Source organism: Paenibacillus sp. FSL M7-0896, assembly GCF_037975415.1.
Classification (GTDB): Bacteria; Bacillota; Bacilli; order Paenibacillales; family Paenibacillaceae; genus Paenibacillus_AQ; species Paenibacillus_AQ silagei.
In genome coordinates this window covers 7438068-7668753 of sequence record NZ_CP150250.1, presented here as the reverse complement: position 1 = coordinate 7668753, position 230686 = coordinate 7438068, and the positions used below count along the sequence as shown (strand labels likewise).

At 51.8% G+C, this 230686-nt stretch carries 187 protein-coding genes, 13 tRNA genes, 6 rRNA genes, 3 other RNA genes and 3 riboswitches (2 of these 212 only partly in view); of the genes, 56 read left to right on the top strand and 153 right to left on the bottom strand.

Features of this window, described 5'->3' with window-relative positions:
* The 6 genes from MKY12_RS33415 to MKY12_RS33390 form a co-directional block, all read right to left on the bottom strand.
* A protein-coding gene (locus tag MKY12_RS33415; protein ID WP_339312349.1) for a carbohydrate-binding domain-containing protein crosses the window boundary here: on the bottom strand, positions 1-3269 show its 5' portion. The gene continues 262 nt to the left of window position 1, outside the view; 3269 of the gene's 3531 nt are visible here — the first part of the coding sequence; its start codon is at positions 3267-3269; the stop codon falls past the left edge of the window.
* 133 nt (positions 3270-3402) lie between these two features.
* Positions 3403-4956, bottom strand: a complete 1554-nt coding sequence (locus tag MKY12_RS33410) for an ABC transporter substrate-binding protein (RefSeq protein ID WP_339312347.1) — start codon at positions 4954-4956, stop codon at positions 3403-3405.
* 53 nt (positions 4957-5009) lie between these two features.
* Positions 5010-5903, bottom strand: a complete 894-nt coding sequence (locus MKY12_RS33405; protein WP_076077305.1) for a carbohydrate ABC transporter permease — start codon at positions 5901-5903, stop codon at positions 5010-5012.
* Positions 5904-5949: 46 nt separating this feature from the next.
* Positions 5950-6939: an ABC transporter permease subunit gene (locus tag MKY12_RS33400; RefSeq protein ID WP_339312346.1), complete on the bottom strand. Its 990-nt coding sequence runs from the start codon at positions 6937-6939 to the stop codon at positions 5950-5952.
* 517 nt (positions 6940-7456) lie between these two features.
* Entirely contained in the window at positions 7457-10165 is a 2709-nt protein-coding gene (locus MKY12_RS33395; protein ID WP_339312345.1) for a collagen-like protein, read from the bottom strand.
* Positions 10166-10414: 249 nt separating this feature from the next.
* Positions 10415-11890, bottom strand: coding sequence for an extracellular solute-binding protein (locus MKY12_RS33390; RefSeq protein ID WP_339312344.1), 1476 nt, complete (start codon positions 11888-11890; stop codon positions 10415-10417).
* A gap of 81 nt (positions 11891-11971) precedes the next feature.
* Here MKY12_RS33390 and MKY12_RS33385 point away from each other — a divergent pair, with 81 nt between their 5' ends.
* Entirely contained in the window at positions 11972-13864 is a 1893-nt protein-coding gene (locus tag MKY12_RS33385; RefSeq protein ID WP_339312342.1) for a sensor histidine kinase, read from the top strand.
* Positions 13839-15455, top strand: a complete 1617-nt coding sequence (locus MKY12_RS33380; RefSeq protein ID WP_339312341.1) for a response regulator — start codon at positions 13839-13841, stop codon at positions 15453-15455. Before MKY12_RS33385 ends, MKY12_RS33380 begins: the two co-directional genes overlap by 26 nt.
* Before the next feature lie 12 nt (positions 15456-15467).
* On the opposite strand, the gene MKY12_RS33375 is transcribed toward MKY12_RS33380, so the two are convergent.
* The 3 genes from MKY12_RS33375 to MKY12_RS33365 form a co-directional block, all read right to left on the bottom strand.
* Positions 15468-16196: a protein-glutamine gamma-glutamyltransferase gene (locus MKY12_RS33375; protein ID WP_339312340.1), complete on the bottom strand. Its 729-nt coding sequence runs from the start codon at positions 16194-16196 to the stop codon at positions 15468-15470.
* A gap of 123 nt (positions 16197-16319) precedes the next feature.
* The gene (locus MKY12_RS33370) at positions 16320-18020 is read right to left on the bottom strand and encodes a DUF4127 family protein (protein ID WP_339312338.1); all 1701 of its coding nucleotides are present in this window, start codon (positions 18018-18020) and stop codon (positions 16320-16322) included.
* Between the two features lie 159 nt (positions 18021-18179).
* Positions 18180-18662, bottom strand: coding sequence for a copper amine oxidase N-terminal domain-containing protein (locus MKY12_RS33365; RefSeq protein ID WP_339312337.1), 483 nt, complete (start codon positions 18660-18662; stop codon positions 18180-18182).
* Between the two features lie 102 nt (positions 18663-18764).
* On the opposite strand from MKY12_RS33365, the gene MKY12_RS33360 reads away from it, so the two are divergent.
* On the top strand, positions 18765-19163 hold the full coding sequence (locus tag MKY12_RS33360) for a GNAT family N-acetyltransferase (RefSeq protein ID WP_339312336.1): 399 nt from the start codon (positions 18765-18767) through the stop codon (positions 19161-19163).
* Here MKY12_RS33360 and MKY12_RS33355 read toward each other — a convergent pair whose 3' ends face one another.
* From MKY12_RS33355 to ald, 3 genes are all read right to left on the bottom strand, one after another.
* A complete protein-coding gene (locus MKY12_RS33355; RefSeq protein WP_155991331.1) occupies positions 19164-20432 on the bottom strand; it encodes a helix-turn-helix domain-containing protein in 1269 nt (422 codons plus the stop codon).
* 160 nt (positions 20433-20592) lie between these two features.
* Positions 20593-20775, bottom strand: coding sequence for a hypothetical protein (locus tag MKY12_RS33350; RefSeq protein WP_339312334.1), 183 nt, complete (start codon positions 20773-20775; stop codon positions 20593-20595).
* 73 nt (positions 20776-20848) lie between these two features.
* Positions 20849-21982 carry an alanine dehydrogenase gene (ald, locus tag MKY12_RS33345; RefSeq protein WP_339312332.1) on the bottom strand — a complete coding sequence of 378 codons (1134 nt, stop codon included), beginning with the start codon at positions 21980-21982 and terminating at the stop codon, positions 20849-20851.
* A 312-nt stretch (positions 21983-22294) separates the two neighbouring features.
* Here ald and MKY12_RS33340 point away from each other — a divergent pair, with 312 nt between their 5' ends.
* From MKY12_RS33340 to MKY12_RS33320, 5 genes are all read left to right on the top strand, one after another.
* Complete coding sequence (locus tag MKY12_RS33340; protein WP_339312330.1) at positions 22295-23614, top strand: extracellular solute-binding protein; 1320 nt, start codon at positions 22295-22297, stop codon at positions 23612-23614.
* Positions 23615-24457: 843 nt separating this feature from the next.
* The gene (locus MKY12_RS33335) at positions 24458-26230 is read left to right on the top strand and encodes a histidine kinase (protein WP_339312328.1); all 1773 of its coding nucleotides are present in this window, start codon (positions 24458-24460) and stop codon (positions 26228-26230) included.
* A gap of 27 nt (positions 26231-26257) precedes the next feature.
* Positions 26258-27049 carry a response regulator gene (locus tag MKY12_RS33330; protein ID WP_339312326.1) on the top strand — a complete coding sequence of 264 codons (792 nt, stop codon included), beginning with the start codon at positions 26258-26260 and terminating at the stop codon, positions 27047-27049.
* Positions 27050-27283: 234 nt separating this feature from the next.
* The gene (locus tag MKY12_RS33325; RefSeq protein ID WP_036726391.1) at positions 27284-28165 is read left to right on the top strand and encodes a sugar ABC transporter permease; all 882 of its coding nucleotides are present in this window, start codon (positions 27284-27286) and stop codon (positions 28163-28165) included.
* A gap of 12 nt (positions 28166-28177) precedes the next feature.
* Complete coding sequence (locus tag MKY12_RS33320) at positions 28178-29005, top strand: carbohydrate ABC transporter permease (RefSeq protein WP_339312324.1); 828 nt, start codon at positions 28178-28180, stop codon at positions 29003-29005.
* A 580-nt stretch (positions 29006-29585) separates the two neighbouring features.
* On the opposite strand, the gene MKY12_RS33315 is transcribed toward MKY12_RS33320, so the two are convergent.
* The 3 genes from MKY12_RS33315 to MKY12_RS33305 form a co-directional block, all read right to left on the bottom strand.
* Positions 29586-30317 (bottom strand): methyltransferase, encoded by a 732-nt coding sequence (locus tag MKY12_RS33315; protein ID WP_339312322.1) that lies wholly within the window; start codon positions 30315-30317, stop codon positions 29586-29588.
* Positions 30318-30417: 100 nt separating this feature from the next.
* Positions 30418-30543, bottom strand: a complete 126-nt coding sequence (locus MKY12_RS33310) for a hypothetical protein (RefSeq protein WP_339312320.1) — start codon at positions 30541-30543, stop codon at positions 30418-30420.
* Positions 30544-30678: 135 nt separating this feature from the next.
* Positions 30679-31908 (bottom strand): Zn-dependent hydrolase, encoded by a 1230-nt coding sequence (locus MKY12_RS33305; RefSeq protein ID WP_339312318.1) that lies wholly within the window; start codon positions 31906-31908, stop codon positions 30679-30681.
* A 195-nt stretch (positions 31909-32103) separates the two neighbouring features.
* On the opposite strand from MKY12_RS33305, the gene MKY12_RS33300 reads away from it, so the two are divergent.
* The 4 genes from MKY12_RS33300 (at position 32104) to MKY12_RS33285 (ending at position 36841) form a co-directional block, all read left to right on the top strand.
* Entirely contained in the window at positions 32104-32979 is an 876-nt protein-coding gene (locus MKY12_RS33300) for an aldose 1-epimerase family protein (protein WP_339312316.1), read from the top strand.
* A gap of 162 nt (positions 32980-33141) precedes the next feature.
* Positions 33142-34179 (top strand): glycosyltransferase, encoded by a 1038-nt coding sequence (locus MKY12_RS33295; protein WP_339312314.1) that lies wholly within the window; start codon positions 33142-33144, stop codon positions 34177-34179.
* Entirely contained in the window at positions 34176-35282 is a 1107-nt protein-coding gene (locus MKY12_RS33290; protein WP_339252922.1) for a polysaccharide pyruvyl transferase family protein, read from the top strand. Before MKY12_RS33295 ends, MKY12_RS33290 begins: the two co-directional genes overlap by 4 nt.
* A gap of 44 nt (positions 35283-35326) precedes the next feature.
* A complete protein-coding gene (locus tag MKY12_RS33285; protein WP_339312312.1) occupies positions 35327-36841 on the top strand; it encodes an oligosaccharide flippase family protein in 1515 nt (504 codons plus the stop codon).
* Between the two features lie 128 nt (positions 36842-36969).
* Here MKY12_RS33285 and MKY12_RS33280 read toward each other — a convergent pair whose 3' ends face one another.
* Positions 36970-38061, bottom strand: a complete 1092-nt coding sequence (locus MKY12_RS33280; protein WP_339312310.1) for a beta-eliminating lyase-related protein — start codon at positions 38059-38061, stop codon at positions 36970-36972.
* 195 nt (positions 38062-38256) lie between these two features.
* On the opposite strand from MKY12_RS33280, the gene udk reads away from it, so the two are divergent.
* From udk to MKY12_RS33250, 6 genes are all read left to right on the top strand, one after another.
* A complete protein-coding gene (udk, locus tag MKY12_RS33275; protein WP_036726376.1) occupies positions 38257-38886 on the top strand; it encodes a uridine kinase in 630 nt (209 codons plus the stop codon).
* Positions 38887-38997: 111 nt separating this feature from the next.
* Positions 38998-39423 carry a hypothetical protein gene (locus tag MKY12_RS33270; protein WP_339312308.1) on the top strand — a complete coding sequence of 142 codons (426 nt, stop codon included), beginning with the start codon at positions 38998-39000 and terminating at the stop codon, positions 39421-39423.
* Between the two features lie 299 nt (positions 39424-39722).
* Positions 39723-40616 carry a sugar ABC transporter permease gene (locus MKY12_RS33265; RefSeq protein WP_339312306.1) on the top strand — a complete coding sequence of 298 codons (894 nt, stop codon included), beginning with the start codon at positions 39723-39725 and terminating at the stop codon, positions 40614-40616.
* On the top strand, positions 40613-41491 hold the full coding sequence (locus MKY12_RS33260; RefSeq protein WP_036726374.1) for a carbohydrate ABC transporter permease: 879 nt from the start codon (positions 40613-40615) through the stop codon (positions 41489-41491). The genes MKY12_RS33265 and MKY12_RS33260 overlap by 4 nt, the downstream gene beginning before the upstream one ends.
* A gap of 42 nt (positions 41492-41533) precedes the next feature.
* Positions 41534-42922: a sugar ABC transporter substrate-binding protein gene (locus MKY12_RS33255; RefSeq protein WP_339312304.1), complete on the top strand. Its 1389-nt coding sequence runs from the start codon at positions 41534-41536 to the stop codon at positions 42920-42922.
* 198 nt (positions 42923-43120) lie between these two features.
* A complete protein-coding gene (locus MKY12_RS33250) occupies positions 43121-44125 on the top strand; it encodes a LacI family DNA-binding transcriptional regulator (RefSeq protein ID WP_339252911.1) in 1005 nt (334 codons plus the stop codon).
* A 146-nt stretch (positions 44126-44271) separates the two neighbouring features.
* Here the strand turns inward: MKY12_RS33250 and MKY12_RS33245 are convergent, their stop codons facing one another.
* On the bottom strand, positions 44272-45402 hold the full coding sequence (locus MKY12_RS33245; RefSeq protein WP_339250465.1) for an IS4 family transposase: 1131 nt from the start codon (positions 45400-45402) through the stop codon (positions 44272-44274).
* Between the two features lie 220 nt (positions 45403-45622).
* Between MKY12_RS33245 and MKY12_RS33240 the strand changes: the two genes are divergently transcribed.
* Together MKY12_RS33240 and MKY12_RS33235 are read left to right on the top strand one after the other, a co-directional pair.
* Positions 45623-46618, top strand: a complete 996-nt coding sequence (locus tag MKY12_RS33240) for a BadF/BadG/BcrA/BcrD ATPase family protein (protein WP_339312302.1) — start codon at positions 45623-45625, stop codon at positions 46616-46618.
* 6 nt (positions 46619-46624) lie between these two features.
* Positions 46625-47938, top strand: coding sequence for a 6-phospho-beta-glucosidase (locus MKY12_RS33235; RefSeq protein ID WP_339312300.1), 1314 nt, complete (start codon positions 46625-46627; stop codon positions 47936-47938).
* A gap of 66 nt (positions 47939-48004) precedes the next feature.
* Here MKY12_RS33235 and MKY12_RS33230 read toward each other — a convergent pair whose 3' ends face one another.
* Positions 48005-48727, bottom strand: coding sequence for a bZIP transcription factor (locus MKY12_RS33230; protein WP_339252905.1), 723 nt, complete (start codon positions 48725-48727; stop codon positions 48005-48007).
* Between the two features lie 133 nt (positions 48728-48860).
* Positions 48861-49676: an AraC family transcriptional regulator gene (locus MKY12_RS33225; RefSeq protein WP_339312299.1), complete on the bottom strand. Its 816-nt coding sequence runs from the start codon at positions 49674-49676 to the stop codon at positions 48861-48863.
* 127 nt (positions 49677-49803) lie between these two features.
* On the opposite strand from MKY12_RS33225, the gene MKY12_RS33220 reads away from it, so the two are divergent.
* Positions 49804-51090, top strand: a complete 1287-nt coding sequence (locus MKY12_RS33220; RefSeq protein ID WP_339312298.1) for a Gfo/Idh/MocA family oxidoreductase — start codon at positions 49804-49806, stop codon at positions 51088-51090.
* A 182-nt stretch (positions 51091-51272) separates the two neighbouring features.
* On the opposite strand, the gene MKY12_RS33215 is transcribed toward MKY12_RS33220, so the two are convergent.
* Positions 51273-51356 (bottom strand) — tRNA-Leu (locus MKY12_RS33215).
* A gap of 253 nt (positions 51357-51609) precedes the next feature.
* Between MKY12_RS33215 and MKY12_RS33210 the strand changes: the two genes are divergently transcribed.
* Positions 51610-53403 (top strand): helix-turn-helix transcriptional regulator, encoded by a 1794-nt coding sequence (locus MKY12_RS33210; RefSeq protein ID WP_339312297.1) that lies wholly within the window; start codon positions 51610-51612, stop codon positions 53401-53403.
* Between the two features lie 84 nt (positions 53404-53487).
* Here MKY12_RS33210 and MKY12_RS33205 read toward each other — a convergent pair whose 3' ends face one another.
* Positions 53488-54393, bottom strand: coding sequence for an AraC family transcriptional regulator (locus MKY12_RS33205; RefSeq protein WP_339312296.1), 906 nt, complete (start codon positions 54391-54393; stop codon positions 53488-53490).
* 108 nt (positions 54394-54501) lie between these two features.
* Positions 54502-55389: a GNAT family N-acetyltransferase gene (locus tag MKY12_RS33200; protein WP_339312294.1), complete on the bottom strand. Its 888-nt coding sequence runs from the start codon at positions 55387-55389 to the stop codon at positions 54502-54504.
* Between the two features lie 189 nt (positions 55390-55578).
* Between MKY12_RS33200 and MKY12_RS33195 the strand changes: the two genes are divergently transcribed.
* Entirely contained in the window at positions 55579-55971 is a 393-nt protein-coding gene (locus MKY12_RS33195) for a hypothetical protein (RefSeq protein WP_339312292.1), read from the top strand.
* Positions 55972-56070: 99 nt separating this feature from the next.
* On the opposite strand, the gene MKY12_RS33190 is transcribed toward MKY12_RS33195, so the two are convergent.
* The 3 genes from MKY12_RS33190 to MKY12_RS33180 all read right to left on the bottom strand — a co-directional run bounded on the left by MKY12_RS33190 (position 56071) and on the right by MKY12_RS33180 (position 60821).
* Positions 56071-57357, bottom strand: coding sequence for a glycoside hydrolase family 18 protein (locus tag MKY12_RS33190; protein WP_339312290.1), 1287 nt, complete (start codon positions 57355-57357; stop codon positions 56071-56073).
* A gap of 175 nt (positions 57358-57532) precedes the next feature.
* Positions 57533-60319 carry a glycoside hydrolase family 3 C-terminal domain-containing protein gene (locus MKY12_RS33185; RefSeq protein ID WP_339312288.1) on the bottom strand — a complete coding sequence of 929 codons (2787 nt, stop codon included), beginning with the start codon at positions 60317-60319 and terminating at the stop codon, positions 57533-57535.
* 310 nt (positions 60320-60629) lie between these two features.
* The gene (locus MKY12_RS33180) at positions 60630-60821 is read right to left on the bottom strand and encodes a hypothetical protein (RefSeq protein WP_036726332.1); all 192 of its coding nucleotides are present in this window, start codon (positions 60819-60821) and stop codon (positions 60630-60632) included.
* 195 nt (positions 60822-61016) lie between these two features.
* Between MKY12_RS33180 and MKY12_RS33175 the strand changes: the two genes are divergently transcribed.
* Together MKY12_RS33175 and MKY12_RS33170 are read left to right on the top strand one after the other, a co-directional pair.
* Positions 61017-62327 (top strand): putative DNA modification/repair radical SAM protein, encoded by a 1311-nt coding sequence (locus MKY12_RS33175; protein WP_339315026.1) that lies wholly within the window; start codon positions 61017-61019, stop codon positions 62325-62327.
* Positions 62327-63214, top strand: coding sequence for a TIGR03915 family putative DNA repair protein (locus MKY12_RS33170; RefSeq protein ID WP_339312286.1), 888 nt, complete (start codon positions 62327-62329; stop codon positions 63212-63214). Before MKY12_RS33175 ends, MKY12_RS33170 begins: the two co-directional genes overlap by 1 nt.
* 66 nt (positions 63215-63280) lie before the next feature.
* On the opposite strand, the gene MKY12_RS33165 is transcribed toward MKY12_RS33170, so the two are convergent.
* The 5 genes from MKY12_RS33165 to MKY12_RS33145 all read right to left on the bottom strand — a co-directional run bounded on the left by MKY12_RS33165 (position 63281) and on the right by MKY12_RS33145 (position 73853).
* Positions 63281-65665, bottom strand: a complete 2385-nt coding sequence (locus MKY12_RS33165; RefSeq protein ID WP_339312284.1) for a phosphoketolase family protein — start codon at positions 65663-65665, stop codon at positions 63281-63283.
* 277 nt (positions 65666-65942) lie between these two features.
* A complete protein-coding gene (locus MKY12_RS33160; protein ID WP_339252879.1) occupies positions 65943-66665 on the bottom strand; it encodes a GntR family transcriptional regulator in 723 nt (240 codons plus the stop codon).
* A gap of 93 nt (positions 66666-66758) precedes the next feature.
* Positions 66759-67901 (bottom strand): response regulator, encoded by a 1143-nt coding sequence (locus MKY12_RS33155; protein ID WP_339252877.1) that lies wholly within the window; start codon positions 67899-67901, stop codon positions 66759-66761.
* Between the two features lie 110 nt (positions 67902-68011).
* Positions 68012-72580 carry an S-layer homology domain-containing protein gene (locus tag MKY12_RS33150; protein WP_339252875.1) on the bottom strand — a complete coding sequence of 1523 codons (4569 nt, stop codon included), beginning with the start codon at positions 72578-72580 and terminating at the stop codon, positions 68012-68014.
* A gap of 340 nt (positions 72581-72920) precedes the next feature.
* Positions 72921-73853, bottom strand: a complete 933-nt coding sequence (locus MKY12_RS33145) for a GNAT family N-acetyltransferase (protein ID WP_339252873.1) — start codon at positions 73851-73853, stop codon at positions 72921-72923.
* Between the two features lie 253 nt (positions 73854-74106).
* On the opposite strand from MKY12_RS33145, the gene MKY12_RS33140 reads away from it, so the two are divergent.
* Complete coding sequence (locus MKY12_RS33140; RefSeq protein WP_339252871.1) at positions 74107-76488, top strand: N,N'-diacetylchitobiose phosphorylase; 2382 nt, start codon at positions 74107-74109, stop codon at positions 76486-76488.
* A gap of 85 nt (positions 76489-76573) precedes the next feature.
* Here MKY12_RS33140 and MKY12_RS33135 read toward each other — a convergent pair whose 3' ends face one another.
* The 5 genes from MKY12_RS33135 to MKY12_RS33115 form a co-directional block, all read right to left on the bottom strand.
* Positions 76574-76984: a hypothetical protein gene (locus MKY12_RS33135; RefSeq protein WP_339252869.1), complete on the bottom strand. Its 411-nt coding sequence runs from the start codon at positions 76982-76984 to the stop codon at positions 76574-76576.
* Complete coding sequence (locus MKY12_RS33130) at positions 76977-77426, bottom strand: LytTR family DNA-binding domain-containing protein (protein ID WP_209994040.1); 450 nt, start codon at positions 77424-77426, stop codon at positions 76977-76979. The genes MKY12_RS33135 and MKY12_RS33130 overlap by 8 nt, the downstream gene beginning before the upstream one ends.
* A gap of 173 nt (positions 77427-77599) precedes the next feature.
* Positions 77600-80209, bottom strand: a complete 2610-nt coding sequence (locus MKY12_RS33125) for a metallophosphoesterase (RefSeq protein ID WP_339312283.1) — start codon at positions 80207-80209, stop codon at positions 77600-77602.
* 3 nt (positions 80210-80212) lie between these two features.
* A complete protein-coding gene (locus MKY12_RS33120; protein ID WP_339312282.1) occupies positions 80213-81478 on the bottom strand; it encodes a class I SAM-dependent methyltransferase in 1266 nt (421 codons plus the stop codon).
* Positions 81479-81722: 244 nt separating this feature from the next.
* A complete protein-coding gene (locus tag MKY12_RS33115; RefSeq protein WP_339312280.1) occupies positions 81723-82529 on the bottom strand; it encodes a nucleotidyltransferase domain-containing protein in 807 nt (268 codons plus the stop codon).
* A 176-nt stretch (positions 82530-82705) separates the two neighbouring features.
* Between MKY12_RS33115 and MKY12_RS33110 the strand changes: the two genes are divergently transcribed.
* The gene (locus tag MKY12_RS33110) at positions 82706-84019 is read left to right on the top strand and encodes a WYL domain-containing protein (RefSeq protein ID WP_339312278.1); all 1314 of its coding nucleotides are present in this window, start codon (positions 82706-82708) and stop codon (positions 84017-84019) included.
* Complete coding sequence (locus tag MKY12_RS33105) at positions 84006-84806, top strand: WYL domain-containing protein (protein ID WP_339312276.1); 801 nt, start codon at positions 84006-84008, stop codon at positions 84804-84806. Before MKY12_RS33110 ends, MKY12_RS33105 begins: the two co-directional genes overlap by 14 nt.
* Before the next feature lie 9 nt (positions 84807-84815).
* Here MKY12_RS33105 and MKY12_RS33100 read toward each other — a convergent pair whose 3' ends face one another.
* The gene (locus tag MKY12_RS33100; RefSeq protein WP_339312275.1) at positions 84816-85082 is read right to left on the bottom strand and encodes a DUF6809 family protein; all 267 of its coding nucleotides are present in this window, start codon (positions 85080-85082) and stop codon (positions 84816-84818) included.
* Between the two features lie 124 nt (positions 85083-85206).
* On the opposite strand from MKY12_RS33100, the gene MKY12_RS33095 reads away from it, so the two are divergent.
* Both MKY12_RS33095 and MKY12_RS33090 read left to right on the top strand, forming a co-directional pair.
* The gene (locus tag MKY12_RS33095) at positions 85207-85434 is read left to right on the top strand and encodes a helix-turn-helix transcriptional regulator (protein WP_339315024.1); all 228 of its coding nucleotides are present in this window, start codon (positions 85207-85209) and stop codon (positions 85432-85434) included.
* A 37-nt stretch (positions 85435-85471) separates the two neighbouring features.
* Positions 85472-85687, top strand: coding sequence for a hypothetical protein (locus MKY12_RS33090; RefSeq protein ID WP_339312274.1), 216 nt, complete (start codon positions 85472-85474; stop codon positions 85685-85687).
* Positions 85688-85800: 113 nt separating this feature from the next.
* Here the strand turns inward: MKY12_RS33090 and MKY12_RS33085 are convergent, their stop codons facing one another.
* The 3 genes from MKY12_RS33085 to MKY12_RS33075 all read right to left on the bottom strand — a co-directional run bounded on the left by MKY12_RS33085 (position 85801) and on the right by MKY12_RS33075 (position 89412).
* On the bottom strand, positions 85801-87942 hold the full coding sequence (locus MKY12_RS33085) for a pectate lyase (protein ID WP_339312273.1): 2142 nt from the start codon (positions 87940-87942) through the stop codon (positions 85801-85803).
* A gap of 312 nt (positions 87943-88254) precedes the next feature.
* The gene (locus MKY12_RS33080; RefSeq protein WP_339312272.1) at positions 88255-88644 is read right to left on the bottom strand and encodes a DUF948 domain-containing protein; all 390 of its coding nucleotides are present in this window, start codon (positions 88642-88644) and stop codon (positions 88255-88257) included.
* Positions 88645-88707: 63 nt separating this feature from the next.
* On the bottom strand, positions 88708-89412 hold the full coding sequence (locus MKY12_RS33075) for a VTT domain-containing protein (protein WP_339312271.1): 705 nt from the start codon (positions 89410-89412) through the stop codon (positions 88708-88710).
* 177 nt (positions 89413-89589) lie between these two features.
* Between MKY12_RS33075 and MKY12_RS33070 the strand changes: the two genes are divergently transcribed.
* The 3 genes from MKY12_RS33070 to MKY12_RS33060 are packed head-to-tail and all read left to right on the top strand — an operon-like array spanning position 89590 to position 92174.
* A complete protein-coding gene (locus MKY12_RS33070) occupies positions 89590-90294 on the top strand; it encodes a response regulator transcription factor (protein ID WP_339312270.1) in 705 nt (234 codons plus the stop codon).
* Positions 90287-91615, top strand: coding sequence for a HAMP domain-containing sensor histidine kinase (locus tag MKY12_RS33065; protein WP_339312269.1), 1329 nt, complete (start codon positions 90287-90289; stop codon positions 91613-91615). The genes MKY12_RS33070 and MKY12_RS33065 overlap by 8 nt, the downstream gene beginning before the upstream one ends.
* Positions 91616-91631: 16 nt before the next feature.
* The gene (locus MKY12_RS33060) at positions 91632-92174 is read left to right on the top strand and encodes a GNAT family N-acetyltransferase (RefSeq protein WP_339312268.1); all 543 of its coding nucleotides are present in this window, start codon (positions 91632-91634) and stop codon (positions 92172-92174) included.
* A 53-nt stretch (positions 92175-92227) separates the two neighbouring features.
* Here MKY12_RS33060 and MKY12_RS33055 read toward each other — a convergent pair whose 3' ends face one another.
* From MKY12_RS33055 to MKY12_RS33040, 4 genes are all read right to left on the bottom strand, one after another.
* On the bottom strand, positions 92228-93172 hold the full coding sequence (locus tag MKY12_RS33055) for a DUF3800 domain-containing protein (RefSeq protein ID WP_339312266.1): 945 nt from the start codon (positions 93170-93172) through the stop codon (positions 92228-92230).
* 350 nt (positions 93173-93522) lie between these two features.
* Entirely contained in the window at positions 93523-93861 is a 339-nt protein-coding gene (locus tag MKY12_RS33050) for a nitrous oxide-stimulated promoter family protein (protein ID WP_339312264.1), read from the bottom strand.
* Positions 93862-93876: 15 nt separating this feature from the next.
* Positions 93877-94269: a type II toxin-antitoxin system death-on-curing family toxin gene (locus MKY12_RS33045; RefSeq protein ID WP_209878609.1), complete on the bottom strand. Its 393-nt coding sequence runs from the start codon at positions 94267-94269 to the stop codon at positions 93877-93879.
* Position 94270: 1 nt separating this feature from the next.
* Positions 94271-94564, bottom strand: a complete 294-nt coding sequence (locus MKY12_RS33040; protein WP_339312262.1) for an AbrB/MazE/SpoVT family DNA-binding domain-containing protein — start codon at positions 94562-94564, stop codon at positions 94271-94273.
* Between the two features lie 274 nt (positions 94565-94838).
* Here MKY12_RS33040 and MKY12_RS33035 point away from each other — a divergent pair, with 274 nt between their 5' ends.
* A complete protein-coding gene (locus MKY12_RS33035; protein WP_339312260.1) occupies positions 94839-96338 on the top strand; it encodes a hypothetical protein in 1500 nt (499 codons plus the stop codon).
* A gap of 263 nt (positions 96339-96601) precedes the next feature.
* Here the strand turns inward: MKY12_RS33035 and MKY12_RS33030 are convergent, their stop codons facing one another.
* The 7 genes from MKY12_RS33030 to MKY12_RS33000 form a co-directional block, all read right to left on the bottom strand.
* Positions 96602-97918 (bottom strand): NAD(P)/FAD-dependent oxidoreductase, encoded by a 1317-nt coding sequence (locus tag MKY12_RS33030; RefSeq protein ID WP_339312258.1) that lies wholly within the window; start codon positions 97916-97918, stop codon positions 96602-96604.
* A gap of 31 nt (positions 97919-97949) precedes the next feature.
* A complete protein-coding gene (locus MKY12_RS33025) occupies positions 97950-99257 on the bottom strand; it encodes an aminoacetone oxidase family FAD-binding enzyme (RefSeq protein WP_339312256.1) in 1308 nt (435 codons plus the stop codon).
* 301 nt (positions 99258-99558) lie between these two features.
* Positions 99559-104097: a polysaccharide lyase family 8 super-sandwich domain-containing protein gene (locus tag MKY12_RS33020; RefSeq protein ID WP_339312254.1), complete on the bottom strand. Its 4539-nt coding sequence runs from the start codon at positions 104095-104097 to the stop codon at positions 99559-99561.
* 89 nt (positions 104098-104186) lie between these two features.
* Positions 104187-105233 (bottom strand): glycoside hydrolase family 130 protein, encoded by a 1047-nt coding sequence (locus tag MKY12_RS33015; RefSeq protein ID WP_339312252.1) that lies wholly within the window; start codon positions 105231-105233, stop codon positions 104187-104189.
* 32 nt (positions 105234-105265) lie between these two features.
* On the bottom strand, positions 105266-106807 hold the full coding sequence (locus tag MKY12_RS33010; RefSeq protein WP_339312251.1) for a DUF3502 domain-containing protein: 1542 nt from the start codon (positions 106805-106807) through the stop codon (positions 105266-105268).
* Positions 106808-106845: 38 nt separating this feature from the next.
* Complete coding sequence (locus MKY12_RS33005; protein WP_209878628.1) at positions 106846-107730, bottom strand: carbohydrate ABC transporter permease; 885 nt, start codon at positions 107728-107730, stop codon at positions 106846-106848.
* 10 nt (positions 107731-107740) lie between these two features.
* On the bottom strand, positions 107741-108679 hold the full coding sequence (locus MKY12_RS33000) for an ABC transporter permease subunit (RefSeq protein WP_339252824.1): 939 nt from the start codon (positions 108677-108679) through the stop codon (positions 107741-107743).
* A 255-nt stretch (positions 108680-108934) separates the two neighbouring features.
* Between MKY12_RS33000 and MKY12_RS32995 the strand changes: the two genes are divergently transcribed.
* Positions 108935-111265 carry a helix-turn-helix domain-containing protein gene (locus MKY12_RS32995; protein WP_339312249.1) on the top strand — a complete coding sequence of 777 codons (2331 nt, stop codon included), beginning with the start codon at positions 108935-108937 and terminating at the stop codon, positions 111263-111265.
* Positions 111266-111362: 97 nt separating this feature from the next.
* Here the strand turns inward: MKY12_RS32995 and MKY12_RS32990 are convergent, their stop codons facing one another.
* The 5 genes from MKY12_RS32990 to MKY12_RS32970 form a co-directional block, all read right to left on the bottom strand.
* Complete coding sequence (locus MKY12_RS32990) at positions 111363-112280, bottom strand: VOC family protein (RefSeq protein WP_339312247.1); 918 nt, start codon at positions 112278-112280, stop codon at positions 111363-111365.
* A 136-nt stretch (positions 112281-112416) separates the two neighbouring features.
* Positions 112417-112839, bottom strand: coding sequence for a DUF6155 family protein (locus tag MKY12_RS32985; protein WP_339312245.1), 423 nt, complete (start codon positions 112837-112839; stop codon positions 112417-112419).
* A gap of 12 nt (positions 112840-112851) precedes the next feature.
* Complete coding sequence (locus tag MKY12_RS32980) at positions 112852-113061, bottom strand: hypothetical protein (protein ID WP_339312244.1); 210 nt, start codon at positions 113059-113061, stop codon at positions 112852-112854.
* Positions 113048-113296 carry a hypothetical protein gene (locus MKY12_RS32975; RefSeq protein WP_339312243.1) on the bottom strand — a complete coding sequence of 83 codons (249 nt, stop codon included), beginning with the start codon at positions 113294-113296 and terminating at the stop codon, positions 113048-113050. The genes MKY12_RS32980 and MKY12_RS32975 overlap by 14 nt, the downstream gene beginning before the upstream one ends.
* Before the next feature lie 168 nt (positions 113297-113464).
* A complete protein-coding gene (locus MKY12_RS32970) occupies positions 113465-114718 on the bottom strand; it encodes a mechanosensitive ion channel family protein (RefSeq protein ID WP_339315022.1) in 1254 nt (417 codons plus the stop codon).
* 237 nt (positions 114719-114955) lie between these two features.
* Between MKY12_RS32970 and MKY12_RS32965 the strand changes: the two genes are divergently transcribed.
* From MKY12_RS32965 to MKY12_RS32955, 3 genes are all read left to right on the top strand, one after another.
* On the top strand, positions 114956-115816 hold the full coding sequence (locus MKY12_RS32965) for a hypothetical protein (RefSeq protein ID WP_339312242.1): 861 nt from the start codon (positions 114956-114958) through the stop codon (positions 115814-115816).
* Between the two features lie 89 nt (positions 115817-115905).
* The gene (locus MKY12_RS32960) at positions 115906-116472 is read left to right on the top strand and encodes a TetR/AcrR family transcriptional regulator (RefSeq protein WP_339315020.1); all 567 of its coding nucleotides are present in this window, start codon (positions 115906-115908) and stop codon (positions 116470-116472) included.
* 58 nt (positions 116473-116530) lie between these two features.
* Positions 116531-118372 carry an alpha/beta fold hydrolase gene (locus MKY12_RS32955; protein ID WP_339312240.1) on the top strand — a complete coding sequence of 614 codons (1842 nt, stop codon included), beginning with the start codon at positions 116531-116533 and terminating at the stop codon, positions 118370-118372.
* Positions 118373-118440: 68 nt separating this feature from the next.
* On the opposite strand, the gene MKY12_RS32950 is transcribed toward MKY12_RS32955, so the two are convergent.
* From MKY12_RS32950 to MKY12_RS32935, 4 genes are all read right to left on the bottom strand, one after another.
* Positions 118441-119226, bottom strand: a complete 786-nt coding sequence (locus MKY12_RS32950; protein ID WP_339312238.1) for a nucleotidyltransferase domain-containing protein — start codon at positions 119224-119226, stop codon at positions 118441-118443.
* Positions 119227-119416: 190 nt separating this feature from the next.
* Positions 119417-119662 (bottom strand): hypothetical protein, encoded by a 246-nt coding sequence (locus MKY12_RS32945; RefSeq protein ID WP_339312237.1) that lies wholly within the window; start codon positions 119660-119662, stop codon positions 119417-119419.
* Positions 119663-119857: 195 nt separating this feature from the next.
* Positions 119858-120182: a transfer-messenger RNA gene (gene ssrA, locus MKY12_RS32940) on the bottom strand.
* Positions 120173-121579, bottom strand: coding sequence for a hypothetical protein (locus tag MKY12_RS32935; RefSeq protein ID WP_339252812.1), 1407 nt, complete (start codon positions 121577-121579; stop codon positions 120173-120175). The genes ssrA (MKY12_RS32940) and MKY12_RS32935 overlap by 10 nt, the downstream gene beginning before the upstream one ends.
* A 499-nt stretch (positions 121580-122078) precedes the next feature.
* Here MKY12_RS32935 and MKY12_RS32930 point away from each other — a divergent pair, with 499 nt between their 5' ends.
* The gene (locus MKY12_RS32930) at positions 122079-124439 is read left to right on the top strand and encodes a S8 family peptidase (protein WP_339252810.1); all 2361 of its coding nucleotides are present in this window, start codon (positions 122079-122081) and stop codon (positions 124437-124439) included.
* 34 nt (positions 124440-124473) lie between these two features.
* Here MKY12_RS32930 and MKY12_RS32925 read toward each other — a convergent pair whose 3' ends face one another.
* The 13 genes from MKY12_RS32925 to MKY12_RS32865 form a co-directional block, all read right to left on the bottom strand.
* Positions 124474-125478, bottom strand: coding sequence for an AAA family ATPase (locus MKY12_RS32925; protein ID WP_339252808.1), 1005 nt, complete (start codon positions 125476-125478; stop codon positions 124474-124476).
* Positions 125479-125868: 390 nt separating this feature from the next.
* On the bottom strand, positions 125869-126819 hold the full coding sequence (locus MKY12_RS32920; protein WP_339252806.1) for a hypothetical protein: 951 nt from the start codon (positions 126817-126819) through the stop codon (positions 125869-125871).
* A 268-nt stretch (positions 126820-127087) separates the two neighbouring features.
* On the bottom strand, positions 127088-127714 hold the full coding sequence (locus MKY12_RS32915) for a DUF4145 domain-containing protein (protein ID WP_339252804.1): 627 nt from the start codon (positions 127712-127714) through the stop codon (positions 127088-127090).
* Positions 127715-127967: 253 nt separating this feature from the next.
* Positions 127968-128332: a transfer-messenger RNA gene (gene ssrA / locus MKY12_RS32910) on the bottom strand.
* A gap of 202 nt (positions 128333-128534) precedes the next feature.
* Entirely contained in the window at positions 128535-129014 is a 480-nt protein-coding gene (gene smpB, locus MKY12_RS32905; protein WP_036690100.1) for an SsrA-binding protein SmpB, read from the bottom strand.
* A gap of 177 nt (positions 129015-129191) precedes the next feature.
* On the bottom strand, positions 129192-132161 hold the full coding sequence (gene rnr / locus MKY12_RS32900) for a ribonuclease R (RefSeq protein ID WP_339312235.1): 2970 nt from the start codon (positions 132159-132161) through the stop codon (positions 129192-129194).
* A 231-nt stretch (positions 132162-132392) separates the two neighbouring features.
* A complete protein-coding gene (gene secG, locus MKY12_RS32895; RefSeq protein ID WP_036690096.1) occupies positions 132393-132626 on the bottom strand; it encodes a preprotein translocase subunit SecG in 234 nt (77 codons plus the stop codon).
* A gap of 231 nt (positions 132627-132857) precedes the next feature.
* The gene (eno, locus tag MKY12_RS32890) at positions 132858-134144 is read right to left on the bottom strand and encodes a phosphopyruvate hydratase (RefSeq protein WP_036726271.1); all 1287 of its coding nucleotides are present in this window, start codon (positions 134142-134144) and stop codon (positions 132858-132860) included.
* Positions 134145-134202: 58 nt separating this feature from the next.
* Positions 134203-135747 (bottom strand): 2,3-bisphosphoglycerate-independent phosphoglycerate mutase, encoded by a 1545-nt coding sequence (gene gpmI, locus MKY12_RS32885; RefSeq protein WP_339312234.1) that lies wholly within the window; start codon positions 135745-135747, stop codon positions 134203-134205.
* Between the two features lie 2 nt (positions 135748-135749).
* Positions 135750-136505 (bottom strand): triose-phosphate isomerase, encoded by a 756-nt coding sequence (tpiA, locus tag MKY12_RS32880; protein ID WP_036726267.1) that lies wholly within the window; start codon positions 136503-136505, stop codon positions 135750-135752.
* A gap of 27 nt (positions 136506-136532) precedes the next feature.
* Positions 136533-137714 carry a phosphoglycerate kinase gene (locus MKY12_RS32875; RefSeq protein WP_339312232.1) on the bottom strand — a complete coding sequence of 394 codons (1182 nt, stop codon included), beginning with the start codon at positions 137712-137714 and terminating at the stop codon, positions 136533-136535.
* Between the two features lie 132 nt (positions 137715-137846).
* Complete coding sequence (gene gap, locus MKY12_RS32870) at positions 137847-138857, bottom strand: type I glyceraldehyde-3-phosphate dehydrogenase (protein WP_036690087.1); 1011 nt, start codon at positions 138855-138857, stop codon at positions 137847-137849.
* A gap of 116 nt (positions 138858-138973) precedes the next feature.
* Positions 138974-140026, bottom strand: a complete 1053-nt coding sequence (locus MKY12_RS32865; RefSeq protein WP_339312230.1) for a sugar-binding domain-containing protein — start codon at positions 140024-140026, stop codon at positions 138974-138976.
* Between the two features lie 292 nt (positions 140027-140318).
* On the opposite strand from MKY12_RS32865, the gene MKY12_RS32860 reads away from it, so the two are divergent.
* Both MKY12_RS32860 and clpP read left to right on the top strand, forming a co-directional pair.
* Positions 140319-140393, top strand: a tRNA-Arg gene (locus tag MKY12_RS32860).
* Between the two features lie 193 nt (positions 140394-140586).
* Positions 140587-141183, top strand: a complete 597-nt coding sequence (gene clpP, locus MKY12_RS32855; RefSeq protein ID WP_036690083.1) for an ATP-dependent Clp endopeptidase proteolytic subunit ClpP — start codon at positions 140587-140589, stop codon at positions 141181-141183.
* Between the two features lie 87 nt (positions 141184-141270).
* On the opposite strand, the gene MKY12_RS32850 is transcribed toward clpP, so the two are convergent.
* The 24 genes from MKY12_RS32850 to MKY12_RS32735 form a co-directional block, all read right to left on the bottom strand.
* Positions 141271-142023, bottom strand: coding sequence for a GDSL-type esterase/lipase family protein (locus MKY12_RS32850; RefSeq protein WP_339312228.1), 753 nt, complete (start codon positions 142021-142023; stop codon positions 141271-141273).
* 57 nt (positions 142024-142080) lie between these two features.
* On the bottom strand, positions 142081-143178 hold the full coding sequence (locus tag MKY12_RS32845; protein ID WP_339312227.1) for a DUF4163 domain-containing protein: 1098 nt from the start codon (positions 143176-143178) through the stop codon (positions 142081-142083).
* A 273-nt stretch (positions 143179-143451) separates the two neighbouring features.
* The gene (locus MKY12_RS32840; protein ID WP_339312226.1) at positions 143452-144207 is read right to left on the bottom strand and encodes an SIMPL domain-containing protein; all 756 of its coding nucleotides are present in this window, start codon (positions 144205-144207) and stop codon (positions 143452-143454) included.
* Positions 144208-144301: 94 nt separating this feature from the next.
* Entirely contained in the window at positions 144302-144844 is a 543-nt protein-coding gene (locus MKY12_RS32835; RefSeq protein ID WP_339252793.1) for a GNAT family N-acetyltransferase, read from the bottom strand.
* A gap of 76 nt (positions 144845-144920) precedes the next feature.
* Positions 144921-145190, bottom strand: coding sequence for an HPr family phosphocarrier protein (locus tag MKY12_RS32830; protein ID WP_036690075.1), 270 nt, complete (start codon positions 145188-145190; stop codon positions 144921-144923).
* A 97-nt stretch (positions 145191-145287) separates the two neighbouring features.
* Positions 145288-146217 (bottom strand): DNA-binding protein WhiA, encoded by a 930-nt coding sequence (gene whiA / locus MKY12_RS32825; RefSeq protein WP_036726258.1) that lies wholly within the window; start codon positions 146215-146217, stop codon positions 145288-145290.
* A gap of 18 nt (positions 146218-146235) precedes the next feature.
* Positions 146236-147177, bottom strand: a complete 942-nt coding sequence (locus MKY12_RS32820) for a YvcK family protein (RefSeq protein WP_200869550.1) — start codon at positions 147175-147177, stop codon at positions 146236-146238.
* A gap of 57 nt (positions 147178-147234) precedes the next feature.
* Positions 147235-148134 carry an RNase adapter RapZ gene (gene rapZ, locus MKY12_RS32815; RefSeq protein WP_036690069.1) on the bottom strand — a complete coding sequence of 300 codons (900 nt, stop codon included), beginning with the start codon at positions 148132-148134 and terminating at the stop codon, positions 147235-147237.
* A gap of 45 nt (positions 148135-148179) precedes the next feature.
* The gene (locus MKY12_RS32810) at positions 148180-149130 is read right to left on the bottom strand and encodes an ROK family glucokinase (RefSeq protein ID WP_036690067.1); all 951 of its coding nucleotides are present in this window, start codon (positions 149128-149130) and stop codon (positions 148180-148182) included.
* 201 nt (positions 149131-149331) lie between these two features.
* A complete protein-coding gene (locus MKY12_RS32805) occupies positions 149332-150594 on the bottom strand; it encodes a DUF438 domain-containing protein (RefSeq protein ID WP_209878660.1) in 1263 nt (420 codons plus the stop codon).
* Between the two features lie 14 nt (positions 150595-150608).
* Complete coding sequence (locus MKY12_RS32800; protein ID WP_036690062.1) at positions 150609-150836, bottom strand: DUF1858 domain-containing protein; 228 nt, start codon at positions 150834-150836, stop codon at positions 150609-150611.
* A gap of 215 nt (positions 150837-151051) precedes the next feature.
* A complete protein-coding gene (thiC, locus tag MKY12_RS32795; protein ID WP_339312225.1) occupies positions 151052-152746 on the bottom strand; it encodes a phosphomethylpyrimidine synthase ThiC in 1695 nt (564 codons plus the stop codon).
* 151 nt (positions 152747-152897) lie between these two features.
* Positions 152898-153004: riboswitch (TPP riboswitch) on the bottom strand.
* A gap of 49 nt (positions 153005-153053) precedes the next feature.
* Positions 153054-154007, bottom strand: coding sequence for a thioredoxin-disulfide reductase (trxB, locus tag MKY12_RS32790; RefSeq protein ID WP_209878664.1), 954 nt, complete (start codon positions 154005-154007; stop codon positions 153054-153056).
* A 46-nt stretch (positions 154008-154053) separates the two neighbouring features.
* Positions 154054-155502, bottom strand: a complete 1449-nt coding sequence (locus MKY12_RS32785; RefSeq protein WP_245368580.1) for a tetratricopeptide repeat protein — start codon at positions 155500-155502, stop codon at positions 154054-154056.
* Positions 155503-155668: 166 nt separating this feature from the next.
* Positions 155669-156616 carry a ribose-phosphate pyrophosphokinase gene (locus MKY12_RS32780; RefSeq protein ID WP_036726251.1) on the bottom strand — a complete coding sequence of 316 codons (948 nt, stop codon included), beginning with the start codon at positions 156614-156616 and terminating at the stop codon, positions 155669-155671.
* Between the two features lie 23 nt (positions 156617-156639).
* Positions 156640-157467, bottom strand: a complete 828-nt coding sequence (gene hisJ, locus MKY12_RS32775; RefSeq protein ID WP_339312223.1) for a histidinol-phosphatase HisJ — start codon at positions 157465-157467, stop codon at positions 156640-156642.
* Positions 157468-157481: 14 nt separating this feature from the next.
* Positions 157482-158201 (bottom strand): bifunctional phosphoribosyl-AMP cyclohydrolase/phosphoribosyl-ATP diphosphatase HisIE, encoded by a 720-nt coding sequence (gene hisIE / locus MKY12_RS32770; RefSeq protein WP_339312222.1) that lies wholly within the window; start codon positions 158199-158201, stop codon positions 157482-157484.
* Positions 158198-158956 carry an imidazole glycerol phosphate synthase subunit HisF gene (hisF, locus tag MKY12_RS32765; RefSeq protein ID WP_036726247.1) on the bottom strand — a complete coding sequence of 253 codons (759 nt, stop codon included), beginning with the start codon at positions 158954-158956 and terminating at the stop codon, positions 158198-158200. Before hisF ends, hisIE begins: the two co-directional genes overlap by 4 nt.
* A 25-nt stretch (positions 158957-158981) precedes the next feature.
* Entirely contained in the window at positions 158982-159731 is a 750-nt protein-coding gene (hisA, locus tag MKY12_RS32760; RefSeq protein ID WP_339312221.1) for a 1-(5-phosphoribosyl)-5-[(5-phosphoribosylamino)methylideneamino]imidazole-4-carboxamide isomerase, read from the bottom strand.
* Positions 159732-159773: 42 nt separating this feature from the next.
* Positions 159774-160394, bottom strand: a complete 621-nt coding sequence (hisH, locus tag MKY12_RS32755; RefSeq protein WP_339312220.1) for an imidazole glycerol phosphate synthase subunit HisH — start codon at positions 160392-160394, stop codon at positions 159774-159776.
* Position 160395: 1 nt separating this feature from the next.
* The gene (gene hisB / locus MKY12_RS32750) at positions 160396-161007 is read right to left on the bottom strand and encodes an imidazoleglycerol-phosphate dehydratase HisB (protein WP_339252775.1); all 612 of its coding nucleotides are present in this window, start codon (positions 161005-161007) and stop codon (positions 160396-160398) included.
* Positions 160994-162304 (bottom strand): histidinol dehydrogenase, encoded by a 1311-nt coding sequence (hisD, locus tag MKY12_RS32745; RefSeq protein ID WP_339312218.1) that lies wholly within the window; start codon positions 162302-162304, stop codon positions 160994-160996. Before hisD ends, hisB begins: the two co-directional genes overlap by 14 nt.
* Positions 162305-162340: 36 nt before the next feature.
* On the bottom strand, positions 162341-162985 hold the full coding sequence (hisG, locus tag MKY12_RS32740) for an ATP phosphoribosyltransferase (RefSeq protein ID WP_036726240.1): 645 nt from the start codon (positions 162983-162985) through the stop codon (positions 162341-162343).
* Between the two features lie 60 nt (positions 162986-163045).
* Positions 163046-164263, bottom strand: coding sequence for an ATP phosphoribosyltransferase regulatory subunit (locus MKY12_RS32735; protein ID WP_036726347.1), 1218 nt, complete (start codon positions 164261-164263; stop codon positions 163046-163048).
* A gap of 254 nt (positions 164264-164517) precedes the next feature.
* Here MKY12_RS32735 and gntK point away from each other — a divergent pair, with 254 nt between their 5' ends.
* Positions 164518-166071, top strand: a complete 1554-nt coding sequence (gene gntK / locus MKY12_RS32730; RefSeq protein WP_339312217.1) for a gluconokinase — start codon at positions 164518-164520, stop codon at positions 166069-166071.
* 92 nt (positions 166072-166163) lie between these two features.
* Here the strand turns inward: gntK and MKY12_RS32725 are convergent, their stop codons facing one another.
* The 34 genes from MKY12_RS32725 to rpoE form a co-directional block, all read right to left on the bottom strand.
* Positions 166164-167321, bottom strand: coding sequence for an acyltransferase family protein (locus MKY12_RS32725; RefSeq protein WP_339312216.1), 1158 nt, complete (start codon positions 167319-167321; stop codon positions 166164-166166).
* Positions 167321-167812 (bottom strand): acyltransferase, encoded by a 492-nt coding sequence (locus MKY12_RS32720; protein WP_036726237.1) that lies wholly within the window; start codon positions 167810-167812, stop codon positions 167321-167323. Before MKY12_RS32720 ends, MKY12_RS32725 begins: the two co-directional genes overlap by 1 nt.
* Positions 167809-168468, bottom strand: coding sequence for a pyrophosphatase PpaX (gene ppaX, locus MKY12_RS32715; protein ID WP_339312214.1), 660 nt, complete (start codon positions 168466-168468; stop codon positions 167809-167811). The genes MKY12_RS32720 and ppaX overlap by 4 nt, the downstream gene beginning before the upstream one ends.
* 8 nt (positions 168469-168476) lie before the next feature.
* A complete protein-coding gene (gene lgt, locus MKY12_RS32710; protein ID WP_036726233.1) occupies positions 168477-169508 on the bottom strand; it encodes a prolipoprotein diacylglyceryl transferase in 1032 nt (343 codons plus the stop codon).
* A 12-nt stretch (positions 169509-169520) separates the two neighbouring features.
* A complete protein-coding gene (hprK, locus tag MKY12_RS32705; RefSeq protein ID WP_036726232.1) occupies positions 169521-170459 on the bottom strand; it encodes an HPr(Ser) kinase/phosphatase in 939 nt (312 codons plus the stop codon).
* Between the two features lie 231 nt (positions 170460-170690).
* Positions 170691-171812 (bottom strand): sn-glycerol-3-phosphate ABC transporter ATP-binding protein UgpC, encoded by a 1122-nt coding sequence (gene ugpC, locus MKY12_RS32700; protein WP_036726231.1) that lies wholly within the window; start codon positions 171810-171812, stop codon positions 170691-170693.
* A 109-nt stretch (positions 171813-171921) separates the two neighbouring features.
* Positions 171922-173004: a helix-turn-helix domain-containing protein gene (locus MKY12_RS32695; RefSeq protein ID WP_235191905.1), complete on the bottom strand. Its 1083-nt coding sequence runs from the start codon at positions 173002-173004 to the stop codon at positions 171922-171924.
* Positions 173005-173169: 165 nt separating this feature from the next.
* A tRNA-Lys gene (locus MKY12_RS32690) sits at positions 173170-173242 on the bottom strand.
* Between the two features lie 11 nt (positions 173243-173253).
* A tRNA-Tyr gene (locus MKY12_RS32685) sits at positions 173254-173336 on the bottom strand.
* 4 nt (positions 173337-173340) lie between these two features.
* A tRNA-Phe gene (locus MKY12_RS32680) sits at positions 173341-173416 on the bottom strand.
* Positions 173417-173553: 137 nt separating this feature from the next.
* Positions 173554-173631, bottom strand: a tRNA-Asp gene (locus tag MKY12_RS32675).
* Positions 173632-173649: 18 nt separating this feature from the next.
* Positions 173650-173725: transfer RNA gene (locus MKY12_RS32670), tRNA-Thr, on the bottom strand.
* Positions 173726-173759: 34 nt separating this feature from the next.
* Positions 173760-173835: transfer RNA gene (locus tag MKY12_RS32665), tRNA-Val, on the bottom strand.
* Between the two features lie 9 nt (positions 173836-173844).
* Positions 173845-173921, bottom strand: a tRNA-Met gene (locus MKY12_RS32660).
* 24 nt (positions 173922-173945) lie between these two features.
* A tRNA-Ser gene (locus MKY12_RS32655) sits at positions 173946-174037 on the bottom strand.
* Positions 174038-174117: 80 nt separating this feature from the next.
* Positions 174118-177045, bottom strand: a 23S ribosomal RNA gene (locus MKY12_RS32650).
* Positions 177046-177248: 203 nt separating this feature from the next.
* Positions 177249-177324 (bottom strand) — tRNA-Ala (locus MKY12_RS32645).
* Between the two features lie 96 nt (positions 177325-177420).
* Positions 177421-177497 (bottom strand) — tRNA-Ile (locus tag MKY12_RS32640).
* Positions 177498-177544: 47 nt separating this feature from the next.
* Positions 177545-177661: ribosomal RNA gene (rrf, locus tag MKY12_RS32635) — 5S ribosomal RNA — on the bottom strand.
* A gap of 124 nt (positions 177662-177785) precedes the next feature.
* Positions 177786-179346 (bottom strand): 16S ribosomal RNA (locus MKY12_RS32630).
* The 16S, 23S and 5S rRNA genes sit together here with 10 tRNA genes alongside, the layout of an rRNA operon.
* A 303-nt stretch (positions 179347-179649) precedes the next feature.
* On the bottom strand, positions 179650-179916 hold the full coding sequence (locus MKY12_RS32625; protein WP_076084856.1) for a pro-sigmaK processing inhibitor BofA family protein: 267 nt from the start codon (positions 179914-179916) through the stop codon (positions 179650-179652).
* A 28-nt stretch (positions 179917-179944) separates the two neighbouring features.
* Positions 179945-180211: a DUF2508 family protein gene (locus MKY12_RS32620; protein WP_076084853.1), complete on the bottom strand. Its 267-nt coding sequence runs from the start codon at positions 180209-180211 to the stop codon at positions 179945-179947.
* A 203-nt stretch (positions 180212-180414) separates the two neighbouring features.
* Positions 180415-181014: a recombination mediator RecR gene (gene recR / locus MKY12_RS32615; RefSeq protein WP_339312212.1), complete on the bottom strand. Its 600-nt coding sequence runs from the start codon at positions 181012-181014 to the stop codon at positions 180415-180417.
* A gap of 36 nt (positions 181015-181050) precedes the next feature.
* On the bottom strand, positions 181051-181362 hold the full coding sequence (locus tag MKY12_RS32610; protein WP_036698884.1) for a YbaB/EbfC family nucleoid-associated protein: 312 nt from the start codon (positions 181360-181362) through the stop codon (positions 181051-181053).
* A 49-nt stretch (positions 181363-181411) separates the two neighbouring features.
* On the bottom strand, positions 181412-183181 hold the full coding sequence (gene dnaX, locus MKY12_RS32605; protein ID WP_339252755.1) for a DNA polymerase III subunit gamma/tau: 1770 nt from the start codon (positions 183179-183181) through the stop codon (positions 181412-181414).
* A 214-nt stretch (positions 183182-183395) separates the two neighbouring features.
* Positions 183396-183664, bottom strand: an RNA gene (ffs, locus tag MKY12_RS32600) — signal recognition particle sRNA large type.
* A gap of 47 nt (positions 183665-183711) precedes the next feature.
* Positions 183712-183909, bottom strand: a complete 198-nt coding sequence (gene rpmE / locus MKY12_RS32595) for a 50S ribosomal protein L31 (RefSeq protein WP_036724459.1) — start codon at positions 183907-183909, stop codon at positions 183712-183714.
* A gap of 125 nt (positions 183910-184034) precedes the next feature.
* Positions 184035-185312 carry a radical SAM protein gene (locus MKY12_RS32590; RefSeq protein ID WP_339252753.1) on the bottom strand — a complete coding sequence of 426 codons (1278 nt, stop codon included), beginning with the start codon at positions 185310-185312 and terminating at the stop codon, positions 184035-184037.
* Between the two features lie 25 nt (positions 185313-185337).
* On the bottom strand, positions 185338-186696 hold the full coding sequence (rho, locus tag MKY12_RS32585) for a transcription termination factor Rho (protein WP_036724456.1): 1359 nt from the start codon (positions 186694-186696) through the stop codon (positions 185338-185340).
* Positions 186697-186842: 146 nt separating this feature from the next.
* Complete coding sequence (locus MKY12_RS32580) at positions 186843-188096, bottom strand: UDP-N-acetylglucosamine 1-carboxyvinyltransferase (protein WP_036724455.1); 1254 nt, start codon at positions 188094-188096, stop codon at positions 186843-186845.
* Positions 188097-188290: 194 nt separating this feature from the next.
* Entirely contained in the window at positions 188291-189145 is an 855-nt protein-coding gene (gene fba / locus MKY12_RS32575) for a class II fructose-1,6-bisphosphate aldolase (RefSeq protein WP_036724454.1), read from the bottom strand.
* 205 nt (positions 189146-189350) lie between these two features.
* Positions 189351-189737, bottom strand: a complete 387-nt coding sequence (locus MKY12_RS32570; protein WP_036698896.1) for a response regulator — start codon at positions 189735-189737, stop codon at positions 189351-189353.
* A gap of 293 nt (positions 189738-190030) precedes the next feature.
* Positions 190031-191638 carry a CTP synthase gene (locus MKY12_RS32565; RefSeq protein WP_036724451.1) on the bottom strand — a complete coding sequence of 536 codons (1608 nt, stop codon included), beginning with the start codon at positions 191636-191638 and terminating at the stop codon, positions 190031-190033.
* 342 nt (positions 191639-191980) lie between these two features.
* Entirely contained in the window at positions 191981-192544 is a 564-nt protein-coding gene (gene rpoE, locus MKY12_RS32560; protein ID WP_339312211.1) for a DNA-directed RNA polymerase subunit delta, read from the bottom strand.
* A 445-nt stretch (positions 192545-192989) separates the two neighbouring features.
* On the opposite strand from rpoE, the gene MKY12_RS32555 reads away from it, so the two are divergent.
* On the top strand, positions 192990-194234 hold the full coding sequence (locus MKY12_RS32555) for a S8 family peptidase (RefSeq protein ID WP_339312210.1): 1245 nt from the start codon (positions 192990-192992) through the stop codon (positions 194232-194234).
* A 69-nt stretch (positions 194235-194303) separates the two neighbouring features.
* Here the strand turns inward: MKY12_RS32555 and argS are convergent, their stop codons facing one another.
* The 5 genes from argS to MKY12_RS32530 all read right to left on the bottom strand — a co-directional run bounded on the left by argS (position 194304) and on the right by MKY12_RS32530 (position 198793).
* Positions 194304-195989 (bottom strand): arginine--tRNA ligase, encoded by a 1686-nt coding sequence (gene argS / locus MKY12_RS32550; protein ID WP_339252747.1) that lies wholly within the window; start codon positions 195987-195989, stop codon positions 194304-194306.
* Positions 195986-196429: a DUF1934 domain-containing protein gene (locus MKY12_RS32545; RefSeq protein WP_036724444.1), complete on the bottom strand. Its 444-nt coding sequence runs from the start codon at positions 196427-196429 to the stop codon at positions 195986-195988. The genes argS and MKY12_RS32545 overlap by 4 nt, the downstream gene beginning before the upstream one ends.
* A 115-nt stretch (positions 196430-196544) precedes the next feature.
* Complete coding sequence (locus MKY12_RS32540; protein ID WP_339252745.1) at positions 196545-197213, bottom strand: GNAT family N-acetyltransferase; 669 nt, start codon at positions 197211-197213, stop codon at positions 196545-196547.
* A gap of 38 nt (positions 197214-197251) precedes the next feature.
* Positions 197252-197920, bottom strand: a complete 669-nt coding sequence (locus MKY12_RS32535) for a GNAT family N-acetyltransferase (protein ID WP_339252743.1) — start codon at positions 197918-197920, stop codon at positions 197252-197254.
* Positions 197921-197935: 15 nt separating this feature from the next.
* Positions 197936-198793, bottom strand: a complete 858-nt coding sequence (locus MKY12_RS32530) for a carbon-nitrogen hydrolase family protein (RefSeq protein ID WP_036724439.1) — start codon at positions 198791-198793, stop codon at positions 197936-197938.
* A 261-nt stretch (positions 198794-199054) separates the two neighbouring features.
* Here MKY12_RS32530 and MKY12_RS32525 point away from each other — a divergent pair, with 261 nt between their 5' ends.
* From MKY12_RS32525 to MKY12_RS32515, 3 genes are all read left to right on the top strand, one after another.
* Positions 199055-201127, top strand: coding sequence for a PBP1A family penicillin-binding protein (locus tag MKY12_RS32525; protein ID WP_339252741.1), 2073 nt, complete (start codon positions 199055-199057; stop codon positions 201125-201127).
* A 98-nt stretch (positions 201128-201225) separates the two neighbouring features.
* Positions 201226-201903, top strand: coding sequence for a DNA-3-methyladenine glycosylase (locus MKY12_RS32520; protein WP_339252739.1), 678 nt, complete (start codon positions 201226-201228; stop codon positions 201901-201903).
* A 265-nt stretch (positions 201904-202168) separates the two neighbouring features.
* Positions 202169-202651 (top strand): winged helix-turn-helix transcriptional regulator, encoded by a 483-nt coding sequence (locus MKY12_RS32515; RefSeq protein ID WP_036724433.1) that lies wholly within the window; start codon positions 202169-202171, stop codon positions 202649-202651.
* A 94-nt stretch (positions 202652-202745) separates the two neighbouring features.
* Here the strand turns inward: MKY12_RS32515 and MKY12_RS32510 are convergent, their stop codons facing one another.
* Entirely contained in the window at positions 202746-203252 is a 507-nt protein-coding gene (locus MKY12_RS32510; RefSeq protein ID WP_036724431.1) for a YwhD family protein, read from the bottom strand.
* 104 nt (positions 203253-203356) lie between these two features.
* Between MKY12_RS32510 and MKY12_RS32505 the strand changes: the two genes are divergently transcribed.
* The 6 genes from MKY12_RS32505 (at position 203357) to MKY12_RS32480 (ending at position 209294) form a co-directional block, all read left to right on the top strand.
* The gene (locus MKY12_RS32505) at positions 203357-205372 is read left to right on the top strand and encodes a M1 family aminopeptidase (RefSeq protein ID WP_339252736.1); all 2016 of its coding nucleotides are present in this window, start codon (positions 203357-203359) and stop codon (positions 205370-205372) included.
* Positions 205373-205381: 9 nt separating this feature from the next.
* Positions 205382-206215 carry a hypothetical protein gene (locus MKY12_RS32500; protein WP_339252734.1) on the top strand — a complete coding sequence of 278 codons (834 nt, stop codon included), beginning with the start codon at positions 205382-205384 and terminating at the stop codon, positions 206213-206215.
* A gap of 211 nt (positions 206216-206426) precedes the next feature.
* A riboswitch (cyclic di-AMP (ydaO/yuaA leader) is annotated at positions 206427-206565 on the top strand.
* A gap of 57 nt (positions 206566-206622) precedes the next feature.
* On the top strand, positions 206623-207051 hold the full coding sequence (locus MKY12_RS32495; RefSeq protein WP_051477954.1) for a C40 family peptidase: 429 nt from the start codon (positions 206623-206625) through the stop codon (positions 207049-207051).
* Positions 207052-207439: 388 nt separating this feature from the next.
* Positions 207440-207582, top strand: a riboswitch (cyclic di-AMP (ydaO/yuaA leader).
* Between the two features lie 4 nt (positions 207583-207586).
* On the top strand, positions 207587-208078 hold the full coding sequence (locus MKY12_RS32490) for a C40 family peptidase (protein WP_339312208.1): 492 nt from the start codon (positions 207587-207589) through the stop codon (positions 208076-208078).
* A gap of 246 nt (positions 208079-208324) precedes the next feature.
* Positions 208325-208810, top strand: a complete 486-nt coding sequence (locus tag MKY12_RS32485) for a GNAT family N-acetyltransferase (protein ID WP_339252732.1) — start codon at positions 208325-208327, stop codon at positions 208808-208810.
* A gap of 127 nt (positions 208811-208937) precedes the next feature.
* Positions 208938-209294 carry a cytochrome c gene (locus MKY12_RS32480; RefSeq protein ID WP_036724468.1) on the top strand — a complete coding sequence of 119 codons (357 nt, stop codon included), beginning with the start codon at positions 208938-208940 and terminating at the stop codon, positions 209292-209294.
* Positions 209295-209425: 131 nt separating this feature from the next.
* Here the strand turns inward: MKY12_RS32480 and MKY12_RS32475 are convergent, their stop codons facing one another.
* Positions 209426-209701 carry a 4a-hydroxytetrahydrobiopterin dehydratase gene (locus MKY12_RS32475; protein WP_036724424.1) on the bottom strand — a complete coding sequence of 92 codons (276 nt, stop codon included), beginning with the start codon at positions 209699-209701 and terminating at the stop codon, positions 209426-209428.
* Positions 209702-209912: 211 nt separating this feature from the next.
* Complete coding sequence (locus tag MKY12_RS32470; protein WP_339252729.1) at positions 209913-210206, bottom strand: hypothetical protein; 294 nt, start codon at positions 210204-210206, stop codon at positions 209913-209915.
* A gap of 203 nt (positions 210207-210409) precedes the next feature.
* Between MKY12_RS32470 and motA the strand changes: the two genes are divergently transcribed.
* Together motA and motB are read left to right on the top strand one after the other, a co-directional pair.
* A complete protein-coding gene (gene motA, locus MKY12_RS32465) occupies positions 210410-211210 on the top strand; it encodes a flagellar motor stator protein MotA (RefSeq protein ID WP_036724422.1) in 801 nt (266 codons plus the stop codon).
* Entirely contained in the window at positions 211194-212015 is an 822-nt protein-coding gene (gene motB, locus MKY12_RS32460; RefSeq protein ID WP_339252727.1) for a flagellar motor protein MotB, read from the top strand. Before motA ends, motB begins: the two co-directional genes overlap by 17 nt.
* Positions 212016-212102: 87 nt before the next feature.
* Here the strand turns inward: motB and MKY12_RS32455 are convergent, their stop codons facing one another.
* Entirely contained in the window at positions 212103-212804 is a 702-nt protein-coding gene (locus tag MKY12_RS32455; protein WP_339252725.1) for a pseudouridine synthase, read from the bottom strand.
* Positions 212791-215064 carry an ATP-binding protein gene (locus tag MKY12_RS32450; protein ID WP_245368690.1) on the bottom strand — a complete coding sequence of 758 codons (2274 nt, stop codon included), beginning with the start codon at positions 215062-215064 and terminating at the stop codon, positions 212791-212793. Before MKY12_RS32450 ends, MKY12_RS32455 begins: the two co-directional genes overlap by 14 nt.
* A 363-nt stretch (positions 215065-215427) precedes the next feature.
* Between MKY12_RS32450 and tadA the strand changes: the two genes are divergently transcribed.
* Positions 215428-215931 carry a tRNA adenosine(34) deaminase TadA gene (gene tadA, locus MKY12_RS32445; protein ID WP_268748444.1) on the top strand — a complete coding sequence of 168 codons (504 nt, stop codon included), beginning with the start codon at positions 215428-215430 and terminating at the stop codon, positions 215929-215931.
* A 44-nt stretch (positions 215932-215975) separates the two neighbouring features.
* Complete coding sequence (locus MKY12_RS32440; protein ID WP_339252722.1) at positions 215976-216551, top strand: GNAT family protein; 576 nt, start codon at positions 215976-215978, stop codon at positions 216549-216551.
* 74 nt (positions 216552-216625) lie between these two features.
* Here the strand turns inward: MKY12_RS32440 and MKY12_RS32435 are convergent, their stop codons facing one another.
* The 13 genes from MKY12_RS32435 to lysS all read right to left on the bottom strand — a co-directional run.
* Positions 216626-217720: a DUF6612 family protein gene (locus MKY12_RS32435; protein ID WP_339252720.1), complete on the bottom strand. Its 1095-nt coding sequence runs from the start codon at positions 217718-217720 to the stop codon at positions 216626-216628.
* A gap of 104 nt (positions 217721-217824) precedes the next feature.
* On the bottom strand, positions 217825-217977 hold the full coding sequence (locus MKY12_RS32430; RefSeq protein ID WP_036698929.1) for a small acid-soluble spore protein P: 153 nt from the start codon (positions 217975-217977) through the stop codon (positions 217825-217827).
* A 12-nt stretch (positions 217978-217989) separates the two neighbouring features.
* Positions 217990-218331, bottom strand: a complete 342-nt coding sequence (locus tag MKY12_RS32425) for a hypothetical protein (RefSeq protein WP_036724411.1) — start codon at positions 218329-218331, stop codon at positions 217990-217992.
* Positions 218332-218584: 253 nt separating this feature from the next.
* Positions 218585-218673, bottom strand: a tRNA-Ser gene (locus tag MKY12_RS32420).
* A gap of 65 nt (positions 218674-218738) precedes the next feature.
* The gene (gene serS, locus MKY12_RS32415; protein ID WP_209879529.1) at positions 218739-220028 is read right to left on the bottom strand and encodes a serine--tRNA ligase; all 1290 of its coding nucleotides are present in this window, start codon (positions 220026-220028) and stop codon (positions 218739-218741) included.
* Positions 220029-220118: 90 nt separating this feature from the next.
* Positions 220119-220703: a pyridoxal 5'-phosphate synthase glutaminase subunit PdxT gene (pdxT, locus tag MKY12_RS32410; protein ID WP_036724408.1), complete on the bottom strand. Its 585-nt coding sequence runs from the start codon at positions 220701-220703 to the stop codon at positions 220119-220121.
* An 18-nt stretch (positions 220704-220721) separates the two neighbouring features.
* Positions 220722-221603, bottom strand: a complete 882-nt coding sequence (gene pdxS / locus MKY12_RS32405) for a pyridoxal 5'-phosphate synthase lyase subunit PdxS (RefSeq protein ID WP_036724406.1) — start codon at positions 221601-221603, stop codon at positions 220722-220724.
* Between the two features lie 120 nt (positions 221604-221723).
* Positions 221724-223118 (bottom strand): D-alanyl-D-alanine carboxypeptidase family protein, encoded by a 1395-nt coding sequence (locus MKY12_RS32400; RefSeq protein WP_339312207.1) that lies wholly within the window; start codon positions 223116-223118, stop codon positions 221724-221726.
* 125 nt (positions 223119-223243) lie between these two features.
* On the bottom strand, positions 223244-224701 hold the full coding sequence (guaB, locus tag MKY12_RS32395; protein WP_339252716.1) for an IMP dehydrogenase: 1458 nt from the start codon (positions 224699-224701) through the stop codon (positions 223244-223246).
* 358 nt (positions 224702-225059) lie between these two features.
* Positions 225060-225176: ribosomal RNA gene (gene rrf / locus MKY12_RS32390) — 5S ribosomal RNA — on the bottom strand.
* A 78-nt stretch (positions 225177-225254) separates the two neighbouring features.
* Positions 225255-228181: ribosomal RNA gene (locus tag MKY12_RS32385) — 23S ribosomal RNA — on the bottom strand.
* A gap of 250 nt (positions 228182-228431) precedes the next feature.
* A 16S ribosomal RNA gene (locus tag MKY12_RS32380) occupies positions 228432-229992 on the bottom strand.
* A 380-nt stretch (positions 229993-230372) separates the two neighbouring features.
* Positions 230373-230686, bottom strand: partial view of a lysine--tRNA ligase gene (lysS, locus tag MKY12_RS32375; protein WP_036723908.1) — the end only. 1201 nt of this gene lie beyond the right edge of the window; the window shows 314 of its 1515 coding nt (coding positions 1202-1515); the start codon falls outside the window, past its right edge; the stop codon is at positions 230373-230375.

Sequence of the window (230686 nt, the reverse complement as noted above, 5' to 3'; positions counted from 1 at the left end):
GTCGAGGCATTCAGCGGTGTGGGGCGGACGCCGATGTTCTTCACTTTGGCCCAGAAGATCAGGGAGTCGCCCAGCTGCGGTGTGCTGTGCGCGGAAGGGCTGCCGTCGCTGTTCACAATATGCCAGCCGATATCCGTCACCGTCAGATCCGGTCCCGGTACGGGCAACACAGACTCGTAGCTCTCGTACTCCAGCCCGCTGACCATCACCTTTCCGCCGTTGCCTGCAATCTCGATCCGGTGCAGCCCATATGCTAGGCCTGTCAGCTCGTAGACGATTTTATGATCACCCTCCAGCCCTGCCTGCGGAATGACTATAGTCTCCTTATACTCGCCATCGACGTAGACATCTGCACTGCCCATATCGCTCTTGATGTCCGATCTCCAGCGGACACCGATGCCATTGAAGCTGAAGGCAGCCGTTGCATCCTCCTCATAGGTCACATGGGAGACTCCATTGGGCGCAGGGGTGAATCCGGCATAGTCAATGTAAGGATGATCATGTGCGGCTGGATACCAGTGGGAGAGCGGAACATACAACCCTTCCTCCAGCTTGAAATAATCGAGATTTGCCCCCTTCCCGGCGGAGGTAAAGCTGATCATGTTATAGCCCGGCTGGAGGGTAATCCCATACTGCCGTGCGGTGAGATTCGCGGTCCAGCTTCCCGTAGATGGCAGGGTTACTGTGGACTGCTTCACGCCGTTCACGAGGATGTTTTTCTTCGATTCCTCATTGGAAGCGTATACAATTGTTAGAGTATAGCTGCCTCCGTTCACGGAATGGAAGCCTTGGATCGTTAAGCCTCCGCTATGCGTCTGCTCCACGACCTTGCCGCCCGAGGCGCTGCTGTTATTGCCGGTCTTCAGCGGCAGGGCAAAGGCGGTAGCTTCGGCCTCGAACTTGGCCGGATCTCCTGCGGCATGCGGTGTAATCGGCATGACCGGTGTAGTCGCTGATACGGCTGTGCTAAGAGGCGATACATTGCCGGAGTCATCCACGGCCTGCACCGTGTAGCTGTAAGTGGTCTGGGGCGCTACGGTATAGTCACTCCAGAAGGTCAGCCGTCCCGGAATATTGATCACCGGAGCCGCTCCGCCGTCACGGTAGACGTTATAGCTGACGACAGTAGCGTTGTCTGTGGAAGCCGTCCAGGTCAGCCGGATTTGCTCATGGCTTACGGCTGCTGCTGATGGACTTCCCGGTGCGGATGGCGCGGCGGTCTCCTGCTCATCCAGAATATACTGGACCGTCTCCCCCGCATCCAGCGCAACTGTAAGTGTAATGTACGGATCTGCCGCAAGCTCCACCCGGGAGTAGGCAGCGGCGTACGTCTCCCCTGGACCGAACCGTTCCCCGGCATACGCTCCGCTGGACGGCATCTTAACCTTCACCTGCATCGTCACCGGCGACGTCTCAAAGTTGACGAAGTTCAGCAGGATTTTATCGGACGAAGCTCCGATGGCTGTAGTGCCCAGCGCTGAGGTATCCACTGCGCGGAAATACGCCTTCAGCCCGGTCAGTTCGGCTGCATTCAGCACCTCGTAGTCCAGCGGACTTCCATGGGTGGCGTAAGCGGCAGCCAGTCTGCGGAACGTCTTCAGCCGGGTCTCCCCGGATTCATTTATATTAGCCGGTACCGCCGCTGTATCCTCATAGCGGTGTGTGTTCCAGTTGATCGCTGAATCGAACAGGCCAAACTCCGTCCCGTCATTGAAGAAGGCGGCATGCTGCATAATATGGTCGGCATACCCGATATTCCCCCGCAGCTCCCGGTCAAAAGCAGAAGCAAACCTGTAAGCATACGTCCCGTATTTCGTATTGTCGGAATGATTGTCGTTGCTGCCGGTCTCGCTCATGGCCATCTCTTTGCCGAAGCCTTCCTCTGAAGCACTATACACCCGCAGATTCTCATACAGGCTTCCGCCCGGCAACGGCTGGACGCCGGTCCCACCATAGCTGTGTCCGTTGGTCACATCCGACAGCGCTTCAATCGGCGCACGCTGGGCAGCATCCCGTTCCCAGCCGTCAGGGGTGCCGTTATACGGCCAGTAGGCCCAGCCGGGAGCAACAATTTTCAAGTAAGGCTGGCTGTTCGTCTGCCTCTCCTCGTCCATCATTTCATGAAGCGCCAGCACCGCCTTCTGTGCCCAGCCGAACAATCCCGGCTCATTGCCCGTCTCAGCATACTGGTACAGATCCCCGAATTTGCTGACAAAGCCGCTGTAGTAGCTCCTCAGCGCAGAGCTGATCGTCCCTGCCGCCAGCTCGCTGTTAGTCTTCCAGTTGCCGCCGATGATATTAACCATGGGCGCAAGATTGAGGTCGCGCAGCGTCTCCAGGTACTTGCGGCCCTGCGGGTCCCAGCCTGCGCTGGTATCGGACCAGAAGGAGGTACGCATCCAGTTGCCGCTGTAGGCAATGCCCAGCCACTTGGCCATCGGGGCCAGATGGCGGATCGCATGCTCGTCGTAGCGGAAGGTCGAGGCAGCTATCGTGCTTCCCAGGTGGACATACCTGCCATGGATAGGCTCTGTGGCCCGCTCTTCCAGCGCCGCCAGCCTGAGATAATCCCATTCGAACCACAGATACTTGTCACCGTCATATCCTGGCGACTGCGGATCAGCGTATAGCCCGCGGTCCACGGTCAGCTTCAGCTCGTTGCTGCCGGTCTTCAGCTGTTCTGAGGGAATGTAGAGTCTATAGGTTTCTTTCCATGTGTTCGTAAGGGGGGTCTCTCCGTCGTTCAGCCCGGTAATCTGGATCAGCCCGCTGAAGCTGCCATTGGTGAATACGGCCAGCTGCGGAATTGCGGTGCTTGCATCCAGTACCTTGAAGCTGAACTCCACACCATAGAGGGGGACTTCCGTAAGATTGAAGCTTAGCTCCATCGCCGCATTGCGGTCCAGCTTCATGCCGCGGGAGATCATATTCCAGTTCAGGGGATTGACGGGGAGGGTAATATTCTCACTGTACACATCCTGATACACTGTAAATTCTGCGGAGCTGTTATCCTGCTCGCCCACCTGCCAGAGCAGCGGAGACGGCTGGTAGGTATCCTCTGTGACTGTACTGGCTGCACTGAGTGTACTCTCATGTAACGGTTCAGCCGCAGACCCCGGAGGCGGGAACACCGCAGCGGATTCGCTGTCTTCAATAACCGCCTGTGCAGGCCGCATTTCGGCGGAGCTGATCTGTACTCCGGGCAATGAGGTGGACATCCATACCAGAGCTGCAATGAGCAATTTGCCTGTGATTCTCTGAATTCGCATAGTAACACCCTCTCTTGATCAGATAGGGGCTCCCCAAAGGCTGGATTAGCGAAAGAGAATACCCGGTACCTGCCGCAGGCGGCCGCTATGGCTGCTTGCGGCAGGGAACCGGGCGTGCTATGGCCTCTACTGCTTATTTGGCGGCCAGAAAAGCGTCGAGCTGACTCTGAATTTCCGTAATCACAGCGTCCAGGCCTGCGGCCTTCAGCTTGCTGTTCATCTCCTTCAGGACCGGCTCAGGGTCCTTTTCCCCGGAGAACAGGGTGTTCTTATACTGCTTCGTGATGTTGATCAGTGCCCCGATCTGCGACTGCACCTTGGTCGAATCGAAGACAAATCCGATCACCGGCGACACGGTGGCGTTCTTATTCCAGTCCGTATAGAGCTGCACGCGCTTCGGATCTTCATCCTTATTCAGGTAGTTCAGCAGCACGTTGCCGATCATCCAGGAGGATACGGAGTTGTAGCCGCTGTCCGCAATGAACTCCACGGTATTGTTCTCCAGCTTCTTGTAGTGCTTGCCCTCAATGCCGAAGGTCAGCAGGTTGTAGAGCACCGGATCGGTGTGAATCAGGTTCATGAACATCATGGCCCGCTCGGGGTTCTTCGAGGTTCTGGAGATGGCGAGCATGGAGCCCTGCAGACTCTTGGTGCTGACCTGAACAGGCAGCAGCGTCTTGATGATCATCGGCTTCTCGGCGAGCCGGGTCCAGTCATTGGTGGAGGTCGGATTCATGTTGCCGTAGACGAACCAGGCTTTGCCGCTTTTGACCGCATCCTTCAGCTCGGTCTTGTCTGTAGCTCCGTTCTTGTTGATATAGCCCGCTTCATACCAGCTGCGGATCAGCTTCAGACGCTGCGTCATGGCTGGCGTGTCGTATTCGTTGAACACCTTCATGGTCTTGTAATCAAGCAGGGTCGGGATATCATTGCTGCCGTCCAGATCCTCGCTGTCGGGATACGCGGTGAACCAGTGCAGACTGTCGGTATGGTTCATGAACAGCGGGGAGAGCGCCGGCTCCTTCTCCTTAATCGTCTTCAGCATCGGTTCAATATCCTCCAGCTTCTGGAGGCTGTTCACATCGAAGCCGTATTTATCCACAATCGCCTTGTCAAAAGCGAACCCGACCGACTGCCCCAGCTCCTTCTCGGTTGGAACCGCATACAAATGTCCGTTGACGGTGGCTGCCTGCAGGTATGCGGGATTAATCTGTGCCTTCGTCTCCTTGGCATAGGTGTCCAGCAGCTCCTCCAGCGGCAGATACGCCCCCTTCGCGGCGTTGGTCATGAAGTTCCAGGTATAGACCATGTCGAACACCTCGCCGGACTGGATCATCAGATTGACCTTGTCGGCCGGCTTATCCCAGCTTAGCTGGTTAATCTTGATTGTGGCATTGATTTTGTCCTTCAGATAAGCATTGATCTCCTGCTCTACGGACGCCACATCCTTATCCGGCCCGCCGGGCAGATACAGGGACAGCTCCACCGGCTCAAGCGCATCCGGCGCTTTGGTCCCGGGCGCTTCCGTTGCTGTAGCTTCCTTCGTTGCTGCCGGAGCTGTGGTACTCTCTCCCGTTTTCTCTGTAGGCGCAGCCGTATTGTTGTTATTGCCGGAGCATCCGGCCAGGGTGAACCCCGCCATAAGCACAAATGACAGCAGCAGACCTGTGACTTTTTTACCTGCCATACTTTTTCCTCCCCTTGATGGAACAAATATATGCTAATCGGTAGGTTCCGAGGTTAGCCTTTAATAGAGCCGAGCGTCAGTCCTTTGATAAAATACCGCTGGAAGAACGGATAGGCCAGCACAATCGGCCCGATGCCGATCAGCGCCATCGCCATACGGATCGTTTCCCCCGGCAATTTGGCCAGCTCGGTGGCCGAGCCTTGAATAAGTGCCCCGTTGCGGCTCAGGTAGTCTGCCTGGGAGATCATTTTGTACATGAGATATTGGAGGGAATAGAGGTCTGTGTCGGTAATGAAAATCATGCTGTTAAACCAGTCATTCCAGTAATGCAGCGTATTGAACAGCCCAATGGTCGCGAAGACCGGCAAAGACAGCGGGAAAACAATCCGGAAGAACGTCCTTAGCTCCCCTGCTCCGTCAATCGTAGAGGCTTCAATCAGCGCGGGCGGCACGCTCATCTGGAAGTACGTCTTCATAATCAGCACATTGAACGGGGACAGCAGCATCGGCACAACCAGCGCCCAGATGGAGTTCTTGAGGTCGAGCACCTGGGTGTAGACCATATACCACGGTACCAGCCCGCCGCCGAACAGCATGGTGAAAAAGATCAGGAAAGCGAACACCCCCCGGTACCGGAAATCCGCCCGCGAAATCGGATACGCATACAGGGAAGAGATGAACACGCTGACCAGCGTTCCAGTGATGGTGACGAAGAAGGAAATGCCGTACGCCCGCAGCACCACGCTGTAATCCTTGAATATATAGGCGTAAGCCTCCAGGCTGAGCTTCTCCGGAATGAATTGATAGCCATTGCGGACGATGTAATCGTAATCGGTAATGGAGATCATGAAGACCAGTACAATCGGCAGCAGGCAGGCCAGGGACAGGATGATAAAAATAATATGGAGGAGAACGTTAGTGAAGCGGGATATTTCGTTATTAGCCACGGATTTCCACTCCTTCTACAGGGTACGTGCGCTGCCAGACTTTTAGCTAGAAAACCGCCTGATCCTTGTCAACCTTACGCACGATCCAGTTCGAGCCGAGGACCAGGAAAAAGCCGACCACCGATTGGTATAATCCGGCCGCTGCGGACATCCCCAGGTTACCCATGTTAATCAGCGCGTTATAAACGTAGGTGTCGATGACCAGTGTAGTCGGGTACAGCGCCCCGGAGTTCAGTGTGGTCTGGTAGAACAGCCCGAAGTCGGAGCGGAAGATGCCCCCGATCGCCAGAATCGTTGTAATAATAATGACCGGCCGGATGAGCGGAATCGTGATATGCAGGATCTGCTTCCACTTGCTGGCGCCGTCGATCAGGGCTGCTTCATAGTACTCGTTGTCAATGCCGATGATGGCCGCCAGATAGATGACACAGCCATAGCCCACCCCTTTCCAGAGGTTAATTAGCGGCAGGATGAACGGCCAATACTTCGGCTCGGAATACCAGTTCAGCTCATCCAGCCCGAACAGGGCGAAGACTCCTTTATTGATGAAACCGTATTCAACATTTAGAAAAGCGAACACCAGATAGCTCACCACCACCATCGACAGGAAGTAGGGGAAGAACATGATGCTCTGATAGAATTTGGCGGCCAGCTTGTTCCTCAGCTCATTCAGGGCAACCGCGATGGATACGGCAAAGAGCAGATTAAGCACAATGAACACGAAGTTGTAGAGCACCGTATTGCGCGTGATAATCCAGGCATCCGAGGTGGCGAAGAGGAATTTGAAGTTATCCAGCCCCACCCACGGACTGCCTAGAATCCCGTCCACATAGTTGATATTCTTAAACGCAATCACAATTCCGAACATCGGCAGATAGTTGTTGATCAGCAAAAATACTACGCCCGGCAGCAGCATCAGCAGCAGCACCTTATGCTTCAGCAGATGCTTCAGCATCATGGGCTTCTTCTTCGTGCTCTTGCGTACCGGCAAGCTGCTGCCCGTACCCGCCACACTTCTCTTCCCTTGAGTAATCATTCCTTCCGCCTCCTGATCCCTTCAGCAGTCCCTCTCTCTTCCCTGACTTAAGTGTACCCGCAGGCGGCTCCATGCTAAATAAGGCCATCTATAATAAAAGTTCAAAATCCTACGGAGTTTCGGACGGCTGACTGCCGCCCGCTTCGGGCCAAGCCGAAACGGCGGTCACAAGGGATGGGACAGCGCGCCCCTTCTCGCTCTGGCATGAGGTGAACTAGTTGGATAAATGTATCTTAATTTGGATATTTTGGATCACCTTCGGGTTTTAGTTGGAGAAACGTCATTTAATTTTGTATATTTTCCCTACTTTGCTATATTTGCTGAATTTTAAGTGCTGTTTCTCCAACTGTTTCCGTACATGAGGACTTCTGTTCATGAGTAAGTGGCGAAAATCCAATTATTTTCCGTACCGGAAGCTATGCAGAGGCATGGACAAAACACAAAAAGGCGTTCCACGATGATTGCTGTGGAACGCTCTTTTAGCTGAAGCTTCAGTGGTCCGGTCTGTCTGCCGGGGTTAGGTCAGTCTGTGAACAGACCATACAACGCCCGAAGAGACACCTCCAAGATCTAATGGCACAGTTAATCCATCGGCCGCATAGAAGAGTCCGATCACATCGCCTGCCGTCAGTTCAACCTCACCTGTCAATGTTACCGTACCATTACCAAGGATCGTCCGCAGAGACAGCAGAAGCGCAATGTTAACATTCAGCAGCGGGAACAATCCGGTCACCAGATCCGTTACTGTCGGGGATGTTCTCCGCACTACAAAAGCCGGATCAATTCCCGCTCCCAATGCAACCGAGATGGCAGCCGTAGTGCTGTAGTTAATGGTTGCCTCAAACGAATATCTGCCGGATACCGGAATCGTGTAGTTGCCTGTAGTCTCATTAAATGTCGCACTATCATAGTAAGGCGAAGTTACAGTCCAGCCGGTAAGCTGAGTACTGGTCGAGACCGAGAACGTCGGCAGGAATGCGGAGAACCCTTCCGTTGCCAAATTCGGGCCGGTTGCCCCGGTCACGCCTACTCCCGTTGCCCCGGTCGCCCCGGTCACGCCCACTCCCGTTGCCCCGGTCGCCCCGGTCACGCCCACTCCCGTTGCCCCGGTCGCTCCGGTCACTCCTACTCCCGTTGCTCCGGTCGCTCCGGTCACGCCTACTCCCGTTGCCCCGGTCGCCCCGGTCACGCCCACTCCCGTTGCCCCGGTCGCCCCGGTCACGCCCACTCCCGTTGCACCTGTCGCCCCGGTCACTCCTACTCCCGTTGCCCCGGTCTCCCCGGTCACTCCCACGCCCGTTGCACCTGTCGCTCCGGTCACTCCTACGCCCGTTGCCCCGGTCGCCCCGGTCACTCCTACTCCCGTTGCACCTGTCGCCCCGGTCACTCCTACTCCCGTTGCCCCGGTCGCTCCGGTCACTCCTACGCCCGTTGCTCCGGTCGCACCGGTCGCACCGGTCACTCCTGCCCCGGTCGCTCCAGTCACTCCCGCGCCCGTTGCGCCTGTCGGGCCCGTCACGCCGGTCGCTCCGGTCACTCCTGCCCCGGTCGCTCCAGTCGCCCCCGTCACTCCTGCGCCAGTTGCGCCTGTCGGGCCCGTCACTCCGGTCGCTCCAGTCACTCCTGCGCCAGTTGCACCTGTCGGGCCCGTCACGCCGGTCGCTCCGGTCACTCCTGCCCCGGTCGCTCCAGTCGCCCCCGTCACTCCTGCGCCCGTTGCGCCTGTCGGGCCCGTCACGCCGGTCGCTCCCGTCACTCCTGCGCCCGTTGCACCTGTCGGGCCCGTCACGCCGGTCGCTCCGGTCACTCCTGCGCCAGTTGCCCCGGTCGCTCCGGTCACTCCTGCGCCCGTTGCCCCGGTCACCCCCGTCACTCCTGCCCCGGTCGCTCCAGTCGCCCCCGTCACTCCTGCGCCAGTTGCGCCTGCCGGGCCTGTCACTCCGGTCGCCCCCGTTGCACCGGTCACTCCTACTCCCGTTGCACCTGTCGCCCCGGTCACTCCTGCTCCAGTCGCCCCGGTCGCTCCGGTCACTCCTGCGCCCGTTGCCCCGGTCGCTCCGGTCACTCCTACGCCCGTTGCGCCTGTCGGGCCCGTCAATCCGGTTGCTCCAGTTGGGCCTGTCACGCCTACGCCCACCGCCCCGGTCGCTCCAGTCGCCCCCGTCACTCCTGCGCCAGTTGCGCCTGCCGGGCCTGTCACTCCAGTCGCCCCGGTCGCCCCGGTCACTCCTACTCCCGTTGCCCCGGTCGCCCCCGTCACTCCTGCGCCAGTTGCACCTGTCGGACCTGTCACGCCGGTCGCACCGGTCACCCCTGCCCCGGTCGCTCCAGTCGCCCCCGTCACTCCTGCGCCCGTTGCGCCTGTCGGGCCCGTCACGCCGGTCGCTCCCGTCACTCCTGCGCCCGTTGCACCTGTCGGACCCGTCACGCCGGTCGCACCCGTCACCCCTGCTCCAGTAGCCCCCGTCACTCCTGCGCCCGTTGCACCTGTCGGGCCCGTCACGCCGGTCGCTCCGGTCACCCCTGCCCCGGTCGCTCCAGTCGCCCCCGTCACTCCTGCGCCCGTTGCGCCTGTCGGGCCCGTCACGCCGGTCGCTCCGGTCACCCCTGCGCCTGTCGCCCCCGTCACTCCTGCGCCAGTTGCACCTGTCGGGCCCGTCACGCCGGTCGCTCCGGTCACTCCTGCCCCGGTCGCTCCAGTCGCCCCCGTCACTCCTGCGCCAGTTGCACCTGTCGGGCCCATCACGCCGGTCGCACCGGTCACCCCTGCCCCGGTCGCCCCCGTCACTCCTGCGCCAGTTGCGCCAGTCGGGCCCGTCACACCGGTCGCTCCAGTCGCCCCAGTGGCCCCAGTGGCCCCCGTTACACCAGTATCGCCCAGCAGTTCAGCCGAGACCACCCGGTGGGCGGTGACGAGCTGGCCGGTGCTGCTCTTGCCCCATACGGAGATCTGAACCGGGTCATCCACAGTAGCCGAAGTGACAAACAGAAATTCAAAAGCGTCCAGATCCGCATAATAAGTGTTTGTTATCGCTTCGTTGGCAGCCACATCCAGCGTTTGGCTGACATACAGATTTCTAACACCCCCCTGCATGTAATAGCCTTGTATCAATACTGTATAAGCTGAAATGCTGCTGCGGTTATCAATTCTGACCGTAACCTGTGTGGTGGGTCTTACCCCTCCTACTGCATTATTTTCCAGTGGTCCTGTGGATAGTAGAGTCATTACCCAGTCTCCTTTAACGACAGATTTGTATTGTCCTGATAGATTCTCCTTTCCTCGCTTAATCTATCTTTTGACTACATAGAAGCTAGCAGCAGAAAGATGGATCAATATAGTAATATTCTGCGATTCCGGCACGGTGTGTGCAGTAGAGCTAGATTCCGGCAGGCATCCCATATAAATAGGAGACAACACAAAGAGAACCTTACTCAGCCGCAATGGCCGGGAAAGGTCCCTGAATATAAGCCTATTCTATTCCCGTCCGCTGCTTGAACGGTTCTGCAGGCTCTCCCCCAATAACGGGGCGCGGGGATCGAACTGCGGATAGATATATTCCTCACGCCGAAAAGAATACCCGGTAGCTGCAATGTCCAGCATCTGATTCAGCCGCTCACTCTCGCTGCCCAGTCCCTGGTCCAGCGGAATGTCCCCCGCGATGATCCGCAGATACAGCTGCATTCTTGGACGGTCGCCTGAATAACGCGGCTCCATGGATACCGTATTCGGATCATACTGGTCCATAATCTGCGGGGAGAGCGGATAGATCGATTCTGCTGCGGTGGGATAGAATTCCCTGAAGTGGTGCAGCCCGCGTGAAGCGCCCGGCTTATCCATAATCCCGTCTGTCACAGGGAGGGCGAGCGCCTGCTGATACAGCATGCCCAGGAACTCCTTCGATTGAAGAAAAGTCCAGACCTTCACCGCAGCCTCCCGGCTCTGCGCCGCACTGTTCACCACCAGCGGAGCGTGGGGGACCATCATCAAGGCCCCGGCCCGGCGCCGTGACAGATCCGCTGCCGGAGGGAGCGCCACTCCCCAGTCATCCTTAGGCATATACTCCTGCAGCTTGACATAATCTTTGCTGGTAACATACATCATACCGATATTGCCGTCCGCGAACTGCCGGAGCGCACTGCTCAGCTTCAGCAGAGTCTCCCCCGGGTAGAGGCTTCCCTGCTGCTTCATCTCCCGTACCATTTGCAGCCAGGGGGCATACACACTTAGGTCATAACGGCCCGACCGGTAATCATACAGATAATAACCGCTGTAGGTATTCGATAGCTCCAGTCCGGCCTGGAGACTGGCCCGGCTATCGCCGGCGGGCAACGCGAAGCCGTATTTATTGACCAATGCTCCGGCCCGGCTGATCTGCAGGGCCGCCTGCTCCAGTGCAGCGAAGGTAAGCGGAGGCTGCTCCGGGTCAAGTCCGGCGGTCCGGAACAATTGCTTATTATAGATCAGACGCACGGTATCAATACTGGAGGGCATGAAGTAGATTCCGCCCTTGAACAACGAGCCGGACGCGTACTTCCTGGCCCATACCGGAAAACGCAACAGCCATCCGGCATCCAGATCAGCAGACAGATTAGCAAGATACCCCTTGTTGACGTAAGTGGCCAGCCAGGCGTTATCGACACTGAACACATCCGGCCCCTGTCCGGAGGTCATCAGCATATTTAAGGTATCGTCGTAGGCGTCTGTAGCAAGGTTCATCACTACGATCTCAATCTGATCGGGATTCGTTTTATTATAATGGCTGATGGCATTCTTCACTTCCAGGTTCTCCGTCCAGTCAGACAGGGCGACCCTCACCCGGGTGGTCTGCGCCGCCGGCAGGGCCTTCTCGCCTGGAGTGAGGTCCGGCAGCAGCGGGCTGTCATAGACAAAAGTGTAGATAGCCAGCCCGCACCCTAAGATGGCGATAAGATAGAACAGTAACCTTTTCACACCGCACCTCCTGCGTTGACATCCTGACTTCACGCGTTTTACAATGTATACCAGTTATTGACTTACTGAAGGAGGACTCCGATGAAGAAATATTACGATTCGTTGTCGAAGGCTCTCTTCCTGTATAACTTCAGCATCCGCAGCCGTCTGATCCTCTACTTTCTCTTCCTCGTTCTTCTCCCGACCACGATCATCTCGGTCACCATCTATAACAAATCCGCCGGGATCATTACCCGGAATATGAATACATCGATTGAGAATAACTTCAATCTGGTTCAGGATAATCTGGCCCGACGGTTCGAAGCCGCCAATCAATCCATGACCGCGTTGTACCTGAATTCTGAATTCGCGGACCTCATCTCCTCCAACCGGCCCACAGACAGTACCGGAATCATTAATGAGCTGGCCGCCCTTAGCAAAATCCTTGAGGATTTCCCCGCGAACGGGACCTCCGGCAACAGCTTCGTCCCTATGCTCTATATGCTGAACCGGCCGGAATATACCCAATATAATTTCTCACGGCGTGTATTCAATATCGATCTTATTACCTTGAAGCCCTGGTATTTAAGCATTCCGGCCAAAGCCGATTTTGCCGTGGTGGGCCTTAGCTCACTGGATTCCAGATTCACCCTCAAATTCGCGAAGCGCCTGTTCGGTATCCGGCATGCACAGCTGCCCTATGTCGGACTTCTCACCCTTGATATCCCGGTAGCCGAATTCGGCACGCTGCTGGAGCATTATAAGCCTACCCCCGGCAGCAAGGTCTATATCGCAGACAGGGCCGGAACGATCGCCATCAGCCCCGAGCCGTCACTCATCGGCCAGAATATCGCCGCTCAGGATTATTACAGCAAGCTTAGCTTGACTATAGGCCCTGCTGACAGTACCAGCAACCCTCTCTCTTCAGACCACTCATCCGCTCTGCATTCCTTCCGCCACTCTATCGGCAGCGAGGAGATGCTCGTCTCGTACAAGACGCTGGAGAATACCGGCTGGACCATCCTGTCCTTCTCGCCTGTCCGTGAGCTGAATGGGGAGCTGGTCTCCTTCCGCCGGGTGATGTATGTCGTAATTGGCATTTGCATGCTCATCTCCTTTCTGATGGCCCTGCTGCTCTCCGAGAATATCTCCGCTCCGATCCGCAAGTTCATCCAGTCAATGTCGCATGCCGAGAGCGGGAACTTCAATATCCCCATCCGTTACCGGCGCAAGGACGAATTCTCCTATTTATTTAACCGCTACAACAAGCTGCTCCAGCAGATTAAGGCGCTGATCGACAAGCTCTACGTCACCGAGCTGCGCAAAAAGGAAGCCGAGCTGCAAATGCTCCAGGCCCAGATCAATCCGCATTTTCTCTACAATACCCTGGACTCCATTAACTGGATTGCCATTAACCACGATATTCCCGAGATCAGCAGCATGGTCACCTCGCTCTCGGATTTCTTCCGGTACAGCCTGAGCAAGGGCCGCAATATTATCCCGCTCCGCGATGAGCTGCGGCAGGTCGAGAGCTATCTGCAGATTCAGCAGTTCCGCTTTCAGGACCGGCTTCACTATGAGCTGGAGGAGACGGACCGGGCGCTGGCAGAGGAATGTCTGGTGGTGAAGCTTAGTCTCCAGCCGCTGGTGGAGAATGCCCTGATTCACGGGATTCAGCAGCGGCGGGGCACCGGCACGATCCGCATCCGGGTAGAGCAGACGCAGGAGCTGCTTAGCATCTCCGTGTTCGACGATGGAATAGGCGCCGATCCCGCACGGCTGAACCAGCTGCTGGCAGACCCGCAGCCGGGCAATCAGTCTTACGGCATCCGCAATGTGCATATGCGGATCCGGCAGTTTTTTGGAGAGTCCTACGGCATCCGTTATTACGACAATACCGAAGACGGCTGCGGTCTGCTGGCTGTCATCCGGTTCCCGGTGGTCACTACTTGGAATGAGGTGAATGAAGATGTTAACGATGATCATAGCAGATGACGAGCCGTTTATCCGCAGCAGTCTGATCCGTGTGTTCGATTGGCAGGAGGAGTTCGGGATTGAGATTATCGGGGAAGCCTCGGACGGGCTGGAGGCCTACGAATTATGCCTGAAGCTCCAGCCGGACATCCTGTTCACCGACATTATGATGCCGCTAATGGGGGGGCTTGAGTTAGCAGAGAAGCTGCGGGAGGCAGGCTGCAGGGCCCGGATTATTATTATCAGCGGCGCCCAGGACTTCTCCTACGCCCGGGAGGCGCTGAAGGTGAACGCCGAGGGATATATTCTGAAGCCTGTCAAGCTGCCCGAGATCCGCAGTGTCTTCCGCCAGGCGGTGGCCAAGCTGACAGAGGAACACGAGCAGCAGCTGGATCTGGAGCAGCTTAAGCAGCAGCTTCAAGACAGTATGCCGCTGCTGCGGGAGAAATTCCTCCAGAATCTGATTGCCGGCCTCTACCGCAGGGAGGAGGAGATCTGGCAGAAGATAAAGTATTTCGACCTGCCCTTCCAGCAGGGGACGCTTCTCAGCGTCTGTGTACTCCAGCTGGATGAATACCGGAGCGCGGTGGATAAATACTCAGAGGAGCATAAGCAGCTGCTCTACTTTTCCATCCAGAATATCATTCAGGAGAGCCTGGACAGCCACCCCTGCGCCATCAGCTTCGTAGCCAGCGAGAACGAATTCATTATGGTGATCTGCACCCCGCAGACACCTCCGTCCCCCTCCATCTCCGGGACCTGCGAACAAATCATCGCTAATATTCAGAAGTATCTGCGGCTGGATGCCTCCGTCGGCATCGGGCGGGCTTGTCCGCTGGCGGGCCAGCTTGAGGATTCCTATAAGGATGCGCTGGCCGCGCTGGTGTACAAATTCTATACCGGGCCTGCCTCCGTCCTCTACATTAACGATATCCAGCCCGACACAGAGAAGCTGCAGAGCACCTTTATCTATAAACTTCAGGCCCGGCTGATGAATGAATTGAAGGCAGGACATACGGACACCGTCACCCGGCTGCTGGAGCAGCTGTTCAATGGACTGGCCGGTCCCAAGCATAGAATTGAATATGTGCAGAGTATCTGCGCAGAGATGATTTTCACCTCCGCCAGAGCCCTGTATGAGATAGATGAGGATATCGGGCAGGTGCTAAGCGACCGGATTAGCATCATGGATAAGCTGTACCAGCAGACCACGATCAACGGCCTTAAGGCGTATATGCTGTCGCTCCTGCATGACTTAAGCGCTTATGTAGCAGGCAAGAACACCTCCAGGAACAGCCGGATCGTCAGCAGCATCCGCACCATCGTTCAGGAGGGATACGCCTCGGAGCTGTCCGTGTCCAGGATTGCCGAGGAGGTGTTTCTGACACCTAACTACATCAGCCTGCTGTTCAAGAAGGAGACCGGCAGAACCATTACTGACTATATCACCCAGATCCGCATAGGCAAGGCGAAGGAGCTGCTGCTGACCACGGACCTGAAGGTCATGGAGATCTCAGAGCGGGTCGGCTATGAGAATCCCCATTATTTCAGTACTGTTTTTAAAAAAACCACCGGCCTGCACCCGCTCAAGTTCCGTTCGGCCAAGGATTAGACCGCTGCCGCTCTAGCGGACAATATAGGATTTCGTACCTATTCTGGAGAAGATGGCCGTTCTTACATTCACTTTGGCGGAAACCGGCGGGCTCAGTCGTGCGTTGCCAAGAGAAGCAATATAGGCAAAATCCGGGTGGAGCCCCTCATCCGCCAGATAGGCAGAGGTCCGGCTGCCCGGCACCCGCTCCCTGTTGAGCGAGGTTATCATCTGAGTGGCATTCTTAATCCCGAGCCCATGTCCGTAGTAACTGTCCCTGGACAACATAATCGCGTTCTCCCCCTGCCATTCCGGCTTAGCCGGATCATGGTCGGGATTCTTGAAATAGACCACATCGCCCGGCTGCAGCTCATTCCTGTTGAACGTGGTAATCAGCTTCAGATTGCTGTCATAGTTCCAGTCCCACAGGTACAGGCCGGTGAAATTACGGTTGAAGGCCGCCTCTCCGATCATGTTGATGGTCGCTTTATAGAGAATCATCACCATCGCCATAGCACATTCAAAGGCATATAGCTGTCCATTCACAAAAATATCATTAATCGCCGCCGAAGGAGTGACATTTGCATTCAGCTCAAATCCACCGCCCCCTGTACGGGTCCAATACCTCGGATTGCAGCGGGAATTCTCGAAGGTCGAGAAATCCGTCCCCCCTACATTCATTGCCCGGGCTGCCGCAATAATCTCCCCCCGCATCCTGCTCTCAAATGCCGGATCTGCTGGAGCCGCGTATCCATACCCCATTCTGCTTCCCCCTTTCGTCTTCTTGCCATGAAATATAGGTTATTGTACGTGTCGGGCCTCCTATTGGTGCGTAAACAGCCCCCCGTAATCTATCCACGGAGAGCTGCCGGTCAGAAACACCTATTATTCTAACGTGACATGAGGATTCAAAGTAATCTCAAAGGCGCGGCCCCAAATATAATCGGGATCATCATATGGAAGTACTGCACTGGCGTATTCGGAGAAGACCCAACTGCCCCCGTTAATCTGCCGGATACTGCACGCCGGTTCAGCACTTCCGATCAGGAAGGCGCCCGTCCCGGCAAGCGTGGCCGTGTGTGTCTGCATCCGCTCTCTCAGCAGGGCCTCGAGATGAGCGTAATCCTCCGGGCTATTGAACAACAACATATTCTGATCTGTAAACGTTGCAACATTCTCATAGAGCGAATGGGCTCTGGAATATGTCCGGATCTCGCCAATCGCCAGCCTTTTGTAAAAGTAATCCTTCAGGAAGCGCTTGAACAGCAGCGAGCCGTGAGCGTTAACCGCAAGCTCCAGCGCCGCCGCATCGGTCTCTGTAACGATATAAGCATACCGGGCCTGGGCCATGCCCAGTGCGAGGCCGATTTTGTTCCCCGGCGTATTCCAGCCGCTATATCCTAATAGCGCGCCAGTATGCCTGCTGCCCAGTAGAGCCTCAGTTATACTTGCATCTGCTGCACCTGCGCCGACACAATCAATCACTACCGAAGGGACGAGGCGGGAATCGTTATCTTCGATACGGTTAACCGCAGCCAGCACCTGATCCGCAGCAGTAATCGCGATAATCTCCACCTGACGGGCATCGCCTACCGCCTCACCCCCTACAATATCCAGATGGCGCAGGATGTTCTGATGCACATCCATATATTCATACGGACTCGTAAGGGTAGAGCCATGCGGTCCGAAATATTCAACGGTATACCTGGTTGTGGCTCCGTTCCGGTAGAGCTGATTCGCCATCCGCGCCAGTAAGGACTGCCCCAGTCCGTCTGCATCCGGGAGAATGACGGCCCGGTCCGGATTTTGCCCCTGGGTCCCGCCCAGCCATTCATTAATGCCTGCTTCCATATAGTGAATCTCGTTAATCTGCACGCCCTGGGTATTGGCATCATCCACACCGACTGCAAGGAAATCAATCGAGCCTTCCTGCGCCAGCACCTCCAGAATATAGCGGTTCGTCTTGAACTTATGCGCTCTGGTATTGTAATACTGCTCTTTATCAAAAGTAGCCGTACTGCCATAGTCGCCAGTCGGTGACAGGTTATACCCACTGAGAATATCTTCGAACTGTGTGAAGCTCCTGCGCGGCTGAAGCATGAAGTTGCGGGACTCCGTATAGGCCGCGAGGTCCAGTCCTTCCGCAAAAGAGGTGGTGGCCAGCCTCATAATTGTATCCATTACATACACCGGCTTGTCCGGGCAGGCTTGCTTCACTTCACGGATGACGTCCAGCAAGTCTGTAGTTGCAGCGTCATACGCCGGGTAGACACCACCCGCATGCGCCCGGAGACGGCGGCTGCCAATCAGCCCCCCGTAGGCAAGCATGTCCGCCGAGAGAATATAACCGTCCACGGACGCCGCATGGTCCAGAATCCATTGCCGGATCTTGGCGATATCTCCGTAGGCCGGTGAGGAGGTGGTCAGCAGGGTTGTACCTGATGCTGTCTTTTGCGAATCCAGGCGATTCTTAAGATCCGTTACATCCGGTGTGATCACATCAATACCCGCAGATCTCCCCTGCACAATCACATCATCCAGATTAACAGGCCGATCATCCAATGGTACATATAGCACTTTCTTCATTGATGTCACGCTCCCTCTAGTTAGCAGATAGGCTCAGAACAGATGCCCTCACTATATAAGGTAATTTACACAGATGGATTACAACCAGAACTTAAAAAATAATAAAAAATATAAAAAGCCTACCCAGTTGAAAGGCAGACTCTCTATATTAATTCAGTATTATTCAGAAAAATTAATATACACGGAGGCATCATTAACCGTTTTACTCCAAGTAACCTGTGCGCCAAGTGCTTCAGAGATAAATCTTAAATTCACAAAGAATATATTGCTATCAGGTTCTAGAGAAGGAGCCTGAGTTAATACCACTTTATTTCCGTTCACAACCCCATCAAATGAATTATTTGTTAACTTAATTTTAGTATCTCCTTTTGTCGCAGTAACTGTTTTAGTTGTATTATCCCATTCTACTGTCATCCCATAAGCCTCAAATATAGGCCGCATAGGAACAAGAGTTGTTCCTAGAGTTGTAACATTAGCATAGATATCCAATTTTTCATTATTGATAAAAATACTTGGATGTTCTCTGGAAGATTTGACACTAGCTACACTACCAGAGGGAGCTGCTGAAGCAAATATACTATTCACTCCAATGCTCATTGAGATCACTGCGACACTGATAATTACGCTCACTATTTTTCTCATAAAAACCTCCACTTAATCATATACGATGCAAGAATATTCTTTATCCAATTGTGCTCATTTATAGCTTAGAATAATAAAAATTAATGTAAAAGGAGAGTCATTATGGCATTAGAATTCAAGGTCAATGAACAGCTGCTGCCTGAGCAAATGGCTGAGGTGTTTAGATTATCGGGGCTAAAGCGCCCTCACAACGATCTAGACCGTATGGAGAAAATGATTGATCAGGCCGATATCATCATTAGCTGCTGGGACGGTGAGCGTGTAGTAGGCTTAGCACGGGCCATCACCGACTATTGCTACTGCTGTTATCTGTCGGATCTGGCCGTAATTAAGGAGTATCAGAAGCAGAATATAGGCAAAGACCTGGTAGAACTCCTTCAGCAGACCTTGGGAGATCAAGTAGCCATCGTACTCTTGTCTACTGAGGAAGCTTTAACGTTCTATCCTCAAATCGGCTTTGAAGCGGCTACCAATGCCTTTCGGATCGCCCGAAAACATTAGCTACTCTGTGGACCCGGCAGCCTCCTGGAACCATAGATTTACCTGCGCGGTCTCCTCGGTCAGAAGATCCAGGTAGATGGAGGTACGGTAGTCGGTCTCCTTGAGGCTCCTGCCTGTAATCTCGGTGATCCGGTTCAGGCGGTACATTAAGGTATTGGTATGAATATGCAGAAAAGCGGCCGATTCCTTCAAATTCCCGTCCAGCGACAAATATACGGCGAGGGTTTTCAGGAGATCGCTCTTATGCTCACGGTCATGCTCCTTCAAAGGATAGAGCAGCAGGCTCCGGCGCGGGCGGCTCCGTTTCTGTTCCAGAATCGCCGGAAGGTACGCCCAGAACCCGATCTCTTCATAGAGCAGCAGCTCACGGGTATGATAAGGCAGCAGCTTCTTCAACTCCAGAATCTGCAGCGCTTCGCGGTACGCTTCAGCGGCGGAGGTATATTCGCGGTATTCAGGGCTGCACCCTGCCGTAAGCCTGCCGCCTTCGCTCTGGCCCAGCTCCCCGAGCAGCTTGTGCAGGAACGAAGACAGACGTCCGGTCCCTTCCACCGGAAATATAAAGGAGAAAAGAATAATTAGCCGGTTCTGCTCGGCGGTCTGAAAAAGCAGCCGCTGCCCGGTATAGGTAGCCATCACCCTGCGGAATTTCTGCAAAAAATGCTCATCCACCGGCCTGCTGCTCTCCAGCACCCCGATATAATAACGCTCCGGCAGCAGAATCGCCCCGGCCTCTGCCTCCTGGCGGATTCGCGGCTCACTCTCATAATGCGAGGTCAGCAGCTTCCAAAAGAAGTCCTCGAACGTCTTCTCCTGCTTCGTCTTCCAGCCGCGCTGCTTCAGCAGATGACGTCCGGCAATCCCGGCAGCCTTCTCCACGATACGCTCCGCATGCCCTTCGGTAAGATTCCCCCGGTCTACCACCCAGATATAGCCCAGAATCTCCTGCTGGTGCTTGATGCACATGGCCAGCCGCGGGCCAAGCCCGACCTCCATTACCGCAGGGATGCGGATCGGATGAATGCTGCTCTCCAGCTCATGCATAACTCCCTTTTTGCGCAGGCCGATAATGACCGTGCTGGGCACCTTTTTGCCAATGATGGTCGAGATCCGCGCCGGATCACTCTCCGTCTGATGGGAGCTGTACCCGATCACATGATGATTGCTGTCCTCAATCGTAACCTGGGACTGGAGCGATTCGCTGAGTGTATCCGCCAGGGATTCCATACTGTCAAAAAAACGGTCAAATGATGGCTCTGCTTCTGTCAATGTTCCCACCCCAACCCCAAGAATAGCCGAAGCTTATATAAGTGATTACATTATATTACAGCGCCTGGCAGTTGCCTATAGAAATAAAACAGATTTCAGTAGAAAACCTGACATATCATGAAGAATTTGCGTCAAAAGCAAAATAACGTGGAGCGATAGCTTACATGGGGCGGGTGTCAGACGCGCTCGACCCCCGCTGGCCCATTGTGTTCGGTTTTTCGCCTACATTTAGCTCTCTCGCCTCGCGCTGGCCCATTGTGTTCGGTTTTTCGCCTACATCCGCCTCACTCACCTCACGCTGGCCCATTGTGTTCGCTTTTTTGTCTACATCCGCCTGGTCCACTCGCCAAAAAAAAGCCCGGTGATTGCTCACCGGACTCTGACACACATTCTTCTGTTTACTCCCCCACCACACATCAGATCAGCGTGAACTCCTGCTCTACAGCAGCTTCAACCGTGAAGTACTCTTCTCCAAGCGCCTCGGCTACGGCCTGGCAGGTGATTTTGCCGTTGGCTACGTTGACGCCGCTCTTCAGACCGGCATTGTCTTCGATGGCCTGGAATACGCCTTTGTTGGCAATTTGCAGGGCGTACGGAACGGTGACGTTGGTTAGAGCGATGGTCGAGGTTTTGGCGACTGCGCCCGGCATATTGGCTACGGAATAGTGCAGAACCCCATGCTTCTCAAAGACAGGGTTATCATGCGTGGTCACCCGGTCAATCGTCTCCACAATCCCGCCCTGGTCAATCGCCACATCGACAATGACGGAACCTGGCTTCATCGTCTGCACCATCGCTTCCGTTACCAGCTTAGGCGCCTTCGCGCCCGGAATCAGCACAGCCCCTACCAGCAGATCTGCTTCAGCAACAGCCTTGGCGATGTTGTACGGATTGGAGATCAGGGTGCTGATCTGTGCGCCGAAAATATCGTCAAGCTGGCGGAGCCGGTCTGCGCTCAGGTCGATAATAGTTACCTCAGCGCCAAGGCCAATGGCCATCTTAGCTGCGTTGGTGCCGACGACACCTCCACCGATGATGCTGACCTTGCCGCGGCTTACGCCGGGAACACCGGAGAGCAGGATGCCCTGTCCGCCGTAGTTCTTTTGCAGGAATTGTGCGCCCAGTTGTACAGCCATCCGTCCGGCTACCTCGCTCATGGGTGTGAGCAGCGGCAAGGTACGTCCATCCACTACGGTCTCATAGCCGATAGCGAATACGCCTTTGTCTTTGAGGGCAGCAGCAAGCGCCGGCTCTGGAGCCAGATGCAGATATGTGAAGAGAATCAGGCCCGGACGGAAGTAACCGTATTCGCTGGCCAGCGGCTCTTTTACCTTCATTACCATTTCAGCGGCGGCCCACACTGCGGCGGCTTCTGCCACCAATTCAGCACCGGCTGCGGCATACTCTTCATTCTGGAATCCGCTGCCTACACCCGCTCCTGCTTCCACCAGCACCTTGTGGCCCTCTGCGGTCAGGCTGACAACACCCGCCGGAGTGATCGCTACCCGGTTTTCGTTGTTTTTGATTTCTTTCGGTACGCCAATAATCATCTTTCATCGCTCCTGTCAGTTAGGGTTCTCTTATGTGAAGAATCATAACATACAGGCCGGAGCTGCATTTTGGGTAAAAAGAAAAACATGATCTGACATGATTGTGTTTTTACACAATGGACTTGAAACGCCGCACCAGCTGCTCCTGGAATAGAACGTTTCCCTGCACTATTGCCGCCCTAGCCCTAATCCGGGGAGATATTATAAAGTTATGTTCCATATTCTCCTGTTTTTTGTTCCTTCTGACGCTTCCGGCCATCTGCTATTCTTGAATTGCAAGCTTATACAGTACACACAGGGAGGTTGTCGCTTTTGAACAAGAGCCGTGTTATTGCCGGAATCACTTCGCTCGTTCTAATCATGGGTCTGGCCGCAGGCTGCGGGAACAGCAGCAATTCATCTTCAGCGGACAATGGAAGCTCTGCCACAGGTAAGAATACACCGGTAACGCTCAAAATGTGGGGCGGTGTCCCCCCGGAATCCGGTCCGCAGCAGGTGGTGGACAACTGGAACAAGGAGCACCCCGATATTCAGGTGGAATATGTACGCTATGTCAATGACGACGACGGCAATCTGAAGCTGGATACGGCGATGATTACCGGCCAGGATGTGGATTTGTTCGTGAACTATACAATCTCCCATGCCGCCAAGCGGGTGGAATCGGGACTGGCCCTGGACCTCAGCGGCTTCACCGATTACAACATTGAAGAGAAGATGGGCGCGGACACTGCGAGCTGGAAGATTGACGGCAGGTTCTACGGCGTTCCGACAACCAAGAGCCCGTTCTTCATCGCCCTGAACAAAGACGCCCTCGATAAGGCAGGCCTGCCGGTTCCGAAGGAATGGACCTGGAATGAGCTGCGCGAGTATGCGAAGAAGCTGAAGAGCGGCAATTCGTACGGTTTTATTCAAAATATGGAGCCCTTCGTGGACCCCATCGACTCCGTGCTGTCCCAGGAGGGCTACACTAAGCCGGACGGCACCTCCAATCTCGATCACGCGCTGGTCAGACAATGGCTGGAGACGCTGAACGGGATGATGCAGGACGATAAGACCACGCCGCCGCTCGGCGAGCAATTGACTTCCAAAATGCCGGTGGAGCAGGTCTTCCTCAGCGGAGAGGTGCCGATGCTCAATATCGGGGCGTGGCTGCTGCGCAGCTCGAATAACTTCACCGACTTCCCGCGTGATTTCAAAATCGCTTTCGCTCCGGTACCCCGGCTTGCTGAATCCGCCAGTGATTACGTGACCCGCGGGGGCCTCGGCGATTACATCTCCATTAACGCCAAGTCCAAGAAGCAGGAAGCGGCCTGGGAGTTCCTGAAGTGGTATTCCGATGGCGGTATGTCCCCGATGGCAGCAGGCGGCAGACTCCCGGCCTCCAAGGATGCCAAGCAGGAGGATGCGCTCAAGAGCCTCATCGGCGACAAAAGTGACTCCTACGATCTGGACTCCCTGATGTACGTCATGTTCGACAATAAGACGCCAACCTATGTCCGCAGCCTGCCGCAAGAGGTAATGGACCTGCGCTCACAGGAGTACGAGAAGTATTTCCTCGGCTCGCAGTCGCTCGATCAGACTGTGCAGGCCATGGCAGCCCGGCATAATGAGTATTTGAAGCAGAAGAAGTAGCGGCTTGGGTGGAGACAGCGGAGATAGCGAAGAAATAGAGAAGTATCGTGCATCATACAGGAGGCTTGCCATGGGAATCATGGCGCCTCTCTTTTTTTTGTCTTACCCTATCAGGAACAGGCTAAGCCTTGAATGAACGCGGCAAGCTCCAGCCGTGTTCTTGCGGACTGGGAAGCGCTTATTTGGGCAAATTCGGCTATTCTGGAGGCTACGCGGACTCAGATGCGCTTAACTGCCATTTCCTCCTGCATTTCCAGTTACCAAGAGTGATATAAAGGCCTCTGAGTCCGCCTGCCAGCATAAAGTTGACTTTTTGGCCGAATAAGAGCCTCTGAGTCCGTCGGTCCACAGACATAGGAGGCACATGCGTCCAGGAGTCCAGGATCCCTCATTACCGCCCACACTGGCGGAAAGTATATAATTAAGGAGGAGGGACTATCTTTACAAAGGAGTGATGAAATGCTCAAAAGCTTCAAACCCTTTGACAGGACAATCATTATAGGCGGATTAGTCTCGGCGGGGGTCATTCTCCTGGCTGGCGTGTTTCTTCTGCTTGCGCTGAAGTACAACATCATACGTTTAAACTGACATCTTATACCCCTCCATACTCCACAAGCTCCCTTGACAAGGCGGAGCGGATAACCATCCGCTCCGTCTTTCTTGTCCCGCTGTCAAGCAGCCCGGATAGAACAAAACTATGCATTTCCGCCATCCTCCCCTGTCCGCTGGAACAAAACCATGCAATTTGAAATATCGCCAATCCGGCGGAGGGAGTATGCTATAATCTAGCATAGCAACCGTCCCTAAGCGGGCAGGTTCAGTCAGGCTTGGAGGTGCTTCCCTGTGTCACAGCTGCTGCGTGTGCTGATTCCCCAGAAGTTGAAATACCGCCTGTTCACCGCCTTTGTGTGTCTGATTCTGCTGCCGTTCGGCGCGCTGAATATCTATAACTATCAGCGCATTGAGACGCTGGTCCAGAAGAAAATCAGCCAGCAAAGCCACTATCAGCTGGAGCAGATGTACCGCACGCTGGAGGACCAGATCAGCATTGCCTTCAAGACGCTGCTGTTCCTGAAGCAGGATGATACCGTGAAGTCCGTGCTGCTCCATCCCGGACAGCGTAATGAGCTGGAGAATAAACGGCTGATGGAGAATATTTTCAAGAATCTGAACAACAGCTTCTTCCTGTACAATCCTTCGGTCTACTTCATGATTCTGGACTTATCTGAAAGCGCATACACCTCTTATCCGCCCAAGGATTCTCTGGTCTATTCGGATCTGCGGGCAAATCCCGGGTTCGACCGGGGGCAGATGAACAACAGCTCTTATCACTGGGTGCCCAATGATACTAACTACGTGCTGCGCGATGTCTCTACCAGCGCCTATCTGCTGTCCTTATATGCGTATCTGGAGGATGCCTGGAACCAGCCATACGGCATGGCCCGGATCAGCATTGACTACACGTACTGGCTGCGCTCCATCCACAAGCAGTCCGATCTGGAGCAGCAGTATTTCCTGATTACCCGCTCGGGCGAGGACATCTCCCAGTCGGTTCCGGGCAGCCAGTTATCTGAGAAGGTGAAAGCGGGCTTTGCCGGGCAGCCGGGACAGCAGTATTTTATAGATAAAGACTCGAACGCCTTGATTAACTATATCTATGTGGAGTCACTGGATTGGTATATCGTTAACCGGATTCCGCTGTCTGTATTGTTCGTGGAGATCGAGGGGCTGAAGCAGCAGTACTTCATTACGTTCCTGGTGCTGACGAGCATCTTCCTGATGATGACCTTCGTGATTGCTACGACGATTACGCGGCCCTTGTCCCATCTGCAGAACAAGATGAAGGCGGCGGTGCAGAAAAACCTGAAGATCCGCCTGCCGGAGCACAAATTCAGCGGGGAGATTCTGGAGCTGACCCGAACCTTCAATACGATGCTTGACGACACCCACCTGCTGATCCAGAAGCTGAAGGCGGAGGAGCGCCAGAAGGAGGCCGTGCATTTTCAGATGCTGCTGGCCCAGACGAATCCCCACTTCCTGCTCAACACGCTGAATACGATCAAATGGATCGCCATCCGTGAGCATAACGAGGATATTACGAACATGACTCTGTCGCTCGGCAAGCTGCTGGAGGCTAGTCTGAACACCGATAAGGATCTGATCCATCTAAAAGATGAAATCGAGCTGGTTGAGGCCTATGTCCATATTCAGCAGGTCCGGTACGCGCACAAATTCGACTGTACGTTCAAGTATGACGAGGACATTCTGTATGCTCTGGTGCCGAAGCTCAGCCTTCAGCCGCTGGTGGAGAACGCCATCATTCACGGAATCAGCAGACTGCCCGGCCACGGCCTTATTGAGCTGAACGTCCACCGCGAAGAGAACCGGCTGGTCGTAGAGATCCGGGACAACGGCGTAGGCATGGAGCAGGGCGGCGGCCCCAAGGCTCCGCGCAAGCGTCCGGGCATCGGACTGAGTAACATTCAGGAGCGGCTGCGGCTGTTGTTCCGGGAAGAGGGACAGCTTGAGGTGCTCTCAACCAGCGAAGGCGTTACGGTCCGCTTGACGCTGCCGCTGCTAATGTCCACACCTTACGGCAACGAACATCCGGCTTGAGGCGCATAACTACGGGAGGGATTACACATGTGGAAGGTACTGCTTGTGGAGGATGAGGTATTCGTACGGGAAAGTGTGCGCGAGATTATCGCCTGGGAGGAGCTTGGCTTCACGGTCAGCGGAGAGGCGGGCAACGGGGCAGAGGCGCTAGAGATGATCCGCGGGGATACGCCCGATCTGGTGATTTCGGATATCGTCATGCCGGAGATGGATGGAGTCGAGCTGCTGCGCAGAACCCGTGAGGAAGGATTTGATTCCCGCTTCGTCATGCTGACCTGCATGAATGATTTCGAGAATGTGCGGCAGGCCATGGAATACGGGGCATCCAATTATATTCTGAAGCTGTCGATGAGCGTGAATTCACTCCGGGACACACTGCGCAAGATCAGCGGGGAGCTGGAGAAGAACCGCAAGGCAGAGCCGGATATGCCTAAGGAGTCGCCCCCGCCCCCGCCGGCCCATGAGGAGATTACTAGCCACCCGGAGATCCAGAAGATTCTTCACTACCTGCACGAACACTACGCTGAGGATATTACGGTGAAGTCGATGTCCCAGTATGTCATGATGGCCGAGAATTATGTCAGCACCTTGTTCAAAAAGAAAACCGGCCACACCCTGATCCACTATCTGCACCGTGTACGGGTAGACCAGGCGATCCGGCTACTGACCGATTCCGACCTGCCGGTCTATGAGATCGGTAACCGGGTCGGCTTCGTGAGCGACAACTACTTCATCAAGATTTTCAAGCGCCTGACCGCGCAGACGCCCAGCCAATACCGGCATCAGCAGCGGGAGAAGCCGGATCGCTTAAGCTTATAGCCTGCTTTTCAGATAACGATCATAGTATTGCTCCAGCGGCATTCCTTCCGGGAATGCCGCTATTCTTGCTGGCCGGAACATGGATAGAACATATCTAAGACCGAAGCGCCTGCCGCCGCCTGCGTAATTGTATATTTCTGTGCCATGAAGTGGTTGGTTTTGTTCCTTAACCCTCAAGGGAACGCTTGCTATGCTTGTAATGTACTTATTAAGACCTAAAGGAGTGGGGCTATTGTGAAGGCAACCTGGATGCGACGTCAGCAGCTGCTGGGCTATCTGTTTATCGGGCCCAATATGATTGGCGTGATACTGTTTTTTATCATACCGGCTATGTATTCGTTCTATCTCATGTTTACAGACTACAAGTTTATGAGTCCCCATACCAAGTTCATCGGGCTGGCCAATATCCGGCGGATGCTGGGGGATGAGGTCTTCTATATTGCCATTAAGAACACGTTGCTGTTCCTGCTCTCTGTTCCTGTATCCATTGGGCTGGCGTTCCTGGTGGCTGTCATTCTGAACCGTTCCGTGTATCTCAAAAAGCTGCTGCGTGCCTTGTACTTCATGCCCTACATTACCAGCGGCGTAGCCGTAGCCTTCGTCTGGATGCTGCTGTTCCACCCGAATAACGGGCCGATTAACGGCATTCTCCGCTCTATGGGCATCGAGAACCCTCCCGGCTGGCTGTCCACGATGGATACGTCCATGTATGCGATTGATATCATCTGGATCTGGTTCATGCTCGGCTATAACATGATCATCTACCTCGCCGCCTTGCAGGAGGTGTCCGGCGAGCTGCTGGAGGCAGCCACCATCGACGGTGCCCGCACCTGGCAGACGGTCCGCAGCATTCTGTGGCCGCTGGTGAGTCCCACTACTTTTCTGCTGCTGATTACCGGGCTGATCATGTCGATCAAGCAGTTCGGCATCATCCAGGCGATTACGCAGGGCGGACCGGGGAACAGCACTACCGTATTGTCCCTGTTCATCTATCAGAATGCCTTCCGCTATTACGAGATGGGCTATGCGTCAGCGGTCTCCTGGGCCCTGTTCCTGATCATTCTGATCTTCACCGTGGTTCAATGGCTGGGCCAGAAACGCTGGGTTCACTACTAAGGAGCTGAGAATATGAATAAAGCCGCCGTTACCAAAATCATCGCCACATTAATCATGCTGTTCTTCAGCATCGTCATGATTGTACCCTTCCTCTGGATGATCAGCACCTCCTTCAAAACACCATCAGAGGTATTCCGCTATCCGATCCAGTGGATTCCGGACTACTTCAACTGGAGTCATCATATCAAGGTCTGGTCCGGCCAGGGCAGCTTCGTGCCTTATTATCTGAATTCCCTTAAAGTCGCTGTGCTGAGCACCATCGGCGCCGTCTCCCTGTCCGCCTTGGCGGCTTACGGCTTTGCCCGGATTGAATTCAAGGGACGCAACACTATGTTCCTGGTCTATCTGTCGATGATGATGGTTCCTCCGCAGGTGCTGTTCGTGCCCAAGTTCATCATGTTCGACTGGGCCGGCATCTATAACACCCACTGGGCGCTGATTCTGCCCGGCATGTTCACCATCTTCGGCGTATTCATGATGCGGCAGTTCTTCCTCTCCGTGCCCTACGAAATCTCGGAGGCCGCCTTCATCGACGGTGCCGGCCATTTCCGTATCTTCTCGCGGATCATCCTGCCGATGGCCAAGCCTTCGCTGGCGACACTGGCGATTATCGATTTCTCCTGGCACTGGAATGATTATGAGAACGCGCTCGTCTTCCTAATCGACCAGGATCTGTTCACCGTTCCGCTCGGGCTGCAGAATTTCATCCTGGAGAACAATGTCGACTACAACGGCATGATGGCCGCCGCAACGGCCGGTATCATCCCGATGATTCTCGTCTTCCTGCTCGGCCAGAAATACATCATTGAAGGAGTGGCTAGCTCGGCGGTGAAGGGGTGACGGGGCGGGGAACTAGGCAGTAGTGCCGCATCAGCTTAAAACATGTGAAAATTACTTTTAACTCATCGCTTGCTAGGGTTGCCATGCCTGATCGTGCCTGATTAAGGTGCGAGGGTAGGCTTAAGTGCAGTCTGTACAACTAAAATGCGGGATGTGCCGCCAAATCTCTGTTTAGATGTATTTCGTACAATTAAAATACCTCTATATCTGGATTTTCGCCCATCCGGGCAAATATAGTTGTACAGAATACAGTTAGACGAAGAATACCTTCGGGCGCACTGTTTTTAGTTGCACAGAATACACTTATCTCTGATGAAAGTCTGAGTATGAACATCGAGCTGATATTAGGCTGAACCTGCGCCCGTTGCTGGCTTCAACTCTTTAATTCAAGTAGCTGATTGTATTTCCTGCAATAGAAAACGTATTGCTGGCCGTAAAATGAGATTCTATTGTATTTCATACATTGGAATGTTGTGATTTGGCTGAAAAAAGGCCTTTTTTCAATATTCGATTGTACGGAATACAATAGAATCTATTTCGAAGCCTCTTCTACAGCATTCCGTTGTACAATGTGCAGTTGCTATTGTTCCTCCGCCTTCACTGCCACCCAGCCGTCAATCAGATAAGCACCGAAGAATCGGGATACGGCAGTGAACCCGGCCTCCTTCAGCAACTCCTCTATCTCTTCAGCATGGAGCGGATGAGAGATTACGCCGAACGATTGCTCGAAGGTCTGCCACTGTTCCTCTGCGATCCCGTTCCCCAGCATATGCAGCCGCCAGCCTGCCATCTGAAGCTCCCATGCAGGAGTACCCGGCACCCCGCAGATGGCGGACAGGCAGAGCGGCGCACCCGGCTGAAGCCGCGCGGCAATGCTGCGAAGGAGCGCCAGCTTACTCTCCCTCCCCTGCACGAAATGAAGCACCAGCATACAGGTTGCGGCATCGTACGCTCTAGCACAGCTCCAGTCACTAATTTCCGTACGATGCAGCCGCACTCTATCCAGCAGACCCGGTTGACCCGCAGCCTCCAGCCGCTGCTTGGCAGCCTGGAGCATACTCTGCGAGGTGTCCAGGCCGCTGAACCTCCAGTCCGGGTGGCTCAGGCCCAGCTTCAGAATCTCCTGGCCTCCGCCTGCTCCCACGACTAGCAGCTCCGGCTTTTCCTTCTTGCCCAGCCGCGCTGTCAGCAGCGTATCCATCAAGTCATATTGCAGGGCGTACCCGGGGATTTTGCGGCTGATGTTCTGTACATACTGATCCCCGTCTGCCTGCTCCCATGGGTTGCCCCCATTAGCTATATTGTTGTTCATTCTATCCCCTCCAGTCAGGAGCAGGAGCCATGACCGGCTCCGGCTCATGGCTCCATTATCCCGGCCGCACCCGGAAACCTCCATCCCACATAGCTGGGATCTATAGCACAGGCCGCTCATACCAATACCCCGGAATTCCCCGTTCCAGCCGCATCAGTGCCTCCAGATAATAATAATCGCCCCAGATCGTGTAATCATCCGGCGAGTCTCCGGCCCGTCTGCCCAATGTGTTCGGTTTTTCGCGTACATTCCGATTCCGTCCGTGCCCTTTCACCGATACGAAAAAAAGACACCGGTTAAGTGTCTTTTGGGGCAATCCTATACAATTCTCCTACCCAGCCTACCTTAACCAACCCGCCGCTCAGGCACGGGACAGCACCGACAGCACCGTCTCCAGCACCACATTCACGCCCATTTCACAATCCTCGTAGGAGGTGAGCTCTTCCTCGCAATGGCTTTTCCCGTTCACACTTGGGACGAAAATCATCGCCGACGGCAGGAACCCGGCCACGAACTGGGCATCATGCCCCGCGCCGCTCGCCAGCTTCCGGCTGCTGTAACCAAGCTTCTGCGCAGCCTGCTCCACCAGCTCACAGATCCCCGGATCGAACCACACCGTGTCGCGGCCCCACAGCTTCGTCTTCGATACGCTGCATTCCAGCAGCTCCTCCGGCAGACTGTGAATAATCGCCTCAACTTCACGGACCACATCCATGTCCTTATGTCTCGCTTCCACGGTGAAGATCACCTTGTTCGGAATAACGGTGTGGATATTCGGCAGCACGTTCATCCGCCCCATCGTATAGACCAGCTCAGGGTCCAGCACGGCCAGCTTGCGGCGCAGCTCCGTAATAATATCTGTAGCGGCAAACAGCGCATCCCGGCGCATATCCATCGGCGTAGTCCCGGCATGATCCGATTCCCCGGTCACTTCAATCTCATAGCAGACCATGCCCACAACACAGTCAACCAGACCGATCTTAACGTTCTCCTTCTCCAGCACGGGGCCTTGCTCAATATGCAGCTCCAGATAGGCCGCCGCTTCCCTGATCCGATTCTCCGCCTCCCCGGCATACCCGCTGGCCTCCAGCGCCTCGCCGAAGCTAATTCCCTCCGGGTCCCTCTTCCCCAGCATGTCCGCCTTATCAAACTTGCCGGATAAGACGCCCGAGGCCATCATGGACGGCTCGAAGCGCGCACCTTCCTCGTTGGTGAAGTTCATCACTGTGACGGGCAAGCGGGGTTTAATCCCGTGATCCACCAGGGTTCTCACCACCTCAAGGCCGGCAATCACCCCCAGCACACCGTCGAATCTGCCGCCCTTCTTCACAGTATCCAGATGTGAGCCGATCACGATGGGCGGCCCATCTTCACAGCCAGCCAGAGTGGCATACATATTGCCCATATCATCCACCTTCACGCTCATGCCCAGCTCTTCGCAGCAGGCGGTGAAATAGCCGCGCACCCGCACATCCTGCTCCGACAGCGACAGCCGGGTAACTCCGTTATGGTCTGTCCGCCCAAAATCGGCAAAGGCCTCCATGGTATTCTTCAGCCGCTCACCGTTCACCAATAGTTGCTTAACCTGCATCGGCTTATTCCCCCGTTTCCGCTGATATGGAATGATTGCTATCCTTATATGTTAACGAATTCCACATGTTTGTCATTGTACATACTGTAAAAATTATAGGCTGGAGAATTTCCGTTATTTGCTGGCACCTGCGGGGAAGTCTGTTAGAATATGAGACATCAGGATTACATATTGCAGGGCGAGAGGGGTAAAAGTATGAACACTATTTTACGCAGCGGCCTGGCCGTGGCCGAGATCAGTTCACTCGGTGCTGAGCTGGTCAGCTTCAAAAGAACGGATACAGACACTGAATATATGTGGAACGGAGACGCCGCCTATTGGACAGGCCGTTCCCCGGTGCTGTTCCCGATGATCGGAGGAGCCGCAGGCGAAGCGGTCCGGGTAGACGGGCAGGCGTATCCGCTGGCCCGGCACGGCTTCGCCAGACGCAGCGAATTCACGCTGGTGGAGTCCAGCGATACGCACGCCGTCTTCCTCCTCTCCCACAGCGCGGACACGCTGGCCAGCTACCCGTATCAGTTCCATCTGTATCTTACCTATACTCTGAACGGCAGCACGCTTGAGATCGGCTACCGGGTGGAGAATCCTGGAGAAGAGGAGATGTTCTTCCAGCTCGGCACCCATCCGGCGTTCAACTGCCCGATTGGCGGAGAAGGAAGCTTCACCGACTATTTCCTTGAATTCGAACAGCCGGAGCGCCTGGAGCGCCTGTTCCTGAATGAGAATGGCTTGATCACTCCGGGTCAGAGCGAGGCCATGCTCGGCGGGGACAACAAGCTGCCGCTGAACCACGAGATGTTCGCGCATGACGCCCTCGTCTTCCGCAATATCCAGTCCAAATCGGTTGCCCTGAAAAGCAGACAGTCTGACCGGAGCGTAACGGTCGCCTTCACGGGCTTCCCCGATCTCGGCATCTGGCAGCCGAAGAATGCACCGTTCGTGTGTATCGAGCCTTGGCATGGTGTGGCCGATACCTCCGGCTTCACCGGCGATATCCGGGAGAAGCAGAATGTCATCTCCCTGCCGCCGGGCGGCCAGTTTACCAGCGCGCTGGCGATTACGTTTAACTAAATTTCAACAGGCGAAGGCCGCAGTCACCCCGTGGTGCTGCGGTCTTTTTGCTGTGGAACAGCGGCTTCTCGTCAGGCAGTTCACCCCCCTCCTCAAGCGATAAGTACACTTTAGTAGTATATACAACCTTTTGACCCGGATAGTAAGATATTCACAAATCAAGTGACGCGTAGACCCGAATCAGAACCGGGAAAGGAAGTGACTGCTCGAGTGAAGCCAGAGATAAGTATTATTGTGCCTATCTACAACGTGGAATTGTACCTGAGGAAGTGTGTGGATTCGATATTGGCGCAGACCTTCCGCAGCTTTGAATTGATTCTGGTCAATGACGGATCACCCGATAAGTGCGGCGAGATATGCGAGTATTACAAGGAGCTGGACCCCCGTGTCGTAGTTATTCATAAGCAGAACGGCGGATTGTCCGATGCCCGGAACTATGGTATTGATGTGGCAAAGGGCCGGTATATCGGGTTCGTTGACAGCGATGACTGGATAGAACCAGACATGTATGAAGCCCTGCACGGACTCATCACCGCCCACAATGCAGATATCGCTGTATGCGGTCATTGCGAGGTACAGGATGATGTCAAGCTGGAAAAGTCCTTCACGCACCAGGTGCGTGTATACGATAATGCGCATGCCTTTGACAAGCTGCTGGAGGATACCGAGATCCAGAACCTTGCCTGGGATAAGCTGTATAAGGCCGAGCTGTTCAGCCAGGTGAGATATCCGGTCGGCCGATATTTCGAGGACATTTTTACCACCTATAAATTATTCCTCCAGGCGAACAAGACCGTCTCGCTGGACTCCCCCAAATACCTGTATCTGAAGCGAAGCGACAGCATCACCGGAGCGATGAACAACCGGAAATATTACGACCGCTTCTGTGCGGCGCTGGAGATCTACGAGACCATTCAGGATAAAAACTATCCGATCGCCAAAGAAATCTCGTTATCCCGGACCGTAACCGAGGGCATTGAGCTGTGCAACTTCCAGCTGATTACCGGCGAGACTGCAGTGAACAAGGAATATCTGGCCGAGCTGGGCGGGTTCCTGAGCAAGCATACCTCCGCGATCCTGCGCAACCGTATTATCCGCCGGGAGATGAAGACCGCAGCCCTGCTTATTCTGACCAGCTCCACGGTATACAAAATGCTGTATTATTCCAAACTCCGTTTGAAGGGAAGTAATATGATATGAGCCAAGCCCTTGAGAAAATCCTGCCGCTGTCTTTCCGCAATTATGTAAGCAATATTCCCGTCTATCAATATTATAAGGGCTATCTGAGCTACCGGAATGCATATAAAGACAAGACGAAAGCCATTTACGTCGTCGGCTCCCCCGAGCATGACAATCTGGGCGATCACGCCATCACTTATGCGCAGATGAATTTTTTGCGAAAAGCTTTTCCCGACTATACCCTGATTGAGATTGTCGCCAACCGGCTGATGCATAACATGAAGTGCCTGGAGGAATTCTGTTCGCCGGAGGATATCTTCGTGCTTCAGGGCGGGGGCAACTTCGGAATCGAGTATTTCCGCGAGGAAGAGGTGCGCCGCAAGATTATCTCCGAATTCCCAAATAATAAAATCATCGTCTTCCCGCAGACCATCTACTTCGGTGATACCGAGCTGGGCCGCGCGGAGTTCAAGAAAACACAGGACCTCTACGGTTCCCATAAGGACCTCACTCTGGTCGCCAGAGAGAAAACGTCGTACGAAATTATGAAAGCAGGTTTCAGAAACAACGCAGTGCTGTTAACGCCGGACATTGTCATGTCCCTGGATATCACTGATCCTCCCAAGGAGCGCCACGGTGCCCTTCTGTGCATTAGAGCCGATAAGGAGAGCATTTTCAGCGAGCAGGATAAAAAGGTCATCCAGGAGTACACCTCCAAGCATTACAGCACCACCACCTTCACGGATACCTGCATTCTCCGCCCTGTCTCCCTGGAAGACCGGGATCACGAGCTGAACACCTTATGGAATCAGTTCAAGGAGGCCGAGGTTGTGATTACGGACCGGCTGCACGGGATGATTTTTGCGGCGATTACGTCCACACCTTGTATTGCACTGGGGAACTACAATTATAAGGTCGTAGGCAGCTACGAATGGATCAAGCATCTGGGCTATGTGAAATTCACGAACGATGTGAAGCAAATCCCGGCATTGCTGGAAGAACTGAAGACGATCCAGCGCCCCCGGTACAATAATGAATTCTCGGTCCAGCATTACAGCCAGATCATTGAATCCATGGCAAGCAGCAGCGCTAGAGAACCTGCTTCGTCTATCGTTACCGCTTAAGATAAGCACAAGACACTCTCTGTAGCGAGGAAGCGATCCCACCCTTGAAAACAAATATAAAACTTGCTGCAATCATAACCTATGCTTCGGTATTCCTAGGCGTTATTATCTCCCTGGGCTCGACGCCCTTCATTGTGTCGACCCTGGGGAAATCCGAATATGGATTATTCGCGCTGGTGAACTCTATCATCGCCTATATCGTCCTGCTGGATCTGGGCTTCGGCAGCGCGGTCATCCGCTTCAATGCGAAATACATCTCTGAGAATGACTCCGCAGGCCAGCGCAATATCAACGGAATGTTCCTGCTGCTGTTCTCAGCCATCGGACTCCTCTCCTTACTTGCCAGTGTGATTCTGGTGTTTAATTTCGATGCGATCTTCAGCAGCCTCGATGAAGCTGAGCTGGGCATTCTGAAGACGATATTTATCATTGCCGCCATCAATGTGGCTGTCTCGTTCCCGCTGAATATCTTCAGCTCGATCATTACGGCCTATGAGCGGTTCGTCTATCTCAAAATCATCAATCTGATCCGCGTGGTCCTGTCTCCGGCCATGATGGTGCTGGTCCTGCTGTTCGATTTCAGATCGACAGGAATGGTTACTGTTGCGCTTGTGCTGAACCTGGCGATCGGTGTGATTAACGTGGTCTTTTGCCGCACCAAGCTGAATCTGAGGGTCCGGTTCCACGGCTTCGACACCAAGCTGTTCAAGGAAATCTTCAGCTATTCGTCGTATATCTTATTATCCTCGATTGCCTTCCAGATCTATACGAATGCTGATCCGCTGATCATCGGGATGTTCCTCGGGGCTACGCCCATCGCCATCTTCGCCATCGCCGCCCAGCTCAACACGTATATTCTCAACTTCTCCAATGTGCTGGCCAGCTTCTATCTGCCGAAGCTCACCAAGATGATCGTCAAGGGGGCAGATCAGGCGGCCCTAATGCTGGAGCTGGTCAAAATAGGCAGAATCCAGGCGTTGATCGTAGGCTACATCGTTTCGGGCTTCGTGTTATTCGGACAGAGCTTCATTCTGATCTGGCTCGGCCAGGATTACAAATATGCGTACACGGTTGCGCTGATCATCATCATTCCCCAGATTACGTCGATTGTGCAATCGCTGTTCGCCACCATGCTGGAAGCGATGAATATGCATAGGGTGAAGGCCTTCATCTATTTCTCTGTTGCTATTCTGAAGGTGGCCTTAACCTTCTGGTTCATCCGGATTTGGGGGATTACAGGCTGCGCCATTGCTACGGCTATCGGGATGATCATCAATGTATGCCTGAATAATGTGTACTACAAATATAAATTGAAGTTCGATATCCTTCACTTCTGGCTGCAGATCATCCGCGTCTTCATTCCGGTAGTGCTGCTGTCCGGGGTGTGCGGGTTCCTGCTTAGTTTCGTGAGCATCACTTCTTACGTGTATCTGGGCATGTATGTCATCCTGTACTCCCTCATCTATGTGCTTACCATGTGGCTGTTCGGACTGAACGGGGCTGAGAAGCAGATGGTCGCCGGACCGGTTAGAAAAATGGCTCTGCGGAGTCAGGCCTAGGACTCTAGGTGAGGCGGGGCTGATTGGCATGCCGCGCTTAGGCGCTGCTCCATGCTGTGCCTAAGCGAAGAAGCCTCTGCGGGTAAGATCCGCAGAGGCTTCTTCGCTTAAGTTGGCAAGCTTGCTGATCAGAGCTGCTTCAGCCGCTCATCCAGCAGCCGGAACATGCTTCTAAGGGCCGTCTGGTCCGCTTCGCCATAATGATCGCCGATATTGATCTCATAATAGCAGGAAGCCTCGCCGGTTGGCTTGAGCCGTGGTGTCAGGCCAATGCCGGTCTCGTTATAGATCCCAATCAATACAGGGGCAAGCTGCTCCAGAGGCAGCGCAAAGTGGATGTGGAACATATTCGAGACCGGAACCTCCGGCAGCGTGGATACCTTATCGCAGCTGTTGAATAAGTCTGCCAGCTCCTTGGCCTGCTCATAGTATTCTGACATCCTGCCGATTCTCTGCCGGTAATAATACCGGGCCGGGACAATATAGGGATAGAGACTGATCAGGTCGCCCCCGTGGCGGCGCTTCCAGATCTTCGACTCCTCCGTGAACTCCCGGCTTCCCGCTAAGATAGCTCCGGCAATCCCGCCGATGCCCTTGTACAGGGAGACATACACGCTATCGAACAGCGCGCAGACCTCGGCCGCCGTCTTGCCGTAGTAAGGCAGCACCTCGAACAGCCGCGCCCCGTCCAGATGGAGCTTAATTCCCTGCTCCCGGCAATACCCCGATATCGCTTCCAGTTCGGCATATTCCGGCAGCTGTCCGCCGATCTCCCGCTGCGGCAGCTCCAGCAGGAGACAGGCAACCCCCGGTCCCATCCCCTTCACATCCTCCAGGGTAATCAGACGGTCTGCACTGCCCAGCAGCAGCGGCTCCAGATGATGCAGCTCCTTTAGGCCGTCCTGCTCATGAATCTCCAGGTGGCATAGCGGATGATAAGCGACCTTTGGGCTGCCCTCCCGGTCACTCCAGATCCGCAGGGCAATCTGCTGGGCCATCGTGCCGCTGGGGAAGAACACGCTGCATTCTTTGCCGAGCGCCTCCGCCATCTCTGCCTGGAACTCCTCAATCACCGTCCCTGTTCCGTACATGTCCGCAGCGAGGCCGTCCTCTACACTATCCAGTGCCTTCTTGAGTACGGCTGCGTCCCGTCCGCCATGGCCTGCAAGCTGCACCTGCGTCCTGCCGAACGCCTCCATTAAAGCATTCTCCTCGTTCATTTTATTATCCTAGCCCCCTTCTTCGTAGCACCCGATCTGCATGAATCCTTGAAATTATATCATTCCTCTACAAAATAACCGAATTATTAGAATGTTCACATGATATTCCTCTCCAGCAAGGTGAAATAAGTTGACCGCTGTGCTACAATATTGGAATTGCAAAGGCAATTGCTTAGGGAGGTTTATAAATTCACCATGCTTATTATTGGTATCGCCGGCGGGACCGGCTCCGGCAAGACAACGGTAGCGCGCTCCGTGATTGACCGTCTTGGCTCTGACAAAGTAACATTCATATCCCAGGATAACTACTATAAAGACCATTCTTACCTCAGCATGGCTGAACGCGGTGCCATTAACTATGACCACCCGCTGGCCTTTGACACGGAACTGCTGATCGAGCATCTGGATTGTCTCAAAGCGGGACAAGCCGCCTTCGCTCCCGTGTATGACTTCACGGTTCATGCCCGTTCAACCGAGAAGACTGTGGAGCTCGCCCCGAATAATATCGTCATATTGGAAGGACTGCATGTGCTGTCCGATGAGAAGCTGCGCGAGCAGCTCAACATCAAGGTGTTCGTGGACACCGATCCCGATGTGCGTATCCTGCGCCGGGTGCTGCGGGATATCGAGGAACGCGGGCGGACCATCCGTTCGATCCATACGCAATACCTGACCACGGTGAAGCCGATGCACGAGGCCTTCATCGAGCCCTCCAAGAAATACGCGGACCTGATCATCCCGGAAGGCGGACAGAATCAAGTCGGGATCGAGCTGCTGTCCGTACTGACCGAGAAGTATCTGTCCGGCGATCACCAATGGAACTGAATTAAGCTGCCCCGGCTGATTTGGGTGCAAGGACCGTCCGGCATGCCGGACGGATTTTTTCTGCTTAGGGAAGTATAATTTATTCGAAAAAGTAACACATTTGGCGGCGCGGTGGCGACCGGGCCCATTGTAGGCGAAAAACCGAACACATTCGGCAGTGCGAAGGCGCTCGGACCTAATGTAATCGAAAAACCGAACACTTTCGGCAGTGCAAAGGCGCTCAGAGCAAATATAATCGAAAAACCGATCACATTCGGCAGTGCAAAGGCGCTCAGAGCAAATATAATCGAAAAACCGATCACATTCGGCAGTGCGAAGGCGCTCAGACCAAATGTAATCGAAAAACCGATCACATTCGGCAGTGCAAAGGCGCTCAGACCAAATATAATCGAAAAACCGATTACATTCGACGGCGCGATGGTTACCGGGCCGATTGTAATCGGAAAACCGATTATATCGGGCAGCTCGAAGGCAGCAGGGCCCTTTGTAGGCGAAAACCGGCAAGCAATCGGTCGCCCGCAGGTGAGCTTTTCATGAAATCACGCCACGTAAGTCAGGTTACATTACACGAAAATCTAGTTTATACCGGTATCTTCATCATTTTCAGCAAAATTATCGATTTGTTTGTTATATTTTCTGACTGATAGCGCTTTATCTCCAAAATAAAGGGTTGATTATTTGGTGATCATCCACTATGATTAGTTCAACGAATGGCATTAAAGTTAAAGCGGTTTAACTTTAATCTTGTCCACTACAAATGTATTGGCAAATTACATTTTTATTTATCATTAAAGTTAAAGCGCTTATACTTTTAACAATGAAAGGCTGGTGTGTCCGTGATTAAGAGTGAGAGCCGGCGGCAGACGTTCTACATGTATCTGTTCATCTCTCCATGGCTGGTCGGCTTCCTGATCTTCGCCCTGTACCCGATCTTGTCTTCGCTGTTCTACAGCTTCACCGACTATGACATCATTCATCCGCCCAGATTCATCGGCCTCGCCAACTACACGGAGATGTTCCACAATGAGCTATTCTGGCGTTCCGTGAAAGTCACCCTAAGGTACACCTTCATCAGTGTCCCGGTACAGCTCCTGCTTGGTCTGGGATTCGCCCTGCTGCTGCATCAGACCCTTCCCTGGCGCGGCTTCTTCCGGACAGCGATGTATTTTCCGAGTATGGTCTCCGGTGTGGCCATGTCACTCCTCTGGTACTGGATTTTCAATCCGCAGATCGGCCTCTTCAATTATATGCTCTCCTGGTTCGGCATTCACGGCCCGGCCTGGCTGATGAATCCCGATACGGCGCTGTATGCCCTAATCATCATGTCCTTCTGGACAGCAGGCTCAGGCATGATCCTCTTCCTCGCCGGTCTGCAAGGAGTCCCGGCCAGTCTGATCGAAGCCGCCAATCTGGACGGGGCAGGGCGCTTCCGCATTTTCCTGAATATTACGCTGCCGATGATCTCGCCCGTCCTGCTGTTCCAACTGATTATGGGTCTGATCGACTCCTTCCAGGTGTTCACGCAAGCCTTCGTCATGACGCAGGGCGGACCCAATTACTCTACCTGGTTCTACGTCTACAATCTGTATACCAGTGCCTTCAAGGAATACCGCGCCGGATACTCCTCCGCGCTTGCCTGGGTCCTGCTGATTGTCGTCATGCTGTTCACGGCGGTCATTATGAGGCTGTCGCGCCGTTATGTCCATTATGAAGGAGGCAGCAGCCGATGAGCACCGTTAAGGCCACCCGCCCGCTTGACCCGTCCCCCCGGCTCCGCCGGAGAATCAAGCCCGTTAAGATTGCCAGCTTCACCGCGCTGCTAGTCACAACGTTCCTAATGCTGCTGCCGCTGTTCTTCATGGTCTCCACCTCGCTGAAGTCAAAACGGGAGATGCTGAAGTTCCCGCCGACGTTTCTGCCGGAGAGCTGGGCCTTACGCAATTATGTCGATATTTTTGAGACTCTCCAGTTCGGCACATTGTACAAGAACAGCCTGATCATCGCCGGCTTCTCCGTATTCGGCACCCTGCTCTCTTCGGCGCTGGTTGCTTACGGGTTCGCCAGGTACCGGGGGCGCGGCAACAACTTCTGGTTCATCCTGCTGCTGAGCACGATGATGCTGCCTTATCCGGCCATTATGATTCCGCAGTTCGTATTGTTCTCCAAAATGCAGTGGATCGACACCTTCCTCCCGCTGATTGTGCCTGCCTTCTTCGGCTCGGCGTATAACATCTTCCTGCTGCGGCAATTCTTCTCCACGCTGCCTGAGGAGCTGTTCGATGCCGGACGCATTGACGGCTGCGGCGAGCTGAGGATGTGGCGGACCATCGCGCTGCCGCTGTCTGCGCCGGCGCTGGCGACGGTTGCGATCTTTGCTTTTATCTACAGCTGGAATGATCTCTTGACCCCTGTGCTCTATCTAAGCTCGTCGGACAAATTCACGCTTCCCGTGGGGATGGCCTCCCTCACCTCATCGCGCTTCCGCATTCCGCCGTGGCATCTGTTGATGGTCGCCTCCGTCCTGGCTATGGTTCCAATCGTCACCCTGTTTGCCATCGCCCAGAAGCAGTTCGTCGAAGGCATCGTACTGACGGGCATCAAGTAATTCCGGGTTAATACAACACTTGAATTCAGGAGGGATTGGACAATGAAAAATATGATGAAGAGCAAGAGGTATGCGCTGCTGCTCGCAACAGCCCTGACAGTATCAGCAGTCTTGGCGGGCTGCGGCGGCGGCAAGTCAGCAGGCAATGTGGCGGCTGGGGACAGCGGAGCCGGGAATACCGGCGGTTCGGGGGAGCAAGTGACGATATCACACTATACCATTGACTCGGAGGACCGGACTTTTATCGAGAAGCTGATCCCGGATTTCGAGAAGGAGCATCCGAACATCAAGGTCAAGGTGGAGAAGGCCCCCTATGAGCAGTTCGACAGCAAGCTGCAGACACTGATTGCCGGCGGCAATTCCCCGGATGTAACGAGCCATTACGGATATGGCGGGTTTGCCGAGTATTATAACAAAGACATGCTGCTTGATCTGACGGACCTTATTCAGGAAGACGGCTTCAAAGCCGAGGATTATCATATCCCAGAGAATCTGATGAAAATCTATACCGTAAACGGTCATACTTACGGCATACCGGTCAATATGTACGTCACCCTGATGCTCTACAACAAGGATATGTTCAATGCTGCGGGCGTCTCCTACCCGCCAAGTGATTATGAAGATAAGAGCTGGACGTTTGACCGCATGGTGGAGGATGCCAAGAAGATGACACTTGTCTCGGACGATATCGCCAAAACACAGTACGGTGTAGATTTCACTTGGGCGGAGCGGGATATGCGGCCGTTGTACTTCGGGGCCGAGCCTTACTCTGAAGATACCTGGACCAACGGCGGTGTTCCTTCCGAGACGCATTTTGATTCACCCGAGGTGATTGCCGCTTACCAGAAGCTGTTCGACCTTGTGTTCAAGGAGAAGGTATCCCCGACTTCCGAGTGGAGTAAAAGCGTAGCCGGACAGAACGGCGACCCGTTCGTCGCAGGCAAGATCGGCATGTCGATCGGCGGCTCCTGGAACCTCGCGGGGGCTAACGACTTCCCGTTCAAAATTGGCGTAGCCGCCGTGCCTTGGGGAGGCAACGACAAGGTGCGCAGCACGCTGTTCGTTGATCCGCTGCTGATTCTGAAGGACTCGAAGCATCCGAAGGAAGCTTTTGAATGGATCAAATACCTGATGACTACTGAAGTCCAGGAGAAGTCCATCGAGCTGAGCGGCGGCAATCCGCCAGTCAATACGGAAGCGGCTGAGGTGTATTACAAGCATTTTGACGGCATTGATCCGGAGGATGTGAAGAAGGTCTACGAAGGCGCAGTCAAATACGGTTATGAATCCTACAACCATCTGATCACCAACTACTCGCAGATCAACGACATGTTCATCAATGAGCTGCAGCCGGTCGAGACGGGTCACAAGACCCTGGAAGAGGTTATGCCGGTGATTCAGAAGAAGGTTACGGAGATCATCAAGAGGTAGCGGCCCGGCGATGGTTATATGTTTAGCGAAACCCCGGTGCGGCCTGTATACTGGAGATAGAATAAGTGGAAACGGCTTTGCCGTCCTTTTAAAGGACGGTACCGTTTCAGCGAGAAATAGAAGGATAATGTATCGTGTGAAACATATAAATTCTATATTTTAAAAGCACCGGACAATCTGCCGCAAGGAGCGCTTGAAATGAAAGTAAGTATTTTTGATGTAGCCAAAAAATCAGGGCTGTCCGTGGTCACCGTATCGCGGGTATTAAACGGAGCAACGTCTGTACGGGAGAACAACCGCCAGAAGGTGCTCGACGCGATCAAGGAGCTGGATTACCGCCCGAATGCAGCAGCCCGCAGTCTGGCCAGCGGCAAGACCGGCATCATCGGCCTGATCGTAACGACCCTGCAGGATTCCTTCTTCGATGCTGTGGTTAAGGAGCTGAATGAGACGCTGGCCCTGCACGGATATTATCTGGCGATCTCTGTATATGATGGCATTGGCTCCGGCGAGAGCCACTACCTGATCCAGGAAGACCGGGTGGACGGACTTATCCTGCTCTCCCCGATCAAAGAGGACAATTATATTGTCGAGCTGAAGCGGCGGGGCATTCCCTATGTGCTGATCGACAACCAGCTGCCGGAGAATGACAGCTATTCTATTACCATCGACAACTTCAAAGGCGGGTATGCCGCAGCCAGCCACCTGCTGGAGCTGGGGTATACCTCCATCGCCCATCTCTGCGGGCAGGAGATGTTCCGCAGTACGCGGGAGCGGCGCGCGGGCTTCCTGCAAGCGCTGCAGGAGCAGGGCCTCGCCCCGTTCGAGATCGTACACGGCGAATTTGAGATCACCATGGGCTACGACACGGCGCAGCGCTGGCTCGCAGAGGGTAAGCTGCCGGGGGCGGTATTCGCCGGAGATGACAATATCGCCCTCGGGGTGATCAATGCCCTGATGGAGGCAGGCGTAAAGGTGCCGGAGGAGGTTGCTGTAGTCGGCTACGACGACCACTATATCGCCTCCCAGCTCCACCCGCATCTGACCACTATGCGCCAGCCGGCGGATAAGATCGGCGTCGCCGCCGCCGACATGCTGCTGCGCCGGATCAGCGGGGAGATGAAGCGCGGCTCCAATATTAAGATCGATCCGGAGCTGATTGTGCGGGAATCGACCGTTGGGGACGCGAACATTCAGCGCTAGTTGTATTCTATACACTTAAAAACAGTGAAAAGGACGGCTGTTCCCTTCTAATTGTAGTCTGTACAACTAAATCTGCCCGAATGGGGAGAATCCGGGTACAGACGGCATTATAGTTGCACCAAATACAGGCGTGTTGATTACCCATATTATGGGATGACAAAAACACCTAAATGTTCTTTACGCCTGAGCTGATTAAGCTGAACCTGCCACTCCAGCGGAAGATTAAATATACGCCAGTACTGCATAAATTCCCATAGAGTCAGCTTAGCAAAGACCGGTACCTTCGGATGAATTTCATCAAAAATGTATTTCAGAAGCACATACGCGGTAAGGGCCACAAACAATTGGCTATACACTGCATTTTCGGTGGTTCCAAACAGACAAGGGACATTCAAATGCTGTTTCACCCAGCGGAAAAAGACTTCAATCTCCCAGCGTGCTTTGTAAATTTCAGCAATCACGTGAGCGGACTCTTTTCTCAAATCAGTGACGACCCGTACGACTTCGCCCCGGTCATTTTCAAATTCAACGACGCGGTGGCGCTGGGCGGATCGGTGTTTCCCTTGACCGATATAACAGGTGATATCGCGTACAATTTTGCTGTCTCCCTCTGCCGGTCGCTGACGTTTTCGCGGCAACACCAAGTGGAGATTGTCTTTCAAACGAATCACAAAGGACTGACCTTGCTGCACATATTGATCCAATCGACCGATTTTTCCATATGCCCGATCCTGGACTAGAAGGTAGTCCTTATCGGCCAAGACTTCTCCAAATGGAGCGTCATTGCGCCGGGCAATCGATTCGACCACCTTCACGGGTGAATGCTGTCCATGCGAGAAGGCCACATGCAGCTTGATACCTCCTCTGAATTTTTTATACGGAGCCCAAGACATACGGGAGTTTGCCGCCGTAACCGTCGTAGAGTCAATAAGCAGAAGATCTTTAGGCAGATTCAGGTGCCGCCGGGTTTGCCGGTTACATTTCTGGACGAGCATTTGAAACAAACGCTTGAAGATATCGTAAGGCACTTCACCGGCTTTGCCCGAAAGAGTGGAGTAATGAACCTTGGGCAAATCGTAGTTCGAGCCCACCCGAGCACTTTGACGAAAGCCATCCCATTTGTGGTAGCAGGCTTGGATAAAGTAGTCGAACAACACACCGACAGTCATTTTGATTCCTGTATCCTCGTAGTTCTTGGTTTGCCCAGTCACCATTTCGACTTCTTCCGGAGTTAATACTTGTTTGAACACGGCCAGGAATGGGGTATTATTATTCATGAGGTCGCCTCATTTCGGTTTGGTTTGGTCGTACTTACCATTACCCGAAATGGCGGCCTTTCTTGTCCCTTTTTTTGGGAAATCAACACGCTTACACCAAATACAGCTAAACAGATATTCGGCGGTCCATCTGCCGATTTAGTTGTACAGAATGCATTTAAGCATGCCTCTGAAGCATCTTGCACCGGCATGCTCACCAAACGTTTAGGAGGTACAAACATTGGCTTACTACTTGGGGATCGATGGGGGAGGCAGCAAGACCTACGCCCTCATCAGCGATGAACAGGGCCGTATTCTAGGCAAAGGCCGGAGCGGCAACGGCAATCACCAGACCAGCGTGACGCAGGCGGAGAATAACATCCGCGAAGCGGCTTCCATGGCGCTGGCGGAAGCCGGGCTCCGGCTGGATCAGCTTCGGCAAGCCTATCTGGGGCTTGCCGGTGCTGACCGCCAGACCGATTATAACATTCTGCATCCGATGATCCGCCGCATCGGATTCACACAGTACACGATCAGCGGCGATACGATGATCGGCCTGCGGGCGGGGACGGACCGCCCCTACGGGGTGGCCCTGATCTGCGGCACCGGCACCAATGCGGCGGGCCGTAATCCGCAGGGCCGCCACTTCCAGTGCGGCGGGTTCGATTATATGTACGGCGATTTCGGCGGCGGCGGCGCGCTGAATATCGAGGTATTCCGCACAGTCATCCGGGCCTGGGACGGTCGCGAAGCGCCCACGCTGCTGACGGAGCCACTACTGAAGCTGCTCGGCTATGGGCGGGTGGAAGACATGTACGATGACTTCCTGGATCACGGGAAGCAGGTGCCGCTGGATGCGGCCCGCCTGCTTTTCCCGGCAGCGGCTGAGGGCGATGCCGCAGCGCTGGCGATCCTGAACCGCCAAGGCGTGGAACTGGGCAAGGCTGCGGCGGCCGTCATTCATCGGCTCGGTATGGAGAACGATGAATTTGATGTGGTCCTGGCCGGAAGCGTGCTGACCCGAGGCGACCGGGGCTGGATTCGCGGGCCGATTGAGCAGGCTGTGCATGAAGCGGCACCAGGCGCGGCAGTGGTCACCCTCTCCACCGAGCCTGTGGTCGGCGCTCTCTGGTCGGCGCTGGAGAGCGACGGGATCACCGTCAGCCAGGGTATGTATGAGACGATGCGTGCTTACAGGGAGTTCGAGCTTATTCCCGCTACCACCAGACAGGAGTGATTCATTGTGACAGCGAACCAAGGTCTTAAGATTGCCGTCATCGGCGGAGGGTCTTCCTATACCCCCGAACTGGTAGAAGGCTTCATCCTGCATCATAAGGAGCTTCCGGTCCGGGAGCTGTGGCTCGTAGATATTGAGGCTGGCCTGCATAAGCTGAACATCGTGGGCGCTCTGGCGAAGCGTATGGTGGAGAAGTCTGGCCTGCCGATCGAAGTCCATCTCACCACCGACCGCCGCGAGGCCATTGCCGGTGCGGACTTCGTCAGCACGCAGATCCGTGTCGGTATGCTGGATGCCCGTGCCCGTGACGAGGCGATTCCGCTGAAATACGGCGTGATCGGCCAAGAGACGACCGGCCCCGGCGGCATGCTGAAGGCACTGCGCACCATACCGGTCATTCTAGGCATCTGCCGGGATATCGAGGAGCTGGCACCGGACGCCTGGCTGCTCAACTTCACCAATCCCGCAGGTATGGTCACCGAAGCGGTCCTGCGGTACTCCAAGGTGAAGAGCATCGGTCTCTGTAATGCCCCGATCGGCCTGATCAAGCAGGTATCGGCCAAATATGACACTGCCCCGGACCGGATCTACGCCGAGTTCGTCGGCCTGAACCACCTGCACTGGATTACCCGTATTGATGTGGAGGGTGAAGACAAGCTGCAGGAGATGCTGGAGGATACCGCAGGCTACAGTGCAAAGAATGTTCCGGCACGCGAATGGAACCCCGAGTTCCTGCAATCGCTGCATGCCTTACCTTCGTATTATCTGAAGTACTTCTACATGACCGATGCGATGCTTGCGGAGCAGCAGGAAGCCGCCGCACAAGGCGGGAACCGTGCCGAAGTCGTCAAGCGTGTGGAGGAGGAGCTGTTCGCCATCTATAGCGACCTTGCGCTGAATGAGAAGCCGAAGCAGCTGGAGCAGCGCGGCGGAGCCTTTTATTCCGAGGCGGCCGTGAACCTGATGCGCTCGCTCTATAGCGGCACCAATGACATCCAGACACTGAATGTGGCGAACCGGGGCATCTTAGACTTCCTGCCGGACGATGCCAGCATCGAGGTCAACTGTGTCGTCACGAAGACCGGCCCCCTCCCGCTGTCGCTGACGAAGATTCCGCCGATGGCCAAGGGACTGATTCATGCTGTGAAGACCTATGAGCAGCTAGCCATCGACGCCGCCGTCACCGGTGACCGCAGCCTGGCGATCCAGGCGCTGGCCCATCACCCGCTCGTCCCTTCCGTGGAAGTAGCGATCGTCATGCTGGATGAGATGCTGGAGGCGAACAGGGAGTATCTGCCGGCCTTTTTCGCTCAGGACTAATCCCTTAACATCAATAAAGAGCCTATGCTAACCACAGATCACTCTGTGGCCGTACAGGCTCTTCTCTTATTTCTTTATGGTATAACGGTAGGTTTCGCCCTCAATCTCGAAATCCGCATATAGCGTCTTGCCACTCGACTTCACTTCATCAGGAACCTCGGCCATGAACACCAGAGTACCATACTTCAGCGGTCCAATCGTCGAGATATTGGTATAGGTGAAATCTTCACCGCCGTTCTTCTCCATCGTCGCGAAGGTGCTATATTCATATTTGTTATCGTATGTAACCTCCACCTCCGCTACTCCACCCGCATTGATGGCTTGACCTGCGAGATTTTTCACCTTCAAAGTGATCGCCAGATAGGTTGTGCCCGGTTCCTTGGCTTCGTAGTAGGTGTAGTATGACCCCGGATTCGATGGATTAACCTTCTTTCCAAATGAGGTCTTGGTAATGGTATACTCACCCGTTCCATCGATCGTGAGCGGCGTGCCTTTTGCGATCCGCTTGTGTTGTTCGCCGGAATCAGCGGCTGCCGGGCTGTCCCCGGTACTTATAAGTTCGGCCGTACCGCCTTCCTCTTTCGCTGTCACAGGCCTCACAACAAGGTCTCTTTTCAGCGCTTCATTTTCTTCCTTTAAAAACTTGTTCTCCTTCTTCAGCTCACTAATCTCTGCCTTCAGCTTCTCCGTGCGATCTCTGCCAGCGCCTGCACTGCCCGAAGAACAGCCGGTTACGGTTACCGCTAGCATAGCAGCAACGAGCCAGAGACCGCCTGACTTCATTGTCATAGGACACCCCAATATTTGTATTTCAATCTTCATTATTATAAGACAGACTCTGTGTCAAAAGATAGAAAGATATGTAAAATCCCCACAGCTATTGTCGAATGAAATAGCGGATGGCCGATGCGAGCCGTAATCGTCACCCCCGGTGTTGCTTGCGGTACTGCAAGGGTGAACGTCCTGTAATGGCCTTGAACACCCGCCCGAAATGCGCAATGCTCTCAAATCCCGTCTCCGCCGCCACCCGGGTGACCGGCCACTTCGTCTGCGTGAGCAGTACCTTCGCCTCACGGATGCGGACATAGTTCAGGTACTCAATGATGGTGAAGCCTGTGGTCTGCTTGAAAATCCGGCACAGATACGTAGCGCTGATGAAGAACCGCTCGGCAATTCCCCCAAGACTCAGCCGCTCGCTGTAATGGTTGTCCAGGTATTCGATGATGCCGTATACCCGGCGCTGCCCCTCGCTCTGCTCCGGTGAGACCAGGGCGGGCTTCGCCCTCCTTATCCGCTCCAGCGTAATCAGCAGTTGCAGCAGCAGCATCCTTGTATATTCAGTGCTCCAGCGCAGCCCCTCCTTCTGTTCCTCCTGCATCGCCTGGAGCAGGTCTGTGATGAGTCCCTGTTCATGCGCCGTAGGCCGCAGCAGGAAGCTCTCCCCTTCGAACACATTCATCCAGTCTGCCCCGGGTGCCACCGGCTCCAGATAGGCATCGTCAAAGCTGATCAGCACCCGCTCATGCGGAAGATGGCTTCCGCCGGTTGTGCGGTGCAGATGATTTTTGTTAATAAACACGAGGTCTCCGGCTTCCAGCGCGTACCTTCCGTTACGGATATAATAGTGCCGCTCCCCGGATAGCAGATAATATATTTCGTAGAAATCATGGAAATGGTCGGTGTCCATATTGAAATGCCCGATGCGCTTCAGCTGCTCAATCTGAAAAATAGGTTCCACCCTGCACCAAGCCTCCTGAAAGGATAAGATAAGCACACTTTTGAGCAAAAATAACTAAATACCGTTTACTTTCTGCATTTTCTATACTATAAAATAGAATCAAATCCAAGTAAATGGAGTGATCCCCTTGTCCAAAAAGAAATATGCACTTGTCGGCACAGGCGGCCGGGCTGAATTTTTCTATGGCGCTCTTGTTACCGCTTACAACGAAACCTCCGAGCTGGTGGCCTTCTGCGATGTCAATCAGACGCGGATGAATTTCGCCAATCATATGCTTACGGGCAAATACGATTATCATGAAGTTCCTACGTACAAGGCTGAAGACTTCGACCGGATGATCACCGAGACCCGGCCCGACTTCGTGCTGGTGACTACGATTGACCGGACGCATCACAAGTATATTATCCGCGCTATGGAGCTGGGCTGTGATGTCATTTCCGAGAAGCCGATGACGATTGACGAGGAGAAATGCCGGGAGATCTTCGATGCGATTGAGCGCACCGGCAAGAATCTGCGGGTAACCTTCAACTACCGCTATGCGCCGCATAACACGAAGATCCGTGAGGTCATTATGGATGGCGTCCTGGGTGAGATTCTATCCGTGAACTTCGAATGGCTGCTGAATACCCAGCATGGAGCGGACTATTTCCGCAGATGGCACCGCGACAAGCGGAACAGCGGCGGCCTGCTGGTGCATAAATCGACGCATCACTTCGACCTGATGAACTTCTGGCTGGGGTCGCAGCCGGACACGGTTTTCGCCATGGGCGATCTGCGCTTTTACGGGAGAGAGAATGCCGAGAAACGGGGCATCACCGAGTTCTATCAGCGTGCCTACGGCAGCAAGGCTGCCGAGAACGACCCGTTCGCGCTTCACCTGGACCGTAACGAACACCTGAAGAGCATGTACCTGGACGCCGAGCATGAGGACGGGTACCAGCGCGACCAGAGCGTATTCGGGGACAATATCAGCATCGAGGACACCATGAATGTTATGGTCAAATACAAGAACAAGACCGTCATGAACTATTCGCTTAACGCATATATGCCGTGGGAGGGCTTCATCATCGTGTTCAACGGGACTCAGGGCCGGATGGAGGTGCGGATTACCGAGCAGTCCTACGTCAATTCCGGCGGTAAAAAAGAAAACGAAGGCGCGCTGGAAGGCGTCAGCATTATGATCTATCCGCACTTTAAGGAGCCTTACCGCGTAGAGTTCGAGAGCAGCAGCGGCGGACACGGCGGCGGTGATCCGGTGCTGTTGAGCGATATTTTTGATAAAAAGCAGGAAGACCGCTTCAACCGCGCAGCTTCGCACAAGGACGGCGCGATGTCCATTATGACCGGCATTGCCGCTAACCGCTCCATGAAGACCGGCCAGCCGGTGCGGATTGCTGACATCTGGCAGGAGTAAACTAGCGTGTGGTCTCGCAGCAGCGATGAACCCCGCACGATAATGCAGAAGCCCCCCCCTTTGATCACGGGTACGTGGTGGAAGGGGGCTGTATTCGGTTTTTAGCATATATTCTATTCACAGCAAAAAAAAGACCCTTCATTTAAGAAGGGCCTTCGCTTGCATCACGGTTAAAACCATTATGCGGTCAAGAGGACTCGAACCTCCACGATATTGCTACCACTGGCACCTGAAGCCAGCGCGTCTGCCAATTCCGCCATGACCGCAAAGAAAACATTCAATGCAACGCAAGAAGTAATATATCATGAATTCTTCAAAAGAACAAGTCTTTTTTATTAATCATGGTTAAAGCGGGACAAGCCACTTTGAGAAGGGGTCTAGCTGGTGCGTCATAGCTAGCCTCAACTTACAGTTGATTACGTTATACCGCGTGCCCTACTCCAGTATATGGGTTATTTCGAGAACGGAGATTATAATAGACTTACGACGTCGGAATCCATTATAGGAGTTGTACTGAGTATGATCGTAAGTGACAAAGTTGGCAAACGAATTGCTACCCTCCGCAAAATAAAAGGCTTGTCCCAGGAACAATTAGCGGAACTGCTCCATGTCAGTGCACAGGCGGTATCCAAATGGGAGACTGGCAAGTCTCTGCCGGAGACAGCCACCCTTCCCCTGCTATCCGCCGCATTGAACCACTCGATTGACAGCATTTTGCTGCCCCAGGAGCTTGTGGTGCTCTCTGCAATCTATACAGATGGACAGCAGGAGCTGGATGTTACCCAGCTTGTGAACCAGTTCGTAGCCTCAGACCGCTTAAGCTTACTCCCCGGGGAGCACCTCTTTCCCCACTCATGGAATGACGGCCGCCTGAAGCTGCTGCTTGTCACCTATGAGACCCCTGACGGCATATATTCGACCTTTGTGCTGAAGGACCAGCTGCTTACGATAGATATCCATTCGAACGGGTATGTCTCAACCAGTGATGAGCTGCAGATTATTGCTGCGCATTATGGGAATGAACAGGCACACCGTAGCGTTGCAGCCAAAATGAAGCATTATGAGCATTTCCGCTGGACTCAGTTCACCGCCACACATGAGCTGTTTCCCAGTCTGATCGACTGCGGGGGTCAGGACTACCTCCTGCTGGTCTATCTGAATGCAGAAGGTATTCATGCCGTAAGCTGCGCGGAAGGCGAACAGATTCATTACAGCCGGGACCGCAGCCATCTCTATCAGACCCACTCCTCCCGGGATCAGTGCATTATTGAAAAGATTCCGCGGCTGGGCTTCGGACGGGGTCGGGATTGCTCCTGGGCAGGAGCCATGACGCTCGCTCTTACCGCCAGAGGCGTAGAGACCACCTACGAGCAGGTGATGGGCTATTCGGGAGCCTGCTGGAGAATGGCTTTTGAACCGGTATGGGACTACAGCGCTGCGGATGCCCTTGTCGTCTATGACTACTCCATTCCCGCCTGCAAGGCTTATGGACTAAGTGCCCGCCGGGCCAACCGGTTGGAGCCGCAGCAGCGCACAGCCGAGAAGCTGGCGATTCTGGAGGATATCCGCCAAGGCAGACTGCCACTTGCGATTAACCTCAGGGTAGCGCCGGAGTGGGGAGTCATTACAGGATATCTGGCCGAGGGGGATGTGCTGCTGTGCCGCAGTTATTTTGACGATGAGACCTTCAGTGAGCTTGAAGCTGATCCTGAGTTCCAGGCTCATATGAGGATAAGCCAAGGGTATCTCCATGTGGATCAATGGCCTTACCGGATTATCAGGCTGGGAGATCAGATGGAGGCCCCGTCTGCACTTGAGAATCTATATGCATCGCTGCGCGTTAAGCTGGAGTCTATGCAGGCTGAGACCCTGTCCAACAGCAGCTCTTATGCTATAGGATACAAGGCGCTGGAGCTATGGAGAGAGGGACTGCAGGATCACCCTTGGTATGCCGCAGCGGACGAAGAAGCCTTCAGCCGCAGGTTATCCGTCAATCACTTCTGCATGATGGCCCTGGCAGATGCCCGCCGCTGCGCCGCCGCCTACTTACGCGACTCTCTGCCGCTGGTGCATGACCCTCACGAACAGGCTGCCTTATCAGAGATGGCTGCATTGTATGAAGCAATGGCAGCTTTGCTGGAAGACTTATATGAGGCATTACCCGACCCTGCTGTCCTCCGAAAGAAAGGCGCCTCCTCCAGACTCAGCTGGACCTCCCGGCAACGCGGGCAGCAGGCGGAATTACTGACGCGGATAGCCTCGATGGAGCACCGGGGAGATACTCTTGCACAAACGGTGCTGAGCCTCGCCTAAGGGAACGTTGTTGTGTAACCTGACAGGCAGCAGCTTAAGCAGAAGCGCCGAACGCTTCTGCTTAAGCCAGACTGCTGTCTGAAGTTAGTCTGATTTACGGACCGGCCGCAGCACCGCATACCCGTAACCCTCGGGGAAATGCCGCTGATAATCCTGCTTCTCCTCTTCATCCCACACATAGCCCATAACCGCAGGATCATAATTCCAAGCAACTTCCTCAACGATACGCATCACCTGCCCATTATCCTGCAAGTAATCAAAGGGCGGATGAAAAAAGACCAGGTACTCCGATTCCGGGATATCCCAACACTCCATGCCCTCCGGAACCGCCCCGTCATAGTCAGCCGCGACAAGGATACCATACAGATAGCCTTTGCGCCCCTCCTGATAGAACCAGCCTGCCGTCTGGCCGAGCTGCCCGGGAAGCGTATGATGCGACATGCTCTCAAGGGTTCCGGAGACCTCATCGCAGTCATGCCCATTCTTCCAGAATCCTCCGTAATTGTTAGAGCCGATATCGCGGATGCCGATAAACTTATGCGCCGGTATGAACTCAAGCCTAATCTCTGCTTCCTGCAAATGTACCTGTCTCATTCTATCCCGCTCCCTGATCAGATAATGATAAGGAGAGAACACCTCGGCACGAATAGCCAGCGGAATCGGCTTTGGAGCCTGGCGGTAGGCATGTGGAGTGAGCTTGAAGGCTCTGAGAAAGGCCCGCGTGAACGCCTCCTGGGAGGAAAAGCCGAACTTTACGGCAATATCCAGAATGCGCGCATCCGTGTCCCTAAGCTCCAGTGCCGCCCGGCCAATCCGGCGCTGCCAGACATAATCCCGCAGCGTCATCCCGGTCAGCGCATGAAATTGCCGGGTGCAGTAATACGGCGAATACCCTAGCTGCTCCGACATCTCCAGCAGCGTAGGCGAAACCGCCAGATCCTCCTCCACCCAGTCAATCATGCGCTGGACCATCTCATTCCATTCGTACATTGATGTCCTCCTCCTTTCACTGCTAATTTTAGCAGAGGCCTAGTGTGTATATATGACTTGAGTTGTGGTGCCTTTAATCCTATTTGTATCTTCACAATTTGTATATTTTCAGAACATCCCGCCCCCAACAAGGATATGCTTCATGACCCGGTCCCTGTTGAATCCGTTCTTGTCGTAGAAGCGGATGGCGGCTGTATTCTCCTCGCTGACAACCAAGCTGATACTCGAATAACCCAGCCCTTTGTACTTCTCTGCCAGATAGGCAATCAGTTGCCTGCCTATGCCCCGGCTTCTTTCTTCAGGCCCGATGCATAGGTATTCCAGATGAAGGGTACCCGTCCGTGCATTTCTTCTTACTATTATGTATCCGGTGAACCGGCCCTCGTTAAGAACAGCGTGAACGTCATATTCACTGTTGCTGCTGTCTTCTATCTCTGCAGTAATCTCCTTAGGGGTGAGAATTGCGCCTTGAAATTGCTGATTATGCAGATCGAGAATCTGCCCGGTCCACCTGGAGGCAGGCTCTGTGACGGGCAGAACAGACAAGCCAGGGTGCATGTGACGGCTGCTGTCAGGCGCTGATGCTGTAGCGATCGAGTAGTGGTAATGCGTGTTCACCTTCTCGGCTTGATAGCGGGCAGCGTATTCCATGAGCGGAGTATTATCACCACTAATAAAAAGATGGATATACCTTATAGCTCCCGCTTCAGCGGTCTCACTCACATAGTTGAATAAGAGCCGGAGCTCTTCTTCAGGGTGAGCTGAATAATAGGGCCCCCATACCTCAATATCCTCTTGCCCATCCCCAACGTCATAGATGTCCAGGATAACCACGCCAGTAATACGTTCTCCTTCATACAGCACCAGACTTGCTTCCTCCATACCGTCACTAAGGTCATGCATAACATCCTCCAGCGTACTGCCTACATACCCGCACAGCTGGTCTCCTGTATTACGGGCGCAGATGAACGCCGCTAACTTCCCGATATCGGTCAAACGGATCTCCCCCTAATCATAGAATGACTATTGTAATATAATTCCACTTATCTACTAATAGTACGCTATCCCGCCCCCAAAAACAGCCCCGGGTTGTTCAAAAATAATCCGCAGAACTCCATACCCGCACAAGCCGCCCCCAAGGTTCTGAGTAAAATAGAGTAAATAGAACAGTGAGGTGAATGACGAATGGCAAATTCAACAAAGCTCCGCAAGCGGGCACAGCAGCTGAAGGGCCAGCCGGTCTGCATCACTTTGCATAATGGGCGTTCCTATGTAGGGTGGATTACAGACCTGAACCAGGAGGCGGTGATTCTGTCCAGACCCGGCACACGTAAGGGGTCATCCCCGAAACGGAAATCCTCTTCAGCTGCGCGCAGAGCAGAGGTGTCCGGCTTCATGCCTCTACTCGGCTCGCTGATGGGCGGGGGAGGCGGGGCGGCCGGTATCGGCGGGGGTCTCGGACGGTTCATGGGCATGTTCGGAATGGTGCAGAAGGCCATGCCGGTGATGAAGATGGGCTACAATATGATCAAGTCAATCCGGCCTTTTCTGGGCGGGCTCAAGGGCTTAATGGGCTAACACTTATATTTTCAAAAAAACGGATGTGCCGCCATTTCGCATGGGCACATCCGTTTTGGTGTGGAGCTTCTTACCGCCGCTGGCAGCAGGGTCTCCGGTCTATTTTTTGACCACCTTGAAGTTATCCGTAAGCAGCAGCCAATTCTGCGGAAAAGGCAGGCCCAGCTTCCAGTAGCTGATGCCCCGCAGCCCTAACTCCTTGATCAAATTGAACTTGGCTTGAATCGAGCGGGCATCCTCAAACCATACCTCATGCTGCCGCCCCTCGTCATCGGTGTAATTGAAATGCGGCGCCTGGGCTCTATAGTCATATTGAATGGCTGCATTCCTGTTCCTTGCAAGATCAATGGCCGCCTGCGGACTGAGCGCTTTGGCATATTGTCCGCCCGCTACGTAAGGTAACGTCCAATCATAACCGTACAGATTCTGGCCCATCATGATTTTACCGGCAGGCATCTCGCTTGCTGCATAGGTCAGCACCTGACGGACAGGCCCGATCGGCGAGACAGGCATCGCCGGCCCCCCGCTATAGCCCCATTCATACGTCATAATAATGACGAAGTCGGCCACCTCGCCGTGGACCTTATAGTCATGCGCCGTATACCAGGCCCCAACCTGTGACGCGCTGGTCTTGGGGGCAAGGGCGGTGGACAGCAGGAAGCCCTCCTTATGAATGACCTCTGCCGCTTTCCGCAGAAAAGTATTGTACGCTTCACGGTCCTCCGGCCGGAGAAACTCCAGATCAAAGTGGATATCCCGGAAGTTCAGCCGCTTCGCTTCCGCGATGATGTTCTCAAGCAGCCGGTCCTGAACCTCCTGATCATTCAGAATAATGCGCCCGAGCTCCGAGCTGAACTGGGCATCCTCCAGATTCGTCACGACCATCATCAGCGTCACCTGTTGCTCTGCGGCAATGGAGGCGAGGCCGTCCAGGGGCGGCGGGACCAGCGTTCCGTCCCGCTTGATCCGGAAGCTGAACGGTGCGAGATAAGTCAGCTCAGGAGCAGCCTCACGCGCAGCATTCTGCAGCGGCTGGGAGACACTCTCTCCCCGGGGCTCCACATACGCGTTCACTTCCGCCTGCCGCCTCGGTCCAGGGGGAAGGTATAGACGGAGCCCGACTTGTAGCGGCTGATTCAGTGTCAGCCCGTTCACCTCCGCCAGCTCGCTTGCCTTCAGGCCGAACCGCTTAGCGATGCTGTAGAAGCTGTCGCCCGGCTGCACCCAATAATACTGCCCGGCAATCGGGATTACCAGCGCCTGCCCTGCCACCAGGCTTCCCGGCGCAGAGAGCTGATTCGCCTCAGTTATCGTATCAGTGCTTACTCCGTAGGCCTGCGCAATGCCATACAGCGTCTGGCCCGGCTGCACTACATGTATTTGCATACGTTCCTGCCATCCCTTCATAGTAGCCTTTTTATCTCTATTTTATTCGGCGGCCCTGCGGGTATGCGGAATCAGGCGGATATCAGGACAACCCCTTAGCATGTAAATTCTTGTATTTGCAAAAAAAGACACCCCGGAGGGTGCCTTGCTGCTCATGCTATAAATGATCCTGATGCTATACCTGTTTGAATTCAATCCATTCAACCTGCAGGCCGGGCTTGACGAAGTCCAGCTTCAGCTCATACCGTCCGGCTTGCAGTTCAACCTTGACCAGCTTCTGCCGGATCCACCGGCCTTCCGTTCCGTTCGTCTGAATGGTGGTTACCGCTTGTCCATTCAGGGTCAGGTTGCAGGCGCTCTGCGCAAGCTCAGGCTCAGGAGACATGATGCTGACAATAATGCGGTACTGGCCCGCCTCGTCAGCCTGAATATAGGTCGGCCCGGACACAGCAGGGGTTACCTGAGCGTTCTCGCTCAGCACCTGCACCTGCTCAGCCCCGATAGCCGGATCAGCCTTGAACGTATCGACCGCTTCAATAATCTCGTGCTTTCTGGAGAATACCGGCGCCTTCATGATGAACTCACAGATATTGATCGCGCAGCGTTGAAGCTCCCCGCGGGTAAGCGTGCCGTTCTCCAGAGATGCAATTGTATTGTCATCGTAAGCATTAACCTCTGCCCCATAATTACTAACGACCATGTACAGATCGTTCTGGGCGCGGACCATCCAGTTCATATTCTTACGGTCTGCCGGCCCTCCGTTCACCACATCGTTCATGATCGCCCACCAGTCGGTCATGACGATCCCCTGGAAGCCCCATTCGCCGCGAAGCAGCGTGGTGTTGAGGTCATAGTTGGAAGCCGCCCAATGCCCGTTCACCGGGTTGTAGGAGGTCATGATCGAATTGGCTCCGCCCTGCTTAACCGCGATTTCGAAGCCCTTCAGGTAGATCTCACGAAGCGCGCGTTCCGATACGACAGCATCGACCTTACTGCGGTGCTTCTCCTGGTTGTTGCAGGCAAAATGCTTCAGCGTCGCATTAGAGCCGCCCTTCATAATTCCGCGTGTGCATGCGGCAGCGAAGATTCCTGAGATCAGCGGATCTTCGGAGAAATATTCGAAGTTACGCCCGTTGAGCGGGCTGCGCCGGATATTCAGCCCCGGTCCCAGCAGTGCATCCACCTGGTTGCGCAATAATTCCTGGCCTTCCATAACATACAGTTCTTCCACCAGCTCCGCATTCCATGTAGCAGCCAGCAGGGTTCCAATTGATACCTGTGTAGCCTTCGCTCCACTGTCCATACGGATGCCGGAAGGGCCGTCCGCTGTAGCTGCAACCGGAATGCCGTAGCTGAACAGACTGTCGCTCACGCCCCCGAACGCCGATGCCGTACCCGGAGTTACCAGCGGGCTGCTCATTCCTTCGCCCCGGACAATCGCCGCCAAATCTTGGTCGCTTAGCTGGGCAATGAAGGTGCTCATGCTAACTTTTCCGTCATGGACATCTCTCAGGGTATATCCCTGATTGCCAGTCTGCGGAAGCTGCTGCGGCAGATTGCGTTCAATCCGCTCCGCCAGATCCACCTTGCGCGTTGGCACCTCGGAGGAGACAAGCTCATACGAACCGTCTGCCTTGCGGGCACCCGGCTTCATCCGCATGAAGCTCTCGGTAGGCGCCATGGCCTCTTGCAGCTGTTCCACGACCTTAAGCTCATCCAACACATAGCCTTCTTGTCCATCCAGAAGCACTGCTGATACCGCTTTGACGCTGGTTCCTGCATAGAAGCGGTAGGTTCCCGCTTCCAGCACATAAGCGGAAGCGTGCCCGGTCACTCCGGCGTCATCATAGGAAGCCATGGAATGGAGAGGGAAGCTTACAGTAAGACGCTGAGACTCGCCAGGCTCCAGCAGCTTAGTCTTAGCGAAGGCTGCCAGCGCTTTGGCCGGTTGACCCAGCTGTCCTTGCGGCGCTTCAACATACACCTGCACTACTTCTTTACCGGCATATACTGCTCCCGTATTCGTTACGGTAACGCCGATTTCAATCTGCGGCTCGCCCGCCTGGTTCACCAGCTTCGCTTCCTCCGGCTCCAGCTTGAAGGTCGTGTAAGAGATCCCGTAGCCGAATTCATACTGAACCTTATCGGGACAGAAGGTCTCGAAATAACGGTAGCCCACATAGATATCTTCCTCGTACAGGTTCTTGAACTCATTGCCGTAGTTGCGGGTCGACGGGTAATCCTCAATGGAATACGCGATGGTGTCCGTCAGCTTGCCGCTTGGCGTAACCTCGCCGGCCAGAACATCGGCGATCGCGTGGCCGCCCTCCATGCCGCCATGCCAGGAATAGATCACTGCAGAGATAGGGTTCACATAAGCGGCGTCATTTACCCAGCTCATATCGATAATGTTGGATACGTTGAGCACCACAATCGTCTGTTCAAAATGAGCCGTAACCGAGACAAGCATCGCCTTCTCATCTTCCGTCAGCCGGTAGCTGCCTGCGGTATCGGCATTATCCTGATCCTCGCCCGCCGTACGTCCAATGACCACAACCGCTTTGGCTGACTGGCTTCTTGCCTGTTTCACCAGCTCATCCGTAAGCGGCATTTCCTTCTGGTTCCACGGCTCCGCAGCCCATACCTTGCCGCCGTCATCGAACGGGTTAAGTCCGATCCAGGCCTCGTAGGCTGCAGCCAGCTCTTCATTCACGCTAATGTTCTTCTTGCTGCGCAGTCCATCCAGCAGATTGGTCGTATATGCAACGTGAACGCTACCGCCCGATCCTGTACCGCTGCGGTAATAATTCACCTGTATTCTGCCAAAAACAGCAACGCTCTCACCGTTACCCAGCGGAAGCACCTGTCCCTCATTCTTAAGCAGTACCGCACCTTCTGCGGCTACCGTCCGGCTAAATTCTGCAAAACCCTCTAACGGCACTCCAATGTTCTGTGTACTCAATTGGTTTCCTCCTGTATGTTCATTTCCCATGCTGTGGGTTGATTCTATAGATAACGCCCTCCCAGTAGGGATGTACGTTACCTTGAATCTGTATGGTCCTTCATATAGCATATCCTTCTAAGAATATAAGCTCCAGCCAGATTATTCAAGCACCGCTTGCCGGATCGCCGGGATGCAGACCTGTCTGCATAAATTTTTTTAGTTAAAAAGACAGTTCTAAAATAAAAAGACACCTGTGCGGGCGTCTTTCAAGCCTGTTCCTATGCAATCCGCTCCGCCTGAATAGATACGTCCGGATCTTCTATTTATTTCATCTGCGGCGGCGGCCCTTCATCATGCGGTTGTACATAATAAGAGCAGCAACAATCATGCCCAGCATGGCTACACTGCCTGCCGATTCCTGCGACATGCCGAACATAAGGCAAATACTTGTCACTAACTGTCTTGTCAGCAGCGCAACCGCAATCAGCATGATGGGCCGCCATATGTTATATCCTCTCACTTCAGCAACACTCCTAACCCGAATTTCAATAACCGTATGATTCCTCATTCCATGAACCATCAGTTTCTATTATAGCACAAGAAGGAATGCGCATACATTTTACTGGCGGCAAGGGAGGCGGAATGCACTTTTTGACAAGAACGTATGTTCGGGATATAATACCCTCATATGAGGGGGATTGAGACCGTGGATGTAATGGAGAAACTAGAGATTCTGACCGCTTCTGCCAAATACGATGTGGCGTGCACTTCAAGCGGTTCGGACCGCAAGGGCCAGACCGGGGCGCTCGGCAACACCACCGCGATGGGCATCTGCCACAGCTTCGCGGCGGACGGGCGCTGTATCTCGCTGCTGAAGGTGCTGATGACCAACGGTTGTGTATATGATTGTGCGTACTGTATCAACCGCAAGTCCAACCCCATCCGCCGGGCGGCCTTCACCCCCGAAGAGATCGCAGATATCACCATGCAATTCTACCGCCGTAATTATATAGAGGGACTATTTCTTAGCTCAGGCATTATGCGCAGTCCCGACTACACCACCGAGCAGCTGATCTCAGCGCTTGAGCTGCTGCGCAATGTCTATGATTTCAACGGTTATATTCATGTAAAAGCCATCCCCGGAGCAGACGATGCCCTGCTGTCCAGACTTGGGCTGCTTGCCGACCGCATGAGCGTCAACATTGAACTGCCCTCGCAGGAGAGTCTCGGACGGCTCGCCCCCGATAAAAGCAAGGTGTCCATCCTGAAGCCGATGGGGCTGATCACGAACCGGATCAAGGAGAACCGCTCCGATATCGTCCAGTATAATCACGCACCCCGCTTCGCTCCGGCTGGACAGAGCACCCAGATGATCGTGGGAGCCACGCCAGATACCGATTACCAGATCCTTAATCTGACGGAGGGCTTATACCACAAGTACGCACTCAAACGTGTCTTCTTCTCGGCCTACACCCCGGTGGTGGAGGATTCCCTCCTACCCGCTCTGGACACCAAGCCACCGCTGCTGCGCGAACACCGGCTCTATCAAGCCGATTGGCTCCTGCGCTTCTACGGCTTCAAAGCGAATGAATTATTGGATGAGGCCGTGCCGAACTTCAACCCGCTGCTGGACCCCAAATGCAGCTGGGCCGTTAACCACCGGGAGCAGTTCCCCGTTGAGATCAACCGCGCCCCGTACGAGATGCTGCTGCGTGTACCCGGCATCGGCGTAAGAAGCGCACAGCGGATCGTGAAGGCCAGACGGGCCGGATCGCTCGATTTCCATGCGCTGAAGAAGCTGGGCGTGGTCCTCAAGCGTGCCCAGTTCTTCATCACCTGTAAGGATAAGCCGCTGGAGGGGCTGAAGGTAAGCGAGCATACGCTGCTTCGCTCACTCATGTCCGGGGAGCAGCTCGCTCTCCAGCAGCCGCAGGTAGAGCAGCTCACGCTGTTCGACGACTTTAACCTCTCCACCTTGCCCGCCGCCGGGGACTGGAACAGCTTCAACAAGGGGGCGAAGGCCTGATGTTCAAGCCGTCCGCACTGGCGTACACCTATGACGGAAGCTTCGAGGGTCTGCTGTGCTGTGTATTTGAGAGCTATGCCTGGAAGGAGATACCGCTGGCGATTCATGCTGAAGGCGGGGAAATAGGCCTGCTGCTGGAAGCGAAATGGATTGAGACCGACAAAGACAAGGCCGCACGGGTACTGAAGTCCCTGCCGCTGCGGATCAGCCGCGAAGCCGAGGAGCTGGTGCGTCTGGGCTTCTGGAGCTGCGCTCCCGAGAAGGAAATGCTGCTGCTGAACTTCCTGTATCTCGGCTTCAAGCATGGCCGCAAGGTGATGAATATGCTGGCTGATGATACTGTTAACAGTCTGATGAAGGCCGTTCAGCAGCTCCGGCATGAAGCGCATCTGTATACAGGCTTCGTCCGCTTCTCTGTATACGGCCCGGTCATGGCCGCAGTCATTGAACCGCAGGGCTATGTGCTGCCTGTAATCCGGGAACACTTCTGCGACCGGTTCCAGGGGGAGAGCTTCATGATCTACGACCAGACGCACGGGGCGGCGCTGATTCATGAGCCCGGACGGGAGGCCATCGTTCCCTTAAGCGGGTGGACTCCACCCGAGCCCGATGAGACCGAGGAAGCGTACCGCCGCTTATGGACCGGCTTCTATCACGCCATCGGCATCAAGGAGCGCCGCAATGACCGGCTGCGTTCCTCTAAGATGCCGAAGCGCTATTGGAAGCACATGTTGGAGATGAATGGGAGTAATGGTGTCCCTGTACTCACCGCGGCGCAGCGGAAGAAGGTATTGCAGCCGGAGACCTCATCGATCCCGGACACCCCGGAGACCATAATCCAGCTCCAATCATCGGACACAAAAAGCGCCCCGCAGCCATCAACATGACTAACCGGGGCGCTCCTTAATTGAAGCCTACTATATTATTAATGAAATAACACTATCGTCCTAACCTTAGTTCAAAGCCTTCCATACCCAGTTCTCAACCTCTGGGAGGTCGATGCCCTCTTCACGGATGTACGCGTGGTGCTTCTGCACCATAGCATCCATCTCGTCAGCGATAGCCTGGTATTTGCTTGCTTCCGGCAGACTCAGCACCGCTTCCTTCGTGAGGTCGAAGCGGTCCATCTGGTTGAGTACACGCATATCGAACGGTGTCGTGATGTCGCCATTCTCGCGGTAGCCGTGCACATGCAGGTTATGGTTGTGGCGGTCGAAGAACAGGTCTTTGATCAGGCCTTCATAGCCGTGGAAGGCGAAGATGACCGGTTTGTCTTTTGTGAAAAATTGATCAAACTCATCGTCAGACAAGCCGCGCGGATCGAGCTTCTGGCTTCTCAGCTTCAGCAGATCTACCACGTTGATATAGCGGATCTTCAGCTCAGGCAGCTTCTCATGCAGGATCGAGATCGCAGCCAAGGCTTCCATAGTTGGTTCTGTACCGGAAGAAGCAATTACGAGATCCGGCTCGCCGCCTTTGTCGGTGCTGGCCCAGTCAATGATTTTGAGTCCTTTAGTTACCAGCTCCTGAGCTTCATCGGCCGAGAACCACTGCGGACGCGGATGCTTGGAGGATACGATCAGGTTGATCTTCTGACGGTCATTCAGGATCGTGTCGAATACAGCCAGCAGGCTGTTCGCATCGGACGGCAGATACTCACGGATGAATTCAGGCTTCTTGTCAGCCAGATGGCCGAGCAGACCCGGATCTTGGTGGGTATAACCGTTATGGTCTTGCTGGAACACGGTCGATGTAGCGATGACGTTCAGGGATGGAATATCTTCTCTCCAGGTCTGATCTGTCGCCTTGCGCAGCCACTTGAAGTGCTGGGTGATCATCGAATCGACCACGCGCAGGAACGCTTCATAGCTGGCGAAGAATCCGTGGCGGCCGGTCAGTACGTACCCTTCCAGAATCCCCTCTGCCTGATGCTCTGATAACTGGGAGTCAATGACACGGCCATACGGAGCGAGGAATTCATCCTGCGGTTCCTGAATGGCGTCCATCCATTGGCGCTTGGTCACTTCGAATACAGGTCCCAGACGGTTGGACATGGTCTCATCCGGTCCAAAGATCCGGAAGTTGCGGTTCTCTTCGTTGAGCGTAACAACCTCTTTCAGGTATTTCCCCAGCACGGCCATATCCTGCGCAATCACTTGACCCGGAACAGAATTATCCAAGGTGTAGTTGCGGAAATTCGGCTTGTGCAGGTCTTTGATCAGCTTACCGGCATTCGTTACCGGGTTCATCCCCATACGTCTGTCGCCGGTTGGCAGAATTTCGGCCAGATCCGCGTTCAGACGGCCGTTCGCATCGAACAATTCTTCAGGTCTGTAGCTGTTCAGCCATTCCAGCAGCGCCGGAGCATGCTTCATGTTTTTCTGATCCACAGGAATCGGTACCTGGTGTGCACGGAAAGAGCCTTCGTTCGGCACGCCATCCCACGATTTCGGACCGGTCCAGCCTTTAGGGGAGCGGAAGACCAGCATCGGCCATACCGGACGGGCAGTATCGTTATTTTCACGGGCATTCTTCTGAATGGCGGCAATTCTCTCTACGATCGTATCCAGCACCTTCGCCATTTCCGGGTGCATCAGATCAGGATTCTCACCTTCCACGAAGAATGCTTCCCAGCCGTTTCCGGCAAAATAGGCGGTTAATTCTTCTCTGCTCATCCGGGAGAGGATGGTCGGGTTACTGATCTTGAAGCCGTTCAAGTGCAGAATCGGTAATACCGCACCGTCTGTAATCGGGTTGATGAACCGGTTGGACAGCCAGGAAGCGGCCAGAGGACCGGTCTCTGCTTCGCCGTCACCTACAACTACAGCGGAGATCAGGTCAGGGTTATCCAGAATCGAACCCACGCTGTGCGACAGGGAGTAACCCAGCTCGCCGCCTTCATGAATCGATCCGGGTGTTTCAGGAGCTGCATGGGAGGCAACACCGCCAGGGAAGGAGAACTGCTTAAACAGCTTTTTCAGACCTGGGATGTCCTGAGTGATCTGCGGGTAGATTTCGGTGTAGGTTCCGTCAAGATAAGAGTTCGATACCATCACCTGACCGCCATGGCCCGGGCCTTCAATATAGAACATGTTGAGATCATATTTAGTGATAACGCGGTTCAGGTGCGCATAGATAAAGTTCTGCCCAGGGATCGTGCCCCAGTGTCCGATCGGCTTCACTTTGACGTCTGCATCCTTCAACGGTTCTCTTAACAACGGATTATCCTTCAAATAAAGCTGACCTACGGAGATGTAGTTCGTTGCACGCCAGTAAGCGTCAAGCTTTGCCAGATACGTTTTGGAGGAATAATCCACCTGTTCGATTGTTAATCCCATGTCTTCCACTCCCTAATCTTTTTCTTTGTAAATTGAATGTATCACTTCTACATTTACATCATACATCGGCATTTCAGAAATTCAATCTTTTTAGAAATTAATACGGTCCAATATTGTGAATTTTTGAACATAGTATGAATTCCTCTGCAAACCACGCACAAAAAGATGTTTATTTTTATAATTATGGATTAATTTGTCATGATAAAAAAACGCTAAAAAGACCGGGATTCCTCCCGGCCTGCTATACCTCAGTTATGCTATTTACACCGTCCATCCGTTAATGCACAGATACGAAAGTGTTAAACTTTAGATACTCGTAATGGAAGCGCATATGCGAGAATTCGAACGGCGTGCCGTTATCCAGGAAAAAGATCCCCTCCATAATCCCCACGGGTTCATTCTCTTTAAGATGGAGCAGCTCCTGATCATTCAGCAGTGAAGGCTCGGCAAAAATAGACAAAAAGGATTTGGTCACCGCCAGATTGCGCGACTCCTCCAGATAATGAAAAATCGACCCCTCAATAATCGTCTGGTCGAGATTTTGCACAATTTTGATCGGAATATATCCCGTCTCAATCATGAAGGGCGCACCTTCAAACAGGCGCAGACGCACGATCTTATACACGAAATCATGTGGCATCAGGAACAAATCCCGCTGAAGCTCCTCCGTGGGCCGGATGACCTCGAAGCTCAGCACCTTGATCTCCGGCTTCTTGCCGTGCATCTGGAAGTTATCCGACACCCCCAGATTAGAGCCTTCGTAATTGAAGATCGAATCGTTCTTTATATATAACGGATTGATGAAGGTGCCGGAGCCGCGTTTCTTGAAAATAATGCCCGAGCTCTCCATCTTCATCAGCGCACGCTTAATGGTACTGCGGCTAACCTGATACGCCTCGCTGAGACTACGCTCATCCGGCAGCTTCATATCGGCGTACTGCCCGGCAAAGATCTTCGTTTTGAGGTCAGCAATAATCTGCTTGTAGACAAATTGGGTCATGGGGTGCTCCTTCGTCGGATCTTTGCAGAACAAGTTCATTCAAGATTAAATATATCATAATTTAGATAGGGCAAAAAGGATGAATCCACGGATTCACCCTTTTTGACGCTTGTTATCCCAATCCCTATACCATTTGACAATCTCCCGGCTCGGTTTCTCCGCAACCTCTGCTTCCATGACCGTTTCCAGCAATACATACTGTCTTTGCACCAGAAAATGAAAGCCCATTCTATCCGATATTTGCATGTACAATAATTGCGCCTGCTCCTCTAACGGATAGCGGGTGCAGACCTGTTCAATGTGCTTGAAGGCCTGTTCATATTCTGCATTCCCCATATACCAGCGGACCAGATTCAGCTTCAGCCGAATCCACTGCAGCTGGAATCTCTGCCGCTCAAGCTCCGCCCACACATAATCGTACCCCTCCAGATATTCGCTCTTGAACAGCTTCAGGATTCGTTCGTATTCGGGCAGTGTGTCATTCGAGAGCTCTAACCCCGCTTGGATAAAGCGGTCAAACTCATCAACGTCCAGGCAGATTCCATTCAGCTTGAGCAGATAGCCGTCCGCCGTATTTTGCAGGAGAATCCGTTCTCTGCTGAAGGGCTCCAGCATCTTGCGGATATGATACACAGCCGTATATAACTGCGGATAGGCCCTGTTCGGATCAAAATCAGCCCACAGCAACTCAATCAGAGTGGCTTTACTGACCACTTTGCCGCGATGATGCAGCAGGTAAAAGAAGATTTCCTGCGCCTTCGCCGTTCTCCATTGCAGTGACGGAAGCTCCTGACTCCCTTCGTAGATCCGGAAGGCATCGAGCATCAGCATTCTCCAGCTTGTCTGCGCTGACGCTGCCTGGGCTGCCAGGCCAGGCTTCTGCTGAGCATTCAATCTCCGAACTGTAAGCTTCAGACGGTCCGTATGAATCGGCTTAAGCAAATAATCCAGGGCATTCAGCTCAAAAGCCTTGATCGCATACTTATCATATGCCGTTACGAATACAACCTGCAGATCGGGTCTCCGTTCCAGCAGCCTTTCCGCCAGTTCAATCCCGCTCAGCTCCGGTAAATGAATATCGAGAAACACAATATCGGTCTCGGTCTCCTCTACCTTTTGCTGCCCTTGCAGCGGATCGGTATATTTGCCGATAATCTCGAAACAACCAAGCGCATGCAATTGGCGTTCCAAAGCCTTTAGTGCCAATTCTTCATCGTCAATCAGGATTGCTCTCATTCGGATCTCCTTCGCAACTGGAAATCGGTACGGTTTTATAACCATTATACTTCAAATTTAATGATTTAGGGGCTGGAGGAGAAATGATCTCTCCTCCAACCCCTATCCATTTATTCTGTAACCCGTTGTTCCTTCTGTTCACTGTCGATCCGGTACTGATGGTCGATGATAGCCTCCTGGATATCCAGATAGGCCCAATGATTCTTGGAGACATCCGGGAATTTCACCGCATCTGCTCCATGGAGCGGGCCGCGGTCAAACATCTGATTAACAATGACTACTGCTTCCGCACGGGTCAGATAAGCATTCGGCTTGAAGCTGCCGTCCGGGTAGCCCTTGAGCAAGCCTGCCGACACGTTGGCTTCAATTACCGCCTGAGCCCAATGTCCAGTTGTATCGCTGAAGCTCGATTTTCCGTCTGCCGGTACTGCAAGCTTCAGGTAGTTGGCAGCAGCAGCGGCCATCTCTGCTCTCGTAATCGGTGCATTGCCCCGGAATTTCCCGGCCGGATCACCCTTCATCACGCCCTGTGCATTCACGAAGGCAATGGCTGCTGCGGCATAATGGCGGACAGCCACATCCGGGAAGGGAGGAGTGCCTACAGCCGCACTAGCATCATAGCCCAGATTCCGGGCAATCATGAGTGCCATCTGCGAACGCGTTACCCGTTCGTCCGGCTTGAATTCCCCATCCGGGAAGCCAACGATATAGGATACATGCGTAGCAGGCGACTGATTATTGAAGTTAATAATCGTAAAGGTACTGAATTTGCTTACCGAGAATTCCAGTCCAAGCAGTCCCTCTTTATAGGTAACCGCTTTGCCTTTGACAACCTCTTTCGTGCCGTCGGTATGCTCAATGAAAATACCGAGCTGTGCCAGGAATGCATTACGCGCCGCTTCATTCGCAGGCAGCTTCACATCTCTTAGCGGCAGGATCAGGGTTACCGCCCTGCTGGACAGGTTCGTCTCAATGGTCATCGGTCTGGCGACCACTTCGATTTTGTTGTCCTTGGCCACTTCGCGGACCACAGCTTCAAGCGTGGCTCTCTTCTCGATTTCACTCCGCTCTGTTGCACTTCTCACCGGCACCAGCCGGAAATAGAAGTCTTGTCCGATGCCTTCCAGCGATTCATTCGGAACACGCACAATTGCGTTCTCCGTATAGATTTCCAGTACAATGCCGTTCTCTTTCAGCAATTTGGCGGTTTCCGCCGGAATCTGGACATTCACTTCGCTGACATTGTCCGCCGCATCCGGGATGACTACACGGGCAATGCTTTGTCCCGTCTCTTTCGCCATCTTCACCGCTTCTTCAGCCTTATCCTTGGTGAAGCGGACCAGATCAGTGATCATGCCATTGCTCTGAGTGGTACGCTGTACCGGCACTTTCGTGATGCCAGCCGCATTGGCTCCGCCGATGGCCACATCCACCTGAATCACTTCGGTCTTGGATGTTTCAGGAGCTGCTGGAGCCGGAGCGGAACCTCCGCCTCCGCCTGAAGATACAGGCTCTTGTCTGGTAATGATCATTGTATACGTATTCGTTCCGCCTGCGGAATCCTTGACGGTAACCAGAACTTCATTCTTGCCTACTTTTAGAGGGAGCGCTTTGCTCCATTGACCGTTTGTAACCTCTACCGGAGCTTCACCGGCAATACTGAGTGTTACCACAGCACCAGGATCAAGTGTAACCGGCTTAAATGACATTTCATATACACTGTTCGCTACGGATACATCATAGCTTGCAGTTTCAGGCTTGAACTCAGGCTGCAGTGTGCCGCTCGAAGGATCAAGCGATACGAGCTTCCCGCTTGCGCGGATAACCTGAATCTGGTATTGCCCCAGCTTAACGCCCGGACGCTTCGCATCCACAATATCTACCTGGATGATGTTCAGCCCTTCCTGAAGCGGCAGCTTGCTCCAGTCTCCGTCAGGAACCTCTACACCGTTCAAGCTAACCTTGCGCAGCGTATCGTTATCTCCTGCCGGGGCAAGATTCAGCGCAATAGTCCCCGTCTCATTAGGCACGGTCGCCTGATAGCCGCTTGGTACATCCGGCTGGAAGGCTGGACTCAGCGATACCGGCTTATCCCCTGCCGTTAATCCCAGACCGTTTTCCGGCAGCTTGCCGCCGTCTGCGATATATTTGCCATCCCCGCCTAGGTCAATGCCCGGCTGCAATCCGGTAAGCGGGTTATTCTTATTGCCGTTCTCCGTTACATTGCCAAGCTCTGGATCGTAGCTCAACATGCCGCCGTTATGATCAGCGGGAATTGAAACGATCAGTTCATTCCCATTGATCTCAAAAGGCTCCTTAAGCGGCACGCCGCCGTAAGTGAACCCAGTCAGATCGGTCAGATCGTTGATCGGCTTATTGAACACCAGCTTGAGCTGCCCCGCTTCGGGATAAGCAGCAACGAGCTGAAGCGGAATCACATTGTTATCCTTCGTGATGCCTGACTGCTCGCCGGGCTGGATCGGCTTCAATTCGTTCAGAACGTTGCCTTCAGCCGTAACATTACCGGCAGCGGGATCGTACCCTACGATCAGCGCATCATCGGGACCAAGCGCTTCCTCCAGAACGACTTCCACTTTGTCGCCCTGTACGGACTTCACCGCAATAACCTTCCGGCCATCAATGGTCAGTCCGGTGAGATCAGCATCAGTCAACGCAGAGCCTACAGGCTGGTTGAACGTCAGTACCGCGTGATCCGGCTGGCCTTCGTTTACCGCCACATGGGTCAATTCCAGCTGTGGTACCGTGAACGGCACCAGCTTCGTTTCCGTTCTTACTTCATCGCCGAATGTCTTGGTCGAAGTCACCGCCACATGGTAGGAGCCCGGTGCCAGCGGACCCGGCAGCTTGGTGTCCCATTTATAGACATCATCGGTTACCGTAATCCCTACCTCAAGGTCGAACAGATGCGCATTCGGGTGGACATCCACTTTATACACAGCAGCCGTAACCACCGAATCGAGTGCAGCTTGTCCGGTTACCGGGAGGGGGAAGTCTGCTCCATATACCTCTGTTCCCTTAGCAGGCGTCTGAATTTCCAAGGAATCACCGAACGGTCCGTTCGCAATGAGCGTAAAGTCGGACACTGGCTCTTTCCCGGGTGTCTGAGCCTGGATTGCCGACTCTGCGGCATCATATTCGATTCGAACCACAGGATCATTGGACAGCGGACTGGCCAGGGTCAGAATAATGACACTAGGATCTTGATCAGATACTACAGCATGCGTAACATCGACCAGTCTTCCGTCCAATGTCACTCTGAAGTCATCCGTAGTATCGGTATCATCCGCATTGAACTTGATAGGCTTGTCAAACTTAATAGATACCTGGTTGTTGCTTCCCTCGGTATAGCTTGCGCTATCAGCCACTGGCGGCTGCTTCACCAATCCGGCAATGGCATCCGCCAGACCCTTGCGGGCGGCCTCAACTTCTTCAGGGGAAGTATGCTCATCTTCAAGGACAGCATTGGCAGCATCCGTTGCAGTCTTGAGAATGGCCAGAGAGGCCTTTGTATATTCCTGCGGCTCAAGACCAAGATAGCCCTCTGCTGCCTCGTTGAACTGCTTCAGCGGGGTTTTGTCCACCAGTGTTATCGTGGTGTTAATGTCGGTGTTGGAATCGCCTGGCATGCCGCCGTATTCAACAAGGTAGGCATCTACTTTGTTGTCGATTGCATAATCATTCCATTTACTTTTATATTGACCGCTAGAATAAATATGGACCACATGCTCGAACGTGGCGTCATTGGGTTCTCCCGTAGCCCAGTTAGCGTACATAGTGCCGTAAGTTGCATCGGTAACATTGGGAACTGTGGCAGTATCATTATTTTTTCCATTAATGTTATACCCCTTATAGAAAGGAAGGCCGGATTTGCCTTCGTATTGCACCATTCCTTCCGGTCCGGTTACCCAGCGCCAATCGCCGTAGCCGTTATATTTTCCAATGCTCTGCAAGGTAGAGACATTTTGGGTGGCCTTTCCGTTCCCGTCTACCGCCCGGGCTACGTCTTTCCCGCCAATCCAGCCAATTACCGGAGTCTTATCGACAATAAAAGCGTTCTCATCCGGGTCAGTAATCGTCACCAGATACCCTTGACGTCCATAATAACTCTTCTTCTCGGCATCCGCCTTGGCTTTCGGCCACTTGATGCTGGTTTCCGACACATACTCATAGAAATGGCCGTTTTTATTAAAGGCCGGGACAGGACCAAGGCCGAAGGTCAGACTGCGCTCTCCTGGTGATGTCATGGTGAATTCAGCATTTTCCAATACTTTCTGATAATCTGCAGTTGAAGCTTCGCCTTTTAATATATAGACACCGTCTCCCGGGCCGGAGGTAGCTGTAATTCCTGTATCCGCCGTTGCGAACGTAATCTTGTCACCTGACTTATAACCATTAATTACAACCGTAGCCCCTGACATCATTTCACCCGCATCTGCGGTGATAAAGAGTTCCGGGAAGGTTAATTTTACTGCTCCGTCATCCTTGGTGAAACTCCGGTACTTCTCCGAAGTGAAAATTTGTTCCGTACCTTCATTCTCCGCGACTGCCGCATGAGCCACTGGCCCAAGCACCGCAAAGTTGGCGGTGACCAGCGCAATCGACAAAGAGGCGGCCAGACTTCGGGACCATCCTTTGTTCCATTTCTTCGATATTGTCATCTTTTTGTGTACTCCTCATCTAATGGGACTTTTATGGGATCAGCCGACACTTCCTATTGTTCATAGACCGCTTGCCTGTTACCTGTAAATTCCTCCCTTCCTATGCAGGCGTTCACCAAATCGTACTAACGGGATACCGACAGGTTGTGTATAATAATCTCTTAGTTTCTAATACTATCCGACAGTCCTCTACATTAACTCTACAAATCCCCTTTTTTGTGACAAATATCATTGCATAATTGCGAATCTCCTCCCAACCTTATGTTGCGGTTCATTTGAAAAGTTAAAAAAAGACACCCTAAGGGGTGCCCTGGTTGATCCTGCGGATCGCTTATTTCCGTTAATTCACCGGGATATACATCTTCTGAACCTCCTGCACCCCGGGCTTAAACCCGAGATTATAGTACACAGATTCCGCATCATTTCCCTCCATTACATACAATCTCAGCAGCGGATAAGTCCCCTTCAGAGTGGTAAGGGCTCTTTGCAGCATACGTGTAGCCAGTCTTCTCCCACGATAAGCGGGATTAACGCCAATGCTATAGACTGCGGCCACATCATCCTGGAGACACAGCCGGCAATTGGCAATGAGCTGTCCCGTCGCCTTATCGAATACCAGCGTGGAGGCCTGTGTTAATTTCTCATTAGAGTAACTAGGATCAGTAGGCAGGAAATCTTTCACAACCGTTTGCTTCCGCCGGGTTGCATCCAAGCCCTCTCTAAAGCTCTCGAAATCACAACGGGCAATCTCTTCTGTGAGAATAAACCGCTTGTCCCCGGCCTCATTCTCCTCCACTTCGGGACTTTCAATCCGCAGATCATCCTCCCAGTCCACTTGGAATAGTTCTGTAGGCCGCTGCATCCAGCGGCATCTGAATTCATCTGGCCAGAAGCCTGCACGCGCGTATAGGTGAACCTGATCCGGCAGAACCTCATAGGTCCGTATCGGTTCCTTCCGGTCAGACCACTGAATCAACAACTTTTTAAGCTGCTTCAATATTCCGAATGAATCGTTAAACGGAGGGATTACAAAGAGATGGTAGATCACATTCGGTGACATCCGGACTCCGCCGATTCTACTCTCCCCCTTGTATATCCAAAAGGCATTCCTGCGCGGATTCGTATAAACTTCTTCTCTAAAAAAGCCGTTATACTCCATGTTATAATAGACGGAGCAATATACTCCCCACTCCCCGGGCTCTGCTCTCCGGATAGTCCATTCACCATTTAAATCGTAGGATATCGTATCTTCAGACCATTGCTTTACACTCATCGTGCACTCCTCCTTATACCTCAAGCCATCCGGCTGCACTCACATAGACCTTCCTTTTGATCTTAACAAGGCCATGTGCCCATTCAAATATAGGAAACTGCTATAAAAAGACTCTACTGTTTGTTTTTTTCTCAAATATAGGCTATATTGTCAGACCACAACTGTCTTATAATGGAATTGGGCGGGATTCTTCGGTCATTTGTGAACGCGCGTTCATAGCCCTGCCTGTCATCTATCATGAGGAGGAATGGTTATGCAATACGGTCATTTTGACGACAAGAACAAAGAGTACCTGATTACGAAGCCGAATACGCCTGCTCCTTGGGCCAACTATCTCGGCTCGCCGGAATACGGTGCGATTATCTCAGGTAACGCCGGGGGCTACAGCTTCGTGAAATCCGGGGCCAACGGACGGCATATCCGCTATCACTTCAACTCCAAGGACGAGCCAGGGCGCTACATTTATATCAAAGACCTGGAGAACGGGGATTATTGGTCCGGCTCCTGGCAGCCGGTAGGCAAGGATCTGGAGCAATACAAGTCCGTCTGCCATCATGGAACCGGATACACGAACATCGTCTCAGATTATGACAACATTCATACCGAGTCTTTATACTACGTACCGCTGAACAAGACCTATGAAGTATGGCGCATGAAGATCCGCAATGACGGCACTGCTGCTCGCAAGCTGGCCCTCTTCGGCTTCGCCGAATTCACCAATGACAACAACTATGAGCAAGATACCGTGAACCTGCAATACACGCTGTTTATTTCCCGGACCTACTTCAAGCACGATAAAATTCTTCAAGTCATCAATGAAAACATCGCGGGAGAGCAAACCTGGAGATTCTTCGGCGCGGCCGGAGCAGAGGTGGCCGGTTATGACGGGGACCGCGATACATTCCTTGGAGATTACCGCAGCTACGGGAATCCGCTCTCCGTGGAGAACGGTCAATGCTCCAATTCGCTGAACTATAATACCAATGCCTGCGGTGCCCTGCAGCTCAATGTGGATCTGCAGCCGGGAGAAGAGAAGGAAGTCGCCTTCCTGCTGGGACAATATGATGAAGAGGGAGCCTCCGGCATTCTTAGCCACTACCAGGATTTGTCCGTGGTAGACCGGGAGCTTGAAGAGCTGAAGACCTTCTGGCACAGCAAGCTTAACCGCTTCCAGGTGCAGACCCCAAGCAGCAATCTGAACCATATGATCAACACGTGGAATGCTTACCAGTGCTTCATTACCTTCATCTGGTCGCGTGCTGCCTCCTTCCAGTACTCCGGCCTGCGCAACGGGCTCGGCTACCGGGATACGGTGCAAGACATCCAGGGCATTATCCATCTGGACCATGAGATGGCTCTTGAACGCCTGCGGCTGATGATCTCTGCCCAGGTATCCAACGGCGGCGGGCTGCCGTTGGTGAAATTCGACCATAATCCGGGTCATGAGGGAACACCGGACGACCCTGAATATGTACGGGAGACGGGACATCCCCACTACCGGGCCGACGATGCCCTGTGGCTGTTCCCGACGGTTATCAAGTACCTGAATGAGAGCGGGAACTGGGACTTCACGGATGAGGTCATTCCTTATTCAGATCAAGGCGAAGCAACGGTGTATGAGCATCTGCGGCAGGCGCTTCAATTCAGTCTCGACCGGATGGGTGCCCACGGCATGCCGGTTGGACTTCATGCCGACTGGAACGATTGCCTGCGGCTTGGCGCCAAGGGTGAATCACTGTTCGTGGCCTTCCAGCTGTACATGGGCTTCAAGGTATTCATGGGTATCGCGGAGAACAAGAACAAGCCGGAGGATACGGCGTGGGCACAAGGGCTGCTGGAGGAACTGGACGGCAATATCCAGAAGTATGCCTGGGAGAACGACCAGTTCGTCCGCGGCTTCACCGAGGACAACTATACCATCGGCTCCTGGGAGAACGATGAGGGCCGAATTTGGCTGAACCCGCAGAGCTGGTCGGTGTTAAGCGGCGCGGCCCGCACGGAACAGGCCAAACTCGCCATGGACAAGGTCTATGACAATCTGCGGACCGATTACGGCACGATGCTGTTCTACCCGCCATTCCGCAAATATGGCTTGCCGGTAGCACTGATGGCGCTGTTCAATGCCTCAACGAAGGAGAACGGCGGCATCTTCAGTCAACCGCAGGGCTGGCTCATTCTGGCAGAGACGATGATCGGTAACGGTGAACGCGCGTTCGAGTACTTCCTGAACTGCAGCCCTGCTACCATGAACGACAGTGCGGAGGTCCGTAAGCTGGAGCCTTACGTCCACGGCCAATTCGTGGAGTCCAAGGACAGCCCGTATCAGGGCCGGGCCCATGTCCACTGGCTGACCGGCACGGCCTCCACCGTCATGGTCTCACTGGCAGAGGGCATTATGGGCGTTCAGCCGCAGAAGGACGGCCTCCGTCTGGATCCGTGTGTCCCTTCGGATTGGACCGACTTCTCCATGGTGCGCGAGTTCCGCGGGAAGAAGCTGAACATCCAGGTGGAGAACAAGAACGGCGTCCAGAAGGGCGTCTCCCGTATCGTCATCAACGGCGAGGAGATCGAAGGCAACCTGATTCCTGTGTCCCGGATGGCGGCAGAGAACGATGTACTGGTTGTGATGGGTTAACTTCACGCTGGTCCGAGGAACGGCATAGATAGATACGAAGAAGGAGAGCAGCCCCGCCGGGCGCTCTCCTTCTTTTCATATCATGCTACTTCAAAATCTTATTCAATTCCTCCGCCGACTTCCTGCTGTTCGCTCTGGCATAGAAGTAGAACGCCACCGTATGCAGAATCACCGATAACAGCAGCATTCCTGGCCACCAGGCGCTGATAATCCCGAACATTTCGACAGAGAACAGCCATACCATGCCCATTCCGCCGGCAATACTGAGAAGCGAACCGATCAGAATATTCCACAGCGGCTTCAGCGTAAAGTGATTCCACAGCACATTATACATCACCCCGAAGACTACGGCAGCGATAGTGGCGATACCCGCCAGACGCCACAGATACAACATCTCCACCGGCTGATCTCTGAAGAACACCGTTAACAGCAGCGTGACCCAAAGCGACGTAAGAGTAAATACCTGAAAGAATCCTTGCCTGATCTGATTAGCCATGATAACTCCTCCTGAAATCATTGATATAGTAACGGCTGACAGTATAAGATGTATTATCCGTCAGCAGGACTTCCACCCGTGCATTAGCGGTCGCCGAGAATTCTGTAATGTAGCGGGTATTGATAATGGTCTGGTTGTTGATCTTGATGAACCCGGGCGCATCCAGCACCTCCATCGCGAACTTCAGCCTCGTGTTCAGCAGGTACATCTCTCCGGTAATCAGACGTACGCTGCACATCCGGTCTTCCGCCTCGATTACCGCGACCTTGCTTGTCTCCAGGGAGACCTGGCGGTTATTGCTGGCATTGATGACTGTGATCCGCTTCTCTGCCGCCTGAAGGGCAGCCTCAAGGCGTTTCCATTGTTCCTGTTCTGCCGGATGCGTAACGACCTTGGCCAATCCCCGGTCCATCCCGCTGTCTGCTTCAAATCTAATCTCCAACTGGCACTGCCTCCTCTCAACACCCATATTATTATCCTAAAAGCGTCTTGACCATCAATCTGCGTTTTCTTGCAGGAATCTGGCGTTTTATTTCATTTTAGCTCCTTCTGCGGCTAAACAGGTACGCGAACAAGACTGCCGGGAGCTTCCCGGCAGCCTGCCTGACTTTTCTTTTATAACCTCGGATCGATCTCCTTCTCCTTCGTCACCTCGAACAACAGGTTCGCGGCAATCTGCTTGTAGCTGCTGTTGTCCGCCGAGATCTCCTCCAGCTTAATCTCCAGCAGCTGCTTACCCAACCGGTGTTCAGCAAGGGAAGTACGCAGCTTAGGTGCGATATTCTTCTGCTTCATCAGCTTGGAATACTTGTGTGGGAATCTGTAATCGTAGCCGTAAATAATGGACAGGTAACCCGGATTGCGGACCTTCAGGTAAGGGACCACTCCCGGCCGCTCCTGCTCCGGCTTGATCACGATCCCCTCCATCTGCCGCTCAACGGTAATGGCAGCGAAATATTCCTGTGCCCGGCTGTAAGCCTCCGGCTCCTGCAGATCCAGCACCAGAATCTCATCATCATTCAGGAAGCGGTATTGCTCCGAGGTCGCCCCTTCAGGCACCCGTTCCTCCCCGCTCTCCAGCACTTCCTTCAGGATGGCAAAAGGCTTAAATGCAAGCTCCGCATCCCCCGCATACAGCTCCAGCTGCTGCTTATACACCCGGTACGCCTCGTCCCGCTGGTCAAGCCCCACATAGGCATCCCGGATACTGCGGACATGCTTATACGTCTGGTATACATGGGCGCCGTAGCTGGTGTTAAGCGCATCTTTGGTCAGATGATGCTGGTCCTGCTCGAACCCGCTGGCTTCATATTCCCGGATCAGCTCACTGAGCGACTCCTCGAACCCGTGCTCTCTCAAGAACGCTAGCTCATTCTCCAGTGCCCGCCCAATCGGCTGGAACTGGCGTTCAATCAGCCCTTCCCCCAGCGCTTTCCAGGGTAGAAGCTCCCCGTCCAGCAGCAGCACACGGATGCCTTGCTCCGCCATATACGTTCCGAACCGCTCTAGCAGCCCTTCATAAACCGGCGTCAGATCGACAGCTTTGACCTTATAACCGTTGCGGCTAACCGCGTAGCAATGCTCTACGTCCCGGTACAGATACGCCGTGCAGCGTGATCCCATATACTTGGGCTGAAGGACCACTTCAGACACCCCGCGTCTGGCAAAATAATCCAGACCCTTGCGCAGTGACTCCAGCTCGCCTGCTACTTCATCCTTATCCGCTGGCGACATCGTCCCGGAGATGAAGTTGACCTTGTTCTGCGAGGAATAATGCAGCCTGCGCATGGACTCCGCATCCAGTTCCTCCACAGAGACCGTGCTCACTTCGCGGAAGAGAACCGGCAATTCTTCCGGCAATAGCTGCTGGCGGGATTTATGGCTTTTGTAGAACGGCTTGAAGGTTATATGGACAGAAGTTAGCCCGTTCCCATGCACGGCTCCTGTGTCGAGATGAAGCTTGTTCTTGATGCGGAACGTCTGTTTGGCGGCAATATGTCCGAACAGATGAAACGGATGATTACCCTCCGCCTCCTCCTTCAAGAAGTCCAGCTGCTGCTCGTACGCAGACTCACGGTCCAGCCGGAAGTTGCGCTGATGGCGCAGCGAATTCGTATCCAGCTTCCCGATATACTTGTTGCGACAAGGGGCATGAGTCACATAGAAGGAAGGCCCCCGATTCCCGATATAGCGGTAAAACGGCTTCGCACTCTCCACCAGCACGGAGAATTGACGGAACAGCTCCTCATCTTCCTGTAATACCTGAGTGGAGTCAAAATAGGTTCTCAGCAGCTCCGGCTCAGTCCCCTTGATCTCCCCCCGCAGGTACTTGTAAACGAAATTCTCATGGTTACCCATTACGAACAAGAAATGCTCCTGATTGCTATACAAGAACCGGGTGATCTCCCGGGTCTGCTTGCCCTTATCGATCCAGTCGCCCGCCAGGATGATCCGTGTATTCTTCAGCTTATCCGTAGCGCTTAGCTTCCCTTCTTCAATCCGGTAGCCGTAGCTGCGCAGCAGCCCTTGCAGTTCTTGAACACACTCGTGTACGTCCCCGACCACAATGTATTCCTGCTCCTGTGGAAGCACCGCAGCGGCATACGCCTCCCAGTCCTGAATGTGCACCCGGTAATCCGGGTTCGGCCGCTTTTCCTCCGAATCATCAGTACCTTCCAGACCTTCCAGCAGAAAATCCTTGGCCCGCACCTTATGAATACTGTGGTAGCCCTCACGGGACAGCACTGGCAGCACTTCCCGGCGCAGCCGGTTCAGGTGACCCGATATCAGCTTCTTCGAGCGCTCCGAGGCATAATAATCCTCCCGTTTACGGTAATCGAACAGAATGACCTCCAGATTATACTGGTTCTCCTGGGCAATCGCCCGCACCTTGCTGCGGTAATCCTCGGCGAGACCTATCGTATCCATAATGACAAACTCCGCATTAATCGGCCAGGAGGTGACCCGCTTCAGCCGCTCGAACAACAGCGCGAACGTATGCGAGCTGGCCTCCAGCATGACCTGGTCGTATTTATCGTAGTCATAGCCCAGGATCTCCTGACGGATCAGGTCCGAGGAGAGGTACTGCACATTCGTGCGCAGACCTGTAGTGCTGTCCTCAAGCCTGAGCTGCGGGATCAGAACTTCTTTGGCAAAAGTAGACTTCCCGCACTCCGTCGCTCCCACCAGCATGAATATCGTGTGTACCTTCGTCTGAATGTCCATGGTCTAACCCTCCTGTCTGCGCACAATCGCGCTCTGCGTGGTACGAATGTCGCCCACCCGGTCGCCCACGAGTGAGAACTCGGCTTCTACGCCCAGCCCTTGAAGTGTGGCAGTCAGCCACTCTTCGAACGCCGCCTGACCCTTTTCCCACTTGTGATCCTCATGCCGGAAGCCCTCCAGCTCATAGTAAGGATTGAAATCCGCATTCGGCGTAGTCACAATCAGCTGCCCGAAATCAACATGGCGGATGATCTGCCGGATCAGCGCAGCCGCTTCTGTCTCACTCATATGCTCCACAACCTCAGTCAGTATGATATCCACCTGCTCTCCGTTGTACAGCTCCAGGAAATGCTCCAGCGAGCGGAAGGTGACGATGTTATCGAGCTCCTTGGCCTTTGCCTTCCGGTTCACGACCTCCAGCAGCTCCTCGTTGATGTCCACCGCATAATAAGCGCCTTCGATCTTTCCGGCATACGGAATGGCGTAGAAGCCTTCCCCGCAGCCGATATCCAGAATGGGCTTATCGAACGGAAGCACACCTGAGATGAACGTCCGCCGCTGCATCGCCGTACTGCCATATTCCAGACCGATCGGATACAGCTCCGTTTGCTCGACCGCCGCCTTGTACCGCTTGAACTGCTCCCGGGTCTTCAGGAGATTCCGGGCGAACAGGCTGCGGATATAGAAAGGGGCGTCCATCACGTTCAGACTGCGGATATATTTGTCCAGAATCCGGTCCGAAATATCGATATACTCATCCCCGAAGATCGATAGGAATAAGGACAGCACACTGACCACATGCAGGAGGTGGTAGAGGCTTTTGCGCGTAGTAATGGTTAGAGAATAGCTCTTATGCGCCTGATGCTCCAGGGTGAACGTATAGTCCTTCAGATGCTGCTCGAAGAACCGGATGTAATGCAGCCGCTCGACATGAATCATCTGGATGGTAAAAGAGTGCTCAAACCCCTCCGCATCCCGATCATCCCGCGCCTTGAACGGGGTAGAGAAGAACTCATTCACCGCATTCAGCGGGAATAACGGGGTGTTGTAGCGGGAGACATTGAGGTACTCGAAGCTCTCGCCATCGTTCTTTTTATAGGAGACCTCATTGTCAGCATCCTTGAAATACACATTATAGGTGGCCTCATCCGAATACCAGCCGTATGCGATACCCTGGCGGACCGGGCGAAGCTGCATGCCGCTCTGCGGATTCTTTTTAATGATGAAGCTCAGCTGCGGGTTCGTTGATCTCAGTTGTACAATAGCCATGATTGTGTTCCTCCTAACTTAAAGCTTAACTAATGATTTTATGTTTTGGGATTAACCGTGACTCCAGAGAAGTTTTGGACTGCCGGCCGCTGTTATGGTTGGATTTCCTGATTTAGACCGCCAATGGCGGTAGAAACCCGCAGACAGCTGATGCTTCCGAAGTGAGCTTTCCTGCGGAAAGCTTTCAGGCGGACGCTAACGCTCCTCCAGTTCCAAAATTCCCCTACGCCACTTTTCCCTTAACTTAAATTTCCAAGTTCAATCTTAACCCCCACACTTCCTGCAAGGCCTCCCGGAACAGAGCATCAAGCTGCCCGTCCCGATTGTCCGTCTTGGCACTGAGGTATGCCGCCGCTGTCTTCTCCAGCTCTTGCAGCTGCTCCTCCAGATACTCGTTAATCACACTCAGCCGCGGCTCCAGGTCCAGCTCCTCACCCGACTTCTTCCGGGCCAGCAATTGCTGCACGACCTGCCATAGCTCCCCGTCCCTTGGGATCAGCCGGTCCACCAGCACATCGAATGCCATCGGCGGCATCTCCCCGTACTGGTGAATCCACTCACAGGCCAGCACCGGGCGCAGCACATAGAAGTACTTCTTGATCTTCACCTGCTCCCCTTGGAGGTAATCCCGGTAGTTGCCTTTGGCCATATTCAGGTAATGGTACATACAGGATTTCGGCGAAAAGGTATACGGTGAGATCCCCCTAAGCTGCTCCGCCACGCTGAACTTCTCAGCATACTGGATCGGGGATTGCAGCCACTCCAGCAGCGGCGGGTTGGATTTGTGGAACAGCTTGAGCGCTTTGCGCAGATCCCAGCCGCTAATATCCAGCATATTGTTAATCGGACGCTCTATGACATCCCTTTGATCCCAGATCGATAAATACCACTCCGGCCGATGCAGGTAGATGAACCGCACATCGTAATCGCTGTCCTGCGAGGGGAACCCCCATGCCCGGCTGCCCGATTCACAGGCATAGAGGATCGTCACTTGCTCCTCTTGTTCAATCTGCTTCAATTGCTCATGGATGAGCGTATTGATAGGATTCATGCCATCCCTCCGTTCCAAGTCGGTTTCGCTGGCCTTATCTTCCCTCATTTTGCCAAGGAGGAACAGGGTGAAAGTATGGCGGCAGACAAAAATCTTCCATTTCAAGCAACTCTGGTGCTTAATAGAGGTATTAACTATTACAACTCATGAATGCGCTACAGGCTGGAGGTATACATATGGCCAAGGAAAGCTTCGATAAAGAAATACAGTTTCTCCGTATGCTGTCACTGGCCGGGGGAGCTTACAGCAGGCAGCAATTCGCCGAGCGGCTCGGCATTTCCGTACATACCTATGACAAAACGCTGCGCAATCTCAAGGAGATGGTGACCGTCCTGCAGCAGGATCTGACCGCAGAACAAGGCACCGAGCTGTCCGAATGGCTCCGCTATAATTACTATGAATCTGCCGATCCGCTGCTCCTGTTCCTGTTCCGGGCGAAGTCACTGAAGGAGACAGAGAGCATCCGGCTGACGCTGCTGTTAACCGCACTTCAGAGCGAGGAACTGACGGCCAAGGAACTGCATGACGGCTGTTGTGACCAGATGCCCGCCGATTCACCGCTGCCGGACGAGAAGACCATCCGGGGAGACCTGAAATACCTGGAGGAGGTCGGCGTGATTGTAAGGGTGAATGAGAAGCGTCCCTACCGGTACAAGGCAGCCAACGAACTGCTGGACCAGCTTACGGATGATGAGCTGCTAGACCTGTTCGATTATGTAGATGTCATTGCCAATACGCAGATTCCGTCTGTCCAGGGTTACCTCCTGCGTGACACCTTGAAGAAGGCGCTGCGGATACGGGGCATTCTTCCCGAAGCCACGGAGACCCACCGGTACAAATACCATTACCATTCACGGATTCTGGATGAGGCGCATCTCTATACGATCCACGGGGCGATCCGGCAGCGGCGGAGAATCAAATTCCTCTATCTATCGCCCAAAAAAGGCATGAACTACACCTCCCAGAACACTAACCCCCTCTTCGAGCGGGAATCGGCAGGAATTACGGACAGCCTGCTTCCGCTGCGTGTCGTCTACGATCATCAGTATGGGCGATGGTATCTAATCGGCAATCACAGCCGGACCGGGATTAAGAAATTACGGATGGACGGCCTGACCCAGGTTGAAGAGGGCGAGCCTGTAGAAGAAGAGGAGTTTGCGCAGAGACTTCAGCAATTAGAGGCTCTGTTGGAGTATAGCTGGGTAACAGATACCAACCGTGCGGTGAAGGTCGCCGTCAGATTCTATAATCCCAGCCGGTCCGGCGCCAACTTCATCCGGGAGCGGGTCGAGGCGCAGGGGCAGTGGGGAACCATTACGGAGGAGTCCGATACGACCTTCCTGTACGAGATTACAGTGAACGAGATCTTTGAGATCAAGCCGTGGCTGCGGAGCTTCGGCTCCAGCTGCGAGATTCTGGAGCCCCGCTGGCTGCGCAAGCAGTTCATGGAGGAATGGAAGGAGATTAAGAGCTACTATGAATCCCTTTGAGAAAATATTCAACTTCCAGATCATCTCCCGCCTGGAAGAGGCCGGCTCCCTGGCGCTAACCTCACAGGAGCGTTCCTGGCTGAAGACGATGCTGGGGCATCCGGCGGCGGCTGAAGCTTTTTCAACAGAAACCTTACGTAAACTGAATTCCCTGCTGGAGCCTGAAGCTTCTATTGAAGTAGGAGAGATCATCATCGAGAAGGCCCGCAGCAAGGAGCGCCAGGTCTATCATCCGCTGCTCCGCCCCCTGCGCCGCATCATCATGGAGAATCAGGGAATTCAGCTCACGTATGCGATCAAGCATGGCGGGGAACGGACCGATCCGTCCGGCTTCCCCCACAAGCTGGAGTACAATATGTATAAGCGGGAGTGGTACTTACAGTGGTACAGCACCCGGCAGCGCTCACTCATGTCCACGAAGCTGCGGAACATCGTGTCTGCCGAACCTGCTCTCATCCCCGCCCACCGGATAGAAGGCCTCAAGGCACGGATCTCACGTCTTCTAGACGGTCTGAGAGAATCCGCCTGTATTCAGGTTATCCCTGTCTACAATGCCGAGCTCTCGCGGATCTTGTCCACCTTCTCCTGCTTCGATAAGTCAGTGGCCTTCGATGAAGCTACGGGGATCTATCACATCACCGTCCACTACATGCGAGACGACAGCGAGTTCCTGCTCTCCCGCATCCGCTTCCTGGGCCTGCGCGTGAAGATCACCCAGGGCGAGCAGCTGAAGCAGCGTATGCTGAAGTCGGCGGAGATGGCGGTTGGGCGGTATGGGGAGGGATAGTCAGGTCTCTTACTCAATTAGCACTTCAATCATCGTCATAGCCCCAGCCTTGAATCCTGACACAAATGCAGCCGTCATATCCATTCCCTGCACTTGTGAATATAGCTCCAATAAAGACTCCAGCTCGTCGAACTCGCTCGCAGACAGCTTCTGCTTCCAAGCTTCGAGAGATTCGGTAATCTGACCGTTAAGCGGACGATAATTGGGGTCCTTGGAGATTATATCTTCATTAGGAAATAGACTTCCATGATATAGCGATTCGAGAATATTGGGCATTAGGGCCTCCTTCATAAGCTACATTATAAATTTAGGATATAAATCAGCGTAGCATAATTATAAAGCATGTTTGGTACGCATAAGCGTATAGTCAAGTAAAAATTCAAAAAATGGAGGGATTCCAATAGGGAAGAGTATTGTAGTGAAAATATCAGAATTGACACTTAAGCATAAGATTTCGATGCGGGAGTTGTCTAGGCTATCGCATGTCCGCCATGCTGCATTGAGCGAGCTGGCCAATGGTAAACGAGATAGCATTAATTTTAGTCATATCGTTAGAATTGCAGAAGCTTTAGACATTCAGGACATACGGGAGATTATTGATTTGGTTGACAGTAAAGAAAATAATTGATTTTACATTTAAAGATTAAAAAACAGGGGGAATATTTATGAGTAAAGTCGTACTTTTAATTTCAAGTGTTGTTATAGGCGTACTTGTAATGGTGTCGCCAGGATTTATCACTGGGCATACCTTTAGTTCAACACAATACCAGGGGAGCCTCTATGTTGCTGAGTTTGTTGTAAGAAGTTTGGCTTTAATTATTGGATTAGTCGTTATATATGATGGAATTAAATCCTTTTTTAAAAAACAGGTTACTACATAATACGAAGTTTGTAAGTGTATAGTAAATAATGAGCATTGAAATACTCACTAATAGAGTAAAAGGCGACCTCTGCAGGTCGCCTTAATTCGGGTCAGCGAAAGAAATCCCCCTACCTACTCCACCATCAAATAATACAAATTAGCAGTACTATCCTTCGAAATCGTATGCGTACCTGCCGCAAGGGAGACGGTGGCCACACCGTTCGTTATGGGATAGCTTGTCCCATCGACTTTGATTTTGGTCCCCTCTGAATTGAACACCAGTGTTAGCGTTGAGGCCTTGGCTGCGGTGAACTGGACGCTGGTGGCGCTCTCGATCTTCAGGCATTGCGTTAAGGTCAGGCCGTTATAGACTACCGTTCCTTTGCTGGTGGAGAGATTGCCCTGAATGGTGAAAAAACTGCTCGATGTTCCTGACGCTGTAAAATTGTGAATCGCTGCTCCTGGGGCTGGTGTTGACGTTGGCGCTGCTGTCGGCACTGGAGTAGCTGTCGGCACCGGAGTCGCTGTCGGCACAGGAGTTACCGTTGGCACAGGCGTTGCTGCCGGAGTCGGCGATGGGCCTCCCGGGTTAGCGTTGCCTCCCACAGATACCAGCCCCGAGGTGTAGCTTCGAATGGCTGACATTAATGGTGCGTTGAGGGCATAGGCGGTGTCATCTACAGCGTTATTGAAGCTCCAGCTAAAGTCACCGCCGCCCTGGCGTCCTGCTCCCGCTGTAACTTTCTGCTCTACTGCGCTTACGTTATCGACAGCTGCTGCGCTAACACCTGTATCGACTAACGTATCGAAGTTGTTATATGCTGTTCCACCGACAAGTGCTTTGTACGAGCCGGGAACGGCTTCGCTTCTGGATGAGGCGAGATATGCATCCGATGAAGTCGCATTCGCCGGTGCCGTTCCTGCACCGGAGTTCGCATAGATCAGACTTGCCGCCCCAACCACACTATTATTGAAGGCTTTGATCATCCCGCCGTTCTCCCCGGAGAACGTGCCTTCGCCCAGAGCATCTGTGCCTTGCAGGGAGCTTAGCATCGGGTTCTTGGTATTCCTGAACACATTTCCTTCCACGAAGGCCGAAGCGCCGGTAGTTACACCCACACCATATTTTGACACGCCGTCATAGAAGTTATTATACACATGGACCGAGGCTACTCTGATCCGCGGGTGACGCGAGTCGGAATGATCGAACCAGTTGTGGTGGAAGGTGACGAAGAATTCTGCAGACTCGCTAAGTCCGACCAGTGATGCTTTTCCGGAATCAAAATAGTGGTTGTACGAGATAGTGATATACGTTGATCCCTTCTTGAGGTCCGTAGAACCGTCCCCCTTGACCTGGTCGGCATCACTTCCCGCTGATCCATAGAAAATATCGTTATTATGCACCCATACATTCGCGTTGCCTGTATCCATCGAAATCCCGTCATCCGGGAACAACATCACGCCCAGGTTCCTTACCTCTACATTTCCGGTATACCTGAGCAGCATTCCCCAGCCGTAGGCAGTCGCATCTTTCCCTATTCCTTCGAGGGTAATGTTCATTTCCGTATAATTGGTTTTGCCTTTGAGCTCAAGATACCCGCTGCTGTTCAACTGTCCGCTCAGATCAGCAGCCTTCACTTGTCCGATGAACCGGATGGCAAGCGGGGTGGTATCATAGCCTTTTTGCCGAAGAGTAAGAATGCCGCCAAGACCAACTCCCGTCTGCACTGTACCCGAACTGCTGACAACAACGGGAAGTGTTACGGTCTGCGCATTCTGAGAGGTGACATACAGCACCTGCGCCCCGCTCTTCAGCGTTCCATTGTCATTATAAGCACCGGAGCCTGTACCATAAGGTGAAGCTGTGGAAAAAGCAAACCCGGACCGGTCATACGGCGCGGCGGCCAGCGTACCTGTCACTGCACTTGCCGTTCCCCCGCCTGACAGCACGGCTTCCACCTTCATAACATAGCTTCCGGCCGCAAGGCCTACGGCATCTGCTCTCCAGTAAGAGCCATACTTGCGGATCAGCTCATTATGAAGCTGCTGATACTGAGAATCTGCGGCGCTTGCAGCCTTGACGTATACCTTATATCCCGATGCATTACTGACAGGTGACCACTCCACGTAGGCAGCTTCATTTCCGCCTCCACTGCCTGTTACCGTAAGTCCTGCAGCGTGTACTACCGCCGTTCCCCACCCGCTGAATAACAGAGTGAGTCCAAGAGAAAACAACAATACTATACTGGTTACCTTCGCAACGATTCTATTCATTGATTTGCCTCCCGATTTAAATTTGTTGCAGAATACATTTGTAACCGCTTGCAATAACCTGTGGAATTTCGGTGTCTGCCCTCCTCTTGTACCGGGTGATCCGAACCCTTGAAGTAGACGGAAATGAACCTGTCGGATACCCCGAGCATAGCAGAAGCCGAATTAGTGCTGAAACAATCATTTGCTCATATCACCTCCAATTATGCGCTATTATGAGAAAATGATTATTTTGCAGCGAAGTGATACCTGCATACAAAAAGACACCCGCCCGGGGGTGCCTTGAACTGACGCTTCTTATCGATGATGCAAAGGTCACTGAAACTTCGTATTAACGCGGATCTGGCTGCTTTTACTTTTGACCGCAGCCTTCTCCGGCTCTGGGTTCAAGCTCTGGCCGATGTCGGTAGCGTTCTTCTTGAAGGTCTCGGTCACCGTCTGAATAACTTCCCCTACATTGTGCGCAGATTCAAAGATCGGATCGATGGTCTTGATCTTCCCTTTCACATCCCGGGTGACCTGATTCGCCGTGTGAATGAGCTGAGTCGCCTCTCCCGTCAATCCATGTATGGCATTTCTCACCTCGCCCAACGTCTTGTTGGTCTCCCCGAGCGTGGTCATTCCCTTGCGCAGTGTAAGAATCAAGAACACCGCCAGAGCAATAAAAGCGGCCGCAGCAAAAGCAACACTAAGCTGAATTAACATATGCAACGCCTCCTGTAGTTCCACTCTATGTCCAAGGTACAGACAACATTCCAACAGTTGCGGTTACAGCCCGCTTTTACCACCTTTGAAGGAAGATAATTTATGAATCAGCTTGTCCTTATAGATTAATCCGAAGATAAAGGCCAGGACGGAGATAGCGGAGATGACGATGGTGGGACCATAATTCTTATCGTAGATATTAGCCCCAATGCTTACGGAGGCCAGCAGCCACGGAAATCTGGCGATGAGCAGGATCGTAAAGAATCTTAGGGGCTTCATCGTCGTCAATCCCGCTGCATAGATGAACATATCCTTGGGAAGTCCGGGAATTATAAAGATAATGAACAGGAAAACCGAGAATTTGTTATTATCCATCATTCCTCTCATCCACTTGAACTTGTCCCTCTGAAGCAAACTATCAATGAAAGACCCGCCCAGGAATCTGGTGAAGTAGAAGGCAATCATTGCCCCCAGCAGCATCCCCCCAGTCACGAAGACCGCCCCTAGAGTTGTCCCATAGATGTATCCCCCGGCAATTTGAACGACCTCCCCCGGTATCGGGGCGATTACCGTCTGGAGAATCTGGAAGAGCACCAGCATAACCGGCCCTAATTTCCCCGTTGAGAGGATATAATCGCGGAAGCCGTCCAGCGACATCGTCAGCCGCAGAAGCTCCGGCAGGTATCTGATGAATACTATAATTGTCACAAGGCCCACGCAAGCGAGGAGAACCTTGCTGACCCGCTTTTTGTGTAATAACCAATCCATTTACGAATCCCTCTCTTCACTGGCTTATAATTTCTCCAGCTTAGGTGAATATTCTTAAGATTCGGGCATGAACTTCCTTAAGAATTCTTAAGTCGCCTGTCATCCGGTGGTTTACGCGCTATAGACAATCTATAATGGAAGCACAATGAGTGCTCAGGAAGGGAGGGGGATGGAGAAATGATGAATCCTGCCAAGACCATACTTATAGCCGACGACAACCATGAGATTCGTGAGATTGTCCGGGTGCTGCTGGAGAGTGAGCAATACCATGTCGTTGAGGCTGTTGACGGGGAAGATGCCGTGAATAAAGTAGACGATACCATTGACCTGATCATTCTGGACATGATGATGCCCCGGAAGTCGGGAATTAAGGCCTGCGTGGAGATACGTGAGATGACCAGCGCGCCTATCCTATTTCTTACAGCTAAGACTCAAGATTCTGATAAAACCTTGGCCTTCTCGGCCGGAAGTGACGACTACCTGTCCAAGCCTTTCTCCTACACCGAATTGGTGTCCCGGGTGAAGGCCTTGCTTAGGCGGTATTATGTATACAAAGGCAAGGAGGATACCTCCGCCCCCTCAGATGTGATTACCTTCAACGGGCTAAGCGTGAATACTACCGTCAACGAGGTAAGAATTAATGAGAAGGAGCTGACCCTGACCGAAATTGAGTACAAGCTGCTGGCGCTGATGGCCGGCAACCGCAATAAGATTTTCTCGGCACAGAATCTGTATGAGAGTGTGTGGGGCGAGCCTTATTTCTACAGCTGTAATAATACGGTGATGGTTCATATCCGCAATCTGCGGATGAAGCTGGAGAAGGACCCGCAGAATCCCAAGTTCATCAGAACCGTCTGGGGAAAGGGGTACCGGATTGAATAACAAGCTGTGGTGGAGCAGGCTGAAACTCAAATTAATCCTATGCCTGATCGGTTCGTTCCTGGCTTCAGCGGCACTGTTCTTGCTGCTGCAGTCCACAGGCGAAGATCTGCTGGAGCATTACCGGACCAGAAGCTCGTTCATTAACAAGCAAGAAGAGCAAGCCCTTCCGGCACTTGAGGAATATGTCTCCGGGCAGCATCTGTCGCTTAAGGATGACGCACAAATAGCTGAATGGGTCAGGAAAACCAAGTACGTAAATCTCTATCTCTATAAGGACAACCAATTTCTCTACTCTACGGACGGGTACACGATCAAGACCGAGAATACGAGGTTTCTGCCCGACCCTAGCATTTTCAGCAAATCCCAATATTCCACGGTTACCTTTGCGGATACGACTGCTCAGGTCTATATGGAGTATTTTTTTGAATACAAGTATTACAACCTCATTACGATTCTGGGTGTGATTCTGTCGTTCTTATTCTTCATTGTCCTGGTCCTGTTCTTCATCAATAAGAAGACCTCTTATATTGGCGTGCTGGAGAAGGAGATTAAAATTCTGGAGGGCGGGAATCTGGACTATCCGATTACGCTGAAGGGGAAGGATGAGCTATCGTCTCTGGCCCAGAGCATCAATGAGATGAGGAAATCGTTCATCGAGCGCCTGGAGAGCGAGGAGCAGGCCAGAGTCGCCAACAGCGAGCTGGTCACCGCCATGTCCCACGATCTGCGGACACCGCTCACCGCATTGGTCGGCTACCTGGACATCATCGAATACAAGAAATATCAGGATCAGGAGGCGTTAGCGAAATACATTCACAGCAGTAGGGAAAAAGCCTATCAGATCAAGCATCTGTCCGACAAGCTATTCGAGTACTTCACCGTGTATAACACAGAGGAGAATGATCTGGAGTTCGAGTCCTACGATGGGATTCAGCTCATGGATCAGTTAATCGATGAGCAGTCGATGTTGCTGGAGAATCACGGCTTCCGGGTAGCATGGGAGCCGTCCCCTGTCCCTTTCCGCGTGGAGCTTCACCTGATCTCCTTCAGGCGGGTATTCGACAACCTTTTCTCCAACATTACGAAGTATGCCGATACGTCTGCGGCCGTAACGATTGCGTATAGAATCGAAGACCGCTGGCTGTTAATAGATATCACGAATGTTATAAAAAAGGAGGCCCATGAGGTCCATAGCACCGGAATCGGCCTCAAGACCTGCCACAAAATCATCAGCCAGCATAAGGGCGAAATCACATTCACAAGCACTGGCGGCAGGTATTCCGTTCACATCCGCTTGCCGGTAAATAACACGCTCACTTAATTTAGGGAGGATCATCATGCAAAAATTCACTACCGACCGCTTAATCATCAGAAACTTCCGGGAGACGGATGCACCGGGTATGCTGGAGTATCTGGCAAATCCGCGGGTGAACTGTTTCCTGAGCGAACGCCTCTCCACGTTAGAGGAAGCCATCGCCACCGCCAGCGAACGGAGTCAGGACGACTCCCATCTCGCCGTCTGCCTGAAGGATACCGGCTCAATCATTGGCGAATTATTCTGCATGAAAGAAGAGCCCGATACCTACAGCGTAGGCTGGCACTTCAACCCGGCCTACGAGGGCGTCGGCTATGCCAGCGAAAGCGCCCGCGCGCTACTGCGCTATCTTTTCCTGGAGCAGGAAGCCAGACGCATCTACGCCTACGTCGAGGACGACAACTCCAGATCGCAGAAGCTGTGCGAGAAGCTAGGCATGCGCCGGGAAGGCTGCTTCATGGAATTCATCTCCTTCACCAAGAACGAAGACGGAACCCCGAAGTACGAGAATACCCAGCAATTTGCGATTTTAAAGCGGGAGTGGCTGGAGCAGGGGAATGTGTAACCACGATAAGCCAAGGCGCAGGGCCATCCTGTTCCTTGGCACGTTCAATGCTGCTATCTTAATGAGTAATTCCTTCCCCTACCTTCAACCTCATCCTTATACCCCAACAACATACGTGCTAACGTGTTAGGATACTCCATTAGCTTACGGTATTCCATTGCAGATAGATTAGGGTTCCTTAACATAACCGCCTGAAGCTTGGCTATTTCTGAAACATCATAACGAGTTTTATGTACCATAAATTGAGATACGTAATTACCTACAGACAATTCAGACAAGTTCTCATTGCCGTTCCATGAATAGAGCTTAATCTGTTTCATAAATCGCTCGATATTATCACCCTCTAATAAAAAACGATACACTAAATCACTCTTTATCAGAGTTGTGTTTGAAACTGCCATGTAGCTTTTTTCCATCAAAAACACTACAATTCCCATGAATGTATCAATAATTTGCAGGGGAATGGACTCATGGGACTCTTCGGACTCAACAGTTAAAATTTTGTACCGTTTGCTCCGATAAACTGAATGTGCGTTCATCTGTTCTTTAATTTTTGCAGGAAGTCCAAGAGCGTCGTATTCATCGTTACGATCAATTTTAATATTAACATCCACCTGACCATGCAAGTGCCGGGTTACTCCATAGAATAGCCTCTCCGGAATTTTGATATAAAAAAGATTTCGCAGCTCCATCATTGTCAGGTTCAGTTGTCTAGCTATACTATGCGCTTCTGTGTTGCTAACAATCAGAATATTAATATTAATATCCTGATTAATAATATAATGGAGAGCCTTAAAATATTTCTTTAAGTACTGGTCATGGTTGTACTCCCTGAAATGGAGTTCGCTCTTAGTTCCAAGCTCATCATAAATACGTTGCACGGAATGCCTTATTTCTGACATTGTCTGCTCACTTCCGCCATATGCACCGTAATATGAATTTGCTTTTCCCGGCTGGTCAATTTTATTTGCTTCATCGAAGTAGATATTATAGATCATTGTACACATCCTAAATAACCAAGATGATTACGTGTGACTTGACTTTCGTACACATACATAATATCATGAATACACAGAAATAATACGGATGGATACAGTCTTCTCCGCTTCGTTAGTAGAGCCGACTATATCCTGAAAAAACCCTTCTCCGCTTCGTTAGCAGAGTTGGGTTTTTTATTTATATATCAGCCTCGTCCTAGTCCTCTAACTCCCACATCTCGTTCCCGGACAAACGCTGGCCCTCCTTTCCATTCTAAACAGTCCCCCACTCTTCTTATGATAATACGGAAACACCCGGTTAACAGGCAGCCGTAGAAGCAAGAACGCTCCATGTACTTCGCTGCTGCCAACTATCGGGACAGCGGTCTTTTTATCTTCTCCGGTATGGGGATATGCTTTATGGACTCTAATGGATGATACAACAACATCCAGGGTCCCGAGAAACGCATAACCCCCTTTATTTTTTGGCGGTAGACCGGTTTATAACAATGAATCGGACACTTCGCACAAGCGGGTTTCTCTTCACCGAATTTGCAAGAGGAGAGTCTTTTCATAACATACTCATTTAAGTGCCGGCATTCCTCACAGAGCTCTTGTTCATGATGTTTTTTCTTGCAATAGATACGAATCATCTTTGCAGCAATTATTTTTTCTTTGCGGATCTTAGGGCCATCGTGCTCATCATCCATTTGGACACCTTACCTTTATTGTTCCTCAGAATATTTTGTCAAAATATAAGAGATCATTTCTAATGAATGCACGCCTTTGGCAATGTCTACAACAAATTCAACTGCAAACTCCCGTTGCATCTTTAGATGGTACCCGTTCAGAACCAAAAAAGATTTCGTGACCAGATAGGCTGTTCGTTTATTGCCATTATGAAAGCAATGGTTTTTGACGAGCGATTCCAGCAATGCGGCTGCCTTATCAAATATAGAGGGATAAGCATCCTCTCCAAAAATACTTTGTTGCGGTCTATGTACCGCAGATTCCAGCAGGCCGTGATCCTTCACTCCTGCTTGATCTGCGTCATTCATTCTTTTCATCATGAAATGGTGTGCAGTAATAACCTCTTCCTTGGTAAGAAAAGTGCCCATATCAACGATCCCTTAGGTCTTCAAGAATGCCCTGATCCTCTTCAAACACATCGAAGAACGCCTCAAGCACCTCAGGCCGAATCTGTTCATTCAACAGAGCCGCCCGGCTTTTCCTGAACACCACTTCTCCACGTTCATTTTCAATAAACTCGATTTCATCTCCCTGTGAGATACTCAATTTATCCGCAAGCGCTTTTGGCAAGCTTACACCTAAGCTATTCCCCATTCGCCCAATCTTTCGGGAATAACGGGTCACCTTCGATTGATCCTTCGTCACTTTGACCACACCATTCATTTTATTTCTTCCTTCCTCTTATAGTATGATCTTTGCGCTTCAAGTTATAACTTATAACAGTAATAAAAGTTATAATATATGTACATTTTATCAGAAGGATATGGAAAAGACCAACTATGAATAAATTAAAAAAGGTCTCTAATAAAACGTTCTTTTCTATTTCTAAAAAGTAGATTTCCTTCTTTGTCATATAATCATTGTTACATTAAATAATTGGTTTAAATGGTAAAATAATTTCGTCCATACTCATCTATTTTTTGAAAGGTTGTTTTAAGTGGAGAATACGACGTTCAGTAAGATACTATTTCTTGATATTTATCATGGTGAAATTAACGAAGAATTTGAATCGAATTTCGTTAATACATTTGGAATAGGCTATAAAGAATTTTTAGAATCAAAACTAACAGAGTTGAACAATAATACGAAAGAACTTGCATTATTGTTAGGCCTAAAGGAAAAAGAAGTACTTTCTCATTTAAAGCTCTATTTAATAATAGAAAACTTTTCTATTCAACAATGGCAGCAATTCCTGGTCGGCAACTTGTTCGTATATGCTCTGAAAGTAATGTTAGGTTTATTAGGGTCATTTCCATTATTTTATTTCATGGGATATCTCATTCTTTATGGATACTTTTTTGGTGAGGCTGATCATTCCCTATTAGATGTCGTAATCAAAAGCATCCCAATTAATCGCTCATCTTGTTACATCGCTGGCTTCATCTTTTCAGGAATAGTTGCCTTCTTTATATCCACATACAAGTTAAAGGGATTAGGAAAATCATTTCTATTATTCAGTTTTATTTTTTTTGTATATTCCTCGACTATAAGTTTGCTTTTTATTTTATTTAATGCCAATTCTTCTTTTGAGGTTTCGGAATTAGGAAGGTTTTTCTTTATTTGGTTTTTTCCATTCGCTGTTTCTATATTAATTTTATCCGCTCGTTACATAGCAAATATTTTATTGAAATTTTATAAGACTATAGGCATTGTGATGATTGTATCTTCTCCTTTCCCCATATTCTTAAGTAAGCAGCTAGGACTGATTTTGTCGTTACTATTATATTTCGCCATAGTTATAGGATTAAGTATTATTGCGATAAAAATAAATCAGAAGGGGTGGATGCCGGCAGGAAAAAAGAGAAGCAAAAAACAAAAGAGCAATCCTTTTAAACATACCTATTCCTTCGTTGAGTTTTGCTTCTATATATTGTTTTTATTATCACTTTTTGTAGTTATAGTAGTTCCCCTACTTTCCTTTTTAATGTTCTCAACAGGGAACTACCTCGGTTCTGCTTTAAATATTGTTGGATTAATTAAAAGTGAGGATATTCGTATTAAAGACACCTTACTTGATGGTAAGTTAATTGCTGAGGATGGTAATTACCTCTATATCTCAACGAGCTCCAGAACTCTTCTAGAGGTAAGTAAAGATGCATCTATACAAATAGCAAAGCCCAATGAACTTACGATGTATACAGGTAAATCAGAGAATTGGACTATTAATGTAAATGTTTATTATAGAGATAATGAATTATGGTATAGCGGTATTATTAAAGAAAATAATTTAAATATTACTACAAGGTTATCATACAAATTTCAAAATATGATCAAAATGACTTTGGAGCAATCAGAACCAACTTCGGAGTTTTACATCTTTAATAGGATAGATTCAAAGGATATAACAAAATTAACCTTTATTAATCTATCTTGGGTTAATAATAATGGTTTAACTGAACAGGAAAATGTAAAACTTAATATTTCTGGCCTCAAATAATATTAAACAATAGAAGCTTCAAGATATTCAAAATCATTAAAAAAACACCCATAACAGGTGTTTTTAATTTACTGCTAATCATACGAAACTGAATGCAGTCTCACAAACGTTAGTTTTCAAATGTATTTCTATAGTGTCAATTACAGCCTCGGCTTGTGCTGTAATCTTACTTAATCAGTGTCGTTTATTTTTTCATCATAAAATAGTGTGCTGAAAAAACATTTCTACTTCAATGCACCACGGGTCTGCATCTATCCAGCCTCCTACATGGTCCGGGCACGCCGGTCAGCAAGCGCCATCGCAGCGACATATCCGGAGCTCCAGGCCCATTGCAGGTTATAGCCGCCGCAATCGCCGTCTACATCCATCACCTCACCGGCCAAATAGAGCCCAGGTACCAGCTTAGATTCGAGCGTTCCTTCGACTAGCTCCGTCGTATCGATGCCACCGGCTGTGGTTTGGGCGTTCGTGAAGCTATTGGTATCGGTGATTTTAAATTCCCAACGCTTCAATAGTTTATAGAATATTTTCTTGGTTTTCCAGGATAGATCCTGACACAGCAGATGCAGCTGTTGATCAATTCCAGCCTCCTTCAGCAGCACCGGAATCAGTTTCTTGCTGACGATGCCCACGAAGGAATCGGCAACTGTCCGATGTCCGAAGATCCCCCAGTGGATCTCCAGGAAATCAATTAAATCTTCCTCCGTGCGTTCCGGCATCAAATCCACCGACAGGGTCACGGATTCTCCGATGCCGAGATTATACGCAGCCTTTCTGCTTAGCTGAAGTATGGGCGGGCCCGAGATGCCATAGTCCGTAAAAAGAATCTCGCCAGACTCCGTGCGGATGACTTCATTGTTTACGATCACATGGGCCTCTCCCTCAAATTTGATGCCCGATAGTTCCTTCAAATACGGATAATCCAGCTTCAATTGTACAATGCCTGGCACCGGGTGGATCATGGTGTGTCCCAGACGCTGGACAAGCGTATAACCGGAGCCGTCTGTTCCGGTTTTGGGAGCGGTAAGGCCTCCGGTACATAGAAAAAGATAGTTGCTGGTATACACAACCTGTTCCTCTGTCTCCGTCTGGCAGGTTATCGCGAACCGCGGATGTCCCGCCGATACGGCCACATCGAGCACTTTATGTTTATAATAGACGGGAACATTCCGGTCCTCCAGCGCCAGCTTGAACACACCCGGCACCGAAGCCGCCTGCAGCGACATCGGATACATCCGGCCGTTCTCTAAGCTCATAAAAGGAAGCCCGAGCGAGGAGAAAAAATCGATTGTCTGGCGGACACCGAATTGCCGCAGTACATGTATTGGGAAGCCTGCCTGATTGCTGTGATACTTGACGGATAAAGCGGCCGCTTCATCCGTACCGGTGGCGGTGGATTGGTTCGTAATGTTGCAACGCCCGTTACCCGTCGTTATTATTTTCTTCCCGAGCCGGTCATTGCTTTCAATAATGGCTGTATCAATACCTTGATCCCTCGCTGTAACTGCAGCCATTAGACCTGCAGCACCCCCACCGATAATGAACAGCTCGTGGTGCTTAGAAGTCTGATCCTTATACATGTTAATTGATGCATCCCTTTTCCTAATAAATTTATTGAATGGACTTAGCTATCGCCATAGCGGCCACATATCCGGAACTCCAGGCCCATTGCAGGTTATAGCCGCCGAAATCTCCGTCCACATCCATCACTTCGCCGGCTAAATACAGCCCGGGCACCAGCTTAGATTCCAGCGTTCCCTCTATGAGTTCTGACGTATCAATGCCGCCGGCTGTCACCTGCGCATTCGTAAAGCCATTGGTATCCGTCACTTTAAATTCCCAACGCTTCAAGAGCCGATAAAAGTTCTCTTTAGTTTTGGGCGGCAGATTCTGGCAAAGAAGCTGTGGCTGTTGATCTAAGCCCGTCTCCTTAAGCAGGACCGTAACAAGCTTCTTGTTGAAGATACCCACGAGGGAATCCGCCACGGTCCGGTGCCCAAAGGTCTCCCAGAGCTTTTCTAAAAAATCAATTAACTCTTCCTCTGTGCGGCCCGGCGTCAGATCCACCGATAATTTCACCTGTTCTCCTCTTGCCAGATGATAGGCAGCCTTCCTGCTTAGCTGGAGAATGGGCGGACCGGTAATACCATAGTCTGTGAAGGCCAGCTCACCCTGTTCACTGCCGATGACTTTACCCTTTACAATGATATTAGCTTGTCCCTGAGATTTGATACTGGACAGTGCCCTCATATTCGGATATTGCAGCTTCAACTGCACGATGGCAGGAAAAGGCTCAATCAGGGTGTGCCCCAGACGTTCGGCAAGGGTATAACCCGGAGGTTCTTTGCCTGCATTCGGACCGGTGTTGCCACCCGTAGACAGAAGCAGATAGTCGCTAGTATACACAACCTCTTCCTCTGTCTCGGTTAGGCATTTTATCGTGAAGCGAGGATGATCTGCCGAAGCAGTAACATCCACCACTTTATTCTTAAGGTATACGGGAACATTCCGATCCTCTAGCGCCAGCTGGAAAATATCAAGTACCGCCGCTGCCTGCAGCGACATCGGATACATCAAGCCCCCCTTGAGTCTTGTAAGCGGGAGCCCAAGAAAGGAGAAAAAATCAATCGTCTGGCCGACGCCATATTGCTGCACTACCGCAAGCGGAAATTCGGGTTGATTACTGTGATACTTGCGCGATAAAGCGGCTGCTTCATCCGTATCTGTCACAGTGGATTCATTCGTAATGTTGCAGCGGCCATCGCCGGTCATTAAGATCTTCTTGCCAATCCGGTCGTTACTCTCCAGAATGGCAGTATCGATCCCCATATCACTCGCAGTAACAGCGGCCATTAGTCCGGCAGCACCTGCGCCGATAATAAAGAGCTTGTGGTGCATAGAAGTCTGATTCTCATACATGGTTGGTCAATGCATCCTTTATCCAATTTTCTCTAAGCACAAAAACACTTTATTAAATTATAGCATAAGTGTACTGGTTGTCATTGATCTCCTTATGATCATAGCCGTTTACACAAGTGGAAACGGCTTTGCCGTCCTGTTAAAGGACTACCGTTTCAGCGGGAAATAGAAGGATAATGTATAGCGTGAAACATATACATTCTTATATTTTGCCCAAAAATACAAAACAGCGATTCCCTATTAACAGGAGAATCGCTGCTTTGCTGTGTTCTAACGTATATCGATGAAAGGTTGGCTATACTTACTTAGCTTCCAGCATCCGCAGCAGGACTGTAACCGTCTCTGCCCGCGTTGCGGCATCCTTCGGGAAGAAGCTGTTGTTGCCCTTACCTTGCATCAGTCCTGACTTCTTCATTTCGGCCGCTGCTCCAACCGCCCAGGCGGGGATGTCGCGGTCATCCGTGAATCCTGCTGAGCGGGCTACGGGAGCAAGATGCAATGCTCTCGCCAGCATAACGGCCATTTCCGCTCTGGTCATAGGCGCATCCGGGCGGAAGTTGCTCTGGTTATCGCCCTGAATAATTCCCAGGGCTGCTGCCTGAGCAACGGCTGTCTTGGCCCACGAACCGATCCGGTCACTGTCCTTGAAGGACAACGCTGCTTCTGTGTTCTGAAGCTTCAGCGCCTTCGCCAGCATCACCGTGAATTCAGCACGGGTCACATTACGGTTAGGCTGGAACGAGTTGTTCGGATAACCTGTAATGATGCCCTGCTTAACAGCTTCAAGGATACTGGCTTCGGCCCAATGCCCGGCAATATCGGTGAGGGATGGGCCAGGGACCGGAGTAGCCGTTGCAGAAGGGCCCTCGTCCGGCTTATTCGGTGTTCCAACAATAACCGGCGGTACTACTGGTACTGACGGAGTCACTGGCGCTTCGCCTCCGGGATCGCCGCCGTTTCCGCCGCCCGAACGCTCATTGACCGATACGTTAATTCTTCCCGTAATGGACGGATAAGCGCTCAAGAATGCCGTAATCGTCAATTCTCCAGGTGTGGACGGTGCCGTGAAGACCGCGCTGAACCGGCCGTTTGCGTCTGTTACGGCATGAGCAGGCTCAAGGTTGCCCAAGGAAGCCTTAAGTTCGACCTCCAGGCCGGAGACTGGAAGATTATCGCTACCCGAGACGGTCCCCGTGATGGATACATCATCCCCGGTATTCACGGCAGACGCTGCCGTCTGAAGTTCAATAAGAACAGGGACTGGCATGGCCTTGCTTACAGAAACGGTTACCGCATTTGTCACGGAAGGATTGTCAGTCAGTACAGCCGTAATGACCACATCTCCGGCTGCGGACGGTGCCGTAAAGACCGTGCTGAACCGGCCGTGCTCATCTGTTACAGCAAGGGCAGGTTCGAAGCTGCCTGATGCTGCCATGAGACTGACCGCAGCGCCCGCTAACGGAAGCTCTTCACCATCATAGACGGTTCCCGTAACGGACACTTTGCCTCCAGCGGATACGGAGGACGGCGAGGCCTCAAGTTCAATCCGGGATGCTGTAGGCACAGCCTCTTTTTCTACAGACACGGTGATTGCCCCTGTAACGGATGGGCTTGCCGGCAGGATGGCTGAGATGGATACCTCTCCGGGAACGGACGGTGCGGTAAAGACCGTACTGAACCGGCCGTACACATCTGTAGTTACTTTTGCAGGCTCAAGGCTTCCATCGGCAGCTGTAAGTTCAACCTCCACACCGGGAACCGGAAGATTGCCACCCTCATAGACGGCCCCCGTAACGGATACTTTGCCTCCAGGCACCACCGAAGATGGCGCTGCCGCAAGCTCAACCCGGGCGGGAACACGGGCTTCAGTCTCTGGTCCGAACACTTTGAATTCCCAGAGCGAGTATCCGTATTTGCTTGCTCTCTGAGTTCCGTACATCCGGACATATCTGGCATTCACTTGACCTACGGAGATCTCATCGATATCCCCGTCTCCACTGGACGTACTATATACTGTCTTCCAGTCCTCCATTGTATCGGAGACTTCAATCCGGTATTCCTTCCCATACGAACTTTCCCAGTGCAGCATGACCTTAGCAATCGGCTGAATGGAGCCAAGATCGACATAAATCCACTGCGGATCGGCATAGTTGGACCCCCAGCGAGTCGTCAATGAGCCGTCTACCGCATTCCCCACTGATACATCGGCGGCTTTGGACGAACTTGCCACCGCAGTCTGGCCTTCCGCAAGGTTGGGGACAACCGCTTCATACACGTTAAACTCAGCAAGCGAGTAACCGTCTCCGGTCCCCTGCTGAACGCCCAGCATCCGGACGAACCTTGCGCTGGTCTTACCGAAGGCAATATCATCGATGCCGCCATCCCCCATGGAGGTCGCATAAACGTCCTTCCAGGTGGCCGCATCATCGGATACTTGAATTTTATAGCTTCTGCCGTAAGCCTTCTCCCAATGCAGTCTAACCTTATTGATCATATATTGATCCTGCAGATCCACATAAATCCATTCATCGTCTGATGCATTCGAACTCCAACTGGAGGTTCTGTACAGATCCGTAGCACCCGACGCAAATTGCTTGCCCACGCTGGACGAAGCAACCGTACCTTTACTGTAAGCCAGATCATACCCTCTATCGTCGATAGAAGATCCCTCGTTCAGCGTCATACTCCGGCCGGTAAACGTATCTTTACCGAGTCTGTACGTGGTTGTAGTCTGATCCCCGTTCCGGTTCAGCGTTACATTGACTGTAATCCCCGGTGTTTCAGGATTCGCCACCGAGATGCGGACAGGGTCTGCGGATTCATCGACGATCACCATCGACGGTTTATCTACGGTTACGCTGAGGCCTTCTCTTAGCGTCACTGTACCCGGCTGATAGAACAGCAATTCCGAAATGCCGAGCGAACGGTGCCGGACCGCCTGCACAGACGGGGTATTCGCGAGAATACTAATCGGGCTTGCTTCCGCATAGCTGCCAACCTCCGCAGCAGTTTTACCCGGCAATACGATGTATTGATAGGAGGCATTGACCGGCTTCACGCCATGATCGAGCCACATCGAGAACACCGGCTTAGTGATTGGCTCCGTCGAGCTGCCAGTAACCACATCGCTCCATTTCCCGGTCTTCGTCTCCTGCTTCACCTGGAAGTCCGTCTTATCCGGGAACACATAACCGGTATGATCGTTATAGGCCCAGCGTCCGTTCACCTGCGACGTTGCGTCTGCAACGGCTTTGCCGTCAACGAGCACATCGCCTACTGCCAGACTCTGGTTCAGCGTGGTATGGACCGGTGCAGCATTCGTCGAAGTGATGCCTGCGCCCAGCGCTACCATTTCATCATCGAAGAAAAAGTAGCCCTTTTTCCCGCTGGTATTCAGCTTATTGAAATCAAACGCCGTGGCACCGTAACGCTCATTGGTCACACCGCCCACAAATGTCTTCGGGTTGTTGAAATCCTTCTCCTTCGTGAGTACATAGGGAGCTGTTGTTCCCGGAACATGAGCCCAGTCCATCAGCGGGTACACGGTTCTGTACTCATCTCCGGTTCTCTGGATTGCAGTAGCACCTTGCGGAGTCCAGTAGAGCAGGTTATATCCGCTTGGGTTAATGGTTCTCCATTCGCCGCCCTTGACCGTGCTGGAGGACATCTTGACCGTGATTCCGTAATCCTTCCGCATATGAGAGGAGACGAGAGTCTGCCACTGCGTCATATTGTTCGCATCCAGTCCATTGCCTGAGAGCGTGCCAATACCCCGGATATTATTCAAGAAAACAGCGAACTCATCCGCCCGCTTCGGGTTGGCTGCCTGCATCCACTCTAGCGGATCTTCATAGAAGGTCAGCGCAGAGCTCTCATAATCCGGCCACTCCGGCCCATTCATCCCCATCCCCAGATCGGCAACATCGCCTCTCACCAGATACCTGGTTCCATCCAGCACATAGGAGGACAAAGAGTCAATGGCCGCCTGGCTGTAGGCGAAGCTTGTGCCCGAGACCACATAGGCCCAGAAGGACATATCTCTGGCGAAGCTTCTGCCGTAGCCCGTGGTATAATTCGTCTTCCCATGCATGAAAAAGGACATGTCGGACTGAATTCCCGTCAGCGTCACCGTCACAGCCGAGAGCACGTTAAACGCCTTTACGGCGCTACGGACATTCTGGGCATCCTCAAGCAATAAGCCACGGATCATATAATTCTGGTTGTACCAGGAGGAGTTCGCCCCATCGATCGTATTCGGACTGCTGTCTAATGTGCCGACAATATTAGCAGCCTGCTCCGCAGTCAGATAGCCTTCACACAGCAGCGCGATTTTGCTAAGCCGCAGCTGCTTGCCGATGCCGGTCTCCCACCAGTTGGTGGAGGTCGGCTTGACCGTGAACCAGTGATCCAGCGCTTTCTGAATACCAGCTAACATGGCTTCATCATGATAGTAAGGCCCCTTCGGGTCTGCGAACGCCTGGGCCATCGATTGCATCCGGTCCAGCGCAAGGTAAGGCGACCAGGCTCTGCCGTTGGCGCTGGAGGTTGTATTGGCATAATCTACATCGCTCCAGCTTCCATTCGCTTTTTGACTCGATAAGTAGGTCCCGGCCTGTGATTTAAAAGTCCATTCAACCCGGCCATTGGTTCCGTCATTGATGATGTCTTTGGAGATATAGAAATCCACCGCCCGCTGCTTCATCAGCTTCATTTCAGCCAGCTCCTGCGACGAGCTATCCGCCGCCGATACAGGATATTGGAACCCGAGGGTCGAGATCATCAAACCAACCATCACGAGACAGATCCATCTCTTGATCCTGCTTTGCACGTTACCAGTCATGTACACGCTCCTTTGTCTATCTAGCAGATTTTTGTTAGCGCTTTCTAAACTAGGGATTAAGGAAGGCAGCTCACACTGCCTCCCTCCCCTTACACAAGAGTATCTAATATATCCTGGAGCGGGATGTCCGCCACAGCCATCACTTCGTCCGCCGCGCCGTAATACATGCGGACCGTCTGGTCCAGCAGTAGCGCGCCGCAGGAGAACACGACCTTGCCGAAGAATCCGTTCACCTCATAGGAAGCTTCCGGCTCCAGCACGGGGACACGCGATCTCGCAATGACCCGGGACGGGTCCTCCAGATCCAGCAGCACCGCCCCCATACAATAGCGGTGGCTGCTGTCCGCGCCATGATACAGCGCAAGCCAGCCCTGCGGTGTGCGGATCGGAACTGCCCCGCCGCCCATGCGGGCCGAGTCCCAGCCCTGCTCGCCGAGTCCCATCAGGAAACGATGTTTCCCCCAATGGTCGAGATCGGGCGATTCCGCGATCCACATCTCGGGCGCGCCGAATGACTTCGGCACTGGGCGATGCAGAGCGTAGTACTTACCGCCAATTTTCTCCGGGAAAATCATAACATCCTTATTCTCGGGAGGCAGCATCATCCCCCGCCGTGTGAAGGTCTGAAAGTCGCGGGTCTCCGCCAGCCCAACGCCGACACCGCGCGCAGAGGCTGCGCTGTAAGTGATGTAATAGGTGTCCCCAATCTGGGTCACACGCGGATCTTCAATCCCCCATGCTTCCAGAGGATGCTCCGGGAACAGGGCCGGCTGCGGCTCAACCTCGAAATGAACGCCATCCCGGCTCCGCGCTACCCGGAGATGAGATAAGGAGGTGAGCATCACCGTCTGTCCATCCTTGGCTACGAAGCGCGAGTCGGAGAAATCATAAGCCGGATCATTCCTGTCGTACCGTTCGACCTGCACCTCCGTTCCAGCTTCATTTAGTCGGGGAACAAGCACCTCGTCCGCCCGGTCTGATATTGGCGCTTCGGCAACGCGCAGCAAGAGGATCGTCTCCTCCTGTAGCTGCGCCACGCCTGCATTGAATGCACCCAGCACCTGGAAATCGGGACGGGAGGGGGCAACATCCACGGCTTCAATCAGCGGATTGTGCGCGCTGCGTGTTATTTTCATTGGAGTGACCTCTTTCTGTGTTTGAAGTACGGTTATTTCCCGGAAGTAACGGCATCAATCTGGGCCTGGATTTCATCGATTACTTTTTGCCCGCCGAGACTGGACATCTTATCCTCCATCGTTTTCTTTCCTTCTGCCGCAGGGATCAGGCCTTGGCTTAGCGGCAGGAAGATCGAATCGTGCAGCGGCGTGATTTTGGCATATTCCGTCTTTACCTTCTCGGCGTTGAAGTTGAAGCCTGCGATTGGACTAAGCGTAAAATTGGACGTCTTGGTCGAGAAGTCGAACCACTTCTTGTCATCTTGCATCATGGTGTCAGGTGTACGATTCAGCGTCGGCCGCCAGGTCAGCACATAACCAGGGAAGGTATAGCCGGACAGCGCCTTATAGCTCGAATTGCCGACAGGCTCCCAGTCCTTTCCTTGAATGCCGTATTCCATCAGATCATGGTTTTCCTTAATCGACAGCCAGTTCACTACATCCATAGTGACATCGGAATGCTTGGAGGTCGTCGGGATACACAGGAAGTTCCATTGCTGATAAGCCGTATAAGGCTTAGCCTGCTCCCCGTTCGGTATGAAAATCTCCAGCTTGTCGCTGCCATCCTTCAGCATTTCCGAATATTTCAGACCTTCGACCCCATCGGCTGCATAGTAGGTCGCCGCATATTTACCTTGCTTGAACAGCGTCTCGGCATTTTGCTCCTGGGCAATATTTTTGGAGATAATTCCATCCTTGTAGTATTTGGTAACGCGATCATAAGCATCGGCAATTGTCGGGCTCTCCCATTGGCCAATGACCTTCTTATCCTTGATCGAATACGAGAACATGTTGACCCCAATCTCCAGTACTTCATCCTGCGCCAGATTCGCAGAGTTACTCAGGATGAATGGCAGCTTATCGGCCTTAATTCCGTTAATGACAAAAGGCTTAATGTCTTTCTCATTTTCCTTGACTGCATACAGGAATTTCTCCAGATCATCGAGGGTCTTCAGCTCGGGAAGCCCGTATTTCTCGCGTAAATCCTTACGGATCAGTACGCCATACAGCTGGCCTTGGGTGGTGCCGAGCGGAATCCCCATAATTTTGCCGCCGAATTTGTTATACTCCCACATTTCCTCCGGAATGGACGACTTCAGCTCGGGCCGTGCAGCAACTGCCGCATCCAGCTCCGTTAACGATTTACTCTCGATCATCTGGTTCATGGATAGCCAAGGGGCATCCAGATACATATCGAACTCTTCCCCGGCAGACATCTTCACGGATACCGCATTCCCGTAGTCGGTCCAAGGCATGAAGTTGATATTCAGCGCGGCTCCGATATTATCTTTTTTCAGCTTGTCGTTGACTGCCTGCAGCACAGCATCGAACCCCGCAGGTTTATCTCCCGGGAAATAGGCCTTCAGCGTCACTACTTCTTTGGCAGCAGGCGCTGCCCCCTCTGAACTGGACGGGGAATTCGTAGAATTCGCCGTATTGCCTTCATTCTTCGCATTTCCTCCGCAGCCTGCCAGCACCAGTGACGACACCAATACCGCTGTTGTTGCCGTGCCGAACCATTTTTTTAACCTCATCTCGTTACCCTCCTGTATCTATGGACAATCTGAATGGCTTACCCTTTGACAGCACCAACCGTTAGACCTTTGACAAAATATTTCTGAAGCATCGGATACAGCAGCACAATCGGGCCGATGGTCAGTACCGTCGTCGCCATCCGCACCCCGTACGTCGGTGGAGTGACCGAAATCGCAGCACCGGAAGGGATCAGGTTCCTGGCCGCTTCCATATTGGAGACCATCCGGCGCAGGATTAATTGCAGCGGGAATAACTTCTCATTATCGATGAACATCAGTCCCATGAACCAGTCATTCCAGAAGCTCAGCGCATAGAAGAGGCCGACAGAAGCCAGAATTGGCTTCGAGATCGGAATCATAATCTGGAAGAACACTCTCATCTCATTCGCTCCGTCGATTCGGGCGGCTTCCTCCAGCTCCTCAGGTATTGTGCGGAAGAAGCTGACGAGCAGGAAGACGAGGAATGGCTGGCATAACATCGTCAGTATGAGCACCCAGATCGTATTCTGCAAATGCAGCCACTGGCTGACTACAATATAGAACGGAATGATCCCTCCCGAGAAGAGCATCGGCAAGTAGCAAAAAAACAGAAAGGGCGTTTGCAGAACATTCCGTTTATTCGCCAGTGAATAGCCGAGCATGGCGGAAATGCACAGGGCGCTTAAGGCCCCGACAACCGTGATGAACAGGGTAACCCCATAGCCGTTGAACAATACATCTGATTGCAAAACCGCCTTATAGGCGGCCAGCGATAATTTTTGCGGGAATAAGGTATATCCGTGTGCTATCAGCTCCTCCTCATCCGTAAAGGAACCGGCAATCATCAGCAGAAAAGGGAACAGACAAAATAAAGTAAACAGCAAAATGAACGTATGGGCGAATGCCGTAAAGGTGCGGTCCGCTGCGCTATGTTTCTGTATCATAGTACCTCTCCTAGAATAAAGCAGATTCTTTGGATACCCTGCGGGTTACCCAGTTGGCAGCAATGACGAAAATCAGACCCATAATGGACTGGAACAGGCCCACTGCCGAAGACATGCCAAAATCGTGCAGCTGCCGCATGGAGCGGAAGACAAAGGTATCAATGACGTCGGTAGTCGGATACAGCATCGAGTTGTCTCCAATGATGGCATAAATCATCGCAAAGTCCCCGTTGAAAATTTTGCCCACGGCCAGCAGCGTCATAATCATAATCGTCGGAACCAGCAGCGGCAGCGTAATACGCGTCACAATCTGCAGTTTAGAAGCCCCGTCGATGCGGGCTGCCTCATATAGATCCTCCGATATGCCCGTAATGGCGGCCAGGAAAATAATCGAGAGATAACCGGCCCCTTGCCACACCCGGATCACCGTCAGAATATAAGGCCAGAGACTTGACTCAAACATCCAGTTGACCGGCTCCATGCCGATATTTTGCAGCCAGACATTAATCATAGGCTCTTCCCCGCCGAATAAGGATTGGACAATCATCCCGATCACAATCCAGGACATGAAATAAGGCAGGAAAATAAGCGATTGCGATATCCGTTTGAAATACTTATTGCGGATCTCATTGAACATGAGCGCAATCAGAACGGCCGCCGCTGTCGTGAACACAATAAACAGCACGTTGAGTAGCAGTGTGTTCCGCAGAATTGTCCAGAAGTCATCTGATGTAAAAAAGTAATCGAAATTTCTAAACCCTACCCAGTCACTCCCCGTGATCCCCTTGGCAAAATCATAATCTTTGAAGGCAATCATAATCCCGTATATAGGAAAGTAACTGAACACGAGGAAAAACAACAGCCCCGGTACAGCCATCACATACAGAAAAGGATTCTGCGTGATATGCCTCCATTTTGAACGTTTACCTGCGTTAAGCGGGTAGTTCATTTGTACATCCCCCCTTCCTCAAGACCGGTCATCGCCCCAAGAGCGTCCCGTTATCTATGCGCTCACCTTATCAAGCCCTTGCGCCCTGAGCAATTCCGAGAAACGCCAATCCTTCCCGCAAGTGCAGATTTACCGCCTTCCCAAAAACAACACTCTTCCGAAAACAAACGATTCGGCAGACGAAAATACCCGGTGTGCTATAATAAATCTACTTATAATGAGCCGGACAGTTATGATTACGGAGGTTCCAGAGCCATGAAATTCAGACAACCGTTCTTCGCCTCGCTGAAGCGGCACCCTACCTACATGAAGCTTATTTTTTACTTTGTCAGTGCGAACGTTCTGGTCTTAGGCATCTCCTTCGTACTGCTCTATGGGCAATCTTCCAAGACACTGCTGGAGGAAATCGGCGATCATTCGGAATCCCTCCTCGTGAACGGGGCCCGGAATACGTCACGGCTGATGGAATGGGCGCTTGATTTCAGCTTCTCCTCCAGTAACGACAGCACGCTTAAGGTGTATGCCCTTTCGGACCATTACAGCGATTTCGAGACCTATGAGGTATGGAGCCAATTGACGGACATTAAGAACGCCAACCCCTCCATTGATTCGGTCTACCTCATTAACGATTATACGAATACGGTCATTGACTCCAGACTTGGGTTAAATGATACCGCCGCTTTTTACGATCAGGATATTATTAAGCGCTTACGTGACCCGGAAACAGCGAACCACAGCGTGCTCATTCCGCGAACCTTGTCTCTCCCTCTTACCGGGAACACCCCCAAAGAAGTGATGACCATTGTCAGATTTTATGAAAAAGGCAGCTCTATCTCCGCGTTCGTCATGAATGTGGATACCCATAATCTCATGACCCTGCTGCAGAATAATTCAAACTTCGCCAGCCGGTCGATCACCGTGCTGAATGACCGGGACGAGACGATTTTTAGCAGCACGCCAATGAATCCGCAGCAGATTGCCGAGCTCAGAAGCCACGGAATGAAGGGAGTCAGCGGCTGGAAGCTATTTCAGCCACAGGATCAGGGGGAGAAGCTAGTGGTCTATGCCGACTCCTCCGTTAAGGGTATCCAGGATTGGACCTTCATTGAGATGATCCCGAAGTCCGCCATTCTGAATAAAATCACGGTCCTGCGCGACACCAGTCTGATCCTGTTCCTCGTCTTGTTCGCGGCCTCCCTGGCGGTGATTATACTAATCTCCAAACGGGTGTACTCGCCCATTCAGGAGCTGATCAGCCGGGTCATGCGGCAGCATCAGGCGGAGAAGCCCGGCCTTGAGGCGAACGCCAATGAACTCGAATACTTATCGAGCGTTTTTACCTCGCAGCATAATCAGATTCACGAGCTTACCGAGCAATGGCGGCATAATAAATTTCTGGGCAGAGAGCGGTTCTTAAGGGATTTCCTCGGGGAGACGTACCATTCGGCAACGGAGATCCGCGCTCAATTCGTAGAATGGGGGATTGATCTGCCAAGCGATGAGTTGTCCGTAGCCATCTTCCGGATCGACCACTTCGCGGAATTCTCGGGAGTGTACCCGGAGAAGGACCGGCGCCTGCTCCGGTTCGCTATGTCCAATATCATTCAGGAGTCGCTGCAATCGTCCAGGCACAAGCTGCAGACCGTAGATATGGGAGACGACCACGTGGCTGTAGTCTTATCGGCTCCCTTGTCAGAGGAATTCGCGAAGGAGCTGCAAGTGGCAGGGCAGTTAATTCAGCAGTATTTGTCCGTAGGAACTACCATTGCCTGGGGCCGGACGTTGCCTGGCTTAACCGACATGCATGAGGTGTATCTGGAGACGTATGATCTGACGCAGGAGCGGTTCCGGTTCGGACACCGGTCGCTCATTGTGAAGGAATGGCTGTCCGCTGCACCCGGGGAATTATATCATTTGCCTGTGAGCCAGGAGCGGCAGATCGCCCAGGCCATACTCAAGGGGGACGCCGCCGTCATTCTGGAGGTCTTACGCTCAGCGGTTGTGAAGCTGCGGGAACTGCCTTATTTTGAATGTAAAATGTCTCTGATTACCTTGTTCATGGACATCCGCCGGCTCATCCAGGAGCATTCCTCCCAGCCGCTGCCCAGCTCGTGGGGACTGACGTCCATCGAGAAACAGATCATTCGGCAGGAAACAATGGATAACGTCATGCCGTGGATGGAGGCCTTGATTACCCGAACACTCGAAGACATTGCGGCCGCCCGCAGCCAATCCAAGAATATCGCCCTGATCGGACAGGTGGACCAGTTCATCGAGAGTCATCTCACCGACCCGAATCTGTCGGCCACCATGCTGGCCGATCACCTGGGCTTGTCGGTCAATTATTTCCGCAGTCTGTACAAAGCAGAGACCACCCAGTCCATCACCGACAAAATATCTGAGAAGCGGCTGACGTTCATCTGCCAGGAGCTCATTGCCTCCGACTCGCCGATCGAGCCCATCGTGCAGCATTTCGGCTTCTCGTCCCTGAACACCTTCTATTCCAGCTTCAAAAAGGTGTACGGCATGACCCCGGCCCAGTACCGCAAGAAGTACCGGGCGGGGGATGGCGGGGGGAAAGTGTGAGGCAAGTGAAACCTATACATTCTTATATTTGCGCGCAAAGAAGCGATAAGGATTAGGTCCTTATCGCTTGTGTTGGTATTCCAGCAGGTTGCCGCTCTTATTCTCCCTTATAGGCCTTACGCAGCTCCGTAAGCTCGAACTTCTTCATCTGCAGAAAAGCCTTCGTCACACGCGCCAGCTGCTCCGGCGTGCCCTTCTTCATCATCTCATTCATCTCCGCAGGAATAATCTGCCAAGAGATACCGAAGGCATCCTTCAGCCAGCCGCATTGCTCGGCTTCAGGAACTGCGGACAGCTTGTCCCAGTAGTAGTCAATCTCTTCCTGAGAATCGCAGGATACCATGAAGGAGACCGCTTCATTGAAGCTGAACTGATGATTATGCGCACTGTCCATGACCGTGAACCACAGATTCTCCAGCATGAAGTCCGCGAACATAATCGTTCCTTCCTGATCGGGCGCAGAGCCTGCCGGGTAGCGGGTAAGAAGTCCTTGACGCGAATCCTTAAATACGGATAAGTAGAAGGACATCGCCTCCTCCGCCTTACCGCATTGATCCCCCACGAACAACAAGGAAGGAATAATCGCAGGCCGCTCCTCCCCTGCCGAATTCGTTAGAATCAGCTGCCAGGACACCCCATACTTGTCCTGAATCCAGCCGTACCGCTCACTGAACGGATACTTGCCAAGCGGCATCAAGGCGGTGCCGCCTTCCGCTAACTTATCCCACACCTCATCTAATCTCTCAGCTGCATCCTGGTCGCGGGAGGGATCGAAATTAACAAAGAAGGAGACGGCCGGATTCAGCTTGAAATAAGGACCTCCGCTGATCGCCATGAACGGCTGCCCCCAGACCTCAAAAGAGACCTGACCCGCATCGCCAGAGGGCGTATCATGAATGGTGTTCACACTCGTAACCTTGGACTCCGGAAACACAGTAGCGTAAAAGCGGGCGGCTTCTGCCGCCTCCTTGTCATACCATAGATGCGGAACAATTCTCTGTCTGATGCTGGCCACAACGATTCCTCCTCAGCTTCTGTCCGTTCCGATCCAGGGACAGGGGCTTTAATTTGCTTTATTATACACTACAGGGAGGCTTCTTCATTCTTTATATTGGAAAACAATGCAGGGCCTCCGCCCTAGCTCGCACAGTCTAATCCTCTGTCTCTTCTTCTTCCTCCATGTGCCCTAAATAGTCATAATAGAATTCGACCATGGCATCTCCAAAGCCCCAGCCAATGCCCTGACTACGTTCCGCCAACCTTCTGCTACGGTCGACGAATTTTTCCTCCAAATCATTCTTCACAATGTATTCCAATGCTTGTCTATAAATACTGGATACCGTCAGATAGAACCGCTCATCGATGTCTCCGTAAGCCCGGGTGAAGTCCACCCCGCACTCCACCGTGAACACCATAATTTCAGCAATCTGCTCCTTGTTGGCGGATACCTTACTGAAGTCCTTAATCGCCTTCTTAATAACGGGGTAGCGCAGAACCTCTCCTCTGTCGCCAAATTGCTTCTCAATGATTTTCTTGTATTTATTCAGAATCTCTTCCTCATTTGGAGTTAACAATGATATGTAATATTAACCAGTAATGCCGTGTACAGGATGTTCTTTTAAAGGAAAAAGCACATCTAACTTATTTGTATTTCTCGTGAAATTACCATAGATACCTGAATTCCCAGGAAAATTAGGATAAGTCTCAAGCAAATGACCGAATTGAGCTGTAATACTAAAAAGATTCGCGGGTAAGAGTTTTTTGAGAGCTAATTGCTCAATCTTACTTTGCGTCATTTCCACCTCCGCTGAGCTTCATAATTTCAGCTAATTCCTCTTCGAGGTCTAACCACCGATGGTAATCCGTTGGATCATCCATTTCATCACCATTGTAGTCTGCAAATGCTTCCTTAAACGTTTTACCTTTAAATTTTAGTTGAAGATCCATCAGTTCTAGAGCAATTTCCTTAGCTCGCTCCTCTTTTGACTGCTTACCCTTTTTCTTTTCCTGCGCTAGGATTTGCATACGCATACCATATATGGGATCTTTAAGAAGCTCTATGGCATACTTTGGGATTTTACGATGCTTTCATTATTAATATTATGAGTATAGGTAACACCATATAAACAACTGCAATCAATATAATTTCACATAAAAAAAGACCCCAAAGGGCCTTTTTTGATTCCATATAATCACACCTCAATATCCCGCCGAATATTCCCTACTTTCTTTTAAATTAACAATATCCTGGCCCGTCGGGTTCTGGAAAACGCGAAGTCCAAACAGAGGGATAATCGCAAAAATGTGATCAAAGATATCCGACTGGACGGACTCATACACACCCCAGGTAGTCTCATTGCTGAACGCATAAATTTCTAAAGGCAGTCCGCTGTCTCCTGGTGCTAACTGCCTGACAATGAGCGTCATATCCTTATGAATTTTGGGATGATTACGCAGATATTCTTGGACATATTCCCGGAATACCCCGATATTCGTTAGCTGTCTTCCATTCACTTTGCTCTCCATATTGATATGATGTTCCGTATTATAGGCGTTAATTTCATCTAATCTTGTCAGGACATAATCGCTAAGATAGTGAACCTTTTGGAACTCCTCAATCATTTCTTTGGTACAAAAACATATGCTGCTTGTATCAATACACACACTTCGTTTAATTCTTCTGCCCCCGGAGGCTTCCATCCCCCGCCAATTTTTAAAAGAGTCTGAGATCAGGGCATAGCTCGGAAGCATGGTAATGGTTTTATCGAAATTCATCACCTTTACCGTATTCAGCGTAATATCAATTACATTGCCGTCGGCATTATATTTAGGCATTTCAATCCAGTCACCTACACGAACCATGTCGTTAGAAGATAATTGAATACCTGCCACGAGGCCCAATATCGAATCTTTGAACACTAGCATCAGAACAGCGGATAAAGCGCCCAGTCCACTAAGCAGAATCAGCGGATTCTGACCCATGAGGTTAGAAATCACCACAATCGCACCAATAATATACAGTATAATCTTTGCAACCTGAATGTAGCCTCTGATCGGCCTCATCTTGGACACTTCATACGTACGATAAATAGCATCGATGGCATCAAGCAGGGCATTAAACACCGTGATCGTTACAATAATCATATAAGCTAAGGCGAACTTTACAATGAAAGACTGATACAGCGGAAAAATAGGCGCCGCGTAATAAATGATAAAGGCCGGAGCGAGATGCGACAGCTTGTGAAATACTTTTTTCTCCAAAAAGATATTATCCCACGTATACCGGTTGTTATGAATGATATGGATGATGATCTTCAGTACGATTTTTTTGGCAACAAGATTAGCCACTATAGAGAGTAAAGCAATACATAAAACCATAATGATGTTCGAGAGATACACAACCATCTGCTCGCTCATTCCATATCCTGCTAGGTGCTCTTGTATAAAATTCATCATTTCCTCCTGACTGGGTGCATAGTAGCCTACAATTATAGAGGATAAATAGGTGTTATGCAAAAATATAAAGACCACCCTAAGAAGGTGATCGCACTTAGAATACGGTTGGAGCCAAACTCCAAAAATGCACCCAGGGAATAAATAACTATCAGTCTTTCTTGCCCTTGCATAATAATATTCCAAAATATAGAATTATAAGCAGTAAAAAACACACAATTGGAATGGGGTGTTAACTTGAATACAAGGTTTATCAACTTTGAAGGAATTCATGGTAGTGGAAAATCAGCATGTGCATGGAATTTATACAACAACTTGAATACGAATAATATAAAAGCAGGGGTTTTTTTCGAATATCATATGAACTCCACTATTGAGAATCCGTGTGACGTAAGAATGACCGCAGTAATGACAGAGAAAGAATTCGAAGCTGTTATACAGAGTCATTCTGTTTATGAAGAATTACTTAGAGATAAACTAAAAATCTATAATGGATGGTATTGTGTTTTCGTTCCTGATTTCAAAGAGTATCCAATAATTTATGATTTATTGAGACCGTATATAGCCGATAATGGAAATTTAAAGACTGAACGTTTTATGCAGGCATTAAAAGGCAGAATAACCGCATTTGTTGAACAGGCTCTTAGTTCTGATCTGGTATATGTGTTTGAGAACGTTATTTTTCAGCAAATCTTAAATGAACTTATGCGAACAATGGATTGCGACGAACAACAAATGACGGATTATATATTAGAGGTTGAGCAGATATTGAAGCCCCTTAATCCATTAATTTTTTACCTATATCCAGATGATCTATTTAAGCAAATCAACAAAGTGGCATTAGAGCGAGTGTCCGACAATTATGAATTATATCCCGACTGGATTGACTGGATGGTGGAGTATTTAGAAAATTCGGAATATGGAAGGATACATAAGGTATCTGGTCGGGAAGATCTTATGATCTATTTTGAAAAAAGAAGATCAATAGAAGAGAAATGTTTCGGAAAGCTACGGTCAAATAAAGAAAAAATTTATGTGGACCGTATAGATTATGATGAAGAGAATGCATACATATACAGCAAGTACAGCAAGCTATGATCGGCCTGCCGGTAAAGATATATTTATCCTCCTACTTGCAACGCTCAATTTAGTACTGTATAGTTCTATTCATGACAAAGGCAAAAATAATGAACCAAAAACGTGTGCTTGAAGTCGCGGCAGCCTTATTTTTAGAAAAGGGATTTGCTTATACCAGCATGGATGAATTAGTACGTGTAAGCAAAGTGTCCAAATCTAATGTGTATTATCACTTCGCGGATAAGGAAGAATTGTTAGCAGGGGTCGTTGATTATTGGATTGAAACGTATGAGCGGGCAATGGATCAAATCCTTTCTCAGAACCAGTTATCCGTTGAAGATCGTGTCCAGATGTTTTTAAAGCATTTAACGGAGGGAGTTCAGGCAAGAGACTATAAGGGGAGCTGTCCGTTTATTACACTTTATATTCAAACTCCGGCACAAGCTACGCACATCAAGGAAAAAATAGGTCTCTTTTTCACAGGATTACAAATGAAAATCTCTCTATTACTACAACAAGGAGCAGAAAAAGGCGAGTTTAGAGAAACGATTCATATTGACGAGGTAGCAGCACTTTTTATAACAAATCTTGAAGGAGCGCTGTTTCTTGCAGAGACATTGAAGGATGCAACGGTGATCACGAAAACAGCCAGCCACTTTTTCAACTTGCTTCGATAAGAAGCATTTTTTTTACACAAAATTAGTACCAACAAGTACTAAAAGGAGCGCGGTTGATATGAGAACAATATTTTTAACAGGTGGAACAGGTTTTATTGGGAGGCAACTCGTGGAGGAGCTTCTTAAAGAGGAGGTTATGATTTTTCTTTTAGTGAGGTCGAAAAGTAAAGCAACACGCGTTTTTCAGAAAAAAGGGTTTTTAAACGAGGCAGCCATGCACTTTATTGAAGGCGATTTGACGAAACCAGATTTAGGTCTAAGCGATGAAGATAAGGAGAGGGTACTGAGTACGGATGTTATTATTCACGCAGGCGGACAAATGGATATTCAAGCGACAACGCAAGAGGCAACCTCTGTATTTTTAAACGGTGCTAAGCATATCAGTGAATTCGCTAAACATATCCATCAATTGAAGGGTCTGCAGCAATTTATTCATGTCGTTGGATATATGAGCCCTTTTGATGATGATAATAGCAAGGTTGCAATCGATGTGTTTAAAGAAGGACACGACTATCTGAAAATAAAAAATCCTTATGAAAGAACCAAATTCCTAGCTGATCTGTATATTCGCCAGCAGGCATCCGCAATAGGTTATCCGCTGTCTGTGATTAATCCGCCAACTGTAGTCGGCAGCAGTACAACAGGGAGTACGGAGCAGGTAGCCGGCTTAGGCTTACTTGTGGAGAGTATGCGAAGAGGGCTGATGCCAGTTATACCTGGAGGCAAGGGGTATAAATTACCGCTGATTGCAAACGATGCGCTGGCGAAGTTTATGGTTCAGGTTGTTAAGCTGGAGCCGTCGTCTATTCAAACCTATACACTTGTTCCAGATCAACCGCTGGACCCGGATATATCTGAATTATTAGGCGTGATGTCAGAAAGTATGAATATGGCCGCACCTACAATCTCTGTGCCCCTTCGCTTCATGAAAGCACTTATGAACAGCGGGCTCAGTAAAATCACACGAATTCCATCGGATGGACTGAACTTTATTACAAATCGAAAGTTTTCAAATGATTTACCGAAAAAAGTCATGGGAGCAGATTGGTTTACTAAGACGAGTGTCATGAATTTTTTCCCGGCCGTAGTAGCAGATTTGGATTATCGCTTGATGTACCCAAATAACCAGCATAATCATGTATTTGAACGAACCTTAATCGGAAACACTGTGATTCATCAGATACAAGGAAAGGGTAGGCCATTTATTTTATTCCACGGTTTGTTGAGTGATGGGGAGGATTTATTTCCCTTAGGTCTAGAGCTTCATGAACAAACGGGTCAACCTGTATGGATTCCGGATCTTCCAGGTTTAGGACGTTCCCCTTTTAAGCATGAGAAGAATCTTATAGATCTTTATTTGAATGTAGTGAAGGAGTTATCAGGAAAAGCTGCTCAGGGCGCACATTGGATTGGCCATTCCTTCGGAGCGGTTATTCTGCTGGAAGCGTTAGCGCGAGAGTGCTTAGATACGAAGAATACTATTACTTTACTTCAGCCACCTGTTGCCCAAAAAAATTCTAAATCGTTTAATACTCCTCAATTGTTGAACAAATGGGCATTGAAATTAGCAACGGCTAATTCATTAGAACGTTATTTAATTGGCAATGGTCTGTTTGAAAATATAGAGAGCATTCCGAAACATTATATTGCCAAAGTACGCAGCAGCTTTACTTCGCCTAGAATTTTAAATACAACTCTTCAGCTCAACAGTTTCCTGTCGAAAAACTATCAGGGGGATTTCACCAAAGTACCGGGGTCTAATCTTCATATTATTTGGGGCGATCAAGATCGGCGCTATTCTGCTCCAGTACAGCTTGGAAAGATTGACGTTGTTCCCTATGGTCATCATTTTCCTCTTAACCATCCACAGGAAACGGCTTCTTATGTATTAGGAAATTAATACATCCACAGTAATGAAAAAAGACACCTGACGAGGTGTCTTCTGCTTTACTCCGTTAGCGGAACAGTTTATAAATCGAGAACCGGAACCGGTCCGTCCATCCAGTTCAGCTGGCTATCCATCATGAACTGAACCGTCCAATGATGCTCTGCCTGATACCAGTTATTAAATTCCACAATACTCTCGTACAGATTCTCGACGGCTTCCGGCGTTCGTTCTTCCAGTACCCGATGGATGTCCGCCAACAAATTCTCCGGCTTCTTTTCTACCCCTTCCAGAACCTTTAAGAACCACTTATAAGAAGGGAACAGCGTTTCGTTGTGTACCAAAATCAGCCTACCTGCGAAAAAGGCATAGTGGGTCAAACAGTAGTCGATTAATAAACGATTGTTGCGTTTCAGTCCTTCGTAATAATACCATTTCCAGGTTTCGAATTGTGCATAGAACTTCTGCATGTTCTCTGCCTTTTTCTCCACCGGATATCGGGGAGCGTCTTGGACCAACTGTTCCAACCCCTCAATATTGGTATAGGTGACGAACGCATCCTGGAATGCGAACTTAGCAGGATCGCTGCCGGATTCGGCCACTTGCTTGATGTAGGAAGCGGATACAACCTTCCCGTCCACGTAACCGCCTTCATAAGAACAGGATTCCGTTTCGAAATACCCAAGATTATGGATGGAACAAGCATTCTTGTAATCCTCTTCAGAAAGGACGATCATAATGTCGATATCAGAGGTTTCACCAGCAAAACCATGCGCCACGGAACCTCCGATGATGATCCCTTGTACGTCGGGTCTGGCTTTAAGCTTGTTGGTGATGGTATCGATAGCAGCTTGATGATGGGGATACATAATACATTCACTCCAATTAAATTAATATAAACATTAATTAGTAAGTTGATACATTAATCAAAAGGTAATAATATTCCACTTTTGAAATTTCTGCAATCCCCTGAATGAATTAATCATCACCCCTAATAAAGGAAGGCATCGTTAGTAACAAAAAAAGGGAGCACCCTCACATTGGATGCTCCCACATTTTTTACTTCCTCAAAGCATTGATCTCCTGCTCCGTTAACCCAGTGGCCTTTACAATAATCGATATGTCTAGATTCAGGTCAAGCATGTTCTTAGCCACCTTCTTTATACCTGCCATTTCCGCACTACCCAGCATCGACGCTTCATCATGCAGATATTTCTGTCTAGCTTCATACAACCGTCTGGCCTCTGAATCCTGACTCAAATACTGCAAAGTATCCATCGCCTTTTCCAAACCCGGTTCATTCATCTTCAGCACCTCCAGGAAATGAACTTCAATATCGTTGATTAAGGATATTCCTGTCCGGTCTTCCCGCAGAAGACATACGTTTCGCTATCAGCTACATTCGTTATTATTATAGCAATTTTCAAGTGAACTTAATCTTAAAGGGAAACGAAAAAAGACACTGATTAAGGTGTCTTTACTGATACTCCATATGGAGCAGAGGGGAGTCGAACCCCTGTCCGAAGATAACGGCACATAAGCTTCTACGAGTGTAGTTACAGTTTTGATGTCACCTTAGAAGCCCCCCGTAACCGGGTCCTCTTCGGGTCAGCCTGATTATCTTCTTCTGCTGACCCCAGGAGGAGACCAGACAGCGTATCCCACTACTTGTTAGCCCCTATCCCTGTCACATAGGCGATGCAGGGTAGAAGCACGCACACAGGTTATTAAGCTGCGAAAGCGTAGTTGTTTTGTTGTTTGCCGTTTAATAGGCTTTAGCGTTGATGAAGCGGACGCGTCCCCACTACTCGCTACTCATAATTCTAATGTTTTTAGAACATGAACTCTTATCCAATTAATTATTGCTTTTCTCAATATGTTCCTGGATTTAACAAACTTATCTCTTAAATTGAAGTATTCATTTTGAAAAGTTACATCTAAACTAAGAGCAAATTCTTGAAAGAAAAACTCGCCTGAATGAAAATGCCCTGACCTTACATTTCCATATAAGAAGTCACACAATTTTTTATCATAGTCTTCATTTAAATATTTCATCATGAACGAACTGAAAGACAGTTTCTCATTTTCACATTTAGTTAATGCTTCTACTGAGGATACCATGTATGAAATCATAAGTGTTGCTTCTTTTCCCCCAGCAGTATGAGAAAGATTATATAGTCTACATGAATTCTTAAAAGCTTCATATTTATTGATATCCTCAACTTTTAATCTGTCCAAAGACTTATAAAATTGACGAATATTCTTCGGAATTTTTAAAGCTAAACCATAACAAGCCGTTTCATCAATATCTTCAGAATAATACTCTCGCATATCAATAGTAGGATTAGTTATTCTATAGTTTAAAAAGGTTTTTTCTAGATTTTCATTCATTACTTTATCATTATTGAGAATCATTGTTGAATTAAAATTAAAATTATCATCTACAAAACCTACATTAAAATAGGAGGGCACTTCAACTGCTTGATAGTCTAACCTATGTCTCAGACCATTCATATTATCCATTACACGTATATCCAACTCACTATCATAAAATGATTCTCTTTGAAACTCACCTATTAGACCATTATTGCTTTTTCGTGTGTAATGAGCAAATTTAGAATCAAACACATAAAAACCTGTATCAATTAATACGGATAAAAAGGATGTGAAATCTCTGGCAATATTGTATGCTTTTGAACGGGCTTGACTGAGTGAGCTAGCCTCTACCTCAACATCAATGCATATTATTCTCTCAGCTATTGTATTTTTTTGTTTTTCATTAAACAAAGGCTTAAATTTGACTTTTCCTCCCCATGTTATTACATACTCACCTTTAAAACCTATATCATGGATGATTGAATAGTACAGTCTCACTGTATATTTAGCTTTTTTATCACCATAATCGTTGATTGTAATAGGATAATACAATTCGCTTAAAAAGTAATGATCTAGATCGTACGAATTTATCATTTCATCATGAGAATAAATAATCATTTTATGCAACTGTTTCATGCTACCATTGCTTAAAATATAGACATCAACATTAATCCGAGCTTCAGCTTCTTTAATCCTGTCTACAAAGCTAAATTTGTAAACATCAAAGTCATCAATATATTCATGAATAACCTCTAATTGCTTTTTCTTCTGAAACTCATTTTTTAGATACTCATCTAGTACGGAATTGTTGATTGGTATTTCGAGTTTTTTTTCAACTTTATTCATACTCTTCCCCCATAGTCCTGTTCAGCATTGAGTTTGATAGTTTCCCAGTCAATATCAAGTCCAGATATACGAAAGGTCTTTCCTTCCAACTATGCTATCCACTGCTCATTTTCATATTACGAAAATTATGTACCACTCTGATTGCCTACAGCTCAAGATGGTGGATTTTCACCCTGAATACTAATGCGAAGCTCGGCCGACAAAAGTAACAATTTACTGGAATTAGATATACCAATATTCCCATACCATGAATTGACTGTCAAAACATTTTGTCAGCTAATACATATAAAAGTTCTTCAGATATCTTTGCAACCAGCAATTGATCACGATATGAATGTTACACTTTCCGACGCCATTTACCTTATACATCATTAAAACTTGCAACAGTCACAAAATAGATAGTACTACCAGTACATTGAAACGTATGTTCTGAAGGACTTTGTAACCATTTGTCGTATTTTGTATATATAAAAAATAATGGTAAATGAGAGTGATCCCTGTGAATAATCATAATCATCTTAGTTTAGTTAAAGAAAATATTGACTTTAACAGTCAAGGCCGACAAGATAAACGCCCTGACCGTATTATTATTCCAAAATTACATGGTGCTAAATTAAGAACTAATTTTAGTCAGCAACAAAACGAATATAATAAAACAAAGAAGTTTGGTGAAGACTTCATTTTCAGAGTAATTAAAGATAACGACAAGCCAGTTAACTACAGTAAAATAGGTCTTATCCTCCTTGCTGAACCAAATAAAAAAGAAGCTATTGTACAAGTTGAAAATCCTATAGTTTTCAACTCTCACTTATCCGATTTTATAGCTGAGAAACTAGCAACCAAAAGAGTTATGAATTATTCTGAATTTGCTAACCTTGAGGAATTTGTTTTTCAAACTCCAGAAGAAAAAACAGGACCATTGTTAAAGGCTATGGTAGTTGACAATATGGCAGAATACACACTAGATGTCCAATTATATGCGGATTCCGATGACATAAAATCCCTTCATCAGAAAATGATTTCTTTTAAGGATTATTTGAAATCCTTAGAATCTCGGGTAATTGATGATGTTATTATGTCCTGCTTGATGCTTATTAAAATTTCAATTAAAGGCGCGCTAATTAGAACATTATTGGAGCATAAAAACGTATATTATGCCGACTTACCCCAACAATCCATTTATGAACAGGGAAAATTTCAAAATATTGATATTGCAACAATTCCGAAGATTAAAAAACCTGGCCTAGATACTCCTTTTGTTGCTGTTATCGATAGTGGAATACTACCTACTCATCCGCTACTACAAGACACGGTGTACGAGTCTGAAGCATTTGGTGGAATTACAACACCATTCGATGAGAATGGTCACGGCACCATGGTAGCAGGAATTGTTCTTTACGGAGATGTATACGAAGCATTAAATTCCTCTAAACCTCTTGAGCCAGAGATACGCTTATTAAATGGAAGAGTAACTGACCAACACAATAAATTCCCAGATGAAAAAATACTTGTTTCAGTAGTTCAAGAAGCTATAGAGTACTTTGCATCTGACGAATTTAATTGTAAGATATTCAATTTATCATTAGGAGATGATCGTTTTCCCTATCAACAAAATAGTAAGATGGATGCATGGAGTTTTTCTTTAGATTATTTAAACTATAAATTTAATATAGCTACAGTTGTATCTAGCGGCAACTATTATCCTATCAATGATGGTGCCACTGTGATGAACAATTATGTTGATTATTTATTGAATGATCAAGATGCAGCAATAATTCCCCCTGGTATATCAGTAAGCTCACTTACTATAGGTTCAAAAATTCATAATGTTGGTGGAAACGGTTTACGGACGATTCCCGTAGGCGAAAAGGGAATAATCTCCCCATTTTCAAGAACAGGCCACGGATACAATAAATCGATAAAACCCGAGTCTACAGCTAATGGCGGTACCTATGTTTTTAATACGTTGACTAAGAAGATTAACTCTCAAGATTCATCTCTTGGAGTGTTATCTTCCAGTCTCTTTAACAATGGTTCCTGGTTTGAAGTACGTCATGGAACTAGTTTTGCTGCTCCTTATATTAGCCATCTTTTAGGGAAGATAAAAAAAGAAATCCCCACTGCAAAAGGAAATCTCTTACGAGCCTTACTCATCAATTCATCTGATTGTTCTACTTTAAGCAATGAATATATTGAACAAAAATACTCTAGTTCAAAACCTGCACAAATCAAAGAACTTCAGCAGCGTATAAATGGATATGGGGATATTAGAGAAAAATATTTAACTCGATCATACGATAACCTTGTAACTATGTATCATGAAGGTGACATAGGGATCGGAAAGATAAATATCTTCGAGATACCCATTCCAGATGAAGTATATTCTTCTAAAGGTGCTTGTAAAATAAATATTTCTTTAGCATATAATCCTCCATGTAGGGATTCAAGAATAGACTATATGGGGGTTAAAATGTCATTTGGCTTATATCGTGGACTTGATTTAGATGATGTTACAAAATACACCTGTAAGCCTGACGATGATGAATTTGAAAAAAGCACTCTACCCGAGGACAAAAAGGGATGTAAATGTAAGATGGATCCTGCCATAGCTTCTACTGCTAGGGGCACACTTTTGAAAAGTACACATAAGCTAATTAATAATGCAAAGGCACAACGTGTTTATGGAGACACTTATTATTTGGTAGTAAAGTGTACAAAGAAATGGCTCCAGGAGGAGGGGTTTCAACCTTTTGCAGTTGTTGTATCTATAGAACACAGCAATCAAGAAGTTAATATTTATAATTCAATACAAACAAGAATTCAAAACAGACAACGTTCACAAACAAGAACACGTGTTTAAAATGAAAGGAGATGCGGAAAAATTCCGCATCTCTTTACATTAATGCGTTGTATATTTCATACCTACTTTTGTATTTTTCAATCTCCTCTAATATAAGTGATTCTGATAATTGATTATATCGCATAATAATTGCCTTCTTTATAGAGGTGACACAGATACGTTCAATATCAGCATGCGAAAAACCAATTAACATCTTTGAAAGTTGATCAGTATCTATTCTTGCATGCGGATAACGATTTAAATTCCGATTTAACAAATCCTTAATTTGAGACTCATTAGGCAAAGGAAACAACAATACATCATCAAAACGTCTCCATATGGCTGGGTCTAATAACGATTGGTGATTAGTAGCAGCTATTATTATACTGTCTCCTTGAAAACTATCTAGCAACTGTAAAAAGGTATTTACTACTCTCTTTAACTCACCATGTTCATCTATTGAATCACGTTTTTTGGCAATAGCATCAAATTCATCAAAAAATAAAATCCAATTACCACTTGATGCAAAGTCAAAGATTTTTCTTAGATTACTGGCTGTTTCTCCAAGATACGAAGAAATCACACTATCGAATCTAGTATATAAAATTGGTATATTCAATTCACCTGAGATAGCTTTTGCAGTCACCGTTTTACCACATCCAGGGGGGCCACAAAATAGAAATTTGTTTTTACTCGATAAACCATAGGCCGACAGGACATCACTTTCTTCAAACTCTTTTACTAACTCATAGAGTGATTGGAGAATTGAATCGTTAAGAACGAGATTATCAAAGTTTGTCTGAGATTGATTCATTTCAAGCAACAAATTATTAGAATCTTTATCCTTAGGCAATAAATGAAAGTGATTAACTGTTGTTTGTTTTAATGGTTTTGCTTCAAAACCAGGCGAATCTAATATTTTTTGTAATTCCCCAGCCAATTGCGCATGACTTTTAATCTTTTCATCTTCAATAATTGCTTCTGCGATTTGCTTAAATGTGTCCATATTTCCATCTTTAACACTTTGAAATAACTTCTTGAGATGCGCCCCTTTGGCCATCTATTATCACACCGCTTCATATAAACTTTGTTTTAATATAGCATATCTTTATCATTTTAACTCTTTTTATAATTTCTATACCCATAGTTGTTTAGAGCACAACATCAAAGGCATAGAATTTAAAGCATAACAATTAATTAAATTTCATAATATAAACCCTGCCAATCATTATTAAAAAAAAAGTATTATTAGAGTGTTTCCTGAATCATATTATATTCTTCCTAAAAAGTATTCACAAAAGACTCCTTAAACATTCCAATTCTATTCTATATGAAAACTTGTTGTCGGTTCCCTTTATGTTTCTAGGGCATCGGAATTATGTATATTTTCAAGCTCTCTCAAAAATCTATACTTGATGATCGTCCCAACACTACGACACGTAGTTGAGGACTATAAACCTAATCTAAAATCTTCAATCCGTTGCTTAATAACTTCTTCAGGACTATTTCCATTCTTCTTCAGCAACAACATTTGCTCGTAATCAGAATCATCAATAAATATAATTAATTTGGATTGTGCCATCCACACTTCTCGTTGAGTGTGTATTGCAGCTTCTTTTGCCCCTTTTCTGGTTGAAATAATTCCAAACATTCCTGGACCATAGGCTTTTAAGTAGTTAATCATTTGTAGTACACAGTTTTTGGTTATTTTTTCAGAGTAGTTCTTGGGGTCAATTACAATAAAATCTGCCCCGTATCTATTGGCCATAAACTTCCAAAATCCTGATTCGCAATAATTTGCCATGATTATGTCTCTTCTATTTGCCTTAGCAGTATCTGAATGCTCTACAATTGGCTTGCCGAGGTCTGGACAAAATAGGTGCTCAAATATAGATGTACAAACCTTCTGATACGAACTCCAATTTGATTTTCCAGGAACGCATGACCTCAAAATCCGCATTAGCACATCTTCAATGGTATCTTTAAGGTGTACAGACATTAGTAACTCTTTAAGCTCACAGGACTCGATCATTCTTAATTGTTGCGTAAATAACGCAGCAATTTTATTCAAATCCCAAACTTCAAGCCACTTAAGATCGCTAATCCTGTCCATCTGCATTGCAGTCAACTCACCTGGAAATGCCAGAACTCTCTTCTTAAAAGTAGGATTTTGATAATGCAGTAATTTTTTAATCACTTCATCAAGTCTACGTTCAGAAAAAGTTGAGGCTGCTTTGCATTCAATCAACAAAGTTTCCCCGTTAAAATCTGCTTTTATATCTGCATTTTCAGTATTAACCTCATTCTGGACATTGCTAAAACTTCCATGACACCTCATCATTCTAAGCAACTCATATTCGAATATAAATCCCTTAACCTGAGAACCTTCATGAATACCCAATATTATACCGCCCCCCATCCATACACTTTTAAATGCTTTGTCTTGTTATCATAAAAAACATCGTATCCAATCCTCAGTAATAGGCGATCTGTCAAGTTTGAGTTCTTCGAGCTTTTCAATTTCACAAATATTACTTCTTTATCCAAGTTGCTATCGAAGTAGCCGCCTTTACTAATGACCTTGTAACATCAGACCCCCTTGAATGAACTATAATTATTAATTAAAAAAAACCACTTACTATTCCCTACCCTACATAGTTAATGTTTAGTCACTCAATGGCTCTCCTCTTCATAAAGTCCTCAAACTTATTTCTTAGTACATACACATAATCACATATTGCTATTGCAAAATCTAAGAGGTCAGAAGCATCTATTTTACTTATTTTCACATCAGAAGCATGAGCTCCAATATTCCGATGAATTCGCAGAGCATTTCCCCATTCATAAATCCTCTTATCAATTATCTCAAGCTCTAATAGTTCCTTAAGACCTCCGAAGATATTTGAACTGCTAGCATTAAAATCCTTACAGATGGCTTCTACCGCTCTTCCGCACATAACAGCACAAGCTAAATATGCACTGCCTTTAAAACATTTTTCAGCCTCATCCAATGAAAAGCTTACAGCTTCAGGCAAATCCCAAGACCATTCTCTTTTAGGATCAGGCCATAACCTAACAGCATGACTCCATTCATATTCTTCATTTCCTATTTGCCAAAGTTCTGTTCGAGCTAGCAATGAGCACTTGCAAACTGGACATTCTAAAAGTACTCGCTTCGACGGATTCTCTTCATAGTCCTTATACGTTTCATGCTCACCTTTTATAATGCCATCTACTTTGGAATTACAATATGGACATTCAACTATCATATCCTTTCCCCCGTTTCCTGCTGTCACAGCCTACATCTGTAGTTCTACAATATTTGTAAAATTTCCTGCTTTATTAACAAGGAAAGCGCATAAATGGACTTGGCTTGAGAAAATTTTCATTTTAATGCTCTAGTGGATTAATTATAAGGAGACTCATGCTATTCATGGCCAGCACTTCTCACAAACCCAGTATTATCAAGCATTTCAACCACAATGCACCCCTAATTATCTCCTGAAAACATGAAAAAAGAGTACCAATTAAGGTACTCTCTCATACTCCATATGGAGCCGAGGGGAGTCGAACCCCTGTCCGAAGATAACGGCACATAAGCTTCTACGAGTGTAGTTACAGTTTTGATGTCACCCTAGAAGCCCCCCGTAACCGGGTCCCCTTCGGGTCAGCCTGATTATCTTCTTCAGCTCACCCCAGGCGGAGATGAGACAGCGTATTCCACTATTTGTTAGCCCCTAGCCCTGTCACATGGACGATGCAGAGTAGAAGCACGCACACAGTTTCTTAGGCTGCGAAAGCGTAGTTGTTTTGTTGTTTGCCGTTTAATAGGCTTTAGCGTTGATGAAGCGGACGCGTCCCCACTACTCGCTACTCATGCTCGAACTATCCCCGTCGAATCCAAGAACGGCCCCTCATTAGAAAGGGCGCTTCGGATTAACGGATCAATCACAAGCACAAATGCTGATCCGGTACACAGCGATCTGATTTACGATGGCTGTTCAGAAGCAAAAAATCTACTTACCCAGTATAGCACATTTATCAACACTTTAACACGTGGGTTAAAGGAATTGAAGGTTGAATCTGGAACCACCTGACGAGGGTGCAGTAGTCAGTCTATCTGGCTACCTTCTGTTTGTCGCGCAGCACACGCTGGATATCACGCTGTGCGTCACGCTTCGCGGCGGAATCCCGTTTGTCGTATTCCTTCTTACCTTTACCCAGACCAATCAGCAGCTTGGCGTAGCCATTACGCACATAAATCTTAAGCGGCACAATGGTGAAGCCATCCCGTTTGGACGAGCCCAGCAGCTTGTGTATCTGCTCCTTATGCATAAGCAGCTTACGTGTGCGCGTAGGATCGGTAGGATTGGCGCGGTTTCCCTGTTCAAAAGGACTGATATGCATGTTGTGGATATGAATCTCGCCATTGCGGATCGTAGCGAACGCATCCCCTATGTTGGCGCGGCCATTACGCAGCGATTTGATCTCTGTTCCTGTAAGAACCAAACCAGCTTCGTAGGTGTCCTCAATAAAATAGTCATGGGAAGCTTTTTTGTTCTGGGCGAGCACTTTCCCGTCTGCTTTTTTACCCATGAGCGTCACTCCTTGAATCGAATTCCCGGCAATCCTTCACGGACACCAGGTCTATATTGTATCAAAAGCCGAGCTGCCAACGCAAGGAAGGATCGCTCTATGCCGCGGTCGTGTGAAGCTTGATTCTTATTAAAAAAGCACTGCCCCCCTAAAGGAACAGCGCTCATATCGTTCAGCCTACGCCTTAGGTTTCTTCTTGCGCTTACGGCGCCCGCTCTTCTCGCCAGTGTCAGCACCGGCCTGGCCTGCAGACTCCCCGCTGCCTGGCGTCACGGAGGGGCTAATGAACACGCCGCCCTTCTTCTTGCGGCGGCCCTTGCCCTCCGGCGCTGCGCCGCGCCCGTCGGCCCCGAGGTCCTCGCGGCTGCGGAACCGTGTGCTCGCGTCTACGCCGCGCAGCTCACCGCCCGCCTGCTCAGACCCGCCACCGCTCGGCGCGCCGTAGCCGCCCTTGCCCGAGCCAAAGCCGAAGGCGATGCCGCGTCCCCCGGCACCGCCACCGGCCTCCGCGCCGCGGCCTCTGCCGCCCTCGCGCGGAGCGCCAGACCCGCCGGCTTCGCCCCGGCGGTCCGCCTTGCCGCCGCCCGCTGCGCCTGCGGCGGCAAGACCACGCCGCGCGGCCGCTTCCGGCCCGCGGCCGCTCTTGCGGCCGCTGCCGGCTGCGCCGGCAATGTCCCACGCCGCCGCTCCGTCTGCGCGCGGCCCGTTCCCGGTGCCGGCTCCAGCGGCACCGAAGCCACCAGCCGCTTCACCGCCGCCAGCGGGAGAAGCGTTCTTGCTCTTACCAGCGGCACCGGCGCCGCCGCTCTTCCCCTTACCGCCAGCACCGAAGATGGCGCCGTTCTTGCCCTTGGCAACACCACTCTTACCTCCGGCAGCAGCGCTGCCGGGCTTTCCTTTACCGCCACGGCCCTTGCCGCCTCCAGCCTTACCGGCGGGCTTGCTGAAGCCACCTGCGCCCGGACGGCCGCCTTTGCCGCCATAGCTCCGGTGGTCTCCGGCCGCCCGCGGCTTCATATCAACCAGCTCGAAGTCGATGGTGTGGTCATCCATGTTAACCTTGGCAACCCGGATTTTCACTTCATCGCCGATGCGGAAGACCTTGGAGGTACGCTCGCCGATCAGCGCCATATGAGCTTCATCGAAGTGGTAGTAGTCGTCTGTCAGCGCACTGAGGCGAATGAGACCTTCGACCGTATTGTCAAGCTCAATGAACATCCCGAAGCTGGTCACGCTGCTAATCATGGCGTCGAATTCCTCGCCAACCTTGTCCTGCATGAACTCTGCTTTCTTCAGTTGCTCGGTATCGCGCTCGGCTTCAACAGCCACTCGCTCACGTTCCGAGGACTGCTGGGCAATATCCGGCATCCGGGAGGCCAGATATTCGTGGCGCTTCTCGCTCAGCGCTCCGCCATTCTCAAGCACCTCACGCATCACACGGTGGATGACCAGATCGGGATAACGGCGGATCGGTGAGGTGAAGTGGGAATAGAACTCCGCTGCCAGCCCGAAGTGCCCGGTGCTCTCGGCATCATACTTCGCCTGCTTCATGGAGCGCAGCATCATCGTGCTGATTACCGTCTGCTCCTTCGTTCCCTGAATCTGCTCCAGCAGATCCTGCAGGGCACGCGGGTGAACCGAATTCCCCCGGCCCTTCACGTGGTAGCCGAAGTTAGCCGCAAAAGCCATAAAGTTCTGCAGCTTCTCCGGGTCCGGGTCCTCATGAATCCGGTACAGGAACGGAACCTTCAGCCAGTGGAAGTGCTCCGCCACCGTCTCATTAGCCACCAGCATGAATTCTTCAATAATCTGCTCCGCCACAGAGCGTTCACGTTTTACAATATCGATAGCCTTACCGGCCTCATCTACAATAATCTTGCTCTCCTCAAAATCGAAATCCACCGCGCCGCGCCGCATCCGGGCACCCCGCAGCTTCATCGCCAGCTCCTTCATCAGGCGGAAATCCCCGATCAGCGGAGCATAACGCTCCAGCAGCTCAGGATCTTCATCCTCGACAATCTTCCGTACATCAGAGTAGGTCATTCTCTCCTTCGTACGGATGACACTGGTGAAGACATCGTGGTTCACGACCTTCATCTGCTCGTCGAATTCCATTTCACACGACATCGTCAGACGGTCAACCTGCGGATTCAAGCTGCATATACCGTTCGACAGCCGGTGCGGAAGCATAGGAATGACACGGTCCACCAGGTACACACTGCATCCGCGGTCATAGGCTTCCTTGTCCAGCTCAGAGCCTTCACGCACATAATAGCCTACATCAGCAATATGAACGCCCAGCTTATAATGGCCATTCTCCAGACGCTCAACGTTGACCGCATCATCCAGATCCTTGGCATCTGCGCCGTCAATCGTTACGATATTGAGCCCGCGCAGATCACGCCGCCCCTGCTCGATAATCTCTTCATCTGTGATCGAATCCGGCGCCTGCTCCGCTTCCGTCATCACCTCAGCCGGAAAAGCCTCCGGAAGCTGATGCTTACGGATTACCGACAGAATATCCACGCCCGGATCATCCTTATGGCCAAGGATCTCAATGATCTCACCCTCAGCCGCAGCACGGCCCTCCGGATAGCTCACAATGCGGACAACCACCTTTTCCCCGTCAACCGCACCCTTGAAAGACTCCCTTGGGATGAAAATATCCCGGTTAATCCGCTTATCATCAGGCAGCACGAAGCCATAGGTCTCCAGGCTCTGGAAAACACCCACCGTCTGCGACACACCTCTGATCAGAATCCGTTCCACTTCGCCTTCCATTCGCCCGCCGGACGGGCTCTTAGAGGTAATACGGATCAAGACGATATCGCCGTTCATAGCACCCTTCAGATCGTTCGCGTGGATATACACATCCGGGTGCTCCCGGTTATCGGGAATCAGAAAAGCAAAGCCCTTGGCATGAACCTGCAGCCGTCCGCGCAGCAAATCCATCCGCTCAGGCACACCATAACGGCTACCCCGGGTCAATATGATCCGGCCGTCCTTTTCCAGGTCAATCAATAGAGCCTCAAAGGCTTTGAAATCGGCACTATCCTGAGTGGCGAAATGGCTTACCAGTTCTTCATAGGTTAGTGGTTTATAAGCGGTCTCCCGCATGAAATCAAGTAAGATTTCCTGTGTTATCATGTTCGTTACCTCAGCCTCCTGCTGCATTCCTATGCATTGGCATACTGTATGCCTTGTCCTATTATACAGCTAATCATTTCAAGTAAAATTTACCTTTATATACTTCATACCCTAGTATACACGAAATCAATCCCGGGCATCCCTGTTATGATGTTCACAATATTAAATCTGCATACAAAAAAGCCCCCGTCTATTCCATTCAGAACAGAGCGAAGGCTTACTGTAGACGAGTTATTCAACAACAATGGCAACAACTATTGACATGATGAAGAATCCTGCCGCCAGACCAACTGTTACACGCTGCAGCACAAGCTCCATACCGCGCGCCTTTGTTTTACCGAAGAGATGCTCAGCACCGCCGGAGATGGCACCGGAAAGACCTGCACTTTTCCCTTTTTGCAGAAGAACGACCGCAATCAGACCTACGGCAAAAATCAGAAGCACCACTTTCAAAAAGATATCCATTCACTTCCACCTCCTACGTCCAAGCATCACTATCTATGCTAAATTAGAATATCCGTTTCATAAACAGCATTTTTATTTTATCATAGCCACAGAATGAATACAACCTTCCAGACGGCATTCCTGCCCTATCACACTATGAAAATCTCATGTTGTCCCTCTATCGCGGATATCAACATCAAAAAAGCCTGCCGGAAACCGGCAGGCTCATTGTATCTATAGATTCAAAAGAAATTATCTTTTGAGGTTGTAGAAGGATTTCAGGCCGTTGTATTGAGCCAATTCGCCCAGCTCGTCTTCGATGCGAAGCAGTTGGTTGTATTTAGCCACACGGTCTGTACGGGAAGGAGCACCAGTCTTGATCTGGCCTGCGTTGGTAGCTACAGCAATGTCAGCGATAGTGCTGTCTTCGGACTCACCGGAACGGTGGGAGATTACAGCTGTGTAGCCGGCACGTTTTGCCATTTCAATCGCATCGAAGGTTTCAGTCAGTGTACCAATCTGGTTAACCTTAACCAGGATGGAGTTACCGATACCCTTTTCGATACCTGTTGCCAGACGCTCAGTGTTCGTAACGAACAGGTCGTCACCAACCAATTGGACTTTATCGCCCAATTTTTCAGTCAGCAATTTCCAGCCATCCCAGTCATCTTCGGACATACCATCTTCGATAGTGATGATTGGGTACTTCTCAACCCATGAAGCCAGCAGGTCAACATACTCAGCGGAAGTGTAAGATTTACCTTCGCCTGCAAGTGTGTATTTACCGTCTTTGTAGAACTCAGTGGAAGCAACGTCCATACCAAGGAATACGTCAACGCCTGGTTTGTAACCGGCTTTTTCGATCGCTTCGATGATTGTAGTGATCGCTTCTTCATTGGAACCCAGGTTCGGTGCGAAGCCGCCTTCGTCGCCAACAGCTGTGTTCAGGCCTTTGGATTGCAGTACGGATTTCAGGTTGTGGAAGATTTCTGCACCAGTACGCAGTGCTTCCTTGAAGCTTGGAGCGCCTACTGGAAGAACCATGAACTCTTGAACGTCGATGTTGTTATCGGCATGCTCACCACCGTTGATGATGTTCATCATTGGTACTGGAAGAGTCTTGGCATTGAATCCGCCCAGGTATACATACAAAGGAATGTCCAGAGCAGTTGCAGCAGCGCGAGCTACGGCCATGGATACAGCCAGGATTGCGTTAGCGCCCAGCTTGCCTTTGTTAGGAGTTCCGTCCAGAGTGATCATCAGCTTGTCGATGCCCACTTGGTCAAGAGCGTCCATTCCGATTACTTCTGGAGCGATAATTTCGTTTACGTTCTCAACAGCTTTCAGAACGCCTTTGCCCATGTAACGGGATTTGTCGCCGTCACGAAGCTCTACAGCTTCATGAGCGCCAGTGGAAGCGCCGGAAGGAACGATAGCGCGGCCTTTTGCGCCGGACTCCAGATATACGTCAACCTCTACAGTAGGGTTACCACGGGAGTCAAGGACTTCGCGTGCATACACATCAGAAATAATAGTCATGTAAGTTTAATCTCCTTTTATACAATGGTTTTGGGTTTACACAAACAGGGTGTCTTGCTTATTTGCGGCTGGCAATCATGGATTGTCCGGTCATTTCCGCAGGCTGCGGAAGTCCCATCAGATCTAAGATTGTCGGTGCCACATCTGCGAGAATACCAGCTTCGCGCAGAACTACATCTTCAGTGGTGACGATGAACGGTACCGGGTTGGTGGTATGGGCTGTGAACGGACGTCCGTTCTCATCGAATACCATATCAGCATTTCCGTGGTCGGCAATGATAATAGCAACGCCGCCCTTGGCAACTAAAGCATCCACAACCTTGCCTACGCATTCGTCCGTTACTTCGACTGCCTTAATTGTAGGCTCCAGCATGCCGGAGTGTCCTACCATATCAGGGTTAGCAAAGTTCAGGATAATGGCATCCTGTCTGTCCGCCTCGATCTCCGCTACGCAGGCCGCCGCCACTTCGTAAGCGCTCATCTCTGGCTTCATATCATAGGTTGCCACCTTCGGCGAGTTGATCAGGATACGGGTCTCGCCTGGAAGCTCCTCATCGCGTCCGCCGCTGAAGAAGAAGGTTACATGCGGATACTTCTCGGTCTCTGCAATACGCAGTTGCTTCTTGTTCTGCTGAACCAGCACTTCACCGAGCGTGTTGTCCAGGTTTTTCGGGGAGTAAGCCACGAAGCCTTGAACCGTCTCACTGAAGGTTGTCAGACATACGAAATGCAGGTTCTCCGGGAACTTCGGACCACGGTCGAAGCCGCGGAAATCCGAGTTCGTGAACACTTGTGACAGCTGAATGGCACGGTCAGGACGGAAGTTAAGGAAAATGACGGAATCGCCGCTCTCCACGGTCGCTACCGGGTTGTTCTGGCTGTCCACAATTACACTTGGCTCCACGAATTCATCGAACACAGAATTCTGGTAGGATGCAGTGATGGCCTGAAGGGCATCGGTATATTTAGGGCCTTCCCCATATACCATTGCACGATAAGCCTTCTCTACACGTTCCCAGCGCTTGTCACGGTCCATCGCGAAGTAGCGTCCGGATACCGTAGCAATCGTACCTACGCCAACCTCTTCAATCTTGGCGACCAGATCCTGAATGAACTTCTGTCCACTGTCGGGTGGTACGTCACGGCCATCCATGAAGGCATGAATATAGACTTCATGCAGATCTTCTTTTTTGGCCAGATCGAGCATGGCGAACAGGTGATTGATGTGGCTGTGTACGCCGCCATCGGATACCAGTGCATAGAGGTGAAGCTTTTTGCCGGTTGACTTAGCGCTTCTTACGGCAGCCACCAGCGTCTCGTTATCGAAGAATTCTCCGTCACGGATCGACTTGTCGATACGGGTCAGGTCTTGATATACAATCCGGCCGGCACCAATGTTAAGGTGCCCTACTTCAGAATTACCCATTTGGCCTTCCGGCAGACCTACAGCTTCACCGCAAGCGGTAAGCGTAGTATTCGGATATTGCTTCAGGTAACGGTCGTAGTTCGGCTTGTTGGCTTGGGCAACAGCGTTGCCTTCATCCGTGTTCCGCAGTCCGAAGCCGTCCATGATAATCAGTGCTACAGGTCTTGGAGCTGACATTCTTACTTCGCCCCCTCAACGAGTGAAACGAAGGAAGCAGGCTGCAGGCTGGCACCGCCGACGAGAGCGCCGTCGATGTCGCTTTGACTCATGTACTCCGTTACATTCTCAGGCTTCACGCTGCCGCCGTATTGGATACGGACTGCATTAGCCGTTGCTTCATCGTACAGGCCTTTAACAAGGGTACGGATATAAGCAATAACTTCGTTAGCATCCTGGGAAGTGGAGGATTTACCTGTACCAATCGCCCAGATCGGCTCATAAGCGATAACTACGCTTGCTGCCTGCTCTGCGCTAAGACCGGCAAATGCCGCTTCAGTCTGCACCTTGCATACGTCCTTAGTCTGGTCAGCTTCGCGCTCTTCCAGCTTTTCGCCTACGCAGACAATTGGAGTAATGCCGTGACGGAAGGCCGCATGCATCTTCTTGTTGACGATTTCGTCCGTTTCACCGAAATAAGCACGGCGTTCCGAGTGGCCGATAATAACGTACTCTACACCAAGATCCTTCAGCATTACGCCGCTGATCTCACCTGTATAAGCGCCGTTATCTTCGAAGTGCAGGTTCTGTGCACCAATTTTGATGGTAGTGCCTTGTACCGCTGCAACCAGTGCAGGCAGGTTCGTGAATGGCGCGCAGATTACAGTCTCTACGCCTGCCACTTCCGCCTGGCCTTTGATTTCAGCGATGAAGCCTTCGGCTTCCGGAACGGTTTTGAACATTTTCCAGTTGCCTGCAATAATAGGTGTTCTACTCATAGTGATGTATTGCCTCCCTCTTCGGTATTACTTGTCGTTCAGTGCTTCTACACCTGGAAGAGCCTTACCTTCCATGAACTCGAGCGATGCGCCGCCGCCAGTGGAGATGTGATCCATCTGGTCTGCGAGGTGGAATTTCTCAGCAGCCGCAGCGGAATCGCCGCCGCCAATAACAGTGTAGCCTTCGGTAGTAGCACAAGCCTGAGCCACAGCCTTGGTACCTTCAGCGAAGATGTCGATTTCAAATACGCCCATCGGTCCATTCCATACAACCAGCTTGGAGTTTTTGATAATATCGGCATAGATTTCACGGGTCTTAGGACCGATGTCCAGACCTTCCCAGTCTGCAGGGATCTCGGTTGCATCTACAATCTTGGTGTTGGCATCTGCACCGAACTTGTCAGCGACTACAACGTCAACCGGAAGCACGAAGTTCTTGCCCAGCTTCTTGGCCTTCTCGATGAATCCAAGCGCTGCATCAATCTTGTCGTTGTCTACCAGGGATTTACCGATTTCGTGACCTTGAGCCTTGGTGAACGTGTAGGAGAGGCCGCCGCCAATCAGTACATTGTCAGCCAGATTCAGCAGGTTGTCGATAACGTCAATCTTGTCTTTCACCTTGGAACCGCCGATGATGGCCGTGAAAGGACGTTCCGGGTTAGAAAGCGCCTTGCCGAGAACGGACAATTCCTTCTCCATCAGAAGACCGGATACTGCCGGCAGGAAGTGAGCGATTCCTTCTGTCGAAGCATGGGCACGGTGAGCTGCGCCGAATGCGTCATTGACGAACAGGTCAGCCAGTTCAGCGAACTGCTTAGCCAGTTCAGGATCATTCTTCTCTTCGCCTTTGTAGAAACGGACATTCTCAAGCACAAGCACATCGCCATCGTTCAGTTCAGCGATTTTCGCTTTTACAGCTTCGCCAATGGCCTCATCAGCCTTGGCTACCGGTTTGCCGAGCAATTCAGACAAACGGACTGCAGCGGAAGTCAACCGCATGGAATCGACGAATTCGCCTTTAGGACGGCCCATATGGCTGGCCAGAATGACCTTTGCACCGTTCTCAATCAGGTATTTAATTGTTGGAAGGGTTTCGCGGATACGGGTATCATCAGTGATCTTGCCGTCTTCCACTGGCACATTGAAATCTACACGCACGAATACGCGTTTGCCTTTTACTTCTACATCACGGACACTTTTTTTGTTCATGATTAACATTTCCTCCACACCCAAAATTGGTTCCTTCACAAAGCCATTTCACGCGAATCCAGTTCATTTAGAAAGAGCGGAAACAGACTTTCCTTGTTTCCGCTCTATTGTACTTCTTATATGAAATCGGTCTTATTTAGCAAGCTTAGCGAATTTCTCCAAAGTACGAACCAGTTGTGCAGTGTAGGACATTTCATTGTCATACCAAGCAACAGTTTTAACCAGCTGTTTGTCGCCAACAGTCAGTACTTTAGTCTGAGTTGCATCGAACAGGGAACCGAAAGTCATACCCTTGATGTCGGAAGATACGATTTCGTCTTCAGTGTAGCCGTAAGTTTCTGGGTCAGAAGCTTCCTTCATGGCTGCATTGATTTCTTCAACAGTTACGCTCTTATCCAGAACAGTAACCAGCTCAGTCAGGGAACCTGTAGCTACAGGCACACGTTGTGCTGCACCGTCAAGTTTGCCCTTCAGTTCTGGAATAACCAGGCCGATGGCTTTAGCAGCACCGGTAGTGTTAGGGATGATGTTCTCAGCAGCAGCGCGGGCGCGTCTGAAGTCGCCTTTTGCGTGTGGAGCATCAAGAGTGTTCTGGTCACCTGTGTAAGCGTGGATCGTAGTCATCAGGCCTTCGATGATACCGAACTTGTCGTTCAGGACTTTGGCCATTGGAGCCAGGCAGTTCGTTGTGCAAGATGCGCCGGAGATTACTGTTTCGGAACCGTCAAGGATGTCATCGTTAACGTTGTACACAACAGTTTTCATGTCGCCTGTAGCTGGAGCGGAAATAACTACTTTCTTAGCTCCGCCTTTAAGGTGCTTCTCAGCGGCTTCTTTAGTTGTGAAGAAACCAGTACATTCCAGAACGATATCAACGCCAAGCTCTCCCCAAGGAAGTTCTTCAGGGTTGCGGTTCGCCAGAACCTTTACATCTTTACCGTTAACTTTGAAGAAGCCGTCATGCACTTCAACATCGCCTTGGAATTTACCTTGAGTTGTATCATATTTAAGCAAATGAGCAAGCATCTTAGCGTCAGTCAAGTCGTTGATCGCTACCACTTCGATACCTTCTACATTTTGAATACGGCGGAATGCAAGGCGTCCAATACGTCCAAAACCGTTAATACCAACTTTTACACTCATTGAATAGTTCCTCCTAGAGTTCGTTTTATTTATTCAAGACAGGCCGTGAGGCTCGTCAAGACAACAATGTTAAGTATAATGCATAAACCCTTTACGCGCGCCCCATTTAATGGAATCTATAGGGCCTTTTGTAGCTGTGTGTCGATTTCCTTGCCGATTTCGACAGCCGCCGCCTCGTCGATGACGAGAATATCCTCTTGACCGAACCGCAGCATCGCATGAATGGCCTTCGCCTTGCGTTTGCCTCCGGCAATACCGATAACGACTTCTGTACGGATAATGTCTTCCAGGCGCAGCCCCATGGTCAGCATAGTGTGAACCACTTCGCCATTCTCATTGAAATAGTATCCGAAGGATTCGGCTACAGCACCCTCGCCCTGAATCTCTGAGATCGTCCCGGAGTCCAGCTTGCGGCGGTGGGTCATTTCAATGGCATCACCTATTCCATGTACAATAATACGCGATCTGCGGATAATTTGTACAATCTCTCCAATATTGGAGTCCTGCGCAAGCGACTGATAAGCGTCTCCGCTAAGCAGATCGGGCACATGTAGCAGACGGTAATTGGCGCCAATCCGTTTGGCCATGGTTGAAGCAATGGTGTTGGCCTGTATCTCCATGCTCTCTCCCAGTCCTCCGCGCGCCGGAACAACCCAGGCGTTCTTATAGGAAAGGGATAGCGGCGGGGTCAGTTGATCGGCCATCTCGGCCAGGGTTGATCCGCCTGTGACGGCAATCGTATCGTCACTGCGCAGTACGCTGAGCAGTGCCTTGGAGCCTGCGCGCCCCAGCTCACGCTTGGTGAACGGCGATGTCTCACAATCGCCAGGTACCACAATGACTTTGGTGAGACCGTACGTTGTACGAATTTTCTCTTCCAGATCATCCAGGCCGAATAGGCTCTTGGCGACCGGCTCCAGCAGGTCAAGCAGTCTGCGACCGGCATCGCTAATGCGCATACCGACGCTCTCGATCTCAATGAGCCCCTGCGATTTCAGAAGATCCGTCTCGGCGCGCAGCACCCGCTCGGTCATATCAAGCGATGCGGCTAACGTCCTGCGCCCAATAATATCGGACAGCATGATCTGATGTAGAATCGTATACCGTCTCTTAAGGGTTTCCATGAGATCAGGCAGAAGCTGCTTTTGGATTTCCAATAGATTACGCATGCTTTCACTCCTGCAACTTCGTCTTTCTCTTATCCCTTGTTCGTGGTCTCAAAATGTCCCGGGTTAACTTTTTAAGTCCCACCCATATTCTACCCAAAACTGACGCCGAGTGCAAGTGTTCCGAGACTATAATTCTCAGCCCGCTTTCATCTTATACATGGGCTTGTTCGGCAGCCCGCTGGCAGGAGGCGCATTTCCGGCTCTATTAATGGAGGCAGAGAAAACTATTTTTGCGCAGGATGCCTAATACGCATTGCTTTTATCCGAGAAGTATATTATAATAATTTCTGTTGCGCCCGTGGTCCAATGGATATGACGTAGGCCTCCGAAGCCTGAGATCCAAGTTCGATTCTTGGCGGGCGCGCCATTTTTTTCAAGCTTGTACATAATTTAGTTCCGATTATATTATATTTAACCAATGAGCCGCTTGAGGGCTCTTTTTTTTGAAAGTAAGTTTGACTTTCTTTGACTTTTTGTTTGAATTTGTTTATCATGTGGTTAATACGGTAACAGTAAAAAATGAACACATTCGAAGCACCAATTTCAAGGAGGTTTTCCACGTGAGTTATATTCCTATGGTAGTAGAACAGAGCAACCGCGGTGAGCGCGCTTATGACATCTATTCCCGCCTGCTGAAGGACCGCATCATTTTCCTTGGAACGGAGGTTAATGACGTGGTTGCCAATTCCATCATCGCACAAATGCTCTTCCTGGCTGCCGAGGACCCGGATAAGGATATTCACCTGTATGTGAACAGCCCAGGCGGTTCCATCACAGCGGGTATGGCCATCTTCGATACAATGCAATACATTAAGCCGGATGTATCCACCATCTGTGTAGGTATGGCCGCTTCCATGGGAGCGTTCCTGCTGAATGCCGGCGCCAAGGGCAAGCGCTTTGCCTTGCCGAACAGCGAGATCATGATTCACCAGCCGCTAGGCGGTGCGCAGGGGCAGGCTTCGGATATCGAGATCCGCGCCCGCCGCATCATCAAGCTGCGTGAGAAGCTGAACCGCATCTTGTCCGAGCGTACAGGCCAGCCGCTGGAGAAGATCGAGAAGGATACTGACCGCGACTACTTTATGAGCGCTGCAGACGCTGCTGAATACGGTATCGTGGACAAGGTAATTGAGAAGACTCTGCCAACAGGCGTATAAGTACCTGCTCCAATGAATACACAAAGAGGCTGTAACAGACCGGTCCGGTCCCGTTACAGCCTCTTTCTTATGCCCAGCCATTGCTGCCTACCTTAAGCTCCCGTACCCAAGGGCATCCAGCTTGCCTGCAATTACGCGGTAGCCTCTGCCGTTCGGGTGAATATGGTCCAGGAACAGCAGCCCCCGCTCATTACCGGCAAATTCATGGTATACCGAAGCAAACCCTACGTTATTGCTGCTGTAGCCTGCTGCATAGCGGTTGAACTCCCGCACCCACTCTGTTGCTTCATTCACCTGTGGGTAGGGATTATACAGGCCTACCATCCGGATGATGTAGGGGCTGCGGGAACCTGCTTTGAGCTGTGTCAGGCTACCCATGATGTCGCTGTAGTTACGCTTGCAGTCCCTAAGCGCCTGCTGCAGTAAGCCCTGGAATTCACCGGGCCGGGGCCCGGCTGCCCGGGCTGCCTTAATCAAGTCGTTGCCGCCAATGGACAGCGTAATGATCTGCGCATCCTTCACCGCCGCCCGGTAGACATTCGAGCTCCTCAGCCGTTGCTTCAGCCCCCCGGTGGTCAGACCGTTGACGCCAAGATTCGCCGGTACCACTGGTGTACCCAGCCTCCCTTCCGCCATCCGGCGGTAGACGGGGACGAAGCCGTTCCCGGGCAGCGCCCCGAAGCCGGTTGTAAGTGAATCCCCGATCGCTGTATAAGCATAGACCATAACCTTCCCCTCCCCGTTATAAGCTGCTTGCCTTCTATAGCTTATGACTATCCGGGTGAAGTGGTAACGGCAGGGCAGGCTGATTAGGCCGTGGATGAATGAAGGGTTGTGCATGAAGAATGCCCCTGAGTCTCCCTGAAGAGATGCAAGGGCATCTGGATAATTATTTTATTATTTCAGCGCCGCGAACGGACTGCTTCCATCCGGCAGGAGTTCCTTGAAGCTGAAGTTGAATTCCGGGAAGCCCTCGGCATATGCCGTGTATTCGTATAACTGGAAGAAGAGCACCGCTTTGCCATCTTTCAGATAGAAGTACTTCTCGGTATTCAGTCCATTGAACCCGCCCAGATATCCTCCGTTAGCTTTGATCTCGGTGGCCAGCTTGGCATTGAGCTGTTTCTTGTAATTAGGGTTGGCACCGAACAGATCGCCCAGCAACAGACGTTTCCCGTCTTTGAGCGAGAAGGTGAACGCATTGCGGTAAGTCATCCCATGGGCACCGCCGGTATACCCGTATTGATTGGTGATTAGGCTGAGCACGCCATCCTGGTTATACGTGATCACATAACCGCCTTCGAATTCATACGGCCGGTCATCCTTCGACCGCTTGGAGATTTGATCTTCAGCATCCTTCGCATAGTTCAGAACGGTCTGCTTAATCTTATCATTGATTGCCTTCTCTGCTTCTGCACTTGCCAGGCCGCTGACCTGCGGATAATCCAGCCGGATAGGCGCATCCTTATGATCCTTCACATAGCTCACTGTTTTGATGGTTACCGCATTCTGCACTTTCTTCATAACATTCAGCCGTCCTGCTGCTGCGCCCCCGTCTACTTTGTAGCCCAAGTAATCGCTAAGCAGCTCAGACGAAACATACAGCCGGTTATTCAGTTGCTTGCCTTCACCGACATAATAATTGTTCACCATAACAGAAATGCCATAATCATTGATCGTCAGCCTTGTCTGAGCAGTTCCTGTCCCGATGGTGTACGTCTTCCCCGCTTTATCATAAGAGAGCGGCATCCCCAGCGCATCGCGCAGGAAGGTTACCGGCACCCATACCTTTCCTTCCTGGAGCAGGCCCGTCTGGGCTGTACTTTTCCCGTTAACCTTCAGCACTATAGATGAGGATTTGGCTTTGACCTGAGCGGCTGCCGGAGCGGCCTCAGTGATGCCTGCATGGATTATTCCTGTTCCTCCCAGCAGGATTCCTGCGGCGAGCATTCCCGCACCCCATTTGCTGATGTATTTCTTAGAGTTCGAATTCATTGTTATTTCCCCTTCCACCTGGTGGTATGATTAGTCATGATGTGTGTTCTTCCGTATCACTGTTCCTATTATAGTAAAAGAACTAGCGGGGGATGTTACAATCCGCTTTACAGTTTCTTAAGGTTTGCCGTGATTATCTAAAGATCCTGTCACCTCAATTTAAACAAATTGAGAGCTTTCGATAGCTCACATATGCATATATATTCATTTATATAATTATAAAAAGCGCCTGCCCTGCTTATAACAGCAGAGCAAGCGCCTCTTGCGAAACGTTTATTTCAGTTCATACGTTACACTCAATTGGGTAGTGACCTTAACCTGCCCGGGCTCAACGGAGCTGCCAGCATTGTTATCCATGGACATCTTTTGCATGGAGGCTGCTTCAGCGTAGACCACCGGATGATTCCCGTCATCGCTCTGAATGACAGTGACTACCTGACCCAGTCCGCGCTTGGCTGCTTTGGCAATAGCCGCTGCTTTGACATCTGCATTCTGCATAGCCTTCTCGATTACCTGTGCTTCAAAGGCCGATGGATCTTCAATGGCAAACCGCACATTGCCGATGTTGTTCGCTCCAGCCGCAGAGGCAGCGTCCAGCAATTGTCCAACCTTTGTCAGATCCCGGTAAGAGACCTCTAGCGTGTGCTGGGCGTTATAGCCTTTTACCTTCTGGCCGTCCTTCTCGCTGTAAGTGTAGTTAGGCTGTACGTTGAACTGGGTGCTCTGAATGTCTTTGTCTGCAATGCCCCAAGTGGTCTTGAACAAAGCGGTCAGCTTGGAGACCTTCGCGGCTGTGCCTTTCTGTGCTTCCTGCGCAGTTTCGGCAGTTGTCGTTACGCCGATGGAGAGATACGCGATATCCGGTTTGATCGACAGCTCGCCTTTGCCTACCACGTTCACCACATTCTTCTGTACTTCGTCGGCGTAAGCCTTTTCAGGACCCTTTAGCACTCCGCTCAACCCCATTCCTCCAATCATCAAGCTAGCTGCCAGCAGAACTGATCCAATCGATTTACCCCATTTTCTCATGCTTGCCATCCCCTTTCGATTCGTTTAAGTGTTATTACCCTCTAGACGGGACAGCATGGTAAAAGTTGCATGAGCGATGTACGATATTTATTTTTTATTTGTTCCCCGTCCCGATCCAGAACCGGCGGATGACATTTCCGTCCTCCTCTATATATTCGCTATCCTCGATACCGCCATTCCTGCGGATTGTCCGTTCCGATGCGGTGTTGACGGAGTCACAGACTACGAGTGCCTGCTCGATACCCAGTTCAGCGGCCTTCAGGAGAGCCTGCTTCAGAAGCTCACTGGCATAGCCTTGTCTGCGTGCAGAAGGGACGATGCCGTAACCGATATGCCCGCCAGAATGGAGCAACCTTTCGGTCAGCCGGTGCCTGATGTTCACAGCCCCCACTACCCGTTTGTCCGTGGTCACCAGCCAGAAGGTTGAACTGCTCACCCAGCCGTCCGGTATATCTGTACCACGAGCATACCCGTGAAGAGTCTGAATCATACCGCCAAAGTCAGCCGGGTCCATCTCTGTTACCCAGGGCACAAACGGCTCCCCGCTGGCCTTCCACTCCTCATAAAAGGCTAAATACGGCTCTCTGAGCGCCTCAGCAGGCTCAACTAATGATACTTCACCGTCTTGAATCTGCATCCGCTTACCTCTCCTTATCCTCTAAAGCTGATATGAAAAAAAGCCCCTAAGGGCTTTTGGTTAGACCATGTAGCATTTATTGATTCTCGAGCTCTTCCTTGCTTACCAGACTGGTCAAAGCGGTTACAGCCTGTTCCGCATCTGCACCGTCTGCGCTGATATGAATCTCCGTACCGGAACTGATCGCAAGGCTCATAATGCCCATGATACTCTTGGCGTTCACTTTTTTATCGTCTTTTTCCACGAAAATCTCCGACGAAAACTTATTAGCTTCTTGCACAAACAATGCTGCCGGCCGAGCATGGAGCCCCGTCTTCAACCGAACAACTACCGGGTGCTTTGTCATGAAACGCTTACCCCCTATTTGAGATCTGCCCAAAAATTTCACATTAATTTTATAATATTATATCATTATAACGCATACCGCACTAGAAAAAAAATAATCAGCCGCCGCGGACCTTGTCCGCCAGCTCATCAATTTTGCGCAAACGGTGGTTCACACCCGATTTACTGACCGTCCCGCCCAGCATATCCCCGACTTCCTTGAGGTTAATATCCGGGTGCGCCAGTCTGATCTCGGCCACCTCCCGCAGCTTATCCGGCAAGCTTTCCAGACCCACCTCGCGCTGCAGCAGCTTGATGTTCTCAATCTGGCGTACCGCCGCACTGATCGTCTTGTTCAGATTGGCCGTTTCGCAGTTCACAATCCGGTTGACCGAGTTGCGCATATCGCGCATGATCCGCACATCCTCGAATTTGAACAGCGCCTGATGGGCGCCGATCAGACTGAGGAACTCGATGATCTTCTCGCCTTCCTTGATGTATAGGATGAAGCCTTTTTTGCGTTCTATGCAGCGGGCATTCAGGTGAAATTCACCAGCCAACTCAACGAGCGCCTTGCAGTGCTCCTCATACATGGAAGCGATTTCCAAGTGGTACGAAGAGCCCTCCGGGTTATTGACCGAACCGCCGGCCATGAAGGCCCCTCGCAGATAGGCACGCTTGCAGCAGTTCTTGCCGACAATCTCCTCATCAATCCCGTCCGTGAAAATAAAGCCCTCAGAGACAATCCGCAGATCCTTCAGGATCTCCTGGACCTGGTTCGGGATTCTTACAATATAGACGTTATTCTTCTTCAAACGCATTTTTTTACGCACGAGCAGCTCGATATGGACCTGGTAATATTTCTTAAGCAAAGAATATACCCGCCTTGCAATCGCGGCGTTCTCCGTCGAAATGTCGAGAACCACCTTTTTGCTCGAAAGCTGCACCGAACCATTCATTCGGATCAGCGCTGACATTTCCGCTTTCTCGCAGCAGGGCTGGCTCTCGACCATCGTCAGCTCTTTTTTGGTAAGGGCCGCAAAAGACAAGGGGCTCACCTCTTTCATTTAACTCTTTCTGTCAATCCAATCCTTCACCAGCTGGAAAATATGGTGACTGAGCTTATCTGTATCATGCCGCAAATAGGTTTTAAATAATACCAGCTTGTCAGCAATCACCTTATACCCGTTGCCGTCCACGGCCTCACGGTCAAGCTGTACCGGACGGGCACCCTTCTCGGCGTATTTGATCTGCACCTGCTCCGGGATCTCCCCGTCATTGACGATCACATAATCGAACAGATGCAGCCCGATATGGTCATATACGGCCTGTAGATGGTCATTAACCGTGTAATTATCCGTCTCACCCGGCTGGGTCATTACATTGCATACAAAAATCTTAATGGCCTCGGAAGCTACCACGGCTTCTGCCAGCTTCGGCACCAGCAGATTCGGCAGAATACTGGTATACAGACTGCCCGGACCGAGCAGAATAGCATCTGCGTTGCGGATAGCCTCCAGCGCCTCCGGCAGCGGCTCCACATCCACCGGCTCCAGAAATACGCGCTTGATTACGCCTCCCGCCTCCGGGATTTTGGATTCACCGGTAATCAGCGTTCCATCCGCCATCTCGGCGTGCAGGATTACCGCCTCTCCGGCCGCAGGCAGCACCCGGCCGCGAACGGCGAACAGCCGGCTAAGCTCCCGGACTGCTGTAACGAAGTCCCCGGAGATGTCAGTCAGTGCAGCCAGAATCAGATTTCCCAGGCTATGCCCGGCTAAGCCTTCTCCGCTGCTAAAGCGGTACTTCATAATCTGTGCCATCAGAGGCTCAACGTCAGCCATAGCCGTAAGTACGTTGCGGATATCCCCGGGCGGCGGCATCTGCAGCTCACTGCGCAGAATCCCGGAGCTTCCCCCGTCATCTGCGACAGTTACGATCGCCGTGATATCCAGCGGCTTCTCCTTCAGCCCCCGGAGCATCACCGAGAGTCCGGTCCCGCCACCCATCACGACGATCTTTGGACGCTGTCCTTGTTCTTCAGCCACTATTCATCCCTTCTCTCATCAATGCCGGTCGCGTTCGGAGTCCCGATGGCTGACTGCCACCGCTTCCGTCTCGCTAACCCCCAGCATTTTGCCCAGGTATTCGGCGATGGCTACCGAACGGTGTTTGCCGCCCGTACAGCCGATGCCGATAATAATCTGGGATTTGCCTTCCTTGCGGTATTGCGGAATAAGGAATTGAAGCATATCCAGCAGCTTGGTCAGGAATTCTTGCGTTTCAGGCCATTTCATTACGTAGTCGTACACCTCGTTGTCTTGGCCTGTCTTGGGCCGCAGCTGATCCACATAGTGCGGATTAGGCAGGAAGCGGACGTCGAACACCAGGTCAGCATCAATCGGAATCCCATACTTGAATCCAAACGAAGTAATGTTAACCGAGAGGGTGCTTTTCCCGAGGTGGGAGAAGCGTGACACTATTTTTTCTTTGAGCTGAACCGGCTTCATGCTGCTGGTATCCAGACACAGGGTAGCTGAATTCTTCAGCTCCTCCAGCATCTGGCGCTCCATGCGGATGCCGTCCAGCGGCATGCCCTTCGGAGCAAGCGGATGATGCCTGCGGCTCTCCTTGTAACGCTGTACAAGCACTGAATCTGTGGCGTCCAGGAAAAGGATCTCACACCCGATCGTTGACTCGTCCTTGATGTAGGCCAGAGACTCCGACAGGGCGGTGAAGAATTCCCGCCCCCGAAGGTCGATGACCAGCGCCACCTTGGCGATTTTACCCTTGGACTGCTCAATCAGCTCAGCGAATTTCGGGATTAGTACAGGCGGAAGATTATCCACGCAGAAGAACCCCAGATCCTCCAGGCTCTGCACGGCAATCGTCTTGCCCGCACCCGACATGCCTGTAATGATAATCAGGGTGGCATGGGCGGGCAGGGTTTGCTCGAGGTCGGTCATTACAGCATCCCTCCCTATGATTAGTATATGAATAATTCCGGTCTTTTAAGAACGCAGCAGCAGGCCTGCCGCACCAATAATACCGGCGTCATTGCCAAGCGCTGCAGGTACAATCGTAACACCGGTCTGCAGAGGGGCAGGCGCCAGCTTGGCGAATACCCGGCGGACTTCATCGAACAGAATATCGCCTGCCTTGGAGACTCCGCCGCCGACGATGAATACTTCAGGGTTCAGGACCGCTGCAACGGAGGCCATTGATTTGCCCAGGTAGAAGGCCGCCCGGTTCACAATCCGCAGCGCAGCTTCATCGCCTGCCTTGGCGGCATCGAATACTTCCTTCGCAGCGATTTTTTCAACGGTGGACAAGGAGGTCCGGTCCCCGCGTGCTACAGCATCGTTCGCCATACGGATAATGCCTGTCGCTGAGGAAACGGTTTCCAAACAGCCCATGTTCCCGCAGCCGCACTGGATCGCTTCCAGATCGGGCACCACGGAGATATGTCCAAGCTCGCCGGCCAGACCGGCAAATCCCTGATACACCTTACCATTAATGATAATACCGCCGCCCACACCCGTACCGAGCGTATAGCAGACACAATTCTCTATGCCGCGCCCTGCACCGCTCCAGGCTTCGCCCAGTGCAGCCACGTTGGCATCATTGTCTATTTTGACTGGCTTGTTCAGGCGACCCTCCAGAATGGAGCGGATCGGCACATCTCTAAATCCTATGTTGGGCGCAAGGATGATGATACCTTCACGAATATTCGTAAATCCGGCCAGTCCCGCACCGACACCAGCCAGCTGGTCCCAGGAGTACGGAGAGTCCTCCACAATCTGGCGTACATACTTCTCGATATTATCGATGACAGCATCGACGCCATCCGCAGTCCCTGTCGGACCTTCGTAAGTGTGCAGCAGGCTTCCCTCGGCATTACAGATTCCAACCTTAATCGTGGTACCACCTAAATCCACGCCAACGTAGATATGTTCAGACATGTTACAAGCCACCTTTTTCTATGCTAAAATAGTTAATCCTACGTACCCACTATAATAGAACCCTCCCCTGCGGTCAAGGAAAGGCGATACACCCGGGGCAATGGACTTCAGTTCTTATTTGTTAACAAAAAGACTTTCTCACCAGGCAGGCAAGAAAGTCCGTTCATTCTCTTCTATTGTAGGGTGCCAGATACCTTAATGCTATTCGGACAAAATCCGCTTCTGGCCCTCAAGGGCACGGATCGGTGCAATATTCTGGGTGAATTCCAGCGTCCCCATATAACGGCCTTCTGCATCCCGCACGGCGAAATAACGGATATAGATGAATTTATCCTTGATATTAATCCAGAAATCCTCGGCATCCTTCACTCCGGCTTTGAAATCAGCCAGCAGCTTCTCAACAACATGCACACTTTGCGGCGGATGGCAGTTCTGTACGGTGCGGCCGATAACGGCCTTCGTCCGGGCGAAGATCCGTTCCTTGCCATGCGAGAAGTAGCGGACGACATCGTTCTCGTCGATAAAGGTCAGATCCACCGGCAGATGATTCATCAGCGTCTCGAGCTGGTGTAGCGACAGCAGCCCGGTCTCGAACCGGATGAAGCCCTGCGGGGACAGGCCTTCCCCTTCTTCCGCCGGAACATCAGCACCCTCAGGCTCCGCTGCACGTTCCGGTATCCATTCCTGGTCGGGCGCAGTCAGGCAGAAGCCGATTTCATCGCTTTCGCGGGCGATTTTGACCCACTCATCCTCAGTCAGCTTATCCAGCGCCATCGGGAGCAGAATATTCTCTTCCTTGAAGATCATCTCATTGACTTCCTTAATGATCTCCTCCAGTGCGGCTGTAATCTGCCCGCTGTCCCCGTTATAGGCGCTAAGCGCCTTCTTGGCTTCCTTGATCATATTGCGGATTCCGTCATCCACTCCCCACATTACCTTCGTAGGACCGTATATGCCGTACTTCTCCAGGTAAGGGAAGAGCAGATTCTCCTTGCGGCTGTAGTGCTTGTCGAGATCCAGCAGCAGACTCAGGTCCTCCAGCAGCTTATAGATAATCTCATCGCTGGCGTTCTTCTTGAACTTATCCGCATGCAGCTCCAGCCGGAAGTTGACCAGACGTTCGATCTCCCGGTTCTCCAGCTTGAACGTATGCACGGGATGACCGGGCTGCTCCTCAGGCTTAGAAGAACGGTGGATCTGTTCAATCGAGCCCTTGAAGATTGCCGTATGCACGGAGCAGAGGCGTTGTACTTCCTCTACCGGAATGCCTTCCTCGGTCATCAGAGAGTGCTCCATGGCGGAGATTTCCTCCACCGTAACATCGCCTACCGCTTCTTCAAAACGCGCCTTAACCTCCTCCACGCTTTTGCCCGCATGCAGCTCCTTGATGATCTCTCTCAGCATAGCCTGGCGGCGTGTCTGTTCCGGAATATCGACCTCGCGGTTATTAATCAGTTCGCTCATCGTAGTCTCTCCTTCTATTCTATAATCTCGAAACCATGCTGCTGAAAGGCCAGCCGAACGGTTTCCAGCTCTATTTTCTTTAATTTCATTCCTTTGGACAGGGTCATGAATCGTCCTGCAGTCTGCAGCATTCCAGGCTTCGCAATATCACGAAAACCCAGTTCCACCATGATCTCAACAATTTCCGGGTGCCTGGTTACCAGCTCAAAGACCGATTCATCCAGCTTCAACGCTTTGCTCATCCTTTTGCACACCTCACTAATGAGAATTCTTCTCAACACCAGCTTAGCATAGGGTACAGGGGTGAATTGTGATTGTAATCACTAACTACAAAAAGACTATCCCCGCCAGCCATTCAGCTTGGGGGGATAGCCTCAGAATAATACGTTTCCGCTCTAATCACGGCCTCTCGGCCATGAACAACGTACCTACATATAGATTAGGTCATGCAGCTAAGTTACAGTGATTGGCTCCATCTATGGGAATGCCGGATATCATGCGAAATCCGCATGCTGCAGAATTTAGGGCCGCACATCGAGCAGAAATGCGCCTGCTTTGCCCCCTCCGCAGGCAGGGTCTCATCATGATACGCCTGCGCCCTTTCCGGGTCCAGGGAGAGATGAAACTGGTCGCGCCAGCGGAACTCGAACCGCGCCTTGGACAGCGCGTTGTCCCGGTCCTGCGCACCCGGATGTCCCTTGGCGAGGTCTGCGGCATGTGCAGCAATTTTGTAGGTAATGACTCCTTCTCGCACATCATTCTTGTCAGGCAGGCCTAAATGCTCCTTAGGTGTAACGTAACACAGCATTGCCGTTCCAAGCCCCCCGATTATCGCTGCCCCGATGGCCGAAGTGATGTGATCATAGCCGGGTGCAATATCCGTAGTTAGCGGACCGAGGGTGTAAAAAGGGGCTTCGTGGCAAATCTCAAGCTGCTTGTCCATATTCTCCTTGATCTTGTGCATTGGCACATGGCCCGGACCTTCTACCATAACCTGAACATCGTGCTTCCAGGCAAGCGCCGTCAGCTCTCCCAGCGTCTCCAGCTCGGCGAACTGAGCTTCGTCATTGGCATCGGCGATAGAGCCGGGGCGCAGGCCATCCCCCAGCGAGAAGGCCACATCATACGTCTTCATGATCTCACATATATCTTCGAAGTGTGTGTACAGGAAGTTCTCCTGCTGATGGGCCAGGCACCAGGCAGCCATAATCGATCCGCCCCGGGATACGATGCCGGTCATTCTCCGGGCAGTGAGCGGAATATAGCGCCGCAGCACCCCGGCATGAATGGTGAAGTAATCCACCCCCTGCTCCGCCTGCTCAATCAGCGTGTCGCGATAGAGCTCCCAGGTTAAGTCCTCGGCTATACCGTTCACCTTCTCCAGCGCCTGGTATATGGGCACTGTCCCGACCGGCACAGGAGAATTGCGGATAATCCACTCCCGGGTGGTATGGATCTTAGAGCCGGTGGAGAGATCCATGATGGTATCAGCCCCCCAACGGGTCGCCCACCGCATCTTCTCCACCTCCTCTTCAATAGAAGAAGTGACCGCCGAATTTCCGATGTTGGCATTGATCTTCACCAGGAAGTTACGGCCGATAATCATCGGCTCACTCTCCGGGTGATTGATATTGGCCGGAATAATAGCACGGCCCGCAGCCACCTCATCCCTTACGAACTCCGGCCGGATATTCTCCCGGATCGCAATATACTCCATTTCCGGTGTGATGATCCCTTGCCTTGCATAATGCAGCTGGGTCACATTGCCGCCTGCATAGGCCCGCCTCGGATTCCTGCGCAGTCCTGGATAAGCTTCTGCGGCAGCCCCCTCTCTGCGAATTTCGTTATCCTCCGGCCGGACGGCTCTTCCGGTGTACTCCTCCGAATCGCCACGCTCCGCGATCCAGCTTGAACGGTGCGGCGGCAGCCCCCTCCGAATATCCGTCTCCTCCGCGGCATCCGTGTACATACCGCTTGTGTCATAGACACGCAGCGGAGCATTTTCCTCTTCCCCGGCAACGCCTTCGGTTCTGCTGAGGCTGATCTCCCGCATTGGCACCCGGATATCCGGGCGTGAGCCCTCCACATACACTTTACGGCTTGCGGGGAATCCCGAAAGATCCACCTCTTCGTTTTTACCCATTCCTGTCATTTCAATCTCCTCCTCTTCGCTCTGTACACTCATCAGATAAGAGGTCACGCAGCAGATTGAGCTGAAGAATCTATAGATTCCTGCAAGTCAAAAAGCCGCTCCACCTGGAGCGGCTTTATTAAAGGAACAGCCAAATAAGACTGTATTCAAAAAAGGTCCGACTCCACTTTCCTACGCTGGTATGATCCAGATCAGGTTCAAGGGTCCGGAAATTCAATTTTCCCGTCTCAGCCTATTCAGGCTCCCCTAGTGGGTATCTTATCTAATTAAATACATTTTACCTGTATGGGTAATTCTTGTAAACCCGTTATTTGTCCAGCGATTCGCTCCAGTCGTGCACCATCGTGCCTTCCAGGAACTTCTCGGCATCCATAGCGGCCATACAACCGGTTCCCGCTGCCGATATCGCTTGACGGTAACGGGTATCCTGTACATCGCCGCAGGCGAATACACCCGGGATGTTGGTCTCGGTGGTACCCGGGTTGACCACAATATAGCCATTCTCATCCGTATTGATCTGCCCGCCCAAGAAGGCTGTGTTCGGTGTGTGTCCAATCGCTACGAACACGCCGTCTGCCTCCACCAATTCTGTCAGACCTGTCTCATTGTTAAGCACCGTAAGGCCCTTCACTCCGGTCTCTCCTACCGTTACTTCAACCGGTGTGCGGTTCAAGGCCCAGGTTACCTTGCTGTTGTCACGCGCCCGGTCCTGCATGATCTTCGAGGCCCGCAGCTCGGGACGGCGGTGAACCAGCGTTACGCTGGATGCAAAGCGGGTCAGGAAGCTGGCTTCCTCCATGGCGGAGTCTCCGCCGCCGACGACGACAATCTTTTTATTACGGAAAAAGAAGCCGTCACAGGTCGCACAGGTGCTGACCCCGCGTCCCACATTCTCCTGCTCGCCCGGAATGCCCAGATATCTTGCAGAGGCGCCGGTTGAAATAATAACCGACTCCGCTTCCAGTACACCCATTCCGTCCACTGTTACCTTGAACGGACGCTGTGAGAAGTCCACCGACTCCACCCAGCCATTCTTGAATTCAGCGCCGAAGCGTTCCGCCTGCTTGCGCATATTGTCCATCAGGTCCGGACCCAGAATCCCTTCAGGGAAGCCTGGAAAGTTCTCCACTTCTGTCGTCGTTGTCAGTTGTCCCCCCGGCTGCAAGCCTTCAATGATCAGCGGGCTCAGGTTCGCACGCGCCAGATAAATCGCGGCAGTCAGCCCGGCCGGGCCTGTTCCGATTACAATCGTTTTGTACATTACATTGGCCTCCTTACAAGTAGGTGTTCTTACAACAGCAATTGCTTCAAATACGGGTAGTGGACGGCGATAAGCCGCCGGTTCCGGGCAGCATCCCCTTGGGTCCGGGAGCAGCCGCAGGCTCCTGCTCTTCGCCGGGCGAGCCGCCGGCTTCATTCAGGTTCTCCCCGATCAGCCGCTGAAGGCTGAACAATGCCGCCTCCTGCAGGCGGTCCTCCTGCAGCGGCTCCTGCTCCAGAACTCCGCGCAGTACCTCGGACATCTCCTCGTCCTCAATCCAGCGGAGAGCCTCGGTCACCTGAAGCTTCGTAGCAGAATCGCCGTAGCGCAGCGCCCAGAAGAACGAGGCGCGCAGCAGCGGATTATTCCGCACTTCTTCAGTGAATCTGCCTGTATTGCCCTTCCACTGCTTCAGCTGCTCCTGGAAGGGCAGCTGATAGTTATAGCTGACAGCAGGCATAGGCTGTCCTTCTGCCCGGGCCTGCTGGAGCTGGGACAGGAAGAACGCCGGGACAGCTGAAGCAGGGTCCAGCTTGGCTGCCTGTCTCCAGCAGCGCAGCGCCTCATCATGTTTTCCGCTATTGCTTGCCGCCGCGGCACAGTAATGATACAGCCCGGCGTCTCCGGCGACCTCCTCATCCTTCAGCAGACGGCGGAAATGGCTGTAAGCGGCAGCGTGCCGGCCCAGGATACCCATGGTTGTAGCCATTTTGAATACATGCTCCTGATGGAACGGCACCGTTGCTTCAAGCATACCCAGCAGCGTTTCAAGCTGTTCCTTATCTCCTGCATACTGCAGGAAGATGGCCATATTGCACAGAGCGTGCAGATTGCCGGGGTCTTGCTTCAGCACCTCATTCAGACATTCCTTCGCCTTGGCGAACCGGCCCATATAGAAATGAGCTAGTGCCAGATTATTATGCGCAGCCAAAAAATCCGGGGTACCCGCAGTGATCTCCTCCAGCAGCTCTACAGCCTGAGGGAACTTACCCTCCTCCAGCAGACTCCGCGCCCGGTCATGCTCTACGACTCCCTCACGGCTGCGGATACGCACCAGCGGAGCAGGCCGGTTCAGCTCATATTGCAGCAGCTCCATCAGTTCTTCGGATTCGGTCATGAACTCGCCGTTAGCATCCTCTTCCAAGTAAGTGACCAGCGAGCGCTCCGCCTCTTCAAAGCTTTCCATATTGGCGAAGTTATTAGCCATGTAGAAATGGCATTCTGTCATAGCGGGGTCGATTTTCTCCAGAACATGGATAAGAATCTCGTTAGATGCGGTATAATTGCCCATCTCAGATAATATACCCGCCATATTGCAATGATTCACCGGATTATCCGGCTCATATTCAACAGCTTTGCGAAAATTTCTTAATGCCTTATCATATTGAAAGCGGTCCAGCGACCGAACGGCTCTTTCAAAGAAAAAATTGGCATCCAGAGTGACCGGAATGACATTACTGTGCTCCGCGGCATTCTCTGAAGTTCTCTCTATCATGGAAGCAAGGCACCTCCCTTGTTTCAGCTTCCCTAGCCTTACCTGTTCGTTTCCATTTATGGTCTCGGCTGTCTTCTTCACACAGTATACCACATGTGGCAACGAGATTCTCAAGTCTCAGAGAGAGAGCTAACGGGAGGGAAAAGCTCAAAAAAAGACACGGGAGTTAAATCCCCGCGTCTCTGAACAGCTTATCTATGGAACCGCCCTCGATGATAATACGCGTGGCCTCAGCCAGCATGGGAGCTACCGAGAGCACTGCGAATCTGCTGGAATGCTCGTCCGGCAGGGCAATGGAATCGGTAATGACAATCTCGTCGATATTGGGATGATCCATCCGCTCAAGCGCATCCCCGGAGAACAGTCCGTGCGTAGCACAGACGATACTGTTCCGGGCGCCCCGCTCCTTCAGGCCCTCCACCACATTGACGATCGTGGTTCCGGTATCTATAAGATCCTCTATAATGATTGGCGTCCTGCCTTCCACATCACCAATGACATGCGTAATCACCGATTCATTATGCGCCGGACGCTTCTTAATCATGATGGCGAACGGCGAATCCAGCCGGCTGGCCAGCTTCTCCGCCATGGACGCTCGTCCCGCATCCGGGGAGACCACGACCAGATCGGTAAGCCCCTTCACCTTCAGATAACCGCTAATCAGATCAAGCGCCGTCAGATGATCGACCGGAATATTGAAGAATCCCTGTATGGCTGCGGCATGCAGATCAATCGTAATTACGCGCGTTGCACCGGCGGTGGTCAGCACATCGGCGACCATTTTGGCCGAGATCGGCTCACGTGGTGCGGACTTACGCTCCTGCCGGGCGTACCCGTAATAGGGAACGATAATGTTCACCGTTCTGGCCGATGCGCGCTTGGCGGCATCAATCATGACCAGCAGCTCTACAAACAGCTCGTTAATCGGATGAGCCAGGGATTGCACCAAAAATACGTCGCAGTTCCGGATGCTCTCTTCATAATGCACATAAATCTCGCCGCTTTTGAAACGGGTCAGCTTAATCTGGCCAAGCGGCGCACCAAGGCGCTCCGCAATATCAGCGGCAAGCTTCGGATTCGACGAACCGGAAAAAATCCGTAATTGATGATGCATAGTACCCTCCTGGGATTATAAATTTATACGTTGAACGGAACAGATGTACGGCGGCGCCCTTCAAAGACGGCCAGTTCGCGGAAGCCGGTGCGCCAGAGCATGTCCCGGGCCTCTGTTAAGCCGTCTCCCAGCTTCATGGGATCATGCGCATCAGAGCCAACCGTGAGCGGAATGCCCAGCTCAAGCGCCTGAACAAGCACATGCTCTGCCGGGAACATCTCGGCGCACGGCTTGGACAGCCCGGAAGCGTTCAGCTCCATCGCGATGCCGCTGCGGGCAATGACCTTCAGCGTATCCAGCTCAAGCTTCCTAGCCTCCGCCAGGTCCTCCGGCGTCCGGGGTCCGTAACCGAACCTTTTGATGACGTCCATATGTCCTATAATATCATATAATCCTGATAACGCCGACTTCTGTACAGCATCATAATAGCGGCGGTATACCGCCATGACATCCTGGCCTTCCCAGCCATGGGTCTGCCGGTGGTCGGTAATATCCCATTCTCCCAGGAAATGCACCGAGCCAATTAGATAATCCCACGGATAGGGTGCCAAAAGCTCGCGGATCTGCTCCTCACATCCCTCAATATAATCCGCCTCCAGCCCGACCCGCAGCTCAATCGTGCCCCGGTAGCGCTCCTTCAGCGTCAGGCATTCCTCCACATATCGCGGAAGCTCCGCAAGAGGCATAGCCATCTCGGGATAATAGTGGTCCGGGTCGACATGGATCAGCGGCAGATGATCCGACAGCCCAAGCTGCTCAAGTCCCAGAGCGATGCCCCGCTGCACATACTCCTCCAGCTTCCCGACCGCATGGCCACAGCGTTCATGATGGGTATGATAATCGATGTGCATGCAGAAAGTTCCTCCTAATCCCGCCGCGGGCGTTCATGGCGGGCGCTCAGCTCTTCCAGAATCTCATCCAGCGGAAGCTTGCGCTCCTGCAGCAGCACCAGCAGGTGATAGATCAGATCGCTGACCTCCAGGCGCAGCTCGGCATTATCTTTGTTTTTGGCGGCAATGATCGTCTCGGAGGCTTCCTCACCGACCTTCTTCAGGATCTTGTCCACGCCCTTGTCGAACAGATAGGTCGTATAGGCCCCCTCAGGACGATCCACCTCACGCTCGGCAATCACACGCTCCAGCTCACCGAGTACCGCAAAACGCCCGCTCTCTGCTTCAGCAGCATTCACAGTAGCCCCCGCAGTGCCAGTTACGGTTGCCGGTGAATCAAGCGGAATCTCGCGGAAGAAGCAGCTGTTCTCCCCGGTATGGCAGGCCGGACCCTCCGGCACTACCTTCACCAGCAGCGTATCGCTGTCACAATCGTAATGGATCGAGGTGATCGCCTGCGTATTGCCGGACGTTCCCCCCTTATGCCACAGCTCGCTGCGTGAACGGCTCCAGAACCAGGTCTGGCCGCTCGCAAGGGAGCGTTGCAGCGACTCAGGATTCATATAGGCGAACATTAATACCTCCAGGGTGCGCGCATCCTGAATGACAGCAGGCAGCAGGCCGGATTCATTCCAGCGGATGCCGGACACTGCCTCCTGCTGGCTTAGTGCGATATCCTTCTTGTCCTCGCTCATCGGATCTCTACTCCTCTTTGCTTCAGATCAGCCTTCAGATCATGAATAGCAATCTCTTTATAGTGAAAAATGGTTGCCGCAAGTCCGGCATCTGCCCGGCCTTCCGTAAATACATCATAGAAATGCTCAATTCTCCCGGCCCCGCCGGAAGCAATCACAGGTATACTCAGCAGGTCACTTACTGCCGCCGTCAGCTTCAGGTCGAAGCCGTCCTTGGTCCCATCCGCGTCCATACTTGTAAGCAGAATCTCGCCGGCCCCCAGCCGCTCCGCTTCCTTGGCCCAGTTCAAGGCCCGGATACCCGTGGGCGTACGTCCGCCGTGCGTATACACTTCCCATTCGCCCCAAGCCTCATTATATTTGGCATCCATCGCCACTACAATGCACTGGGAGCCGAAGTGACGGGCCCCTTCCAGAATCAGCTGAGGGTTATTTACAGCGGCCGTGTTAATGCCGATCTTGTCCGCTCCGGCACGCAGAATCCGCTTCATATCATCAGGGGTCGAGATGCCCCCGCCGACCGTGAAGGGAATGGCAATCTCACCCGCCGTCTGCCGCACCACTTCAATCATGGTCGCCCTGCCTTCCACAGAAGCGGAAATATCCAGGAATACCAGCTCATCCGCTCCCTCGCGGTCGTACAGCGCCGCAAGCTCCACCGGATCTCCGGCATCGCGCAGATTCACAAAATTCACGCCTTTTACCACACGCCCGTCCTTCACATCCAGACAGGGAATAATCCGTTTCGCCAACATGCCAAGACCCCTCCTTAGTATAGACTTACCGCAATCCGGAGGATTGGCCCAGGGTCTGCAGCGCTTCACCCAGATTAATATTGCCGGTATACAGCGCCTTGCCCACAATCGCCCCACCGATTCCGCTGCCGCTATGTACGTTCAGGCGCTGCAGATCATTAAGGCTGGTCACGCCGCCGGAAGCGATTACGCTGCGGCCGCTTGCTTTAGCCATAGAGAGAATGCCTTCCACGTTCGGCCCCTGCATCATCCCGTCACGGGAGATATCGGTATAGATAAAGGTCTCGGCACCTTTGGCGGCCAGCTCTCTGGCCAGATCTTCCGCGCGGACCTCAGATGTATTAAGCCAGCCGTGCGTAGCCACATAGCCGTTGCGGGCATCGATGCCGATGGCAATTTTGTCGCCGTATTTGGCAAGAACCGCTTCTGTAAAAGCCTGATCATTAATGGCCGCCGTTCCGATAATCACCCGGCTGACGCCAAGGCCCAGCAGCTTCTCGACATCGGCAAGTGTACGGAGACCGCCGCCGACCTGTACAGGAACATTCGCATGCTTAGCAATAGTTCCAATGATGGCATCATTCACGGGGCAGCCTGCTTTGGCTCCGTCCAGATCCACCAGATGGATATACTGCCCGCCCTGCTCTTCCCATGACTTAGCTACCTCTACCGGACTGTCGTTATAGATCGTCTCTTGGGCATAATCACCCTGCTGCAGCCGGACACACTTGCCGTCCCGGATATCAATGGCCGGATATAGGATAAAAGAAGACATGAATACTCCCCGCTTTCATTGCAAATTAGTGATTCAGGCAGGCTAAGCCTGCTGTGCCTGGAGTCTCAGGAAATTACCCAGCAGCTTGACGCCAAGCTCCCCGCTCTTCTCCGGATGGAACTGCATACCGTAGACATTGCCGCGGCCCACAATAGCCGTTACCGGATGTCCATAGTCTGTGACGGCCAGCAGATCGCTGTCCGCCGCGAGTGCATGATAGGAGTGCACAAAGTACACATGCCCCTCCGTCAGGCCGGCCAGCAGCGGACTCTCCGGCTGGCGGAAGCTCAGCTTGTTCCAGCCCATATGCGGCACCTTGTAGCCGTCCCGGGGGGCGAAGCGCACCACTGCGCCGGGCAGAAGCCCCAGCCCCTTATGCTCGCCATGCTCCTCGCTGCTGCTGAATAGCAGCTGCATTCCGAGGCAGATGCCCAGCACCGGCTGGCCCGCTGACGCTGCGGCCCGGACGACATCATCCATTCCGCTCTCCCGTAAGTGCTCCATCGCATCGCCAAAGGCACCGACTCCCGGCAGTATGACACTGTCTGCCGCCAGAATCGCAGCGGCATCCGAGGTTACAAGACTCGTATACCCCAGCCGCTCTACGGCCTTGCTGACACTGTGCAGGTTGCCCATGCCGTAATCGACGATTGCAACGGCCATCCTACAGCACTCCCTTCGTTGAAGGCACGCCCTTCACCCGGGGATCTACCAGGGTCGCCTCATCCAGTGCCCGTCCCAGCGCCTTGAAGACCGCTTCAATCATGTGATGGGTATTGGAGCCGTAATGAACGATGACATGCAGCGTAATTCTCGCCTCCAGTGCGAACTTCCACAGGAATTCATGTACCAGCTCTGTTGAGAAGCTACCTACCTGCTGGGAAGGATACGCTGCCCGGTATTCGAAATGCGGCCGGTTGCTGATATCGATCACTACCTGGGCAAGCGCCTCATCCATAGGGACGAAGACACTGGCGTACCGCTTGATGCCTTTTTTATCGCCAAGCGCTTCCCGCAAAGCCTGCCCGAGACAGATACCGATATCTTCTACCGTATGGTGATCATCAATCTCGATATCTCCCCGCGCCTGTACAGAGAGGTCAAACTGTCCATGCTTCGTGAACAGATCCAGCATATGATTCAGGAACGGCACATCGGTCTCCAGTTCGGAGACCCCGCTGCCGTCCACGGCAAAGGTTAGCTTGATGTCCGTTTCATTGGTTGTACGGCTAAGTCCGGCCTTACGCAGCGCCAGTTCGTTGTTATTGTTCTCCATTTATGTCTCCACCTTTCGCTTCGTTCGTAAGCCGGATTTCTATCGCGCGTGCATGGCCTTCCAGCCCTTCACGCCGGGCAAGCTCCATAATCGCCGCCCCGTCGCGCAGCAGCGCTTCCTTACTGTAATAGATCAGACTGGACTTCTTGATGAAGTCATCCACATCTACAGGCGAGGAGAACCGCGCTGTGCCATTCGTCGGTATAATATGGTTCGGTCCGGCGAAGTAGTCGCCGACCGGCTCCGAGCTGTACGGCCCGAGGAAGATCGCACCGGCGTTCTCTATTGCGCCGGTCAGCCCCATCGGGTCTTTCACCACAATCTCCAGATGCTCCGGCGCGAGCCGGTTCACCACGGAGATGCCCTCCTCAAGCGAGTCTACGACGATAATCGCGCCGTAGTTCTCGACCGAGGCCCGCGCGATTTGCTCGCGCGGCAATGCCTGCAGCTGCCGCTCAACCTCGGCAGCCACCGCCTCCGCGAGACGCTGCGACGGCGTCACGAGGATCGCCGACGCCATCTCGTCGTGCTCGGCCTGCGAGAGCAGGTCGGCCGCGATGTAGGCGGCCTCGGCGGTATCGTCGGCGAGCACGACGATCTCGCTCGGTCCGGCGATGCTGTCGATGTCGACAGCGCCGTAGACCTCGCGCTTGGCCAGGGCCACGTAGATGTTCCCTGGCCCGCAGATCTTGTCGACCGGCACGATCGATTCCGTGCCGAAGGCGAGGGCGGCGATGGCCTGCGCGCCGCCTACGCGGTAGATCTCGTGTACGCCCGCTTCAGCGGCGGCCACGAGAATATAAGGATCAATACCTTCGGAGCCGCCCGTCGAAGGCGGCGTCACCATCACGATCTCCGGCACCCCGGCGATCTGTGCCGGTATCACGTTCATCAGCACCGACGACGGGTAGGCCGCCTTGCCGCCGGGAACATAGACGCCCACGCGCTTCAGCGGGCGGATGATCTGGCCGAGGATCGTGCCGTCCGGCTGCAGATCCATCCAGGAATTGCGTTTCTGCCGCGCATGGAACGCACGGATATTCACGGCTGCTGCGCGAATCGCCGTCACGAAGGACTCCTCTACCCGGCCGTAGGCGGCCTCAAGCTCCTCCGGCGTTACGCGCAGCTGCGCTGGCGTCAGTACAGCGCCGTCGAAGCGCTCCGTATAACGGAGCAGCGCCGCGTCGCCTTCCCGCTTGATATCGGCCACGATTTCACGTACGGCCTTGTTCTGCTCCGGCGTGCCGTATTCCACCTCACGCTGCAGTTTAAATTCCTTACTGGACTGGATCTTCACCGCCGCTTCCCCCTTGAGCTTATAGTTTTGCTTATATTATTTTACCTGCAACCCCGGTTCTGCAATAACAGCCTGCAGCCGGTCGCACAGCTGTTGAATCTCCTCATTCTTCATCCGGTAGCTTACCCGGTTCGCCACCAGGCGGCTGGTGATCTCGAAGATGCTCGTCATCTCCACCAGACCGTTATCCTTCAGCGTCTGGCCGGTCTCTACCATATCCACAATCCGGTCAGCCAGCCCGATCAGCGGTGCCAGCTCGATGGAGCCGTTCAGCTTCACAACCTCCACCTGCTGGCCTTGCTCACGGAAATACCGCGAAGCCACGTTCGGGTACTTGGTAGCTACCCGCTGCTGAATGCCCGGCTGCCAGTTCGGAAGCCCGATAATCGACATCCGGCAGCGGGCGATCCCGAGATCCAGCAGCTCGTACACATCGCGGCTCTCCTCCAGCAGCACATCCTTGCCGACAATACCGATATCCGCCACTCCATACTCTACATAAGTGGGCACATCCACCGGCTTGGCCAGAATGAACTCCATTCCGGCCTCCGGCAAGGAAATCACCAGCTTGCGCGACTCTTCTCCGTCCGGAGGAATCGGCAGTCCCGCCTGGCGGAACAGCTCTGCCGCTTTATTGTAAATCCGGCCTTTCGGCATGGCCACCTTAAGAATCTGTGCCATCAATACCCGCCCCCGTTTCGTGTGTACTCATCATTTCAAAACCACCTGCAGCAGCTCCGCTCACCCATGCTCGCTGACAAACGACACGAACGTGTAGATCTCGCCGTACAGCTCGCCCTCTGCCTGAATAGTATCCGCATCCAGCCGCTTCACGGTCTTCAGCTCCTCCGGGCCTGTTGCCAGCCGTGTAACCACAGCATGCCCTTCCGAGCGCAGCCTCGCAGCCTCGGCAAGACCCTCCTGGCGCCGCAGTGCATCGTACTGGACCAGAATCGGCAGCTCTTCCTCTTCCAGCAGCCCGGAGACTCCATCCAGAATACGGTTGGTCTTCAGGGAGAAGCCGGTGGAGGGAATCGGACGTCCGAATTGCTGCAGCAGGTTGTCATACCGGCCGCCGCTGCATACCGGGAAGCCCAGCTCGGAAGCATATCCCTCGAAGGTCATGCCTGTATAGTAAGAGAAATCACCGATCATCGTCAGATCAATCAGTACATGCTCCGAGACACCGTAAGCAACCAGCACCTCCCATACCTTGCACAGATGCTCGATCGACGCGCGCGCCACCGGATGGTTGCTCAGCTCCAGCGCCTGTCCGCAGATCTCCTTCCCGCCGCGCAGCCGCAGCAGTCCATCCAGCTCCTGCTTCTGGGCAGCAGACAGCTCAAGACGCCGCAGCGTCTGGCGGAAGGCTACATAATCGCGGCTGAGCAGATGGCTCTTCAGCTCCTCCTGAGCCTGGGGCAGGCCGGATACCGCCTCCTGAAAGAGACCGTCGAGGAAGCCCACATGTCCAATTGCTATTTTAAAAGACTTTACGCCCGCCGCCTGCAGTGAAGCAATTGCCAGCGCGACTACCTCCGCGTCAGCCTCCGGCGAATCATCACCGACAAGCTCTACACCGGTCTGAAAGAATTCTGCCTCCCGCCCGGCCTCTTCTTCAATGGCCCGGAAGACGTTGGCATGGTAGGACAAACGCAGCGGCAGCGGCTCATCCTTCAATAGAGAGGAGACCACACGGGCTACAGGTGCCGTCATTTCTGAACGCAGCACCAGCGCCTGCCCACGGTTGTTCAGCAATTTATACAGCTTCTGATCAGATGTAGAGCTGGCTACACCGACCGTATCGTAATACTCAAGAGTAGGCGTAATCATCTGCCGGTAGCCCCAGCGGCTCATACAGTGAAGTACATCCTTCTCGATCTTGCGCAGCTTCGTTACCGCACGCGGGAGATAATCTCTTACGCCGGCAGGCTTTTCAAATCCCTTTGGTTTGGCCATCTTCATTGTTCACCTCATCGGATATGTTAAAGGGTATCATCAAATGCTTTATCATGGTAAAGTGGTAGCAAAGTAAAGTAGTGGCAATATCGTATCACGTACCATCCTTTTGCGTCAACAATTCGCTTGAATTCCAGAGTTCCTTTTGCCACCGGGATAAGCGGCGAATATAATAAGTTAATATGATTGTACTTTATTTCCTCCATTAAGTATTCCCGGTATCTAATTCAGAAGCAGAAAGAAGGACTGACGGCTTGAGTACATCCTATATGATTGGCGTTGATATTGGAACCACCAGCACGAAGGCTGTCCTCTTTGAGGAGAACGGAACAATTGTCGCTCAGAGCAATCAGGGCTATCCGCTGCATCAGCCCTCCCCCTCTGTTGCAGAACAAGACCCGGAGCAGATTCTGGAAGCCGTGATTGATACCATAGCAGCGGTCATGCAGGAGAGCCTTGCAACACCTGAATCCATTCTGCTGGTCTCGTTCAGCTCCGCTATGCATAGCGTCATCGCTGTAGATCCTGCGGGTAAGCCGCTGACCGCCTGTATCACCTGGGCTGATAACCGGAGCAGCCGCTATGCCCGGCGGTTGAAGGATGAATTGAATGGACATGAGCTCTACCTGCGGACAGGAACGCCTATACACCCTATGTCTCCAATCACCAAGCTGATGTGGCTAGGCGAGGAGCAGCCCGAGCTGTTCCGGCAGACCTACAAGTTCATCTCCATCAAAGAATATATTTTCTTCCGGTTGTTCGGAGAATATGTGATTGACCATTCCATCGCCTCTGCCACCGGCATGTTCAATCTGGAGAAGCTCGACTGGGACGAGGAGGCGCTCCGGATTGCCGGTGTTACTCCAGAGCGGCTATCCCGTCCGGTCCCGACCACCCATATCCTGCAGGGCCTGCTTCCGGAGCTTACCGGAAAGCTCGGTCTGCTCACGGACACTCCGTTTGTAGTAGGCGCCAGTGACGGCGTTCTGTCCAACCTGGGCGTAGGGGCAATGGAGCCGGGGGTAATCGCTGCAACGATAGGCACAAGCGGTGCCATCCGTACTGTAGTTGACCATCCGCTGACCGATCCCAAAGGACGGATCTTCTGCTACGCCCTGACAGACAAGCATTGGGTGATTGGCGGCCCCGTGAATAATGGGGGGATGCTCTTCCGCTGGGTGCGTGATGAGTTCGCTGCTTCTGAAGTAGAGACGGCGAAGCGCCTGGGCATTGATCCCTACGAAGTATTAACCCGGATCGCCGAGCAGGTGCCGCCCGGCAGCAACGGACTGCTCTTCCATCCGTATCTGACCGGAGAACGCGCACCGCTGTGGAATCCTGATGCCCGCGGCTCCTTCTTCGGGTTAAGCATGAATCACCGTAAGGAGCATATGATCCGTGCGGTGCTGGAAGGTGTCATCTTCAATATGTACACCGTATTGCTGGCCATGGAGGAATGTATCGGCGAGCCCGTTAGAATCCTGGCTACCGGCGGCTTCGCCCGCTCGGCGCTATGGCGGCAGATGATGGCGGATATTTTCGATCAGGAGGTAGTCGTCCCTGAGAGCTTCGAGAGCTCTTGCCTCGGCGCTGTTGTACTGGGATTATACGCCATCCGGCGGATCGATTCCTTGGATGCTGTCTTCAGCATGATTGGCTCCACTCACCGGCATGAGCCGGTTACTGCCCACGCCAAAGCCTACAAACAGCTGCTGCCCATCTTCATCTCGGTATCCCGCAGTCTGGAGGATCAGTATCAGGCTATCGCCGACTTCCAGCGCGAGCAGGCGGGGGAACAGCCCGGCTAACGTGTTTTCCAGAACCGCCTGCTTACAGCAAAGCGCCGGACAGCCGCAGATGCGGCCAGCCGGCGCTTTCAATATATGAACTAAGCCTAAGTCTACACTGTCGCCTTTGGCGCTGATGCCGGCTTCTGCGGTGCAGAGCCGAACACCATCCAGGCCGGCTTCACATAACGGAAGGCAAGCGCAACCACCAGCCAGGAGCCCAGGAGGGCCACCAGCCAGCCGCCCGCTATTGCCGCCGTATAGGCCAGCGATCCGCCGTGGAACGGCAGCTTCCGGTACATGAACAGCAGCAGCGGATGGAGCAGATAGATACCGAAGGAGCACGCCCCGGCCGAGAGCAGCAGTCTGCTCAGCACGCTGCGTCCTGCCCCGTACAGCAGGAATGACAGCTGGAACAGTACCAGACAAGAGAGCAAGGCATGCAGGTTCGAGAACCCTTCGTACCATAGACTATTGATTACTGTTTTCTTCATATAGTTGTTATACCACAAGACCACATGGTAAGCTCCGGCAACCGCCCATAAGAGCCATAGTACCACCCAGCTTGTCCCTTTACCGGAACGCCAGCCTTCGCGGGAGGGGACCAGCCACTTTTTCAAGGAGCTGTAGTAGATCGCAATCGCCGCACCTAGCAGGAAATACGAGAAATACGTAATGGCTAGACTCCCCTTGGACAGCTGCCAATACCCATGGTTCACCATATATTTGTTAAGCAGCACGAAGCCCCACTGTAACGCAAGCCCGATTACAGGTGCCCATGCCGCGAGATGCCGGACCTTCTGCAGACACCAGAGTATCAAAGGGAACAGCAGATAGAACTGGATAATGATGATGATATAGTAGAGATGTGTATACGCCGTACCCGTCCATAGATACTTGAAGAACTTCCCGCCCATCTCCTGAAGAGGCATCCCCCAGGTATGACCGGCCGTCATTTTCAGTCCAAAATACAGCACCGTAAACACAAGATAAGGCACAATAATATAGATCAGTCTGCGGCTGTAGAATTTGGCCAGTACCTTCCCGCCCAGCGGACGGTCAATATAATTGTAGAACAGGACGAACCCGCTTAAGAATATAAAGGAAGGCACCGCAAACTGGCTGAACTTGTTAATAAACAGAAACGGAGGGAACATGGAAGTGCCCAGTGTCTCAGCCAACGTGCGTGAAGTGGCATGGATGGCGATCACAGCAAAAATAGCGATTGCCCGAAAAATATCAAGCTGTGGAATTCTTTCCTTTTGAGCCATTATGATTCCTCCTGTTTACGCAGCTCGCGGAGCGGATTCCCCCCGACGAACGAACCGGCAGCAACATCTTTGTGAACCACCGATCCCGCCGCAACCGTAGCCCCATCCCCAATCGTAACCCCAGGGAGAATAGTCGTGTTAGCCCCAATCATTACATTCTCGCCGATAATAACTTCACCCAGCCGATACTCCTTGATGAGATACTCATGAGCCAGGATCGTAGTGTTATAGCCGATAACCGTGTTCTCCCCAATAGAGATCTTCTCCGGAAAAAAAACATCCACCATCGCCATAAGTCCAAACGCAGTATGCTTACCTATCTTCATCCCGAGCACCCGGCGGTAAATCCAGTTCTTGAGCGGCAGAATCGGGCAATAACGGGCAATCTGGATAAAAATAAAGTTGCGCACACCCTTCCACGGGCTGACCGTGCGGTAAATATGCCAGAGCGAATTATGCCCCTCCACGGGATAACGGGTTATCTTTCTCACGGCTGCATAGTCTCCTGCTCCACAATTGAGTACAAGTCCTTCATCTCCTGGATGATGTAATCCGGATCATAGGTGCGCAGCACAGCCTCACCCTTAAGCGACCAGGCCACTCCTGCTACACGCACACCTGCTGCCTTGGCAGACTGAATATCGACAGCACTATCCCCCACCATCAGTGTCTTGGCTGGATCAACACCCAGATTGGCCACTGCCGTGAGCACCGGCTCCGGATGCGGCTTCGGATGAGTCACATCATTCACCGTAACAATCGTCTCCATATATTTCAACAGATCGAACATTTCCAGTGACTTCAATGTGTTAGGCCGGATCTTCGTGGTCACAATCCCAAGCTTGATTCCTCGGCGCTGCAGCTCCTCCATCGTCTCATTCACATAGGGAAAAGCTTGGACCAGCTCATCATGATGCGCATTGTTGTACGAACGGTAGGACCGTTCCAGCACGCCTATATCCTTCAGCTCCAGGCCGGAGAATGCACCTAGCTGCTGCTGAAGTGTAGTTCCCATCAAGGGAATGATCTGTTCCCGGGTCAGCGCCGGCAGGTTATTCTCCTTCAGCGCATGCATGAACGAATTGATGATCAGCTCATTCGTATTCACAATCGTTCCGTCCAGATCAAATAACACGCATTCTATCATTGATTGTATTACTCCTTTGTTTCCTTATCTTTAGAGGGATCTTCCACCGGCTGAACTGGCTGAGAAGGCTTCTGAGGCGTATTCACAGCACTCTCTGGAACTACCGCATCCGCTGCTGCCGGTTTGGTGCTAATGATCGGGTCCAGGTAATGAGCCTTCGGCTGTCCGCTTACCCGCCGTACAATAATCAGTGCAATGGCGGCCACAATAATGAGCAGCGCGAGCAGCTGAGAGATACGGATATTCCCGTAAGCCGGGTCAAGATAGCCTTGCTCGAAACCCATCCACTTCATTGGACTCCACAGCCCGTTAATGAAGGCTGCCACACCGCTGCTGCCGTCAAAGGCAAGACTGTCCGTACGCAGAGCTTCAATGAAGAAGCGGCCGATGGAGTACCAGATGAAGTAGGACATGAAGATTTCTCCGGCACGGACGAACTTCTGGCGGCGCAGCACCATGAGGAGCAGAATGCCCAGCAGACTCCAGAGTGATTCGTACAGGAAGGTCGGATGGTGAAAAGCATCCCCTATGTACATTTGATTAACGATAAAGTCCGGCAAATGCAGCTTATCCCGCAGGAACGATTCCTCTACCACACCGCCATAGGCTTCCTGGTTGATGAAATTACCCCACCGTCCGATCATCTGGCCTGCAAGCAGTCCGGGAGCACAGATATCCACGATGCGCCAGAACGGATAGCCTTTATAGCGGAAATAAATAATCCCGCAGATAATCGCGCCGATCAGGGCGCCATAAATCGCAATACCGCCATTCCAGACCTTGAAGATATCGAGCAGGTTATCCTTATAGTCTTCCCACTTGAAGGCTACGAAGTATAGCCGCGCCCCAATAATAGCCGATGGCAAGCCCAACAGCAACATATCCATGAAGAACTCCTGAGGAATGTTGAAGCGTTTGCCTTCTTGAATACATAGGAAAAGCCCGGTAAGCGCACCAAGACCCAGAATCAGGCCATACCAGTGAACCGGCAGTGATCCAATCGAGAAGACAATCGGGTCAATCGCTAGTGAATAAAACATGCTCTCACACTCCTAATCGAGATCATCCATATCTTCTGAGATGGTGGCGGTAAGTTTATTCGTAAATTGCAGCGCGGCATTAAAGCCCATTTGCTTGAGCCGGTAATTCATCGCAGCCACCTCGATAATGACAGCGAGGTTACGTCCCGGACGGACAGGGATGGTAACCAGCGGCACATCGGTATCAATAATCCGTGTCGTCTCCTCATCCAGTCCCAGTCGGTCATACTGCTTGTCCTGCTGCCAGGCTTCCAGTCTGACCACCAGAGTAATCCGCTTGTGATTACGGATAGCGCCTGCTCCAAAGAGCGTCATAACATTAATAATCCCGACACCGCGGATCTCCAGCAAGTGACGGATTAATTCCGGTGCGGTACCATGAAGCTGATTATCCGAGGTCTGGCGGATTTCTACCGCATCATCGGCAATCAGGCGATGACCGCGTTTAACGAGTTCCAGTGCGGTTTCACTTTTACCAATGCCGCTGGTGCCTGTAATCAGCATCCCTACCCCATACACATCACAGAGAACACCGTGAATTGTTGCAGTCGGTGCCAGTCTGCCCTCAAGGAAGCTGGTCAGTCTGCTTGAGAAAATCGTGGTCGCCATGGAGCTGCGGAGCACGGGAAGTCCCTTCTCGTTACTGATGTCTACAAGCTCCTGGGGTACGTCCAGCGCACGAGTAATGACAATACAAGGGGTATTGTCGTTACAGATACCGCGTACCCGGCTTTTCCGTTCTTCCTCTGAGAGCATAGAGAAGAAAGCCAGCTCTGTTTTGCCTAATAGCTGTACACGTTCTTCTGGATAATATTCGAAATAACCGGCCATTTCCAGCCCGGGACGGTTCAAATCATCCACTGTGATCGGTCTTTTCAGACCTTCATGTCCGGATACTACCTCTAATTGAAAATGCTGCACCAATTCCGATACTTTTACCTTCTTAGCCATATATGTGTCCGTCCTTTCGTCACCCGCGGCTTATGCCGCTTCCCCGCATACCGGTTACATCTTTATCCATTCCAGCTACAGGTAATTCTCCTGCTATCTTAATGGATTATGCCAGTGAATGCAATCTTAACCCCAGCGGTTATCGTTCCATTCCACCATGATCATTACAAGAAAAAGCCGCCTAACCAGGCGGCTTTCTTCATTATAAACTATGTTCACCCTGCAGAGATCTTATCCCAGCAGAACGTTAAGTTCGGATTCTTTGTCGAAGATGTGGACTTTGTTCATGTCGATGGCCAATCTAGGCTTACTGCCTTCACGGGTAGTGGAACGTCCATCTACACGTGCAATTACAGTGTTATTGCCAAGACCGCTCAAGTAGAGGAGCATTTCATGACCAAGGTTTTCCGTAACATCAACCATCGAAGTGAAGATTGTGTTAGGAGAAGCTTCCAGGAACACTGGCTCTTCATGAATGTCTTCTGGACGAACGCCCATGATTACATCTTTACCGATGAAGCCTTTGTTACGCAGGATTGTAGCTTTGCCGCCTGGAACTTCAACATCAAGGTTCTCTGCACGGAAACGGACAGCGCCGTTCACTTCGGAAAGAGTACCGTTGATAAAGTTCATGGTAGGGGAACCGATAAATCCGGCTACGAACAGGTTCGTAGGCTCATTGTACAGTTCTTCAGGGGAAGCCGCCTGCTGGATGATACCATCGTACATAACTACGATACGGTCACCCATCGTCATTGCTTCTGTCTGGTCATGCGTTACATAAATACAAGTAGTTTCAAGGCGTTTCACCAGCTTAGTGATTTCAGCACGCATTTGACCACGAAGTTTAGCATCCAAGTTGGAAAGAGGCTCATCCATCAAGAAGACTTGTGGATCACGGACGATTGCGCGGCCGAGAGCGACACGTTGACGTTGACCACCGGACAGTGCCTTAGGTTTGCGTTCCAGCAAGTGCTCGATATCCAGGATTTTCGCTGCTTCGCGCACTTTCTTGTCGATTTCTTCTTTCTTCACTTTGCGCAATTTCAGACCGAAAGCCATGTTCTGATATACACTCATGTGCGGGTACAAGGCGTAGGATTGGAATACCATCGCGATATCACGGTCTTTAGGAGCAACGTCATTCACTACACGGTCACCAATGTACATTTTACCTTCAGAGATTTCTTCCAGACCAGCGATCATACGCAGGGTTGTGGATTTACCGCAACCGGAAGGACCAACCAGTACGAGGAATTCCTTATCTTTAATATCAAGATTGATATCGATTACTGTTGCTTTATCGGAACCCGGGTATTTTTTGAAAATATGCTCTAAACGTACGCCTGCCATTGTATTTCCCCCTCGAGTCTAGTATTGGATTAGAAAATCAAACGCTTTCTTGTACACTTATCTTACCCCAGAGCCGGCCTCATGGCTATTTGCAAGGTTCACAAAAAACCTATTTTCTTTTCGTCACTTTATACAATAACATGGCAAGCTTCACAATAGCGGCATCCCCAAAGCTGCGGACATCGGCCCCCGTCTCCTGTTTAATCTTGTCCAGCCTGTAGAGCAGCGTGTTGCGGTGAATGTACAGCTTCTTGGCGGTTTCACTGACATTGCAGTCCATTTCAAAAAAACTCTCCAGCGTCAGCAGCATTTCCTTATCCGCCAGTACCGCCGTGTAATCACCGATCTGGCCCAGCAGCTGTCTCCGCCGGTCATCCGGAATACTGTTAACCAGCCGCTCCATGTGCAGCTCCCACGGCAGATGAATATAATCGCCTACCTGGAAGATACGGCCAAGAATAATGGTCTCCCGCAGCAAGGCGACTGCTCCTGTCAGACCTTTAACCGGGATAATGGCTGGAGAGACCGCCAGATGGAAGACGCCAACCCACTCGCTGGCAATCAGTTCATGCAGCCCCATAGAAGTCTGTGACAGCAGATCCTCAGCACTCTCTTCCTCATCCTCTTTATCATCTCCGCCTGTGAGGAGTTCCTTACGGGCTAAAATTAACCATTCCTTATCCTGCAGGGGAACCAGCAATACATCATTCTCGAAATAACTGCGCAGCAGCTTCATTAAGGAGCGATACGTCATCTGCGGATTATGAACATTCTCGCTTACCAGCATGAACGGAATCATATCTCCGAACAGCCGGCCCTTCAGCGAGATTTCATCCGGGATCTCCGCATCGTCCTTCTCCTGCTCCAGTTGGGCATTCAGCCAGCCGCTAAGCTGCCGCGCCTCCATCTCCCCTTCTTCCTTGAACCCGGTTGCCTTCAGCGCTACCGCAAAATTGCGTCCGGCATAATTCACCAGCTCCAGCTCCAGCGGCGACAGCCCCTCTGTCTCCACCCACACTGCTGTAACACGGCCATCATTCTCATAGAGGGGAATCCAGAGATAACCCTCATGAATGACCGGCAGTTCCTGATCCTTATCCGTACCTATGCCAAAAAGTGAAGCGGAATGCTGTCTCCCCAGCTGCTTGATTCCGGTCCTCTTTCCGGTGAGTTGCTCCAATTTTTGACGCAAACCCTCACTATCCATCATCACCATTCTCCACCACTTTTGCTTTTTTCGCTTATTTTATCATATTTTGCTGTAAAATGCGGAATTTGCGCTTACGAGCATACTTGGATCATGTATCAAAATACAAAAAAGGCCACCACCCTAAAGTGATGACCGTTTGACTTAAGATGAGCCATGAAGGACTCGAACCTTCGACACCCTGATTAAAAGTCAGGTGCTCTACCAACTGAGCTAATGGCTCCTAAAAAGGGATGGAGGCTGATGGATTCGAACCACCGAACACGTACGTGAGCAGATTTACAGTCTGATGCGTTTGGCCACTTCGCTAAGCCTCCATGATGGTGGCGCGGGAGGGAATCGAACCCCCGACACAAGGATTTTCAGTCCTTTGCTCTACCGACTGAGCTACCGAGCCATAAACAAACCTAAAAACAAAAAAATGTCGGAACAGGGCGGGATACTCTTCACTCCGTTACGAGATTGCGAAGTATTCCTTACGATGCCTATGCTTCAACGAACCCAGGGAATTCTCATCCCTTATGCCATTGAAAATGGCGGAACCGACGGGATTCGAACCCGCGATCTCCTGCGTGACAGGCAGGCATGTTAGGCCAACTACACCACGGTTCCACAATTTGCTCTTAAAAATGGTGCCGGCGAGAGGACTTGAACCCCCAACCTACTGATTACAAGTCAGTTGCTCTACCAGTTGAGCTACACCGGCACGGTGTAAGGTAATAAAATTTCAAACATAAAAATGGTGGAGGCTGAGGGGTTCGAACCCCCGACCCTCTGCTTGTAAGGCAGATGCTCTCCCAGCTGAGCTAAGCCTCCGGGTATGTATGGTAGCGGCAGAGGGGATCGAACCCCCGACCTCACGGGTATGAACCGTACGCTCTAGCCAGCTGAGCTACGCCGCCACACTACAAGTATTGGATTTATAATGGCGGAGAGAGAGGGATTCGAACCCTCGCACCGCTTACGCAGTCTAACCCCTTAGCAGAGGGTCCCCTTATAGCCACTTGGGTATCTCTCCAAATTAATGGTAGCCATGTAAATCCGCACAGGAAATTGATTCCTGAAAACTGAATCCGAAACGAATCTGCGAATTATTTTTTGGATAAGCCCTCGACCGATTAGTATTGGTCAGCTCCATGCATTGCTGCACTTCCACCTCCAACCTATCTACCTCGTCGTCTTCAAGGGGTCTTACATGTTGGGAAATCTCATCTTGAGGGGGGCTTCACGCTTAGATGCTTTCAGCGCTTATCCCGTCCGTACGTAGCTACTCAGCCATGCTCCTGGCGGAACAACTGATGCACCAGCGGTACGTCCATCCCGGTCCTCTCGTACTAAGGACAGCTCCTCTCAAATTTCCTGCGCCCACGACAGATAGGGACCGAACTGTCTCACGACGTTCTGAACCCAGCTCGCGTACCGCTTTAATGGGCGAACAGCCCAACCCTTGGGACCTACTTCAGCCCCAGGATGCGATGAGCCGACATCGAGGTGCCAAACCTCCCCGTCGATGTGGACTCTTGGGGGAGATAAGCCTGTTATCCCCAGGGTAGCTTTTATCCGTTGAGCGATGGCCCTTCCATGCGGTACCACCGGATCACTAAGTCCGACTTTCGTCCCTGCTCGACTTGTAGGTCTCGCAGTCAAGCTCCCTTATGCCTTTGCACTCTGCGAATGATTTCCAACCATTCTGAGGGAACCTTTGAACGCCTCCGTTACTCTTTAGGAGGCGACCGCCCCAGTCAAACTGCCCGCCTGACACGGTCCCCGTACCCGATAAGGGCACTAGGTTAGAACCTAGATACGATCAGGGTGGTATCCCAACGGCGCCTCCGCAGAAGCTTGCGCTCCTGCCTCCACGGCTCCCACCTATCCTGTACAGATCGTACCCAAATTCAATATCAAGCTGCAGTAAAGCTCCATGGGGTCTTTCCGTCTTGTCGCGGGTAACCTGCATCTTCACAGGTATTAAAATTTCACCGGATCTCTCGTTGAGACAGCGCCCAAGTCGTTACGCCATTCGTGCGGGTCAGAATTTACCTGACAAGGAATTTCGCTACCTTAGGACCGTTATAGTTACGGCCGCCGTTTACTGGGGCTTCGGTTCACAGCTTCGGATTGCTCCTAACCGCTCCCCTTAACCTTCCAGCACCGGGCAGGCGTCAGCCCGTATACTTCGCCTTACGGCTTCGCACAGACCTGTGTTTTTGCTAAACAGTCGCTTGGGCCTTTTCACTGCGGCCCCCTCGGGCTATTCACCCTACCGAGGCACCCCTTCTCCCGAAGTTACGGGGTCATTTTGCCGAGTTCCTTAACGAGAGTTCTTCCGCGCGCCTTAGAATTCTCTTCTCGCCTACCTGTGTCGGTTTGCGGTACGGGCACCTTCTCCTGGCTAGAGGCTTTTCTTGGCAGTGTGAGATCATGACCTTCGCTACTATAATTTTCGCTCCCCATCACAGCCCAGCCTTAACGATGTGCGGATTTGCCTGCACACCAGCCTCACTGCTTAGACGGACATCCATCAGTCCGCGTCACTACCCTCCTGCGTCACCCCATCGCTCATAGCGGATTACGGTGGTACAGTAATTTCAAACTGTTGTCCTTCGACTACGCCTGTCGGCCTCGCCTTAGGTCCCGACTTACCCTGAGCGGACGAGCCTTCCTCAGGAAACCTTGGGCTTTCGGCGGATCAGATTCTCACTGATCTTTTCGTTACTCATACCGGCATTCTCACTTGTATGCTGTCCAGCGCTCCTTACGGTACACCTTCAACCCACATACAACGCTCCCCTACCCCAGATGCAAAGCATCTAGCCATAGCTTCGGTGGTGTGTTTAGCCCCGTTACATTTTCGGCGCAGAGTCACTCGACCAGTGAGCTATTACGCACTCTTTCAATGGTGGCTGCTTCTAAGCCAACATCCTGGTTGTCTGTGCAACTCCACATCCTTTCCCACTTAACACACACTTGGGGACCTTAGCTGATGGTCTGGGCTGTTTCCCTTTTGACAATGGATCTTAGCACTCACTGTCTGACTCCCGGCAAGAAGTAAATGGCATTCGGAGTTTGACTGAGCTTGGTAACCCTTGCGGGCCCCGCACCCAATCAGTGCTCTACCTCCACCACTCCATTCACCGAGGCTAGCCCTAAAGCTATTTCGGGGAGAACCAGCTATCTCCGAGTTCGATTGGAATTTCTCCGCTACCCCCACCTCATCCCCGCATTTTTCAACATGCGTGGGTTCGGGCCTCCAGTGCGTGTTACCGCACCTTCACCCTGGACAGGGGTAGATCACACGGTTTCGGGTCTACGTCCACATACTTAAGTCGCCCTATTCAGACTCGCTTTCGCTGCGGCTCCGGCTTCTCACCTTAACCTTGCATGTTAAACGTAACTCGCCGGTTCATTCTACAAAAGGCACGCCATCACCCATAAAGAGGGCTCTGACTTTTTGTAAGCACACGGTTTCAGGTTCTATTTCACTCCCCTTCCGGGGTGCTTTTCACCTTTCCCTCACGGTACTGTTTCACTATCGGTCGCCAGGTAGTATTTAGCCTTAGCAGATGGTCCTGCTGGATTCATACGGGGTTTCACGTGCCCCGCACTACTCGGGATCCGTCTCGGAGAGAACACAGTTTAGGCTACAGGGCTTTTACCTCTATCGCGGGCCTTTCCAGACCTCTTCGCCTACTGAATTCCTTTGTAACTCCATGTGAGACGTCCCACAACCCCAAGAGGCAAGCCCCTTGGTTTAGGCTGTTCCGCGTTCGCTCGCCGCTACTGACGGAATCACTATTGTTTTCTCTTCCTCAGGGTACTTAGATGTTTCAGTTCCCCTGGTCTGCCTCTGCATTTCCTATGTATTCAGAAATGAGTAACTGCGAATTACCACAGCTGGGTTTCCCCATTCGGACACCCCCGGATCAAAGCTTGCTTACAGCTCCCCGAGGCAGTTTCGTTGTTCGCCACGTCCTTCGTCGGCTCCTGGCGCCTAGGCATCCTCCGTGTGCTCTTAGTAGCTTAACCAATGCGTTTTCCCTAAGGAAAATCGCTAGTATCGCCATTAATATGAAACTTGTTTACACAAGTTCAGCTTAAAGGAATGTTCTAAAACGCAAATTCGTTTCGGTATCCAGTTTTCAAGGATCAAGTTGCTGTTATTATGAAACAATCACGACTGTGATGTTCGAAATAACAGACAATGTGCATATACTGTTGTAAAACATGATTGGTGGAGCCAAGCGGGATCGAACCGCTGACCTCCTGCTTGCAAGGCAGGCGCTCTCCCAGCTGAGCTATGGCCCCATATAATCACCCCAAAAAGTGAGGTGTAGCTTCGAGGTTAATTCCGATTACTTTTCGGGGACCCCGGTACTTGCCATTCAATTCCAGATTGTTATATGGTGGGCCTTGGTGGACTCGAACCACCGACCTCACCCTTATCAGAGGTGCGCTCTAACCAACTGAGCTAAAAGCCCATATAACAAAACTTGCAGTAGTGAAACAATCAATGAATTGATTGTTCGCTTGGCGGCGTCCTACTCTCCCAGGACCCTTCGGTCCAAGTACCATCGGCGCTGGAGGGCTTAACGGTCGTGTTCGGGATGGGTACGTGTGGAACCCCTCCGCTATCGCCACCAAACGCATACGAAAGAGACTTGCTCTTTCAAAACTGAACACGAGTGAGTGTCCGAACCCGAAGGTTCTATTGTGGAAGCAAAGCTTCCGATTTGAATGTCTTCATTGCAGAAGACGATTCTCCATAGAAAGGAGGTGATCCAGCCGCACCTTCCGATACGGCTACCTTGTTACGACTTCACCCCAATCATCTACCCCACCTTCGGCGGCTGGCTCCCTTGCGGGTTACCCCACCGACTTCGGGTGTTGTAAACTCTCGTGGTGTGACGGGCGGTGTGTACAAGACCCGGGAACGTATTCACCGCGGCATGCTGATCCGCGATTACTAGCAATTCCGACTTCATGCAGGCGAGTTGCAGCCTGCAATCCGAACTGAGACCGGCTTTGCTGGGATTGGCTCCACCTCGCGGCTTCGCTTCCCGTTGTACCGGCCATTGTAGTACGTGTGTAGCCCAGGTCATAAGGGGCATGATGATTTGACGTCATCCCCACCTTCCTCCGGTTTGTCACCGGCAGTCACTCTAGAGTGCCCAGCTTCACCTGCTGGCAACTAAAGTCAAGGGTTGCGCTCGTTGCGGGACTTAACCCAACATCTCACGACACGAGCTGACGACAACCATGCACCACCTGTCTCAACTTTCCCCGAAGGGCACCTGATGCATCTCTGCTTCGTTAGTTGGATGTCAAGACCTGGTAAGGTTCTTCGCGTTGCTTCGAATTAAACCACATACTCCACTGCTTGTGCGGGTCCCCGTCAATTCCTTTGAGTTTCAGTCTTGCGACCGTACTCCCCAGGCGGAGTGCTTACTGTGTTAACTTCGGCACCAAGGGTATCGAAACCCCTAACACCTAGCACTCATCGTTTACGGCGTGGACTACCAGGGTATCTAATCCTGTTTGCTCCCCACGCTTTCGCGCCTCAGCGTCAGTTACAGCCCAGAAAGTCGCCTTCGCCACTGGTGTTCCTCCACATATCTACGCATTTCACCGCTACACGTGGAATTCCACTTTCCTCTTCTGTACTCAAGTCACCCAGTTTCCAGTGCGACCTCAGGTTGAGCCCAAGGTTTAAACACCAGACTTAAATAACCGCCTGCGCGCGCTTTACGCCCAATAATTCCGGACAACGCTTGCCCCCTACGTATTACCGCGGCTGCTGGCACGTAGTTAGCCGGGGCTTTCTTCTCAGGTACCGTCACTCCGGCAGCAGTTACTCTACCGGACGTTCTTCCCTGGCAACAGAGCTTTACGATCCGAAAACCTTCATCACTCACGCGGCATTGCTCCGTCAGGCTTGCGCCCATTGCGGAAGATTCCCTACTGCTGCCTCCCGTAGGAGTCTGGGCCGTGTCTCAGTCCCAGTGTGGCCGTTCACCCTCTCAGGTCGGCTACGCATCGTCGCCTTGGTGGGCCGTTACCCCACCAACTAGCTAATGCGCCGCAGGCCCATCCCCAAGCAGCAGATTGCTCCGCCTTTCATTCTTCTCTCAGGAGAAAAAAGAAATTATCCGGTATTAGCTACCGTTTCCGGTAGTTATCCCAGGCTTGAGGGCAGGTTGCCTACGTGTTACTCACCCGTCCGCCGCTAAGTCTGAAAGGAAGCAAGCTTCCTCTCAAACTCCGCTCGACTTGCATGTATTAGGCATGCCGCCAGCGTTCGTCCTGAGCCAGGATCAAACTCTCCAAATTGGTATTTAGAAAGAGCGATTGCTCATTTTGAAACATCTGACGAGAATTTACATTCTCATTTTTGGATCTCACCGAAGTGATTTCCCACTCACTCGTTGTTCAGTTTTCAAAGATCAATGTCTCATCTTTTGTCGTTGATGTTTGTCTCAGCAGCGACCTTTATAATATATCACAGCACCCTTGTTTCAGTCAAGCGTTTTTTTAATTTCTTTTTTCGCTTTAGCTTCCAGCAAGTGATCCGAAGATCTCCTGTCCAAAGGGCCGAGACTTAATGTATCATGAATCAGGAGCCTTCGTCAACCTCTAAAACAAAGTTAATTTTAATCCCAATAACAGCGCCACTCCCGGCAGCCCAAGAATGGTTACAGCACCTATGGTTGTAGGGTTAAGCGGAATGTGCAGATCGCTTACAACTCCTGAGAAATTAACGATATAAATCCCGAGCGCCGCCAATATAAGATGGGTTCCAAATACACTCAACCAAGCCCAGCCCAGTCTTTTCCTGAATACAATCAGGACCAGCAGCGCTGCAGATATAATCAGCACACCCATCGCAACAGTTCTTAGCATTGTTCTCCTCCTCGCTGACTCATTCTGTTCATACTTGCAGCTGGCTCCGGTTAAGCCCCAGCCGCTTGGCATCCTTAAGGTGTATCTGATATTTGCGCTCAGCCGCCTCCAGGATATAGATTGCATAGTCAATCTGATCCTGGCCCAGTGCCTCATCAAACATCAGGTAAGCCCGCTCCCATTCAGACTGCGCTTTACGTACCTCTTGGTATACTGTCCCCCATTCCTCTTCCGTCTGCACTGCCTTTTCCTTATCCGTATTCCCGCTCAGCCACTTGGTACTCCACCAACCCATTGCAATCCCTCCTAAGATATATGAATAACTGCAGATGCAACCGGTGATTCACACCCGTTAATCTCATACATATCGGAATAGGGACAAACTTAGAACCGGGAGAGGGAGCTTAGCAGAACTTTTAGCAGAATATGAGCGCTTCTTCAGAAAATCAAAAAAGGAGCCCGAGGGCTCCCTACACTTATAATACAACAGCACAACACTCAGAACAGCTCACGACGGCCTTCCAGTGCCTTCGACAGGGTTACCTCATCCGCATACTCAAGATCGCCGCCTACAGGCAAGCCATGGGCTATCCTGGTGATCTTGATCTCAAAGGGACGGACAAGACGCGAGATATACATGGCAGTGGCTTCCCCTTCAATGTTGGGGTTGGTAGCCATAATCAGCTCCTTCACCCGCTCATCGCTGAGTCTGGTCAGCAGCTCCTTCAGCCTTATATCATCCGGCCCTATGCCTTCCATCGGCGAAATTGCACCCTGGAGCACATGATAATAGCCGCCAAATTCCTTGGTTCGTTCGATAGCCACCAGATCCTTCGAGTCCTGAACCACACAGATTACCGAAGCATCGCGGGTTTTGTCCTGGCAGATCCGGCACGGGTCGGTATCCGTTATGTTGCAGCAGACCGAGCAATAATGAAGATTACGCTTGACGCTGACCAGGGCTTTGGCGAAATCAATCACCTCGTCCTCCTTCATGTTCAACACATGAAAGGCCAGCCGGGCAGCTGTCTTCGGGCCAATCCCGGGCAAACGTGTAAAAGCTTCTATTAGCTTGGCTAGCGGTTCTGGATAATACAAAGTATCGGTTCTCCTTTGGCAGGGAGTGGAGTAAGCCTAGAACAAGCCAGGAATCTTCATTCCGCCTGTGAATTTACCCATATCGTTGTTCGCCAACTCTTCTGCCTGGGTAAGAGCATCATTAACAGCAGTGATCACCAGATCCTGCAGCATTTCGATATCCTCCGGATCTACAACCTCCGGTTTGATCTGAATGGACAGCAATTTCTTGTGTCCGTTCACCTGAACGGTAACCACGCCGCCTCCGGAAGAACCTTCAATTGTCTTGCTGCCCAGCTCTTCCTGGGCTTTGAGCATCTGCTCCTGCATTTTTTTAACCTGCTTCATCATTTGGTTCATATTATTCATAGATCATCTCTCCTTTGGGATGCGCATCTTCGCGCTGATAGCTGAATCCTTATTCTTTTATGACAACAAGGTCTTCTCCAAAGAGCTGGATCGCCTCATCAATCCATGGTTCGGACTTGCCTTCGCCGCTCTCGTGCTCATGCTCCAGACGCAGCTCCTCTGTTCCGGCCGAAGCCGCGGATTTCGTCGCAGCTTCATTCCAGTCACGCATCATCATAGTTACCAGCCGGAATGGCTTACCCAGCTTGGCATTCATTACGTTCTCGATGACCTGCCGGTTCGCAGGCTTCTCGGTAGTATCCCGGTGAATGGTATTCTTAAAAGCAACCAGCACGGCATCTTCCATCACCGCTACCGGCTCACCGTCCACAAACCACGCATGTACCGTGACCTTCTCTTCCTTCACACCCTGAAGAACAAGACTCCACTGCTTATAGACCGCGCTAAAATCAGGACTGTCCTTACCCGCAATAAACTTATCCAGCTGCGGGGGAAGCTTAGAGGCCGAGGATACGCGCGGAGCGCTTGGCGGGGCAGTGCGCTGCGCTGCCTGCTCACGCCCGCCGCCGGCAACTCCGCCGGCTTGAATAGCCTGCTCCAGCTTCTTCTCCAGCGCGGCAATCTGCGCTCTGAGCTGATCCAGCTCACCGGACTGTACCTGCGGAGAACCATTTGCAGCTGCAGTTGCGGCTGCATTCACTGCCGGATCGCCTACAGAAGGAGCAGTAGCATCCTGCGGACCGCTGCACAGCTTCATCAGCGCTACCTCGAATATGGTCTGCGGATGTGTAGCATACTTCATCTCCCCCAGATAACGGCTCAGCGTCTCCACAATCAGGAATAAGCGGTCGCGGGTAAAGGCCTTAGCCATGTCGCGGAAATCTGCCGGATTCAGCACGCGGTCCGTTAGCTGATCCGCTCCAGGCACCATCTTGATCATCAGTAAATCGCGGAAATAATACAGAAGATTCTCCAGGCACTTATCTGCGCTCTTACCCTCATGCATCATCTGCTCCACAAGCTCCAGCAGCTGCCCCATGTCACTCTCAAGAATAGCATTCGCCAGACGCGCGAACTGCTCGGAGGGGATGCCCCCGGTCATTCCCAGCACCTGCTGATAGGTCACATTCCCATCTGTAAAGGATGAGATCTGATCCAGGATGCTGAGCGCATCCCGCATTCCCCCGTCAGACAGGCGGGCGATATACTGGAGCGCATCTGCATCTGCTGTAATGCCTTCCTTCTGGCAAATCTCGGTCAGGCGGCCCGTCTGTTCCTCCAGTGAGACCCGGCGGAAGTCAAACCGCTGGCAACGCGAGATAATCGTAGCCGGAAGCTTGTGCGGCTCGGTAGTCGCCAGTATAAACATCACATGCTGCGGAGGCTCTTCGAGCGTCTTCAGCAGAGCATTGAATGCCTCTGTTGTCAGCATATGCACTTCATCAATAATATACACTTTACGGCGTACTTCGGTAGGTGCATATTTCACCTTATCCCGCAGATCGCGAATCTCTTCAACGCCCCGGTTGGATGCCGCATCAATCTCCTGAACGTCCATGATGTTGCCTGCCGTAATCCGCAGGCAGGACGGACATTCATTGCAGGGCTCAGGACCCGGGCCCCGCTCGCAATTGACTGCCTTGGCCAATACCTTGGCCGCACTCGTCTTACCGGTTCCCCGCGGTCCGCTGAACAGATAGGCATGCGAAACCCGTTGTTCACGGATCGCATTCTGCAGCGTCTGGATAATATGCTGCTGCCCTACCATATCTTGAAACGACTGCGGCCGCCAGGCACGGTACAGCGCGATATGTTCCACTATGCATTACCCTCTCTCAGGCTGCCGCTTTCCGGCATTTGTCGCTAATTTATTATACTATATTCCCAAGTCTTTGACCAAGCAGAAGCGGCTCACCGTCCGAAAGGTAAGGATATTAGCCAGAGCGGGAATAATATCTCATAACCTAGGATACCTAGAAAAACAAAAAGCATCTTTGCTTGTAGCAAAGACGCTATCATCATCCTTATTTAAACCGTGCACCTGTTATTGATGGCTGCGATCCAAGCGGTAACCCTACAAAACTGCTCGGGCTAGGCCACCCTCCGGCACAAGAGCAAACTCGCTTATGGCTGCTTCCTTCCGGACCTGACCAGGTTCACAAGCACTCATTGCGGAGGACCCAACCGTCAACACAGCCCATAGGAACCAAGGCCTCACATCGACAGCACCTCTAACAGGAATTCAACCTCGCTACAGCGGATTGCGAGTTACAGGGCACCGCTACCTCCCCGTCTAGCACGGCGAAGATAAGTATAGCTTACGGACAGGCAAAAATCAACTATGCAATATTAGACACCGTATTTCTTCTTGAATCTGTCCACACGGCCGCCGGCATCCAGGAACTTCTGCTTACCGGTGAAGAACGGGTGACAGCTTGAGCAAATTTCGACGCGAAGCTCCTGTACTGTCGAGCCGGCTTCAAACGTGTTACCGCAAGCGCAGGTTACCTTCGTTACATTGTACTTGGGTTGAATAGTTGTTTGCATATGAAATCTCACCTCTCACGCCCTAAGCCTCATGCGGGCCTAGAGTTATATGATTACGCAAGCTACATTCTAGCATGCAAGGCCCAGGCTCTGCAATAGGCCTGCCATTCTTAAAATAATAAGGCCTAAAGCTGCACTCTGCGCTGCTTGGCACGGGCCAGCTCAGCAGGGGGGACATGGGTAAAGGAACCAATCACAACCTCCGGGAGCTCCTCACGGAAGATCTCCAGCATGGTCTTCATGCCAAGGATCTCACCCCGTGCAGGGGGAATAAGCTCCAGATAGCTCTCCGGGTCAATATTGAGATTACGCATCTGAATGAGCTTAAGATCTGTACGTCTGACGAACTCCACCATCGCTTCAATCTCTTCCTCACGGTCTGTAACCCCCGGGAAAATCAAATAGTTAATGGAGGTGTATACGCCTTGTGAGGCAGCGTACTTCAGCGACTTCTCCACGTTAGCCAGCGTATACCCGCGAGGCTTGTAATAGGCGTTATAATGGTCATCCAGCGCACTGATGGTACTAACCCGCATCAGATCAAGACCGGCATCGACAATGCCGCGGATATGATCGCTTAAGCCGGCATTGGTGTTAATATTGATATAGCCCATATCCGTAATGGACCGGACTTCACGGATAGATTCAATAATCAGCTTCGCCTGCGTAGAAGGCTCACCTTCACAGCCCTGTCCAAAGCTGACAATGGATTCCGGCGTCTTCAGGTGCTCCAGCATCACTTGCGATACTTCGTTCACTGCCGGACGGAAGCTCATCCGTGTCTGCGGGGACACAAACCCGCTGTCATCGGGCTGTTCAGAGATACAACCGAAGCAGCCGGCGTTGCAGGAGTATGAGACCGGAACAGCGCCTTCCCAGCGGCCGAGGAAGGTATTGGACGAGGTTAAGCATTCATATTCCAGCGCGCAGTTGGACAAGTGATTATACAGACGGTTCTCCGGGTATTTGGCAGTCAGTTCGCCCACACCGTTCTTCACATCGTCCCGGTCGCAGTTAAGCGGGTTCCACTGCTCCGGATCATCCGTAAGATCAGCCGCCACATAGAATCCGCCGTCCTTCCATACTACAGCGGAATATCCGAAGAGCGGAAGCTTGTAGGTCTTGTCTATCTTGACGTAACCGGGAAGGCACAGGCGGGTGTATCCCTGCGGCAGCAAGGCTCCGACAGCCTGCGAACCTGCCGGCAGGGGCAGCATCTCACCGGTCTCCGGATTCATCCCAATCGCACGGGTGCTCGGGAGCCCGACCAGCGTGGCCCCCTCAGGCAGCGGAACCAGCTCTTCCTCCAGTATCTCAACGATCATATCGCCACTGCGGGCCAGGGCATACAGCTCGGGATGATCATATACGTTTCCTTGTTCATCGGCATATACCAAATACATGTTATTCTCCTCTTGTTATCTATTCTCAGGTAGTCGGCACAGTAGGCGCCTTGGGACGCGTGGTGCGGCGGGCAGACGAGCCGCTGTTCGAGGTACCGCCTTTGCTGGCCGTACCGCTTGCTGACGAGGAATCCTTGCCTCCAGCCACATCGAAGGAGGCCAGGAACTCCGCATTCGTCTTGCTGTCACGCAGCTTCTTCAGGAATCCTTCTACGAAGTCATAGGATTCATTCATATTTTTACGGATTGACCAGATGGTATCCAGCTCTTCCTTGCTAAGCAATACTTCTTCACGGCGCGTACCCGAACGGCGGATATCAATTGCCGGGAAGATCCGGCGTTCAGCCAGCTTGCGGTCCAGATGGAGCTCCATGTTCCCTGTACCCTTGAATTCCTCATAAATAATATCATCCATCCGTGAGCCGGTATCAATCAGTGCGGTGGCAAGAATAGTTAAGCTGCCGCCCTCCTCCACGTTACGTGCGGAACCGAAGAAGCGCTTAGGCCGATGGAACGCGGCAGGATCAATCCCTCCGCTAAGTGTCCGGCCGGATGGCGGAACTACGAGATTGTAGGCACGGGCAAGACGGGTAATGCTATCCAGCAGAATAACGACATCCTTCTTGTGCTCTACCAGACGCAGCGCGCGCTGAAGCACAAGCTCTGCCACTTTAATATGATTCTCCGGCAGCTCATCAAATGTCGAAGCCACTACCTCACCTTTTACCGAACGCTGCATATCCGTTACTTCCTCGGGACGTTCATCGATCAGCAGAACAAACAGTGCAATCTCGGGATTGTTCGTAGAGATACTGTTGGCAATTTCTTTGAGGAGGAGCGTCTTCCCTGCTTTGGGAGGTGCTACAATCAAACCGCGCTGTCCCAGACCTACAGGAGCAAGCAAATCCATGATACGGGTCGATAAATGAGTTGGGGATGTTTCGAGCGGCAGCTTATCTTGCGGATAAAGCGGCGTAAGCGCCGGAAAATGTAACCGTTCAGCTGCAGTTGCCGGGTTCTCGCCGTTGACGGCATTCACCTGCAAGAGTCCGAAATAGCGTTCGTTCTCCTTCGGCGTCCGGCATTTCCCGGAGACCAGGTCACCGCTTCTAAGGTCGAACTTGCGGATCTGCGATGCAGAGATATAGATATCCTCCGCACTCGGCAAGTAGTTAATCGGCCGAAGGAAGCCATAGCCTTCCGGCAGAATCTCAAGCACGCCTTCCATAAACATTAGACCGCTCTGCTCTGCCTGTGCTCTAAGAATAGCGAAGATTAACTCCCGCTTCTTAAGCGTTCCGTAATAAGGAATCTGGTATTTCTTGGCGAGCTTATACAGATCGGTAAGCTTCATTTCTTCCAGATCGGAAATTTGAAGATCCATGTGCTATAACCACCTATTCAATTTGTGTATGATGAGTTCTAAACTATGAGTCTATGAAAATGCTTATTAGGATAGGATTACCCGAATTGGAAGGAGATATGCATTTAAGCAGCCAATTTCTGCCCTTGCCAATCCGGGTATTCTCATTATTCGTTCTCGCGCCAGACATCGGCTCCCAGACTGCGAAGATTACTTACGAGGTTGTCATAACCGCGGTCAATATACTCTACACCTGTCACTTCGGTGATACCTTCTTCAACAGTAAGACCGGCAATCACCAGCGCTGCGCCTGCACGGAGGTCGGCAGCCTTCACCTTGGCTGCATTGAGCCGGCCCCCTTCAATGATAGCGGAACGTCCCTCTACACGAATCTTAGCGCCCATGCGGACCAATTCAGGAACATGCTTGAACCGGTTACTGTAGACGAAATCGCTCAGGACGCTAACGCCTTCAGCCTGAGTCAGCATGCTCGTCATTGGAGATTGCAGATCGGTCGCGAAACCGGGATAGATCAGCGCCTTGACATCCGCGTGCTGGTACTTGGCCTTGCCGATCACCCGGATACTCTCATCCAGTTCTTCTATGTCAACTCCCATTTCCAGCAGCTTGGCAGTGAGCGCCTCCAGATGCTTGGGAATCACGTTATCAATTAAGACATTGCCCCGCGTAGCCGCTGCGGCAATCATGTAAGTTCCAGCCTGAATACGGTCAGGAATAATCGAATGACGGCAACCGTGCATTTCGTCTACGCCTTCAATCCGGATTGTTTCGGTACCGGCGCCCTTAATAACAGCGCCCATGGAGTTGAGCAGGGTAGCTACATCTATAATCTCAGGCTCTTTAGCCGCATTTTCAATAATTGTAGAGCCTTTGGCACGGGAGGCCGCGAGCATAATGTTAATAGTGGCGCCGACACTGGATACATCCAGATAGATCTTGGCACCGCGCAGTTCTTTGGCATACAGGTGAATCGAACCATGGTCATTGGTAACAGTCGCACCAAGCGCCTCAAAGCCTTTGATATGCTGGTCAATCGGACGGGGCTCAAAATTACAGCCGCCGGGTAATCCAATGGTCGCTTCCTTAAACCGGCCCAAAAGTGCGCCCATCATATAATAAGAGGCCCGGAGCTTCTTCACCGGTCCGTTAGGCATGGGAATGGATACGATACGGGAGGGATTAATTCTCATTTGGCTGCCTGTCCATGACACGCTCGCGCCAAGCTCCTCCAGAATCTCGGAGTAAACGGCAACATCACTAAGCGCAGGCAAATTATCCAGCACAACTTCAGACTCCGCCAAAATGGCTGCAGGAATAAGCGCAATGGCGCTATTCTTTGCTCCGCTGATGGTAACAACGCCCTCTAGCGGACGTCCGCCGCCAATCATTAATTTTTCCATAAATTTATCTGGTTCCCCCTACGTGTATTGCAGCTTGTTGTGGCAATACCAGTTGTGGCTTAAGGTGACATAAGGACTGCTTGTGATTGGTGATTAGAAGAAGAAACGGCTGCGCCGCCCTTACCTGAAGGACGGCACCCGTTTCTGAGGAAAACGAAATAGCTTGTGCGGAAAAACGTTATGCGGCAGGGTAATTAGGCTTTGTTGCTGGATCCGAATTCGCGGATTTTGCCGATAACAGTCTGCTTGATAGCATCGCGGCCCGGTGCGATGAATGTACGCGGATCGTAAGCATCCGGCTTAGCAGCAAGAACTTCGCGGACAACCTTAGCGAACGCGATTTGGTTCTCAGTGTTAACGTTGATCTTGGAAGTACCCAGGGAGATGGATTTCTGAATGTCATGTACCGGGATTCCAGTACCGCCGTGAAGTACAAGCGGAAGGTTAACTGCATCGCGGATTTCTTCCATTTCCTTGAATCCAAGGTTTGGTTCGCCCAGGTAAGGGCCGTGTACGGAACCCAGTGCAGGAGCCAGAGTGTCGATGCCTGTTTCTTTAACAATGCGTACGCATTCGTTAAGGTCAGCGTATTGGATGCCGCCGATAACGTCATCTTCCTGTCCGCCTACAGTACCAACTTCTGCTTCTACAGAAACACCTTTAGCGTGAGCATAGTCAACAACCTTCTTGGTCATCTCAATGTTATGATCAATCGGGTGGTGGGAGCCGTCGATCATTACGGAAGTAAATCCGGCATCGATAGCTTCTTTACATTTGTCAAAGCTTGAACCGTGGTCCAAGTGGATGGCTACAGGAACGGTGATTTTCATGTCATGAATAAGACCTTCAACCATCTTAACTACTGTGTAAAAGCCGCCCATGTGACGAGCTGCGCCTTCGGATACGCCAAGGATTACCGGTGACTTCTCTTCTTCTGCTGCACCAAGAATCGCTTGCGTCCACTCCAGGTTATTGATGTTGAACTGGCCAACTGCATATTTTCCTTCAAGTGCTTTGGTCAACATGTCTGTCATAGATACTAATGGCATGGTTTCAATCCTCCTAAAATATTGGGTTGCTTATATAAGCCGACATCACATACAGGCCTATTATAGCACATCCTGTGTTAAATACTAAATAGGATACACAAAAAAATGTCCCGGTGGGACGATATTCAGCCAACCCTTTGCCGGCGGACCATTTGCTCATTTTAGCGTATCCATAACAGGATGTCCCCAAACTATAATTTCTAAGCTAGCTGCATTGATCTACTGATTTGTTGTGCAGGTGCATATTGACGGCAACACGCATCTCATCGATATCAAACGGCTTGGTAAAATGCATCAGGGCTCCCAGTTTGGTCGCTTCCTTAATCATGTCCAGCTCTCCGTAGGCCGTCATCATAATGACCTTGATCGCCGGATTAAGCTCCTTCAGATGCTTGAGAATCTCGAGTCCGTCCATCCCCGGAATTTTCATATCCAGCAAAACCATATCCGGCGATTCGTTCCTGACAATGTCCAGCGCCAATTTCCCGTTAGCTGCCTGAAAGGTGGCATAACCTTCACTATTGAATACTTCCATGAGAAGAATCCGGATTCCATTCTGATCGTCGACGATTAACACTTTTTTCTTTTCCATACGTTACCCTCCCAGAGTTTAAGGCAGATTGTCCATACCGCGCCCTCTCAACAGCTAACGGCCCCGCTTCAACTTAGTCTATACGAAACCTATTATTCGTGCTTTGCAGCCAAAATCCTGCTAATTGGCTAAAATGCGTAAATCTATGCCATATAAAGGAGGAATTCCTGCGAAAAAGCGGGAATACAGTCCCCTTGCATTCCGGGAGCTATTGTGCAAAGGGTGTTTTGTCAAAAAGAAAGCCCCCGTACCGGGAGCTCCTCACAGGCCTGTCTGGCCTATTCATTCTATAGTTACATTTGCTCGGAATGTGTAAGCGAGGCTTTGACAAATTCACGGAACAGCGGCTGCGGACGATTCGGACGGGAAGTGAATTCCGGATGGAACTGCACGGACAGGAACCACGGATGACCCGGCAGCTCCACAATCTCCACCAGACGTCCGTCAGGCGAGGTTCCCGAAATAACCAGACCTGCCTTCTCCATCTCATCACGGTACGCATTATTGAATTCATACCGGTGACGGTGACGTTCGTAGACCAGCTCATCGTCATAGCAGGACATAGCCAGGGAATCCGGCAAAAGCTTGCAAGGATACAGGCCGAGGCGCATCGTGCCGCCCATATCTTCGATGTCCTTCTGCTCTGGCAGAAGGTCAATCAGCGGATGCGGAGTCGCAGGATCGATCTCGGAGCTGTTCGCTCCTGCCAGTCCCAGCATGGAACGGCCGTACTCGATGACAGACACCTGCATTCCCAGGCAAATGCCGAAGAACGGAATGGACTGCTCCCGCGCATAGCGGATGGCCGAAATCTTACCTTCGATTCCCCGGTCACCGAAGCCGCCTGGAACCAGAATACCCCCGATGCCGCCCAGCAGCTCGTCCACATTCTCATCCGTCACCAGCTCTGCATCAACCCACCGGAGCTTCACTTCGGCATTGGAGGCAAATCCGGCATGGGACAAGGATTCAACCACGCTCAGGTAAGCATCGTGCAGCGCCACATACTTGCCGACGATGGCAATCTCAACGGTACGCTCCAGCTTCTGAATCCGCTCCAGCATGCTCTCCCATTCGCGCATATCCGGTGCAGGAGTGGTCAGCTTCAAATGATTGACGACAATCTCATCCAGACCTTCGTCGCGCAGATTCAGCGGCACTTCATAGAGCGTCGAGGCATCGCGGCATTCCACAACGGCGTTCGCATCAATATCACAGAACAGAGCCAGCTTGGCTTTCATATCGTCGGTGAGCGGATATTCCGTACGGCATACGATCACATTGGGCTGAATCCCGATGCTGCGCAGCTCCTTGACACTGTGCTGGGTCGGCTTTGTTTTCACTTCTCCGGCTGCTTTGATATAAGGAATCAGGGTTACGTGAATGTACATGACATTCTCCCGGCCGATGTCGCTCTTGATCTGACGGATGGCTTCCATGAACGGCAGACTCTCGATGTCGCCCACGGTGCCGCCGATTTCGGTAATCACTACATCGGAGCCGGTCTCACGGCCTGCACGGAAGACGCGTTCCTTGATTTCGTTCGTAATATGCGGGATAACCTGTACGGTTCCCCCTAAGTATTCCCCGCGGCGTTCTTTGCTGATGACCGAGGAATAGATTTTGCCTGTGGTTACGTTGCTGTTCTTGGACAGGTTAATGTCAATAAACCGCTCGTAATGCCCAAGGTCGAGGTCGGTCTCCGCGCCGTCATCGGTCACGAATACTTCCCCGTGCTGATAAGGACTCATTGTTCCCGGGTCCACGTTAATGTAAGGATCGAATTTCTGGATCGTTACCTTGAGCCCTCTGTTCTTGAGCAGTCTGCCCAGCGAAGCAGCGGTAATGCCTTTGCCAAGGGAAGACACAACGCCACCCGTTACGAAAATATACTTTGTCACTGTAAAACCCTCCTAAATAAAGTCCAGAAATTCAGGGGACGCTTGCCCCTTATCGTATCCCTTTTTTCCATCATCCAACCGGGGAACCCGAAAGTTGCTTCCACCCGCCAAAATTCAAGGCCGGCAGCCTGGAAATCGCGGAAAACCGCAGCTTCTTGGCATACAAATTAAGCGAAGCCTATTCCTTCTTATCTTGTAAAAAAACAAAAAAGTGACACCCGTAGACCCGGGGCACTTTTTATTTTAGAAAACAATATTAACTTTCATTATAAGCCCATGCAATAGTTTACTCTGAGCGTCCCGCCCCTGTCAAGGGAGGAATTGCGCGCTGCAAAGACTGTTCTAATATTTATCTTCCTCGTCCTCATCGTCGGCATCGTCTTCTTCGCCGTCTTCGGAATCTTCATCATCCGATTCGTCTTCGTCAATGTCGTCTTCATCGATGACTACATCTTCGTCAACTTCCTCTTCGCTGTCGTCGTCGGAATAGAGGTCGTCGCGATCTTCGTCAATCGCATCGAAATCCTCTTCCTCGGCAGCATAATTCTCTTCTTCATCGGTGAAGTCGTCATCTTCCAGATCGTCGTCTTCGTCGTTGATAATCCGCACACGCTTGGTGTTGCCGACAGGGTCATCGGAGCGTTCGAGCGGGTACCAGCGCTTCAACCCCCACAGGTTGGTTCCGACACAGGCAAAACGTCCGTCAATATTAATCTCGGTATATAGCTGGGCGATCGTATCTTGGCTCTCTTGATCGGTCAACCCGCGCAGCTTGGCAACCTCCACCATCAGATCACGGTAGTAGTAAGGCGTATTGGCTGCCTTAAGCACCAGGAAGGCCAGGTCTACCATCGGCATTTCTTTTACTTTCTCAGGGTCCAGCTTTAAATTGAGTGGCGTACTCACTAAAGGACACTTCCTCTCACGCATTGTTCACATTCAATCATGCTTCATTCATGATATCCATTAACAAAACTAAGTAAAACCTATTTGCGGGTAAATTGCAAGTCTATTGCAGCAAGATCAGGGAAACAGGATTGGCGGTGCTTCCACATGAAGAAGGCTTGTCCGCCTGGACAGGGCAATAAATGGGATGAGCATGGACGGGCTTTTCATTCCAAAAAGGCGGAGGGGTTACCCCTCCGCGCATGACTGTATCCACGCCAAGGATCGGCTCCTTACGGGATGTTGCAGGGCGCCTCGCGGTTCCCTCTGTTTATTTTATGTAAACTCCAGCCTTTTGACACGATGGGCAGCCTATTTCGTTAAAAAAGGGCAAGTTCCCATTCGGACGCCATCCCCCTTTCATACAATATGGCAGCACGGCACCGAGGAGGGGACGGCGTAACCTATGGATTATTACGGATTTTGGCAGATGCTGCTTGAAGAAATGAAGGCTGCCTCCAAAAGTGCACCACGGCACATTGTGACCTTCAACGACCCCCGCATGTATGCCGGCGCATTGTCGCAGTGGAAATCTCTGAAGAGTAAAAAGCCTGGCCTGAGGCAGGTTCAGGTCTCTACGCTGATCCGGGCTTTTTTCGTGCCCGCCGCCGGAGCAGAGCGGCTGATGGACCGTTATGCGGATTCCCTCTGTATAGAAGAAGACCACCGGATTAAGGTTCACTCGCCCCTGGCGGACAAAAGCGGTTCCGCCCTGATGCCCTGGGGGATCAGGGCCATCCGCGCTCCGCAGGCCTGGTCCAGATCGACCGGCGTTCATGTGAAGATCGGCGTCATCGATACGGGCGTCGATTTCCGCCACCCCGATCTCCGGCATTCTCTGGCCTCCGGGGTCAACCTGCTGAACCGCGGCATGATGCCGCTGGATGACAACGGCCACGGCACGCATATTGCCGGCACCCTGGCGGCGGCCGGGGGTGCGCGCAACATGATGGGCGTAGCCCCCCGGGCGCTGCTCTATCCGGTCAAGGCCTTCGACCACAACGGCTCCGCTTATGTGTCGGATATTGTCCTTGGCATCGATTGGTGCGTACAGAACAAAATCGATATCATTAACATGAGCTTCGGGATGAGGAACCGGAGCAAGGCTCTGCATGATGTGGTAATCAAGGCCTACCGGGCCGGGATTGCCATCATCGCTTCCGCCGGCAACGACGGCAAGCGCGGCGGGGATTACCCCGCGCGCTATCCGGAGACGATTGCCGTAGGCGCTCTTGACAGAAGGCAGCGCGTCGCGGCCTTCAGCAACCGCGGACCGTACATCGATGTGTACGGTCCGGGCGAGGGCATCCCCTCCTGCTGGCTGCGGGAGGGGTACAAGGAAATGAGCGGCACCTCCATGGCGACCTCCCATGTCACCGGTGCCGCGGCCCTGCTGCTCGCGCTGCGGCCGGGGCTGTCTCCCCGCGAGCTGAAGCTGCTCTTGCGCCGCACCGCCTCGCCGGTGCGGCTGCGCAAGGGCCAGCGCCGCGCATCGCTGGGCGGCGGTGCGGCCGATGCGCTGCGGCTGCTGCGCGTAGGCATCCGGGCCCGGCGCGGCAGCGGCAGCGCCGCTAGCGCCGCAGGCAGCGGAGCCGGTGGCAGCGGCGGAAGCAGCAGCGGAGCGAAGGCCGCTGCGGCGGCAAAGGCGTAAGGTACAGTGGCATAATGAGATCAAAAAGCGCCGCCCCCAGAAAATAGGGGCGGCGCTTTCCAAGTATAGTTACATCCGGTCTGGTGCGGTAACACCAACCAGCCGCAGGACATTGGCAATGGCCGTCCGTGCAGCGCCCAGCAGGGCAAGGCGGGCTACTGTCTGAGCGGCATCCTCAGTGATTACGCGCTCTGCCTTGTAGTAGCTGTGGAACAGAGAAGCCAGGTCGTATACATAGCGGACCAGGCGGTGCGGTGCATAGCCCTCGGCGGCAATGGTAATCTCCGCAGGCAGTTCACCGATTTTGCGGAGCAGATCATATTCATGTACGGCAGTCAGCTTGCTGTAATCAATCTGGGCTGCATCCGGCACTACAATCCCTTGCTCCTCCGCTTGGCGGAATATGCTGCAAATCCGCGCATGTGCGTATTGTACATAGAATACAGGGTTCTCATTGGATGTCGAAATCGCCAGATCCATGTCAAAGTCCAGATGCGAATCCATGCTGCGCATGGTGAAGAAGTAACGGATTGCGTCGATTCCAACTTCCTCCATCAGGTCTTCCATCGTGACGGCTTTGCCGGTACGCTTGGACATCTTGACCTTCTCGCCGTCCTGGAACAGGCTGACCATCTGGGCGATCAGCACTACGAGCTTCTCGGGATCATTGCCGAGCGCCGCCATGGCCGCCTTCATCCGTGGGATGTAGCCGTGGTGGTCGGCTCCCCAGATGTTGATCATCGTGTCGTAGCCGCGGCCGTATTTGTCGCTGTGATAGGCGATATCCGGTGTGAGGTACGTATACGTGCCATCGTTCTTGATCAGCACGCGGTCTTTATCATCGCCGTATTTGGTGGTCGCAAGCCAGGTGGCGCCTTCCTTCTCATAGACTTCTCCGCGCTCGCGGAGCTCATCCAGCGAACGCAGCACTTCTCCGTTCTCATAGAGGGAGGTTTCACTGAACCAGATATCGAAGTTGACCCGGAACCGGCTGAGGTCGCGTTTGATTTTGTCCAGCTCCTTGGCAAGCCCGTAGGTACGGAAGAATGCCGCACGGTCGCCCGGTGTCATAGCCAGCAGAGAATCGCCCTTCTCCGCCACCAGCTCCTTGGCGAAGCCTTTGATATCCTCTCCATGATAACCGTCCTCCGGCATATCGGCCGGCTGGCCCAGCTCCTGCAGGTACCGGGTCTCGATGGATTTGCACAGATTGGCGACCTGGTTGCCGGCATCATTAATGTAGTATTCCCGGGTCACGTTGTAACCGGCATAATCCAGCACGTTGCACAGGGCATCGCCGACCGCAGCCCCGCGGGCATGTCCCAGATGAAGGCTCCCGGTAGGGTTCGCGCTGACGAACTCCATTTCTACACGCTTGCCCTGGCCTATGTTCACACGGCCATAACCGTCACCCTGCTCGGCCACAAGTGCGATCACGGGGTAGAGATAGCTTTTGGACAAAGTGAAGTTAATGAAGCCCGGTCCGGCAATCTCCGCCTTCTCAATAGAAGCGCGGCCCGTATCCAGATGCTCTATAATCGCCTCGGCGATCTGCCGGGGGTTACGCTTAGCAATCTTGGTCAGCTGCATCGCAGCATTCGTAGCCATATCTCCATGGGCCTTGTCCTTCGGTACTTCCAGCACAATGGCCGGCAGCTCTTCGCGGGACACCAGACCTGCGGCTACTACCGCATCGGCGATGGCCTCCTTCACCCGTTCATGGGCAAGCTGGAGCGGATTTAAAGATTGTGTCATGATTGTGGTTCCTCCTGTATATTCAAACTTATAGCGAACTGTCCTGATATTTCCCCGTATACGTAGAGATCATATTCCCATGAAACGGCAAGCGATCTTCCTTCGCGCTTGATGTCCAGTGTCTTCGTGTCTGTGGTGAGATTGAACTGTGTATAAGGCGAGCGGTAGAATCCGGGCAGCGGTTGCCCCAGCTCAAAGGACTGCTCCGACTGGACAGCGCCATGGCGGATCAGCTTGATTCTGCCCTCTGAAATCTTCAGCGTGTTGCGTACCACAACTGCTGCGCCTTCGGGCGCGGTCTGCTGCTCTTCATAAATGATGTACAGCGCCTGCCCCTTGGCAATAGCCTCTCCTGCAGCATGTACCACACTACGCTCTGTGCCCTGCACACTCTCCAGCGTTACCGAAACGCCGTATTTGCCTTGCGGTCCTTCAGTCATCACATGTTCCCCGCTTATTCGTACTTGTAATCATAGAGGTCATATTCGCTTTCCCATTGTACACTATATCCAGATCAGGAGGGCAATTCAATCGCTTTTTCATCTGCCCTGGCCCTCACAGCGGCAATAACGCTACACTCTCCCTGCCGCGAAGCTGGCTGATCATCGATGTCCAGGCTTCCGGCTTGCCCTCCAGCACGGCGTAATAACGGGTCAGGAAATCGGCCACCAGCGGCGCCGCGAGGCTCTCCAGCTCCTCATCTCCGGGCATGAAGCAGAGGTCCAGACCGGACACGGCCTCGCCATCTCCCTGCCAGGAAGGGTGGACATAGGGAATATCTATTCTTTTATAGCCCAAATGCGACAGAACTTCACGGCGGACGTACGGGTCCATCGGCTTAATTCCGCCAAAATCATATCCCACACGGTACGGATCATAGATCTCAGCGAACATCCCCAGCAGCTCCGTGTGATTCTCAGCCGCCAGCTTCTCCAGGTCCTTCAAGCGTTGACGCGCCAGAAAACGGCCAATGCCCAGCCCTTCCCGGCCAATGATGGTGAAATCGGTCATCGCTACATTCCAGTCGGCATAGTAACGGTATTCCGTAGTGCCTACAACCTTCCCTTCATGCACCGCAGCGAACACGCGTATTCCCGGATCGGCAAGCGGCTCCTTCCACAAGCTGTACTCCAGCACTTCCTCGGGCGGAAATACATCCGACAGCAGCTGATGCACCTCTCTGAACAACGGGTCGGCAATATCTGTAATTCTTCTATAATCCATAGTCAAGGGATCTCCTCCAAGTGATAGGCTGTATTCATTTATTGAAAAGGATTCCGCCATTCCATCAGCGCTGCGTAATTCCCTGATTCCTCGTCCTCCAGATAACCTGCGACCACACGAACGGGAGACCGGCCGCACCGCAGCAGAAAAGTAATCACCGGATCAGACCAGCTTCCGGCGATAACCCCGGCCAGATACTCTTCCGCTGTCATCTGCCCGGCCACCCGGTGATAGCCCGGCATCCGGCCCGCTCCCAGCAGCCGCTCCAGCTTCTGTTCCACGACCACATGGTATAACGACTGGACCAGCTCCTTGCCCAGACCCAGCTTGCGGTACCCGGGACGGACACACAAATCCGCGATATACAGCGTGTTCCCCCCCGGCTGATGCGTAGTGAGATAACCGTCGGCCGTAACCTCTGACCACGTATGATGATGCGCCGGCGCCTCCGGGTCAAAATTCATCAGGAATCCGGTAACCGATCCGGCCAGCTCCCCGGCCACCTCTACACATAAGGCCCCTTCCGGAAAAAGTGTCACGTGATTCTGCAACTGCTCCCGGTTCCACCACAGCTCCGCAGGATAAGGCGGCGGGAACGCCTCGGACTGAATCGTGATCAGCTCGGTGAAGTCAGCTTCCGTATAGGAACGGATCACCGCAGGCACCGGCGTCTTGCCGTCCAGAGCGTAGAACTTCTTATAATACATCCGTTAGTCTCCCCCTTACGTCCAGTCGGTGTACAGATCGGTGCGGCGGTCACGCCACGTGGTTACAGACCCGTGTTCCCGCACGCGGTACAGCAGCTCCAGATCCAGATCGGCGGTGATAATCATATCGTTGTTGATCTCTCCTTCGGCCAGCAGACCCTGCGGAGGGAACGGAATGTCATTGGGTGTGATAATCGCCGCCTGGCCGAAGTTGGCCCGCATCAGATCAACGGTAGGCAAGGAGCCTACGGTCCCGGTCAGCACCACGTAGACTTGATTCTCGATAGCCCGCGCGTGGCTTGTATACCGTACCCGGTGGAAGCCGTGGCGGTCATCCGTGCAAGACGGGCAGAAGATCACATCTGCGCCCTTGGCCCGGGCCATGCGTACAATCTCAGGGAATTCAATGTCATAGCAGGTCAGCATGGCAATGGTCCCATGATCTGTCTGGAATACCTGAAGCTCCTCACCCGCCCCCATATTCCAGCCCTCTACCTCAGCAGGGGTAATATGCAGCTTGGCCTGCTCGGCAATTCTTCCGTCCGGGTAAAAAAGATGGGCTACATTATACAGCTTGCCGCTGCGCCGCAGCACATGGGTCCCCCCAATAATGTGTACCGCATACTTCCTCGCGTACCCGGAGAACATCTCCAGGTAACGGTCCGTGAACTGCGGCAGATCCTCAATCCCCAGCGCCTCCCCGTCCTCGCCTCCGATCGACATCAGCTGTGTCGTAAGAAATTCAGGGAAGAGAATAAATTCGGCGCCGTACTCCCCGGCCGTCTTGATATAGTGCTCACACTCGGCAGCAAACTCCCCGAAGGAGGAGATGGTGTGCAGATGATATTGTACAGCAGATACGCGAAAAGCCATGGCGGCAGTCCTCCCGGGCATGATAGTTACATGCATTTTCATAAGTATCTAAAATTTTACCATAACCGTTCACAAGTAGAAACGGCTTTGCCGTCCTTTTAAAGGACACTCCCAAGTTCCCCGCCGGGTCGGGCAAGTTCCGCTTTCTCTGCCAATGGTGAATATCTCCTCTCATCCTTTCCCATAATGAGGAATACAAGCCGCGGCAGCCCTCACGGGGCCAGCCTGTGTCACTGCTTGAATTCGAAGGAGCCTGATACCATGACGCGCGATTCTGCCACACCCAAAGTCCGCAAACGCCGCTTCCGCCTGCTCTTTCGGCTGCTGGCCGTCTCCGCCCTGCTCTTCCTCCTGGCAGCCGGCGCTCTGCTTGGATACCTATATCAGAAGCCGCTCCCCCCGCTCGGGGATGATGTCCGCTCCAGACTGCTTGACGCACGGGGCAATGTGATGACCACCTTCACTACAGACGGCCGCAGCCGCGAGCCTGTTGAGCTTAACCGGATCTCCCCGCTGCTCATCAAGGCCACGCTGGCTGTGGAGGACCGGAAATTCTATAATCATATCGGCTTTGATCTGAAAGGCATGGGGAGAGCGGTGCTCGCCAATCTGGAGGCGGGCAGACGCACGCAAGGGGCCAGCACCTTAACCCAGCAGCTCGCGCGCAATCTGTACCTGACCCATGAGAAGACCTGGACCCGCAAGGCCAAGGAAGCGCTATACACTCTGCAGCTGGAAATGAAATATTCTAAGGACGAAATCCTGAATATGTATTTAAATGAAATCTATTACGGACACGGCGCTTACGGAATCGAGGCTGCGGCCCGGATGTATTTCGGCAAAGCTGCCGCAGATCTGGATCTGGCGGAGAGCGCCCTGCTGGCCGGAGTGCCCAAGGGACCCACCTATTATTCTCCTTATAATCATCTGGACAGCGCCTTGAAGCGTCAAGGCATTATCCTGGCCGCCATGGTTGATACGGGGGATATTACGGAGTTGCAGGCACAGGAGGCTGCCAAGGAGCAGCTGAAGCTGAGCCCGCAGGGTCAAAAGGATACCACGGTGGCTGCACCCTATTTCCGCGATTATGTACGCAGTCTGGTGATCGACAGCCTGCATATCAGCAGTGACGAGCTGGACCGGGGCGGGCTGAATGTCTATACGACACTTGACCCGGATATGCAGCAGGCTGCGGAAGCGGCTGTGGATCAAGGCATGGACCACAGCAGCGAGCTGGAGACGGCCCTCGTCTCTGTTGATCCCCGCACCGGCTACGTGAAGGCTATGGTCGGGGGCACGAATTACCGGACCAGCTCCTTCAACCATGCGCTGGCGAAGACGCGCCAGCCCGGCTCTTCCTTTAAGCCGATTATGTATTTGGCGGCGCTGTCGACCAAAGAAATGACCGGCTTGTCCGTCTTCAACAGCCAGCCGACGCTGTTCCATTATGATAACAACCGCAAGACGTACCAGCCCCGGAATTTCGGGGATAAATATCTGGGAGAGATTAATATGCGGCAAGCCATTGCTGCGTCCGACAATATCTATGCAGTGAATACTATTATGAAGATCGGGGCAGATAAGGTCGCCGCTATGGCAGCCGCCATGGGGATTAACAGTCCGCTGCAGAGCGTTCCTTCGCTGGCGCTAGGAACCTCGCCTGTCAGCCCGCTGGAGATGGCCGCAGCCTTCGCAGTGATTGCGAATGGCGGAGTGAAGCAGCCGGTCACTGCGGTCCTGAAGATCACGGATGCGGGCGGACATCTTCTATATGAAGCTCCGCAGCCAGAGGGTCAGCCCGTGGTTGAGCCGGCAGCGGCTTACGTGTTAACCCGGCTGATGGAGGGGGTCTTCGAGAGCGGAGGCACCGGGAACCGGGTGGCCTCGATGATCAAGCGCCCGGTTGCCGGCAAGACCGGCACTACAGATACCGACGGATGGATGGTAGGCTTCACGCCTGAGCTCTCAACCGCCGTCTGGGTCGGATACGATAAGGGCCGCGATATTGCGACCACCGACGGCAGGCGGGCAGCACCGATCTTCGCCGGATTCACGGAAAAAGCATTGGAGAATGTGCCGCCGAAGATTTTTCCCATTCCCGATGGCGTGGTCAGCGTATATGTCGATCCGCTGTCCGGCATGCTGGCTACAGCAGACTGTCCGGAGAAAAAGCTGGAGACCTTCATCAGCGGCACAGAGCCTACCGCATATTGTGACCAGCATAGCTCCGGTGAACCCGGAGCTTCCGGAAGCTCCGATCCTTCCGGCTCTGCCGATCCGGTCAAGGAAGAGCATTCCCTATGGAATAATATCAAGCGTTGGTGGATGAACTAACCGGGGATTGCCGCTCCCCGCTGTCTGCGTTACGATGGGGAGACTGGCAGAGGCGTACGCCCGCCTAACTCCGCCGCAGGAAGGTGTGCCATCCATTCATGAAGCCGAATCACTCCGCCGGCCTTGAGCCGGACGCGCCACAGCTGCTGCAGCCTGAGCTCTACAAGCTCCCGGCAGTTGAAGCAGCACCGCGCCTTCTTGGCCAGCATCTCGTCCGCCGCACAGAAGACGGGGACATCCGCTGCCGTATTGTGGAGACAGAGAGCTATGGAGGCGCTGAGGATAAAGGCAGCCATGCGTATGGCAGCCGCCGGACCGCCCGTACAGAGGTCATGTTCAGCGCCGGAGGCGCAGTGTATGTATACCTGATCTACGGCATGTACCATTGCCTGAATGTCGTAACTGCCGCTCAGGACGAGCCGCATGCCGTTCTGATCCGGGCAGTAGAGCCGCTTACGGAGAGGGATGCCGAGCTTATGGCGGCATATAGAGGAGTTGCCGTGAGGAAGCCCTCGGACCTCTCGGGCGGGCCGGGCAAGCTGTGCCGGGCGCTGCGGATTGACAAGAGTCTTAACAATACCAGGTTCGATCTGCCGGAAGGCCCGCTGAGCATCGAGCAGGGGGATGACCCGGAGTCCCTGGATATTGTCGAGGCCCCGCGCATCAATATTCCTTATGCGGAAGAGTATGCCGGGCGCCCCTGGCGCTTCTATCTGAAGGGCAATCCTTATGTCTCGGTCAGCGATCCGCAGGCACAGCCCCACAGGCTGGTCTAAAGGCCTATACCGCTGTTTCGGCTGTGGTATATTGGGTATTAATAAGAGAACCCTAATCAGCCTCTCCCTTGGAACTTTCCAGGCGGAGAGGTTTTTCTATATTTTGATCTCCGCACCCTTAGGCGCCAAAAAATGATAAACACTCCTATAAAATGACAATAAATCCCCCTATTTGTATACGCTTCCCCCGTTCTCTAAACTTACAATTACTGCTATAATCATATATATCTACAAAAAATATAAAGATGTAAATGAGGGACATGGGATGAAAGATACAGGCATGATCCGAAGCTTAGACAGTCTCGGAAGAATTGTGGTTCCCGTAGAAATCCGCATGACACGTAATATTGACATTGGGGATCCTATCGAATTTTTTATACTGGATGAGGATATCATCGTCCTCCGAAAGTACACCTCCACAGAATGCACCTTTTGCAGAAGTCTTGATCATGTGACCTACTATAAGGATCAGTTCATTTGCAACACCTGTCTGAAGGAGCTTAGTGACCCCGACCGCGGATCAGAACCCATCCATGCCTCCCCTAGTTCAGCAGAAGAGCATCCCGAGCCAGCCCGCGGGGGACGGAGAAGCAAGACCGAAGAAATGAGTCTGCGTCTTATGAAAGCGATCGAAGATCATCCCTATGCCAACCAGAAGGAGCTTGCCGAGGTTCTCGGCATCAGCCAAGCCAGAGTCAGCCAACTCAAGCGCAAGCTGAACACTCCCGGCAGAACAGATCCGCAGTAACCGTTATCCATTCATCCCTGCTTAGACATCAGATAAGGCTTGGCCCCGTTGGGGCCAAGCCTTAATTTTTGGGCGAAGCATATAACCTGATCTTCTATTCCGATAGCGCAGCTTTCAGCTCCTCAGGCGAAGCGGCCCACCACTCTTCATTATGGGCCATCAGCAGGGATTTCAGCGCTGCCCGCTCAGCACTTCCAAGTCCATCCAGAATAAGCTTGCGCTTCAAGGCCGCATCCAGCTTATTGACATGATCCGCAAGAATCTTCCAGCCGCGCCGCGCTTCGGTGTCAATCCACATCTCACAGGCGGTAATTCCGCCGTAGAACTGTCCCTCCGGGGTACGGTCAACGGCGACCCATACGACCCATACCTGTCTTCCCGCCGGAACATCCTCACGGTTCATAGAGAATTTAATTCCCTTCTCCACTTTGCTCTTGGCATGCATGGCACCTATATCAATAACGGCGATGCCCTGATCAATAATGACAGGCGATACATTGTTCAGATCAATCGAGCCTGCACCGAAGCCTTTATGCTTGGCTCTGGCGTTCACAATATTCAAGGCAATTTGTTTTTTGCCCTCCGGTTGTACGTTATCCACATGTGCACATCCTTTCCATTCACTAATTATTTAATTTTAGCTAATAATGCGGCGATTGCAAACATATACATCCCGTAGATGCTTGTCACGGGAGGAATCATAGTATGAAGCCACATTCATTAAGGTATACCCTCATCTTCGCAGTCCTGGCTGTCCTCACCTTGCTTGGAGGCGGAATATGGTTTCTGTCAGGGCATAGCCCTGCCGTATGGACTGCCTCTGTTCCAAAAGAGGCCAAGTCCCCCGCCATTATCCCCCGGCAGCAGCCCGTGCAGTCCGATCTTTCAGATACGATCTACACATCGGAGACAGAGGCTTTAAGCCAGCGCGTGGTTGAATATCACATGGATGTGGAGCTCCTGCCTGATAAGGAGACCCTGGTCGCCTCCGAGACGCTGACCTGGACCCATCCGGGCGCAAAGCCGGTCCAGGAGCTCTACTTTCATCTGTATCCCAATGCATTCTCATCCGCCGGCACCACCTTCATGAAGGAGTCCGGGGGCACGCTTCGCGGTGACACCATGCCTGCTGGGGGTTACGGGAGCATTACCCTGACAGATTTGCGGACCTCCGAGGGCATTTCGCTGATGCAGCGCACCCAATATGTGCAGCCGGACGACGGCAATGTCAATGACAGAACACTGCTCAAGGTCCATCTGCCACAGCCGGTGAACGGCGGCGAGAGCGTTACGGTAAGGCTTAAATTCGAGGTCAAGCTGCCGAAAATTTTCGCCCGGATGGGAACCGCTGACGACTTCGTGATGGCCGGCCAGTGGTTTCCGAAGCTTAGCGTCTATGAGCCTGCCGGCAGAAGAGGACTCAAGGAAGAAGGCTGGAACCTGCATCAATACCACGGCAACTCCGAGTTCTACAGTGATTTTGGAATTTACAATGTATCGATTTCTGTCCCGCCCGAGTATAAGGTCGCCGCAACCGGGTTTCCGGTGAGAGACGCCAAGGTGGTGAAGGGGCGCAAGATCTATCAGTTCTATGCAGATGACGTCCACGACTTCGCCTGGGCGGCATCGCCTGATTTCGTGGTTTCCGAGAAGGCCTTCTCCGCGCCGCAGGTGCCCGGGGTGAAGATTAAGCTCTATCTGGACCCGCTGCATAAGCATCTCCAGGAGCGTTACTTCCAGGCGGCTGAGGCTGCACTGATGGCATTCAGCAAGTGGTACGGCCCTTATCCCTACTCCACCTTATCGATTGTTGTCCCGCCGGAGTCCGGCAACGGGGCCGGAGGAATGGAGTATCCGACCCTGATTACCGCCTTCGGCGCCACGGACACTTCACCGGGCACCTCCCTGGAACGCACGATCATCCACGAGATCGGGCACCAATATTTCTACGGCCTGGTGGCCAGCAATGAATTCGAAGAAGCCTGGCTGGATGAGAGCTTCACCTCTTATGCCGAAGACCGGCTGATGGAACAGGAATACGGTGTGGTCTCAAGCCTCCCTCTGCAGTCCAGCCTGGTCTCCTCTTCACAGCCGCTTAAGCTGGAGACCTGGAAATACACCGGTGATGACGCCTACACTCGCAATGTATACATCCGGGGCAAGCTGGTGCTGAAGGATATCGAACGCATCGCCGGGACCAAGAATATGGATGCCATCCTCGCCGCCTATGCCCGCAAATACCGCTTCCAGCATCCGTCCACCGCCGACTTCCAGAAGGTTGTGGAGAAAGTGACCAAGCAATCCTGGCAGACGTATTTTGAGCGGTATGTCTATAGCGGGGGGGCACCCGACTTCGCAGTCGACGATATCAGGCTCACCGTCAGACGGGACAACAGTGACGGCGGGGGGAGCCGCTATAGCGCTGTGGTTGATGTAAGCAACAAGGGCAGCCTGTACCCCGATGTTCCCGTGAAATTCACCTTCGCAGACGGGTACACGGTGCAGCAATACTGGAATGGCGAGGGTAAGGCTACTTCCTTTGAGTTAGCGTATAAAGCGCCGCTGGTCTCCGCAGAGATCGATCCGGGGCATTCCATTCTGCTGGAGAGCAGGCATCTTAATAATTTCAGAATGGCGGAGCTTGAGCCGCGTACACTCTCCCGCTGGACGCTTAGTGCATCAACTCTGCTTGAAACCCTGCTCGGAACTCTTGTCTGGTGAGGTGAAGGAATGGTGAAAAGTTCAATTGCCCGCGGTTGGATCAGCATGAAAGAGCAATTCTATATATTGATTCTGCTATTTATCTACCGGCTGTTCTGGGGATATTTCCTGTACAAATTCATTAAAAGCGCGGTTGTCCCCGTCCTGCTCCGCTACCCGGATGCGAATGCCGGCGGCAGCGGAATAGGCAGGCTGCTGTATTATATCGAGGGGCAGACCGCGCTGCGCACCGACCCCGCCGTCCAGCACTGGCTGTGGCTGCTGCTTGCGCTGACAGTGCTAAGGCTGCTGGTGACTCCCTTTATCCGTGCAGGGCTGCTGCACGAGCTTCACCAGGAGCGCGACGGAGCGCGGGGACTGTTCTTTTTTCCCGGAATGAGAAAATATGGGCTGCCGGTGCTGGTGTTCAGCCTCATCGAATGGGCGCTAACCCTCCTGCCGCTCTCTTGGCTGCTTCCGCGTATGTACCGTCATCTGCTCAGCGGTGTTCTCGATGTCCAGCTTCTGCTGAAGCTGGTGCCTTATGTGCTGGGCTGGCTGCTCTATCTCTTCCTTGTCCGCAAGCTTCTGCTCTATATGCAATTCGGCTATACCGCCGGTACCGGCATGTTCTCCTCACTGCTGATCTGCCTGAAGATGCTGCTGCCTTCGATCGGTATATCCATCGTTCTGGGGGCGGGAAGCCTGGCCGTAATTCTGCTCTGCAGCGCCTCTGCTCTGTTCTATCCCGGATTGCCGGCCCTTATGCTCCGCCAGGCAGCTCCGCTGCCCTCCACGCTGTTCGATATGTGGGGAATCGCTGCCCAGTACCACCTTTGGTCCAGTAAATCATTTCCACAATAATAAGCTGCTGAAGCGGCATACTAAAGAGAGTCACAGCCCCTTATCAGGGAGCAGGACTCTTTTTTGCTTGAACGGAGGACAAAAGCATTTGCAAAAGGGGAAATCCTCTGATACAATGATGGCTGTACCAGTAGTAACAAAGTTGTAATCTTTCAAGCAAAATATTCCGTAACTCTTGCAATTTAAGCAATACCGATAAGTCACTGTTCTGGTGCATAAAACGCCGAATTCCCTGCACCGGGAAGTGGGGGAACCATATTTTGGGTGAATTGATCTCGCTTTAGAGGGGTCATAGGGGAACCTTCTACCGAATCCTTAAGCTAACCTCGCAGGCCCTGGAAGGAGTACATCTTTTGATTAGTCAGAATTTCAAGAAAAAATGCACCGCAGCAGCGCTGGGTCTTGTGATGGTATTCACACTCGGAGCGGGCAGTGCCTTCGCAGATTCTAAGATGGATACTGTGATTTCAAAAACCATTGGAACGTCGTATAAAACCGGGGGCACAACCACCAGCGGCTTCGACTGTTCCGGATTTACCAAGTATGTGTTCAAGAATGTCGGGCTTACCTTGCCCCGTACCTCCAAAGCACAGTTCAAAGTTGGAACAAGTGTATCCAAGAGCAATCTGCGTTCCGGTGATCTCGTGTTCTTCAACACCCTGGGTAACGGAGTGTCCCATGTCGGTATTTATGTTGGAAACGGGAAGTTCGCACAGTCCTCAAGTTCACGTGGTGTAACCATCAGTTCGATGAGCCAGTCCTACTGGGCCAACCGCTACGTTGGCGCCAAACGAGTAATGAGCACAACAGCCTACCAAGCTGTCGCTTACGATTGAACCCTTGAAGCATACCCCGAATATTTCAGCCTCTAACAACTAAATGTAACTTATACGAGCCCGGGATGATTATTGCCGTAATCATTTCCGGGTTTTTCCTTTTCCTTATTCTACCTTTTACACTGAATTCGCAGCCTTGAAACAGCATTTTCTTGCAAAAACAAAGAAATAATCATATAAATTAACCCCTGCGCATAGATATGAGTCTTTGGAAAGGGCTATAACTCTAAAAAACAGCAAAAAAGATGCATTAATATGTTATAAGTGATTGCCAAGCGCCTTAGTCTTTGTTACAATTATCGCAGTGAGTTTTTAGTAACATTTTTGTAATTATTGAATCGATTTTAACAAAGGTTTTGTCATGTATTGAATGAACCGCTAATCCTAATCAACAGTCGTGCCGAGTTCCCTAATGAATTAGGGAAACGGGGGAACCACTTTGGGTGAATTGACCTCCTATTCTAAGAGGGGTCATAGGGGACCTTCAACCGAACCCTTAAGCTAACCTCGTAGGCATTGGAAGGGGTATTTACTTTTGAAGAAGAAGCTAGCAGCCGCAGTACTAAGCTTGTCCATTATCTTCACCATCGGAGCAGGAAGCGCTTTCGCGGATTCCAAAATGGATAAAGTGATCGACAAAGCCATCGGAACCAAATACGTGTCCGGCGGTACATCAACTAACGGGTTTGATTGCTCCGGATTTACAATGTATGTTTTTGATAAGATCGGCATTAACCTGCCCCATCAATCCGGCTCCCAGTATCAGATGGGCTCTGCCGTGTCCCGTGACGAGATGAGACCGGGCGATCTTGTATTCTTCAATACAAGCGGTAAGGGCATATCCCATGTTGGTATTTATGTTGGTGACGGCGAATTCGCCCATGCCTCTTCCTCACGTGGTGTAACCATCAGTTCGCTGAGTGACAGCTATTACGTCAGCCGCTACGTTGGCGCCAAGCGAATCATGAGTACAGATGCCTACAAGACTGTAGCTTCGGATTCCCAAGACAACGATGATGTACAATAATCCTTTGTAACCTAACGCTCTTTTCCGAGATTTTTGCCGAAATCTTGGGGAAGGGCTTTTTTTGTCTATAAAATTACTTACCCCTCTCTATATTTGTAAAACACTGATTCTGCGCTTTCGGAAAATATATTTTGCCGTTTGTCAAGTTTCTGCATTTCCGTAAGGAAATTGCGTCGAAACTGGCTGTTTTTGTATATAATTAATAGAAGAAATGAATCTATGTCCCTTGGAAGGAGGCCTCCCCCAATGATTAGCTCCCCGCTAACCTTTTACGTGGTGCCTATGGAGCCGCAGCATGCCGCTGAGATCTGTGAGTGGAGCTACAAGCCGCCGTATAATATTTACGGCTGGGTGTCCTGGGAGCAGATGCAGGCGCTGGGCGTGGAGTTCGGAGACCCGCAGCTGCGAAGTGAGCAATATGTATCGGTTGTGAATGGAGAGGGGGATCTGTGCGGCTTCGCCCAGCTCTTTCCGATGGAGGGGGTAGTCCGGCTTGGTGTCGGAATGCGGCCCGAGCTGTGCGGCCATGGAATGGGACATCTGTTCATGAAGGCTATTGTGCAGGCAGCACGGTCGCGTTACCCGGAATGTGAGATCGACCTGGAGGTGCTGACCTGGAACCAGCGCGCCATCCGCGCCTACCAGAAATGCGGGTTCACCATAACGGATACCTATGAACGCCGCACTCCGACCGGTAATAAGCCTTTTTATTGCATGGTCTATGAGGAATAGCACCGGAGACAAGAGAGTTTTGCAAAAAATGGATCATTTGTGTTCATTTTTTTGACACACATACTATGATAACGCTTCACCATCCGCTATAATGGAGACAGCAGCTTACATGGAGGGACGGATGCAGATGCAGAAATGGATCATGAGCGGTTTGTTTTTTGCCGCCTGTGCCTTTGCAGTAATCTTAATGTTTACCCTACCCGGTAAATCCGAGGTGGCGGAGCAGAACAAGCCGACCATGCCGGAGGTTGTGCTGGACGCTGCGGGCGCAGAAGCCACAGTGAAGGCCAATTGTATCTCCTGCCACGGAGACCAGCTTCAGGGCGGGGCGGGACCCAGCCTGCAGCAGGAAGGCGCTTCGCATGACGCAGCTCAGATCTTCAGCATAGTCACCAAGGGCCGCGGACAGATGCCTCCCTTCAAAGACAGGCTGGCCCCTGAAGAGATTGCGAATGTAGCCCTATGGCTGGCCGAGAAGAAATAATCCGCAACCTGTACTCACACCATGCTCCTCATTTTAAATGTATAATGCCCGTGACGAGGATAACGAACGATCCTTGCACGGGCATTTCTATTAATTAGATATTCCTGTTGTCTCCATAGGGGCCTTGTCCTCTAGCGGGTCTTCTCGAATGCCTCATTAAATTCATGCGCCTGGCGGAGATCAAGCTTCTCCACATCTGCAGCCAGCCGCAGAACAACCGTCTTGTAATCAATGGTGATATGCGGGTGATGGTCAAAGGCCTCCGAAATTGTCGCTACCTCATCCACAAAGGCAATTCCCTTCATATATTCACTGAACATATATTTGCGCACCAGCCTATCCCTCTCCAGCTTCCAGCCCTCAAGCTTGCCGATCTGCTCCTGCAGTTGTTCCTCAGTTAATTGCAATTCGTTTCCTCCCTTGCTAAGTTAACGGTTCCTTCAGCCTGCTCTTCTCCTTCAAATAAAACATCCCTCAGCTTCTGAAAGTCCAAGGGATGTGCCAGGCCAAAGATTTTTGATTAAATGTATTCTGACATCCCGGCAATTAGTACTCCACTTCCAATTTTAACATGGCCGGATGCCCGGGACAAACCCGCTGCCGCATTTTCCCCCTGCTTTATACAAGAACGACCGAAGCCAGATCCTCATCGCCCAGCAGAATATTAATGCGGTGTGTTTCTTTATCGTACATCACAACTCCGCTGCCCACCTGAATGACCGGCTCGTTGCCCAGCGCGTAGAACAGGTCTTCCGCAAGCGCCTCCCAGACCTCCTGCCTCGATTCCTCCGGCAGATTCGTCCACTCTTCAGGCTCCATTTCAAAAAAAATGTACCCGTCTGTAATCCGTCCAACGGCTCCTGTCAGTTCAACCAGAATTTCACCGTAATCCCTGCCATGCTTAACTCCCACATCAATCACTCCGTTTTCTTCGCTGATGAATAATAACCTACCTTATCTATTATAGCCGAAAAAATCACTTCACAAAAAAGGGAATGATGTCGATAAAGAAGAATATACGTGATTTGGTTACGAACAGAGTGTTCTCCCGCGGTTCAAGGACGAATTACGCGGTTAGTCGATCACTTCTTAATTCTCATGGACGAGGTGCATAAATGGAAATCTCAACAATTCTAGGCCTGGTGTTTGGTCTGATCGCAGTAATCTGGGGGATGATACTCAAGCATGCTCCACTTGCAAGCTTGAACAACCCCGCTGCCTATGTCATTATTTTTCTTGGCACGGCTGCCTCCATCTTCATGGCCTTTCCGATGTCGGAAGTCAAGAATTTCCCTAAGCTGTTGAAGATCCTGTTTACGAAGAAAAAGATGGTCGGCAAGCCCGAACTGATTACCATGTTCATGGAATGGGCATCCATTACCCGCCGCGAAGGGCTGCTGGCTCTGGAGTCCAATGTCGATGAAATTGAAGATAACTTCCTCCGAAACGGCATGCGGATGATTATTGACGGCAATGATCAGGAGTTCGTCCGTGATGTATTAATGGAAGATATTCATGCCACTGAAGACAGACATAAAGCCGGAGCCTTGATCTTCTCCCAAGCCGGGATGTATGCCCCTACACTAGGGGTACTCGGGGCTGTTATCGGGCTGATTGCCGCCTTGGGTGATATGAGTAATATGGACGTCCTGGCCCACGCGATTGCCGGTGCCTTCATTGCAACCCTGCTCGGGATATTCACCGGTTATGTCATGTGGCACCCTATGGCCAACAAGCTGAAGCGGATATCCAAACGCGAGATTGAAGTCCGCCTGATGATGGTGGAGGGTCTGCTCTCCATCCAGTCCGGGGTGTCTACCATAGCTATTAACCAGAAGCTGTCCGTCTTCCTGACTCCGTCCGAGCGTGCCAAGCTGAGCGAGAAGGAGGGGGCTTCCAGTGAGCAAAAAGACTAGGCATGAGGAACATGAAGAGCATGCCGATGAATCCTGGCTGCTTCCCTATTCCGACCTGATGACCTTGCTGGTTGCTCTGTTCCTTGTTATGTACGCCATGAGCGCTACGGACGCCGTGAAGTTCCAGCAAATGGCTGAAGCCTTCAATTCAGCGCTCAGCGGCGGCGGCGGCGTCCTGGAGTACCGGTCGGATTCTCCGACCAGCACCCAGCTGGACCAGGGCAAGCAGGATAAAATGAACAGCGTGATCTCCAAGAACACCGGCACCTCCGATCTGTCCAAGCTCCGTGCCAAGGAGCAGGAGGATCTGGAGAAGCTGAAGAAGCAGTTCGACCAGTACATCAAGAACAACGGAATGACTGACTTGCTTAGCACCAAGCTGAATCAGTCCCAGCTGATGATCACGATTAGCGACAATGCCCTCTTCGCTTCGGGACAGGCTGTAGTGAAAGATGAATCCCGCCAGTTGGCCAAGTCGATCTCAACGATGCTGCAGCAATTCCCTGATTATGAAGTATTGGTGCAGGGGCATACCGATAATGTTCCGATCTCCAACAGCACGTACTCCTCGAACTGGGATCTTAGTGTAGATCGTGCCCTTGAGTTCATGAAGATTCTGCTGCTGAATCCCAACCTGGACCCGACGAAGTTCAGCCCGACCGGCTCTGGCGAATATCATCCCATCGCTAGCAATGCTACGGCTGCCGGGCGGGCCAAGAACCGCCGGGTAGAAGTATCCATCCTGCGTAAATATAAGGACGCTGCTGCGGAGACAACGGATGTCTCTAATGTAACAGCTCCCTGATAGTAAGGAAACAAATAAGAGCTGCTTCGAACGGCCCTACCAGGGTCTATCGGAGCAGCTCTTATTATAGGTATGGGCATTATAATCTTATTGCAGCTGATAGTTCAGCATAGCCCCCAGCTCTTGCTTCTCTTCCTGGGACAGCTCCCGCCATTCTCCGGTCTTCAGTGCGCCAAGGCGGATATTCATTACCCGGATGCGCTGCAGCCGCCGGACTTCATAACCGAAGGCGCTGCACATGCGGCGGATTTGCCGGTTCTTGCCCTCAGTCAGCACGATACGGAATACCCGCTCACTAATACGCGTAATTTCACAGGGAAGTGTCTTACTGCCCAGAATTCTCACGCCGGTGGACATACCGGTCAGAAAAGAAGGCGTGACGGGTCGATCTACAGTGACCACATACTCCTTCTCATGCTTGCCTTCTGCGCGTAAAATTTTGTTAACAATGTCACCGTCATTGGTCAGCAGAATCAATCCCTCTGAATCCTTATCGAGCCGCCCGATCGGGAAAATCCGCTCCTCATGCCCTATGAAATCGACAATATTGCCTTGAATATGCGCTTCTGTAGTAGAGGTAATGCCAACCGGCTTATGAAGCGCGATATACACGATCCTGCTGCCCGTCTGAAGCGGCTGGCCGTCAATCAGGACAATATCTCCGGCCTCGGCTTGGCTGCCCAGCATAGCGGGCTCCCCGTTGATGGTGACCCGCCCTCCCTCGACCAGCTTGTCTGCTTCACGGCGTGAACAATAGCCTGTCTCACTGATGAATTTATTGATTCTCATGTTCGTCTTCACTCCGTTCTATATTCATAACGGCCGGAGGTACTGGCTCCTTCGCTTCAGGCAGCTTGATAATTACCTGTGCCCCCCGGCCATACTCGCTTCTAATCTCCAGGCTGCCCTTATGGGCCTGAATGATCCGCTGGCTGACCATCAAGCCGAGACCGGTTCCGGACTCTTTGTTCGTAAAGAACGGCTCTCCCAGCTTGGGCAGCATATCCTCAGGGACGCCTCCGCCCTCATCCGTGATCACAACAACCACTGAATCATCCTGCTCCTGCTGCTCCACGGTAATCGTTCCCCCGTCCGGCATCGCTTCGATCGCATTTTTGATTACATTGATAAATACCTGCTTCAGCTGATTCTCCTCACAGTGCACCATGGCGGGTACTCCCGAGAAATGTGTGGTGAATTCAATGCCGAACAGGTGGGCCTGACTGTCCAGCAGGGAGATGACATCGCCAACAATATGCCGCAGATCCCTTTGCTGGAAATGAACAGCCTGCGGCTTCGCCAGAATCAGGAACTCACTGACAATCATATTGATCCGGTCCAGCTCCGAGAGCATCAGATCAATATGCAGCGGAACGAGAACCTTCTTCTCCTGCTGAAGCTGCAGGAAGCCCCGCAGGGTGGTCAAGGGATTACGGATCTCATGGGCAACGCCTGCGGCAAGCTGGCCGACTGTAGTCAGCTTCTCCGAGCGTCTGAGCAGCTCCTCGATCCGGTTGCGCTCGGTCATGTCACGAGATACATGGACAACCGACTGCGGCTGGCCCTCTTCATCCCGGATAACCGAGCTGCTGACGCTGACCTCTACCAGGGAACCGTCACGCTTCAGCCTGACGGTCTCCACAGGCGGCAGAGATGCCCCGTCCTTAAGCTGCTGCAATCGTATACTCTCCTGCTGCTGCACAGTGGCAGGAACCAGGTAAGGGGGCTTGACCAGAGCATCCGCAGCGCCCCATCCATAGAGATCCTCGAACGCTCTGTTCGTACTGATGATCCGCCCTTCCATATCCACCGTGTGGATGGCATCCGAAGTGCCGTTAATGACCGACTCCAGATGCTCCTTAACCGCACGGTTCTCCTCCAGTGTCTGCCCCAGCCGGTTCGTGTGCTGCAGCAGATGTGAGGTCATCGCATTGATGCGCTGGGCCAGCTGTCCAAGCTCATCGCGGCTGGATACATTAAGCGGGGGCTCGAACTTGCCCTTGGCCACATCATTGACCTTAGCCAGTATATCCTGAATCGGGCGTGTAACAACACCGGCCAGGACATAACTCGCCAAGAGAAAGATAATAAGCAGCAGTACCGAGGTGGTGATATTATTGAACAGCTGCTCGCGGATGACTGAGGAGATCGCCTGGTAGTCCATGACTACACTGATCACATAATCCGCCGCTCCCGGCCGCTCAATCGGAATGAAGCTTTTGAGCACTCTTTTACCCAATGCCTTCGTATCCAGCGTTACCGGCTCGCCCTTGTTCAATGCTTCACGGATTGCCGCCTTGTCCTCTGCAATATTGCCGTAGGAATAGGTTCCGTACTGAATAGGGCGGTTCCGCAGCTTCGTGTTCTTGGGATCTGTACCATCAGGCAGCATGCTTGAGGCCCCGAAGGTCTTCGGATTGATTCCCGTAATCTCCAGAATTCCGGGATTTACAGCTTTGGATTCCTGGATGATCTCATCGGGACTCATAATTTTGACATAATCGCTTACCGCTGTGCTCCGGACGAACGGATCTATGATATAATTGCGTGCCCCGTCATAATAATAACCCCATTTATCAATATACTCCGGATTGGAGGTTGAATATTCAAACGGCCCGGACCAGAAATTCTCCAGGGATTGCCCCTGATCGACAGATACCCGCTGGCCTGCAAACAGCTCCAGAAAAGCCACATACCAAAAACCCATGCCTCTGGTCGAAAGTCCAATCTCTGCAGGATCTGAAGATTTGGCTACGATAATATCATCCGCAGTCTTCACCAGCAGAGAGATATTCGACACCCCCAGCTTGGTGGATAGCGCCTTCAATTGTTGATTGGTAATATTCCTGATATCCGGGTCCAGCTCATAGGACGCCAGAATGGCGGTCAAGCGCAGGTTCTGGGCAATTTTATCCTGCACGTAATTCGAGCTGTAGCCGCTCTGCTCCACCGATACTGCAACCTGCTTCGCAGTGATCTTCATGTTGCTTACACTCTCATTACGCAGATTATTCCGGGCAGCATAAAGATTGAGCGAAAGATTAAGCATCAAGATTAAGAGCACCGAGCCAAATATAATCGCTGATAATTTCGTTTTTATGGACAAGCGTATTGTTCACCTCTTATCCGCTGGTAAATCCTAGCGGGCATTCAACATAATCATACCTTTTGCCCTCCCATTTGAAAAGGCCTTTCCCCACAGCCGGGTGCTGGCAGATATTGAATTATCGGGGCAGTTTCACTACAATAGGTAAGAAACCATCCACAGGTTATGCACATATAAACATTTTGCCAAATCGCGATGTGCACAATTTTGTGCATAAGTCGGCCGTTATCCACAGAGTTGTCCACAATTTGTTAAGAACGAATATTTGTTCGTTGTACAATGGGCATAGAAGAAGGGAAGATGCATTTGAATACCAGGCTTGAAGAACTGCCGGCGGAGGAGCGGGCCATTCATGAACATTGGATGACAGAAGCGATAGGAGAAGCCCGCAAGGCCGAGGCCTTGGGCGAAGTGCCGATTGGTGCCGTGGTCGTCCACGAAGGCCAAATTATAGGCCGCGGATATAATCTGCGTGAGACGACGCTTGACTCCACTGCCCATGCGGAGATGGTAGCGATCCGGGAAGCCAGTACAGCCCTGGGCTCCTGGCGTTTGCTCGATTGCCAGCTCTATGTTACCCTGGAGCCTTGTCCTATGTGTGCAGGAGCGATGGTGCAGTCCAGGGTGCCGCTCACCGTGTATGGCACTCCAGACCCCAAAGCCGGCTGTGCAGGGACCTTGATGAACCTGCTGGAGGAATCTCGCTTTAATCACCGTACAGAGGTCATCCAGGGCGTGCTGCAGGAGGAATGCGCGGAGCTGCTGACCTCCTTCTTCCGCAAGCTGCGGAAGCGGCCTGCGAAGCTCTAGAACGCCCATTAACACTTATATTATGCTCATAAGGAGAATGCCAGATGTCGTACAAGCTGTATAACAATGCACAGGGGATCTATCTCTCGCTGCTGGAGCTTACGGATGCCGAAGAGCTGCTTAGCCTCCGTCTGCGTAACCGAACCACACACCAGCAATTTGAGCCCCTGCGCAGTGAAGACTACTTCACCCTGGAGAGCCAGCGGCAGCTGATTAACCAGCGTATCCTGGATGCGCAGCAGGACAGCGCGTATATGTTCGGGATTTATCTGCTCAGCGGCGAGCTGATCGGCCAGATTACGATCTCCAATGTAGTGCGGGGAGTCGGTCAATTCTGCGATATCGGCTATCTGATCGATCATGAGCAGCAGGGGCAAGGCTATACCAGTGCCGCCGTACACCTGATCCTCGGGTATGCCTTCCGCTCTCTGGGGCTTCACCGGGTACAGGCTGCCATCCTGCCCCATAATACCGGTTCACGCAGAGTGTTGGAGAAGAACGGCTTCCAGGCCGAAGGACTCGCGCGCCGCTTCATCCGGATCAACGGCGAATGGCAGGATCACCGCACCTACGCCATTCTGGCTGAGGAATTCCTGCCAGAGGGACAGGAATCCCCTTAACTTCATATGTCCACACAAAAACCCGTATGAGCGCAATATGCTCATACGGATTTTTGGCGTGCGGAACTATGGTATTAATAAGTACCCGTACCCATGCCTCCGAATTGCTGCTGCAGCTCTTCCAGAGTGATGACATCATCGCCTTGCGGAATGCCGATCTTGAAGGTCTGCTTCTCATTGATCTTACTGTATTGGTTGCTTGCATTCATAGATAAGGTAACGTTCTCACCCTTGTCAGGATCATTAACCTTGATGTCCATGAGCATATCCTGGTATACCGGATAGTCATCTTTATTAACCGCAGTGTTCAGGTGGAACTGATTAATGGTAAGATATTTATTCAGATCAGCCAGGCTCTTATCAAACTCGGCACGTGCTTCGCTGGATTGCAGCTCTTCCTTGGCTTTGGCCAGATCAGCGGAGTCAACCTGCAGCAGATCTTTATATTCATCCTTACTCAGAATATCCATGATCTTAGGCAATGCGTTGTTCACGAGGATCGTAAGCGCCTCTTTGACATTATCATTGGTTACCTGGAACTGAACCACCTGCTTGGCATCTACGCCTTCAGGCAGGCCGGCATCCTTAGGTTTGATATTGTTGAAGTATTTCGCTTCATCATACTCGCCCAGCAGCGTATTCATCACTTCATTCGACAGCTTCTGCACTTTCTGTGCATCCATCTGCGCAGGATTGAATTCTGTTCCCTGCTCTTCGGCCAGCTTCTTCAGATCCACCTCTACGAATTTATTGACAATCGTCTCAGGAATCGGCAGGAACGGAATCGAAGGCACTTTGACGTAAAGCTTCTGTCCGGACATAACCATCGGAACCGTGAAGGACATAGCCATATCCCCCTTCAGATTCAGAACCGTTGTAAGCTCTGTCTGCATCGGCTCAGCCTGATAGACTCCATCAATCGTAAGCTCTGCATTCTTAAGCATGCTTAGAATCTGACCCGTCGAAGCGTCAGCCTCATTAGTACCGGTGTCTATCGTCAGATCGTTAATGACCACCTTACTCTTCATTTCGTAAGATGTCATAGCTGAAGCTTTGGCCGCAGCTGAAGTCAGAGCCTCCTTCGGCTCCTCTTTCTTTGCACATCCCGGCAGAATTACTGCAGCAGTTAACAGTAACGCGGCAGCGGATAACCCCCACTTTTTGTTCATTATTTTTCTCCTCTCCCATGTAAAAAAATTCTTTCCCCTCCCTAATGATAAACCATTTGGCAATTATGAGAAACATTTCTCTTCAATTTCATTGTAAAGTGTGTTTAACCCTGGGGATTATTATGGTCCACATGGTTGGCCTGCTTCACCTTTTTAGATCCGGATAACGGCGCTGGGCCTGAAGAATGATGCTCCTTGCGTGGCCCCTGGTTGTCCTGCTGTACGCCGGGTACAGGCATGCTCTTGGGTTTGCTCACTTCGATTACCTCCTATGGATTAGTTAAGCCCTGAAGGGCCTGTGCGCACTCATGAATCTGTCTCGTATACTGCTGCGCCAAAAGCTGAACAGCATCCAGCTGCTCATCCGCGTGTACCCCGGCCTGTTCGGCGTCAAGCAAATCTACAGCAACCTCGCGGCTATCCACATAGGTGCAGCGGAAATCCAGAGAATACCCCTGCCGGCCCGCTGCATTGAAATGGATGAGCAGACTATTCTGGTTCGCCGCATCTCCCTGCACACTGAAGCTGTCCCCACTCTCCATCAGTTCCGGCAGCCGCTCCTGCCAGGCAGACACCAGACTCTGCTGATCTACTTGCAATTGTCGGTCCATCTTTATTATCAGCCTCCTTCTCTAATACATTGCGGAGAAAGACGGCTTTTTATTCCCGTTGGAACCGCTTCTGTGAAAAAGAGGCCTTGGCAAGTGGAAACGGCATTGCCGTCCTTTTAAAGGACGGTACCGTTTTGGCGAGAAATAGAAGGATAATTTATAGCGTGAAAAATATAAATTCTTATATTTCAAACAAAAAAACCGTCCTCCTGAGAGAACGGCTTCTATCTGCACTTATTTAGATGTAAAGGAATGGCGGAGAGGATGGGATTCGAACCCATGTGGGCTTGCACCCTAACGGTTTTCAAGACCGCCCCGTTATGACCGCTTCGGTACCTCTCCAATGCACTGAAATTTCACATGCATTAGGAATTATACCACGCCCCGCAAATAATATGCAACTATTATTATTGAGCTGTTTTTGCAGAAATGGATTTCACATTACGCATATACGGCTGCAGGCATTCCGGAATCAGCACACTTCCGTCCTCCTGCTGGTAATTCTCCAGAATAGCTGCTACCGTACGCCCTACAGCCAGGGCAGAGCCATTCAGCGTATGCACGAATTCAGGCTTCGCCTTCGGCTCCTTGCGGTAACGGATATTGGCCCGGCGCGCCTGGAAGTCCTCGGTATTGGAGCATGAGGAGATCTCGCGGTACATGCCGCTCTCAGGCAGCCACACCTCAAGGTCATACGTCTTGGCAGAGGTGAAGCCCATATCTGCCGTACAGAGCAGCAGGACGCGGTAGGGCAGTCCCAGAAGCTGCAGGACGCGCTCAGCATCGGCTGTCATCTTCTCCAGCTCCTCATAGGAGCTCTCCGGGCTGGCCAGCTTCACCAGCTCCACCTTGTTGAACTGATGCTGGCGGATTAGACCACGGGTATCGCGTCCGGCAGAACCGGCTTCCGAGCGGAAGCAAGAGCTATAGGCCACATGATACTTCGGCAGATCGCCAGCTGTCATAATCTCTTCACGGTAATAGTTCGTCACAGGCACTTCCGCCGTAGGAATCAGATAATACTCTGTATCCCGCAGCTTGAACAGATCCTCTTCGAATTTCGGCAGCTGTCCCGTTCCATAGAGGCTGTCCTTATTAACAATATAAGGCGGCAGCATCTCTTCATAGTTATGTTCCCCGCTGTGCAGGTCCATCATGAAATTGATCAGGGCACGTTCCAATCTGGCACCCAGTCCTTTATAGAAGACAAACCGGGAACCCGTAACCTTCGCCGCTGCCTCAAAATCAATGATATCCAGCTGCTGCGCCAGCTCCCAGTGAGATTTCGGAGTGAAACCAAGCTCTGTAGGCTCTGACCAGCGGCGCACTTCGACATTGTCTGCCTCGGAGGTACCTACCGGCACCGATTCATGCGGAATATTCGGGATGCTCATCGTCAGCTCGTCAATTTTGACCTCAAGCTCACGCACCTCATCATCTAATTCCTTAATCCGGTCAGATACCGTACGCATTTCTGCGATCAGATCATCAGCCGGTTCCTTGTTCTTCTTCTTCTTGGCTACGTCTCCGGATACAGTGTTCCGGCGGTTCTTGAGCCCTTCTGTCTCCTGAAGCAGCTCACGGCGGCGCTGATCCAGCGCCGGGAAGCCGGCAATCAAATCCAGCGACTTTCCTCTTTTATTCAGTGCCTCTTCTACTCTTGCATAATCGCTGCGCAATACTTTAACATCTAACACAAAGTTTCCCTCCTGAAAACAGCCCAAACTCTTTCAAAATGCTGTTTTGTTTGCAGCTTTGAAAGAGTCAAAGTGTCCTTATATGCGGTTCTATAGATTGGCTGCAATACGGTCCTCTACCATGTCGGCAAAATATTGATGCAGCCTGTAATCATCAGTCAATTCCGGGTGAAACGAGCAGGCCAGCAGATTGCCCTGGCGCGCGGTTACAATCTCATCCTTATAGAGCGTAAGCACCTCAACATCAGGACCCACCTCTTCAATAAGCGGAGCGCGGATAAATACCGCCCGCACAGGCTCAGCAATCCCCTTAACCTCGAGATCACATTCAAAGCTTTCCCGCTGGCGGCCAAAGGCATTCCTGGCCACGGTAATATCCATCAGCTCCAGATGACCGGCCTCGTCTCCGGCAATCCGCTTCGCCAGCACGATCATACCGGCGCATGTGCCGAAAATAGGCTTCCCTTGACCCGCGAACTCACGAACAGCCTCAATAAAGCCATATTTGCGCATCAATTTGCCAATCGTCGTACTCTCACCGCCGGGAATAATCAGACCATCTACCCCGTCTAACTCCTCTACACGCTTAATAGGCAGGCCCTGCGCGCCGGTCTTCTCAATACTGACAATATGCTCTGTAACAGCGCCTTGAAGCGCTAACACTCCAATTCTCATCCGGAAGCCTTCTCTCTATTATCGGCCGCGTTCCGACATGCGTTCAGCCGGGGACAACGTGGCGATATCAATCCCCTTCATCGGAGCGCCCAGATTCTTGGATACTTCAGCAATCAGCTTGTAGTCCGTGAAGTGGGTTGTCGCTTCGACGATGGCACGGGCGAACTTCTCAGGATTGTCCGATTTGAAAATCCCGGAGCCGACAAACACCCCATCAGCACCCAGATGCATCATGAGCGCGGCATCGGCAGGCGTAGCTACACCACCGGCAGCGAAATTAACGACAGGCAGCTTGCCCAGCTCGTGAACCTCCAGCAGCAGCTCATACGGAACACCCAGCGTCTTAGCTTCATGATATAGCTCATCAAGCGAGAGGCCGGTCACCTTGCGGATCTGGCTGTTGATATGGCGCATATGGCGGACAGCTTCCACGATGTTGCCGGTTCCCGGCTCACCCTTGGTGCGGATCATGGAGGCCCCTTCGCTAATCCGGCGCAGTGCTTCTCCAAGATCCTTGGCTCCGCATACAAAAGGAACCGTGAATTCGCGTTTGTTGATATGGAACACTTCATCGGCAGGAGTTAGCACTTCACTCTCATCGAGATAGTCTACACCCAGAGATTCGAGAACCTTGGCTTCCACATAGTGACCGATCCGCGCTTTGGCCATTACAGGGATACTCACTACCTTGATAACCTCTTCTACAATAGTAGGATCAGCCATACGTGCGACACCACCCGCTGCGCGGATATCGGAAGGTACACGCTCCAGGGCCATAACAGCAACTGCGCCCGCGGCCTCAGCAATTTTCGCCTGTTCTGCATTCATGACGTCCATAATGACGCCGCCTTTTTGCATTTCTGCCATGCCTCTTTTGACTCGCGAAGTTCCTGTTTCCATATCTACGCCTCCCGTTAGATCTAACCTAATCTAACATGTTATTTTACCGCAAGGCTGTAATATATACAACCTATTTACTGGGATTTTGTCGTGAAGCTAGTACCTATGCACCTGTTAAGGTTAGAACAGATTTTTAATTCCTTTGAACAGATCACCGAAAAAATCACCGATGGCTCTCAGCAGCAGCTTGAACCAGCCCGCCTTCTCCGCTTCCTCGGCAGTAATCAGGTTCACCGTCTTCTCTTGCGTCTGATTCATTCCTTCAATTTTATAGGAGTACGTGACCTTACCTACCTTGCTGGCTCCGGCAATTGGTGCGACCAGCGTAGCCGGATCATTCGTGACCACAGTGGTCTTGATCTGCGGCGATACAGTACCCTTAGGGACCATGAATGTTACACCAGCATCCGTTACTACGGATACCTCTTTATTCTTGCCCTTCAGCACAGGCACAGTCTCAGTGCCGTCAATCACGGCCTTAGGCGCAACTACCTGCTTAATCTCGAAATTATTGAAGCCAAAATCCAGCACCTTCTTCGTTTCGGTGAAACGGTGGGCCTCAGAGTCCGCTCCCATAACTACGCTGATTAGACGCATGCCGTCACGCACCGCAGTACCCGTGAAGCAGTTACCGGCGTTAGTGGTATGTCCTGTCTTCAGTCCGTCCAGGCCCGGATAAGCGTATGCCTTGAAATTGGGGATATTCTTGTTGGCTTCCAGCATCCAGTTGTAGTTAATCATCGGCTTCGAATCACGCTCGCGGAATTTATACGATTGAATTGTCGTAAAATCTGTAAACTCCGGATGATCGGTGACAATATATTTGGCCAGAATCGCTGCATCCATCGCAGACATTACCGTCTCACGGTCCTCTTCAGGCCGGTATTTAGCAGGCATGTCCTTCCGGTCCAGACCGGTGGAATTAATGAAATAAGCCGTCTTCATGCCCATCTTCTGTGCGGTCTCATTCATCTGGGTCACAAACTGCTGCTCCGAGCCAGCTACCAGTTCAGCCAAAGCAACTGTAGCATCATTGGCAGAGCCTACCGCCATCGCTATGTAGAGTTCTTTAACCGTATGTTCATCGCCCGCAGCCAGAAAAATCCGAGACCCGATCTGCTTGGACGCATTCTCCTGTATAATGACCTTTTGATCCCAGGAAATCTTGCCGCTATTCACCGCTTCAGTTACAAGGTATTCTGTCATCATCTTCGTCATACTCGCCGGAGGCATAGGCTGATCCGCATTAAGCGAGAGCAGAACCTCACCCGTTGTAGGCTCAATCAATACTGCCGATTTCAGCTTCAGTCCGAGAGACTCCACGGTTGGGATTTTGGCTACTGCTGTCTTGGCAGGGGTAGCCGCCGCTTTGGTTCCCGCCTCGGTTGTAGCCGGTTTATTTACTGCCTCCGCCATTGCAGAAGCCGCAGGAAATGCCAACATATTTAAAAGCAGACCTACTGTCGCTGTCTTAATCACAATTTGCTTACTGCTTAGTTTTCTCTTGGCCTTCAATGATTAACTCTCCTTTAATCCTCAAATCAGTGCTTGTTCTATTCTAACACAGGGGTATCTGCAAAAAAAGACAGGCAGGACTAAATTAGTCCTGCCTGTCAACAAAATAGGCGATTCTTCCCGGCTTATAGAGAATAGTTCGGAGCTTCCTTGGTGATCTGTACATCATGAGGATGACTCTCACGCAGGCCTGCTCCAGTGATCCGGATGAAGGAGGTATCATTGCGCAGCTCTTCTAATGTCTTCGTTCCGCAATAGCCCATACCGGAGCGCAGTCCGCCAATCAATTGATGAACCGTGTCAGACAATGGCCCTTTAAAAGCGACTCGGCCCTCAATGCCTTCCGGTACCAGCTTCTTATCATCATCCTGGAAGTAACGGTCTTTACTGCCCTGCTTCATGGCGCTCATGCTGCCCATGCCGCGGTATACCTTGTATTTACGTCCCTGGTAGATTTCCGACTCTCCCGGGCTCTCTTCCGTACCGGCGAACAGGCTTCCCATCATGACTGCAGCAGCACCGGCAGCGATGGCCTTGGTAATCTCTCCAGAGTACTTAATTCCTCCGTCTGCAATCACCGGAATGCCGTATTCACGGGCTACTGTCGCACAATCGTAGATCGCGGTAACCTGCGGAACGCCTATACCGGCAATTACGCGGGTAGTACAGATAGAGCCTGGACCAATACCCACCTTGATTACGGAGGCTCCTGCTTCAATCAATTCCCGGGTAGCTTCGCCTGTAGCCACATTACCAGCTACGATGGTTAGGTCAGGATAAGTCTCGCGGAGCTTACGCACTGCATCGATAATATTGATGTGATGGCCATGTGCGGAATCCACGGTAATCAGGTCCACACCGGCTTTTACCAGTGCTTCAGTCCGTTCCAGCGTGTCCTTGGAGATCCCGATTGCCGCTCCAACCAGCAGACGTCCGTGAGAATCCTTGGCACCGTTGGGGAACTGGATAGCTTTCTCTATATCTTTAATAGTAATGAGACCTTTGAGAATATTATGCTCGTCTACCAGCGGCAGCTTCTCAATCTTGTGGCGCTGCAGAATGCCTTTCGCTTCCTGAAGAGTGGTTCCTACAGCAGCTGTAACGAGATTCTCATGAGTCATCACTTCTTTGATCTGAATATTGAAATCATGGATGAAACGCAGGTCGCGGTTCGTCAGAATACCGACAAGCTTGCCCTGTTCATCTACGATAGGCACACCCGAAATGCGGTATTTGCCCATCAGAACTTCAGCATCGGATACCCAGTGGTCCGGCGTAAGTGAGAATGGATTGGTAATAACCCCGCTCTCTGAGCGCTTCACACGGTCCACCTCTTCTGCCTGCTGCTCCACGGACATATTCTTATGAATGATGCCGATCCCGCCCTCACGGGCGATAGCAATCGCCATAGCGGCTTCTGTGACTGTGTCCATACCTGCACTCATCAAAGGGATATTCAGCTTCACATTCTTGCTGAGTACAGTGGTTAAGTCCACTTCCTTAGGCAATACCTCGGATTTACGCGGAACCAGCAGCACATCATCAAAAGTGAATCCCTCTTTACCAAACTTATCTTCCCACACCTGGGTCATTCCTCCTCTAAATTCTTTTCTCTACCCGCCCGCCAACTTATGAATAAAGAAACTCCTGCGTCAAGTCCATACCCGATAGACAGCAGTAGAGGCCTGGGAGTTATACATAATTGTGTCTTTTGTTAAGGTTTGAGAGGCTTGTCCAAAAATATATTATTGTCCATCTTAGCAAAGGGCATTTGGCCTGTCAAGAATATTACACCGCTCTGTGAAGGGATTAGGCAATCCGCCCTCCGGTAAGCGAATTCTTGGACTAAAGTCCGTCTCCAGTGGACAATAGAACAAATTTCGGCTGCACCACCGGATATACAAAAAGACCACTGTTGATTTCTCAACAGTGGTCATGTGTGCTTGGCAACGTCCTACTCTCCCAGGACCCTTCGGTCCAAGTACCATCGGCGCTGGAGGGCTTAACGGTCGTGTTCGGGATGGGTACGTGTGGAACCCCTCCGCTATCGCCACCAAACGGGCATTTACAGCGTAAATGCTTCAGGAATTTGATTCCTGAAAACTGAATCCGAAACGAATCTGCGTGTTAGAAATTTTGGATAAGCCCTCGACCGATTAGTATTGGTCAGCTCCATGCATTGCTGCACTTCCACCTCCAACCTATCTACCTCGTCGTCTTCAAGGGGTCTTACTAATTGGGAAATCTCATCTTGAGGGGGCTTCACGCTTAGATGCTTTCAGCGCTTATCCCGTCCGTACGTAGCTACTCAGCCATGCTCCTGGCGGAACAACTGATGCACCAGCGGTACGTCCATCCCGGTCCTCTCGTACTAAGGACAGCTCCTCTCAAATTTCCTGCGCCCACGACAGATAGGGACCGAACTGTCTCACGACGTTCTGAACCCAGCTCGCGTACCGCTTTAATGGGCGAACAGCCCAACCCTTGGGACCTACTTCAGCCCCAGGATGCGATGAGCCGACATCGAGGTGCCAAACCTCCCCGTCGATGTGGACTCTTGGGGGAGATAAGCCTGTTATCCCCAGGGTAGCTTTTATCCGTTGAGCGATGGCCCTTCCATGCGGTACCACCGGATCACTAAGTCCGACTTTCGTCCCTGCTCGACTTGTAGGTCTCGCAGTCAAGCTCCCTTATGCCTTTGCACTCTGCGAATGATTTCCAACCATTCTGAGGGAACCTTTGAACGCCTCCGTTACTCTTTAGGAGGCGACCGCCCCAGTCAAACTGCCCGCCTGACACGGTCCCCGTACCCGATGAGGGCACTAGGTTAGAACCTAGATACGATCAGGGTGGTATCCCAACGGCGCCTCCGCAGAAGCTTGCGCTCCTGCCTCCACGGCTCCCACCTATCCTGTACAGATCGTACCCAAATTCAATATCAAGCTGCAGTAAAGCTCCATGGGGTCTTTCCGTCTTGTCGCGGGTAACCTGCATCTTCACAGGTATTAAAATTTCACCGGATCTCTCGTTGAGACAGCGCCCAAGTCGTTACGCCATTCGTGCGGGTCAGAATTTACCTGACAAGGAATTTCGCTACCTTAGGACCGTTATAGTTACGGCCGCCGTTTACTGGGGCTTCGGTTCACAGCTTCGGATTGCTCCTAACCGCTCCCCTTAACCTTCCAGCACCGGGCAGGCGTCAGCCCGTATACTTCGCCTTGCGGCTTCGCACAGACCTGTGTTTTTGCTAAACAGTCGCTTGGGCCTTTTCACTGCGGCCCCCTCGGGCTATTCACCCTACCGAGGCACCCCTTCTCCCGAAGTTACGGGGTCATTTTGCCGAGTTCCTTAACGAGAGTTCTTCCGCGCGCCTTAGAATTCTCTTCTCGCCTACCTGTGTCGGTTTGCGGTACGGGCACCTTCTCCTGACTAGAGGCTTTTCTTGGCAGTGTGAGATCATGACCTTCGCTACTATAATTTTCGCTCCCCATCACAGCCCAGCCTTAACGATGTGCGGATTTGCCTGCACACCAGCCTCACTGCTTAGACGGACATCCATCAGTCCGCGTCACTACCCTCCTGCGTCACCCCATCGCTCATAGCGGATTACGGTGGTACAGTAATTTCAAACTGTTGTCCTTCGACTACGCCTGTCGGCCTCGCCTTAGGTCCCGACTTACCCTGAGCGGACGAGCCTTCCTCAGGAAACCTTGGGCTTTCGGCGGATCAGATTCTCACTGATCTTTTCGTTACTCATACCGGCATTCTCACTTGTGTAGTGTCCAGCGCTCCTTACGGTACACCTTCAACCCCTACACAACGCTCCCCTACCCCAGATGCTAGTGCATCTAGCCATAGCTTCGGTGGTGTGTTTAGCCCCGTTACATTTTCGGCGCAGAGTCACTCGACCAGTGAGCTATTACGCACTCTTTCAATGGTGGCTGCTTCTAAGCCAACATCCTGGTTGTCTGTGCAACTCCACATCCTTTCCCACTTAACACACACTTGGGGACCTTAGCTGATGGTCTGGGCTGTTTCCCTTTTGACAATGGATCTTAGCACTCACTGTCTGACTCCCGGCAAGAAGTAAATGGCATTCGGAGTTTGACTGAGCTTGGTAACCCTTGCGGGCCCCGCACCCAATCAGTGCTCTACCTCCACCACTCCATTCACCGAGGCTAGCCCTAAAGCTATTTCGGGGAGAACCAGCTATCTCCGAGTTCGATTGGAATTTCTCCGCTACCCCCACCTCATCCCCGCATTTTTCAACATGCGTGGGTTCGGGCCTCCAGTGCGTGTTACCGCACCTTCACCCTGGACAGGGGTAGATCACACGGTTTCGGGTCTACGTCCACATACTGAGTCGCCCTATTCAGACTCGCTTTCGCTGCGGCTCCGGCTTCTCACCTTAACCTTGCATGTTAAACGTAACTCGCCGGTTCATTCTACAAAAGGCACGCCATCACCCATAAAGAGGGCTCTGACTTTTTGTAAGCACACGGTTTCAGGTTCTATTTCACTCCCCTTCCGGGGTGCTTTTCACCTTTCCCTCACGGTACTGTTTCACTATCGGTCGCCAGGTAGTATTTAGCCTTAGCAGATGGTCCTGCTGGATTCATACGGGGTTTCACGTGCCCCGCACTACTCGGGATCCGTCTCGGAGAGAACACAGTTTAGGCTACAGGGCTTTTACCTCTATCGCGGGCCTTTCCAGACCTCTTCACCTACCATATTCCTTTGTAACTCCATGTGAGACGTCCCACAACCCCAAGAGGCAAGCCCCTTGGTTTAGGCTGTTCCGCGTTCGCTCGCCGCTACTGACGGAATCACTATTGTTTTCTCTTCCTCAGGGTACTTAGATGTTTCAGTTCCCCTGGTCTGCCTCTGCATTTCCTATGTATTCAGAAATGAGTAACTGCGAATTACCACAGCTGGGTTTCCCCATTCGGACACCCCCGGATCAAAGCTTGCTTACAGCTCCCCGAGGCAGTTTCGTTGTTCGCCACGTCCTTCGTCGGCTCCTGGCGCCTAGGCATCCTCCGTGTGCTCTTAGTAGCTTAACCAATGCGTTTCCCCTAAGGAAAATCGCTAGTATCGCCATTAATATGAAACTTGTTTACACAAGTTCAGCTTAAAGGAATGTTCTAAAACGCAAATTCGTTTCGGTATCCAGTTTTCAAGGATCAAGTTTCTTACTTGAGAGCTTAAACTCTCAAAACTGACCAACGAGTGAGTATTCGAACCCAAGGGTTCTATTGTGGAAGCAAAGCTTCCGATTTGAATGTCTTCATTGCAGAAGACGATTCTCCATAGAAAGGAGGTGATCCAGCCGCACCTTCCGATACGGCTACCTTGTTACGACTTCACCCCAATCATCTACCCCACCTTCGGCGGCTGGCTCCCTTGCGGGTTACCCCACCGACTTCGGGTGTTGTAAACTCTCGTGGTGTGACGGGCGGTGTGTACAAGACCCGGGAACGTATTCACCGCGGCATGCTGATCCGCGATTACTAGCAATTCCGACTTCATGCAGGCGAGTTGCAGCCTGCAATCCGAACTGAGACCGGCTTTGCTGGGATTGGCTCCACCTCGCGGCTTCGCTTCCCGTTGTACCGGCCATTGTAGTACGTGTGTAGCCCAGGTCATAAGGGGCATGATGATTTGACGTCATCCCCACCTTCCTCCGGTTTGTCACCGGCAGTCACTCTAGAGTGCCCAGCTTCACCTGCTGGCAACTAAAGTCAAGGGTTGCGCTCGTTGCGGGACTTAACCCAACATCTCACGACACGAGCTGACGACAACCATGCACCACCTGTCTCAACTTTCCCCGAAGGGCACCTGATGCATCTCTGCTTCGTTAGTTGGATGTCAAGACCTGGTAAGGTTCTTCGCGTTGCTTCGAATTAAACCACATACTCCACTGCTTGTGCGGGTCCCCGTCAATTCCTTTGAGTTTCAGTCTTGCGACCGTACTCCCCAGGCGGAGTGCTTACTGTGTTAACTTCGGCACCAAGGGTATCGAAACCCCTAACACCTAGCACTCATCGTTTACGGCGTGGACTACCAGGGTATCTAATCCTGTTTGCTCCCCACGCTTTCGCGCCTCAGCGTCAGTTACAGCCCAGAAAGTCGCCTTCGCCACTGGTGTTCCTCCACATATCTACGCATTTCACCGCTACACGTGGAATTCCACTTTCCTCTTCTGTACTCAAGTCACCCAGTTTCCAGTGCGACCTCAGGTTGAGCCCAAGGTTTAAACACCAGACTTAAATAACCGCCTGCGCGCGCTTTACGCCCAATAATTCCGGACAACGCTTGCCCCCTACGTATTACCGCGGCTGCTGGCACGTAGTTAGCCGGGGCTTTCTTCTCAGGTACCGTCACTCCGGCAGCAGTTACTCTACCGGACGTTCTTCCCTGGCAACAGAGCTTTACGATCCGAAAACCTTCATCACTCACGCGGCATTGCTCCGTCAGGCTTGCGCCCATTGCGGAAGATTCCCTACTGCTGCCTCCCGTAGGAGTCTGGGCCGTGTCTCAGTCCCAGTGTGGCCGTTCACCCTCTCAGGTCGGCTACGCATCGTCGCCTTGGTGGGCCGTTACCCCACCAACTAGCTAATGCGCCGCAGGCCCATCCCCAAGCAGCAGATTACTCCGCCTTTCATTCTCTCCTCAGGAGAAAAAAGAAATTATCCGGTATTAGCTACCGTTTCCGGTAGTTATCCCAGGCTTGAGGGCAGGTTGCCTACGTGTTACTCACCCGTCCGCCGCTAAGTCTGAAAGGAAGCAAGCTTCCTCTCAAACTCCGCTCGACTTGCATGTATTAGGCATGCCGCCAGCGTTCGTCCTGAGCCAGGATCAAACTCTCCAAATTGGTATTTAGAAAGAGCGATTGCTCATTTTGAAACATCTGACGAGAATTTACATTCTCATTTTTGGATCTCGCCGAAGCGATCTCCGATACTCACTCGTTGTTCAGTTTTCAAAGATCAAGCTCGTCGTTAGTGTCGATGTTGTCGTCACCAGCAACTCTTATAATATATCACATCCAGCCGATCAATGCAAGCTCTTTTTTTCAACTTCTTGTTCGAGCCAGGCGTTGATGTTTCGCGGCCAGAAATAGAATATATCACGGATAGACATTCATTGCAAGCATTATTTCTAAATCATTTGACCAGAGTATTCAATCCCCGATGCCAAGAGAACTGCCTGAGCAGCTCCCTTGGTTATCCGGGTCTGGAATCAGAGAAATCCTTAGTCTTTATTACGCATATGAGGGAACAGCAGCACGTCACGGATAGATGCTGAATTGGTCAGCAGCATGATCAGACGGTCTACACCGATACCCAGTCCGCCTGTTGGCGGCATGCCGTACTCCAGAGCGCGGATGAAATCATCATCCATCTCATGGGCTTCATCATTGCCCTGCTCTTTCTCGTGAATCTGTGCTTCGAAGCGCTGACGCTGGTCAATCGGATCATTCAGCTCGCTGAACGCATTGGCATGCTCGCGGGCCACAATGAACAGCTCGAACCGGTCGGTGAAGCGCGGGTCCTCTTCATTCTTTT

Excerpts from the sequence above, each read along its gene's own strand:
- MKY12_RS33410 (WP_339312347.1), bottom strand. The coding sequence starts at position 4,956 with ATGGCAGGTAAAAAAGTCACAGGTCTGCTGCTGTCATTTGTGCTTATG.
- MKY12_RS33400 (WP_339312346.1), bottom strand. The coding sequence starts at position 6,939 with ATGATTACTCAAGGGAAGAGAAGTGTGGCGGGTACGGGCAGCAGCTTG.
- MKY12_RS33395 (WP_339312345.1), bottom strand. The coding sequence starts at position 10,165 with ATGACTCTACTATCCACAGGACCACTGGAAAATAATGCAGTAGGAGGG.
- MKY12_RS33385 (WP_339312342.1), top strand. The coding sequence starts at position 11,972 with ATGAAGAAATATTACGATTCGTTGTCGAAGGCTCTCTTCCTGTATAAC.
- MKY12_RS33380 (WP_339312341.1), top strand. The coding sequence starts at position 13,839 with ATGTTAACGATGATCATAGCAGATGACGAGCCGTTTATCCGCAGCAGT.
- MKY12_RS33375 (WP_339312340.1), bottom strand. The coding sequence starts at position 16,196 with ATGGGGTATGGATACGCGGCTCCAGCAGATCCGGCATTTGAGAGCAGG.
- MKY12_RS33370 (WP_339312338.1), bottom strand. The coding sequence starts at position 18,020 with ATGAAGAAAGTGCTATATGTACCATTGGATGATCGGCCTGTTAATCTG.
- MKY12_RS33365 (WP_339312337.1), bottom strand. The coding sequence starts at position 18,662 with ATGAGAAAAATAGTGAGCGTAATTATCAGTGTCGCAGTGATCTCAATG.
- MKY12_RS33360 (WP_339312336.1), top strand. The coding sequence starts at position 18,765 with ATGGCATTAGAATTCAAGGTCAATGAACAGCTGCTGCCTGAGCAAATG.
- ald (WP_339312332.1), bottom strand. The coding sequence starts at position 21,982 with ATGATTATTGGCGTACCGAAAGAAATCAAAAACAACGAAAACCGGGTA.
- MKY12_RS33330 (WP_339312326.1), top strand. The coding sequence starts at position 26,258 with ATGTGGAAGGTACTGCTTGTGGAGGATGAGGTATTCGTACGGGAAAGT.
- MKY12_RS33320 (WP_339312324.1), top strand. The coding sequence starts at position 28,178 with ATGAATAAAGCCGCCGTTACCAAAATCATCGCCACATTAATCATGCTG.
- MKY12_RS33315 (WP_339312322.1), bottom strand. The coding sequence starts at position 30,317 with ATGAACAACAATATAGCTAATGGGGGCAACCCATGGGAGCAGGCAGAC.
- MKY12_RS33305 (WP_339312318.1), bottom strand. The coding sequence starts at position 31,908 with ATGCAGGTTAAGCAACTATTGGTGAACGGTGAGCGGCTGAAGAATACC.
- MKY12_RS33300 (WP_339312316.1), top strand. The coding sequence starts at position 32,104 with ATGAACACTATTTTACGCAGCGGCCTGGCCGTGGCCGAGATCAGTTCA.
- MKY12_RS33290 (WP_339252922.1), top strand. The coding sequence starts at position 34,176 with ATGAGCCAAGCCCTTGAGAAAATCCTGCCGCTGTCTTTCCGCAATTAT.
- MKY12_RS33280 (WP_339312310.1), bottom strand. The coding sequence starts at position 38,061 with ATGAACGAGGAGAATGCTTTAATGGAGGCGTTCGGCAGGACGCAGGTG.
- udk (WP_036726376.1), top strand. The coding sequence starts at position 38,257 with ATGCTTATTATTGGTATCGCCGGCGGGACCGGCTCCGGCAAGACAACG.
- MKY12_RS33260 (WP_036726374.1), top strand. The coding sequence starts at position 40,613 with ATGAGCACCGTTAAGGCCACCCGCCCGCTTGACCCGTCCCCCCGGCTC.
- MKY12_RS33255 (WP_339312304.1), top strand. The coding sequence starts at position 41,534 with ATGAAAAATATGATGAAGAGCAAGAGGTATGCGCTGCTGCTCGCAACA.
- MKY12_RS33250 (WP_339252911.1), top strand. The coding sequence starts at position 43,121 with ATGAAAGTAAGTATTTTTGATGTAGCCAAAAAATCAGGGCTGTCCGTG.
- MKY12_RS33245 (WP_339250465.1), bottom strand. The coding sequence starts at position 45,402 with ATGAATAATAATACCCCATTCCTGGCCGTGTTCAAACAAGTATTAACT.
- MKY12_RS33230 (WP_339252905.1), bottom strand. The coding sequence starts at position 48,727 with ATGACAATGAAGTCAGGCGGTCTCTGGCTCGTTGCTGCTATGCTAGCG.
- MKY12_RS33210 (WP_339312297.1), top strand. The coding sequence starts at position 51,610 with ATGATCGTAAGTGACAAAGTTGGCAAACGAATTGCTACCCTCCGCAAA.
- MKY12_RS33205 (WP_339312296.1), bottom strand. The coding sequence starts at position 54,393 with ATGTACGAATGGAATGAGATGGTCCAGCGCATGATTGACTGGGTGGAG.
- MKY12_RS33195 (WP_339312292.1), top strand. The coding sequence starts at position 55,579 with ATGGCAAATTCAACAAAGCTCCGCAAGCGGGCACAGCAGCTGAAGGGC.
- MKY12_RS33190 (WP_339312290.1), bottom strand. The coding sequence starts at position 57,357 with ATGCAAATACATGTAGTGCAGCCGGGCCAGACGCTGTATGGCATTGCG.
- MKY12_RS33175 (WP_339315026.1), top strand. The coding sequence starts at position 61,017 with ATGGAGAAACTAGAGATTCTGACCGCTTCTGCCAAATACGATGTGGCG.
- MKY12_RS33170 (WP_339312286.1), top strand. The coding sequence starts at position 62,327 with ATGTTCAAGCCGTCCGCACTGGCGTACACCTATGACGGAAGCTTCGAG.
- MKY12_RS33165 (WP_339312284.1), bottom strand. The coding sequence starts at position 65,665 with ATGGGATTAACAATCGAACAGGTGGATTATTCCTCCAAAACGTATCTG.
- MKY12_RS33160 (WP_339252879.1), bottom strand. The coding sequence starts at position 66,665 with ATGACCCAATTTGTCTACAAGCAGATTATTGCTGACCTCAAAACGAAG.
- MKY12_RS33155 (WP_339252877.1), bottom strand. The coding sequence starts at position 67,901 with ATGAGAGCAATCCTGATTGACGATGAAGAATTGGCACTAAAGGCTTTG.
- MKY12_RS33150 (WP_339252875.1), bottom strand. The coding sequence starts at position 72,580 with ATGACAATATCGAAGAAATGGAACAAAGGATGGTCCCGAAGTCTGGCC.
- MKY12_RS33145 (WP_339252873.1), bottom strand. The coding sequence starts at position 73,853 with ATGAGTGTAAAGCAATGGTCTGAAGATACGATATCCTACGATTTAAAT.
- MKY12_RS33140 (WP_339252871.1), top strand. The coding sequence starts at position 74,107 with ATGCAATACGGTCATTTTGACGACAAGAACAAAGAGTACCTGATTACG.
- MKY12_RS33135 (WP_339252869.1), bottom strand. The coding sequence starts at position 76,984 with ATGGCTAATCAGATCAGGCAAGGATTCTTTCAGGTATTTACTCTTACG.
- MKY12_RS33125 (WP_339312283.1), bottom strand. The coding sequence starts at position 80,209 with ATGGACATTCAGACGAAGGTACACACGATATTCATGCTGGTGGGAGCG.
- MKY12_RS33120 (WP_339312282.1), bottom strand. The coding sequence starts at position 81,478 with ATGGCTATTGTACAACTGAGATCAACGAACCCGCAGCTGAGCTTCATC.
- MKY12_RS33115 (WP_339312280.1), bottom strand. The coding sequence starts at position 82,529 with ATGAATCCTATCAATACGCTCATCCATGAGCAATTGAAGCAGATTGAA.
- MKY12_RS33110 (WP_339312278.1), top strand. The coding sequence starts at position 82,706 with ATGGCCAAGGAAAGCTTCGATAAAGAAATACAGTTTCTCCGTATGCTG.
- MKY12_RS33105 (WP_339312276.1), top strand. The coding sequence starts at position 84,006 with ATGAATCCCTTTGAGAAAATATTCAACTTCCAGATCATCTCCCGCCTG.
- MKY12_RS33100 (WP_339312275.1), bottom strand. The coding sequence starts at position 85,082 with ATGCCCAATATTCTCGAATCGCTATATCATGGAAGTCTATTTCCTAAT.
- MKY12_RS33090 (WP_339312274.1), top strand. The coding sequence starts at position 85,472 with ATGAGTAAAGTCGTACTTTTAATTTCAAGTGTTGTTATAGGCGTACTT.
- MKY12_RS33085 (WP_339312273.1), bottom strand. The coding sequence starts at position 87,942 with ATGAATAGAATCGTTGCGAAGGTAACCAGTATAGTATTGTTGTTTTCT.
- MKY12_RS33080 (WP_339312272.1), bottom strand. The coding sequence starts at position 88,644 with ATGTTAATTCAGCTTAGTGTTGCTTTTGCTGCGGCCGCTTTTATTGCT.
- MKY12_RS33075 (WP_339312271.1), bottom strand. The coding sequence starts at position 89,412 with ATGGATTGGTTATTACACAAAAAGCGGGTCAGCAAGGTTCTCCTCGCT.
- MKY12_RS33070 (WP_339312270.1), top strand. The coding sequence starts at position 89,590 with ATGATGAATCCTGCCAAGACCATACTTATAGCCGACGACAACCATGAG.
- MKY12_RS33060 (WP_339312268.1), top strand. The coding sequence starts at position 91,632 with ATGCAAAAATTCACTACCGACCGCTTAATCATCAGAAACTTCCGGGAG.
- MKY12_RS33055 (WP_339312266.1), bottom strand. The coding sequence starts at position 93,172 with ATGATCTATAATATCTACTTCGATGAAGCAAATAAAATTGACCAGCCG.
- MKY12_RS33050 (WP_339312264.1), bottom strand. The coding sequence starts at position 93,861 with ATGGATGATGAGCACGATGGCCCTAAGATCCGCAAAGAAAAAATAATT.
- MKY12_RS33045 (WP_209878609.1), bottom strand. The coding sequence starts at position 94,269 with ATGGGCACTTTTCTTACCAAGGAAGAGGTTATTACTGCACACCATTTC.
- MKY12_RS33040 (WP_339312262.1), bottom strand. The coding sequence starts at position 94,564 with ATGAATGGTGTGGTCAAAGTGACGAAGGATCAATCGAAGGTGACCCGT.
- MKY12_RS33030 (WP_339312258.1), bottom strand. The coding sequence starts at position 97,918 with ATGTATAAGGATCAGACTTCTAAGCACCACGAGCTGTTCATTATCGGT.
- MKY12_RS33025 (WP_339312256.1), bottom strand. The coding sequence starts at position 99,257 with ATGTATGAGAATCAGACTTCTATGCACCACAAGCTCTTTATTATCGGC.
- MKY12_RS33020 (WP_339312254.1), bottom strand. The coding sequence starts at position 104,097 with ATGACTGGTAACGTGCAAAGCAGGATCAAGAGATGGATCTGTCTCGTG.
- MKY12_RS33015 (WP_339312252.1), bottom strand. The coding sequence starts at position 105,233 with ATGAAAATAACACGCAGCGCGCACAATCCGCTGATTGAAGCCGTGGAT.
- MKY12_RS33010 (WP_339312251.1), bottom strand. The coding sequence starts at position 106,807 with ATGAGGTTAAAAAAATGGTTCGGCACGGCAACAACAGCGGTATTGGTG.
- MKY12_RS33005 (WP_209878628.1), bottom strand. The coding sequence starts at position 107,730 with ATGATACAGAAACATAGCGCAGCGGACCGCACCTTTACGGCATTCGCC.
- MKY12_RS33000 (WP_339252824.1), bottom strand. The coding sequence starts at position 108,679 with ATGAACTACCCGCTTAACGCAGGTAAACGTTCAAAATGGAGGCATATC.
- MKY12_RS32995 (WP_339312249.1), top strand. The coding sequence starts at position 108,935 with ATGAAATTCAGACAACCGTTCTTCGCCTCGCTGAAGCGGCACCCTACC.
- MKY12_RS32980 (WP_339312244.1), bottom strand. The coding sequence starts at position 113,061 with ATGACGCAAAGTAAGATTGAGCAATTAGCTCTCAAAAAACTCTTACCC.
- MKY12_RS32975 (WP_339312243.1), bottom strand. The coding sequence starts at position 113,296 with ATGCGTATGCAAATCCTAGCGCAGGAAAAGAAAAAGGGTAAGCAGTCA.
- MKY12_RS32970 (WP_339315022.1), bottom strand. The coding sequence starts at position 114,718 with ATGAATTTTATACAAGAGCACCTAGCAGGATATGGAATGAGCGAGCAG.
- MKY12_RS32960 (WP_339315020.1), top strand. The coding sequence starts at position 115,906 with ATGAACCAAAAACGTGTGCTTGAAGTCGCGGCAGCCTTATTTTTAGAA.
- MKY12_RS32955 (WP_339312240.1), top strand. The coding sequence starts at position 116,531 with ATGAGAACAATATTTTTAACAGGTGGAACAGGTTTTATTGGGAGGCAA.
- MKY12_RS32950 (WP_339312238.1), bottom strand. The coding sequence starts at position 119,226 with ATGTATCCCCATCATCAAGCTGCTATCGATACCATCACCAACAAGCTT.
- MKY12_RS32945 (WP_339312237.1), bottom strand. The coding sequence starts at position 119,662 with ATGAATGAACCGGGTTTGGAAAAGGCGATGGATACTTTGCAGTATTTG.
- MKY12_RS32935 (WP_339252812.1), bottom strand. The coding sequence starts at position 121,579 with ATGAATAAAGTTGAAAAAAAACTCGAAATACCAATCAACAATTCCGTA.
- MKY12_RS32925 (WP_339252808.1), bottom strand. The coding sequence starts at position 125,478 with ATGGCCAAAGGGGCGCATCTCAAGAAGTTATTTCAAAGTGTTAAAGAT.
- smpB (WP_036690100.1), bottom strand. The coding sequence starts at position 129,014 with ATGGGTAAAAAAGCAGACGGGAAAGTGCTCGCCCAGAACAAAAAAGCT.
- rnr (WP_339312235.1), bottom strand. The coding sequence starts at position 132,161 with ATGATAACACAGGAAATCTTACTTGATTTCATGCGGGAGACCGCTTAT.
- secG (WP_036690096.1), bottom strand. The coding sequence starts at position 132,626 with ATGGATATCTTTTTGAAAGTGGTGCTTCTGATTTTTGCCGTAGGTCTG.
- eno (WP_036726271.1), bottom strand. The coding sequence starts at position 134,144 with ATGACTATTATTTCTGATGTGTATGCACGCGAAGTCCTTGACTCCCGT.
- gpmI (WP_339312234.1), bottom strand. The coding sequence starts at position 135,747 with ATGTCAGCTCCAAGACCTGTAGCACTGATTATCATGGACGGCTTCGGA.
- tpiA (WP_036726267.1), bottom strand. The coding sequence starts at position 136,505 with ATGAGTAGAACACCTATTATTGCAGGCAACTGGAAAATGTTCAAAACC.
- MKY12_RS32875 (WP_339312232.1), bottom strand. The coding sequence starts at position 137,714 with ATGAACAAAAAAAGTGTCCGTGATGTAGAAGTAAAAGGCAAACGCGTA.
- gap (WP_036690087.1), bottom strand. The coding sequence starts at position 138,857 with ATGAGTGTAAAAGTTGGTATTAACGGTTTTGGACGTATTGGACGCCTT.
- MKY12_RS32865 (WP_339312230.1), bottom strand. The coding sequence starts at position 140,026 with ATGCGTAATCTATTGGAAATCCAAAAGCAGCTTCTGCCTGATCTCATG.
- MKY12_RS32850 (WP_339312228.1), bottom strand. The coding sequence starts at position 142,023 with ATGCACAACCCTTCATTCATCCACGGCCTAATCAGCCTGCCCTGCCGT.
- MKY12_RS32845 (WP_339312227.1), bottom strand. The coding sequence starts at position 143,178 with ATGAATTCGAACTCTAAGAAATACATCAGCAAATGGGGTGCGGGAATG.
- MKY12_RS32840 (WP_339312226.1), bottom strand. The coding sequence starts at position 144,207 with ATGAGAAAATGGGGTAAATCGATTGGATCAGTTCTGCTGGCAGCTAGC.
- MKY12_RS32835 (WP_339252793.1), bottom strand. The coding sequence starts at position 144,844 with ATGCAGATTCAAGACGGTGAAGTATCATTAGTTGAGCCTGCTGAGGCG.
- MKY12_RS32830 (WP_036690075.1), bottom strand. The coding sequence starts at position 145,190 with ATGACAAAGCACCCGGTAGTTGTTCGGTTGAAGACGGGGCTCCATGCT.
- MKY12_RS32820 (WP_200869550.1), bottom strand. The coding sequence starts at position 147,177 with ATGGGTGGCGGGACCGGACTCTCGGTGATGCTCCGGGGGCTGAAGGAG.
- rapZ (WP_036690069.1), bottom strand. The coding sequence starts at position 148,134 with ATGACCGACCTCGAGCAAACCCTGCCCGCCCATGCCACCCTGATTATC.
- MKY12_RS32810 (WP_036690067.1), bottom strand. The coding sequence starts at position 149,130 with ATGTCTGAACATATCTACGTTGGCGTGGATTTAGGTGGTACCACGATT.
- MKY12_RS32805 (WP_209878660.1), bottom strand. The coding sequence starts at position 150,594 with ATGAGCGAACTGATTAATAACCGCGAGGTCGATATTCCGGAACAGACA.
- MKY12_RS32800 (WP_036690062.1), bottom strand. The coding sequence starts at position 150,836 with ATGAGCAAAGCGTTGAAGCTGGATGAATCGGTCTTTGAGCTGGTAACC.
- thiC (WP_339312225.1), bottom strand. The coding sequence starts at position 152,746 with ATGACAGGAATGGGTAAAAACGAAGAGGTGGATCTTTCGGGATTCCCC.
- trxB (WP_209878664.1), bottom strand. The coding sequence starts at position 154,007 with ATGTACAAAACGATTGTAATCGGAACAGGCCCGGCCGGGCTGACTGCC.
- MKY12_RS32785 (WP_245368580.1), bottom strand. The coding sequence starts at position 155,502 with ATGATAGAGAGAACTTCAGAGAATGCCGCGGAGCACAGTAATGTCATT.
- MKY12_RS32780 (WP_036726251.1), bottom strand. The coding sequence starts at position 156,616 with ATGCATCATCAATTACGGATTTTTTCCGGTTCGTCGAATCCGAAGCTT.
- hisJ (WP_339312223.1), bottom strand. The coding sequence starts at position 157,467 with ATGCACATCGATTATCATACCCATCATGAACGCTGTGGCCATGCGGTC.
- hisIE (WP_339312222.1), bottom strand. The coding sequence starts at position 158,201 with ATGAGCGAGGACAAGAAGGATATCGCACTAAGCCAGCAGGAGGCAGTG.
- hisF (WP_036726247.1), bottom strand. The coding sequence starts at position 158,956 with ATGTTGGCGAAACGGATTATTCCCTGTCTGGATGTGAAGGACGGGCGT.
- hisA (WP_339312221.1), bottom strand. The coding sequence starts at position 159,731 with ATGTCTTCTTTTATCCTATATCCGGCCATTGATATCCGGGACGGCAAG.
- hisH (WP_339312220.1), bottom strand. The coding sequence starts at position 160,394 with ATGGCCGTTGCAATCGTCGATTACGGCATGGGCAACCTGCACAGTGTC.
- hisB (WP_339252775.1), bottom strand. The coding sequence starts at position 161,007 with ATGGAGAACAATAACAACGAACTGGCGCTGCGTAAGGCCGGACTTAGC.
- hisG (WP_036726240.1), bottom strand. The coding sequence starts at position 162,985 with ATGGCACAGATTCTTAAGGTGGCCATGCCGAAAGGCCGGATTTACAAT.
- MKY12_RS32735 (WP_036726347.1), bottom strand. The coding sequence starts at position 164,263 with ATGGCCAAACCAAAGGGATTTGAAAAGCCTGCCGGCGTAAGAGATTAT.
- MKY12_RS32725 (WP_339312216.1), bottom strand. The coding sequence starts at position 167,321 with ATGGCTCAAAAGGAAAGAATTCCACAGCTTGATATTTTTCGGGCAATC.
- ppaX (WP_339312214.1), bottom strand. The coding sequence starts at position 168,468 with ATGATAGAATGCGTGTTATTTGATCTGGACGGAACGATTGTGAATACG.
- lgt (WP_036726233.1), bottom strand. The coding sequence starts at position 169,508 with ATGTTTTATTCACTAGCGATTGACCCGATTGTCTTCTCGATTGGATCA.
- hprK (WP_036726232.1), bottom strand. The coding sequence starts at position 170,459 with ATGGCTAAGAAGGTAAAAGTATCGGAATTGGTGCAGCATTTTCAATTA.
- ugpC (WP_036726231.1), bottom strand. The coding sequence starts at position 171,812 with ATGGCAGGCGTACGTTTAGAGCATATTTTCAAAAAATACCCGGGTTCC.
- MKY12_RS32625 (WP_076084856.1), bottom strand. The coding sequence starts at position 179,916 with ATGCTAAGAACTGTTGCGATGGGTGTGCTGATTATATCTGCAGCGCTG.
- MKY12_RS32620 (WP_076084853.1), bottom strand. The coding sequence starts at position 180,211 with ATGGGTTGGTGGAGTACCAAGTGGCTGAGCGGGAATACGGATAAGGAA.
- MKY12_RS32610 (WP_036698884.1), bottom strand. The coding sequence starts at position 181,362 with ATGAATAATATGAACCAAATGATGAAGCAGGTTAAAAAAATGCAGGAG.
- rpmE (WP_036724459.1), bottom strand. The coding sequence starts at position 183,909 with ATGCAAACAACTATTCAACCCAAGTACAATGTAACGAAGGTAACCTGC.
- MKY12_RS32590 (WP_339252753.1), bottom strand. The coding sequence starts at position 185,312 with ATGTATTTGGTATATGCCGATGAACAAGGAAACGTATATGATCATCCC.
- rho (WP_036724456.1), bottom strand. The coding sequence starts at position 186,696 with ATGGATCTTCAAATTTCCGATCTGGAAGAAATGAAGCTTACCGATCTG.
- MKY12_RS32580 (WP_036724455.1), bottom strand. The coding sequence starts at position 188,096 with ATGGAAAAATTAATGATTGGCGGCGGACGTCCGCTAGAGGGCGTTGTT.
- fba (WP_036724454.1), bottom strand. The coding sequence starts at position 189,145 with ATGCCATTAGTATCTATGACAGACATGTTGACCAAAGCACTTGAAGGA.
- MKY12_RS32570 (WP_036698896.1), bottom strand. The coding sequence starts at position 189,737 with ATGGAAAAGAAAAAAGTGTTAATCGTCGACGATCAGAATGGAATCCGG.
- MKY12_RS32555 (WP_339312210.1), top strand. The coding sequence starts at position 192,990 with ATGGATTATTACGGATTTTGGCAGATGCTGCTTGAAGAAATGAAGGCT.
- argS (WP_339252747.1), bottom strand. The coding sequence starts at position 195,989 with ATGACACAATCTTTAAATCCGCTCCAGCTTGCCCATGAACGGGTGAAG.
- MKY12_RS32545 (WP_036724444.1), bottom strand. The coding sequence starts at position 196,429 with ATGACTGAAGGACCGCAAGGCAAATACGGCGTTTCGGTAACGCTGGAG.
- MKY12_RS32540 (WP_339252745.1), bottom strand. The coding sequence starts at position 197,213 with ATGGATTATAGAAGAATTACAGATATTGCCGACCCGTTGTTCAGAGAG.
- MKY12_RS32535 (WP_339252743.1), bottom strand. The coding sequence starts at position 197,920 with ATGTATTATAAGAAGTTCTACGCTCTGGACGGCAAGACGCCGGTGCCT.
- MKY12_RS32530 (WP_036724439.1), bottom strand. The coding sequence starts at position 198,793 with ATGGCTTTTCGCGTATCTGCTGTACAATATCATCTGCACACCATCTCC.
- MKY12_RS32525 (WP_339252741.1), top strand. The coding sequence starts at position 199,055 with ATGACGCGCGATTCTGCCACACCCAAAGTCCGCAAACGCCGCTTCCGC.
- MKY12_RS32520 (WP_339252739.1), top strand. The coding sequence starts at position 201,226 with ATGAAGCCGAATCACTCCGCCGGCCTTGAGCCGGACGCGCCACAGCTG.
- MKY12_RS32515 (WP_036724433.1), top strand. The coding sequence starts at position 202,169 with ATGAAAGATACAGGCATGATCCGAAGCTTAGACAGTCTCGGAAGAATT.
- MKY12_RS32505 (WP_339252736.1), top strand. The coding sequence starts at position 203,357 with ATGAAGCCACATTCATTAAGGTATACCCTCATCTTCGCAGTCCTGGCT.
- MKY12_RS32500 (WP_339252734.1), top strand. The coding sequence starts at position 205,382 with ATGGTGAAAAGTTCAATTGCCCGCGGTTGGATCAGCATGAAAGAGCAA.
- MKY12_RS32495 (WP_051477954.1), top strand. The coding sequence starts at position 206,623 with ATGGTATTCACACTCGGAGCGGGCAGTGCCTTCGCAGATTCTAAGATG.
- MKY12_RS32485 (WP_339252732.1), top strand. The coding sequence starts at position 208,325 with ATGATTAGCTCCCCGCTAACCTTTTACGTGGTGCCTATGGAGCCGCAG.
- MKY12_RS32480 (WP_036724468.1), top strand. The coding sequence starts at position 208,938 with ATGCAGAAATGGATCATGAGCGGTTTGTTTTTTGCCGCCTGTGCCTTT.
- motA (WP_036724422.1), top strand. The coding sequence starts at position 210,410 with ATGGAAATCTCAACAATTCTAGGCCTGGTGTTTGGTCTGATCGCAGTA.
- MKY12_RS32455 (WP_339252725.1), bottom strand. The coding sequence starts at position 212,804 with ATGAGAATCAATAAATTCATCAGTGAGACAGGCTATTGTTCACGCCGT.
- MKY12_RS32450 (WP_245368690.1), bottom strand. The coding sequence starts at position 215,064 with ATGCTTAATCTTTCGCTCAATCTTTATGCTGCCCGGAATAATCTGCGT.
- MKY12_RS32440 (WP_339252722.1), top strand. The coding sequence starts at position 215,976 with ATGTCGTACAAGCTGTATAACAATGCACAGGGGATCTATCTCTCGCTG.
- MKY12_RS32435 (WP_339252720.1), bottom strand. The coding sequence starts at position 217,720 with ATGAACAAAAAGTGGGGGTTATCCGCTGCCGCGTTACTGTTAACTGCT.
- MKY12_RS32425 (WP_036724411.1), bottom strand. The coding sequence starts at position 218,331 with ATGGACCGACAATTGCAAGTAGATCAGCAGAGTCTGGTGTCTGCCTGG.
- pdxT (WP_036724408.1), bottom strand. The coding sequence starts at position 220,703 with ATGAGAATTGGAGTGTTAGCGCTTCAAGGCGCTGTTACAGAGCATATT.
- pdxS (WP_036724406.1), bottom strand. The coding sequence starts at position 221,603 with ATGGAAACAGGAACTTCGCGAGTCAAAAGAGGCATGGCAGAAATGCAA.